The sequence below is a fragment of the Brachybacterium endophyticum genome, assembly GCF_003130585.1.
GTDB lineage: Bacteria > Actinomycetota > Actinomycetes > Actinomycetales > Dermabacteraceae > Brachybacterium > Brachybacterium endophyticum.
In genome coordinates, this window is sequence record NZ_QFKX01000001.1 from 1 (window position 1) to 224,082 (window position 224,082).

The 224,082-nt window shown below is 70.5% G+C and carries 201 protein-coding genes (1 of these 201 only partly in view); 91 read left to right on the top strand and 110 right to left on the bottom strand.

Features of this window, described 5'->3' with window-relative positions:
* Positions 1-214 (top strand): Fe-Mn family superoxide dismutase (locus DEO23_RS00005; RefSeq protein WP_240613134.1); only part of this gene is annotated, 214 nt, incomplete at its 5' end.
* 209 nt (positions 215-423) lie between these two features.
* On the opposite strand, the gene DEO23_RS00010 is transcribed toward DEO23_RS00005, so the two are convergent.
* The 3 genes from DEO23_RS00010 to pdxS are packed head-to-tail and all read right to left on the bottom strand — an operon-like array spanning position 424 to position 2,996.
* Positions 424-1,395, bottom strand: a complete 972-nt coding sequence (locus DEO23_RS00010; RefSeq protein WP_109273976.1) for a TolB family protein — start codon at positions 1,393-1,395, stop codon at positions 424-426.
* A 39-nt stretch (positions 1,396-1,434) separates the two neighbouring features.
* Entirely contained in the window at positions 1,435-2,109 is a 675-nt protein-coding gene (gene pdxT, locus DEO23_RS16195; RefSeq protein WP_276309425.1) for a pyridoxal 5'-phosphate synthase glutaminase subunit PdxT, read from the bottom strand.
* The gene (pdxS, locus tag DEO23_RS16200; protein ID WP_205678779.1) at positions 2,106-2,996 is read right to left on the bottom strand and encodes a pyridoxal 5'-phosphate synthase lyase subunit PdxS; all 891 of its coding nucleotides are present in this window, start codon (positions 2,994-2,996) and stop codon (positions 2,106-2,108) included. The genes pdxT and pdxS overlap by 4 nt, the downstream gene beginning before the upstream one ends.
* A 169-nt stretch (positions 2,997-3,165) precedes the next feature.
* On the opposite strand from pdxS, the gene DEO23_RS00020 reads away from it, so the two are divergent.
* The gene (locus DEO23_RS00020) at positions 3,166-4,482 is read left to right on the top strand and encodes an aminotransferase class I/II-fold pyridoxal phosphate-dependent enzyme (protein WP_109274754.1); all 1,317 of its coding nucleotides are present in this window, start codon (positions 3,166-3,168) and stop codon (positions 4,480-4,482) included.
* Positions 4,483-4,519: 37 nt separating this feature from the next.
* Here the strand turns inward: DEO23_RS00020 and DEO23_RS00025 are convergent, their stop codons facing one another.
* Positions 4,520-5,197: a GntR family transcriptional regulator gene (locus DEO23_RS00025; RefSeq protein WP_109273977.1), complete on the bottom strand. Its 678-nt coding sequence runs from the start codon at positions 5,195-5,197 to the stop codon at positions 4,520-4,522.
* A gap of 333 nt (positions 5,198-5,530) precedes the next feature.
* Between DEO23_RS00025 and DEO23_RS00030 the strand changes: the two genes are divergently transcribed.
* Positions 5,531-6,454: a VOC family protein gene (locus tag DEO23_RS00030; RefSeq protein WP_109273978.1), complete on the top strand. Its 924-nt coding sequence runs from the start codon at positions 5,531-5,533 to the stop codon at positions 6,452-6,454.
* Positions 6,455-6,520: 66 nt separating this feature from the next.
* Here DEO23_RS00030 and DEO23_RS00035 read toward each other — a convergent pair whose 3' ends face one another.
* From DEO23_RS00035 to DEO23_RS00045, 3 genes are all read right to left on the bottom strand, one after another.
* A complete protein-coding gene (locus DEO23_RS00035; protein WP_109273979.1) occupies positions 6,521-7,318 on the bottom strand; it encodes an SDR family oxidoreductase in 798 nt (265 codons plus the stop codon).
* Between the two features lie 62 nt (positions 7,319-7,380).
* The gene (locus DEO23_RS00040; protein ID WP_109273980.1) at positions 7,381-8,010 is read right to left on the bottom strand and encodes a plasmid pRiA4b ORF-3 family protein; all 630 of its coding nucleotides are present in this window, start codon (positions 8,008-8,010) and stop codon (positions 7,381-7,383) included.
* 10 nt (positions 8,011-8,020) lie between these two features.
* Complete coding sequence (locus DEO23_RS00045) at positions 8,021-8,752, bottom strand: Pr6Pr family membrane protein (RefSeq protein ID WP_109273981.1); 732 nt, start codon at positions 8,750-8,752, stop codon at positions 8,021-8,023.
* Between the two features lie 37 nt (positions 8,753-8,789).
* On the opposite strand from DEO23_RS00045, the gene DEO23_RS00050 reads away from it, so the two are divergent.
* The 3 genes from DEO23_RS00050 to DEO23_RS00060 all read left to right on the top strand — a co-directional run bounded on the left by DEO23_RS00050 (position 8,790) and on the right by DEO23_RS00060 (position 12,168).
* Positions 8,790-10,016 carry a nucleoside permease gene (locus DEO23_RS00050; RefSeq protein WP_109273982.1) on the top strand — a complete coding sequence of 409 codons (1,227 nt, stop codon included), beginning with the start codon at positions 8,790-8,792 and terminating at the stop codon, positions 10,014-10,016.
* An 83-nt stretch (positions 10,017-10,099) separates the two neighbouring features.
* Positions 10,100-11,140, top strand: coding sequence for a Gfo/Idh/MocA family protein (locus tag DEO23_RS00055; protein WP_109273983.1), 1,041 nt, complete (start codon positions 10,100-10,102; stop codon positions 11,138-11,140).
* Positions 11,134-12,168 (top strand): Gfo/Idh/MocA family protein, encoded by a 1,035-nt coding sequence (locus tag DEO23_RS00060; protein ID WP_109273984.1) that lies wholly within the window; start codon positions 11,134-11,136, stop codon positions 12,166-12,168. Before DEO23_RS00055 ends, DEO23_RS00060 begins: the two co-directional genes overlap by 7 nt.
* Here DEO23_RS00060 and DEO23_RS00065 read toward each other — a convergent pair.
* Both DEO23_RS00065 and DEO23_RS00070 read right to left on the bottom strand, forming a co-directional pair.
* Entirely contained in the window at positions 12,155-13,414 is a 1,260-nt protein-coding gene (locus DEO23_RS00065) for an MFS transporter (RefSeq protein ID WP_276309436.1), read from the bottom strand. The two genes, DEO23_RS00060 and DEO23_RS00065, sit on opposite strands and share 14 nt — an antisense overlap.
* Positions 13,415-13,520: 106 nt before the next feature.
* Entirely contained in the window at positions 13,521-13,997 is a 477-nt protein-coding gene (locus tag DEO23_RS00070; protein ID WP_109273985.1) for a DoxX family protein, read from the bottom strand.
* A 146-nt stretch (positions 13,998-14,143) separates the two neighbouring features.
* Between DEO23_RS00070 and DEO23_RS00075 the strand changes: the two genes are divergently transcribed.
* The 3 genes from DEO23_RS00075 to DEO23_RS00085 all read left to right on the top strand — a co-directional run bounded on the left by DEO23_RS00075 (position 14,144) and on the right by DEO23_RS00085 (position 17,225).
* Positions 14,144-14,794 (top strand): TetR/AcrR family transcriptional regulator, encoded by a 651-nt coding sequence (locus DEO23_RS00075; protein ID WP_109273986.1) that lies wholly within the window; start codon positions 14,144-14,146, stop codon positions 14,792-14,794.
* Between the two features lie 130 nt (positions 14,795-14,924).
* Positions 14,925-16,361: an MFS transporter gene (locus DEO23_RS00080; protein ID WP_165831671.1), complete on the top strand. Its 1,437-nt coding sequence runs from the start codon at positions 14,925-14,927 to the stop codon at positions 16,359-16,361.
* Positions 16,362-16,436: 75 nt separating this feature from the next.
* On the top strand, positions 16,437-17,225 hold the full coding sequence (locus tag DEO23_RS00085; protein WP_109273988.1) for an SDR family NAD(P)-dependent oxidoreductase: 789 nt from the start codon (positions 16,437-16,439) through the stop codon (positions 17,223-17,225).
* Positions 17,226-17,283: 58 nt separating this feature from the next.
* On the opposite strand, the gene DEO23_RS00090 is transcribed toward DEO23_RS00085, so the two are convergent.
* The gene (locus DEO23_RS00090) at positions 17,284-18,165 is read right to left on the bottom strand and encodes a LysR family transcriptional regulator (protein WP_165831672.1); all 882 of its coding nucleotides are present in this window, start codon (positions 18,163-18,165) and stop codon (positions 17,284-17,286) included.
* Positions 18,166-18,308: 143 nt separating this feature from the next.
* Between DEO23_RS00090 and DEO23_RS00095 the strand changes: the two genes are divergently transcribed.
* Complete coding sequence (locus tag DEO23_RS00095; protein WP_109273990.1) at positions 18,309-18,656, top strand: nuclear transport factor 2 family protein; 348 nt, start codon at positions 18,309-18,311, stop codon at positions 18,654-18,656.
* Between the two features lie 12 nt (positions 18,657-18,668).
* Here the strand turns inward: DEO23_RS00095 and DEO23_RS00100 are convergent, their stop codons facing one another.
* Entirely contained in the window at positions 18,669-19,652 is a 984-nt protein-coding gene (locus DEO23_RS00100; RefSeq protein WP_109273991.1) for a C-terminal binding protein, read from the bottom strand.
* Between the two features lie 155 nt (positions 19,653-19,807).
* On the opposite strand from DEO23_RS00100, the gene DEO23_RS00105 reads away from it, so the two are divergent.
* Positions 19,808-21,106: a prolyl oligopeptidase family serine peptidase gene (locus DEO23_RS00105; RefSeq protein ID WP_109273992.1), complete on the top strand. Its 1,299-nt coding sequence runs from the start codon at positions 19,808-19,810 to the stop codon at positions 21,104-21,106.
* Positions 21,107-21,155: 49 nt separating this feature from the next.
* On the opposite strand, the gene DEO23_RS00110 is transcribed toward DEO23_RS00105, so the two are convergent.
* Together DEO23_RS00110 and arfA are read right to left on the bottom strand one after the other, a co-directional pair.
* On the bottom strand, positions 21,156-22,400 hold the full coding sequence (locus DEO23_RS00110; protein ID WP_109273993.1) for a sialidase family protein: 1,245 nt from the start codon (positions 22,398-22,400) through the stop codon (positions 21,156-21,158).
* Between the two features lie 143 nt (positions 22,401-22,543).
* Entirely contained in the window at positions 22,544-24,070 is a 1,527-nt protein-coding gene (arfA, locus tag DEO23_RS00115) for an arabinosylfuranosidase ArfA (protein ID WP_109273994.1), read from the bottom strand.
* Between the two features lie 309 nt (positions 24,071-24,379).
* Here arfA and DEO23_RS00120 point away from each other — a divergent pair, with 309 nt between their 5' ends.
* The 5 genes from DEO23_RS00120 to DEO23_RS00140 are packed head-to-tail and all read left to right on the top strand — an operon-like array spanning position 24,380 to position 29,381.
* Complete coding sequence (locus DEO23_RS00120) at positions 24,380-25,726, top strand: ABC transporter substrate-binding protein (protein ID WP_109273995.1); 1,347 nt, start codon at positions 24,380-24,382, stop codon at positions 25,724-25,726.
* Positions 25,726-26,712, top strand: a complete 987-nt coding sequence (locus tag DEO23_RS00125) for a carbohydrate ABC transporter permease (RefSeq protein WP_109273996.1) — start codon at positions 25,726-25,728, stop codon at positions 26,710-26,712. Before DEO23_RS00120 ends, DEO23_RS00125 begins: the two co-directional genes overlap by 1 nt.
* Positions 26,713-26,723: 11 nt before the next feature.
* A complete protein-coding gene (locus DEO23_RS00130) occupies positions 26,724-27,647 on the top strand; it encodes a carbohydrate ABC transporter permease (RefSeq protein ID WP_109273997.1) in 924 nt (307 codons plus the stop codon).
* A gap of 4 nt (positions 27,648-27,651) precedes the next feature.
* Complete coding sequence (locus DEO23_RS00135; RefSeq protein ID WP_109273998.1) at positions 27,652-28,296, top strand: DUF624 domain-containing protein; 645 nt, start codon at positions 27,652-27,654, stop codon at positions 28,294-28,296.
* Positions 28,296-29,381: a LacI family DNA-binding transcriptional regulator gene (locus tag DEO23_RS00140; RefSeq protein WP_109273999.1), complete on the top strand. Its 1,086-nt coding sequence runs from the start codon at positions 28,296-28,298 to the stop codon at positions 29,379-29,381. Before DEO23_RS00135 ends, DEO23_RS00140 begins: the two co-directional genes overlap by 1 nt.
* 9 nt (positions 29,382-29,390) lie before the next feature.
* On the opposite strand, the gene DEO23_RS00145 is transcribed toward DEO23_RS00140, so the two are convergent.
* Positions 29,391-30,368, bottom strand: a complete 978-nt coding sequence (locus tag DEO23_RS00145; protein WP_109274000.1) for a helix-turn-helix transcriptional regulator — start codon at positions 30,366-30,368, stop codon at positions 29,391-29,393.
* 108 nt (positions 30,369-30,476) lie between these two features.
* On the opposite strand from DEO23_RS00145, the gene DEO23_RS00150 reads away from it, so the two are divergent.
* Both DEO23_RS00150 and DEO23_RS00155 read left to right on the top strand, forming a co-directional pair.
* Positions 30,477-31,052, top strand: a complete 576-nt coding sequence (locus DEO23_RS00150; protein WP_109274756.1) for a mycothiol transferase — start codon at positions 30,477-30,479, stop codon at positions 31,050-31,052.
* 24 nt (positions 31,053-31,076) lie between these two features.
* Entirely contained in the window at positions 31,077-31,661 is a 585-nt protein-coding gene (locus tag DEO23_RS00155) for a DinB family protein (protein WP_109274001.1), read from the top strand.
* 31 nt (positions 31,662-31,692) lie between these two features.
* Here the strand turns inward: DEO23_RS00155 and DEO23_RS00160 are convergent, their stop codons facing one another.
* From DEO23_RS00160 to DEO23_RS00175, 4 genes are all read right to left on the bottom strand, one after another.
* Positions 31,693-33,222, bottom strand: coding sequence for a M81 family metallopeptidase (locus DEO23_RS00160; protein ID WP_109274002.1), 1,530 nt, complete (start codon positions 33,220-33,222; stop codon positions 31,693-31,695).
* A gap of 14 nt (positions 33,223-33,236) precedes the next feature.
* Entirely contained in the window at positions 33,237-33,644 is a 408-nt protein-coding gene (locus DEO23_RS00165) for a VOC family protein (protein ID WP_240613135.1), read from the bottom strand.
* 123 nt (positions 33,645-33,767) lie between these two features.
* Positions 33,768-34,724 (bottom strand): D-erythronate dehydrogenase, encoded by a 957-nt coding sequence (gene denD, locus DEO23_RS00170; RefSeq protein ID WP_109274004.1) that lies wholly within the window; start codon positions 34,722-34,724, stop codon positions 33,768-33,770.
* A complete protein-coding gene (locus DEO23_RS00175; RefSeq protein WP_165831673.1) occupies positions 34,721-35,470 on the bottom strand; it encodes a FadR/GntR family transcriptional regulator in 750 nt (249 codons plus the stop codon). The genes denD and DEO23_RS00175 overlap by 4 nt, the downstream gene beginning before the upstream one ends.
* 284 nt (positions 35,471-35,754) lie before the next feature.
* On the opposite strand from DEO23_RS00175, the gene DEO23_RS00180 reads away from it, so the two are divergent.
* From DEO23_RS00180 to DEO23_RS00190, 3 genes are read left to right on the top strand one after another with little or no spacing between them, the layout of a single operon-like run.
* A complete protein-coding gene (locus tag DEO23_RS00180) occupies positions 35,755-37,206 on the top strand; it encodes a GntT/GntP/DsdX family permease (protein WP_109274006.1) in 1,452 nt (483 codons plus the stop codon).
* A gap of 26 nt (positions 37,207-37,232) precedes the next feature.
* Positions 37,233-38,681 (top strand): four-carbon acid sugar kinase family protein, encoded by a 1,449-nt coding sequence (locus DEO23_RS00185; RefSeq protein ID WP_109274007.1) that lies wholly within the window; start codon positions 37,233-37,235, stop codon positions 38,679-38,681.
* Positions 38,674-39,591, top strand: coding sequence for an NAD(P)-dependent oxidoreductase (locus tag DEO23_RS00190; protein WP_109274008.1), 918 nt, complete (start codon positions 38,674-38,676; stop codon positions 39,589-39,591). Before DEO23_RS00185 ends, DEO23_RS00190 begins: the two co-directional genes overlap by 8 nt.
* Before the next feature lie 58 nt (positions 39,592-39,649).
* Here DEO23_RS00190 and DEO23_RS00195 read toward each other — a convergent pair whose 3' ends face one another.
* The 4 genes from DEO23_RS00195 to DEO23_RS00210 form a co-directional block, all read right to left on the bottom strand.
* Complete coding sequence (locus DEO23_RS00195) at positions 39,650-40,510, bottom strand: glycerophosphodiester phosphodiesterase (RefSeq protein WP_109274009.1); 861 nt, start codon at positions 40,508-40,510, stop codon at positions 39,650-39,652.
* On the bottom strand, positions 40,510-41,910 hold the full coding sequence (locus DEO23_RS00200) for an ABC transporter substrate-binding protein (protein WP_109274010.1): 1,401 nt from the start codon (positions 41,908-41,910) through the stop codon (positions 40,510-40,512). Before DEO23_RS00200 ends, DEO23_RS00195 begins: the two co-directional genes overlap by 1 nt.
* A gap of 63 nt (positions 41,911-41,973) precedes the next feature.
* Positions 41,974-42,876, bottom strand: coding sequence for a carbohydrate ABC transporter permease (locus DEO23_RS00205; protein ID WP_109274011.1), 903 nt, complete (start codon positions 42,874-42,876; stop codon positions 41,974-41,976).
* A complete protein-coding gene (locus DEO23_RS00210) occupies positions 42,873-43,913 on the bottom strand; it encodes a carbohydrate ABC transporter permease (RefSeq protein ID WP_240613136.1) in 1,041 nt (346 codons plus the stop codon). The genes DEO23_RS00205 and DEO23_RS00210 overlap by 4 nt, the downstream gene beginning before the upstream one ends.
* Positions 43,914-44,398: 485 nt before the next feature.
* On the opposite strand from DEO23_RS00210, the gene DEO23_RS00215 reads away from it, so the two are divergent.
* On the top strand, positions 44,399-45,211 hold the full coding sequence (locus DEO23_RS00215; protein ID WP_109274013.1) for an ABC transporter ATP-binding protein: 813 nt from the start codon (positions 44,399-44,401) through the stop codon (positions 45,209-45,211).
* Between the two features lie 717 nt (positions 45,212-45,928).
* On the top strand, positions 45,929-46,531 hold the full coding sequence (locus DEO23_RS15920) for a hypothetical protein (protein ID WP_133249812.1): 603 nt from the start codon (positions 45,929-45,931) through the stop codon (positions 46,529-46,531).
* Between the two features lie 43 nt (positions 46,532-46,574).
* On the opposite strand, the gene DEO23_RS00225 is transcribed toward DEO23_RS15920, so the two are convergent.
* Positions 46,575-47,042: a helix-turn-helix domain-containing protein gene (locus DEO23_RS00225; RefSeq protein ID WP_109274015.1), complete on the bottom strand. Its 468-nt coding sequence runs from the start codon at positions 47,040-47,042 to the stop codon at positions 46,575-46,577.
* 516 nt (positions 47,043-47,558) lie between these two features.
* Here DEO23_RS00225 and DEO23_RS00230 point away from each other — a divergent pair.
* The 10 genes from DEO23_RS00230 (at position 47,559) to DEO23_RS00275 (ending at position 57,002) form a co-directional block, all read left to right on the top strand.
* Positions 47,559-48,260: a cysteine hydrolase family protein gene (locus DEO23_RS00230; RefSeq protein ID WP_109274016.1), complete on the top strand. Its 702-nt coding sequence runs from the start codon at positions 47,559-47,561 to the stop codon at positions 48,258-48,260.
* Positions 48,261-48,320: 60 nt separating this feature from the next.
* Complete coding sequence (locus DEO23_RS00235) at positions 48,321-48,845, top strand: type 1 glutamine amidotransferase domain-containing protein (RefSeq protein WP_109274017.1); 525 nt, start codon at positions 48,321-48,323, stop codon at positions 48,843-48,845.
* A gap of 39 nt (positions 48,846-48,884) precedes the next feature.
* Complete coding sequence (locus tag DEO23_RS00240; protein WP_109274018.1) at positions 48,885-49,490, top strand: gluconate 2-dehydrogenase subunit 3 family protein; 606 nt, start codon at positions 48,885-48,887, stop codon at positions 49,488-49,490.
* Positions 49,490-51,151: a GMC family oxidoreductase gene (locus tag DEO23_RS00245; RefSeq protein WP_109274019.1), complete on the top strand. Its 1,662-nt coding sequence runs from the start codon at positions 49,490-49,492 to the stop codon at positions 51,149-51,151. Before DEO23_RS00240 ends, DEO23_RS00245 begins: the two co-directional genes overlap by 1 nt.
* A 106-nt stretch (positions 51,152-51,257) precedes the next feature.
* Complete coding sequence (locus DEO23_RS00250; protein ID WP_109274020.1) at positions 51,258-52,925, top strand: GMC family oxidoreductase; 1,668 nt, start codon at positions 51,258-51,260, stop codon at positions 52,923-52,925.
* Positions 52,926-52,968: 43 nt separating this feature from the next.
* On the top strand, positions 52,969-53,670 hold the full coding sequence (locus DEO23_RS00255; RefSeq protein WP_109274021.1) for a gluconate 2-dehydrogenase subunit 3 family protein: 702 nt from the start codon (positions 52,969-52,971) through the stop codon (positions 53,668-53,670).
* Positions 53,670-54,842, top strand: a complete 1,173-nt coding sequence (locus DEO23_RS00260; RefSeq protein ID WP_109274022.1) for a mandelate racemase/muconate lactonizing enzyme family protein — start codon at positions 53,670-53,672, stop codon at positions 54,840-54,842. The genes DEO23_RS00255 and DEO23_RS00260 overlap by 1 nt, the downstream gene beginning before the upstream one ends.
* Positions 54,843-54,850: 8 nt before the next feature.
* Positions 54,851-55,729, top strand: coding sequence for an SMP-30/gluconolactonase/LRE family protein (locus DEO23_RS00265; RefSeq protein WP_109274023.1), 879 nt, complete (start codon positions 54,851-54,853; stop codon positions 55,727-55,729).
* Positions 55,671-56,207, top strand: a complete 537-nt coding sequence (locus DEO23_RS16470) for a beta/alpha barrel domain-containing protein (protein WP_109274024.1) — start codon at positions 55,671-55,673, stop codon at positions 56,205-56,207. Before DEO23_RS00265 ends, DEO23_RS16470 begins: the two co-directional genes overlap by 59 nt.
* Before the next feature lie 90 nt (positions 56,208-56,297).
* Positions 56,298-57,002 carry a FadR/GntR family transcriptional regulator gene (locus DEO23_RS00275; protein ID WP_109274025.1) on the top strand — a complete coding sequence of 235 codons (705 nt, stop codon included), beginning with the start codon at positions 56,298-56,300 and terminating at the stop codon, positions 57,000-57,002.
* Between the two features lie 681 nt (positions 57,003-57,683).
* Here DEO23_RS00275 and DEO23_RS00280 read toward each other — a convergent pair.
* The 3 genes from DEO23_RS00280 to DEO23_RS00290 all read right to left on the bottom strand — a co-directional run bounded on the left by DEO23_RS00280 (position 57,684) and on the right by DEO23_RS00290 (position 60,732).
* Complete coding sequence (locus tag DEO23_RS00280) at positions 57,684-58,418, bottom strand: class I SAM-dependent methyltransferase (protein ID WP_109274757.1); 735 nt, start codon at positions 58,416-58,418, stop codon at positions 57,684-57,686.
* Between the two features lie 369 nt (positions 58,419-58,787).
* A complete protein-coding gene (locus DEO23_RS00285; protein WP_109274026.1) occupies positions 58,788-59,720 on the bottom strand; it encodes an aldo/keto reductase in 933 nt (310 codons plus the stop codon).
* 175 nt (positions 59,721-59,895) lie between these two features.
* On the bottom strand, positions 59,896-60,732 hold the full coding sequence (locus DEO23_RS00290) for an aldo/keto reductase (RefSeq protein ID WP_109274027.1): 837 nt from the start codon (positions 60,730-60,732) through the stop codon (positions 59,896-59,898).
* Between the two features lie 75 nt (positions 60,733-60,807).
* On the opposite strand from DEO23_RS00290, the gene DEO23_RS00295 reads away from it, so the two are divergent.
* From DEO23_RS00295 to DEO23_RS00310, 4 genes are all read left to right on the top strand, one after another.
* A complete protein-coding gene (locus DEO23_RS00295) occupies positions 60,808-61,791 on the top strand; it encodes a LysR family transcriptional regulator (RefSeq protein WP_109274028.1) in 984 nt (327 codons plus the stop codon).
* Positions 61,792-61,865: 74 nt separating this feature from the next.
* Positions 61,866-63,185, top strand: coding sequence for an MFS transporter (locus tag DEO23_RS00300; protein ID WP_240613137.1), 1,320 nt, complete (start codon positions 61,866-61,868; stop codon positions 63,183-63,185).
* 143 nt (positions 63,186-63,328) lie between these two features.
* Positions 63,329-64,555 (top strand): formaldehyde dehydrogenase, glutathione-independent, encoded by a 1,227-nt coding sequence (fdhA, locus tag DEO23_RS00305; protein ID WP_109274029.1) that lies wholly within the window; start codon positions 63,329-63,331, stop codon positions 64,553-64,555.
* 46 nt (positions 64,556-64,601) lie between these two features.
* Positions 64,602-65,426 (top strand): endonuclease/exonuclease/phosphatase family protein, encoded by an 825-nt coding sequence (locus DEO23_RS00310; RefSeq protein WP_109274030.1) that lies wholly within the window; start codon positions 64,602-64,604, stop codon positions 65,424-65,426.
* Positions 65,427-65,475: 49 nt separating this feature from the next.
* On the opposite strand, the gene DEO23_RS00315 is transcribed toward DEO23_RS00310, so the two are convergent.
* Positions 65,476-66,696 carry an ROK family transcriptional regulator gene (locus DEO23_RS00315; RefSeq protein ID WP_240613138.1) on the bottom strand — a complete coding sequence of 407 codons (1,221 nt, stop codon included), beginning with the start codon at positions 66,694-66,696 and terminating at the stop codon, positions 65,476-65,478.
* Positions 66,697-67,003: 307 nt separating this feature from the next.
* Here DEO23_RS00315 and DEO23_RS00320 point away from each other — a divergent pair, with 307 nt between their 5' ends.
* The 7 genes from DEO23_RS00320 (at position 67,004) to DEO23_RS00350 (ending at position 74,724) form a co-directional block, all read left to right on the top strand.
* Entirely contained in the window at positions 67,004-67,999 is a 996-nt protein-coding gene (locus tag DEO23_RS00320; protein WP_109274032.1) for a carbohydrate ABC transporter permease, read from the top strand.
* On the top strand, positions 67,999-68,919 hold the full coding sequence (locus DEO23_RS00325) for a carbohydrate ABC transporter permease (RefSeq protein ID WP_109274033.1): 921 nt from the start codon (positions 67,999-68,001) through the stop codon (positions 68,917-68,919). The genes DEO23_RS00320 and DEO23_RS00325 overlap by 1 nt, the downstream gene beginning before the upstream one ends.
* Entirely contained in the window at positions 68,916-70,292 is a 1,377-nt protein-coding gene (locus DEO23_RS00330; protein ID WP_109274759.1) for a twin-arginine translocation signal domain-containing protein, read from the top strand. The genes DEO23_RS00325 and DEO23_RS00330 overlap by 4 nt, the downstream gene beginning before the upstream one ends.
* Before the next feature lie 136 nt (positions 70,293-70,428).
* A complete protein-coding gene (locus DEO23_RS00335) occupies positions 70,429-71,811 on the top strand; it encodes an extracellular solute-binding protein (protein WP_109274034.1) in 1,383 nt (460 codons plus the stop codon).
* Positions 71,812-71,941: 130 nt separating this feature from the next.
* A complete protein-coding gene (locus DEO23_RS00340) occupies positions 71,942-72,919 on the top strand; it encodes a Gfo/Idh/MocA family protein (protein WP_109274035.1) in 978 nt (325 codons plus the stop codon).
* Between the two features lie 80 nt (positions 72,920-72,999).
* A complete protein-coding gene (locus DEO23_RS00345) occupies positions 73,000-74,013 on the top strand; it encodes a Gfo/Idh/MocA family protein (RefSeq protein WP_109274036.1) in 1,014 nt (337 codons plus the stop codon).
* A 207-nt stretch (positions 74,014-74,220) separates the two neighbouring features.
* Positions 74,221-74,724, top strand: coding sequence for an NUDIX domain-containing protein (locus DEO23_RS00350; protein ID WP_165831675.1), 504 nt, complete (start codon positions 74,221-74,223; stop codon positions 74,722-74,724).
* Here the strand turns inward: DEO23_RS00350 and DEO23_RS00355 are convergent.
* Positions 74,721-74,867, bottom strand: coding sequence for a hypothetical protein (locus DEO23_RS00355; RefSeq protein WP_205678781.1), 147 nt, complete (start codon positions 74,865-74,867; stop codon positions 74,721-74,723). The genes DEO23_RS00350 and DEO23_RS00355 overlap by 4 nt on opposite strands.
* Before the next feature lie 68 nt (positions 74,868-74,935).
* On the bottom strand, positions 74,936-75,247 hold the full coding sequence (locus DEO23_RS00360) for a putative quinol monooxygenase (protein ID WP_109274038.1): 312 nt from the start codon (positions 75,245-75,247) through the stop codon (positions 74,936-74,938).
* A 216-nt stretch (positions 75,248-75,463) separates the two neighbouring features.
* On the opposite strand from DEO23_RS00360, the gene DEO23_RS00365 reads away from it, so the two are divergent.
* Both DEO23_RS00365 and dld read left to right on the top strand, forming a co-directional pair.
* On the top strand, positions 75,464-75,835 hold the full coding sequence (locus DEO23_RS00365; protein WP_109274039.1) for an MmcQ/YjbR family DNA-binding protein: 372 nt from the start codon (positions 75,464-75,466) through the stop codon (positions 75,833-75,835).
* A gap of 127 nt (positions 75,836-75,962) precedes the next feature.
* Positions 75,963-77,717, top strand: a complete 1,755-nt coding sequence (gene dld / locus DEO23_RS00370) for a D-lactate dehydrogenase (RefSeq protein WP_109274040.1) — start codon at positions 75,963-75,965, stop codon at positions 77,715-77,717.
* A 36-nt stretch (positions 77,718-77,753) separates the two neighbouring features.
* Here the strand turns inward: dld and DEO23_RS00375 are convergent, their stop codons facing one another.
* The 7 genes from DEO23_RS00375 to DEO23_RS00405 form a co-directional block, all read right to left on the bottom strand.
* A complete protein-coding gene (locus tag DEO23_RS00375; RefSeq protein WP_109274041.1) occupies positions 77,754-79,802 on the bottom strand; it encodes an FAD-dependent monooxygenase in 2,049 nt (682 codons plus the stop codon).
* 25 nt (positions 79,803-79,827) lie between these two features.
* Positions 79,828-80,634: an HpcH/HpaI aldolase family protein gene (locus DEO23_RS00380; RefSeq protein WP_109274042.1), complete on the bottom strand. Its 807-nt coding sequence runs from the start codon at positions 80,632-80,634 to the stop codon at positions 79,828-79,830.
* The gene (locus tag DEO23_RS00385) at positions 80,631-81,452 is read right to left on the bottom strand and encodes a 2-keto-4-pentenoate hydratase (RefSeq protein ID WP_240613139.1); all 822 of its coding nucleotides are present in this window, start codon (positions 81,450-81,452) and stop codon (positions 80,631-80,633) included. The genes DEO23_RS00380 and DEO23_RS00385 overlap by 4 nt, the downstream gene beginning before the upstream one ends.
* Positions 81,449-82,591 (bottom strand): 3,4-dihydroxyphenylacetate 2,3-dioxygenase, encoded by a 1,143-nt coding sequence (gene hpaD, locus DEO23_RS00390; protein WP_109274043.1) that lies wholly within the window; start codon positions 82,589-82,591, stop codon positions 81,449-81,451. Before hpaD ends, DEO23_RS00385 begins: the two co-directional genes overlap by 4 nt.
* A gap of 102 nt (positions 82,592-82,693) precedes the next feature.
* Positions 82,694-84,184, bottom strand: a complete 1,491-nt coding sequence (gene hpaE / locus DEO23_RS00395) for a 5-carboxymethyl-2-hydroxymuconate semialdehyde dehydrogenase (protein ID WP_109274044.1) — start codon at positions 84,182-84,184, stop codon at positions 82,694-82,696.
* Positions 84,181-84,921, bottom strand: coding sequence for a GntR family transcriptional regulator (locus DEO23_RS00400; protein WP_109274045.1), 741 nt, complete (start codon positions 84,919-84,921; stop codon positions 84,181-84,183). The genes hpaE and DEO23_RS00400 overlap by 4 nt, the downstream gene beginning before the upstream one ends.
* Positions 84,918-86,543, bottom strand: a complete 1,626-nt coding sequence (locus tag DEO23_RS00405; protein ID WP_109274046.1) for a fumarylacetoacetate hydrolase family protein — start codon at positions 86,541-86,543, stop codon at positions 84,918-84,920. Before DEO23_RS00405 ends, DEO23_RS00400 begins: the two co-directional genes overlap by 4 nt.
* Positions 86,544-86,739: 196 nt before the next feature.
* Here DEO23_RS00405 and DEO23_RS00410 point away from each other — a divergent pair, with 196 nt between their 5' ends.
* Positions 86,740-88,137: an MFS transporter gene (locus DEO23_RS00410; protein WP_109274047.1), complete on the top strand. Its 1,398-nt coding sequence runs from the start codon at positions 86,740-86,742 to the stop codon at positions 88,135-88,137.
* A gap of 53 nt (positions 88,138-88,190) precedes the next feature.
* On the opposite strand, the gene DEO23_RS00415 is transcribed toward DEO23_RS00410, so the two are convergent.
* The 3 genes from DEO23_RS00415 to DEO23_RS00425 form a co-directional block, all read right to left on the bottom strand.
* Complete coding sequence (locus DEO23_RS00415; protein WP_109274048.1) at positions 88,191-89,858, bottom strand: thiamine pyrophosphate-binding protein; 1,668 nt, start codon at positions 89,856-89,858, stop codon at positions 88,191-88,193.
* 134 nt (positions 89,859-89,992) lie between these two features.
* Positions 89,993-90,424: a GNAT family N-acetyltransferase gene (locus DEO23_RS00420; RefSeq protein ID WP_109274049.1), complete on the bottom strand. Its 432-nt coding sequence runs from the start codon at positions 90,422-90,424 to the stop codon at positions 89,993-89,995.
* The gene (locus tag DEO23_RS00425; protein WP_109274050.1) at positions 90,421-91,542 is read right to left on the bottom strand and encodes a pirin family protein; all 1,122 of its coding nucleotides are present in this window, start codon (positions 91,540-91,542) and stop codon (positions 90,421-90,423) included. The genes DEO23_RS00420 and DEO23_RS00425 overlap by 4 nt, the downstream gene beginning before the upstream one ends.
* Before the next feature lie 150 nt (positions 91,543-91,692).
* On the opposite strand from DEO23_RS00425, the gene DEO23_RS00430 reads away from it, so the two are divergent.
* From DEO23_RS00430 to DEO23_RS00445, 4 genes are all read left to right on the top strand, one after another.
* A complete protein-coding gene (locus tag DEO23_RS00430) occupies positions 91,693-92,463 on the top strand; it encodes a TetR/AcrR family transcriptional regulator (protein WP_109274051.1) in 771 nt (256 codons plus the stop codon).
* On the top strand, positions 92,460-93,467 hold the full coding sequence (locus tag DEO23_RS00435; RefSeq protein ID WP_109274052.1) for an ABC transporter ATP-binding protein: 1,008 nt from the start codon (positions 92,460-92,462) through the stop codon (positions 93,465-93,467). Before DEO23_RS00430 ends, DEO23_RS00435 begins: the two co-directional genes overlap by 4 nt.
* Complete coding sequence (locus DEO23_RS00440; protein ID WP_109274053.1) at positions 93,464-95,179, top strand: ABC transporter permease; 1,716 nt, start codon at positions 93,464-93,466, stop codon at positions 95,177-95,179. Before DEO23_RS00435 ends, DEO23_RS00440 begins: the two co-directional genes overlap by 4 nt.
* Positions 95,180-95,354: 175 nt before the next feature.
* Positions 95,355-96,176, top strand: a complete 822-nt coding sequence (locus tag DEO23_RS00445; RefSeq protein ID WP_240613140.1) for an HpcH/HpaI aldolase/citrate lyase family protein — start codon at positions 95,355-95,357, stop codon at positions 96,174-96,176.
* Between the two features lie 150 nt (positions 96,177-96,326).
* Here the strand turns inward: DEO23_RS00445 and DEO23_RS00450 are convergent, their stop codons facing one another.
* The 6 genes from DEO23_RS00450 to DEO23_RS00475 all read right to left on the bottom strand — a co-directional run bounded on the left by DEO23_RS00450 (position 96,327) and on the right by DEO23_RS00475 (position 102,852).
* Positions 96,327-97,436 carry a LacI family DNA-binding transcriptional regulator gene (locus DEO23_RS00450; RefSeq protein WP_109274055.1) on the bottom strand — a complete coding sequence of 370 codons (1,110 nt, stop codon included), beginning with the start codon at positions 97,434-97,436 and terminating at the stop codon, positions 96,327-96,329.
* A 35-nt stretch (positions 97,437-97,471) separates the two neighbouring features.
* Positions 97,472-98,692, bottom strand: a complete 1,221-nt coding sequence (locus DEO23_RS00455; protein WP_109274056.1) for a Gfo/Idh/MocA family protein — start codon at positions 98,690-98,692, stop codon at positions 97,472-97,474.
* Positions 98,692-99,549 carry a ThuA domain-containing protein gene (locus DEO23_RS00460; RefSeq protein ID WP_109274057.1) on the bottom strand — a complete coding sequence of 286 codons (858 nt, stop codon included), beginning with the start codon at positions 99,547-99,549 and terminating at the stop codon, positions 98,692-98,694. The genes DEO23_RS00455 and DEO23_RS00460 overlap by 1 nt, the downstream gene beginning before the upstream one ends.
* A gap of 127 nt (positions 99,550-99,676) precedes the next feature.
* A complete protein-coding gene (locus DEO23_RS00465) occupies positions 99,677-100,555 on the bottom strand; it encodes a carbohydrate ABC transporter permease (protein WP_109274058.1) in 879 nt (292 codons plus the stop codon).
* A gap of 5 nt (positions 100,556-100,560) precedes the next feature.
* Positions 100,561-101,538, bottom strand: a complete 978-nt coding sequence (locus DEO23_RS00470) for a carbohydrate ABC transporter permease (RefSeq protein WP_109274059.1) — start codon at positions 101,536-101,538, stop codon at positions 100,561-100,563.
* A 15-nt stretch (positions 101,539-101,553) separates the two neighbouring features.
* Positions 101,554-102,852, bottom strand: coding sequence for an ABC transporter substrate-binding protein (locus DEO23_RS00475; RefSeq protein WP_109274060.1), 1,299 nt, complete (start codon positions 102,850-102,852; stop codon positions 101,554-101,556).
* 412 nt (positions 102,853-103,264) lie between these two features.
* On the opposite strand from DEO23_RS00475, the gene DEO23_RS00480 reads away from it, so the two are divergent.
* Positions 103,265-104,974, top strand: coding sequence for a dihydroxyacetone kinase family protein (locus tag DEO23_RS00480; RefSeq protein WP_109274061.1), 1,710 nt, complete (start codon positions 103,265-103,267; stop codon positions 104,972-104,974).
* Positions 104,975-105,050: 76 nt separating this feature from the next.
* On the opposite strand, the gene DEO23_RS00485 is transcribed toward DEO23_RS00480, so the two are convergent.
* The 7 genes from DEO23_RS00485 to DEO23_RS00515 all read right to left on the bottom strand — a co-directional run bounded on the left by DEO23_RS00485 (position 105,051) and on the right by DEO23_RS00515 (position 113,281).
* Positions 105,051-105,740 carry a GntR family transcriptional regulator gene (locus DEO23_RS00485; protein WP_109274062.1) on the bottom strand — a complete coding sequence of 230 codons (690 nt, stop codon included), beginning with the start codon at positions 105,738-105,740 and terminating at the stop codon, positions 105,051-105,053.
* Between the two features lie 165 nt (positions 105,741-105,905).
* Positions 105,906-107,258 (bottom strand): MFS transporter, encoded by a 1,353-nt coding sequence (locus DEO23_RS00490; protein ID WP_109274063.1) that lies wholly within the window; start codon positions 107,256-107,258, stop codon positions 105,906-105,908.
* A 143-nt stretch (positions 107,259-107,401) separates the two neighbouring features.
* Entirely contained in the window at positions 107,402-108,376 is a 975-nt protein-coding gene (locus tag DEO23_RS00495; protein ID WP_109274064.1) for a 3-hydroxyacyl-CoA dehydrogenase family protein, read from the bottom strand.
* Between the two features lie 396 nt (positions 108,377-108,772).
* On the bottom strand, positions 108,773-109,624 hold the full coding sequence (locus DEO23_RS00500; protein ID WP_109274065.1) for a fumarylacetoacetate hydrolase family protein: 852 nt from the start codon (positions 109,622-109,624) through the stop codon (positions 108,773-108,775).
* A gap of 31 nt (positions 109,625-109,655) precedes the next feature.
* Complete coding sequence (rhmD, locus tag DEO23_RS00505; RefSeq protein WP_109274066.1) at positions 109,656-110,840, bottom strand: L-rhamnonate dehydratase; 1,185 nt, start codon at positions 110,838-110,840, stop codon at positions 109,656-109,658.
* Complete coding sequence (locus DEO23_RS00510; protein ID WP_109274067.1) at positions 110,837-111,883, bottom strand: zinc-dependent alcohol dehydrogenase; 1,047 nt, start codon at positions 111,881-111,883, stop codon at positions 110,837-110,839. Before DEO23_RS00510 ends, rhmD begins: the two co-directional genes overlap by 4 nt.
* Positions 111,884-111,925: 42 nt before the next feature.
* Complete coding sequence (locus DEO23_RS00515) at positions 111,926-113,281, bottom strand: MFS transporter (protein WP_205678783.1); 1,356 nt, start codon at positions 113,279-113,281, stop codon at positions 111,926-111,928.
* A 276-nt stretch (positions 113,282-113,557) separates the two neighbouring features.
* On the opposite strand from DEO23_RS00515, the gene DEO23_RS00520 reads away from it, so the two are divergent.
* From DEO23_RS00520 to DEO23_RS00535, 4 genes are all read left to right on the top strand, one after another.
* Complete coding sequence (locus tag DEO23_RS00520) at positions 113,558-114,562, top strand: LysR family transcriptional regulator (RefSeq protein ID WP_109274068.1); 1,005 nt, start codon at positions 113,558-113,560, stop codon at positions 114,560-114,562.
* A 494-nt stretch (positions 114,563-115,056) separates the two neighbouring features.
* Positions 115,057-116,541 (top strand): Nramp family divalent metal transporter, encoded by a 1,485-nt coding sequence (locus DEO23_RS00525; RefSeq protein ID WP_109274069.1) that lies wholly within the window; start codon positions 115,057-115,059, stop codon positions 116,539-116,541.
* Positions 116,538-117,023 (top strand): hypothetical protein, encoded by a 486-nt coding sequence (locus DEO23_RS00530; protein ID WP_133249813.1) that lies wholly within the window; start codon positions 116,538-116,540, stop codon positions 117,021-117,023. The genes DEO23_RS00525 and DEO23_RS00530 overlap by 4 nt, the downstream gene beginning before the upstream one ends.
* Positions 117,024-117,111: 88 nt before the next feature.
* Positions 117,112-118,194: a 2-keto-3-deoxygluconate permease gene (locus DEO23_RS00535; protein WP_109274071.1), complete on the top strand. Its 1,083-nt coding sequence runs from the start codon at positions 117,112-117,114 to the stop codon at positions 118,192-118,194.
* An 89-nt stretch (positions 118,195-118,283) separates the two neighbouring features.
* Here DEO23_RS00535 and DEO23_RS00540 read toward each other — a convergent pair whose 3' ends face one another.
* The 7 genes from DEO23_RS00540 to DEO23_RS16010 form a co-directional block, all read right to left on the bottom strand.
* Complete coding sequence (locus tag DEO23_RS00540; protein ID WP_109274072.1) at positions 118,284-119,540, bottom strand: alpha-hydroxy acid oxidase; 1,257 nt, start codon at positions 119,538-119,540, stop codon at positions 118,284-118,286.
* 81 nt (positions 119,541-119,621) lie between these two features.
* A complete protein-coding gene (locus tag DEO23_RS00545) occupies positions 119,622-120,653 on the bottom strand; it encodes a 2-hydroxyacid dehydrogenase (RefSeq protein ID WP_109274073.1) in 1,032 nt (343 codons plus the stop codon).
* A gap of 58 nt (positions 120,654-120,711) precedes the next feature.
* On the bottom strand, positions 120,712-122,034 hold the full coding sequence (locus tag DEO23_RS00550; RefSeq protein WP_109274074.1) for an MFS transporter: 1,323 nt from the start codon (positions 122,032-122,034) through the stop codon (positions 120,712-120,714).
* 56 nt (positions 122,035-122,090) lie between these two features.
* Positions 122,091-123,518: an MFS transporter gene (locus tag DEO23_RS00555; protein ID WP_109274075.1), complete on the bottom strand. Its 1,428-nt coding sequence runs from the start codon at positions 123,516-123,518 to the stop codon at positions 122,091-122,093.
* A gap of 64 nt (positions 123,519-123,582) precedes the next feature.
* Positions 123,583-124,356: an SDR family NAD(P)-dependent oxidoreductase gene (locus DEO23_RS00560; RefSeq protein ID WP_109274076.1), complete on the bottom strand. Its 774-nt coding sequence runs from the start codon at positions 124,354-124,356 to the stop codon at positions 123,583-123,585.
* Between the two features lie 106 nt (positions 124,357-124,462).
* Positions 124,463-125,383, bottom strand: a complete 921-nt coding sequence (locus tag DEO23_RS00565; RefSeq protein ID WP_109274077.1) for a sugar phosphate isomerase/epimerase family protein — start codon at positions 125,381-125,383, stop codon at positions 124,463-124,465.
* A gap of 223 nt (positions 125,384-125,606) precedes the next feature.
* Positions 125,607-125,750 (bottom strand): hypothetical protein, encoded by a 144-nt coding sequence (locus DEO23_RS16010; protein WP_165831676.1) that lies wholly within the window; start codon positions 125,748-125,750, stop codon positions 125,607-125,609.
* Between DEO23_RS16010 and DEO23_RS00570 the strand changes: the two genes are divergently transcribed.
* The 3 genes from DEO23_RS00570 (at position 125,749) to DEO23_RS00580 (ending at position 128,020) form a co-directional block, all read left to right on the top strand.
* Complete coding sequence (locus tag DEO23_RS00570) at positions 125,749-126,219, top strand: ribose-5-phosphate isomerase (protein WP_109274078.1); 471 nt, start codon at positions 125,749-125,751, stop codon at positions 126,217-126,219. The genes DEO23_RS16010 and DEO23_RS00570 overlap by 2 nt on opposite strands.
* A 423-nt stretch (positions 126,220-126,642) precedes the next feature.
* The gene (locus DEO23_RS00575; protein ID WP_109274079.1) at positions 126,643-127,404 is read left to right on the top strand and encodes a triose-phosphate isomerase; all 762 of its coding nucleotides are present in this window, start codon (positions 126,643-126,645) and stop codon (positions 127,402-127,404) included.
* 52 nt (positions 127,405-127,456) lie between these two features.
* Positions 127,457-128,020: a protein-L-isoaspartate O-methyltransferase family protein gene (locus DEO23_RS00580; protein WP_109274080.1), complete on the top strand. Its 564-nt coding sequence runs from the start codon at positions 127,457-127,459 to the stop codon at positions 128,018-128,020.
* An 83-nt stretch (positions 128,021-128,103) separates the two neighbouring features.
* On the opposite strand, the gene DEO23_RS00585 is transcribed toward DEO23_RS00580, so the two are convergent.
* Both DEO23_RS00585 and DEO23_RS00590 read right to left on the bottom strand, forming a co-directional pair.
* Positions 128,104-129,060 (bottom strand): SMP-30/gluconolactonase/LRE family protein, encoded by a 957-nt coding sequence (locus DEO23_RS00585; protein WP_109274081.1) that lies wholly within the window; start codon positions 129,058-129,060, stop codon positions 128,104-128,106.
* 73 nt (positions 129,061-129,133) lie between these two features.
* Complete coding sequence (locus DEO23_RS00590) at positions 129,134-130,501, bottom strand: MFS transporter (protein ID WP_109274082.1); 1,368 nt, start codon at positions 130,499-130,501, stop codon at positions 129,134-129,136.
* 168 nt (positions 130,502-130,669) lie between these two features.
* On the opposite strand from DEO23_RS00590, the gene DEO23_RS16205 reads away from it, so the two are divergent.
* A complete protein-coding gene (locus tag DEO23_RS16205) occupies positions 130,670-131,503 on the top strand; it encodes a DUF4232 domain-containing protein (RefSeq protein WP_109274083.1) in 834 nt (277 codons plus the stop codon).
* A 19-nt stretch (positions 131,504-131,522) separates the two neighbouring features.
* Here DEO23_RS16205 and DEO23_RS00600 read toward each other — a convergent pair whose 3' ends face one another.
* Entirely contained in the window at positions 131,523-133,013 is a 1,491-nt protein-coding gene (locus DEO23_RS00600) for a sulfatase-like hydrolase/transferase (protein ID WP_109274084.1), read from the bottom strand.
* A 187-nt stretch (positions 133,014-133,200) separates the two neighbouring features.
* Between DEO23_RS00600 and DEO23_RS00605 the strand changes: the two genes are divergently transcribed.
* Both DEO23_RS00605 and DEO23_RS00610 read left to right on the top strand, forming a co-directional pair.
* Entirely contained in the window at positions 133,201-133,728 is a 528-nt protein-coding gene (locus tag DEO23_RS00605; protein WP_109274085.1) for a Dps family protein, read from the top strand.
* A gap of 287 nt (positions 133,729-134,015) precedes the next feature.
* On the top strand, positions 134,016-135,230 hold the full coding sequence (locus tag DEO23_RS00610) for a heparan-alpha-glucosaminide N-acetyltransferase domain-containing protein (protein WP_165831677.1): 1,215 nt from the start codon (positions 134,016-134,018) through the stop codon (positions 135,228-135,230).
* On the opposite strand, the gene DEO23_RS00615 is transcribed toward DEO23_RS00610, so the two are convergent.
* Positions 135,166-135,432: a hypothetical protein gene (locus tag DEO23_RS00615; protein WP_109274087.1), complete on the bottom strand. Its 267-nt coding sequence runs from the start codon at positions 135,430-135,432 to the stop codon at positions 135,166-135,168. The two genes, DEO23_RS00610 and DEO23_RS00615, sit on opposite strands and share 65 nt — an antisense overlap.
* Before the next feature lie 250 nt (positions 135,433-135,682).
* Here DEO23_RS00615 and DEO23_RS00620 point away from each other — a divergent pair, with 250 nt between their 5' ends.
* Positions 135,683-136,054: a YciI family protein gene (locus tag DEO23_RS00620; RefSeq protein ID WP_109274088.1), complete on the top strand. Its 372-nt coding sequence runs from the start codon at positions 135,683-135,685 to the stop codon at positions 136,052-136,054.
* Between the two features lie 19 nt (positions 136,055-136,073).
* Positions 136,074-137,420, top strand: coding sequence for an RNA polymerase sigma factor (locus tag DEO23_RS16475; RefSeq protein WP_165831678.1), 1,347 nt, complete (start codon positions 136,074-136,076; stop codon positions 137,418-137,420).
* Between the two features lie 65 nt (positions 137,421-137,485).
* Here DEO23_RS16475 and recQ read toward each other — a convergent pair whose 3' ends face one another.
* Positions 137,486-139,393 (bottom strand): DNA helicase RecQ, encoded by a 1,908-nt coding sequence (gene recQ, locus DEO23_RS00630; RefSeq protein WP_109274090.1) that lies wholly within the window; start codon positions 139,391-139,393, stop codon positions 137,486-137,488.
* A gap of 385 nt (positions 139,394-139,778) precedes the next feature.
* On the opposite strand from recQ, the gene DEO23_RS16660 reads away from it, so the two are divergent.
* Positions 139,779-140,378, top strand: a complete 600-nt coding sequence (locus DEO23_RS16660; RefSeq protein WP_276309437.1) for an SDR family oxidoreductase — start codon at positions 139,779-139,781, stop codon at positions 140,376-140,378.
* 20 nt (positions 140,379-140,398) lie between these two features.
* Here DEO23_RS16660 and DEO23_RS00640 read toward each other — a convergent pair whose 3' ends face one another.
* The 4 genes from DEO23_RS00640 to DEO23_RS00655 all read right to left on the bottom strand — a co-directional run bounded on the left by DEO23_RS00640 (position 140,399) and on the right by DEO23_RS00655 (position 145,018).
* A complete protein-coding gene (locus tag DEO23_RS00640; protein WP_109274762.1) occupies positions 140,399-141,922 on the bottom strand; it encodes an MFS transporter in 1,524 nt (507 codons plus the stop codon).
* A gap of 127 nt (positions 141,923-142,049) precedes the next feature.
* Entirely contained in the window at positions 142,050-142,283 is a 234-nt protein-coding gene (locus DEO23_RS00645; protein ID WP_109274091.1) for an amidohydrolase family protein, read from the bottom strand.
* The gene (locus DEO23_RS00650) at positions 142,280-143,722 is read right to left on the bottom strand and encodes a sodium:solute symporter family protein (protein WP_109274092.1); all 1,443 of its coding nucleotides are present in this window, start codon (positions 143,720-143,722) and stop codon (positions 142,280-142,282) included. The genes DEO23_RS00645 and DEO23_RS00650 overlap by 4 nt, the downstream gene beginning before the upstream one ends.
* Positions 143,723-143,758: 36 nt before the next feature.
* Positions 143,759-145,018 carry a metal-dependent hydrolase family protein gene (locus DEO23_RS00655; protein WP_240613141.1) on the bottom strand — a complete coding sequence of 420 codons (1,260 nt, stop codon included), beginning with the start codon at positions 145,016-145,018 and terminating at the stop codon, positions 143,759-143,761.
* A 247-nt stretch (positions 145,019-145,265) separates the two neighbouring features.
* Here DEO23_RS00655 and DEO23_RS00660 point away from each other — a divergent pair, with 247 nt between their 5' ends.
* From DEO23_RS00660 to DEO23_RS00675, 4 genes are all read left to right on the top strand, one after another.
* Complete coding sequence (locus DEO23_RS00660) at positions 145,266-145,445, top strand: hypothetical protein (protein WP_109274093.1); 180 nt, start codon at positions 145,266-145,268, stop codon at positions 145,443-145,445.
* Between the two features lie 54 nt (positions 145,446-145,499).
* On the top strand, positions 145,500-145,700 hold the full coding sequence (locus DEO23_RS00665; protein ID WP_109274094.1) for a hypervirulence associated TUDOR domain-containing protein: 201 nt from the start codon (positions 145,500-145,502) through the stop codon (positions 145,698-145,700).
* 70 nt (positions 145,701-145,770) lie between these two features.
* Positions 145,771-146,253 carry a pyridoxamine 5'-phosphate oxidase family protein gene (locus tag DEO23_RS00670; RefSeq protein ID WP_109274095.1) on the top strand — a complete coding sequence of 161 codons (483 nt, stop codon included), beginning with the start codon at positions 145,771-145,773 and terminating at the stop codon, positions 146,251-146,253.
* Between the two features lie 45 nt (positions 146,254-146,298).
* The gene (locus DEO23_RS00675) at positions 146,299-147,735 is read left to right on the top strand and encodes a cryptochrome/photolyase family protein (protein WP_109274096.1); all 1,437 of its coding nucleotides are present in this window, start codon (positions 146,299-146,301) and stop codon (positions 147,733-147,735) included.
* On the opposite strand, the gene DEO23_RS00680 is transcribed toward DEO23_RS00675, so the two are convergent.
* On the bottom strand, positions 147,708-148,523 hold the full coding sequence (locus tag DEO23_RS00680; RefSeq protein WP_240613143.1) for a FadR/GntR family transcriptional regulator: 816 nt from the start codon (positions 148,521-148,523) through the stop codon (positions 147,708-147,710). The two genes, DEO23_RS00675 and DEO23_RS00680, sit on opposite strands and share 28 nt — an antisense overlap.
* 194 nt (positions 148,524-148,717) lie before the next feature.
* Between DEO23_RS00680 and DEO23_RS00685 the strand changes: the two genes are divergently transcribed.
* Positions 148,718-150,391: an L-lactate permease gene (locus DEO23_RS00685; RefSeq protein ID WP_109274097.1), complete on the top strand. Its 1,674-nt coding sequence runs from the start codon at positions 148,718-148,720 to the stop codon at positions 150,389-150,391.
* A 78-nt stretch (positions 150,392-150,469) separates the two neighbouring features.
* Here DEO23_RS00685 and DEO23_RS00690 read toward each other — a convergent pair whose 3' ends face one another.
* From DEO23_RS00690 to DEO23_RS00710, 5 genes are all read right to left on the bottom strand, one after another.
* Complete coding sequence (locus DEO23_RS00690; protein ID WP_109274098.1) at positions 150,470-151,306, bottom strand: hypothetical protein; 837 nt, start codon at positions 151,304-151,306, stop codon at positions 150,470-150,472.
* 176 nt (positions 151,307-151,482) lie between these two features.
* Positions 151,483-153,039: a helix-turn-helix domain-containing protein gene (locus DEO23_RS00695; protein WP_109274765.1), complete on the bottom strand. Its 1,557-nt coding sequence runs from the start codon at positions 153,037-153,039 to the stop codon at positions 151,483-151,485.
* A 121-nt stretch (positions 153,040-153,160) separates the two neighbouring features.
* Positions 153,161-154,723 carry a PTS ascorbate transporter subunit IIC gene (locus tag DEO23_RS00700; protein ID WP_109274099.1) on the bottom strand — a complete coding sequence of 521 codons (1,563 nt, stop codon included), beginning with the start codon at positions 154,721-154,723 and terminating at the stop codon, positions 153,161-153,163.
* 36 nt (positions 154,724-154,759) lie between these two features.
* Complete coding sequence (locus DEO23_RS00705; protein ID WP_109274100.1) at positions 154,760-155,650, bottom strand: PTS sugar transporter subunit IIAB; 891 nt, start codon at positions 155,648-155,650, stop codon at positions 154,760-154,762.
* Positions 155,651-155,775: 125 nt separating this feature from the next.
* Positions 155,776-159,147, bottom strand: a complete 3,372-nt coding sequence (locus DEO23_RS00710) for a glycoside hydrolase family 20 zincin-like fold domain-containing protein (RefSeq protein ID WP_109274101.1) — start codon at positions 159,145-159,147, stop codon at positions 155,776-155,778.
* Positions 159,148-159,634: 487 nt separating this feature from the next.
* Here DEO23_RS00710 and nagE point away from each other — a divergent pair, with 487 nt between their 5' ends.
* The 5 genes from nagE (at position 159,635) to DEO23_RS00735 (ending at position 165,497) form a co-directional block, all read left to right on the top strand.
* Positions 159,635-161,656, top strand: a complete 2,022-nt coding sequence (gene nagE, locus DEO23_RS00715; protein ID WP_240613144.1) for an N-acetylglucosamine-specific PTS transporter subunit IIBC — start codon at positions 159,635-159,637, stop codon at positions 161,654-161,656.
* A gap of 82 nt (positions 161,657-161,738) precedes the next feature.
* On the top strand, positions 161,739-162,533 hold the full coding sequence (locus DEO23_RS00720; protein WP_165831679.1) for a sulfite exporter TauE/SafE family protein: 795 nt from the start codon (positions 161,739-161,741) through the stop codon (positions 162,531-162,533).
* Positions 162,534-162,581: 48 nt separating this feature from the next.
* The gene (locus DEO23_RS00725) at positions 162,582-163,478 is read left to right on the top strand and encodes an aldo/keto reductase (protein WP_109274103.1); all 897 of its coding nucleotides are present in this window, start codon (positions 162,582-162,584) and stop codon (positions 163,476-163,478) included.
* Positions 163,479-163,609: 131 nt separating this feature from the next.
* On the top strand, positions 163,610-164,236 hold the full coding sequence (locus DEO23_RS00730) for a DUF6318 family protein (RefSeq protein ID WP_109274104.1): 627 nt from the start codon (positions 163,610-163,612) through the stop codon (positions 164,234-164,236).
* 643 nt (positions 164,237-164,879) lie between these two features.
* Positions 164,880-165,497: a PKD domain-containing protein gene (locus tag DEO23_RS00735; RefSeq protein WP_240613145.1), complete on the top strand. Its 618-nt coding sequence runs from the start codon at positions 164,880-164,882 to the stop codon at positions 165,495-165,497.
* A gap of 78 nt (positions 165,498-165,575) precedes the next feature.
* Here DEO23_RS00735 and DEO23_RS00740 read toward each other — a convergent pair whose 3' ends face one another.
* The 7 genes from DEO23_RS00740 to DEO23_RS00770 all read right to left on the bottom strand — a co-directional run bounded on the left by DEO23_RS00740 (position 165,576) and on the right by DEO23_RS00770 (position 173,620).
* The gene (locus DEO23_RS00740; RefSeq protein WP_109274105.1) at positions 165,576-166,907 is read right to left on the bottom strand and encodes a glycoside hydrolase family 125 protein; all 1,332 of its coding nucleotides are present in this window, start codon (positions 166,905-166,907) and stop codon (positions 165,576-165,578) included.
* 171 nt (positions 166,908-167,078) lie between these two features.
* Entirely contained in the window at positions 167,079-168,191 is a 1,113-nt protein-coding gene (locus DEO23_RS00745) for a Gfo/Idh/MocA family protein (RefSeq protein WP_109274106.1), read from the bottom strand.
* Positions 168,192-168,287: 96 nt separating this feature from the next.
* Complete coding sequence (locus tag DEO23_RS00750; protein WP_109274107.1) at positions 168,288-169,046, bottom strand: sugar phosphate isomerase/epimerase family protein; 759 nt, start codon at positions 169,044-169,046, stop codon at positions 168,288-168,290.
* A gap of 68 nt (positions 169,047-169,114) precedes the next feature.
* On the bottom strand, positions 169,115-169,954 hold the full coding sequence (locus DEO23_RS00755) for a carbohydrate ABC transporter permease (RefSeq protein ID WP_109274108.1): 840 nt from the start codon (positions 169,952-169,954) through the stop codon (positions 169,115-169,117).
* Positions 169,947-170,924, bottom strand: coding sequence for a carbohydrate ABC transporter permease (locus tag DEO23_RS00760; RefSeq protein ID WP_109274109.1), 978 nt, complete (start codon positions 170,922-170,924; stop codon positions 169,947-169,949). The genes DEO23_RS00755 and DEO23_RS00760 overlap by 8 nt, the downstream gene beginning before the upstream one ends.
* 84 nt (positions 170,925-171,008) lie before the next feature.
* Positions 171,009-172,316, bottom strand: coding sequence for an ABC transporter substrate-binding protein (locus tag DEO23_RS00765; RefSeq protein WP_240613146.1), 1,308 nt, complete (start codon positions 172,314-172,316; stop codon positions 171,009-171,011).
* 275 nt (positions 172,317-172,591) lie between these two features.
* On the bottom strand, positions 172,592-173,620 hold the full coding sequence (locus DEO23_RS00770; protein ID WP_165831680.1) for a LacI family DNA-binding transcriptional regulator: 1,029 nt from the start codon (positions 173,618-173,620) through the stop codon (positions 172,592-172,594).
* Between the two features lie 214 nt (positions 173,621-173,834).
* Between DEO23_RS00770 and DEO23_RS16015 the strand changes: the two genes are divergently transcribed.
* The gene (locus DEO23_RS16015; protein WP_165831681.1) at positions 173,835-174,509 is read left to right on the top strand and encodes a hypothetical protein; all 675 of its coding nucleotides are present in this window, start codon (positions 173,835-173,837) and stop codon (positions 174,507-174,509) included.
* A gap of 36 nt (positions 174,510-174,545) precedes the next feature.
* Here DEO23_RS16015 and DEO23_RS00780 read toward each other — a convergent pair whose 3' ends face one another.
* From DEO23_RS00780 to DEO23_RS00825, 9 genes are all read right to left on the bottom strand, one after another.
* Positions 174,546-175,538 (bottom strand): glycoside hydrolase family 130 protein, encoded by a 993-nt coding sequence (locus DEO23_RS00780; RefSeq protein WP_109274112.1) that lies wholly within the window; start codon positions 175,536-175,538, stop codon positions 174,546-174,548.
* A 127-nt stretch (positions 175,539-175,665) separates the two neighbouring features.
* Complete coding sequence (locus DEO23_RS00785) at positions 175,666-176,565, bottom strand: carbohydrate ABC transporter permease (RefSeq protein WP_109274113.1); 900 nt, start codon at positions 176,563-176,565, stop codon at positions 175,666-175,668.
* 1 nt (position 176,566) lies between these two features.
* A complete protein-coding gene (locus DEO23_RS00790; protein WP_109274769.1) occupies positions 176,567-177,514 on the bottom strand; it encodes a carbohydrate ABC transporter permease in 948 nt (315 codons plus the stop codon).
* A gap of 5 nt (positions 177,515-177,519) precedes the next feature.
* Positions 177,520-178,815, bottom strand: coding sequence for an extracellular solute-binding protein (locus DEO23_RS00795; RefSeq protein ID WP_109274114.1), 1,296 nt, complete (start codon positions 178,813-178,815; stop codon positions 177,520-177,522).
* An 8-nt stretch (positions 178,816-178,823) separates the two neighbouring features.
* Positions 178,824-179,921, bottom strand: coding sequence for a LacI family DNA-binding transcriptional regulator (locus DEO23_RS00800; RefSeq protein ID WP_109274115.1), 1,098 nt, complete (start codon positions 179,919-179,921; stop codon positions 178,824-178,826).
* Between the two features lie 250 nt (positions 179,922-180,171).
* Positions 180,172-181,875, bottom strand: coding sequence for a glycoside hydrolase family 13 protein (locus DEO23_RS00805; RefSeq protein ID WP_109274770.1), 1,704 nt, complete (start codon positions 181,873-181,875; stop codon positions 180,172-180,174).
* Positions 181,876-182,019: 144 nt separating this feature from the next.
* Positions 182,020-182,955: a carbohydrate ABC transporter permease gene (locus DEO23_RS00815; protein WP_109274116.1), complete on the bottom strand. Its 936-nt coding sequence runs from the start codon at positions 182,953-182,955 to the stop codon at positions 182,020-182,022.
* Entirely contained in the window at positions 182,952-183,887 is a 936-nt protein-coding gene (locus DEO23_RS00820) for a carbohydrate ABC transporter permease (protein WP_109274117.1), read from the bottom strand. The genes DEO23_RS00815 and DEO23_RS00820 overlap by 4 nt, the downstream gene beginning before the upstream one ends.
* A gap of 50 nt (positions 183,888-183,937) precedes the next feature.
* Positions 183,938-185,281: an ABC transporter substrate-binding protein gene (locus tag DEO23_RS00825; RefSeq protein ID WP_109274118.1), complete on the bottom strand. Its 1,344-nt coding sequence runs from the start codon at positions 185,279-185,281 to the stop codon at positions 183,938-183,940.
* Between the two features lie 162 nt (positions 185,282-185,443).
* Here DEO23_RS00825 and DEO23_RS00830 point away from each other — a divergent pair, with 162 nt between their 5' ends.
* A complete protein-coding gene (locus DEO23_RS00830; RefSeq protein ID WP_109274119.1) occupies positions 185,444-186,742 on the top strand; it encodes an ROK family protein in 1,299 nt (432 codons plus the stop codon).
* On the opposite strand, the gene DEO23_RS00835 is transcribed toward DEO23_RS00830, so the two are convergent.
* The gene (locus DEO23_RS00835; RefSeq protein WP_109274120.1) at positions 186,729-187,271 is read right to left on the bottom strand and encodes an HNH endonuclease; all 543 of its coding nucleotides are present in this window, start codon (positions 187,269-187,271) and stop codon (positions 186,729-186,731) included. The two genes, DEO23_RS00830 and DEO23_RS00835, sit on opposite strands and share 14 nt — an antisense overlap.
* Before the next feature lie 229 nt (positions 187,272-187,500).
* On the opposite strand from DEO23_RS00835, the gene DEO23_RS00840 reads away from it, so the two are divergent.
* Both DEO23_RS00840 and DEO23_RS00845 read left to right on the top strand, forming a co-directional pair.
* On the top strand, positions 187,501-188,547 hold the full coding sequence (locus DEO23_RS00840; RefSeq protein ID WP_109274121.1) for a hypothetical protein: 1,047 nt from the start codon (positions 187,501-187,503) through the stop codon (positions 188,545-188,547).
* Positions 188,548-188,636: 89 nt separating this feature from the next.
* Entirely contained in the window at positions 188,637-190,103 is a 1,467-nt protein-coding gene (locus tag DEO23_RS00845) for a mannitol dehydrogenase family protein (protein ID WP_109274122.1), read from the top strand.
* Between the two features lie 52 nt (positions 190,104-190,155).
* On the opposite strand, the gene DEO23_RS00850 is transcribed toward DEO23_RS00845, so the two are convergent.
* Positions 190,156-190,953, bottom strand: a complete 798-nt coding sequence (locus DEO23_RS00850) for an IclR family transcriptional regulator (RefSeq protein WP_109274123.1) — start codon at positions 190,951-190,953, stop codon at positions 190,156-190,158.
* A gap of 296 nt (positions 190,954-191,249) precedes the next feature.
* Here DEO23_RS00850 and DEO23_RS00855 point away from each other — a divergent pair, with 296 nt between their 5' ends.
* From DEO23_RS00855 to DEO23_RS00870, 4 genes are all read left to right on the top strand, one after another.
* Positions 191,250-192,254 carry an L-idonate 5-dehydrogenase gene (locus DEO23_RS00855; RefSeq protein ID WP_109274124.1) on the top strand — a complete coding sequence of 335 codons (1,005 nt, stop codon included), beginning with the start codon at positions 191,250-191,252 and terminating at the stop codon, positions 192,252-192,254.
* 79 nt (positions 192,255-192,333) lie between these two features.
* On the top strand, positions 192,334-193,572 hold the full coding sequence (gene manD, locus DEO23_RS00860; RefSeq protein WP_109274125.1) for a D-mannonate dehydratase ManD: 1,239 nt from the start codon (positions 192,334-192,336) through the stop codon (positions 193,570-193,572).
* Between the two features lie 44 nt (positions 193,573-193,616).
* Entirely contained in the window at positions 193,617-194,261 is a 645-nt protein-coding gene (locus DEO23_RS00865) for a bifunctional 4-hydroxy-2-oxoglutarate aldolase/2-dehydro-3-deoxy-phosphogluconate aldolase (protein WP_109274126.1), read from the top strand.
* Positions 194,258-195,259, top strand: a complete 1,002-nt coding sequence (locus DEO23_RS00870; protein WP_165831683.1) for a sugar kinase — start codon at positions 194,258-194,260, stop codon at positions 195,257-195,259. The genes DEO23_RS00865 and DEO23_RS00870 overlap by 4 nt, the downstream gene beginning before the upstream one ends.
* A 131-nt stretch (positions 195,260-195,390) precedes the next feature.
* On the opposite strand, the gene DEO23_RS00875 is transcribed toward DEO23_RS00870, so the two are convergent.
* From DEO23_RS00875 to DEO23_RS00890, 4 genes are all read right to left on the bottom strand, one after another.
* Complete coding sequence (locus tag DEO23_RS00875) at positions 195,391-196,362, bottom strand: PadR family transcriptional regulator (RefSeq protein WP_240613147.1); 972 nt, start codon at positions 196,360-196,362, stop codon at positions 195,391-195,393.
* A gap of 148 nt (positions 196,363-196,510) precedes the next feature.
* On the bottom strand, positions 196,511-197,812 hold the full coding sequence (locus DEO23_RS00880; RefSeq protein ID WP_109274127.1) for an MFS transporter: 1,302 nt from the start codon (positions 197,810-197,812) through the stop codon (positions 196,511-196,513).
* A 59-nt stretch (positions 197,813-197,871) separates the two neighbouring features.
* Positions 197,872-198,312 carry a MarR family winged helix-turn-helix transcriptional regulator gene (locus DEO23_RS00885; RefSeq protein WP_240613148.1) on the bottom strand — a complete coding sequence of 147 codons (441 nt, stop codon included), beginning with the start codon at positions 198,310-198,312 and terminating at the stop codon, positions 197,872-197,874.
* Positions 198,313-198,428: 116 nt separating this feature from the next.
* Entirely contained in the window at positions 198,429-199,946 is a 1,518-nt protein-coding gene (locus DEO23_RS00890) for a sulfatase family protein (RefSeq protein ID WP_109274129.1), read from the bottom strand.
* 254 nt (positions 199,947-200,200) lie between these two features.
* Here DEO23_RS00890 and DEO23_RS00895 point away from each other — a divergent pair, with 254 nt between their 5' ends.
* The 4 genes from DEO23_RS00895 to DEO23_RS00910 are packed head-to-tail and all read left to right on the top strand — an operon-like array spanning position 200,201 to position 204,841.
* Positions 200,201-201,490 carry an alpha-L-fucosidase gene (locus DEO23_RS00895; protein WP_109274773.1) on the top strand — a complete coding sequence of 430 codons (1,290 nt, stop codon included), beginning with the start codon at positions 200,201-200,203 and terminating at the stop codon, positions 201,488-201,490.
* A gap of 53 nt (positions 201,491-201,543) precedes the next feature.
* Entirely contained in the window at positions 201,544-202,932 is a 1,389-nt protein-coding gene (locus DEO23_RS00900; RefSeq protein ID WP_109274130.1) for an enolase C-terminal domain-like protein, read from the top strand.
* Positions 202,929-203,939 carry an aldo/keto reductase gene (locus DEO23_RS00905; RefSeq protein ID WP_109274131.1) on the top strand — a complete coding sequence of 337 codons (1,011 nt, stop codon included), beginning with the start codon at positions 202,929-202,931 and terminating at the stop codon, positions 203,937-203,939. The genes DEO23_RS00900 and DEO23_RS00905 overlap by 4 nt, the downstream gene beginning before the upstream one ends.
* Positions 203,936-204,841, top strand: a complete 906-nt coding sequence (locus DEO23_RS00910) for an amidohydrolase family protein (RefSeq protein ID WP_109274132.1) — start codon at positions 203,936-203,938, stop codon at positions 204,839-204,841. The genes DEO23_RS00905 and DEO23_RS00910 overlap by 4 nt, the downstream gene beginning before the upstream one ends.
* 56 nt (positions 204,842-204,897) lie before the next feature.
* On the opposite strand, the gene DEO23_RS00915 is transcribed toward DEO23_RS00910, so the two are convergent.
* From DEO23_RS00915 to DEO23_RS00970, 12 genes are all read right to left on the bottom strand, one after another.
* Complete coding sequence (locus DEO23_RS00915) at positions 204,898-205,842, bottom strand: methyltransferase domain-containing protein (protein ID WP_109274133.1); 945 nt, start codon at positions 205,840-205,842, stop codon at positions 204,898-204,900.
* A 203-nt stretch (positions 205,843-206,045) separates the two neighbouring features.
* Positions 206,046-206,741 (bottom strand): FadR/GntR family transcriptional regulator, encoded by a 696-nt coding sequence (locus DEO23_RS00920; RefSeq protein WP_109274134.1) that lies wholly within the window; start codon positions 206,739-206,741, stop codon positions 206,046-206,048.
* Positions 206,741-207,514, bottom strand: coding sequence for an SDR family NAD(P)-dependent oxidoreductase (locus tag DEO23_RS00925; protein ID WP_109274135.1), 774 nt, complete (start codon positions 207,512-207,514; stop codon positions 206,741-206,743). Before DEO23_RS00925 ends, DEO23_RS00920 begins: the two co-directional genes overlap by 1 nt.
* The gene (locus tag DEO23_RS00930; RefSeq protein WP_109274136.1) at positions 207,511-208,437 is read right to left on the bottom strand and encodes a fumarylacetoacetate hydrolase family protein; all 927 of its coding nucleotides are present in this window, start codon (positions 208,435-208,437) and stop codon (positions 207,511-207,513) included. The genes DEO23_RS00925 and DEO23_RS00930 overlap by 4 nt, the downstream gene beginning before the upstream one ends.
* Before the next feature lie 123 nt (positions 208,438-208,560).
* Positions 208,561-209,652 carry a Gfo/Idh/MocA family protein gene (locus tag DEO23_RS00935; RefSeq protein ID WP_109274137.1) on the bottom strand — a complete coding sequence of 364 codons (1,092 nt, stop codon included), beginning with the start codon at positions 209,650-209,652 and terminating at the stop codon, positions 208,561-208,563.
* A 151-nt stretch (positions 209,653-209,803) separates the two neighbouring features.
* On the bottom strand, positions 209,804-211,039 hold the full coding sequence (locus DEO23_RS00940; protein ID WP_109274138.1) for a Gfo/Idh/MocA family protein: 1,236 nt from the start codon (positions 211,037-211,039) through the stop codon (positions 209,804-209,806).
* Between the two features lie 207 nt (positions 211,040-211,246).
* Positions 211,247-212,326: a Gfo/Idh/MocA family protein gene (locus tag DEO23_RS00945; protein WP_109274139.1), complete on the bottom strand. Its 1,080-nt coding sequence runs from the start codon at positions 212,324-212,326 to the stop codon at positions 211,247-211,249.
* The gene (locus tag DEO23_RS00950) at positions 212,323-213,084 is read right to left on the bottom strand and encodes a ThuA domain-containing protein (RefSeq protein WP_109274140.1); all 762 of its coding nucleotides are present in this window, start codon (positions 213,082-213,084) and stop codon (positions 212,323-212,325) included. Before DEO23_RS00950 ends, DEO23_RS00945 begins: the two co-directional genes overlap by 4 nt.
* Complete coding sequence (locus DEO23_RS00955) at positions 213,081-214,307, bottom strand: Gfo/Idh/MocA family protein (RefSeq protein ID WP_109274141.1); 1,227 nt, start codon at positions 214,305-214,307, stop codon at positions 213,081-213,083. The genes DEO23_RS00950 and DEO23_RS00955 overlap by 4 nt, the downstream gene beginning before the upstream one ends.
* A gap of 454 nt (positions 214,308-214,761) precedes the next feature.
* Entirely contained in the window at positions 214,762-215,574 is an 813-nt protein-coding gene (locus DEO23_RS00960; protein ID WP_109274142.1) for a carbohydrate ABC transporter permease, read from the bottom strand.
* 2 nt (positions 215,575-215,576) lie between these two features.
* Complete coding sequence (locus tag DEO23_RS00965) at positions 215,577-216,443, bottom strand: carbohydrate ABC transporter permease (RefSeq protein WP_240613149.1); 867 nt, start codon at positions 216,441-216,443, stop codon at positions 215,577-215,579.
* Positions 216,444-216,565: 122 nt separating this feature from the next.
* Positions 216,566-217,903: an extracellular solute-binding protein gene (locus DEO23_RS00970; protein ID WP_109274144.1), complete on the bottom strand. Its 1,338-nt coding sequence runs from the start codon at positions 217,901-217,903 to the stop codon at positions 216,566-216,568.
* 337 nt (positions 217,904-218,240) lie between these two features.
* On the opposite strand from DEO23_RS00970, the gene DEO23_RS00975 reads away from it, so the two are divergent.
* On the top strand, positions 218,241-219,290 hold the full coding sequence (locus tag DEO23_RS00975; RefSeq protein ID WP_109274145.1) for a LacI family DNA-binding transcriptional regulator: 1,050 nt from the start codon (positions 218,241-218,243) through the stop codon (positions 219,288-219,290).
* Between the two features lie 46 nt (positions 219,291-219,336).
* Here DEO23_RS00975 and DEO23_RS00980 read toward each other — a convergent pair whose 3' ends face one another.
* Both DEO23_RS00980 and DEO23_RS00985 read right to left on the bottom strand, forming a co-directional pair.
* Entirely contained in the window at positions 219,337-220,146 is an 810-nt protein-coding gene (locus tag DEO23_RS00980) for an endonuclease/exonuclease/phosphatase family protein (RefSeq protein ID WP_109274146.1), read from the bottom strand.
* A 207-nt stretch (positions 220,147-220,353) separates the two neighbouring features.
* Entirely contained in the window at positions 220,354-221,262 is a 909-nt protein-coding gene (locus DEO23_RS00985) for an ATP-grasp domain-containing protein (RefSeq protein WP_109274147.1), read from the bottom strand.
* 212 nt (positions 221,263-221,474) lie between these two features.
* Between DEO23_RS00985 and DEO23_RS00990 the strand changes: the two genes are divergently transcribed.
* The 3 genes in view from DEO23_RS00990 to DEO23_RS01000 are tightly spaced (at most 5 nt apart) and all read left to right on the top strand, a layout consistent with a single transcriptional unit that may run on beyond the window.
* Positions 221,475-222,638 (top strand): Gfo/Idh/MocA family protein, encoded by a 1,164-nt coding sequence (locus tag DEO23_RS00990; RefSeq protein WP_109274148.1) that lies wholly within the window; start codon positions 221,475-221,477, stop codon positions 222,636-222,638.
* A 5-nt stretch (positions 222,639-222,643) separates the two neighbouring features.
* A complete protein-coding gene (locus DEO23_RS00995) occupies positions 222,644-223,915 on the top strand; it encodes a DUF993 family protein (protein WP_109274149.1) in 1,272 nt (423 codons plus the stop codon).
* Positions 223,912-224,082 carry the 5' end (the start) of a sugar phosphate isomerase/epimerase family protein gene (locus DEO23_RS01000; RefSeq protein WP_109274150.1) on the top strand. The gene runs 774 nt beyond the window's last position, so the window shows 171 of its 945 coding nt (coding positions 1-171); it begins with the start codon at positions 223,912-223,914; its stop codon lies beyond the right edge, outside the window. The genes DEO23_RS00995 and DEO23_RS01000 overlap by 4 nt, the downstream gene beginning before the upstream one ends.

Consider the following 224,082-nt stretch of genomic DNA (forward strand, 5'->3'; position numbering starts at 1 on the left):
GATCGAGCAGTTCTACGATCAGCAGAACGGCATCCCGGTCGCGACGGTCCCGCTGTTCCAGCTGGACATGTGGGAGCACGCCTTCTACCTGGACTACCAGAACGTGAAGGCGGATTACGTCAAGGCGATCTGGAACATCGTGAACTGGGCCGACGTCCAGGCACGGTTCGAGAACGCCCGCAAGACCACGGGCCTGGTCAACCCCGGCGCCTGAGACCGCTCATCGGGGTTGCTCCCTGCGAGCGGCCCCGCAGCCCGGGCGCTCGGCCCGATGACCCGGGCTGGGTGAACGGACCGACGGCCCCGGCATCACCGCCCTCCCGGGTGGGATGCCGGGGCCGTACGTCGTCCGGGGCGGCCCGCTCGTCCTGAGGCATCCGCCGTCCATGGCCACCCGCCCCGCTCACCGGGGGCGTCGTCGCCTCAGTGCTCGGTTCCCGCGTCCGTCAGGTCCTCCGCCCGGGGGTAGTCGACGTAGGCGAAGGCCGAGCCGTCCGGGGCCCAGCTGGGCACGTTGATCGTGCCCTGCCCGCCCTCGAGCTCCATGAGCGTCGTCGGTGCCTGCCAGTCGCCGACCTCGACCATGCGCAGCTGGACCCTCAGATCCGCCGGGTGCCCGCGCGTCCCGGGCGGGAAGCTCACATAGACCACGACGTCGCCGGTGGGCGCGATGTGGGGGAACCAGTTGACGCGCTCGTCGGACGTCAGCTGCTCGAGGTCGCTGCCGTCGGGCCGGATCCGGGCGAGTTGGGCGTGGCCGGGACGGGTCGAGAACTGCTCGGTGTTCAGCAGGATCCAGTCGCCGTCGGGCGTCCACTCGCAGCCGTCGGCCGGGCCCGGGTCGATGGTGAGACGCCGGTCGTCGGTGCCGTCGGCGGCGATCGTATGGATCCACGCGCTGCCCCACGGGTCCTGTCCACCGATCTCGAGGCGCACGTAGCCCAGTCGGCTCCCGTCCGGGCTGATCCCGTGCAGGAAGTGCATGATGCCGTCCTCGCTGGTGACGCGGCGGATCGGCGAACCATCGAACGGGACGTGCCAGATGTGATGGTCGGCGGCCGAGGCGAAGACACCGCTGCCGTCGGGCGCGAGCACGTGGTCGTTGTTCACGGGTGGGAGGCCCGGCGCCTCGAGGAGTGTCGGGGCAATCGCGGAGCCGTCCGGGGGGAGCCGCCACAGCCGCCCCTCGCCGTTCAGCAGCAAGGACCCGTCGGCCGTCCAGTTCGGGGCCTCGTAGAGGCGGCCCTCGGAGACGTGCACGGTGCGCACGGATCCGCTCGCACGCTCCCACACCCGCACCCGCGCGAGCTGCCCGGGAGCGAGCGTGCGCCAGGGCACGCGGTCGGACGATGTCGTGCGCGAGGGCGCATCCGAGGGGACAGAGGGCTGAGGCATCGACGGGCTCCTTCGCACGGGCGATCGCGTGCGGCCAGCCTAGTCGGCGCCCATCTCCGCCCCACCCGAGCAGACGGGTGCTCGACGTGCGCGCGCCGTGCTCAGGAAGCGTCGGTGGAAGCGGCTCTCCCCCGTGGACTCGGGATGGAAGGAGAGCCCCATCAGGGCCCCCTGCTCGGCGGCGACCAGGCGCCCGTCGGGCAACGTCGCGAGCGGCGTCGCGGCGGGCCCGAGGGCTTCGATCACGGGCGCGCGGATGAACGCGGCCCGCACCGGCGGGCCCTCGAGCGCGGGCACCTCGAGGTCGGTCTCGAAGGACTCCCGCTGGGTTCCGAAGGCGTTGCGGCGCACGGTCGCATCGATCCCGCCCAGGGTCTGCTGCCCGGTGATGCCGTCGGCCAGACGGTCGGCCAGCAGGATCAGGCCCGCGCAGGTGCCGAGGACGGAGAGGCCGGCGCGGAGGGCCGCGACCAGCGGTTCGTACATCCCGGTGCCGCGCAGCAGCTTGTCGATGACGCTCGACTCCCCGCCGGGCAGCACCAGTCCGTCCAGCCCCTCGAGCTCGTGCTCCCGGCGCACGGTGGTGACCTGCGCGCCGAGCGAGGTCAGCATCCGCTCGTGCTCACGGACGTCGCCCTGCAGGGCGAGCACCCCGATGCGCAGCCCCTGGCCGGGGGCGTACGCCGGGACGCCCGCGGAGCCCCCGGTGCTCACCAGCCGCGCTCGGCCAGACGGTGCGGGGCCGGGAGGTCGGCAACGTTGATGCCGACCATGGCCTTGCCGAGCCCGCGGGAGACCTCGGTGATGACCGAGGGATCGTCGTGGAAGGTGGTCGCGCGGACGATCGCGGCAGCCCGCTTGGCGGGGTCGCCGGAGGTGAAGATCCCCGAGCCGACGAAGACGCCGTCGGCCCCGAGCTGCATCATCATCGCGGCGTCCGCCGGGGTCGCGATCCCGCCGGCGGTGAACAGCACGACGGGCAGCATCCCGGTCGCCGCGACCTCCGCCACCAGCGGGTACGGGGCCTGGAGCTCCTTCGCGGCGACGTAGAGCTCGTCCTTCGAGAGTGCGGAGAGCCGGCGGATCTCGGCACGGATGGTGCGGATGTGGCGGGTGGCCTCGGAGACGTCGCCGGTGCCGGCCTCGCCCTTGGAGCGGATCATCGCCGCGCCCTCGGCGATCCGGCGCAGGGCCTCGCCGAGGTTCGTCGCACCGCACACGAAGGGCACGGTGAAGTCCCACTTGTCGATGTGGTGGGCGTGGTCGGCGGGGGAGAGCACCTCGGACTCGTCCACGTAGTCCACACCGAGATCCTGGAGGACCTGCGCCTCGACGAAATGGCCGATGCGGGACTTGGCCATCACCGGGATCGAGACGGCCGCCTGGATCTCCTCGATCAGCTGCGGGTCGCTCATGCGGGCCACCCCGCCCTCGGCGCGGATGTCCGCGGGGACGCGCTCGAGCGCCATGACGGCCACGGCACCGGCGTCCTCCGCGATCCGGGCCTGCTCGGCGTCGACGACGTCCATGATGACGCCGCCCTTCAGCATCTCGGCCAGACCGCGCTTGACCTGCACGGTCCCTGTCGTGGTGTCGCTCATGGGGTGGTCCTCCTGCTGCCGCGGCCGACGATCCGACGACGGCCGGGAGCCGCATCGGTATTGATCTAGGCCAAAAAGTAGCACGGCTCAGGCCATAGACTCGGGGACCGTGAGCGGGGATGAGACGACGACGCAGTCGGATGCAGGGCGACCGGAGGCCGCCGACGCCCTGATCCGGGGTGCCACCGCGGCCGACATCGCCGACAGCATCCGGGGTCTCGTCGAGCGCGGGCACCTGGTGCCCGGGGACCCGCTGCCGCCCGTGCGCAGCCTCGCCGCGCGCCAGGGCATCAATCGCAACACCGCCGTCGCCGCGTACCGGCGACTCGCCCGCGCCGGCATCGTGCAGGCCCAGGGGCGGGCGGGGACCCGCATCGCCCCGCGATCCCATCTGCCCCAGGAGGGGTACGCGCCGTCCGGGGCGCTGAAGGACCTGGGCAGCGGCAATCCCGCCCCGAGGTTCATCCCCGATCCCTCGCTCGCGCTGGGGGAGGCCGTCGGGCGCCCGGTCCTCTACGGCGAGCCCGTGGTGGACGCAAACCTCGAGCAGTGGGCGCGGGAATGGATGCGCCCGGACACCCCTGCGCCGCCGCGCATCAGCGTGACCAGCGGGGCCGTCGACGCCATCGAGAGACTGCTCGCGCAGGTGCTCGAGCGCGGCGACACCGTGGGGCTCGAGGACCCGTGCTTCCTGGCGAGCATCCAGACCGTGCGCCTGGCCGGCTACCGGCCCTCGCCGATCGCCGTCGACGAGGAGGGGATGACGGTGGCCGGGCTGCGCGAGGCCCTGGAGGGCGGCGCCCGTGCCATCGTGTGCACCCCGCGTGCCCAGAACCCCACCGGCGCCTCGCTCTCCGAGGAGCGCGCCACCCAGCTGCGAGCCGTCCTCGCGGATCATCCCTACGTCCTGGTCATCGAGGACGACTACTACTCGTTGCTCGCCCGCAGCCCGTTCCGCTCCATCGTCGGGTCGGCGCACAAGCGCTGGGCCCTGGTGCGCTCGGTCTCGAAGTTCCTGGGGCCCGACCTCTGTCTCGCACTCGTGGGCTCGGACGCCGAGACGGCGGAACGCCTGGCCCTGCGCCTGAGCCCCGGGACGACATGGGTCAGCCACCTCCTGCAGCGGATCGCCTACGGCCTGCTCAGCGACGGATCCTCGCGCGACCTCATCGCCCGCGCCGGCCTCCACTACGCCGAGCGCGACGCCGCGGCGGCACAGCAGCTGCGCGAACGGGGCGTGGCGGCCGAGCAGCGGGACGGGATGAGCCTGTGGGTGCCGTGCGGCGCGCCGGCCCGCACCGTCGCCGAGCACCTCATGCGACGCGGCTGGCTGGCGCGCACCGGGGAGGACTTCCGCATCCGGGCTGGCGGGGAGCCGTCGGAGCACCTGCGTCTGACGGTGCACGACCTGGAGGCGCGTGAGCTGGGGGAGCTGGCGCACGATCTGCGGGAGGCCATCGACGATGCGGTGCGCGAGGCGGACTGAGGGAGTCCCTACCCGGCCCCGGGCGAGCGTTCCGTGGTCATCGCGCATCGCCCGTGGTCATGGCGGCGACGTCCTCGCGCAGGATGTCCATCCGCAGGGTCCGATCGGTCTCGGAGTGTGCCCGGGCGATGGCACGGGCTGCCACGTCGTCACGGTCCGAGACGACCCGCAGCATCTGCGCGTGCTCGTCCAGTGCCTGCTCCCAGCGGCCGGATGAGCTCAGCGTCGAGCGGCGGGTGTCGACGGGGCGCTGGGTGAGCGTCTCCAGCAGCTCGGTGAGCACGGGATTGTGCGAGGCCGCCCAGAGCGCCTGATGGAACTCGAGGTCGCAGCGTGCGAGCAGGCGGCCGTCCTCCAGATCGGACCCCTCCAGGGCGCGATCCCGCTCGAGCAGGGCCTCGAGGCGCAGCACGTCCTGCACGGTGCGATGGAGGGCGGCGTCGCCCGCGATCTGCTCCTCCAGCAGCGTGCGCGCATCGCAGATCTGCACGACGGTCTGCGGGTCGGTGCCCTGCACGACGAGCGCCCGGCCCCAGCGGACCACGAGCCCCGCCTGTTCGAGGCGGGAGAGCGCATCGCGCACGGGCGTGCGAGAGACCTCGAACCTGCTGGCCAGCGCGACCTCACGCAGGGCGGCGCCCGGCTCCAGCGTGCCGTCGAGGATCTCGGAACGCAGCGTCTCCAGGACCTGCGGCCGGTCGTTCCTGGGGGTCATGCGGTCCTCCGTCGTCCGTGCTCGGCATCATCCGTGCTCGATCCTCAGCGGACCGATGAGCACGGTGACAGACAGTGTATGCGACGTGTGGCCTGGAAAGAGCGCTAGGACCCGACTGCGTGTTCACGGGTACACACGGCTCAAGCCAGAAACAACGGGATACAGAAGGTGCAAGCGCGTCGTGAGGGCTCGGGATTGTTCTGATGCCGGCGGCAGTCACGACCAGGACGGCCCTGTGACGTAACCGCACTTGCGCAGGGAGAGCGGTGCGCGCACGCTATAGGTGAATCTTCAACAAGATGTGGAGGCGACCGTGCGTGTGTGGAGAGGCCGATGATGACCGTCACGTCCGTGACCGATGAGCTGCACCTGAACCCCGCGACCGGGATGGACGCCGTCACGCTCCGGGTCGGGGACCTGGAGAACATGTCCTCGTACTACGCCCAAGCACTCGCTCTCGCGCCGGTCGAGGAGCGCACCCGGGGCACCGAGGTGCACCGGGTGCTGGGCCGCGGTGAGGTGCCGATGGTCCGTCTCATCGCCACACCCGGGTTGCCCGCCGTCGACCCGCGTGCCGCGGGCCTGTTCCACACGGCCTTCCTCTTCGAGGACAAGGCGTCCCTCGCGGCGACCGTCGCCCGTGCCGCGTCGGACCCGCGCAGCAGGTATGTCGGCTCGGCCGATCACCTGGTCTCGGAGGCCTTTTATTTCACCGACCCCGAGGGCAACGGGATCGAGCTCTACGTGGACCGGCCGCGCGCACAGTGGACATGGCGAGGCGGCGAGGTGCAGATGGACTCGCTCTTCCTCGAACCGAACGCCTACCTCGACGCCCATCTGGACCAGAGCGTGGTCAGTGCAGGGCCGTCGCGGTCAGGGAAGGTCGGTCACGTGCACCTGCAGGTCGGCGACGTGCAGACGGCCCGCCGTTTCTACGTCGACGCCCTCGGCTTCGAGACCACCGTCACAGCGCATCCGGGCGCCCTGTTCGCCGCGGCCGGCGGCTACCACCACCACGTCGCGATGAACGCGTGGAACAGCGCCGGGGCGGGACCGCGTGCGGCGACCCTCGGGCTCGGGGACGTCGCGATCACCGTGCCCGGGCGCGAGGACCTGGATGCTCTCGTGGCCCGGCTCCGCCGCGCGGGCATCGAGTACGCCGATCACTCGCACCGCGTGGTGGCCGAGGACCCGTGGGGCACGCAGGTCAGCCTCGCCGTGCCCGGCACCACCACCGAGGAGCTGCTCGCGCGCTGAGCGCCTCGGCGCCGGGCCCCGTCGGCGCCGGGCCCCGTCGGCCGGGTCGGGCCGGTCGGGCCCGTGTCACCAGGGCAGGACCCCGTAGCCGCCGTCGCCGTCGCCCTCGGTCGTCCACAGGTGCCCCCACAGCACACCGCTGGGGCCGTCCTCGTCGAGGGTCGCCAGGTGCACGCTGGGCTCCGCTCCCGCTTCGACGGGCCAGATCCCGCGGTGCTGCGTGAAGTCGGTGTCGGTGAACCCCGGGTTCGCGGCGTTGACCTTGATCGGGGTGTCCCGGAGCTCCTTGGCGTACTGCACGGTCATCATGTTCACCGCCGCCTTCGAGCTCGGGTACTGGATCGAGGCGGGGGTCCCGCTGACGGGGGAGCCGGGGTTCACGGTCGCGTCCATCGACCCGATCTCGCTGGAGACGTTCACGATGCGCGCCGCGGGAGCCCTGCGCAGCAGCGGCAGGAACGCGTTGGTCACGCGCACCACCCCGAACACGTTGATCTCCCAGACCGCGCGCATGTCCTGGATGGAGGTGTCGCTCGGTGCGGCGCGGAGCCCGCCGACGCTCGGGACGCCGGCATTGTTGATCAGCGCGTCCAGGTGGTCGTAGCGCGCCGAGACCCATTGCTCGGCCGCGTGCACGGAGTCCTCGTCGGTGACGTCGAGGCGAACCGCGTGGGCATCGACGCCCTCGCGCCGCAGCTCCTCCTCGGCGGTCCGTCCGCGCTCCTCGTCGCGCGCTCCGAGCAGCACCGTGTGGCCGAGACGCCCCAGCTGTCGGGCGGTCTCGAAGCCGATGCCCTTGTTGGCGCCCGTGATGAGGGTGGTGCGGGCAGGGCTGTCGGGGGACTGGTTCGCGTGCTCCGTCATGGCTGCGAGGCTACGCCGCCTCCACCGGTGCCGGCTGGGCGCCAGGAGCGGGATGTCGCGGGTCAGAACACGTCGAGGCCCTCGTCCGGCCCACGGGAGACGCGGAGCTCGGGGATCGGCGCGCTCTCGAGCTCCACCTGCACGGCCACCTCGTCGAAGTCCAGGAGCTTCCTCGCGAGATCGTCGGGATCGCCCTCGCCCACGAGATGCCGCAGACGGTTCGCGTCCCAGCCGTCCGGCTCCTCACCGGAGCGCAGCCGCCGCAGCGCCGAGACCAGCTCAGCGAACCCGGCGATGCCGCCGCAGTCCTCGGGCGGACAGGCACCCTCGCCGCCCAGCAGCTCCGCGTGCTCCGTCGTCCCCTCGGATGCGTCGGCGACGGCGACGCGGTGCTCCCAGTCGTCGCCCATGTCGTAGACGTACGTGATCACCGCGCCGTCGCCGAGAGCCTCCTCGAGGGTGACGCCGTGCTCGTCTGCCTTTTCGGACACGGGCTCGAGGGTCCAGCGCCGGGTCGACGCCCCGTAGCTCTCGCCGCGCCCGAAACCGTGCCGGTGGGTGTCCTCCCAGCCCATCGCGACCTGCAGCACGGTGTGGAGATCGGTCAGCAGCACGTCGGAGGGCACGCGGATCTCACGCCAGACGGGCGGCTCGCAGTCCGTGAGGGTCACGCGCAGGTCGAGGATCGTCATGGTGGCTGGGCTACGCCAGTCGGCCCGCCGGCGTCAAGCGTTCCCGGAGCCAGCACCCGCAGGCCAGAATCTCCATGATCACCAGGATCACGATGCCCGCGTGAAGCGCGTCGGCGTAGCCGACGACCGCCACGTCGATGAACGGGTAGGGGTACCAACCGGTCGCCGTGCCGTGGGCCAGCGTCCAGACCAGGTAGGCCAGAGGGAAGAGCAGGCTGCCCAGGACCGTGCGGCCGCGGACGTGACCACGCGGGCCGACGACGATCCACACGACCGCCGTCAGCAGCGGGACCACGATGTGCTGCACGGTGTCCACCAGGGCGGGCACGCCCGGTGGGGTCTCGGAGATCGGGCGCAGCAGGAACCAGTGCACCACTCCGGTGATGACGATGCCGGTGACGGCATTGAGCGTGAGCACGCGCAGCACCGGCCCGGGACGCCCGCCCAGCAGGAAGGACGTCGCCGCGATCAGGACGGCGAGGTTCGTGAGGATCGTGAAGAACGAGACGTACCGGACCAGCGTCGGGCCGAGACCCACGCCCGTGCTGCCGTCGAGCGAGTCCCCGAGCGACAGCACCAGCGAGCCGCACATCCCGAACGCCGCACACGCCGCCACGAGGCCCCAGCTCAGTCGCTGAACGGCACCGATCGCCGGGCGGTCGGCCGACGGGCCGTTGGCGGGGGAGGCGGGATCGGGCGCGGCGGAGCTGTCCTGGGCCGGGGGCGACGCGAACTCGGGCATGCTCGCATTGTGCCGCGGGCCACAGTAGATTCTCAGCATGCTGAGCGCGGCGATGCGGATCCGCCTGTCCCTGATGATGTTCCTCGAGTTCTTCGTCTGGGGCGGATGGTTCGTCACCGTCGGCACCTATCTGGCCGCGGACCTCGGCGCGAGCGGCAGCCAGATCGCGCTCGCCGTGCTCACCCAGTCGCTGGGTGCGATCCTCGCGCCCTTCCTGGTGGGCCTGATCGCCGACCGCTTCTTCTCCGCCCAGAAGATCCTGGGCATCCTGCACCTGTTCGGCGCGCTGATGCTGTTCCTCGCCGGCTGGCAGGACACCTTCGGCGGCTTCTTCGTCCTCGCCCTGCTGGCGATGATCGCCTTCATGCCCACGCTGGCGCTCGCCAACACGATCTGCTTCCGCCGCATGACCAGCCCCGAGCGGCAGTTCCCCGGCGTGCGCGTGTTCGGCACGATCGGCTGGATCATCGCGGGACTGCTGATCGGATGGCTGGGCTGGGAGACGACCGGCCGACTGGCCGACACCTTCGTGATGGCCGCGATCGGATCGGCCCTGCTGGGCGTCTACGCCTTCACGCTGCCCGCGACGCCGCCGGAGAAGCGCGCGGGCCCGGCGACCGTGCGCGACGTGCTGGGGCTGGACGCCCTCGCCCTGCTGAGAAGCCGCTCCTACCTGGTCTTCTTCCTCGCCTCGGTGCTGATCTGCATCCCGCTGGCCTTCTACTACACGTTCACCAACCTCTACCTCAACGAGATCGGCGTGAGCGGCGCCGCCGGGGTGCAGAGCCTCGGCCAGGTCTCCGAGGCCGTCTTCCTGCTGGCGATGCCGCTGATGCTGAAGAAGCTCGGCATCAAGTGGACCCTGCTGATCGGCATGCTCGCCTGGGCCCTGCGGTATGCGATGTTCGCCCTCGGGGATGCCGGCCCGCTGATGTGGCTGGTGGTGATCGGGCTGCTGCTGCACGGCGTCTGCTACGACTTCTTCTTCGTGGCCGGCCAGATCTACACCGATCGCTTCGCCCCCTCGCACGTGCGCAGCGCCGCCCAGGGCATGATCTCCCTGGCCACCTACGGGGTGGGTCTGCTGATCGGGTCCCTGATCTCCGGTCCCGTCGTGGACGCCTTCGTCGCGGCTGACGGGACGCACGACTGGCGGATGGTCTGGCTGATCCCTGCCGCACTGGCCGTCGCCGTCGCAGTGTTCTTCGTGGCGCTGTTCCGCGAGGACGCCAGCGCGGAGGACGCTGGGGTCCGTGCTCTCTGAGGTGCGGCGCCCCGCACTCCCTCGGCCCCGTCACCGATACCATCGATCCTGGCCATGACCGCTCCGACGACGGAGACTCCCGCATGACAGACCAGCCCCTCACGGATGCTGCGGACACCCCGGCCCGCGCCGCCCTCCCAGATCCTGCTCCGCCCCTGCGCGTCGGGGTGATCGGAACCGGCGGCATCTCGCGCGCTCACGCCCCCGGATGGCTCGGGACCGGAGCGGAGCTGCACGCCTTCAGCCTCGAGGGCGCCTCCGCCTTCGCCGAGGAGTTCGGGGCGATCCTCCACGACACCCTCGAGGAGCTGCTCGAGGCCGTGGACGCCGTGGACGTCTGCACACCCACTCCGTCCCATCCCGCGCTCGTGCACGCGGCGCTCGACGCCGGCAAGGACGTGGTCTGCGAGAAGCCGCTGGCCCTGACCGAGCAGGAGTGCCAGGGGATGATCGAGCGCGCCCGCGAGGTGGGTCGCCACCTGTTCCCCGCGCACGTGGTCCGCTTCTTCCCGCAGTACGCGGCGGCGAGACGAGCGCTGGACTCCGGTGACCTGGGGCAGCTGGGCGTGCTGCGCTTCGAGCGCACGGGGGCGATGCCCACCCAGCCCTGGTTCGCCGACGAGTCGCAGTCCGGCGGCATCGTCATGGACCAGATGATCCACGACATCGACCAGGCGGTCTGGCACGCGGGAGCCGTCAGCAGCGTGTACGCCCGTCAGCACGCGACCGAGGGCGCCGGGGAGATCCGCACCGCGCACGTGGTGCTCACCCATGTGGGCGGCGCGATCTCGCACTGCCGCGGCCTCTGGGGTCCGGCGGGCACGCAGTTCCGGTACACCTTCAGCCTCGCCGGCGATCGCGGCCGGCTCGACTACGACTCAGCGCGGAACACGGGGGTGAGCTGGGACGAGGTCGCCTCCGCGGCACAGGCCTCGGGCGATGGCTTCCTCCCGGACATCTCCGGGATGCCCAGCCCCTACGCCCTCGAGATCCGGGAGTTCACCGACGTGCTCCGCGGCCGGGCACCCGCCGCACGGGTGGCTGCCGAGGACGGCGCCTACGCCGTACGGGTCTCGCGTGCCGCCATGGAATCGCTCGCGACCGGCAGGAGGATCGCATGCTGACCGCAAACCAGCTGGGCGGGGACGCCCGGAACGACGGCGCCCGCGCGGCGCGGCCGCTGAGGATCGCCCTGATGTCCTGCGCCCACACCCACGCGGCCGGGTACGCGGGACTGCTCGATGCGCGCGAGGACGTCGACCTCGTGGTCGCAGACCCCGATGGCTTCGGCGACGTCCGTGCGCGCAGGGTCGTCGGCAGCTACCAGGAGGCCTGGGACTACTACGCCGAAGGCCCGGACGCGATCGTGGTGACCAGCGCGAACGCGCACCATCGGGATCTCGTGCTGGAGGCCGCGCGTCGGGGTGTCCACGTGCTGTGCGAGAAGCCGCTCGCGACCACGGTCGCCGACGCCGAGTCGATGGTCGCGGCGTGCCAGGAGGCGGGGGTGGTGCTGATGACCGCCTTCCCCGTGCACTTCTCGCCCCAGGTCGCGGTGCTGCGCGACGCCGTGCACGGCGGGACGCTGGGCACGGTCATGGGGCTCACCGGCACGAACAACGGCATGCTTCCCGGCGGGCGGGACTGGTTCACCGACGTCGACCTCTCCGGCGGGGGAGCCCTGGTCGACCACACCGTGCACATCGCCCAGATCCTCGACTCGCTCCTCGGTGAGCCCGAGACCGTGCACGCCGTGACCAACCGGATCCTGTACGCGGATCGGGCCGGCGAGGGGGCCGAGACCGGTGGCCTGGTCACCTTCACCTATCCCGACGGCACGATCACGACGATCGACTGCTCCTGGTCGCAGCCGGCCGACGCCCCCACCTGGGGCGGCCTGCGACTGCAGGCGCTCGGCACCGGAGGCCAGCTCGAGATCGACGCCTTCGCCGAGCGCGTCGAGGGCTTCGGGCAGTGGCATCCCTACGGCGCCGACCTCGATGCGCTGCTGCTGGACGCCTTCGTGGGCGCCGTGCGCGCCGGGAAGTCAGCGGAGCCGACGGGCGAGGTGGGGCTGCGGACGGTGCGCGTGGTCGCCGCCGCCCAGGAGTCCGTGCGCACGGGTCAGGCGGTCGCGCTCACGAGCGTCTGAGCCGGGCCCGCGACATCCCTACCGCGACCAGGGCCGCGACCAGCAGCGAGCCCGCGGCGAGGGCCGCGCCGCCCACGGTCACGGCGCCGGTGACGCCCACGACCGAGCCCAGCAGGGCGAGGGTCAGTCCGTTGCCGGTGCGCATGCCGCTGCCGATCATGCTGTAGACGCCGACCACGCGTTCGCGCTGGTGCGCGGGGGCGCGCAGCTGCACCACGGCCTGGCCTATCGAGGTCGCCGCCATGTTCGCGATCCCGCCGATCACCAGCGCGATCACGGCGATCCAGTAGTGGGAGGTGAGCGTGAGCAGCACCGTCGTCAGCCCGAACAGCAGCGTCGCGATCACCGCCGCGCGGGTGTCCGGGCGGATCACGCCAGTCGCCTCCAGGAGGAACCCTCCCAGCACCCCGCCGGCCCCGCCGGCGAACAGCAGCACCCCGTAGCCGATGCCGCCGCTGTCCGCGCCGAGGCCGTCGGCGATGGAGGGCATGGAGACCTGCAGCGAGGCACCCACGCACACGGCGACCAGCCCGGCGAGGACGATCATCGCGACCAGCACCTTGTCCCCGCTGACGGTGCGCAGCACCGAGAAGGTGTCGCGCAGACCCAGGCGCTCGCGCCGGACGATGCCGCTGCGCGTGTGGCCCGTGAACGGGGTGCGCAGCATCAGCAGGGTCATCGGCAGGTAGAACAGCACGTTCGCGAAGATCCCCCCGGTGGCACCGAGGGCGAGCATGAGCCCCGAGCCGATGACGGGGCCCGCGAGCACGCCCAGCGACTTGAACGTGGCATTCATGCGGACGGCCCCGGGCAGGTCCTCGGTCTCCACGAAGTCGTGCAGCAGCAGCTGCTCGGCCGGTCCCCACAGTGCGCCCGCGCAGCCGTGCAGGATCAGCAGCACGCAGGCCATCCACATCTCGAGGGAGTCGGTGAGGAAGAGGACGCCCCAGGCGAGCGACACGAACGCGAACAGGATCTGGGCGATCTGGATGATGCGTCGGCAGTCGAAGCGCTCGGCGAGGGAGCCGAACCACACCGACAGCAGCAGGAACGGCAGCCAGTGGCTGATGACCTCGAAGCCCACCAGGGCGGGGGAGTGGAACATGCGCCACAGCACCCAGTAGGTGATGACGTGCTCGATGTTGTCGGCCATCATCGACAGCCCCGCGGAGAACAGGTACGGGCGCGAATGGGCATCGCGCAGCGCGGCGAAGCGACGGGGACGGGTGGCGGTCGTGGGGACCAGCTCCTGAGGAGGGGAGAGGGGTCGGGAAGGGGGGCGGGACCGCGTCCGGGATCTCGCGGCCCCGACCACAGTAGTGGGCGAGCGCGGTCCGGGTCAGCAGGGGATCTCAGGAACTGGAGGGGTGCACGCGGCGAGCCGCGCCGCGTGACCGACGCCCGCCCAGGGTGCCTGCGACGGCGCCGAGGAAGATCCCCTGCAGCACGGTGCGCGGGACCAGCCGATCCCACCACGGCAGATCGCTGCCGTGCAGAGCGAGGTGCACGTTCGCCGGGAACATGGCGATCAGCAGCAGGCCCAGGCCACCGGCCGACCACGGTGCGAGCCGTCGGTGCAGGAGGCCCAGCGCCCCGAGAAGTTCGAGCACGCCGGTGACCGTCACGGTCTGCTCGGGGAAGGGGATCTGATCAGGAACCATCTCGACCATCTGCTCGCGCTTCCCGACGAAGTGCACGGTGCCGGTGAGCAGGAACATCGCGCAGACCCCCGCGCGCAGTGCGAGCACCGCCGGGTGGGGGTGGCCTCTGTGCTTCGCGATGCGCCATGCGGCGCCGGTGGTCACGGACAGGACGAACAGGGGTTCCATGTCGCTACCTCTTCGGAGCTGGGAGCAGCACGCGGCAGGGTCGACGCGGCAGGCGGACCCGACAGTTTTTGACACTGTCAAGTCCCGCGCGTCGAGCCTAGACGGGCGACTTGACAGTGTCAACAACAGAGCGGGACAGTGGTCGTATGGATCCATCAGACGACGTCCGCCCCGGGGGCACGTCCCCGGCGTCGCGAGCGGGACGGGAGGCCGGTGAGCCCGCGGTCGACCTGCGCACAGCTCTCCTCGACGCTGCCGCGGAGGAGCTCACGGCACACGGCCCCGAGGGCATGGGACTGCGCGCGATCGCTCGTCGGGCGGGGGTCTCGCACGCGGCTCCCGGCTACGTGTTCGGAGGCATGCAGGGCATGCGGACGGCGCTCGCCGCGCGGGGATTCACGCTCCTCGCCGAGCGGCTCGAGGGCGCGAGGGCTGCGGGGCGCGACGAAAAGGACGCAGGCCCGGAGCGGGACGTCGGCCCGGCCGCGGAGGCCTCCCCGCTCGGACGCCTCGGGGAGTCCTATGTCCACTTCGCCGCGCAGGAGCCGGGACTTTTCGCGCTCATGTTCCGAACGGCGCGCCTCGACGGCCAGGACGAGGCCCTGCGGGCCGCGCAGCAACGAGCCCTCGCGCCCTTGGCCGCGCATGCGGACACACCGCTGCGCAAGGTCATGATCTGGTCGCTGGCCCATGGCGCAGCCGTCCTCGAGAGCGAGGGGCAGCTCGCGCCGTCCCTTCCCGGGGAGGATCCCGCCGGACAGGTCGTGCGCTCGTTCGCGCAGGTCCTCGGGGAGTGAGGGAGCGGCACCGGCTGTCCAGAACCGGCGCCACCGCTTGACGTGCCGTCCCGTACCGCGGTCCCATGACTCCCGGTATTCGACTCCGGGACTCTCCGCCCCGGCACGACGACGTGGAAATGGGGCAGCGATGGACGCTTCGCGCTTGCGGGAACTCTCCGACCTGGCGACGGTGAGGCTGCAGAACAAGCCCGGGACCGGGTCCTCGACCCGGGGCGGATGGATGATGATCTCGACGATCCTCATCGAGGCCTGGGACCTCTACGCGATCTCCTTCCTGCTGATCTTCATCAAGAACGAGTACGACCCCACGCCCGTCCAGCTGGGTCTCGCCACCGCAGCGGTGCAGGGCGGTGCGCTGATCGGGGCGTTGCTCGGCGGGTTCGTCGCCGACCGCCTGGGACGCAAGAAGGTCTTCCTGCTGACGATGGCGCTGTTCATCGTCCTCGCGATCGCGCAGGGCTTCTCCCAGAACATCTGGGACCTCATCATCATCCGGTTCCTGATCGGCATACCGCTGGGCAGTGACATCTCCAACGGGTACGCCTACATCATGGAGTCGATGCCCAAGGGCAAGCGCGAGCAGATGGGCAGCCGCTGGCAGTTCATGTTCGGCCTGGGCGAGGTGGCCGCGATCGTCATCGTGACGATCATGTACGCCACCGGGATGCCCCACGACATCCTCTGGCGGGTGGGCCTCGCCCTCGGCGCGATCCCCGCGATCATCCTGCTGATCTCGCGGGTGAACCTTCCGGAGACCCCTCTCTCGCTCGTCCAGCGCGGCCGATTCCGCCAGGCCAAGGAGTCCTCGAGGAAGTTGTTCGGCGACGAGCTGGAGATGCTCCCCGACGAGGACGTGCAGATGGAGCGCGTGAAGGTCGGCGACTTCCTCAAGGTCATGTGGGCCGACCCGACCAAGAAGCGCGCCACCATCTTCGGCTGGATCTCCAACGCCATGCAGGGCGCGGAGTTCACCGCCTTCGGCTTCTACCTGCCCGTGATCCTCGTGGTCGCCGGCGTCGGCGTCTCCACCAGCGGGGACGGCACCGAGAACTACATCGGCACCAACCTGATCACCGCCCTCATCTACTGCGTCGCGACGGTCTCGGGCTTCACGGCGCCGATCGTGCTGCCCAAGCTCGGGCACAAGGGGTTGGCGATGGCCGGCTACGGGATGGCGTTCGTCGGCCTGATCGCCGGCGCCCTCGCGCTCGGGGCCGACATCAAGCCGCTGATCGTGATCGCCGCGCTCGTCCTCATGTGGGGCCACTACTGGGACGCCTCGAACGGGATGACGATCGTGTCGATGGTCGCCCCGCCGCGGTTCAAGGGCACCGCCTCGGGCTTCGGCTACGTGTTCGTCAAGGGCGCCTCGTTCTTCGGCGCCTTCGTCTTCCCGATCATGACCGAGGCCTGGGGCCCCGTCGGCGCGACGCTCGCCGTCTCCGTGCTCTCCCTGATCGGGTTCCTCTCGGCCAAGTTCATCCTCCCCGAGGTCTACGGCTACGTGGAGTCCGAGACGGTGCAGCTGCAGGAGAAGGCGCTGAAGGGCGGACCCGGCGCCTGAGGGGCCGACGCGACGCACCGATCGACGCCACTGACAACCCGACACCATCAGCCGACAGCACGAGGAGAGGACACCATGCCCGTTCCCGCCTACCCCGCGAGCGACTTCCCCGAGCGGCCGACGGCCATCGTCACCGGCGCCGCCTCCGAGCGCGGCATCGGCCGCGCGACCGCGCTGCGCCTGGCGCGCGACGGCTGGGCGGTCGCCGTGCTCGACCTCGACGGCGCGGCGAGCGAGGCCGTCGCCTCCGAGATCGCCGAGCAGACCGGCGCGCCCACGCTCGGGCTGGGCGTCGACATCGCCGACGAACAGGCGGTGATCGACGCGGTCGCCCGGGTCGACGCGGAGCTGCCCCAGCTGGTGGGGCTGGTCAACAACGCCGGGATCTCCTCACCCACACCTTTCACCGAGGTCGGCACCGAGGAGTGGAAGCGCGTGTTCGACGTCAACGTCCACGGCACCTACTTCGTGACCCGCGAGGCCGTGAGGGCGTTCCGCCGTCACAGCCTGGGGCGGATCGTGAACGTCTCGAGCGCCTCGGCCGAGCGCGGCGGAGGCGTCTACGGGCGCGCCGCCTACTCGGGCTCGAAGGCCGCTCTGCTGGGCATGGCACGCACCTGGGCCCGCGAGCTCGGCGAGTACGGCATCACCGCGAACTGCGTGGCCCCCGGATCGATCGACACCGACATCATGGGCGGACGCCTGAGCGACGAGCGCAAGACCTTCCTGCTCCAGGAGCTGCCCGTCGGCCGGGTCGGCACCGTCGAGGACGTCGCGGGTGGCATCGCCTACCTGCTGGGCCGCGACGGCGGCTACCTCACCGGCGTCACCCTCGACATCAATGGCGGTTCGCACATCGCGTGAGGCGGGGCGCCTCGGCGTCGGGCGGCCACCACCGTTCGACGCCGCTCGACGCGGGAGGTCAGGTCCCGAGCGCGTCCAGCAGCATCTCGAGCAGACCGGACGTCGCGGTCGACGGAGTCGGCCGATGGGCGAGGCTCAGACTCGACGAGGCGCTGCCCGACAGTGGTGACACCGTGATGCCCTCAGGTGGCGGCTCGACCATTCCTGCAGCGAGGATGCCTGTCCCGGCGCCCTTCCTGACCAGGTCGATGACCATCGCACCGGAGTTGGCCTCGAAGGTAGGGCGCAGTGGGATGCCCGCCGCTCGAGTCGTCCGGTCGAGAGCAGCACGTGCTCCGGTTCCCGGAGGGAGCGTGATGACGCGAGCGTCCTTGAGGTCTGCCGGCCGGACGGGCTCGCCGCGAAGACCTTCCTGGTCCGGGCTGTCCGGACGCAGGACCACGAGCGGTCCGTCGACGAGGAGCGTCCCGGTGAGGTCGGCCGGGAAGGGCCCGGCGTGGCCGACCAGGGCCAGGTCGAGACGGCCGGCTCGGAGGCCCTCGAGCAGTCCGTCCGAGGCGCCCTCGCCGTAGGAGAGGGCCACGCCGGGGTGGCGCGCGACGAAGCCGGCGATGCCCGTGGACAGCCAGGGCATCTCGCAGCCGACGACCGCGCCGATTCGCACGGTCCCTATGAGCTGCCCGGAGAGCTCGTGCGCCGTCTCGGAGATGCCGTCCAGAGCGCGCAGCGCGTCCCGCGAACGGGAGATGAGGCGCTCTCCCGCCGCGGTGGGGATCGCACCGTGGCGGCCGCGGTCGAACAGCCTGTGCCCGAGCTCCCTCTCGAGCTTGGCGATCTGGGTACTCAGGGCCGACTGGCTGACCCGGGCACGCCGGGCTGCCGCCGTGAACGACGCCTCACGCGCCACGAGCTCGACGTAGCGAAGCTGATGGATCTCCATGCCTCGAGCATAAGTGCGCGAGATGGAACTCATGCCGAGAATGTGTTGGACAGATGGAAGCGCGGGGGCTGAGGCTGGAAGCACAGGGGCGCGAGATGACGCCCGACGGCCACGGGGCGCCGCACCCGGACGAGGAGTGAGCCATGAGCACGCCACGCGAGATCGCCGAGATGTACTTCGAGTGCTGGAGGACCGCGGACTTCGAACCCCTGCGCGAGCACCTCCATCCCGAGGTCACCTTCGATGGGACCCTCGGCAGCACCCGCGGTCCCGAGGAGTTCATCGAAGGCGTCACCGGCCTCGCCCGAGCCACCGAGGACCTCGAGATCCGGGCTCGTCTCGCCGATGACTCCGACGTGATGACATGGTTCCGTCTCGTCGTCGGGGGAGGGGAGACCGAGGTCGTGAACTGGGCCCATGTGGAGCACGGACTGCTGCGGGCGGTGAGGGTGACGTTCGATCCTCGGCCCCTGCTGGGCGACGGCGGATGAGCGTCGCGCCGGTCAGCCGGTGAGGACCCCCGGGTTGACCACGTGCGGCGGGGTCTCACCCCGGCAGGCGGTGACCATCGCCTCGGTGATCCGGCGCTTGAGCTCGGTCTCCGACTCCTCGGAGTACCAGGACGCGTGCGGGGTGAGCACGAGGTTCTCCTCGTTCAGCAGCGGTGACCCGGCAGGGATCGGTTCGGTCTCGAACACGTCGAGGGCGGCCGAGCGCGGACGACCGGTGCCCAGCGCCGCCAGCAGCGCCTCGGTGTCGACGACACCACCGCGGCAGGTGTTCACGAGCATCGCCCCGCTGCGCATCCGGGCCAGCGCCGCGGCATCGATCAGGTGATGGGTGCCGGCGGTGAGCGGGACGTGCAGGGAGATGACGTCGCTGCCCTCGAGCAGGTCCTCGAAGGGGACGACCGGCGTGCCGTCGTCGGTGGAGCTGCCGACCTCGAGCATCGGATCGGAACCGATCACCGTGAACCCGAGGGCGCGCGCCTTCTGCGCGGTCGCCCGGCCGATGCGTCCGAGCCCGACGACGCCGAAGGTCTGCTCGCGGACCCGGTGCAAGGGCTTGATCGCGGCGAGACCGTACTGTCCGGCGCGCAGCCGGCGATCCAGCTGCGCGGTGCCCCGCACCAGGGTGAGCGCGAGCGCGATCGCATGGTCCGAGACGTCCTCGATGGAGTAGTCGGGCACGTTGCAGACCGGGACGCCGTGGGCGGTCGCCGCCTCCAGATCGACCGTGTCGACCCCGACCCCGTAGCGGCCGACGGCCCGCAGACCCGGCAGGGCCTCGAGCACGCGGTCGGTGATCGGCGCGTACTGGACGAGGATCGCGTCGGCCCCTTGCGCCGCCGCGATCACCTCGTCCTCCGTGGTGGCCTGCGCCTTCACCAGCTCTATCCCGGCGGCGCCGGCGACCTCCTGCTCCACGACGAAGGACTCCTGATCGCAGTCGACGATGGTGATGCGCTGGCGCTGATGGTTCTCCATGGGCTCCTCACTGATCCGTGCACCGGTGGGCCGGTGGCCGTGGGCGGAAGGGGGTGGACCTCCCTTGACGGAGACAGGGGCGCTCCCTACTCTTCGGAGGCGTGGCACGGGTCACCCTACGTGCCGCTCCAGGTGCACTGAACAAGGGAGTTCCCATGAGCACCACCCTGCCCCGACGGACCCTCCTCACGACAGGAGCCGCAGGCACCGCCCTCGGCACCCTCGCGATCCTCACCGACCCTCCCGCGCACGCGGAGCAGAACGATCGACCACGTTCTCGGGCCCGCTTCGACCTCGACGCCGAGGTGCTCGACGGAGGCGAACAGGTCGTCTCCCTGACGATCCGCTCGAGCCGCCTCGAGGCCGTCCGGCACACCTCTCTGAGCACCGACACGTTCTCGGTCCATGTGCGCGCGACCAGCCCTCTGGACGGCAGCCTCGCCTACGAGCAGGACCGGGCCGTCACCTCCGCACGTTGGGACGGGAGCAGGAGCATCGTGCTCGGACTCGAGCACGGGGAAGGCGTCGAGGGCGCCTCGACCCTCCTCTACACCCAGGACCGCAACGTCTTGCTCGACCTCGAGTACACGATCACCCAGGACCAGCCGCTCGCCACCACCGAGCGCGGGACCCGGGGCCCCGTGGTGCTCGACTCGTTCGTGCAGGGCGACCTCCGCGACCCGGAGGTCGACTCCTTCACGCACCACCAGGTCAGGGGTGGCCTGAAGTACCGGCTCTTCACCCCGTCCCCGGGCGCTGGACCGGGACGCAGGAACGGCGGAGGGAGGCCGCGCGGGCGCAGGCCGCTCGTGGTCTGGCTGCACGGGGTCGGGGAGGGCCGCCTGCACACCCCCGAGCACGACTACTACGACAACGAGACCACGCTGCGCGCGAACCGCGGCGCCCTCGGGTTCGCCACGGCCCGGGCCCAGGCGATCTTCGGCGGCGCGTACGTGGTCGCGCCCCAGTCGACCAGCAAGTGGATGGCCGACGGAGACGGCTTCGCGCCGATGATCCAGGCAGTCATCGACGAGGTGGTCTCGCGCGAACGGATCGATACGGACAGGATCCACGTCGTGGGCTGCTCGAACGGCGGATACATGACGCTCAAAATGGTGGCGGAGAATCCGCGGGAGTTCGCCTCCCAGGTGCCGATCTGCTCCGCCGTCAGCGAGCCGGGGGACACCTACTACCTGAGCGACAGGACGATCCGGGCGATGCGGTCCACGCCGACATGGCTGGTGGCCGCGGAGACCGACACGTCCCTGGACCCGTACCGGAATACCGTGCGCTTCCACGAGCTGATCGACGGCTCGATCATGTCGCTCTACCCGACGGTCGAGTGGGACGGCTACGAGTACCCCGGCCACTGGTCGTGGATCTACGTCGCGCGCAACGACCCCGCGAAGAGCGGCCGCCACATCTGGCAGTGGATGGCGGACCAGCGACGCTGAGCGCTCGAGGCACGCAGGTGCTGACGGCTCGTCGCTGCGCGCCGGGCCGTCAGCCCAGCGACCCGTACTGCGCCCGGCAGGTGCCGGTCTCATCGGGCGCCGTCGTGATCTCCAGCAGGTGCCCGGAGTCCGTGCGCACGAAGGTGGGCGAGTAGTTCGGGCACGGGGAGTCGTCGGGGTCCGCCACCGGGGCCGGGACGGGCTCGCTGACCCAGGAGATGTCACCGGTCAGCGTCGCGTTCTTCGTACGCAGCGCGACCTTGCCGTTCTGGGCGGAGATCGCGCCGTCGGTCGTGTAGTGCATCTGGGACCCCAGGATCACCGAGTCGTCCTCGTCGAGGGTCAGGGTCGGAGTGTGGCGCGGCTCGGTGCCGTCGGTGGCGACGATCGCGGTGTCGCGAGCGGTGACCGCTCCCCAGTCGCGAGGGTCGTCGGCCGTGCGGACGAAGCTGCGGCACAGGTCCCCCGCGGAGCCCCCGCAGACCTCGTAGCTCATGGCCCACCGGCCGTCGGCGAGGCGGCGGACGTTGGGCATCCCCGGGCGGGAGGTCGGGTCCTCGAGCTCGATCACCGGGACCGGATCTGTCCAGGTCAGGCCGTCGGCCGAGGTCTGCAGGACGATCTTCTGGGAGTGGTTCACCCCGTCGGTCTCGTCGCAGAAGAAGATCACGAGTGTGCCGTCGTCGGCGACCGCGAACTCGGGCTCCCAGAGGCCACCGCCGTTCGTGGCGGAATGGGTGATCGCGATGCGCTCCCACGTGCGCCCCAGGTCAGTGCTGGACCAGACGCGGATCGTCATCCGACGACCGTCCGCGCCACCCAGGTCCGCGCCGACCGAGGAGCTCCACAGCAGGGTGCCCTCCGGCAGGTCGCCGATCGCGCGTGGCAGCTCGTAGAGCGTCGCGCAGCACAGACCTTCCCCTCCGGTGGTCGCCTCGTCGGAGACGCTGCCGACCTGCGTGAACATCGCCCCGCCGTCGGTCGACTCGAGGATCGCGCCGGAGCCCTCGGAGTTGTCCGCGCCGCCGAACGTGACGACCGAGGCGAGCAGGCGGTCGTCCGCCTCGCCGTTGTGGGCCAGGCGGATCACGCGAGGGTAGAAGCCGAGTCCGTCCAGCAGGTTCTGGGGCGGGCGGTCCTCGGCGGTGGGGCTGACGCCCGTCGGGGCGGCGCCGGCGGGGGAGGTGCCGGAGGCGGCGGGGGAGCCCTCGGCGGAGGCGGGGCCCGCGATGCCGGCGGCCGCGGTGCCGGTCAGCGCGGCGGTCAGTGCGGTGGTCAGGGTGCGTCGCTTCATGGTGATCACGTCCTCGGGATCGGGGTGGGGTGCTCGGGGTGTGGGAGTGGTCGAGCTGGGGTGTCGCGCGGCCGGGGTGGGTGGCCCGGCGGGTGAGGAGGGGGAGAGGTGGTATGGCGTGCACAGGGATCCTGGTCTGCGGGTCAGCCCCTCCTCTCGAGGCGGATCATCGCCCAGCTGATCGGGGGCAGAGATGCCGAGAGGCGCGCATCCTCGAGGTGAACGTCCTCGAAGGCGCGGGGGACGACCCGGTCGGGGCGGCCGGCCGTGTTCACGACGTCGGGGTCCTTCTCGTTAAGGAGCGCGGCCTCGATGACGGTGAGAGGGGTCCCGTTACCGAACGCGAGGAGCGGCACCCCGAGGTCGACCACGTCGTCGGCCGAGCGGTTCACGGCGAAGACCGTGAGCGCGCCGCCGTCCGCGTCCCAGGTGGCCACGGCGTCCAGCACCGCGCTGTCGCCGTACTTCCGGGTGGGCGTGGTCGGGGAGTCGATGTCGAGCTGCAGCACCTGACCGCGGGCGTGCCGTGAGGTCAGCGCGAAGGGGTGGAAGATGCTCTGGCGCCACGCCCGGCCACCGGGCTCGGTGCGGATCGGCGCGAGCACGTTGACCAGCTGGGCCTGCGAGGCCGAGGCCACCCGATCGGTGTGCCGCAACAGGCTGATCAGCAACGAGCCGACGACCACGGCGTCCTGTGCGGAGTAGGTGGACTCGGCGAAGCGCGGGGCGACCGGCCAGTCGTCCCCGCTCGGCTCGGTGCCGCTGTCCCCGCGCGCGGCCACGACGTTCCACTCGTCGAAGCTGATCATGACGTGCTTGTCATCGCCCTTCAGCGCTCGCACGTGGTCGCTGGTGGCGACGACGGCGTCGATGTAGGCGTCCATGTCGTCCGCCGAGGCGAGGTACGAGGCGCGGTCCTCGCCCTCCTGGCGGTAGTACACGTGCGCCGAGAGCATGTCGATCGCGTCGTAGCCGGCCTCGAGGACCGCCTGCTCCCACGACCCGAAGGTGGGCATCGCCGAATGGGAGGAACCGCAGGCCACGAGTTCGAGGTCGGGATCGGCACGGCGCATCGCCCGTGCGGTCTCCGCCGCCAGCACGCCGTAGTCGCGGGCGGGCACGTGGCCCAGCTGCCAGGGCCCGTCCATCTCGTTGCCCAAGCACCACATGCGCACGTCGTACGGCTCCGGATGCCCGTTCAGGGCGCGATGATCCGCGAGGTCCGTGCCGACCTCGCCGTTGGCGTACTCGAGGACGTCCAGCGCCTCCTGCGTGCCGCGCGTCCCCAGGTTCACGGCGTACATCGGCTCGACATCGGCCGCATCGCACCAGGTCATGAACTCGTCGAGGCCGAAGGTGTTGGGTTCGGTCGAGTGCCAGGCGAGGTCGCGTCGCACCGGGCGGTCCTCGAGCGGGCCCACGCCGTCCTCCCAGCGGTAGCCGGAGACGAAGTTCCCGCCCGGGTAGCGCACGCTGCTCACGCCGAGCTCGCGCACCAGCTCGAGCACGTCGGTGCGCAGACCGTCGGCGTCGGCCGACGGGTGCCCCGGTTCGAAGACGCCGGTGTGGACGCAGCGGGCCATGTGCTCGACGAAGCTGCCGAAGGTGCGGCGGCGCACGGGGGCGACGACGAGGTGGGGGTGCAGGTGCGCGGCGGCGTGCAGGGTCATGTCCGACTCCTCCGGCCGCGGATCGCGCGACCCCTTCGACCCCGGGGCCGGTCCCCAGGTGGCCGAGGGCGCCTCCGCGCGCCGATGCTTGCCGACTCTAGTTCAACGATGTACCTTGTGCCACACCTCACAAGAAACCGGTGGTGGGGGCGGGCGTCGGCCGATGGGGGTCGGCGTGCGGGCAGTGGGGCGAGCACCTCGTGAGATCTCGGTCGGGACCGGTCGCTGTGGACCTGTCGACCCGGGGAGGTGACCGCCCGACGACGGTGGTCCCCGCGCTCCCGGACTCTCGAGGACGAGACAGATCGGATGAGGATGAGACGACGACGTTTTCTCCGCGGTGCCCTGGGCGCTGCCGGCGCCGCCGCAGCGGCGAGCGCTGCAGGAGGCTGCGGCAACCTGCACTCCTCCGACCCCGACGTGCTGACCTTCATGTTCCGTGGTTCCACGGAGGAGCGCGACGTGTTCGCCAAGGCCGTCGAGCTGTTCACGAAGAAGACCGGGCACCGGGTCGATCTGATCTCCACCAGCGCCGACCAGTACGCGACCAAGCTGCAGACGGCGATCCTGGGCAACTCCACGCCCGACGTCTTCTACCTGGAGCCGCCGCGCACGATGGCCTACGTGACCAACGGCGTGCTCGCCGACATCAGCGAGTACGTGGACGCGACCGACCTACCCGTCGACGACGTCTGGCCCGGCGGCATGAACCTCTACCGCTTCGACGGCGAGCAGATCGGCAAGGGCCCGCTGTACGCGATGCCCAAGGACGTCGGCCCCTTCTCCTTCGGGTACAACAAGACCCTCTTCGAGAAGCTCGGCGTCGAGCCGCCCGATCCCGACGTCCCTCTCAGCTGGGAGGAGTTCCTGGACCGCTGCAAGGACCTCACCCGAGAACGCGACGGGAAGCCCGTCTCCTGGGGCACCTCGGTGAACATCGGCGCCGAGCTGCACTCCTATGCATGGTCCAACGGGGCCGACTGGGTCGATCCCACCGCCCGCACCGTCACCGTGGACACCCCCGAGTTCGCCGAGGCGTTGCAGTACGTCGTGGATCTGCGCGAGAAGCACGAGGTCACGCCCTCGATCAACGAGACCGAAGGGCTGGACGGATACCAGCGCTGGCTGCGCGGCCAGATCGGCTTCTTCCCCGTCGCGCCCTGGGACCTGACGCTGTATCGCACCCTCGACTTCGAGTTCGACCTGTGCCCCTACCCGGCGGGGAAGAGCGGCGAGTCGGCGACGAACATCGGGTCGCTGGGCATCGGCGTCTCCTCGAAGAGCCGCCGGCCCGACCGTGCCGCGCAGCTGGCGATGTTCCTCTCCTGCGACCCCGACGCGCAGGACATCATCGTCGGCCAGGGTCAGACCATCCCCAACACTCGCACCCGGGCGAAGGAATGGGTCAAGGACACCTCGATCGAGCCGCAGAACAAGCAGGAATACGTCGACATCGTCGAGGACTACGGGCGCTTCGTCCCCAACGCCCGGACCTACACCCCCGAATGGCTCGACACCTTCTTCACCAACATCCAACCGGTGGTCGAGGGCCGCGCCGACGTCGGCGAGTACCTCAGCTCCACGCAGGCGACCATGCAGTCGTTCCTGGACGAGGGATACGACCAGCTCCGCATCGACCAGGAAGCGAACTCCTGATGAGCGCCGCCAGCACCTCACCTCCCACCACCGTGGAGCGGCCCGCGAACGTCGGGGCCCGCGCCGGCACGGGCGCGGATCGACGGGCGACCCGACGCCCCGGCCGTGGCCGCCTCACCCGCCCCGAACGGTTCTGGGGCCGGATCTTCATCGCCCCGCCGGTGCTCGGCTTCGCGCTGTTCGCCCTGGCCCCGCTGCTGTTCTCCTGCTACGCGGCGTTCACGAACTGGAACGGACTGTCCTCCCCGGTGTTCGCCGGGCTGACGAACTTCCGCACCATGGCCGCGGACCCGCAGTTCTGGCAATCGCTGTGGAACACCGTGGTGATGATGATCGGGATCCCGATCGGGCTGGCGATCTCCCTCGCCCTCGCCATCGCCCTGAACCGGCGGATGCCCGGCCGGGCGGCCTTCCGCGTCATCTACTACCTGCCCGGCGTCTCCTCGGTCGCCGCCATCTCGATCCTCTGGCAGTGGGCGCTGAACGGCGACTTCGGCCTGGTCAACGAGCTGCTGGGCATGGTGGGGATCGACGGGCCGAACTGGCTCGTGGAGAAGCAGTGGGTCAAGCCCGCGCTGATCCTGATGGGTGTGTGGAAGGGACTGGGCTTCTCGACCCTGCTCTACCTCGCGGCCCTGCAGTCGGTGCCGCGGAACCTGCTGGAGGCCGCGATGCTCGACGGCGCCGGGGCCTGGCGGCGCTTCCGCCACGTCACCGCGCCGATGCTCAGCCCCGTCACGTTCTTCCTCGTGGTCACCGGGATCATCGGCGGCGCGCAGATGTTCGCGGAGGTCAACATCATGACCCCCACCGGCGGCCCCGAGTTCGGCTCCGCCACGATCGTCTGGTACATCTGGCAGCAGGGCTTCCAGAACCTCCAGCTCGGGTACGCCACGGCGATGTCGCTCGTGCTGGGAGCGCTGATCTTCCTGGTCACGGCCATCCAGTTCTACCTGAACTCCCGCAACGTCTTCACGGTGGAATGAGGAGGCCCGTCATGGCTACCACCAGTGCCGTCCCCACCGCGCCGCTGCAGACCTCCGGCGTCGCGCCCGATGCCGTGCGCGGGCGCCGCAAGCGCAGCGACCGCCGCTTCCAGAGCCCCGCCGACGTCGTCGTCTTCATCGTGCTGTGCCTGGGCGCGTTCACGATGCTGCTGCCGCTGGTGTGGATGCTCTCGACCTCGCTGAAGACGCAGGAGAACGTCTTCGCCCTGCCCCCGCAGTGGATCCCGCGTCCCGCCGAGTGGTCGAACTACCTGCGGATCTGGGAGGCCGGCCCGCTGCTGCGCGGCATCGCGAACTCCGCGATCGTCTCCCTGACGGTGATCACCGTGGGCACGGTGACCTCGTGCTTCGCGGCCTACGCCTTCTCCAAGATGCGGATCCCCGGCAAGAACGCCCTGTTCCTCGCCCTGCTGGGCGGGATCATGATCCCGTTCCCGGCGCTCATGATCCCCACCTTCATGCTGTTCTCGAGCATCGGCTGGGTCGACACCCTGCTGCCGCTGATCGTGCCCGGCCTGTTCGGCAACCCGATGATGGTGTTCTTCCTGCGCCAGTACCTGATGAGCGTCCCGGACTCCCTCATAGAGGCGGCCGTGATCGACGGGGCGAACCATCCGCAGATCTTCTGGCGGATCGTGCTGCCGCTGATCCGCCCGGCGATCGCCGCACAGGTGATCCTGTGGTTCATGGGCACCTGGAACGACTACCTGGGGCCGATCATCTACCTGAACTCCGAGAACGTGCACACCCTCCAGCTGGTGATCGCGAACTTCAACGCGACCTACGCGGTGGAGACCGACTACCCGCTGATCATGGCCGCCTCGATCGTCGCCCTGATCCCCGTGCTCGCCGTCTTCCTGGTCTTCCAGCGCCAGATCATCGAGTCGATCGCGCTGACCGGCACCAAGGCCTGAGGACATGACGGAGATGCGCGGAGGTGTCCACGGCGTCATGGCGGCCCTCGCCTGGCTGCCGCGGCTCCTCGCCCTGCACCTGGCCTGGGTGGCGCTCACCCTGGCCGGCGGGGTGATCGGCGGGATCGCCCCGGCCACCGCAACCCTGGTGGCCCTCCTGCACGGGGACGAGGAGCTCGCGGGGGATGCCGGAGCGGGGCCGCGGGCTCGCGCGGTGCTGCGGCGCTACCGGGAGGAGTTCGTCCCGGCCAATCGCGCCGGCGGTCCTTTCGTGCTCATCGTTCTCGCCGCCGCGGCCGACCTGGCCCTCGGCGTCGCAGGCGCCCTTCCGGCGTGGTTCTTCCCGCTCGGGTTCGCGCTCGCCGGCCTCTTCGCGGCAATCGGCGCACTGGCGCTGTTCCATGCGATCTCCCTGCACGTGCTGCGTCCCGACGCGCCGGCTCCGGTGCTGTGGCGCGGGGCGCTGGGCGGGATCGTGCTGCTGCCGCTCGCCTCGGCCTCGTGGACGATCACCCTGGTCGCAGCGGTGCTCGTCTCGGGGATCATCCAGCCCGTCGGCCTCCTGCTCGGGGGTGGGATCCTGGTCGCCGTGACCACTCTCGTCCTCGTCCGCTCCTGGCAGTCGCGGCTCGACGCCGCGACGGCGTGATGCCGCTCGATCCGGTCGCCCCCGCCGCCGCGGTCGGGGGTGGGGGGCCGTCGGTCCGCCCGCGCAACGTCACCATGCGGGAGGTCGCCGAGCGCCTCGGCGTCTCGATCAAGACCGTCTCCAACGTGCTCAACGAGCGCCCGAACGTGGGGCCGGCGACCCGGGAGCGCGTGCAGCAGGCGATCCGCGAGCTCAACTACCGCCCACAGGTCGGTGCCCAGCAGATGCGCACCGGCACGACGGGCCTCATCACCCTCGCGATCCCCTCGCTCGCGGGCACGTACTTCTCCGAGCTCGCGCAGGCCTTCGCCGACGAGGCCCAGCGGCGGCGGCGCAGCATCATGCTGCACAGCACCGCCGCGGGACGCGAGGAGGAGGCCAGCGTGCTCTCCGGCTTCACCCGGGTGCTGGGCGACGGCGTCGTGTTCAACCCCCTGCAGATCGGGGAGGACGTGGTCGCGGGACTGGATCGCACGATCCAGCCCACCGTGTTCATCGGCGAGCACCTCGAGGAGACGGGCCTGCCCGCGGGCAGCGACTACGTGCGCACCGACAACGCGAGCGCGGCCGAGGACGCGACGCGTCACCTCCTGGACCTCGGGCGCACCCACGTCGTCTACCTGGGGGCGCTGGACGTCGTCGAGGCGCAGCAGGCGCACTCCACCAGTCGTCTGAGACTGTGCGGATTCCACCGGGCGATCGCCGAGGCGGGCCTGGGGGAGGGTGTCGTCCAGACCGTGCCCACCTGGACCCAGGAGGGCGGCCTCGGCGCCGTGCAGACCCTGATGCGCGAGCATCCCGAGACCGACGGGATCGTGTGCGGCAACGACGACCTGGCCCGCGGGGTGCTGCTGGGGCTGCGTGGCCTCGGGATCGACGTGCCCGGTCAGGTCTCCGTGATCGGGCACGACAACATCCTCGAGTCGCCCTTCACCACGCCGCCGCTGACCACGATCGATCCCGACAAGCAGGCGCTCGCGGCGACCGTGCTCGACCTGCTGATCGAGCGAATCGGCGGGTACGACGGCCCGCCGCGGGTCGTCGAGGCGCCCTATCGCCTGGTGGTGCGGGGGAGTGCGGGCTGAGGGGCTGGGTCACGCCCCGCGCGCCCACGCCCCGATCCGTGCGATCTCCTCGTTCAGCTCGGGTGGGTCGAGCACCTCGACGGGCAGCCCCAGCCAGGCCAGCTGCAGGGCGATCCAGGACAGGTCACGCGCTCCGGCCCGCAGGATGCAGGCGTCGTCCCCGTCGGGTGTGACGGTGCCGGCGAACGCCGGGATGCGCGGTCCGACCTCAGCGGCCGGCCGCAGGATGCGCACGCTCGCCCCCAGCGGGTACGGCCCGACGCTGATCGATTCGCGCACGTGGGCCTCGATGTCGGGCGTGGGCCGGGGCGTGAAGCGGAAGGTGCTCGCGCGCACCTCGTGCATGCGGTCCAGGCGGAAGGTGCGCCAGTCCTCGCGGTCGAGGTCCCAGGCGAACAGGTACCAGCGACCGTTGATCGAGAGCACCCGGTAGGGCTCGATGCGGCGGTGTCGGCGCTCGCCGTCGGCCCGTTCGTAGTCCAGGCGCACCTGCACGCCGTCGCGGACCGCGCGGGCGAGAGTGACCAGGGTCGAGGAGAGGATTCCGTGGCCGGCCGTGGCCGTCCCTCGGCTGCCGGCGCCGCGGGGCGAGGTGTCCACGACGTGCAGGGCCTCGGTGACGGCGGAGACCTCCGCGCGGACGCTGGGCGGGAGGATCCCGTCGAGTTTGGCGAGGGCACGGACCGCCTGCTCGCCGAGGCCGTCGATGCCCGAGCCCGCGGCGAGGCGCAGCGCGACCGCGACGGCCGTGGCCTCCTCGCCCTCGAGCAGCAGCGGTGGCAGGGCGCGGCCCGCCCCCAGCTGGTACCCGCCGCCGTGACCGTTCGAGGCGAGCACCGGGTAGCCCATCTCGCGCAGCCGGTCGACGTCCCGTCGCACCGACCGGGTGGTCACGTTCAGCTCGTCGGCCAGCTCCGGCCCGGTCCACACGGTGCGGGACTGCAGAAGGTTCAGCAGTCGCAGGGTCCTGCGGGTCACGTCGCTCATGGGGAGAGTCTGCCGCACTCAGAGGACAAAAACCGTCCGCTATGGCGAGGAGCGTGGGCCGTGCACCAGCCGACGAGCACCGTGCTCGAACCCGATGAGGAGCCTGTGATGCCTTTCCTGACCCCTGACACGACCGACGAGCCCGACACCCTGGCGACCTTCGCGGCCCAGCAGATACGCCAGCTCGCGACCGCTCTCCATGGCCTGAGCCCGCAGCAGCTCGCCGCGACGCCGAGCGCCTCGGCGATGAGCCTCGGGGCGCTCGCCCGGCACGCCCTCTTCGTCACCGAGAACGTGCTCGCCGGGGTCCGTGCAGCTCCGGAGAGGACCGCCGGCGCGGATCGCCCCGTCGAGGTCGCCGCGCTCGAGGGGGCGATCGACCCGGGTGCCCTGCGGTCGGAGGACTCCGCCGAATCCCTCATCGCCCTGCTCGAGGAGCAGGCGCAGGTCGCGGATCAGCTGTTGCGGAAAGTCGACCTCGACACCGAGGTCCCGATCCCGGACCAGCCCTGGTTCGTGGGCGCCGAGCACTGGAACAACCGCTGGAGCACCCTGCACCTGATCGAGGAGATCGCCCGCCACGCCGGGCACGCGGACATCATCCGCGAGAGCATCGACGGCAAGGGCACCTACGAGCTCAACGTCCTCGCCGAGGGCGGCACCTGGCCGCCCGAGGGCTGGTGAGAACCGCTCACGAAGGAGAGACCGATGACCGAGCAGCACGACCAGAGAACCGCCCGCGGTGCCCTGCTCGCCCAGATCCAGGGGCACTGGGAGGACATCGCCCGTCCCCGCCTGGAGGGCCTCACCGACGAGGAGTACTTCTACGACCCCACGCCCGCGTCGGCCGGGCCCGCCTGGAGCGTGCACCCGCGCAGCGAGGTCCGCTCCGGCACCCAGGCCGGCAGCGGTGACCTGGTGATCGACTTCGAGTTCCCCGAGCCCACCCCGCCCCCGCTGACCACGATCGCCTGGCGACTGGGCCACGTGATCGTGGGCGTGCTGGCCATGCGCAGCCACGGCCACTTCGACGGCCCCGAGGCCGACTACATGACCTGGGAGTACGCCGGCAGCGCCGACGAGGCGCTCGCGCAGCTCGACACCGAGTACGAGCGCTGGATCAGCGGGCTGCGCAGCTGGGACGAGAAGGACTTCGCGGCGCCCTGCGGACCGTCCGAGGGCCCCTACGCGGATCACCCGCGCACGGCGATCGTGGCCCACATCAACCGGGAGCTGATCCACCACCTGGCCGAGATCGCGCTGCTGCGCGACCTCTACGCGCACAGGGGCTGAGGGCGCCCCGGAGGTCGCCGGCGCGCCGTGCTCAGCGCAGCACATCCGCTGACGTGGGCGCGGGGATCTCGGCGTCGAAGGGGAGCATCGGCCGGGAGATCCTCCGGTGGCCGAGACGCACGAGGTCCTGGTCGACCCCGCCCGGGGTGAGCGCCATCATCCAGGCGGCCGCCGCTGCGTGCTGGTCCGGCTCGAGGTACCCCATCTTCACCACCACCACGTCCGGGCCGGTCATCGAGAGGCCCAGACGCGCGAACATGGCCGCGGTGGAGAACTGCGAGCGGCGCGAAGTGACGACGAGCCTCAGGCCGCTCGGCCGCGCATCGCGCGTCCCGTCGAGCACGCGAAGGACCGCGGCGTGGCCGGTGGCGGGGGAGTCGTCGAGCGCCTCCACCTCGATCTGCAGCGGCACCGGGCCGGGTGTGCGCTCATCGATCCTCCCGCCGACGTGCACGGCGCCGCTCCCGCCGACGCCGAGACCACGGGCATGATCGACGGTCTCGGGATCGACGATCGAGACCAGCAGGGCTTCGACCTCGCCCGCGCGGATCTCGGGGCGTGCGGCGAGGGTGGCGAGGCAGGCGGTGGTGTCGTCGGCGCCGCCCGCTCCGGGGTTGTCCCCGGAGTCCGAGATCCAGAACGGGCGCTCCTGCGAGGCGATCGCCGCGTCCAGGCACTCCTCGAAGGTGCCGGTCGGGGCGACGAAGGCGAACTCGTGCCGCGCCTCCCAGATGTCCGTCACGAGCTCGAGAGCCGCCGCTTCGACGGCGTCGGCTTCGGGACCGTACGCACACACGGCCGCCTGACAGCGGGGTTCGTCGGCCCAGGCGAAGCCGATCCAGTAGGAGACGTCGGTGACGCCGTCGCGACCGGCGAGCTCGGGGATCCGTGCGTACAGCGAGGCCGCGGGCTCGACGCGGGTGGACGTCATCTCACCGGGCAGCAGGATCGGCACGTGCACGAGAGCCTTGCGGGGCTTGGGCGCGACGGCGTCGACGGGAACGTCCGAGAAGGCGTCCAGCAGGTTCCGGACAGCACGCTCCCGGGTCTCCGCGACGTCGACGTGCGGGGCCGTGCGATAACAGGTCAGCTGGTCACAGCCCTCAAAGAGCACTGGTGACACGTTGCCGTGCAGATCCATCGAGGTGCCCACGAGCACGTCCGGGCCGATCACCTCGCGGATCGCGGTGATCAGGTCGCCCTCGGCGTCGTCGAGACCGATCACGCTCATCGCACCGTGGATGTCGAACCAGAGGCCGTCCAGCGGTTCCTCGCGGACCAGGGCACGGAGGCCCTCGAGGATCTCGCGGCGCCAGGCCGCGTAGTCCTCGTGGGCGAGGGGTCCGCCGGGCAGCGCCCCGGCATGCAGGACGCCCAGCCACCTCGCGGCCTCGCGCAGGGATGAGCCCGGGGTGAGGAAGGGATGGCGTTCGAGGACGGCGTCTCCGCGGCGCACGTCGAAGTCGGCCGCCGTGGAGACGTAGGGCGTGAAGGTCGAGGACTCGATGTGGATCCCGCAGACCGCGATCCGGGGGAGGGGGCGGGTGGCGGTGTGGGGCATCGATGCTCCTGGTCTCACTGATCGTCGGCCGCGACCCCGAGCTGCCAGCTCACCCCGAACCGGTCCTGCACCCATCCGAACGGCCCGAAGCCGTAGTCGTCCAGGGGCATCATCGCCGTGCCGCCCTCGAGGAGGGCAGCGAACACGCGCTCCTGCTCGGCCTGGTCGGCGCAGTCGACCCACAGCGAGACGCCGGGCGACATGTCCCAGGCGTGCTCGATCGGGGAGTCGCTGAGGCGCAGGCGCTGGCCGGCTCCGACCTCGATCTCGGCGAGCTGGACAGCTCCCTCGGGAGCGCCGGAGCCCTCCGGCCACGGCTCACGGCTGAGCTCGCGACCGTCCTCGAACAGGCTCGTGTACAGGGCGATGGCGTCGGCGGCGTGCTGGCCGCGCGAGGGCTGCAGGGTGAGGAACGGGATCATGCGACGCATCGGAGCCTCCGGAGATCGAGCGGCGGGCGCGGGGTGCGTGAGCCGCCGCGGTGGCACCCAGTCTCCCGCATGGAACCGACGTCGGCAGGGAGTCCGCGGTTCCCGACGGGCGCCTCAGGGCGCCGCGAGGTGGTCCTCCACGTACTCCTGCACCATCTGAGCGAAGCTCTCGTCGCGCACGAAGCCCCGCTCCAGCAGGTCGTCGACCTCGAAGGCACCCGGCCAGGAGCCGACGATCGCCGTGATCCGCGCATCCGGCTCGTCCCGGACCAGGGAGCGTGCGACGTCGCCGCCGACCCGGCCGAGGGTCTCGAGCATCTCGCCGACGCTCACCGTGAGCCCCGGGATGTTCATGACCCGCCAGCTGCCCAGGTCCTCGGGCGGGAGGTCGAGGGCGTGGAGCAGGTTCGTCACGGCCGTGCGCGGAGCCGAGAGCCACATGAGCGTGTCGTGGGGGACCGGGCAGACGGACTCGACGCCCTGCAGGGGCTCACGGATGATCCCGCTCGCGAAGGAGCTCGCCGCGGAGTTCGGCCTGCCCGGCCGCACGCTGATCGTGGGCAGCCGGCACACCCGACCGTCGACGAAGCCCTTGCGGGAGTACTCGTTGACCAGGAGTTCGACCACGGCCTTCAGGGCGCCGTAGGTGGAGTCCGGCTGTGTCGCCCAGCTCGACGGGACCACGCTCGGCACCTCGCCCCCGAAGACGGCGAGCGAGCTGGTGGCGACGAACCGCAGCGGGGCGTCGGCGCCGGCGGAGACGGTGCGGGCACGCTCGAGCAGGGCGCGGGTGCCGTCGACGTTCACGTGCATCGAGAGGTCGAAGTCGTCCTCGGACCCACCCGAGAGCACCGCGGCCAGGTGGATGATCGCCGTCGTCTCCGGGCCGACGGCCTCTTCGAGGACTCCCTGGTCCGCGAGGTCCCCCACCACGGAGCGCACGCGCGGGCTCGTGTGCGCCGAAGGGGCGAGGTCCAGCGAGACCAGCTCCTCCTCGCCGCCGCGCTCGAGGAGCGCCTCGGTGACGAGGCCTCCCAGGAATCCTGCGCCGCCGGTGATCACGATGCTCATGCGTCCTCCTCGGACCTCGTCGTCTCGTCGTCTCTGTCCGGACCCTCGAAAGGAGCCTCGAGCTGGATGCCGGGCGTCGCCCGGACCGTCTGATCCATGTGCCCGCTCATCGCCTGTGCGGTCGCGGCGGGGTCGCGGTCCTGCAGCGCAGCGATCAGCCGCTCGTGCCAGGCGATCGCCGCCTCACGCACCTCCCGCGTGCTCGAGGTGCGCCGCCGGACCTCGAGCAGCATCTTCTGCAGGGGCGCGAAAGCGCCGGTCAGGAACGGGTTCCCCGCAGCCTCGATGATGATCTCGTGGAAGCGGACGTCCGCCTCGGCGGTGCGATCGACGTCGCCGTCCAGCTCGGTGCGCAGGGTCGTCAGCGTCGACTCGAGCGCCGCGATCTGCTCGTCGGTGATCCGCGACGCCGCCAGCTCCGCGATGCCCACCTCGAGGACCCGCCGGGCCTCCATCAGCTCGGAGACCAGCTCGCCGGAGTCCTCCGAGAGGCGAGCGCGCACGGCGACGACCTCCGGGTCCAGCACCGACCACTGCTCCACGGCGGCGATGCGGTTGCGCCGACCCTGCTGGACGTCGAGCACCCCGCGACCGACCAGGCCGCTCACCGCCTCGCGGACCGTCAGCCGGGAGACCTCGAGGCGTTCGGCGAGCCGTGCCTCGCTGGGGAGCTCGCTGCCCACGGCGAACTCGCGCTCGCCGATGGCTTCCAGCAGCGCCTGCGCGGCGCGGGTCGATGCCTTCATCGTGCCCCTCCGATCGAGAACCCTCGTCGCTCGCCGCTGCGCCCCCGGTGACCAAGGACGGTCCTGGACCCGGACGGAACGGCCCCGTCGGACCGTCGGCGCCGACGGGCTCGTTGACAGGGCGAGCATGCGCCTCCTAACTTATCTGATATCTGATGAGTGCGGGCGGTGATCCTCGCAGCCGACGCCACACCCACACTCGATCGGACGCCCTGGGGCCGGCTCCCCGCGAGCTCCGCTCCCGCTCAGGGAGCACCCCGCCGAACGGAATCGATGAGGATTTCATGTCACCCACCGTCCTGGTCCTGCTCGGGCTCGCCTCCGTCGCCGCGATCCTCGTGCTCATCATCAAGGCCAAGGCCCACCCCTTCCTCGCCCTGCTGCTGGTCTCGATCGCCCTCGCGCTCGCGGCCGGGATCCCGATGGGCAAGGTGATCCCCCTGCTCCAGGAGGGGATGGGCGAGACCCTCGGGTCGGTCGCCCTGATCGTCACCCTCGGCGCGATGCTGGGGCGGATCATCGAGGTCTCCGGCGGGGCCGAGGTCCTCGCTCAAGCCCTGCTCAAGGCCTTCGGGCCGCGCCGGGCGCCGTGGGCTCTCGGCGCGGCGTCGTTCCTGTTCGGGATCCCCGTCTTCGTGGACGTGGCGACGATCGTGCTGGTGCCGATCGTGCTCGCCGTCGCCCGTCGCATCACCGGGCGCGTCAACATGCTCGCCTACGCCCTGCCCACGGTCATGGCCCTGCTGACGGTCCACGTGGTGCTCCCGCCGCACCCCGGCATCGTCGGCGGCGCCGAGCTCATGAAGTCCGACGTCGGCCTCGTGCTCCTGGTCGGGCTGTTGCCGGCGATCGTCATGGGCCTGTTCTCGCAGTTCATCAGCGCAGTCCTGGTCAAGCGCACCTTCTCGCCCGTGCCGGCGGCGGGCTCGGGCGCTGCGGGCGTCCCCGGCAGCGGGACGGACGAGGCGGCCGGGAGCGGCGAGGGGACCGGACCCGAGGCCGGCGGAGGCACCGCCACCACGACCGCGACGAGGACCAGCACGGCCGTGCGACCCCCGAGCGTGGGTCTGGTGCTGGCGATGATCCTGGTCCCGCTGGTGCTGATCATGGCGCAGACCGTGAGCTCCCTGGTCCTGCCCGACTCCAACCCGGTGCGGGGCGTGTTCGACCTGGTCGGGGCCTCACCGGCCGCGCTGCTGATCGGCGTGCTGCTGGCGATCGGGTTCCTCGGACTGCGCCGGGGATGGGGGCTGCGCCGCGTCGAGGACGTCGTCGCCTCCTCGCTGCCCGCCACGGCCGCGGTCATCCTGATCACGGGGGCCGGCGGCACCTTCGGGCACGTGCTCGAGGGCACCGGGGTCGCCGAGGCCGTGGCCGGTGTCCTCACCGGGACCGGCCTGCCGGTGTTGCTGCTCGCCTGGCTGATGGCCGCCCTGATCCGCGCGGCCCAGGGCTCGGCCACCGTCGCCACCCTCACCACCGCCCCGCTGATCGCCCCCATGGTCGCCTCCGCCGGCCTCTCGGCGCCGCAGATCGCCCTGGTCACCATCACCATCGGGATCGGCTCGATGGCCCTCTCGCACGTGAACGACTCCCTGTTCTGGGTGTGGAGCCGCTACTTCCAGGTCGAGACCGGGGCGGCGCTGCGCTCCTACACCGTCGCGACCACGGTGACCTCGGTGGTCGGCTTCGCGGTCGCCTGCCTGATGTGGCCCCTCGTCGCCCTCATCTCCTGAACCATCCGCCCCGGAAGGAACAGCCCATGTCCCCCTCGGCCCCCACGGCCCCCTCGCGTCGAGTGCTCGTCCTCGACGACGACCCCACCGGCTCGCAGTGCGTCGCCGGGGTGGACGTCGTCCTCACCCCCGAGGGCGCGACCATCGCCCAGGCACTGCGCGAGCCCGGTTCGACGTGCTTCGTCCTGACCAACACCCGCGCCCTCGACGAGGCCGACGCCGTGGCGGTGAACCGCCGGGTGCTGGAGGACGTGATCGCCGCGGGCGTCGACCCCCGCGGCCTGCACGTGGTCTCCCGCTCCGACTCCACCCTGCGCGGGCACGTGATCACCGAGCCGTCTGCCCTGGCCGACGTGCTCGCCGCGCACGACCGCGACGTCGACGGGATCCTGTTCTGCCCGGCGATGATCGAGGCCGGCAGGCTCACCGAGGGCGGGATCCACCGGGCCCGCATCGACGGCGAGCTCGTCGAGGTCGCCTCGACGCCCTTCGCGGCCGACGCCACCTTCGGGTACTCCCGCTCGGACCTCGCCGGCTTCCTCGAGGAGCGCTCCGGGGGAGCGGTGCGTGCGGGCGACGTGCTCCAGGTGGGGCTCGAGGACATCCGCGACGGCGGCGTGGACCGCGTCACCGAGATCCTCGCCGCGGCGCGGGAGCGGCAGTGGATCGCCGTGGACGCCGTGGAATACGAGGACATGGAGGTCGTCGTCGCAGCCCTCGCTCGCGTCGAGGAGCAGGGGCACGTGCTGCTGACGCGCTGCGCCCCTTCCTTCGTCCGCCCCCTCGCCGGCCAGCACGGCGCACAGGTCCTCGCCGCCGAGGACGTCCCGGGGGATCCCTCGAGATCCGACCACGGGCTGGTCGTCGTCGGCTCCCACGTGCCGCTGACCACGCGCCAGCTCGAGCGGCTGCGCGGGCGCGGCGGCATCGAGGAGCTCGAGCTCGAGGTGCCCAGGCTGCTGGACGCCGACTCGCGACGTCGTCACCTCGACGAGGTGGTGGCCGGTGCGCGCGAGGCCCTGGAGCGCTCCGAGGTCGTGGTCTCCACCAGCAGGGACCTCGTGCGCAACGACAGCCCCGACGAGTCCCTCGCGATCGCCCGGTCCGTCTCCGACGCGGTCGTCGAGGTCGTGCAGCAGCTGCGCTCCTCGCGCCCGTCGTGGGTCGTCGCCAAGGGAGGGATCACCTCCCACGAGGTCGCCGCGAGCGGCCTGCAGATCCGTCGCGCCGAGGTCGCGGGCCAGTTCTTCCCCGGTCAGATCTCGCTGTTCGATCCGATCGATGCTCCCGAGGAGGTGCTCGGGACGCCCTACGTCGTCTTCCCCGGGAACGTCGGCGGCGACGACGCCCTCGCCGAGGTCGTCGAGGTGCTGGCCAGGGCGCAGGCCGCCTCTGCCCCAGCCAGCATCCCGAACCCCGCCACCCCGGACACCACCGCCCCGGACACCACCGCACGAGGAGACCACGATGAGTGAGACGACGCCGCTGGATGCCACCCGGATCGGGTGGATCGGCCTCGGGGCGATGGGGAGCCCCATGGCCACTCTCGCCGCCGCGGCCGGGGCGTTCGTGACCGCCTACGACGTGAATCCCCGCGCCCTCGAGGAGCTCGACCCGCGCGTGCGGGGTGCCGAGAGCGCTCGCGAGGCCGTCGGCGGCTGCGACCTCGCCGTCGTGATGGTCGCGACGGGTGCCCAGCTGGACGAGGTCCTGTTCGGCGAGGCCGGGATCGGCGAGGCGTTGGACCCCGGGTCCCTGCTGCTGATCATGTCGACCGTGGGCCCCTCGGCCGTCGAATCGGCCGCTCGCGCCGTGGAGGGCCGCGGTGTGGCCGTGGTCGATGCTCCCGTCTCCGGGGGCACCGCGCGGGCGGGGACCGGGGAGCTGCTGATCATGGTGGGCGGCCCCGGGGCGGACGTCGACCGCACCCGCCCGCTGCTGGACGTGCTCGCGGCGAACGCGCCGCTGGTCGGCACCACCGTGGGCGACGGCCAGCGGTTCAAGGTGGTCAACCAGCTGCTGTGCGGGGTGCACATCGCGGCGGCGGGCGAGGCCCTCTCCCTCGCGGACGCCATGGGGCTGGACACCGCCCAGGTGCTCGAGGTGCTCGGCGGCGGGGCCGCGGCCTCGTTCATGCTCGCCGACCGCGGCACGCGTATGGTCGCCGGCGAGTTCGACGAGGTGCGCTCGGCGCTGGACATCTTCGTCAAGGACATGGGGCTGGTGGCCCAGGCCGCCCGCGAGGTCGATCAGCCCGTGCCGGTCGCGGCCGCGGCCGAGCAGCTGTACGTCCAGGGCCGCCGCGACGGACTGGGCCGCAAGGACGACTCGATCGTCTACTCGGTCGCGCGGGGCGGGAGGGCCGGCGGGACGACCGGAGGCTGAGCCGACGTCGGACGCCGGGCCGACGCCGGACGCGTCGCGCGGTGACCCCCGAGCGGGGTCACCGCGCGAGCGCCTCCTGCTCCAGCTCCATCGCCTCGAGCACCGCACGCGCCCACGCCGGGTCGTCCGTGGTGAGGGTGTCGACGCCGAGCTCGGCCGCGAACACGACCGCATCGGGATCGTTCAGCGTCCAGGCGTTCAGGGCCAGCCCCATCGCCTGCGCCCTGATCACGTCGTGCTCGCGCAGGTTCGTCAGGGTCAGCCCGAAGGTGCGGGCGCCGATGCCGATCGCGTAGTCCCAGTCGTCCTCCGTGGGGGTCTTCGTGATCAGGCCGATCGCCTGCTGGGGTGCGACCCGCCGCACGGTCTCCAGCGCCTCGCGCAGGAACGAGATGACGACGACGCGGTCCCTGCCGTGGGCCTCGACGACCCCGTGGGCGGCAGGCGCCGGCAGTGTTTCGTCCGACGGGGCATCCCGCACGGCGACCGTCGCGTCCTCCTGCGCGGCAGCGGCCCGGGAGAGCAGCAGACGCGCGACGGGCTCGGCAGCCGCGGGGGCCTTCACCTCGAGCAGCAGCGGGACCTGCGCCTCCGCCGCGAGGTCGAGGACCTCCTCGAGGGAGGGGATCGGTTCGCCATCGGCACCGTCCCGTTCGTGCTCGCGCCCTCCGCTCACGCGCACGTCGGCCAGCTCGGCGGTGGTGAGCTCGGCGATCGCCCCGGAGCGCCGCGGCGAGTCCTCGGCCACGGTGCGGTCGATGCGCGCGTCGTGGATGACCACCAGGCGACCGTCGGCGCTCAGGTGCACGTCGCACTCGAGCAGGTCGGCGCCGTCGGCGACGGCTCGGCGGAAGGAGGTCAGCGTGTTCTCGGGCAGCACGTTCTTCGCGCCGCGGTGCCCGACGACCAGGGAGCGCATCAGCCGATCACCTTCTCGATGTCCTCGCGGTTGTCGTCCAGGACCTTCTGGAGCTTCGGGGCGAGGGCGTCGAGGACGGGCTTGGCGTCCTTGTCGTCGCCGTAGACCTGGGCCATCGCCGCCGCGATCTCGGTGACCGCGCCCTGGAACCAGTTGGTGCGGTCGGCCGTGTGGGCGTTCTCCAGCTGGTCCAGCGCGACCTTGAAGTTCGGGTCCTGCTTCACGAGGTCCTTCACGATCGTGGTGTCCTTGGCGGCCTTCACGATCGGCACGTAGCCGGTGCCCTTGTGCCAGCGGGCGGAGTTCTCGGGCTCGGCGAGGAAGCGGAACAGCTCGGCGCAGGCGTCCTGTCGGTCCTTGGAGTCCCCGCGCACGATCGACAGTCCGCTGCCGCCGGTGGGGACCTTCGTGGGTGCGTTGACCTGGCCCAGCATGAAGGCCGCGCCGACCTCGAAGTCCGCCTCGTCGGTGAAGCCGCGCAGCGAGGCGGTGGAGCCGCGGGTGCCCGCCGAGATGCCGGTGGTGAAGTCGGTGCCGGAGGCCTTGGCCATGTACGCGAACTTGTCCTCGTGGATGAACTTCCGCTGCCACTCGAGCCACTCGACGCCGGCATCCTGGTTGATCGTGACCTCGAAGTCCTCGGAGTTCTTGCCGCCGAATGCCCAGATGTCGGCCTGGCCGAACCATTCGTCCTCCGCGCCGAAGGTCATCGCCGCGAGCGGCTTGCCGTCGACCTTGACCTTGGTGAGCTCGGGGGCGAACTCGGCGAGGTCGTCCCAGGTCTTCGGCCCCTCCTCGGGCAGTCCCAGCTTCGTGTACTGCGTCTTGTTGTAGTAGAAGAGCGGGTTGGAGCGGGCGAAGGGCACCACGTAGGTGCTGCCGGCGGCCTTCCCCTCGTTCACGTAGTTGGGCAGGTAGACGTCGAGGTTCCAGTCGTCGTCGAAGTAGCCGTCCAGCGGTGCGAGGGCGCTGGAGAAGTAGAACTGCAGCCACTGCATCTCGGGGAAGCAGACGATGTCCGGGACGGCCTTGGCCTGCAGGGCGGCCGTGAACTTCTGGTTCAGGTCGGCGTAGGAGCCCTGGGACTCGCTGATCGCGACGATGTCGTCCTGCGACTCGTTGAACCTCTTCAGCAGGTCCTGGACCTCGGTGTACAGGTTCCCCGTGAACGGTGCCCAGAACAGGATCGGCGTGCGGTCCTCGTACTTCGCAGGCACCTCGAGGTCCGCCTGGGAGAAGCCGGTGCGCACGGGATCGGAGGCGTCGTCGGAGCCTCCGCCGGGGGCCCCGCAGGCGGTGATGCCCAGGCCCGCGGCGCCCAGCCCGATCCCGGTGAGGAGCGTTCTGCGGGTGGGCGTCAGGCGAGCTCGGCGGGGCGGGGTGAGGAGAGAGCGGGACATGGGCGGACCTCCGGATCAGTGGGGTGAGGAGACGCGTCGGGAGAGGACAGGGAAGAGGGCTGACTACTTGAGGGCTCCGGCGGCCATGCCGCCGATGATGCGGCGCTGGGCCAGGAAGAACAGCAGGAGCATCGGGCCGGCGGCGATCACGGTGCCGGCCAGCAGCGCGCCCCAGTTCGTGTAGCCCTCCTGGCTGCGCAGGAACAGCAGTCCGATGGGCAGGGTGCGCATCGAGGCGGTCGAGGTGACGATGAGCGGCCAGACGTACTCGTTCCACTTCCCGACCAGCACGATCAGCGTCGCGGTGAGGATCATCGGCCAGCTCATGGGGACGACGATCAGGACCATGCGACGCAGGTGCCCGGCACCGTCGACCTCGGCGGCCTGCAGGATCTCGGGATCGATCGTGCGCATCTGCTGGTAGAGCAGGAACATCGCGAAGGCCGAGCCGATGCCCGGCAGGATCATGCCCTGGTAGGTGTTCAGCCAGCCCAGGTTCCCCACGGTGATGTAGTTGACGATCAGCGTCACGTGGCCCGGCAGCATCATCGAGCCGATCAGGAAGAGGAACAGGACTCGCTTGATCCGCACGTGCACGAAGGCGAAGGCGTAGGCGCACAGGATCGCGTTGACCATCTCCAGAGCGGTGCCGACGGAGGTGGTGATCAGGGAGTTGATCAGGAAGCGGTCGAAGGGCGCCGCCTCCCAGGCCGAGCGGAAGTTGTCCAGGTGGAGCGACGTCGGGACCCACTTCAGGGGCCACGAGTAGATGTCCGCGTTGGACTTCACGGCCCCGCTGAACAGCCAGTAGATCGGCACCAGGAACACGAGCAGCGAGGCGATGACCAGGGCTGTCAGCACGATGGTCTGCCACAGGGGGCGGTGGAGGTCGGCCGATCGTCGCTGCTGGCTGCGACCGGCGCGCAGTCGGGAGAGCGGGCCGGGGGAGCGCACGGTGGTGGTCATGACGCGTAGGTCACCTTCTTCTCGCCGAAGCGGACCTGCACGAACGTCAGCACGAGCAGCAGGACGAGCAGCACCGTCGCGGCGGAGGACGCCTTGCCGATGTCGAACTTCTGGAAGGCCTCCTCGTAGATCATCCAGCTGAGCGTGGAGGAGGAGATCCCGGGGCCGCCATTGGTGAGGATCGAGATGAGGTCGAAGGCCTGCGCGGCCGCGATCACCCCGGTCACCGAGAGGAAGAAGGTGATGGGGCTCAGCAGCGGCAGCACCATGTGGCGCAGCATCGTCAGCCCGTGGGCGCCGTCGAGCGAGGCCGCCTCGAGCACGTCGCCGGGAAGGTCGAGGATCGCGGTGTAGTAGATGACGGTGACGAAGCCGAGCCGCTGCCAGAGGTAGGCGACCGTGACTGCGGCGAGCGACCAGTCCGAGGTCGTCGTCCACTGTGGTGAATCCGCCCCCACCAGGTTGAACAGGAAGCGGGAGAGCCCGAAGCTGGGGTCGAACATGAACAGCCAGAGCATGCCGACGGCCGCCCCCGGGAGCATGTGCGGGGCGAAGGCGAAGGTGCGCACCATCCCGGTGAACGGCACCTTCGTGGCCAGCAGGGATCCCAGCAGCACCCCGCCCACGAGCGAGCCGACCACGGTGACCGTGGTGAACACGAGCGTGTTCAGCATGATCGTCCAGAAGTCCGGATCGTCGAACAGGTCGACGTAGTTCTGCAGCCCTGCCCACTCTGGCATCGGTGCGACGAGGTCCCAGTCCATGAAGCTCAGGACGATCGTGTAGATCGCGGGCCAGTAGGAGAAGACCAGGATCGCCGCGAGGTTCGGCAGCATCAGCAGGGTGAAGAGGATTCCTTCGCGGATCGCACGCCGGCGGCGAACGGGGTTCGTGGGCCGCCGGCGCCGTCGCCGACGGGGCGTGGGCTCTGCGGGAGCGGCATCGGGGACGACGGGAGCATCGTCCGGGGAAGCGGAGATGGGAGGGGAGAGCACCGTGGTGCGCGCTGGCGCAGCGGTGGAGGGGGAGGAGGACAAGCGGGGCTCCTCGGGAGGAGGGATCGAGGCAGGTCTCTGGTGCTCGCCGCGGGGGCGAGGCGATCCTCACCGTAGGAAGGGTCGAGCGGCCCGGCAATCTTCACGAACGGCATGTGGCCGAAGGGTGGATCCGTCGCGTAACTGCAGGCCAAGGGGCTATGTGGTGCGGAGTGTGCGACATCGGGGCTGCGTGGGCGTCCGATTCGGGGGCGGACGTCGGCCGGGGTTCACGCAGAGTTCCGGAGACGTTGCGGTGAACGCCGCGGGCCGGGACCGCCGGGAGGTCGAGTCGGGGCCGGAGCGTCATCTGACCGCCATGTGTTCGTGGTGCTCGTGGTGCATGGCGGGTGTGCCCGACCGATCAGCGGACCCCGTGGCGAGGACCGCCGGGATAGGCAGAGGCTGGACCTCCGAGCAGGCCGGGATCAGAACGGCGATCGCCACCCTGATCCCGGCCCGAGGATGACCAGCCGAGAAGAAGGACCATGCCCGACACCCGCCCCACCTCCGACCAGACTGCCGTCCTCTCCTTCGAGGACGTCACCTTCCAGCGCTCCGGGAAGCTGATCCTTCCCGGTGTCACCTTCGCGATCGGTCGCGGCGAGCACTGGGTGATGCTCGGGGTCAACGGCGCCGGGAAGTCCACCATCCTGAACCTCGCCGGGGGCAACGCCCACCCCACGAGCGGCACCGTCGAGGTGCTCGGCGACAGGGTGGGCCGCGTGGAACTGCGCGCTTTGCGCGAGCGCATCGGGCACGTGGACCCGCGCCACACGATCCGTTCGCCGCTCACGATCGAAGAGGTCGTGCTCACCGGCTTCACCGGGACGGCCGAACGGATGATGCGCTGGGTGCCCGAGCCCGCGCAGATCGCCCGCGCCCGTGAGCTCATGGACATGCTGGGACTGGCCGCGAAGAGCGAATCCGTCTGGCCCACGCTCTCCCAGGGCGAGCGCGGCCGGGCGCTGATCGCGCGGGCACTGGTGACCGACCCCGAACTCCTGCTGCTCGACGAGCCGACGACGGGGCTGGACGTCGCCGCCCGCGAACAGCTCATCGAGACCCTCGAGGTGCTGCCGACGAACCACCCCGACCTCACGTCACTGCTGATCACCCATCACCTCGAGGAGATCCCGACGACCGTCACCCACGCGCTGCTGCTGCGCGGCGGCGCCCCGAGCGCGCAGGGTCCGATCGACGAGGTGCTCACCACCGAAGCGGTCTCGCACGCCTTCGATCATCCGATCGCCGTGCGGCACGAGGACGGTCGCTGGAGCGCACGGTCGATCCGGCGCTGACAACGAAGGGGTCGCAGCCTGCGGTGGTGGCTCTTCGGCACGCCTCCATCGCTATCGGTCCGCCCCTGGCGGTTAGTCTGAGTGCCCACCGCCCTCCATCGACTACAGGTGGCGTGTGGACCATGAGCAGCACCCGCCCGTGCAACGGAAGCACGACACCAGCGCGCCCCAGAGAAGCGCTGTCGGTCGAAGTTCTGGCCTATTGAGGGGACTCGGCAGTAGTCGACGTGTTGCGTGGTCGGCATTGAGTGGTTGTGTCGCACTGGGATGGTCGGACCACGGTGCGCTACAGATGTGTCGCAAAACTGCCGCCGTGGACCCTATTGGGAACCGTGGCATCTCTTCACGCAGAATGTCGCGCTGGGGTATACCTCATTGGGTCACAGGTCCCTCACCGGGGGTCGGATTGCCCATCAAATATCCGGTTGCCCCGTGGAGAGCCGAAGGCTCGCTACATAGCAGGCAGGACGGCCATCTCCACGGAGTCGGCTGTCCCGCCTGCTGCCGTCTGAGGGGACCTCCGCCTGGGCAATCTAGGAGCTACCGGTTCAACATGAGGTGGCTTGAGTCGGTCGGGGCTTCAGCGCACTACCGGCGACCGTTGCAACCCCGACGTGTCGGACCCGGGCGGCGAACGCGGAAGCCTTCACCGCTCGTAATATGAGGAGGCGACTGTTTGCGCTGAGTCGCTATAGGCCGCCCCACCAAGGAGCTCCCATGTCGCCGACACTGTTAACGGTCGTCCGATACGGCGCCACGGCAGTCGCGGGGGCAGTCCTCGGAGTCGGGCTTGCATACCTCTTGGATCCACCCCCCGCTCCGGCCACTTTTCGGGAGTCACTGCTGGACTTCGCCACCAGTCCAGGACTCGGCGGGCTAGCCGCAGTAGTCGCCGCGTTCATCGCTTACACCGCCGCCCGGAAGTCACGCGAGGCGACCGAACGAGCTGGAAAGCTTGCACAGTGGTGGGAAAACGCGAGGTGGGCGACGGACATGCTGCTCACCGCATCGACCACCGACCGAGCAGAGTCCACGTCCGAGGCGCGGGAGGAGAGGCGGTACGGCTTCTTCTCACGCCCTTCCCAGACCAAGAGCCAGACAGAAGATCGAGCAGAAGCTCGATCGGGGTGGCCGGAGCTGTCTGACCCCGACGCCGAAGCCGCAATCATCGTGCTCAAGCACTTGGGAGACACCGCCCCGAGCCCTGAGCTCAACGGCTTCATCTTGCAAGTCATGGGGCAGGTCCTCGGAGTCGCCGAAGACGCCGGAGATGAGCCTGCCGCGGCTTCACCTGGCATCGAACCTGAGGCTGAGCGATAATGGGGCAGAGGAAAGGCGGTGGGCAACCATGAGGACTAGCCGATCAATCCGTAGCTCCACCCCTTCGGGACGCTACGTCTCCAAGACGCAGACCTCGCATCGGACTGGGCGCGCATCCTCGGGAACTTCGAGCAGCCGCACCGTGACACGAGCAGCGGGCGAAGCACAGATCGGGGGCGCGGACGCCGCCGGTCAGATGCCTGACCTGGCTGAGGTGCGCTACCAGAAGAACCGCCGCGCAGCAGCGCAGGTCTACGTAGAGGCCGCTGAGCGCCTCAACCGCAAGGTCCCTACGCGCATCCGCCGTATCGCTGAAGGGGCCTGAGGGCTTCGATCTACCGGTCTCGATGCCCGTGCGGCCGCCTTCGAGGAACTGGCGCTTCCAGTTCCCCACGGACTGCTCGGACACCTTCGCCCGTCTCGCGGCCTCGGCGATGGTGACCTCGCCGGCCAGGACGGACAGCACGATCCGGACCTTCTCCTCGGCCGCAATGGTGGGTGGCTTCGCCATAACAATCAGACTCCTTCAGGTCAGACCCGCAAGCAACGGGTCCTGCCATTAAGTCTGACGCGCGACAGCGAGGCCACCATGGCCCTACTCGTCCCGAATGCCGCCGCAGAGCTGGCCGGACCTGAACTCATCACGGCATGATCTGACCTGCAGAGACCCTCGCGAGCGACTTACACCAACCGAGGGGACGCCACCGCTCAGGACCACTCGCGCGAGCCCGGACGGCCTCAGCCGCAGCCATTTCGACGGTCGCGCCCCGACCAAGATGGGTCGGGCGGGTGGCTGCGCCTTCACTTCATCGCCGTGGCCCGCGGCCGTAGGCCAGGAAGTTTGCCCGGTGGCCCGCCACTCGGACTGACTGGGTGGCTCAACTGTTGACATCGCGGGTGTTGAGCGGGTTACATTGAGGTCAGACCACCTGGTCACCTGAGACCACTTCGGTCCAGTGCGCGGGGCAGGCACGGCTCGGGTTGCCGTCCTCGTCTCGGCGATCCACGTCAATGCAAAGGAGCAGCGATGTCCTCGCTCGACTACACCTACACCCACATCGACACGCTCATCGACCGCTCAGCCTGGGTAGCGCCGGTGATCGACCCGAAGAAGACGATGCTTCTGGTCCTGGACATGCAGAAGGCTTGTGCGCAGCCCGGTGGCGCTATGTACATCCCCAGCACCGGCGGGGCCCCTGAGGGCAAGGACGTCGTACAGCCGGTCGTCAACGTCCTGGAAGCTTGCCGTTCTAAGGGCATTCCCGTGGTGTGGTCGTTGTGGGGGCTGCGCCCTGACGGCAAGGACGCCGGTTTCGCCGACGTGAAGTGGGGCCTGCAGGGCGCGCTGGCGCAGTTCCCGGGCGCCTGGGGTAACGGGGGCGATGAGCTAGTCGACGAGCTCAAGCCGCTCCCGGACGAGCCGGTGTTCCGCAAGCACCGTTTCAGCTCGTTCTACGGGACAGCGCTGACCGAATACATGCGCAGGGCCGGCTGCGACACCCTTGTGGTCGCGGGCCTGTCCACCGGCAACTGTCAGATCGCTACTGCTATCGACGGGGCCAACCAGGATTTCAAGATCGTCGTACTGGCCGACACCACAGCAGCCATTCCGTCCGGCAAGGACGACCCGATGGGCTACGGCCAGCACTGGGAGGCGCTGCGCCAGATCCAGGCCAACCACGGCGACGTGCGCACCAGCATCGAGTTCCTGAAGATGATCAACGCTTGAGCGGGACACGAGACTTCGTATTCCCCGACGAACGACGAACGACGAACGAGAGGACGTGACATGTCGATTTCCGGTAAGAAGGTCGCCCTGCTGATCGAGGACGAGTACCAGATTCTCGAGGGCTGGTATCCCCACCTGCGTCTCCAGGAGGCCGGTGCCGATGTGAAGGTGATCGGTAGCGGCACCAAGGGCAGCTACGAGAGCAAGGAGCACTACCCGATGGAGGCGGACGCTGCTGCCTCCGAGGTCTCGGCCGCCGACTTCGACGCGGTGGTCATCCCCGGCGGATTCGCGCCGGACAATATGCGCCTGCACCCCGAAATGATCGACCTGGTGAAGGACGCCTACGAGTCCGGCAAGCTGGTCGCCGCGATCTGTCACGGCGGTTGGATACTCGCCTCCGCGGGCGCCACCAAGGGCCGCAAGATCACCGGCTACCTGCCGATCAAGACCGACGTCGAGAACGCCGGAGGCACCTGGGTCGACGCGCCGGTGGTCGAGGACGGCAACGTCATCACCTCCCGCACGCCGGTCGATCTGCCCGACTTCGGCCGGGCGATCGTCAGCTATCTCGAGCGCGCCTGACCCGAGGGGGTCGACGACGTCCCGCAAAGGAGGGGGAACATGACAGATCTGAGCGTGACCGCGCGCGACGCCAAGCCGCCCCTGGGCGGCTGGCTGCCCGGGGTCCGGCTGACCGAGACGCAGGCCGCGGTGCTGAACGCCGCGGCGGACGAGCTCATCCCGGGTGGCGACGGCTTCCCGCCGCCCAGCGAGGTCGACGTGATCTCGTTCATCGGCCGGTACGTGACGCCGTCGGGGCTGGAACCCAGGTGGTTCCCATTCCTCGGCGAGGACGACTTCCGGGCCCGGCTCGACGGGCTCGGGCAGGAGTTCGCCGACGCCACCTCGGCGCAGCGCGTGACGGTCCTGGAAGGGCTGGAGCGCGACGAGCAGGAGTTCTTCACGCGTCTGCGAGACGTCGTCTACCACGCGTACTACTCCCGGCCCGAGGTCATCCGGGCCGTCAACCGCCTGCCCGCGGGCCGGGACTACCGCAACAGCCCCCAGCCCTACGGCTACTCCGACGTCATGGACGACTGGGACGACGAGCTGCTGAGCCGGGTGCGCGGCACCTACATCCGGACCGAGGAGGTGCGACGGGTCGCGATCCCCGCCGGCCTCCCGATGTGTTCGGCACGGCAGGCCCGGGAAGCAGGAGAGAACTGATGGCGGCGTACACGGAGACCGACGTCCTGGTGATCGGGGCCGGCGCCGGCGGTGGAGCGGTGAGCAAGCGGCTCAGCGACGCCGGCATCAAGGTCGTCTGCCTAGAGCAGGGCGACTGGGTCCACCCGATGGACCACCCGCACATGTACGACGGCTGGGAGCTCGAGCGCAAGCGAAGCTGGTCGTTCGAGCCCAACGTCCGGAAGTTCCCCGAGGACTACCCGGTCACCGGCAACACGACCCCTTACACCTTCACCGGGGTGGGCGGCTCGACGCTGCACTATGCGGCGGCCTGGCCCCGGTTCAAGCCGGTCGACTTCCGCAAGGGCACCGAGCACGGCGTCGAGGGCACCATCGACTGGCCGATCTCCTACGAGGAGCTCGAGCCGTTCTACGCGATCAACGACGCCGAGATCGGCGTGGCCCGCCGGACCGGCGACCCCGGCAACCCGGCACGCCCCGAGGGGTGGGGCCCGGCCAGCCGCGGCGGCAAGGTCGGGCACAAGATGGGCTCGGGCTTCGACAAGCTCGGCTGGCACTGGTGGCCCGCCGACAACGCGATCCTCACCCGCACCAAGGACAACCGGCTCGCGTGCAACGACTGCGGCTTCTGCCTCGCGGGCTGCCCCCGGCACTCGATCGCCTCGACCGACGTGTCGTACTGGCCGGCGGCCCTGCGCAACGGCGTCGACCTTCGCGTGAACGCCCGGGTCGAGCAGATCAACGCGAAGAACGGCCGGGCCACCGGCGCCACCTACATCGACCGGGTGACCGGGCAGCGACACGAGGTGCGGGCCGGGATCGTGGTGGTCGCCGCGAACGCCATCGGCACCCCCCGGCTGCTGCTGATGTCCGCGCAGCAGGGCCACCCGGACGGGCTCGCCAACTCCAACGGCCTGGTCGGCACGCACTTGATATACCACAGCTGGTCCTTCATGGACTTCTGGTTCGACGAGCCGCTCGAGGGCTTCAAAGGCCCGGAGCCCGCCGTGCTCTACAGCCAGGAGTTCTACGACAGCGACCCGTCCCGGGGATTCATCAACGGCTTCTCGCTCCAGGTCGGTACCTCTCTGGGCGCCGCGACCAGCGCGCTCGGGACGAACACCGGCAACCTCGCGCCCTGGGGCGCCGGGCACCGCAGCTTCTTCGACGAGCACTTCGGCCGGCACGCGCTGATCTACGTGCAGGGCGAGGACCTGCCGGTGCGCACCAACCGGGTCACCCTCGATCCCGACGTGCGGGACTCCAGCGGGTTGCCCGCGCCGCACGTCTACTACGAGCTGCACGAGAACGACCGCAGGCTCGTCGAGTGGGGCCAGCAGCGCGCCCGCGAGGCCGCGGACGCCGCCGGTGACGTCATCGACACCACCACGAGCGGCATCGGCGGGATCGACGCGCCACCGCCCGGTTGGCACATCATGGGTACCTGCCGGATGGGCAACACTCCCGAGGACTCGGTCACGAACAAGTGGAACCAGACCTGGGACGTGCCCAACCTGTTCATCACCGATGCCAGCTCGCTCACCACAGGTGCCGCGGTCAACCCCACCAGCACGCTGCAAGCCGTCGCGGTCCGCGCCGCGGAGTACATCAAGAGCCGCCACCGGGACATCGCGTCGCAGACGATCACCCCGAGCAACGCGGACGCGCCCGCGCTGTAGCGCGCCGCTGTCTGCCCCACCCGTTCCCGCGCCCGAGGGCGATCTCCCCCGGGCCGGGGCACACCATCATGCGCCGGCACCGCTGCCGGCGTGGAGAGGAAGGCACATGTCTAACGCCAAGAAACCCGAGCCGGTCGATGCGATCGTCGTCGGGCTCGGAGCCACCGGTGCGACGGCCGCGAAGGTGCTCAGCGAGGCCGGCCTCAAGGTCGTCGGCTTCGACCGCGGCCCGTGGTTGTCCGCGAAGGACCACTACTCCGGCGACGAGCTCAAGTTCGTCAACCGCAACTACCTGTGGCCGGACCCGAACCTGTTTCCCCGCACCCTGCGCCACGACGAGACCTCGGAGGCCGAGCGATTCCCGTTCTCGCCCACCCCGCAGCTCGTCGGCGGCGGCACGAACCACTGGGCGGGCTGGGTGCCGCGGCCGCGCGAGTCGGACTTCCTGCAGCGCAGCCTGCACGGGGACCTCGACGGTGCGAGCCTGGCGGACTGGCCGATTCGGTACGAGCACCTCGAGCCCTACCTGACCAAGGTGGAATGGGAATTCGGGATCTCCGGCATCGCCGGGGCGGACAAGTACGAGCCCTTCCGGAGCAAGGGCTACCCGAGTATGCCGCTACGCCCGACGAAGTTCGGCAAGCGCTTCTACGACGCCTGCAACAAGATGGGCGTCAATGGCTTCCCGATCCCGCACGCGATGGTCACCAACGACCACAAGGGCCGGGACCCGTTCAACACCACCAGCTTCTGGAATCAGTACGGCGACCCGAGTACCGCTCGCTCGAACACGCTGACCACGTTCATCCCGGAGGCCGTGGCCACCGGGAACTTCGAGCTCCGCTCGGAGTCCTTCGTCCGTGAGATCACCGTCGGCAAGGACGGCCGGGCCACCGGTGTCGTCTACGTGGACCAGGACGGCGTCGAGAGGGCGCAGGAGGCGAAGGTGGTCGTGCTCGGTCTCGGCGCGATCGAGTCCGCCCGGCTGATGCTGATGTCGACGTCCCCGCAGTTCCCCGACGGCCTAGGCAACTCCAGCGGCATGGTCGGCAAGAACGCGACCTTCCACGAGTACGTCTTCGCGGTGGGCCTGTTCGACCAGGAGATCGACGACCCGCTGTACGGTTGGGCCGGCAACTACATCTCGGGAGGCACCTTCGAGTTCTACGAGACCGACGAGAATCGCGGCCACATCGGCGGCTGCCTCATCTCCGCCTCGCAGACCTGTCATCCGATCAACTGGGTCTTTCCCGGCCGGCCGACGTGGGGTCAGTCGCTCAAGGACGCCGACCGCAGCTACTTCAACTTCGCGATGAAGATCGGGGCGATCCTGCACGACATGCCGGTCGAGTCGAATCGTGTCGACCTCGACCCAACGGTCAAGGACGCCTGGGGCCTGCCGGTCGCCAGGATCACGCACAAGCCCCACGCCAACGACGTGGCCATGAGCAAGTGGCAGGTCGACAAGAACGCGGAGATCCTGCAGGTCGCCGGCGCGAGCAAGACGGTGCCGGTCTACCTGGACCGGATGACCGGCAACACCTGCCACCAGCACGGCACAGCCCGGATGGGAACCGACCCGTCCACGACCGTGCTGAACGAGTGGTGCCAGTCCCATGACGTGGACAACCTCTTCGTCGTCGACGGGTCCTGCTTCCCGAGCTCCACCGGGGTCAACCCCACGCTGACGATGATGGCCAACGCCTGGCGCGTGTCTGAATACATCAGCGACGTCTGGTCCAAAGGCCGCGACGAGCACATCACGCTCGACTGAAATCCACCACTCCCGCAGCTCCACCCACGGAAAGGAGGGCGTCATGACGCTAAAGGCCGACTGGGAGGTCGTCGGTTCCCCGATCGATCCCGATTCCGACGAGCGACTGTTCTTCACCGACCACGAGTGGGACACGATCGAGGCGGCCACCGCCCGCATCATCCCCACGGACCACGACCCGGGTGCCCGCGAGGCGCGGGTAGTCGTGTTCCTCGACCGCTACCTCTCGGGTATCGACTACATCTTCGCCGCCGCCGACGGCAGCGGGTTCCTCAAGCTGACCGGCAAGTTCGCCGACGCGTGGCGGGCCCGGATGTCGGACATGCAACGGACCTACCGCGAGGGCATCCGGACACTCGACACGCTCGCCGAAGAACACTTCGACCGGCGGTTCGTCGCGCTCACGGAGTCCGAGCAGGACACCGTGCTGGAAGCTCTGTCCGGTTCTGCCAAGCCCGGGCCGGTCACGCTGGGCACGAGCGAGGCGGTCCAGACCTTCCTGCAGGGCGTGTTCGACCAGGGGCTGCCCTTCTTCGAGGCGCTGTGCCTGCACACCCGGCAGGGCTTCTACTGCGACCCCGTCTACGGCGGCAACCGCAACCGAGTCGGCTGGGACGTCATCGGCTTTCCCGGCCCCATGACTCTGAAGGACACGATGGACGGCACCTACAGCACGACGGAGTTCTTCCATGTCGGTGACTACGACTGGAACGAGCTCGTCCCGCATCTCGGAAAGGTCGGCTGATGCGAATCACCAGTGTCGAGGCGAGGCCACTCGGGACACCGCTGGACGAACCACTTCGGTGGGGCGCCATGGTGGTCACCTCGAAGGGCGGCATCGTCGTACGGGTCACCACCGACGAGGGTCTGGTCGGGATCGGCGAAGCGGGATTCTCCTCGGAGTACTTCCCGACCGTCGGCCCGATCATCAACCAGCAACTGGCACCGATGCTCGTCGGCCAGGACCCACGCGACATCGGGGCCCTCTGGCAGCAGATGCTCGACGCAACCCACATGTGGGGCCGCCGCGGTATCGAGACCTACGCGCTCAGCGGCATCGACATCGCGCTGTGGGACTTGCTGGGCAAGATCTCCGACCAGCCGGTGCACCGCTTGTTGGGATCCTCCAAGCATACGGTGCGCGCCTATTTCGCACCCTCGGTCAAGCCGGTGGACCAGATCGTCGACGAGGCCCGACGTGCGGTGGCCGACGGCTACACCGCGATGAAGCTGCGGGTCCTCGGGGACATCGGCGAGGCCGTCGAGCTGGTCGGCTCCGTGCGCGACGCCGTCGGCGCCGGCATCGATCTCGGTGTGGACGCCAACATGTCCTACGACCGGCGCGGGGCGCTGCAGCTCGCCCGAGAACTCGAGGGATTGCAGGTGGCATGGCTCGAGGAACCGATCCTCGCGCGCAGCCTGACCCAGTACGCCGACGACCACTCGTGGCTGGCGGACCGGGTGTCTCTGAAGCTGTCGGGCGGTGAATCACTGTTGACCCGCTTCGAGTTCATCGACCTGCTCACCCGGCGGACCTTCGACATCCTGCAGCCCGACGCCACGAGCGTCGGCGGGATCTCCGAGGCCAAGCGGGTGGCCGACATGGCCAGCACCTGGAACCTCAGCTGCATCCCACACATCGCCTGCTCCTCCGGCACCGGGATCGCGCTGGCCGCCGGTCTGCACATGATCCTGGCCTGCGAGAACACCCCGTTGATCGAGGTCGACGCCTACGGCGGGCCGGGCTGGGACGGGATGCTGATCGACCCGTTGGTGGTGAAGGACGGGTACCTGTCCGCGCAGGACGCGCCCGGGCTGGGCGTCGAGCTCGCCCCGGACGCCGACGAGCGGTTCGCCCTCTCGCCGGACACCGCCCGGCCGTCGGCCTCCGGAGCGCCGGCTGCCGGCGCGCGGTGAGCCCTGGCGTGCCCGCACTCGAGGTCCGGGACCCCCGGCTGCACGAGGTGGTGGCCGACGATCCGTTGCGCCGGGTGGTCACGGGGTTCCGGTTCCTCGAGGGGCCGGTGTGGCATCCGGTCGAGCGGTCGCTCGTGTTCAGCGACATCCCTGCCGCTCGGATGTGGCGGCTGTCCGCAGGCGGCGCGCTGTCGGTCCTGCGGGATCCCAGCCACATGGCGAACGGGAACGCCTACGACCGGCAGGGCCGGCTGCTCACCTGCGAGCACGCCACGAGCAGGGTGGTCCGACAGGAGGCCGACGGCTCGCTGGTCACCCTGGCCGACCGCTTCCAGGGCAGAGAGCTGAACAGCCCCAACGACGTGGTCGTGGCTGGTGACGGGACGATCTACTTCACCGATCCCGCCTACGGCCGCGCCGCGCCCTACGGCGTGCCGCGGTCGCGGGAGCTGCCCTTCTGCGGGGTCTACCGGCTCGGCGCCCATGGCCTCGAGCTGCTGACCGATGACGTCGAAGGGCCCAACGGGCTGTGCCTGTCACACGACGAGCGACATCTCTTCGTGGCCGACACCGAGCGGATGCACATCCGCCGGTTCGCGCTGACCGAGAGCGGCGTCGCCGGCAGCGCGGTCTGGGCGCGGCTGTCGGGCCCCGGCACCGGTGAACCCGACGGCCTGAAGATCGACAGCGCCGGGAACCTGTTCAGCTGCGGGCCTGGTGGCATCCACGTCTTCGACCCCGCGGGCAGTGCGCTCGGGGTCATTCGCGTCCCCGAGGTGACGGCCAACTTCACCTGGGGCGACGACGACATGCGCACCCTCTACATCTGTGCCAGCACCACGCTCCATCGATTCCGGACCCGGGTTCCCGGAATCCGGGCGTTCTGAAAAGAGGACCCCATGCCCCTCTCCCCGGCGATGGAACGCAGCGCCGAGCGGATACGCAGCGCCCGGATCGTTCCGGTCCTCCGAACCTCCGACGCCGAGACCGGTCACGCCGTCGCCCTACGGCTGGCACGACCTCATCGCCGCAGTGAAGGCCAAGGCACCGAACGCGCTGGTGGGCCTGGGCACCGTCCGCACGGAGGCCGACGCCGAGCGCGCGCTGGCACGAGGCGCCGACTTCCTGGTCAGCCCGCATCCGGTCGCTGCAGCCCGAGCAACCGCCCACGCACAGGACGTGCTGTTCGTCGAGGGCGGGACCACGCCGGCCGAGATCGGGGAAGCCACCGACCGTGGTGTCGCCAAGGTATTCCCCGCCCACCTCGGCGGACCGCCCTACCTGAAGTCCCTGCTCTCGATCTTGCCCGGGGCCCGGATCATCCCACGGCGTGAGGGGGCCAAAGCCCCTCCGGACGCCGTCTAGGGCCGCGCTGGCGGACCAGGAGCCCAGACCACTACTCTTCAGACCACTGACCACCAGCGCGATTGCAGAGAGAGGGGCCGAACGGTCGGCATGAGCCACGGCAAGATCGAACCCGTCCGCCGCCTGAAGGTCGCCGACTCCGTTGCCGAGCAACTCGAATTGATGATCGGCCGGGGAGATTTCGCGCCGGGCGACAAATTGCCGCCCGAGCGTGTACTCGCGGAGCAATTCGGAATCGGCCGCAGTTCGATGCGGGAGGCGATCCGGATCGTCGAGGCCAACGGGATGCTCCGAACTGACCACGGGATCGGCGTCTTCGTCGTCAGCAGAGCACGTCGGACGCCCGACCTGTCACAACTGTTGATACTTGGCGAGCACACAGTGCCGGAACTCTTCGAGGCACGCATCACCCTCGAACGCGATGCGGCGGGCTTCGCCGCTCAACGCGTCGTTCCGGACGACGCGACTGTGCTGCATGACATAATCACGGCGATGGCGGATCCCGACCTGAGCGACGAAGGCTTCGTTGCCCTCGACACTGACCTGCATAGAACGATCACAAAGATCACCAGAAACCCGATCCTGTTAACACTCCATTCGTCGATCGAACCCCTGTTCGTAGACTACTCTCTCCAGGTCATCGGACTGCCGGGACGTCGAGAGACAGCGGACATCGGCCACCGCGCGATCGTCGACGCGGTGACCGGAAAGCGAGCCCGCGAGGCACGCACAGCGGCCGTGAAACACATTCGCGATGTCGAGCGGGATATTATCGCGAATCTCACGGACGTGTAATCACCACGTCACTCGGCTACGTCGAATCTCCGGTCAACAGCTACGTAGCTTCGAGTGCATTATTGTCCGCGGTGAGGTTCTGTAAAAGTATCCGCCCGAAGGGATGTCGCCGTTGGATATTCGTGACTCCCGAATCATAAACAGCGAATCGTTGACGGCCAACTCCGGAAGCCTGGGAGACTGGTCCACTCGAACGCTGCGAGCGCGTCGCAGGTCGCGTTCTCGACGTTACACGAGACGGGGCCGGCCTCCTTCCCATCCCGGAAGCCGGGTATCGCGACGACGACGCCGCTCCAGGGCACAAATGGATGACCGCCACCGTTTACGGCGCGATCTCTCGCGGCGTTGGATCTCTCTGCTAACACTGCCCACGTGTGCGCTGACCCATCGCGACAATGACCCCGCCGCGGCCGGACCGGCAAATGTGTGAAGGCTCAGCCCACCTCAACACGACACATCTGTCGCGTTGAGGCACACCCTGCGGGACAGTTACGCGAACGCAGTCTTCCCTGTTCCACAGGGTCCAAAACGGCAGTTCCGCGACAGATCTGCCTCGTGGGGGTATACCCCAGAGCGACAGCATGCAGTAAGCCATCGGCACGACCGCCCCGCGCTAAGTAGCGCCGATGGCTGCTCATCGATTGTTTAGGGATGTACTGAGCTCGATGTGGGGTCAGTCGGTCACGACCGCTGGGCAATCACGACCCACTCCCGACCCGGCCGGTCCGGGGCGTCGCGGACCTCGCGGATGGTGAAACCGGCCGCAGCGAGGGTCGTCTCCAGCTCGGGCATTGACCGGAATATCAGCGTCGACTCGTTCGGCACGATCGAGCCGTCGGGCAGGGTGTTGTCGGAGCGGATGGTGACGTAGGGCTCTTGCACGTGGACCACCTCGAAGATGTCTCGCACCGTTCCGATGCCTTCGACGTGGTACGTCGAAGAGCCCCACTCCGACCACTCCTCCCACGCGCGACGCTCGGGGATGCGGGTCTCGAAGACCAGGTACCCGAGGGGGCCGAGCGCGTCGTAGATGGCGCGCAGCGTGCCGAGCCACTCCTCATCGGTCAAGAAGACTTGGGCGACGTTGCCGGTCATCACGGCGAGGTCGGCTGAGGGGGCGGCGGGCAGCACCTCGGCTGTCCCGAGGAGCCATCGGACCTTCTTTGCGCCCGGCTTGGCCCGGGCCACGTCGAGCATGGCGCCGGCGGGGTCCACCCCGGTGACGACGTGTCCGCGGTCCGCGAGCATGATCGCGAGCGTCCCGGTGCCGCACCCGATGTCGATTACCGAGCCAGCGGCCAGCTCCTCGACGATCGCCGCGTAGTGGTCGAGGTCTTCTCGGGAGCCCTCTGCCTCGTCGTAAATCGCGGCTGATATGGAGTTGTCGAAGTTGCTGGTCTGCTGCGCATGGGTCATGGCCGCAATGCTCACCACCACCGCCGCACCGGTCAATTGATTAGTCGCATGTCAGCAGCCGGTTCCCTCGCCGTGCACACACCGACGGCGTCGGTGATGGGGATCTTCGATCCAGGTGGGGACACCCCCGCTTGCGCGGGAGTGATCGCGATACGGAGCTCTTCTCGGACCTGCCCGCGTCTGCTGTCCAGGAAGTCCTTCGGCAGGAGCGCGAAAAACAATGCCATCGCGGGTCGCCGGCGACACCGGCCTGGCCCCTCGATCCGATGAGGTGAGGGGCTCACGAGACGGCGGCCCCTCGCTACTGCTCTCACAGGTCGAGGGCCGCCGTCTCCACGTGGTCACGAGCGCGGGAGAGCGCTCAAGCGATCACGGCACGCGGTGCCCCGCGGCTCGGAACAGCTCGTACCACTCGGCGCGGTTCAGCGGCAGCTCGGAGCCGGCAGCCGAGTCGGTGACGCGCTGGGGCGTCGTGGTGCCGAGGACGACCTGCATGTTCGCCGGGTGGCGGGTGATCCAGCCGGTCGCGACGGCCTCCGGCGCGACCTCGTACTTGGCGGCGAGGCGGTTCACGACCTCGTTCAGCTCGGGGTACTTGTCGCTGCCCAGGAACACGCCGTCGAAGAAGCCGCCCTGGAACGGGGACCAGGCCTGCACGGTGATGTCGTTCAGGCGGCAGTAGTCCAGGAGTCCGCCGCCGTCGAGCACGGTGGACTGCTCCTCGCCGCTCATGTTCGCGGCGATGCCCTGGGCGACCAGCGGGCTGTGCGTGATCGACAACTGCAGCTGGTTCGCCACCAGCGGCTGGGTGACGCTGCGCTTGAGCAGGTCGATCTGGCGGGGCGTGTGGTTGGAGACGCCGAAGGCGTGCACCTTGCCGGCGGCGTGGAGGTCGTCGAAGGCGCGGGCGACCTCGTCGGGCTCGACGAGTGCATCGGGACGGTGCAGCAGCAGGATGTCGATGTAATCGGTCTGCAGGGCCCGCAGGGAGCCCTCGACGGATTCCACGATGTGCTCGTAGGAGTAGTCGAAGTAGGGCCCGTCGGGCACGATCCCGGCCTTGGTCTGGATCGTGATCTCGGAGCGCTCGTTCGCGTTCAGGTGCATGGCCTCGGCGAAGCGGCGCTCGCACAGGTGGTCCCCGCCGTAGACGTCGGCGTGGTCGAAGAAGTCGATGCCCGCGTCACGCGCGGTGTTCACGAGGGTGCGGATCTCCTCGTCGGACTTCTCGTTGATCCTCATCAGGCCCAGCACCACGTTGGGCGCCGTGATCTCGCTGCCGGGGAGGGGGAAATGCTTCATCGCAGGGACTCCTGTGTCGTCATGAGATCGGCCGCGAACGCGGTCGCGGCGGCGAGCGGTGCTCGCCGCCGGTGGGCGGGCCGGGGCGCCGGCGAACCAGCGCCCCGGCCCGGGTGCTCGGCCGGATCCGAGCGGGGTCAGAACCGCCCTGTCTCCGATCCGGCCGAGCGGAGGATCAGTTGAACTCGAGCGGGTGGGTGCCCACGCGGCCCGAGTCGTCGCCCTTGTCCAGGGCGTCGATCGCGGAGACCTCGTCGGCCGTCAGCTCGAAGCCGAGGACGTCGAAGTTCTGCTCCATGCGCTCGCGGTGCGAGGACTTCGGGAACACGATGAAGCCGCGCTGCAGGTGCCAGCGGATGACGACCTGAGCGGGGGAGACGCCGTGCGCCGAGGCGGCGTCGGCCACCGCGGACTCCTCGAACAGCGGGTACTTGCCCTGGCCCAGCGGGCCCCAGGACTCGATGTGCATGCCGTTCTTCTCGGCCCACGCGAGGACGTCGCGCTGCTGGAGAGCGGGGTGCAGCTCGATCTGGTCGACGGCCGGCACGACGCCGGTCTCCTTGACCAGGCGGTCCAGGTGCTCGGGCAGGTGGTTGGAGACGCCCACGGAGCGGGCGAGGCCCTGGTCGCGGATCTCCAGCAGCTTCCGCCAGGCGTTGACGTAGGTGTCCTTCTCGGGGGTGGGCCAGTGCGTGAGGTAGAGGTCCACGTACTCCAGGCCCAGCTTCTCCAGGCTCTCGCGGATCGCCGCATGGGGCTCCTCGCCGGCCTGGCGGTCGTTCCAGAGCTTGGTGGTCACGAACAGCTCGTCGCGCGGGACGCCGCTCTTGGCGATCGCGGCGCCCACGCCCTCCTCGTTGCCGTAGATGGCGGCGGTGTCGATGTGGCGGTAGCCGACCTCGAGGGCGGTGGCGACGGCCTGCTTGGCCTCGTCGGCCGGGACCTTGAAGACGCCGAAGCCGAGCTGGGGGATGGAGTGTCCGGAGTTCAGGGTGATGGTGGGAACAGTCATGGCGGAGAGCCTAGGAACAGTTGATATATAAGTCCAACAGCTCGCAGCGATGCCATTCATGACAGGAGCAGTTCAATGGATCTTCGGCAGATGGAATACGTGGTCGCGCTCGCCGACGAGCGGCACTTCACGCGCGCCGCCGAGCTGGCCGGGATCTCGCAGTCCGGGCTCAGCAGCGCCATCCGCAGCCTCGAACGTGAGCTCGGCAGCACCCTGTTCGACCGCACCACCCGTCGGGTCGAGCCCACCGCGGCCGGCTTCGCCCTGCTGCCGCACGCGCGCACCATGCTCGAGGAGGCGGCCCGCGCCCGCGAGGCCGTGCTGCGCGTGGGTCCCGGGATCGGTGGATCGCTGCGCGTGGGCGCCGAGCAGTGCCTCGGGCTCGTGGACGTCTCCGCCCTGCTCTCGACCTTCCACCAGCGCCACCCCGGGGTCGCGACCGAGTTCGCCCAGTGCGGCTCCCACGAGCTGGTCAGCGCCGTCCGCGAGGGCGAGCTCGACGTCGCCTTCGTGGCCACCGACCGGCATCTCGGGGCACTGCGCCACACCTTCCTGGGCGGGGAGCCGCTGGTGCTGATCGCCCCGCCGGAGCACGAGCTCGCCCGCCGCTCCACACTGCGCTGGGAGATGCTCGACGGCGCGGACTTCGTGGACTTCAGCGAGACCTGGGGCGTGCGCACGATGAACGACGACCTGCTGGGCACCCACGGCGTCCACCGCCGCGTGCGCTGCAGCGTCAACGACGTCCACACCCTGCTGGACCTGGTCACGCGCGGCCTGGGCATCGCGATCGTCCCCGAGCACGTGGCGGCGAAGCCGCAGGCGGCCTCGCTCGTCACCCGGGCCCTGCCGGGAGCGGCCTCGCCCAGCTGGTCCGTGAGCGCCATCAGCCCGCTCGCCCCCGCGGCCGACGTCCCCTCGGCGCTGCTCCTCGAGCTGCTGGGGGAGATCGTGCCGTGCTCCGACGTGCCGTGCTGCGAGACGGAGGCGGACCAGGCGGCGAGCGTCGCACGGAGCGGCGCGAGCGTGGACGCGCTCCTCGCCCCTGCGGCCACCTGAGACGAGACCCCCGGGGCGCGAGAGCCCCTGAGACGCCAGGTCCAGGATCCGGGGACCGGGTCTAGGGTGGCCGCGTGAGTACGGCCGATGGTGCCCGAAACCCGTCAGACTCCTCCTCGACCCCACCCGACGACTCGGGCGAGCCGCGCGCCGCCCGCAGCCGTGCCTTCGTCACGCTCTCGATCGCCGCGCTGACGATGATCGGGCCGTTCACCATCGACTCGGTCTTCCCCGCCTTCACCCGGATCGGCGCGGAGTTCGGCCAGTCCGAAGGGGCCCTCCAGCAGCTCGTCTCGGCCTACCTCGCGGCCTTCGCGATCATGTCGATCTTCCACGGTCCGCTCTCGGACGCCCTGGGTCGGCGGCGGGTGATGCTCGTCGGCCTCACGATCTACGTGATCGCCATGTTCGCGTGCGTCGTGACCCCCTCCTTCGGCGTCCTCGTGCTGCTGCGCGTCCTGCAGGGCGCGAGCGCCGGCGCGGCCACCATCATCTCCCGCGTGATGGTGCGCGACCTCTTCAGCGGAGCCCAGGCACAGCGGCTGATGGCGCAGGTCATGGCGATCTTCTCGATCGCCCCGGCGCTCGCCCCCGTGCTCGGCGGATGGCTTCTGCTGCTCGGGGACTGGCGCTGGGTGTTCGCCGGCGTCGGGCTCTACGGGGTGCTCGCGCTCGTGGTGACCCTCCTGCTGCCCGAGACCCTCCCGCCCGAGCGGCGCACCCCGCTGCGGGTGCGTGCGCTGCTGGGATCGCTCGCCCACGTGGGCGCCTCCCCGCTGATGATCCGCCTGGCGGTCGCCACCGCCTTCGGGTTCGCCGCGCAGTCCCTGTTCATCGCCTCGGCGCAGATCATCGTGGTGCGTCTGCTGGGGCTCGGGGAGCAGGACTTCTGGGTGCTGTTCGTCCCGCTGATCATCGGCATGTTCACCGGTGCCCAGACCGTCGGCCGGCTCGCCGATCGGATGCCCCGTGCCCGCATGATCACCATCGGCTACGTCGCGACCGTCGGCGCGACCGCCGTGAACCTGCTGCTGGTCGCCCTCGCCCCCGCGCCCGACGGCACCATCGGGCCCTCGCTGATCCCTGCCCTCGTGGGCCCGCTGCTGATCGGCTTCACCGTCTCCCTGGTCTTCGCGCCCCTGCAGCTGGAGATCATGGACCTGTTCCCCCGGGCGCGCGGCTCGGCCGCCTCGCTGGGCACCTTCTTCTCCCTCGTGCTGAACGCCCTGCTCGCCGGGGTGGTGGCGCCCCTGGTGACCGGGAGCCTGACCACGCTCGGTGCGAGCGCGCTGGCTTTCGCGGCCGCCGGCACGCTGCTGTGGTCCTGGCACCTCGCGGCCACGCGGGGGCGCGGAGCGGCAGCCGTCGAGGACGGCGAGGTGGTGGGGGAGTGAGCGGGCGCCGCGGGCATCCGCGGCAGACGCCCGCCGCCGACCCGGGCACCCCTTGACCCCGCCCTCTCGCGGGCCGACGATATCGGCAGGACGCGGGACAACGAGGTCGTACGCGTCGACGCGGAAGGCGAGGAGGCCATCCCATGGCGAACAATCGAGCAGTCGCGTACAAGGGAGCGGGGAAGGTCGAGGTCATCGACATCGACTACCCCACCTACGAGCTCAAGGACGGGCCCGGGGTGAACCCGGCGAACGTCGGCCGGAAGCTCCCGCACGGGGCGATCCTCAAGGTCGTCACCACCAACATCTGCGGCTCGGACCAGCACATGGTCCGCGGCCGCACCACGGCCCCCGAAGGGCTCGTGCTGGGCCACGAGATCACCGGCGAAGTGGTCGACGTGGGGCCGGGCGTCGAGTTCATCAAGACCGGTGACCTGGTCTCGGTGCCGTTCAACATCGCTTGCGGGCGGTGCGTGAACTGCAAGACCGGTCGCACCGAGATCTGTCTGAACGTGAACCCCGACCGCCCCGGCAGCGCCTACGGGTACGTGGACATGGGCGGCTGGGTCGGCGGGCAGGCCGAATACGTCCTGGTGCCCTACGCCGACTGGAACCTGCTGAAGTTCCCCGACAAGGACCAGGCGCTGGAGAAGATCCTCGACCTCACGATGCTCTCGGACATCCTCCCCACCGGGTACCACGGCGCCGTCAGCGCCGGGGTGGGCCCCGGCAGCTCCGTCTACATCGCGGGAGCGGGGCCCGTGGGGCTCGCGGCCGCCGTCGGCGCGCAGCTGCTGGGAGCGGCGGTGGTGATCGTGGCCGACATGCAGAAGGAGCGCCTGGAGGGCGCCCGCGCCTTCGGCTGCGAGACCATCGACGTCTCCGAACAGGACCCGCGCGAGGCGATCGCGAAGATCCTGGGCCGCGAGGAGGTCGACTGCGGTGTCGACGCCGTGGGCTTCGAGGCCAAGGGTCACGGTCACGACGCGCAGGAGGCGCCCGCGACCGTGTTGAACTCGCTGATGGACGTCACCAAGGCGGGCGGTGCGCTCGGCATCCCCGGGCTCTACGTCACCGGCGATCCGGGCGGCGTGGACGAGGCCGCGAAGGAGGGGTCGCTCTCCCTGCGCCTCGGCCTGGGCTGGGCGAAGTCGCTCTCCTTCACCACCGGCCAGTGCCCCGTCATGCGGTACCACCGGCGACTGATGGAGGCGATCCTCCACGACAAGGTGCACATCGCCGACGCCGTCCACGCCACCGTCATCTCCCTGGACGACGCCCCCGACGGCTACGCCCAGTTCGACGCGGGCGCCGCCAAGAAGTTCGTCATCGACCCGCACGGGACGACAGGGCTCGCCACGGCGAGCTGAACCCAGCGTGGCCCCGGGTCTGAGGGCGTCATGGAACACTCGTGCCATGAGAGTCGCGACGCTCAACACCTGGGGCCCGCGGGGCGACTGGGACTCCCGACGGGCGTCCATGAGGCGCGAGCTCGCCAGGATCGATGCGGACGTCCTGACGCTGCAGGAGACCGTGCTGACGGACGACCTCGACCAGGTCGAGCAGATCTTGCCCGCCGGGTACCACGTCGCGCAGCAGACCGATCGCGAGAGCGGCGGGCGCGGGGTCCCCCCGGGGCAGGGGATCAGCACCGCTTCCCGCTGGCCCTTCGGCGAGGTGATCGAGCTCGACCTGCACGTGACCGATCGGACCGGCGACTTCGCCTGTGCCGCGCTGGTCACGGAGATCCTGGCGCCGCAGCCGCTCGGCCGCCTCTGGGTGGCGAACCATTTCCCGGACTACCAGCTCGATCATGAGCGCGAGCGCGTCCTCCAGGGAGCCGTCGTCGCAGAGGCGCTCGAGCGGTTGGTCGAGGAGAAGCCGGGTCACGTCATCGTCGCCGGGGACATGGATGCCGACCCGTGGTCCGACAGTCTCCGTTTCTGGACAGGTCGGCATGTGGTGGGGGAGCTGTCCGTCTGTTACCGGTCTGCTGTGGAAGCCGTGCACGGGCTCCGTCCGGCCGAGACCTATCTGCCCCAGAACCCGTTCCAGGCGGATCCCGACTGGCCGTTCCGTGCCATCGACCATGTGCTCGTGCGTTGCGGCGCGGCTGGCCCGACACTTCTCGCGCGCTCGTGTCGTCGTGCCTTCGACACCGGCCCCTCCACGGTCAGCGATCACTACGGCCTGGTCGTCGACTACGAGGCCGCACCTGCCACGGCCCCTCTCGATCACTGAGACGGTCCCGCACGGGTAGAACTGTTCTCGCGGTACTCCCGGCGTCAGCTCACCGCACGGTGGGGGAGAGCTCCCGGCCCAGGTACAGGGTCGCCGCGCCGATCGCGCCGACGTCGTCGCCGAAGGCCGAGGAGCTGATGGTGACGCCGCGCCGCCCGCCGTTGCCCTGCATGGCCCGCTCGAGCACGTGAGGCATCGACAGGGGTTCGAGGGCGCGCCAGTAGGGGCCGCCGATGATCACCCGATGCGGATCGTGGATGCCGATCAGGGTGCGCAGGGCCTCCCCGAGAGCGGTGCCGTGCTCGCGCGCGATCTGTGAGCCCAGGGGGTCGCCCGCGGTCGCCGCTGCCAGAAGGGCATCCAGGCGCTCGCCGTCGTCCGCGACCTCGGAAGGGTCCGTCGTGCCCGGGCCGGTGCCGGTCCCGGCCGCATCGAAACGGCTCAGCATCGCCCGGACGTCGGTGAAGACGGACAGGCAGGCACGGCGGCCGCAGCCGCACAGGGGCCCGTCCAACCCGGTGGGCAGGTGCCCGATCTCGCCTGCCTGCGTGGTCGATCCGCGCTGGACGCGGCCACGGCTCGCGACCGCCGAGCCGATGCCGGCGCTGACGTAGATGTAGAGCACGGTCTGCTCGCTGAGGCGATCGCCCGCCCAGATCTCCGCAGCGAGGGCGGCATTGGTGTCCTTGTCGAGCACCGCCGGACGACCCGTGGCGTGCGAGAGCATCTCCGCCAGCGAGCTGTTCCACCAGCCCGGCATCCACGGCGGATCCACCAGCACGCCGCGCCGCGAGTCCAGGCCGCCAGGGGCCGCCACCCCGATCCCGAGCAGCACGTCGCTCGCCCTCTGCCCGCTGGGGGAGTGCCAGCCCTCGCCGTGCAGGGAGGCGAGCAGTTCCTCGAGCCCCTCGGCGATGCGGTGAACGCCGGCATCGGGGTCGGTGCCGGGCGGGCCGATCGCCCTCTCGGCGACGACGTTCGCACCCAGGTCGACCATGACCAGGGAGATCCCTGCCGGGTCGAGGTGCACGCCCGCTGCCAGGAGGGACGAGGGTGAGACCCGCAGGACGGTCCGCGGCTTGCCGCGGCCCTCCCCTCGGGTGCCGTCCGTCTCGACCAGTCCCCGCTCCATGAGGCGCCGGGTGATCAGGCTGACCGCCTGGCGCGAGAGACCGCTGCGACGGACGACCTCGGACTGCGAGCTGCCCTCGGGCGCGTTGCGGATCGCATCGAGCACCACGAGCTCGTTCTTGGCGCCGATATCCGGCATGGACGATCCGCGCACGGGCTCTCCCTCCACCGCGGGGCGAGCCCCGTTGCCTTTAGTCCAACAGTGTGAGTAATGTACGTCACCGACGGATGCGGAAGCACCCGCATCGCCTCGGCGCCCATGCCGATCCTCGTTCCGGACCACGCATGCTTCAGGACCGGGGCGGGCACCCGCAGGCCTCTCGACATCGCCGTCGGGCCCGCGACCGCAGTTCCGCTCTCCCACCCCATCGTTTCCGCTCCGACTTCCACGTGAGCAGTGACCGGCGCGCCGATGACGGCCCGCCGAGATCGAGGAAGGAACCACGATGAGTGTCACCGACACCGTCGGCCCGACGGCCGGCCCCCCGCGCACCATCAACGCCGGGGGCCAGTCCGCGCCACCACCGCCCCCGCGCCGCTCGCGCGGGCTGAACGTCGGTCAGCGTCGCAAGCTGCGCACCGGCCTGCTGTTCATCTCCCCGTGGATCATCGGGGTACTGATCTTCATCATCTACCCGGTCGTGTACTCGATCGCCCTGAGCTTCACCCGCTACTCGGGTATGGAGGCCCCCACCTGGGTGGGCATCCAGAACTACGTCACGGCGTTCACGGATCCGATGGTCGGCAAGGCTGCCTCCAACACGATCTTCTACGCGATCATCGCCGTGCCGCTGGGGCTTCTCATCGCCCTGGCCCTCGCGATCGCCATGAACCAGAACGTTCGAGAGGTCGCCTGGTACCGGACGATCTTCTACGCCCCCTCATTGATCCCTGCCTTCGCGATGTCGTTCATCTTCATCGTGTTCCTGAACCCGCAGTTCGGCGTGTTCAACCAGGTGCTGAATCTGTTCGGTGGCGCGAACGTGAACCTGCTGGGCGATCCGACGGGCGTCAAGATCGCGATCATCCTGATGGCGCAGCTGGGTGCGGGCAACGCCGCACTGATCTTCCTCGCCGGTCTGCGGAACATCCCGAAGACCATCTACGAAGCAGCTCGTGTCGACGGCGCCAGCCCGTTGCGCCAGTTCTTCGCGATCACGTTCCCGCTGCTCTCCCCGGTGCTCCTGTTCAACCTGATCACGGGGATCTCGGGTTCGCTCCAGGTCTTCACGGAGGCCTTCATCGTCACGAACGGCACCGGAGACCCCGACGCCGGTGCGCTGTTCTACATGATGTACCTCTACAAGAACGCCTTCGGCTTCGCCGAGCTCGGCTACGCCTCGGCGCTCGCGGTGATCCTGTTCCTGGTGGGCCTCGCACTGGCCCTGCTCGTCTACTGGCTCTCGCGCCGGTTCGTGAACTACGACGTGGAGGCCGGCTGATGAGCAGCATGATCCAGACTCCTGCGGAGAACATCGCCCCGCAGCGCAAGAAGGCCAACGCCGAGCAGTACAACCGCCGTGCCGACGGCACCAAGCGCTCGTGGCACTCCACGCTGATCGCACGCATCGTGATGATCATCCTCAGCATCCTGTTCCTGATGCCGCTCTACTGGATGATCGTCTCCGCGCTGAAGTCCAACGAGGAGCTCGCCAAGTTCCCGCCCACGCTGTTCCCGAACAACATCGAGTTCGGCAACTTCGTCAAGGCCATCACGGCCATGCCGTTCCTGCAGTTCTTCGCGAACTCCGCGATCATCACGATCTCCGTCGTGATCCTGTCGGTGATCTCGAACTTCATCATCGCGTACGGATTCGCCTGCATCGACTGGCCCGGCAGGGACAAGATCTTCTACGTCGTGATCGCGACGCTGTTCCTTCCGTTCCCGGTCACCCTCATCCCGATGTTCGACATGTGGGCGCGACTCGGTCTCGTGAACACCCTGTTCCCGCTGATCCTGCCCGCGATGTTCGGCAGCGCCTTCTTCGTCTTCCTGCTGCGGCAGTTCCTCAAGCAGATTCCGCAGCCGATGCTCGACGCGGCTCGCGTGGACGGCGCGAGCGAGTGGACGATCCTGTGGCGCATCGCGTTCCCGACCGCGATGCCGGCGCTCACCACGGTGGCGATCTTCTCGGCCGTGGGCTCCTGGAACGACTTCATGGGACCGCTGATCTACCTGCAGGACCAGAAGGTGCAGACGCTCTCGATCGGTCTGCAGACCTTCCGCTCCGTGAATGCGCAGGACGTCACCTTCAACCAGCTGATGGCTGCCTCGTTCCTGGTGATCCTGCCGCTGCTGCTGCTCTTCTTCATCTTCCAGCGGTACTTCATCCGCGGCATCACGATCGGAGGCTTCAAGTGATCTCTCGACGATCATTCCTGGCCGGCGCCGGCGCGGCCGGTGCGGCCGTCGGTCTCGGAGCCTGTGCGTCGTCCCCGGCCGCCGGGCCCAACGTGGTCAGCTACTGGGGGCTGGGTGCGGCCGACGTCGACAAGGACAACCAGGTCATCGACGCCTTCAAGAAGACCGACGCGGGCAAGAACGCGGAGATCTACGTCGACCAGGTGCCCTCGAGCGGCGTCGCCGACATGAGTCAGATCATCACCGCTGTCCGCGGTGGGACGGCTCCGGACGTCTGGTGGATGGACCGCTTCAACGGCGTCCAGAATGCCTCGATCGGACTGCTCGAACCCATCGATCCACTGATCGAGAAGTACGAGGACGTCTCTCCGGAGGAGTTCAAGTCCCAGTGGATCCAGTTCGCCATCGACGAGCTCACCTACGACGGGACCCTGTACGGACTGCCTTCCACCACCGATGCCCGAGGGCTGCTGTACAACGAGGACGTCCTCAAGGACGCGGGAGTGGACCTCGGCTTGTTCGACTGGACGAAGCACGTCATCACCTGGGACGAACTGGGTGAGGCGTGCGAGAAGATCGTCAAGATCGACAAGAAGGGCAACTACGAGCGCTTCGGCTTCGCGCCGTGGCTCTCGGAGGGCTGGCCCTACACCTGGGGCTTCGGGCTCGATGCGCAGGCATACGACAACAAGACGTCCACGGTCACGCTCGATTCCCCGGAGTGGGAGTCCGTCTACAAGCTCTATGCGGACTGGGCGGAGATGTATCCGTACGCCTCGGTGGATGCCTTCTTCGCGACCTACCAGCCCCCGAACGCCCCGCCTTCCCAGACGGCGATGTTCAGCGGCCGACTGGGCGTGGACACCACCGGCCCCTGGCAGATCAGCGCGAACGAGAAATACGCGCCCAAGCTGCCGCTGAAGTACACGTATCTGCCGGTCGCGAAGGAGGGGGACCCCACCTACACGTGGTCCGGTGGGCAGTGCCTCGTGATCCCCAAGGGCGCGAACATCACCAAGACCCTCTGGGAGTTCATGAAGTTCTACGCCGGCTACGGGGGTCAGAGCATCGTGGTGCCGCAGTTCGGCAATCTGCCGACGAACATCAAGGCGATCCAGGAGAAGAAGTACAACCCCAAGGCGGAGATCTTCCGCAAGATGCTGCCGAACTCCACCTCGCGGCCCCCGCTGCCCGTCGGTTCGGCCATGTGGGACACCCTGACCCGTACTAAGAGCTCGGTCGCGCTGGGGTCCTCGACGGCGAAGCAGGCCGTGGAGTCCAACCAGCAGCTCATCGCTCCGAAGATGGAGCTCTTCCCCGGCTACAAGATGCCGGACACCTACGGGAAGCCCAGTCCGATCGACAGCAAGTAACCGGAGCGGGGCATCCGCCGGAGTCGCCTTCGACGAGTGCCCCGTCCGATCCGTTCCGGCCGGCGAGCGGGGACGATCGGCCGGAACAGCGGCGACAGCCCCTGCTCCGACGAGAGTGCATCAGAGAGGAGGCCTCATGCTCCAGAGACGTCAGCTCCTGCAGGGCGCCGCCTTCGCCGCAGTCGGAGGTCTCGGTGCGGCGGGTTGTGCCGGCGCCGGCCCTTCCGGCCCGCACGCCGTCCGCTACTGGGGAATGGGCGCCGCCGACACGGACAAGGACGAAGCCGCTCGCGATGCCTTCCTCCAAACGGCGGCGGGCCGCGACGCGCAGGTGTCCATCGACCAGGTGCCCTCGAGCGGTTCGGCCGACATGAGCCAGATCATCACGGCCGTGCGCGGCGGGACGGCTCCGGATGTGTGGTGGATGGACCGCTTCAACGCTGTGCAGAACGCCTCGATCGGCCTGTTGGAGCCCGTCGATCCGTTGATCGAGGAGTTCGAAGGTGTCTCGCGCGAGGAGTTCACCCAGCAGTGGCTCCAGTTCTCCCTCGATGAGCTCACCTACGACGGACAGCTCTACGGGCTGCCGACCTCGACGGACGCCCGCGGACTGCTCTACAACGAGAACGTCCTCAAGGACGCCGGCGTCGACCTCGACCTGTTCGACCCCGGGCAGCACGTCATCACCTGGGACGAACTGCGCGAGGTCGCCCGCACGGTCGTCCACCAGGACTCCCGTGGAAACTACGACCGCCTGGGTTTCGCACCCTGGGCTGACCAGGGGATGCCGTACACATGGGCCTTCGGCCTCGGCGCGGAGGTCTACGACAACGACGCGACCCGTGTCGTCCTGGACTCCCCGCAATGGCAGTCCGTCTACAACCTCTACGCCGACTGGGCCGAGGAGTTCTCGTACTCGAAGGTGGATGCCTTCTTCGCGACCTATCAGCCCCCTAACGCGCCGCCCACGCAGAATGCGGTGTTCAGCGAGAAGCTCGCGATCACCACGGGCGGACCCTGGCAGATCTCGGGGAACAAGAAGTACGCACCGAAGCTGCCGTTGAAGTGGACGTGGCTTCCGGTCGCGAAGGACGGCGACCCGACCTACACCTGGTCGGGTGGGTTCTCCCTGGTCCTGCCCAAGGGATCGAACCTCAGCCGCACCACCTGGGAATTCATGAAGCACTTCACCGGTTTCGCGGGCCAGTCCATCGTCGTGCCCAAGCTCGGGAGTCTTCCGACGAACCTCGAGGCGATCACGGCGCAGAAGTACGACCCGGATGCGGAGCTCTTCCGGCAGATGCTCCCGAACTCGACGTCGCGACCCCCGCTCCCGGTGGGGTCTGCGGTCTCCGATGCGATGGACCGTGCGAAGACCTCCGTGGCACTCGGCACCAAGAGCCCACGAGAGGTGGCCGAGGAGACCCAGGCGATGGTCGTCCCGAAGATGGACCTGTTCCCCGGCTACCGGATACCCGAGAGCTACGGGAAGCCCCAGAAGATCCCGGACAGCCGGTGAGAGTGACCTCGCGGCCCACGACCGGTCCCCGACCGTGCACCTCCGGCGATGTCCGCGCACAAGAACTCCGGCCCGATCGGCCGGACACGGGAAAGAAAGAACCCACGAGACGAGAGAAGGAATCCTCTCCATGACCTCCCCCTCCACCGCGGCGACCCCCCTGCGCATCGCCGTGCTCTCCGCCTGGCACGTCCATGCCGAGGAGTACGGGCGCGCCGCGATCGACCATCCCGGAACGGAGCTCGTCGCCGTCTGGGACGACGACGCCGCCCGCGGCCAGGAGCTCGCCGAGCGCCTGGGCGTGCCCTTCGAATCTGATCTCGACGCCCTGCTGGCGCGCGAGGACCTCGACGGCGTCACCAACACCACCGCCACCACGGTCCACGACGAGATCCTCGGCAAGGTGATCGCGGCCGGCAAGCACGTGTTCACCGAGAAGCTGCTCTCGCCCACGGTCGAGGGCTGCGACGCCCTGATCGACGCCGCGGGGGAGGCGCAGGTCGCCCTCACGGTCTCCCTGCCGCGCCTGTCCCACGGGTACACGGTCGCTCTGAAGAAGGTGCTTCAGGACGGCACCCTCGGCCGGATCACCTACTCCCGCGTGCGTCTCGCGCACGACGGCTCGACCCGGGACTGGCTGCCCGCGCGCTTCTACGACCCGGCCGAGGCGATCGGCGGCGCGTTCTCCGACCTCGCCGCCCACCCGGTCTACCTCACCCAGCTGATCCTGGGGGAGGAGGCCTCGAGCGTCCGCGCCAGCTACACCGACATCACCGGGCGCGGCGTCGAGGACAACGCCTCGGTCACGATCACCAACGCCGAGGGCGCCATCGGCGTCATCGAGACCGGATTCGTGACCCCGGCGAGCCCGTTCACCATCGAGGTGCACGGCACCGAGGGCTCCCTGCTGTACGGCTTCGGCGGCGAGACCATGCTGCTCACCACCGGCGACGGCACCACCGAGATCGACGTCCCCGACGACATCGACGCGCCGTTCTGGCAGTGGGTGGAGGCGATCCGCACCGGGAATCCCACCCTCGAGAACCTCGCCCGGGCCCGTGCCCTGACGGCCCTCGTGGTCGCCGCGAACGCCGACGCCCGGAACTGACGCACGACCACACCCCGGCGCGGCCACCCCCACCAGGCCACTTCCCACAGGACCCCCAGACTCACGAAGGAGCACACCCCATGACCGTCTCGCTTCCCGTCCGCATCGGCCTCATCGGCGGCGGCGGCATCGCCAACGCCCACCTCGCGGGCTACGCGACGATCCCCGACCGTGCCCGCGTCACCGCGATCGCCGACGCGAACCCCGAGACCCTCGCCCAGCGCACCGAGGAGCTCGGCGCCACGGGCTACTCGGACTTCACCGAACTGGTGCAGGATCCCGACGTCGACGCCGTCGACATCTGCCTGCCCCACCACCTGCACAAGCCCGCGATCGTCGCCGCGGCCAACGCCGGCAAGCACATCCTGTGCGAGAAGCCGCTGTGCCTCACCGGCGACGAGGCGGCCGAGGTCCGCGCGGCCGTCGAGGCCGCCGGCGTCACCCTCATGTGCGCGCACAACCAGCTGTTCATGCCGGCCGTGGCCAAGGCCAAGGAGATCATCGATTCCGGTGCCCTGGGCGACGTCTACGAGATGCGCACGACCGACTCGTTCTTCAACGACTTCAGCCCGGAGTCGATGGGTTGGCGCGGGCACACCGCCACCAGCGGCGGCGGTGAGTACATCGACACCGGTTACCACCCCACCTACCTGCTCATGCACCTCTCCGGCGGTGGCCGCCCGAAGGAGGTCTTCGCGATGATGTCCAGCCACCGCCTGACCTTCATGGAGGGCGAGGACTCCGCGCAGGTGCTGGTGCGCTTCGACAACGGCAGCGTCGGCCAGCTCGTCACCTCCTGGGCCTACCAGGCGGCTCCCGGAACCGACCGGTTCTCCGTGGTCGGCGAGAAGGGATCGCTCAGCTCCGACGGCTCCACCCTGCGGGTGAAGCTGCGCGCGGAGGACGAGGAGCAGGTCTACGCGGCCGAGCCCGTCGACACCTTCGCAGCGGAGATCGCCGACTTCGTGACCTGCCTCGAGACCGGCAAGCGGCCGCTGAACACCGAGGACGAGGGCATCGCCGTGCTCGGCATCATCCTCGCGGCCTACGAGAGCGCTAAGACCGGCGCCGCCGCGAAGGTCATCAGCGCCTGAGGATGTCCTTGCCGGGCGGGAGAGCGATGATCGCCCGACTCGCGAATGCCGGCCCTGCCGCAGCGACGTGTCGTCGCGGCAGGGCCGGCATTCGTGCGAGGGGGCACGGAGAACGACAGCCCTCAGACCCCCTCGATCGACGATCACCGACGCGCGCAGGTCGTGGCCACCGCGGCGAATGCGCGCCCACGTGCAAGGATCGGAGCCATGCGCACGCGATCGGCACCGGAGGACGGCGGAGGTGTGCGATGGGACGTGGAGGCGATCCGCTCGAGGCTGATCTCCACGCGTGATCTGCCCACGAGCGCCCGGATGCTGGTGCTCTCACCCGATGCGGCCGCGCTGATCGCCATCCGACGCACCAAACCCGGCCACTCGCCCTATTACGTGCTCCCGGGCGGAGGGCTCGAGGACGAGGACCACGATCCCTTGAGCGGCGCACTGCGCGAGCTCGAGGAGGAGACCGGGCTGCGCCGCCACGACATCGAGATGCTCAGCGCCCAGGTGATCGTCGAGGACGATCAGTGGATCCACCTCGCTCGTGCCCGGCACCGTCTCGACCTGCACCTCGGCGGCCCGGAGAGCGAGCTCGACGCCGACGCTCACGGGACCTACGAGCCGATCTGGCTCGAGGCCGCGGATCCCGAGACCGCGGGGCTGTTCCCGCTCTGGTTGCGGGACATCCCGCCACGGGGCTCGGGGCGTCGCTAGTCACCCTCCCGCAGGATCCATCGCAGCGCATCCGGCAGTACCACACCCCCGTGGTTCGGGCTGTGACCGCCGGCGCCGACCTCGATCCGCAGGTTGTAGCCACCCTCTGCGAGAGCCGCAGCGGTGCGCAGATTCTCGGCCACCCAGTTGTGCCTCGGACGGTCGTGGTCGATGTCGCGCCGTGCCCCGGGGCGCGCCCGAGAACCTCGCGTCAGATCGCGCCCTGCTTCTCCGCACCCGAGGGCAGCGGCGTCATCGTCGTGACCTGGGTGGGCTTCTCGATCAACTCGGCGATGTCGCTGTTCAGCTGGCCCACGGCCTCGCCGCTGCCATGGGTGGCGAGGTCGTCGGCCGTCGTCCACTTCTCGATCATCGTGATCGTGCCGTCCTCGGCATCGTGGATGGCGTAGAGCTCGCAGCCCTTCTCCTCGTGGACGGCAGCGATGCCGCGCTGCATGGCGTCCACCAGCTCCTGCTTCTTGCCGGACTTCGGGAAGAACACGGCAGTGACGATGACGGTCATCGGGACAGCTCCTTCGCATCGGTCCGGCGGCCACCCGCCGGTGCCTCGAACGTATCAATCCAGCTCAGCGGCATCGAGCGCACCCCAGGATGTGGACCGTGCGATGCTGGGAGAACCACCGGGAGGACCGCTCGCGCCAGATCGCACCGAGCAGAGCCGCCCGCTCGTGCGAGCCGCCGAGCACCCGGTCCGCACGCCCCGCCGGAGGAGACCACGATGAGCACTCTGGACGACGTCCGTCGCCTCGCAATCGCCCTGCCCCAGGTCGAGGAGTCGACCTCCTACGGCTCCCCGGCCTTCCGCGTGGCCGGGATGGTGTTCGCGACCGTCCGCGGCCCGCGCCGCGCCGAGATCGTGGACGGGCTCGTCGGCCCCGACGCGGAGATCCTCGTGGCCTGGTGCCATGACGTCGGGGAGCGCGAGGCGCTCATCGCCGCCCGGCCCGACCGCTTCTTCACCACCGACCACTACCGCGACCACCCGAGCTTGCTGGTCCGTCTGGAGACTCTCGAGGGCGAGGACCTGCGCGAACTGCTCGAGGACCCCTGGGACGCCCGCGCCCCGCGGTCCCTGCACCCGGGGAAATGAGGCGGTCCCCGTCTCTCGCGGTCCGAGAACGGCCCTCGTCGTCCCCGGCGGCCCGTCGTCGGATGGTTACGCTGGTCAATGGCCCCGCGGCCGATCATCATCCCCGACAGCGATGGAGCATCCGGACATGAGCACACGGCGGAATCAGGGATCCTCGAGCGCCGGATCCGCGCAGGCCCTCGACGCCTTCGCCGACATCATGGGCTCCTCCCATGTCCTCACCTCCGCGCGGGCCACCGCCCCGTACGCCCAGGGCGACCGCTTCGGCTCGGGCAGCGTGCTGGCGGTGCTGCGGCCCGGCTTGCTCGCGGACATGTGGCGGGCCCTGCAGGTGTGCGTCGACCACGACCTGATCGTCATCACGCAGGGTGCGAACACGGGCCTGACCGGGGGCTCCGGCCCCGGCGACCAGGACTACGACCGCGAGATCGTCATCATCTCCACGCTGCGGATCGACCAGATCCACCTCATCAACGACGCCCGCGAGGCCGTCTGCCTGGCCGGTGCCACGCTCTTCGAGCTCGAGGAGCAGCTCGCCGAGCACGGCCGTGAACCGCACTCGGTGATCGGATCGAGCTCGATCGGCGCGTCGGTCGTCGGCGGTATCGCGAACAACTCGGGCGGCAGCCAGATCCGCAAGGGCCCGGCGTACACCGAGCAGGCGATCTTCGCCCGCGTCGACGAGGAGGGCAGGGTCCAGTTGGTCAACCACCTGGGCATCGACCTCGGCTCCGACCCCGCGCACATGCTCGACCGCCTCCAGCGCGGCGACTGGGACCCGGCCGACGTGACGCCCCCGCCCCCGGACTCCACCGGCACCGACTACGCCGATCACGTCCGCGAGATCGTCGACAGCCCCGCCCGCTACAACGCGAACCCCAAGTTCCTCCACGAGGCCTCCGGCAGCGCGGGCAAGCTCATGGTCTTCGCCGTGCGCACCCGCACGTTCCCGCTCGAGAAGGACAAGGCGACCTTCTACATCGGCACCGACAGCCCTGCGGATCTGGAGGGCCTGCGCCGCGCGTTCCTCACCTCGGACCGGCAGCTGCCGATCTCCGGGGAGTACATGAGCTCCCACGCCTTCGACCTCGCCGCCGAATACGGCAAGGACACCTACGTCTCGCTCAAGCACGCGGGCAGCCGCACGCTGGTGCGCATGTTCGCGCTCAAGAGCTGGGCGAACGGCATCTTCGCCAAGCTCCGCCTGTTCGGACCGACGTTCGCCGACACCATCTCCCAGAAGATCTTCGGCCTGATCCCCGAGAAGCTGCCCGCACGCCTGACCGACTACCGCGACCGCTTCGATCATCACCTGCTGCTGGTGGTCAGCGGCTCCGAGCGTGCGGCGACGAAGGAGCTGCTGACCTCGTTCTTCGCCGAGGACTCGCACGAGGGCGAGTTCTTCGAGTGTGATCCCGACGAGGCGAAGAGCGCCACCCTGATCCGCTTCGGGGTCGCCAGCGCCGCCGGCCGCTACTTCGCGATGCACCGCAAGGAGGCCTCGGCCATGGTCACCTTCGACGTCGCCCTGCGCCGGGACGACGAGGACTGGCTCGAGGTGCTCCCGCCGGAGATCGCCGACCAGCTGCTGGAGAGCGTCTACTTCGGGCACTTCTTCTGCCACGTGCTGCACCAGGACCACGTGGCCAAGAAGGGCGTCGACCCGATCGCCCTGAAGAGGACGATGACGCGGCTGCTCGAGGAGCGCGGCGCCGCCGTTCCCGCCGAGCACAACTACGGCCGCATCTATCCCGCGCCCCGCAGCATGGTCGAGCACTTCCAGCAGCTCGACCCGCACAACGTGATGAACGCGGGAGTCGGCGAGACCTCGCCCCGCCGCGACTGGGCGGGGGAGACGCGGCAGGGCGCGGAGGTGCGCTGACGAGCGGGCCGATCTCGCGCGATCGGCCCGCCCGGTTCAGTCATGGGCGTCGTTCACCGCGAGCGAGGCGGCCCGCGGGGACGGCGACCCGATGACGTCGGCCCTGCGCGAGGGGAGCGTCGTGACCCGGGCCTCCCCGGCCGGCAGCAGGAACGCGGAGAAGTAGTCCGCCAGCAGCTGCGGCTGGTCCAGCGGGAGGACGGTTCCGACGTACATGTCCGGCCGCACCACGACGACCGCGCCCCGGGAACGGTCGATCCCGCGCAGGTCGAAGATGTCCTCGCGCGGATCGGCCGCGTGGACCAGCTCCTCGTCGCGCACCCCGAAGGGGCCGAAGCGAGGTCGGAACAGGGCCGGCACGTCGCCCGGTTCGATGAGGTCGTGGTCCTGCTGCCAGATCACCTTCACATCCAGCACGCTGCCCGCATCCGTCCCCTCGACGTGCGAGCTGACGTACGGGGAAGCGGGGTCCTCGGCGACCCAGCGCGCCCACTCCTCGATCGCGCCGCCCTGGCCGGGCGCCTCGGGGCCGGCGAAGGCGTACACGCGCCAGCGGCCGTCGGCCCGCGCATGATGTCCGAGCTCCATCGGCACGGCGTCGCACACCCGGATCACGGGGGCCGACCAGAACCGCTTGCCGATCGGGTAGCCCGCGGCGAGGTCCTGGTGCTCTCCCTCGGAGGTGATCATCGAGGGCTGGTAGTGCACGCCGAAGCCGGAGGCCTGGATCTCGGAGCGGTCGTAGTGGGCCTTGACCTCGGCCGGGTCGACCCCGCCGAGCTCCGGACGGGCGGGATCCAGGGTGCGGGCGCCCATCAGCGTCGACCATTCGCGGTCGAACTCGATGAGCCGGCGGGCGACCACCTGCCGCTCGAGGGAGTAGGTGTCCAGCAGCGAGGGATCGGCCCGCCCTGTCAGCACCGCCCCGAGCTTCCAGCCCAGGTTGAAGGTGTCCTGCATCGAGACGTTCATGCCCTGGCCGGCCTTGGCCGAATGGGTGTGGCAGGCGTCCCCGGCGATGAACACGTGGGGGTGCTCGGTGCCGCGATCGGCGGGGGCGACGTCGTCGAAGGTGTCGGCCACCCGCTGTCCCACCTCGTAGACGCTCCACCAGGCCACGTCCACCACGTCCAGGCGGTAGGGCTGGAAGATCCGCTGTGCGCGGGCGATGATCTCCTCGAGAGGGGTCTCGCGCACGGCATGGGACTCGTCGGCCGGGATGTCGCCGAGGTCCACGTAGATCCGGCACAGGGAGTTGCCCTCGCGGGGGATGAACAGGATGTTCCCGCCCTCCCCGGACTGGATCACGCACTTGGTGCGGATGTCGGGGAAGTCGGTGTCCACGAGGACGTCCATGACGCCCCAGGCGTGGTTGCGGGAGTCGCCCTCGAGGTGGCCGCCGATCGCCTTGCGCACACGCGAGCGCGCGCCGTCGCAGCCCACGGCGTAGCGGGCCCGGACGGTCCGCTCGACGGGCGCGCTCTCGTCGGCCGCGTCGGCCGCATCGGTCCCGGAGGTGCGGCGCAGGCGCGCCACCACGGGACGCTCGGCGCCCTTCTCGATCGTGAGGTCCGCGAGCTCCCAGCCGTAGTCGGGGGTGATGCGGCCCGGCCCCTTCGCGGCGGCCTCGGCGAAGTAGTCCAACACCCGCGCCTGGTTGCAGATGACGTGCGGGAACTCGGTGAGCGTGCTGCCGGGAACCCCGGCGCTGTCCAGGGACTTCTCGGCGCGGCGGATGTGGTCGCGGTTCTCCGGGTCCGGCCGCCAGTACCACTGCTCGGTGATGCGGTAGGCCTCCTGCAGCAGCTGGCCTGCGAAGCCGAAGGCCTGGAAGGTCTCGATGCTGCGGGGCTGGAGGCCGTCGGCCTGGCCGATCTCCAGGCGGCCCTCGCGCCTCTCGATGATGCGGGTGCGCGTCTCGGGGTACTGCGAGAGCTGCGCGGCCAGCAGCATGCCCGCCGGGCCGGTTCCGACGACGAGGACGTCGAGCTCCTCGGGGATCTCCTCCGGGCGGTCGATGCCCTCGCCGCGGGCGTCCTCGAGGCGAGGATCATGGCTGACGTAGCCGTGATGATGGAACTGCATGGCTCTCTCCTTCGAAGGCCGAGGTTCAGATGCCGTGCCCGCGGGCGCGGTGGTGGTCGACGGCGGCCGCGGCGCCGCGGGCGAGCAGGGTGACGTCGGCGGAGACCACGACGAACGAGGCACCGCGGGCGAGCACGCGGTCCGCGTCGGCCTCGACGAAGGCGTTGACCCCCACGGGCACGCCGAGGGCGGCGACGGTGTCGATGGTCGAGTCGACCGCGTCGACGACCTCCTGATCACCCGGCGCACCGGGGTGGCCGAGGGAGCCGGCGAGGTCCGCGGGCCCGATGAACACGGCGTCGACCCCGTCGACCGCGGCGATCTCGGCGGCGTTCGCCACGCCCTCGGCGGTCTCGATCTGGACGATCACGGAGACCAGGTCGTCCGCCTCGCCGACGTAGTCGGGGACCTGCGCCCAGCGGCTCGAGCGGGCGAGGGCGGAGCCGATGCCGCGCACTCCCGGTCGGGCGCCCGCGTTGCCGGGGTAGCGGGCCGCGGCGACGGCCGCGCGGGCCTCGACCGCCGTGGATACCATCGGCACCAGCAGGTTCTGGGCGCCGAGCTCGAGGACCTGCTTGATGCGCACCGGATCGTTCCAGGGCACGCGCACCACGGTGGTGACGTCGAAGGCCTCGAGCGTCTGCAGCAGGTGCAGGATGTCGCGCAGCTCGACGGGGCCGTGCTCGCCGTCGATCACGATCAGGTCGGGGCCGGACTGGGCGAGGATCTCGGCGTCGATCGTCGAGCCGGAGGCGGACCACAGGCCCACCAGGGGCTCGGTCGCCGCCTCCAGCACCTCGCGGACGGTGGGCTTGAGGGTGGGTGTGGTCATGAGAAGGACACCTCCACGGTTCCGAGGTCCTGGTAGTCGACGCTGATGTGGTCGCCGGGCCGCACCCAGACGGGGCGGGTGAACGAGCCGGCCAGCACGGTCTCGCCGGCCTCGAGGGCGTCGCCGTGGCTGCCGATGCGATCGGCGAGCCAGGCGACCGAGAGCGCGGGGTCCCCGAGCACCCCGCCGGAGACGCCGGTCTCGACGACGTCGCCGTTCTGGGAGAGCATCGCCCCGATCCAGCGCAGGTCGCGCTCGCGCGGATCGATGCGCTGAGTGCCCAGCACCATCGCGCCCAGAGCGGCGTTGTCGCTGATGGTGTCGACGATGGTGCGGCCCTCGAGCTCGATGTGGGAGTCCAGGATCTCGAGCGCCGGGACGACCGCCTCGGTCGCCGCGAGCACCTGCTCGGCGGTGACGCCGGGCCCGGCGAGCCTCTCGCGCATGACGAAGGCGAGCTCGACCTCGACGCGCACGTTCGACCAGCGGCCGTGCTCCACCCTCTCGCCCGAGTCGATCACCTGGTCGGCGAAGATGACGCCGTAGTCCGGTTCGTCGATGCCCGTGGCCTCCTGCATGGCCTTCGAGGTCAGCCCGATCTTGTGGCCGACGACCCGGCCGCCCGCCTGCTCGCGGCGCTGCCGCCAGACGCGCTGGATCGCGTAGGAGTCCTCGACGCCCATCCCGGGATGGCGCGGGGAGATCCGCGGGATCGTGCCGCCGCTGCGGGTGGCCTCGGCGAGCTCGTCGGCGATCGCGGTGACCTGCTCGTCGCTCAGGGTGCGGCCGGTGGGCTCCTCGCTGCGTGCGCCGCTCACAGCTGCGCCCCCAGCTTGAAGCCCTTGGCGGCCTCGCCGCGGTAGCGGCCGTCCTCGTCGTCCTCGCGGGTGTAGGAGAAGCCGTCGGCCCCGATGGTCACGGCCATCTCGGAGGGCTCCTCGCGGTCGGCTACCTGCCGGGGGTTGCCGTCGAGGTCGAGGACGGTCGAGGCCTCCGTGTACCAGGACGGCACGACGGGGTTGCCCCACCAGTCGCGGCGCTGGTTGTCGTGGACGTCCCAGTGCACGGTGGGGTTGTCGGGGTCACCCGTGTAGTAGTCCTGCGTGTAGATCTCGATGCGGTGGCCGTCGGGATCCAGCACGTACAGGTAGAAGGCGTTGGAGACGCCGTGGCGGCCGGGGCCGCGCTCGATGCGGTCCGAGAGCCGCAGCGCGCCCATCTTGTCGCACAGGTAGATGATGTTGTGCTTCTCGTGGGTCGCGAAGGCCACGTGGTGCATGCGGGGCCCGCTGCCGCCGGTCATCGCGGTGTCGTGCACGGTGGGCTTGCGGCGCATCCAGGCCGCGTACTCGACGCCGTCGGCGTCGGAGATGTCCTCGGTGATGCGGAAGCCGAGGCTCTCCATGTACCGGCAGGCGCGGGGCACGTCGGGCGTGACCTGGTTGAAGTGGTCCAGCCGCACCAGCGCACCGGCGCCGTAGAGCTCGTAGCGCCAGGCCAGACGCTCGACGTGCTCGACCTCGTGGAAGAACTCGCAGGGGAAGCCGAGCGGGTCCTCGACCCGGACAGAGTCGCCGACGCCGCGCACGAAGCCGTCGCGGCGGCGTTCGGTGCGGCAGCCCAGCTCCTGGAAGAAGGCCTCGGCGCGGTCGACGTCCTCGGGGGTGCGCACGCGGTAGGAGAACGCTGCGACGGCCGGGGCCGGGCCCTGGCGCAGGATCAGGTTGTGGTGGATGAACTCCTCGAAGGTGCGCAGGTAGATCGCGTTCTCGTCCTCCTCGGTGACCACCAGGCCGAGCAGGTCGACGTAGAAATCGCGCGAGGCCTTCAGATCGGTGACGATCAGCTCCATGGACGCGCAGCGCAGGATGTCCGGCGCGGGCACGGAGGGGCAGGGGATGGGTGCGGCGCCGGTGCGCTCGGCGCCGGTGGCGGGGGTGGGATCCGTGGTGGTCATGACTCCTCCTCGAGTCGGCGGACGGGGCCGCGCGGTGGCGGCCGACGAGGGCGGGGGACCGGCCCGTGACGCGCGTGGGGGCGCGCCCGGGCCGGCCGGTGCTCAGTGGGCGCCGAAGCGCGCGGTGTGCACGTCGCCGAGGGTGATGTGGACGGCCTGCTGGTCGGAGTAGAAGTCCAGGGAGCGGTAGCCGCCCTCGTGACCCAGGCCCGAGGCCTTCACGCCCCCGAAGGGACTGCGCAGGTCGCGCACGTTATGGCTGTTCAGCCACACCATCCCGGCGTCGATGGCCTGCGACAGCCGGTGGGCGCGGGTGAGGTCGTTGGTCCAGACGTAGGCGGCCAGTCCGTAGCGCGTGTCGTTGGCCAGCTCGAGGGCCTGCTCCTCGGTGTCGAAGGGCGTGATCCCGACGACGGGTCCGAAGATCTCCTCCTGGAAGATGCGGGCCTCGGGCGCGACGTCGGCGAAGACGGTCGGCGCCACGTAGTTCCCGGTCGGCAGCCCCTCGGGCCTCCCGCCGCCGGCCAGCAGACGACCCTCCTGCTTGCCGATCTCGACGTAGCTCATGACCTTCTCGAAGTGCTCGGGGTGCACCAGGGCGCCGACCTCGGTCGACGGGTCCGACGGGTCGCCGACCACGACGTTGCGCGCACGCTCGGCGTAGCGCTCGAGGAACTCCTCGTACACCGACCGCTCGACGAGGATCCGGCTGCCGGCGGTGCAGCGCTCGCCGTTCAGCGAGAAGACGCCGAACAGGGTCGAGTCGATGGCGGCGTCGAGGTCGGCGTCGGCGAAGACGACGGCGGGGGACTTCCCGCCCAGCTCCATCGACATCGCCTTGAGGTTCTCGGCGCAGTTGCGGAAGATCAGCTTGCCGGTCGCGGACTCGCCGGTGAAGGAGATCAGCTGGGTGTCCGGGTGCTTGACGAGCGCGTCGCCGGCGGTCTCGCCGAAGCCGTTGACCAGGTTGAACACGCCCTGGGGGAGGTCGGCCTCCTCGAAGATGCCGGCCCACAGGGATGCCGAGAGCGGCGTGAACTCGGCGGGCTTGAGCACCAGGGTGCAGCCGGAGGCCAGCGCCGGGCCGAGCTTCCAGGACTCCAGCATGAACGGCGTGTTCCACGGGGTGATCAGGCCCGCGACGCCCTTGGGCTTGCGGTTCACGTAGTTCACCTGCTGGCCGGGCACCTTGTAGGTGTCGTCGCGCTGGGCCACGATCAGGTCGGCGAAGAAGCGGAAGTTCTCCGCGGCGCGCTGCGCCTGCCCGCGGGCCTGGGTGATGGGCAGCCCGGTGTCGTAGGACTCCATCGCAGCGAGGTCGTCCTCGCGGGACTCGACGAGGTCGGCGATGCGGTTGAGGATCCGTGCGCGCGGCCGGGCCTTCATGCCCGGCCACGGTCCCTCGTGGAAGGCACGGTTCGCGGCGGCGACGGCACGGTCGATGTCCTCGCTGCTGCCGGAGGCGGCCTGCGTATAGGGCTCGTTGGTCACCGGGTCGAGCACGTCGAAGGTCTCGCCGGAGGCGGATCCGACGCGCTGGCCGTCGATGTAGTGCGGGATGACGGCGGGGATTCCCTCGGGTGTGCGGCTCATGATGCTCCTTGCGTCGTCGGTCGGTGCGAGCGGGATGAGGTGGCAGGTGATGCGCCGGGGGCGGACGCGAGGACCTCGGGATCCCCGGGGTCGTCCGTGCGGTGCAGGTAGGCCTTGGGGGTGGCCAGGCGGTGCTCGCGCACGGCGAGCTCGATCGTGCGGGGGTCGGCGCCCTCGCCGATCAGCTGCAGGATCCGGTCGTGCTCCTGGATCGAGGCAGCTGCTCGCTCGGGCACGTAGGTGAAGGTGGAGCGACGCAGGCGGTCCAGGCGGGTCCAGCCGCGGTCCACCAGGTCGTTGAGGTGGCTGTTGGGGCAGCGTCCGGACAGGGCGCGGTGGAAGCGCTCGTTGAGGTTCGTGAACTCGACCGGGTCGAAGTCCTCGAGCAGGGCGCGCATGCGGTCGTTGACCTCGCGGGCGGAGGCCAGGTCGGCGATCGAGACGAAGGGGGCGGCGAGCGAGACCGCGGCGCCCTCGATGATCGACAGGGTCTCCATGGTCTCGAGGTAGGCCTGCTCGTCGATGACGGCGACCCTCGCCCCCACGTTCCTCTCGAAGGTGACCATGCCTTCGGCCTCGAGCCGGCGGATCGCCTCGCGCACCGGCACCACCGAGCAACCCAGCTCCTGGCCGATCCTGCCCAGCACCAGGCGCTCGCCCGGGGCGTACTCCCCGGTCAGGATGCGGTCGTGGACCGTGCTGTAGGCCTGCTGGGACTTGCTGAGGACGGTGCTCATCGGGCGTCCCCGCGGGTGTCGTCACGGGAGTTGCCGCGCCCGTCCCCGGCGCGCTGCGCCTCGTAGCGACGGGTCCATTCGGCGTTCATGGGGAACAGGCCGTCCACGGGGTGGCCCTCCTCGACCATGCGGGCGATGAACTCCTCCTGGTCCTCCTGGGTCTCGGCCTCGGTGAGGACCTCCTCGAGGATCTCCGGGGGGATCACGAGCACGCCGTCGTCGTCGCCGACGATCACGTCGCCGGGCTGGACGGTGGTGCCGCCGCAGGCGATGGTCTCGTCGACGCCCCAGGGGACGTGCAGGCGGCCGAGCACCGCCGGGTGGCCGCCTGCGTGGTAGGTGGGGATGCCGATCCCGGTCACCTCGTCGAGGTCGCGCACGCCGCCGTCGGTGACGATGCCGGCGGCGCCGAGGTGGCGGGCCCGCAGGGCGAGGATGTCCCCGAGAGTGCCCGACCCGGTCTCCCGGCGGGCGTCCATCACCAGCACGTCGCCGGGACCGAGGCTGTCGAAGGCCTGCTTCTGGGCGTTGTAGCCGCCGCCGTGGGAGCGGAAGAGGTCCTCACGGTTGGGCACGAAGCGCAGCGTGCGGGCGGTGCCGATCAGCCGGGTGCCCGGGAGGGTGGGCTGCAGCCCGTCGATCGAGACGTTCTGCAGGCCCTTCTTGCGCAGCACGCTCGACAGGGTCGTTAGGGCCACGTTCTCGATCCGCGTGCGCAGCTCCTCGGACAGGGACGGTGGGGTCGGACTCCCGGTGTCCGACGGGGCCGACGGGGCCGACGGTGCCGTGGCGGACGTGGCGGACGTGGCCGTCGTGGCCGACGGCTCCGATCCCGGCTCGGGCGGGCGGAACTCCTCGATCGGGCGCCCGGAGGCGTCGGCCCACTGCTCGGGGATGGCCTTCGGCTGCGCGCTCACGCCCTGGACGCTCGCGGTGCCCTGCACGGCCACGGTGGCCAGGCGCCCCGACGTGTGCGCGCCGGCGCTCACCTCGACCTCGACGCGCTGGCCGGGGGCGAAGGTGCTCGCGCCGGCGGGAGTGCCGGTGAGGATGACGTCGCCGGGGCTCAGGGTGATCAGCTGCGAGAGGTCCGCGACGATCTCGGGCAGGGAGAACAGCAGAGTCGAGGTCGAGTCCGACTGCACGAGCTCGCCGTCGTGCCAGACACGGATCGAGATGTCGCCCGGGTCGATCTCGGCGGCGGGGATCAGACGCGGGCCGATGGGGGTGAAGCCGTCCCCGCCCTTGGAGCGGACGTTGGCGCCCTTGTCGGCCCAGCGGAAGTCGAAGACGCCCAGATCGTTGGCGGCGGTGACGGCCGCGACCCGGCTCCAGGCCTGTTCGGGGGAGACCCGACGGCAGGCCTCGCCGATCACCAGAGCGATCTCGCCCTCGAAGCCGAGGATCTCGGCGCCGGCGGGCAGCTCGACCGTGGTGGGGGAGGCGTCGTCCGCCGGCGTCGCCAGGGAGGTCGCGGGCTTGAGGAAGTAGCCGGGCGCCTCGGGGGTGCGGCCCTTCTGCCGGGCACGCGCCGCGTACCCGATGTGCATCGCGAAGACCGTGCCGGGGCGGGTGCCCAGCAGGTCCCAGGCGAGAGTGGAAGGCGTCGTCGCGGAATCCATGTCGGGGATCGTATACGATCAACGGAGCTTCTGGGAAGGCGTTCCGGGGGCGCTGTCCGGGTCGTGGATCGGCTCCTGCGACCTTGAAGCGCGAGAAACCGACGTATACGATCCCTCGGACTGTATACGATCCAGCGAGACGTCGTCCCGCAGAGCAGCGGGACGTCCCCGGTCGTCATGAGACACAGGAGTCCCCATGAGTTCCACCCCGCAGCAGGCTTCCGCGGTGGCCGATCCCCGCGAACGCCGCAAGGTCGTCGCCGCCGTCGTGGTCGGCACCACCGTCGAGTGGTACGACTTCTTCATCTACGCCTTCGCGGCGAACCTGGTGTTCGCCCACCTCTTCTTCGAGCCGGCCGGACCGGCGATGATGCAGATCCTCTCGCTGCTCACGATCGGGATCTCCTTCCTCTTCCGGCCGCTCGGCGCGATCCTCGCCGGGCACTTCGGCGACCGCCTGGGACGCCGGCCGATGCTCGTGATCACCCTGCTGATGATGGGCGGCGCCACCGCCCTCGTGGGCGTGCTGCCCGGGTTCGACACGGCCGGCTGGTTCGCTCCCGTCGCCCTGCTCGTGCTGCGCATCGTCCAGGGCATCTCGGCGGGCGGCGAATGGGGCGGCGCCGTCCTGATGTCCGTCGAGCACGCCCCGCGCGGGCGCCGCGGCCGCTACGGGATGTTCCCGCAGCTCGGGGTGCCGATCGGCATGCTGCTGGCCTCCGGGATGCTCGCACTGATGACGGTGCTGGCCCCGGGTGAGGCGTTCCTGCAGTGGGGCTGGCGCGTGCCGTTCCTGGTCTCCGTGGTCCTGATCCTCGTGGGGTACCTGGTGCGCCGCAGCGTCGACGAGTCCCCGGTGTTCCGGGAGATCCAGCAGGTGCAGGCCCAGGAGTCCTCCCCGATCCCCACGCTGCTGCGTCGCTTCGGGGGCATCGTGCTGCTCGCGGCCCTCGTGTTCGCCGGCAACAACGCCGTCGGGTACATGGTCACCGGTGGATTCGTGCAGGGCATGGCCTCGCGCACTCCCGAGGAGGGCGGCCTCGGCTTCGACCCGACCGCGGTGCAGCTGGCCGTGCTCGCCGCAGCCCTGGTCTGGGCGCTCTCGACGATCGCCTCCGGCTTCCTCTCCGACGCGATCGGCCGCAAGCGCACCTACCTGATCGGCTGGCTGCTCCAGGGCCTCGCGGTGATCCCGCTGTTCGCCCTGGTCTCGATCGGCACCGGCGGCGTCCTGCTGGGCACCTGCTTCCTCTCGCTCGGCCTGGGCCTGACCTACGGCCCGCAGTCCGCCTGGTACGCCGAGTCCTTCCCGGCCTCGGTGCGCTTCTCCGGCGTCTCGATCTCCTATGCCCTGGGGGCGGTGCTGGGTGGCGCGTTCGCCCCGACCATCGCCCAGGCGCTCCTCCAGGCCACCGGCACCACCTGGGCCATCGTGGCCTACCTGCTGGTGATGACGGCGATCGGCCTGGCCGGGACGCTGTTCCTGCGAGAGCGCACCGACATCCCGCTGAGCCGGGAGTTCGAGGTCTCGGGCTCGTGGGAGACCTGGACCTCGGACGCGGAGCTCGGTGTCCTCGCGGACAAGACCGCCTGACGGGAGGAGCGGGGTCGCAGCGGACCGAGGAAGGCGGCCGCGCGGCGGATCCCTCAGGCGGTGACGCCCGCGGTCGCGCGCGGCGGGTTGGCCGCGATCACCTCACGCTGGTGCGGGGAGATCACGTCGACCGAGATCCGGCAGTCCAGCACCAGGAAGCGTCGCTGCGCAGGGTCCTCGTCCGTCCACCGGCGCAGCACGTCCAGGTCATCGAGGGTGCGGACGACGTGGCCCTCGGCGCCGACGGCCGCGGCGAGAGCGGCGACGTCGACCTCGGGGATCCGCATCGCCGTCTGATCAAGGCCCTGCAGGCCGTAGAGATTGACCTCGGCCCCGTAGGCGGCGTCGTTCCAGACCACCGCCATCCCGTGACCGCCGGCCACGCGCACCGCCGACTCGAGGTCGGCGAGCGCCATCAGCCCGCCGCCGTCACCCGTGGTCAGCACGACCGTGCTCCTGGGGCCGGCGGCCGCGGCGCCGACCACACAGGGCCAGCCCAATCCGATGGTCTGGTAGGCGGTGCCCACCATCACCATGCGCTCGGGCGCGGCGATCGGCCAGTACATGTTCGCCCAGCCGATGAAGTGGCCGCCGTCGGAGACGACCACACGGTCCGCGGGCAGCAGCGGCGCCAGATGCGCCGCGAGGGAGCGGGGGTCCAGCCGACCATCAGGTGCGAGCGCCTCCCCCTGCTCACGCACGAGCAGGGCGGGCACGTCCACGCTCTCCCGCCAGCGGGTGCTCGCAGCACCCCTCCGGCGCAGCGCGTCGACGAGACCGAGCGTGGCCAGGCGGGCATCACCCTGCAGGTACCGGTCGACGCGGGTGTGCGTCGGGCTGCCCGCCACGTCGATCTGGACCAGCCGGGCGCCCTCGCCCAACAGGGCGCCGAAGCGCATCGTGAAGGGGGAGAGGGAGGCGCCGATCGCGAGCACCAGATCCGCGTCGGCCACCGTCCCCATCGCCGCCTCGGCACCGAAGCCGCCGGTGACACCGAGGTCGAAACGGGGATCGGGAGCGAGAGAGCGGGCGAGCGCCGTCGAGGCCGTGAGCGCACCGAGCCGCTCGGCGAGCTCGCCGACCGCCTCCCCGGCGCCGGCGAGCCAGGCGCCCCGGCCCAGGAGCAGCAGGGGCCGCTCGCTGCGGGCGAGCAGCTCCGCCACGCCCTCGACTCCCTGCGGGTCCGGCGGCACGGGTTCGAGGAGCGCGGGCCTCGAGGGGGCGGGGAGGTCGCCGACCTCCTGGCTCGCGAGGTCGTAGGGGATCGCGAGCACCACGGGGCAGCGCTCGCGCAGAGCCAGGTCGAGGGCCGCCTCGGTGGTGGCCCCGGCGTCGTCGGCCCCGACCTGCAGCGTGCGCACTCCCAGGGCGGCGGCGCTCGCCGTCTGGTCCACGTCCCAGCTGCGAGGGCCGGTGGTCGGGGCGTCACCGGCCACGAGCACGAGCGGGATGCGGGCCTGCTGCGCCTCCGCCAGGGCGGTCAGGGTGTTGGTGAACCCCGCGCCGTAGGTCGTGGTCGCCGCGGCGAGGCGGCCGCTCACGCGGTAGTGCGCGTCGGCCGCGGCGACGGCGCCGGCCTCGTGCCGCACGGCGACGTACCGGGCGTGCGGCTCGCTCGCCAGGGCGTCGAGCAGATGGGCGTTGCCGTTGCCCATCACGCCGAAGACGTGCTCGACGCGGCGGGCGAGGACGGCGGCCACGTGGGCCGAGACCGTGGGCATGACAGGGCTCCTCGTGACGGGATCTCGACGGGCCGCCCCGCCGGCGGAGACGCGACGGTGCGGCCCACGTCGATCCTGCCGGATCCGCTCGTCCCGCCCGGGCCGAACGCGGCGGCGTCCGGGGGAGGAGACGCTCAGTCCGTTTCGATCGCCCGCAGGTGCTCGGGTGTCACCTCGTCGACGTGATCCTCGACCTCGTCGTGGTTGCCGACCCAGCGCGCGACGTACGGGCAGACGGGCACGATGCGCCGCCCCTCCGCGATGCTCTCGTCCAGGGCGGTGCGGGTCAGGGTCGAGGCCAGCCCCCGCCCTTCGTACTCGTCGAAGACGACGGTGTGGAAGAAGATCCGCTGCGTGCTGCCGCCCTGCTCGAGGTCGCGATACTTCGAGAAGCCGGCGTGGTGCTCGCCGACGAACACGTCGAAGCGCTGCTTGTCCGGGTCATCCCGCACGGTGGTGCGATCCGCGCTCGCCCCGTCGGTCACGCCCTGCTCGGCGCCGGCGGGAGCCTCGCTGCGCGAGTGGCTGCCGGGGGTGTTGTCGGGGTCGCTGCTGGGCTCGGTCATGACCTGGATCCTCTCGGCTGACGACGGGGTCGGAGACGCGCATGGGGGAGTGCCGGCGCGGGCAGCGGCGCCGGGGTGTCGGAGGGGAACGGACCGAAGCGGTCGGATCGGGGCGGGACCGTGGCGGGGAAGGCCGGAGGGCCCGACGGGGCGTCGTCCGCGGCGATCTCGTGCTGCCACTGCTCGCGGAAGGCCGCGATCTCCTCGTGGGAGCGGCCCACGAAGTTCCACCACATGACGATCTCCTCCTCGAAGGGCGGGCCGCCGATGAGGATCAGACGTGCAGGCTCCGCGCCGGCCTCCAGCACGAGGTGGGAGGCGCCGACGGGGAGATGCACGAGGTCGTCGGGCTGCAGGTCGACGGGTTCGTCCTCCCGTGGGGCGCCGTCCCCGGTCGTCTCGGTGCGGGTCGCCACGTGGACCGTTCCCGCATCGACGAGGACGCCGTGCTCGAAGGTGGGGTCCACCGGGAGGAGGAGTCGGCCAGCGGTCGGGAGCAGCACCTCGGCCGCGAGGGCGGTGGTGCGGGTGTCGATCGGTGAGGGGGCCGTTCCGGTGGCGACGGCGTCCGCGGCGTCACCCGCGGCGGTGGCCTCCGCGAGCTCGCCGAGATAGGTGCGCACCGCGCCGCCGGGCACCTCGACGAGGGGAGCGACATGGTGCTGGGAGCCGGGATCGCCGTGACGCTCGGACTCGGGCAGGGCGTACCAGAGCTGGACGCCGTGCAGCGTCCTCGTGTCGGCCGTGGAGAACTCCGAGTGGGAGACCCCGCGCCCGGCGATCATCAGGTTGACCTCGCCCGGCCGCACCGTGTTCGCGAAGTCCGTGGAGTCCCGATGCTCGATCCGGCCCTCGAACAGCAGCGTCACCGTCGCCAGGCCCGTGTGCGGGTGGCGCGGGACGGCCATGCCGCCGCTCGCGGCGACGTCGTCGGGCCCGAAGTGGTCGACGAAGCACCAGGGGCCGATCAGCGAGCGCTCGCGGTGGGGGAGGGTGCGGCGCACGGTCATCGCGCGCGGCCCGCCGAGCGGGACCTCGCGCGGGGTGATGACGGTGGGGCCGACGTGCTCGGCGGCCGCGCAGCGCACTTCCTGCGGGTTCTTCTCGGTCGTCGACATGCGCGCCTCCCGTCCGACGTCGGCGTGCTCAGCCTATGCCCGACGGGCGCGGTGGGAGCACGCCTGCAGCGGACTCTTGTGCTGGCGTGAACGGGCGTTTACAGTGATGCCCAGAGGTGTGAACACGTGTTCACGGCGAGAGGAGCGGGAATGGTCCCGTCGACGGAGTCGAGCACGACCCCTGGGCCAGGCCCGGGGCCCGAGGGCATCGACGAGGACCCTCTGCTGGTCACGGCGATCGAGCGGTTCGCGTACGAGGGCTCGGCCGCGACCCTGCGGGGGATCGCGAAGGAGGCCGGTGTCAGCGCCGCCCTGTTGGTCAAGCGCTTCGGCTCGAAGGAGGGGCTGCGGCGTGCGTGCGATGCGGTGGTGCTCGAGCGGATCGTGCGGACCAAGCGGATCTCGATCGCGGCGGCCTCCCAGCGGCGCCTGGTCTGGGGCCTGCCGGCCGATGCCGACCAGGCCGTCCTGCTCGGGTACGTCCTGCAGGCGGTGCTCGCGGGCGGCGAGGCAGGACGCACCTTCCTCGAGCACATGATGGCCGATGCCGAGGGGTACACCGGCGAGGCGGTCGAGGCGGGTATCGCGCGGCCCAGCCGGGACGAGGCGGCCCGGGCGAAGTTCCTGGTGATGAGCGGGGTCGGGGCGCTTCTGATCTCGATGCTGATGACCAAGGGGGCCGGCGGGGCGGCCGCCCAGGACCTCGACACGCTGCTCGCCCACGCCCAGGACGAGGTGGCCCTGCCGATGCTCGAGATGTACACCGACGGCTTCTTCACCGATCCGAGCATCCTGCGCGACTACGCGGCGAACCTGCGCGACGCCGACGCCACGAACCCCGATGGCGCCACGAACCCCGATGGCGCCGCGAACCCCGATGGCACCACGAGCTCCGACCAACCGCCCCGGGAGGCGTCATGAGCGTGATCGACATCCGCGAGCTGACCAAGTCCTTCGGCCACACCCGCGCGCTGGACGGGCTGGACCTGCAGGTCGGCGAGGGCGAGGTGCGTGGCTTCCTGGGGCCCAACGGCGCCGGCAAGTCCACCACCATCCGGGTGCTGCTGGGGCTGCTGCGCGCCGACGGCGGCAGCGCCCGCCTGTTCGGCGGCGACCCGTGGTCGGACCCGGTCGCGCTGCACCGTCGCCTGGCCTACGTGCCGGGGGACGTCGCCCTGTGGCCGAACCTCACCGGCGGGGAATGCATCGACTACCTGTCCCGCCTGCGCGGCCGCACCGACCCTGCACGCCGCGCGGCCCTGCTGGAGCGCTTCGAGCTCGATCCGCGCAAGAAGGCCCGGACCTACTCCAAGGGCAACCGCCAGAAGGTGGCCCTGGTCGCCGCGCTCGCCAGCGATGCCGAGCTGTACGTGCTGGACGAACCCACCTCGGGGCTGGACCCGCTGATGGAGGCCGTCTTCACCCAGGAGGTCCGCGCGCTGCGGGACCAGGGTCGCTCGGTGCTGCTGAGCAGCCACATCCTCAGCGAGGTCGAGAAGCTCTGCGACACCGTCACCATCATCCGCGCCGGGCGCGCCGTCGAATCGGGGACCCTCACGCAGCTGCGCCACCTCACCCGCACCCGCGTGAGCGCCGTCGTGCGCGGTGACGTCCGCCCGATCCTGGCGATCCCCGGCACCCACGAGCGCACGTCCGAACGCCCCGTCGGTGCCGACGGCGGCGACGGTGCCGTCGGCGGCGCCGGTGCCGGTGCCGCCGGCCCGGATCGTGCGGCGGGTCCCGTCGGTACCGGCACCACGCGCCTCACCCTGGAGGTCGAGCCCTCGGCGCTCGACGAGGTGCTGCGGGCGCTCGCCCGCGAGGGCGTTGAGACGATGACGGCGTCGCCGCCCTCCCTCGAGGACCTCTTCCTGGGCCACTACGGCGACCAGCACGCCCCGCAGGCCTCCCGGGAGCGGGCATGAACGCCTCCGGCGCGGAACCGCTCACCGCCCGGCCCGCCGCCGGCACCCCGCGTCATCCCAGCCATCGGGCCGACGTGCACCGCGGACCCGTCGGATCGGAGCTGGCGGGAACGCTGATGATCGCCCGCCACATCCTGCGCCGGGACCGGGTGCGGTTGTGCGTGTGGGCGATCGCGCTGACCGCTTTCGTGCTGTATTTCAGCGTCGCCCTGCGCACCGTCTTCGACCCCGAGGCGCTCGCCGCCCGCGCCGCCGTCATGCGCACCCCCTCCGGGATCGTCATGGGCGGGCCCGGGTACGGCCTGGACCACTACACGCCGATGGTCGCCGTCGCCAACGAGGGCATCACCTGGATCGTCGCGGCACTGGGCATCATGAGCCTCCTGCACGTGGTGCGCCACACCCGCGCCGAGGAGGATGCCGGACGGGCCGAGCTGATGGGCGCCGGAGCCGTCGGCCGACACGCACCGGCGCTCGCGACGCTCCTGGTGCTGACCGCACAGCTGCTGGTGATCACGGTGCTGGGGGCGCTCGCCACCCTCGCCGGCGGCGACGACGCCTCGTTCCTCGACGGGCTCGGGATGATGGGCGGCAGCACCCTGGCCGCGCTCGTGATCGGGGCGGTGGCCCTGCTCGCGAGCGAGGTCGCCGCGACCTCCCGCACCGCCACCGGCCTGGCCCTCGCCGGCCTCGCCCTCCTGTTCGCCGTGCGCGCCGCCGGGGACCTCATCCACCGCGAGGGCTCACTGCTGTCGTGGTTCTCGCCCTTCGCCTGGCCCCAGCAGATGCGTCCCTTCGTGGACCTGCGATGGTGGCCGGCGCTGCTGTCGGTCGCGGCAGTGCTCGTGCTGCTGGCCGTCGCCGCCGGCCTCTCGCGTCGGCGCGACCTGGGCCGAGGACTGGTCGCCGACCGTGCGGGCCGGTCGCAAGCGACGTCGTGGCTGCGCAGCCCGCTCGCTCTGGCGTGGCGCCAGCAGCGCGGGATGCTGCTGTGGAGCTGCCTCGGGCTCGGCCTGCTCTGGCTCGCCACCGGCACGATGATGTCCACCCTCGCCGACATGGGGCGCGACCTGGTCTCCCAGACGCCCGCGCTCGCCGGGATGCTCGGCAGCGACAGCTCGGCCTTCACCGGGCAGTTCCTGGACCTGATCCTGCTGTTCGCCGCGCTGTGCGCCGCCGCCTACGGCATCGTCGCCTCCGGCCAGCACTGCCGCGCCGAGGAGACCAGCGGACGCCTCGAGGCCGTGCTCGCCGCCCCCGTGAGCCGGCGGCGCTGGCTGACCGCGCAGCTGCTGGTCGCGCTGACCGGGACCGCTGTGCTGCTCGTCGTCTCGGTCGCCGCGCTCGCCGCCGGGGCGCTGGCCGTGGGCGTCGACGACCCCGACGTCGGCCGGTACGGGGCCGCACTGCTCGCGCACCTGCCGGCGACCCTGGTGTTCGCGGCGCTGTCGGCCGCGCTCTTCGCGTGGGTCCCGCGCGGAGGAGGACTGGCCTGGATGCTGATCGCCGTCGTGTTCGGGATCGCGATGTTCGGGGAGATGCTCGACCTGCCGGACTGGGTGCAGGGCATCTCCCCGTTCCACTGGGTGCCCGACTCCTTCACCGAGGACACCGACCCGGCCGGTCCCCTGATGCTGCTCGCGGTGGATGCGGTGCTCAGCGCGCTGGCCCTGGTGGGCATCGGCCGACGCGCCATCGACGGCGGACTGTGACGGGCCGGGTGGCATCCAGTCCGGCCGTGATCTGAGAGGCGCCGGCGTGGGCGGAGTCCGCGCACGCGTCGCTCCTGTCGTAGCCTCGGGGCGGACCCGACGGCGCCGTACGGGACCAGCACTCCGCGGCGTCGTATCAGGGCCGTCTCAGGCACGAACCGTTGGAGGACCACCCGTGACACACGTTCCCGCAGAGATCTCGCGCTCCTGGCTGCTGGTCTCCGGACGACACAGCGAGCAGTTCGACCGGGCCGTGCGCACCCGCGCGGACCAGGTGGTGCTCGACATCGAGGACGCGGTCGACCCCCAGCACAAGGCCGAGGCCCGCGGTGACGTGGTGCGCTGGCTCGAGGACGGCTCCGCCTGGGTGCGGATCAACGATCGCTCGAGCCCGTTCTGGGAGGAGGACGTCGACGCCCTGGCCGAGGTCTCCGGCCTCGAGGGCGTGGTGCTGGCGAAGGCGGAGGCCCCCGAGCAGGTCACCGAGACCGCCGAACGCCTGGGCGGCAGCACTCCCGTGATCGCGCTGGTCGAGTCCGCCCTCGGCATCGAGGAGGCCGTCTCCATCGCCCGCGCCCGCGGCGCCTTCCGCCTCGCCTTCGGCAGCGGCGACTACCGGCGCGACACCGGGACCAGCTCCGACGACCTCGCCATGGCCTACCCCCGCTCCCGCCTCGTGGTCGCCAGCCGGATCGGCGACCTGCCGGGCCCGATCGACGGGCCCACCGTCGGCTCGAGCCACCCGATCCTGCGCGAGCAGTCGACCACCGCGGTCTCCCTGGGCATGACCGGGAAGCTCTGCCTGGACATCGACCAGCTCAGCGTCATCAACGAGACCATCAGCCCCACGCCCTCCGACGTCGAATGGGCACGGGACTTCCTCGCCGACTTCGCCGACCGCGGCGGCGTCATCCGCGACGGCAGCGACCTGCCGCGCCTGGGCCGGGCCCGGAAGATCGAGCACCTCGCGAGCGCCTTCGGCATCGACCCGGCGTGAGGGGGTGGGTGGGGGTCCTGCGGTAGGAGCCCGCGCCAGGGGTCGGAGAGGTCGGATGGGCCTGCGCGGGACTAATAGCGCATCATCTGCCATATATGGCACATGATGCGCTATGAGTCCCTTCGCGGCCCACGGGACCCGTCGCGGCCCTCAGGTCTCGCCGATCTCGCCTGTCCCGTCGGCGCCGCTGTCCTCGGCAGCCCCGCCGGCCTCGATCGCCGTGCCGTCGCTGCCGTGTCCACCGGCCCCGCCGCCCCCGACGCCGGATCCGCGCGACGCGCCACCTTGCACCCACTCCGGCTCCACCAGGGTCACCCGCGGTGTGGCGCCCTCCTCGCGCAGCAGACGCACGAGCTCGCGCACCGCGCGCTCGCTGATCTCCACCCGTCGCGGATCGACCCGCGGGACCGTGGCGAGCAGGGGGCTGATGGCGGCGAGGTCCTCGTCGGTCAGGGCGATGACCTGCAGGCCCGGTTCCTCGAGCGCGCCCGTCGCGGCGATCGCGAAGAGCACCTCGGTCACACCCGAGAGGCCGAAGACGGCCGTGCGGCCCCCGGACGCGGCCAGATCCCGGGCCCGACGGGGCACCTCGGGCAGGTCGCCCGCGTCGAGCACGACGTTCAACCCTGTCGACCGCGACTGCTCCTCGACGCCCAGGAGGAAGCGGGAGACGTCGTTGCGATGACGGCGATGACCGGGCTCGCCGAACAGCAGCAGGTTCTCGCAGCCCAGCTCGAGCCCGCGGTCCACGACCATCCGCCCCAGGCGCTCGAAATCGAGGTCCACGACCGAGCCGTTGGGGAAGTCCACGGGCTTGCCGATCAGCACGAACGGCAGTCCCGACTCGACGACCGCGGCCACGCGCTCGTCGTGACGCCCGATCTCCATCAGGATCAGCGCCTCGCACACGCCGGTGCGCACCACACGGTGGATCCCGCGGGCGCCCTCCTGGGCGGTGACCAGCAGGATGTCGTAGCCGAAGCGCTGGGCCTCGCGGGCGACGGCGCCGACGAACCGCATCAGCACGGCATCGCTGCCGTACGCCTCGGGGACCATCAGCCCGATCACGCCGCTGCGACGCGAGCGCAGCGCCCGGGCTCCCGAGTTCGGGTGGTAGCCGAGCTTCTCGATCGCGTCCTCGACGCGTCGGCGGGTGGCGGGGGAGATGGGGCGGGAGCCGGTGAGGACGTAGCTCACCGTGCTCTGCGAGACCCCGGCCAGCCGTGCGACGTCCTGACTGGTCGGCGCGCTCCTTCTCACCGTTTCCTCACCGCTTCGCCCCCTCCGACGACGTCTCAGACCGCCGGTCCACCGGCTCCCACAGTGTTCCACGAGCGTGCTGCATCACCGGTCCACGAGCGCGCGGCATCCCACTGCTCGAGGGCGCTGCTGCGACCGTCGGCCCGGTCGAGCTCGCGCGCCGCTTCGAGGGCGGCGTCGAGGATCTCGGACAGGTGCACGGTCCGCTCCTCGGCCGCGGAGCGGACTGCCGCCTCGACGATCGCCTGGGTCCAGATGTTCTCGTGGACCTCGGAGTCCGGCTCGCCGCGGCCGCGCACGGCCTGGCAGAACACCTCGAGGGAGGAGTCGAGCTCCCACAGGGCGTCCTCCGACGGGGCGCGACCCGGCACCGGATCCTGCCCGCCGCCGCCATCGGTGCCGGCGCCGGGGACGGTCACCGGGACCCCCTCGCCGTCCCAGTGCACGGTCCCGGTCGGGCAGCTCAGGGCCCATTCGCCGTTCCAGCTGGTCTCGGCGCCCGGCGAGCACCACGAGCCCTCGAAGGTGTGCACCGCGCCGGAGTCGTAGCGGACCACCACCGTCGCGGCGGCATCCCCGTCGTACCAGCTCCAGGCGGGGTTGTACGAGGTCGCGGTGACCGATACGGGGGTGCCCTCGACCAGGACCCGGGCGGCGTCGAAGGCGTGGATGGCCATGTCCACGATCAGCGGTTGGACCATCTGCTCGCGGAACCCCCCGAAGTGCGGGGCACGGGAGAAGCGTGTCGCCACGATCCCCGCGCCGCCGAGCTCGCGGGCCAGGCGGCCGGCCTCCCGCAGGTGCGGGTTGTGGCGCCGGGACTGGGAGACCATGAACAGCTGCCCGGTGGTCTCGGAGTGGCCGGCCAGCGAGAGGGCCTGGGTGAGCGTCGCCGCGCACGGCTTCTCCCCGAGCACGGGAAGACCCGCGTGCAGGGCGTCGGCCGTGACGGGGTGGTGGGCCTCCGGGATGGTGACGTCGATGATCGCCGCGGCGCCGGCGGCGCGGGCGACCTGCAGCATGTCCGTCCCGGTTCGGACGTCGGCCTGCGACTCCTCGGGCACGAGGTCCGCGAGCGCGCTCGCCGCCGCGCCGTCGACCACGTCGACCACGCCCACCAGGCGCGCCGATCGTGAGCGCAGCACGGTGGCGATCCAGGCGCGCCCCATGCCGCCGGCGCCGACGACGACCACCGGCAGGCGCGTCTGATCCGCGCTGTGCGCGCTGCCCGCTGTCACCACGGCCTGATCCGCCATCACTCGCCCTTCCCCGCGGCCTCGGCGTCGCCCACGCCCTGCCCGCTCTCACCGGTGAGGAACCAGTCGGTGGGGTAGCGGTCCAGGAACGGCACCTCGCGCTCGGCCGCGGCCGGCCGCGCCCAGTCCACGCCGTTGGCGATCACGCGGCGCACGTCGGGGTGCTGGTAGACGGGGTAGTCCTGGTCACCGGGGGAGAAGTAGAAGATCTTGCCCTTGCCGCGGCGGAAGCAGCAGCCCGAGCGGAACACCTCCCCGCCGCTGAAGGAGGAGACGAACACGAGCTCGTCGGGCACGGGGATGTCGAAGTGCTCGCCGTACATCTCCTGCTCGTCGATCACGATCGGGTGGGGGATGCCCGCGGCGATCGGGTGCGAGGGGTTCACGGTCCACACCAGCTCCCGGTCGCGCTCGTTGCGCCAGCGCAGGGTGCAGGTGGTGCCCATGAGGCGGGTGAAGGGCTTGGACCAGTGGCCCGAGTGCAGGACCACGAGGCCCATCCCGGCCAGCACGTGGCGCTGGACCCGCTCGGCGACCTCGTCGCTGACCTCGTCGTGCGCCATGTGTCCCCACCAGGTGAGCACGTCGGTCTGCGCGAGCACCTCCTCGCTGAGCCCGTGCTCGGGGTCGTCGAGCAGGGCGATCCGGGTGGCGACGCCCTCACCCAGGTTCTCCGTGACGGCGTCGCGGATCGCGGAGTGCATCCCCTCGGGATAGTTCTCGCGCACCCGCGCATCGCGCTTCTCGTGGCGGTTCTCGCCCCACACGGTGACGCGCAGCGGGCGGGAGGCCGACGTCGACGCCGCCGCTCCGGTGGTGGAGGCGGCGGGCGAGGCGTTCTGGGAGGTCGTGGTCATCGGGGTCGGGGTCCTTTCCCGGGTCGTCGGACAGATGCGGTGGGTCGGCGGGTGGTACGTCGGGCGGAAGTGGGTCCGCAGGTGGTGGGCCGGCAGGTCGTGGGTCGGTGGGGAGCCGACGGGAGGGTCATTTCACGGCGCCTCCGGTGGCGCCCGCGGCGATGTACTTCTGGGCGGCGATCATCAGCACCACGGCCGGGACGGAGGAGAGCACGGCCGTGGCCATCACGGAGCTCCAGTCGGTGTCGTTGGTGCCGATGTACGTGTAGAGGCCGAGCGTGACCGGGCGGATGCTCTCCCCGGTGGTCAGCGTCAGGGCCATCAGGAAGTCGCTCCAGGCGAAGAGGAACGAGAAGATCCCCGCGGTGATCAGCGAGTTCCTGCTCACCGGCAGCACGATGGAGACGAAGGCGCGCAGATGGCCGCAGCCGTCCACCCGGGCGGCCTCGACGATCGAGGCGGGGAAGGTCTCGAGGTAGGCCCGCATGATGAGGATCGAGAAGGGGATGCCCTGGGTCGCGTCGGCCAGGATCAGCCCGGGCACGGTGTTGATCAGCCCCAGCGGCGTGTACGCGGTGTAGAGCGCGTTGGCGATCACGATGCCGGGGATCATCTGGCTGATCAGCACCAGGAACACCAGCACCGCCGTTCCGCGGATGCGGAACTGGGCGAGGGCGTAGGCGCACGGGGCGGCGATCACCAGCGAGAGGATCGCCGCGCCGACGGCGACGACGAGCGAGGTCAGCAGGTTCTTGCCCTGGTCGGCGAACGCCCGCGCGTAGCCGCTCGTGTCCGGGTGCAGCGGCAGCCACCCCGTGTTCAGGCTGTTGCCCTGCGGTGCCAGGGAGGCGTTGACCATCCAGTAGACGGGGAACAGCATGATCGCGACGAGCACGATGCCGATCCCCGTGTGGACGATCCCGCGCGGGGTGCGACGACGCCGGGGCGTGACGGGCGCGTCCGGCGCGGTGCGGACGCTGGCGCCGGTGGAGGCGGTGGTGGTCATGGCGATCATCCGTTCTTCGCGGCGCGGGCATTGGCGCGCAGGTAGACGACGGAGAAGAGCAGGGCGATGAGGATCAGGACGTTGCTGAGCGCGGCGCCCTGGCCGAAGTCGAACTCGAGGAAGCTCAGCTCGTAGCTGCGGGTGGCGAGGGTCTGGGTGGCGTTCGCGGGGCCGCCGCCGGTGAGGCCGATGATCAGGTCCAGCACCTTGATCGTGTAGATGACCCCGAGCAGCAGCACCACGCTGACCACGGGCCGCAGCAGCGGCAGGGTGATGTGGCGGAAGGACTTCCAGCCGGTGGCGCCGTCGAGCTGACCGGCCTCGTAGAGCTCCTCGGGGATCGCCTGCAGCCCGCTGTACAGCAGCGCGACGTTGAAGGGGATGCCCAGCCAGATGTTCACCATGATCACCGCGACCAGGGCGGTGTCGGAGCTGGTCAGCCAGCCGATGGGCTCGGAGATCAGCCCGGTGCCCTCGAGCACGCGGTTCAGCACGCCGTTGTCCTGCTCGAGGATCCACCGCCACACCGCGGCCGAGACGATCATCGGCAGCAGCCATGGCAGCAGCAGGAGCGAGCGCAGCACCCCCGACAGCGGGAAGTGCCGACGGAAGTACAGCGAGAGGCCCAGGCCGATGATGAACTGACCGATGATCGAGCCGACCGTGAACAGTCCGGTGTTGGCCAGGGCCTTGAGGAAGATGGGGTTCGAGAGCGCGCTCGCGTAGTTGTCGAGGCCGACGAACGGGGCCCGACCGTTGAAGAAGGTCGAGAAGTCGTAGGCCTGGAAGCTCATGACGACGTTCTTGACGATCGGGTAGCCGTAGAACAGCAGCAGGTAGAGCACGGCCGGGGCGATGAAGGCGTAGCGCACCAGCGCGCCGTCGCCGCTTCGCCCTCGGCGACGTGGGCGGGACACGGCGGCGGGGGAACGGCCGTCGGCCGGTCGGGTCGCCGCGAGGGCGGGGGAGTCGAGACTGGTCATCACGGGTTCCTGTTCTCAGCTCACGGTCCGGGCGGCCTCGTCGAAGGCCTTCCTCGGATCGGTGTCGTCGACGAGCACCTGCTGATTGGCGGTGTAGATCGCCTTGGCGGTGCGCGGCCACTCCGGCCCGAGCTCCCCGGTGCGCGATCGTGCGGTCGAGACCTGCTCGACGAAGGTCGCCAGGTCGGGGTTCTGCTTCGCGAACGTCCTGGCGGTGCGCGCATCACCCGGGATGGTGCTGCGGGCCGTGCCCATCTGCAGCTGGTTCGCGGGGGAGACGAAGGCCTCCAGGAGCTTCGCGGCGCTGCGCTGCTTCTCCTCGTCGCCCGTCACCGGGATCGTCCAGACCTCCCCGCCGAGCGGCGCCACGGACTCCTCACCCGCGCGGGGGACGGGCAGGGTGACCACGTCCCACTCGAGGTCGGGGGTGTCCGCCTCGAGTCCGGCGATGTTCCAGGGGCCGTTGACCGCCATCGCGGCGTTGCCCGCCTTGAACTGGTCGATCACATCGCCCTGACCCCAGTTGACGACGGAGCGGGAGGCGGAGCCGTCGCGGACCAGCTGCGACCAGAACTCGGCGGCCCCGGCGACACCCTCGCCGGCGAGGTCGTCCTCGTCACCGCCGTTGGACCACATGAAGGGCATGAACTGGAACGTGCCCTCGTAGCTGGCGATCGCTGAGAAGGCGATCCCGTAGGTGCCGTCGCCGGTCAGGGCCCGGGCGGCCTCACGGGTCTCCTCCCAGGTGGTGGGCGGGTCGATGCCGGCCTTCTCGAACATCTTCACGTCGTAGAACAGCGCGATCGTGTTGACGGTGGGGGCGATGCCGTAGAGCGTCCCGTCCAGCCGGCCGAGCTCGGCGATGGCGGGGGTGAACCCCTTCGTCGAGAACCCGTACTGCTCGAGCGGGGCGAGCGCGCCGGAGGCCGCGAGCTGCGGGAGGTCGGGGTTGTCGAGCATGAGGATGTCCGGCAACGTCTTCGAGGACCCCATCTGCAGGACCTTGGCGATCAGCTGCTCGCCCGGCACCTTCTCGCGGGTATAGGTGAGCCCCAGTCGCTTCGCGCACTCGGTGAAGGTCTTCTCGATGACGACGTCGTCCGCGGGGGTGTTGTAGTAGTCCACGATCCGCACCGAGGTGGGATCCGAGGAGGTCGAGGACCCGCAGCCGACCAGGCCCAGCGCGGCGGTGGAAGCGGCTGCGAGCCCGAACGAACGTCGGGAGAGTCGCGGGGCGGGGGAGTCGGTGCGTCGCGCGCTGTCGGTCCGCAGACCTGAGAGGCCTCCTACGGGAGGGGTCCGCTTCGGATGCATCGGGACTCGCTTTCTTCACGGTCGGCTTCTTCGCTCGGCTGCTCCGCACTGCATCGATACGAATCGATAAAGGACGGTCGACGATGACGGCTGGGGCGTGATGGGGGGTGTGCTGCGGCGGGCGCTGCGGTGCGCGTCGCGGCGAGCTGCGGACCATCATGGCCGTTGTGCTGGATGAACGCAAGGGGGCGTCGAGCCCTGGCTGCCGAATGGAGCGACGCGGGGGAGCGCGAGGAGCAGGCTGAGAGCAACGGCGGGCCGCGTCGCGAGGCGTCGATTCGTATGGCCCGGAGATCGGACGGTCGCACCTGGCCCGCCGGACCACTTTCCTATAGGATTTTCCTGCACGGGGCCCGTCCGCCCCTCGACCACGACTGCCGAGCCCGTCCGGGCTCCTCCTGGAGGATTCACGATGACGTATCTCTTCGACGACCCGAGCGCGTTCGCGGCGGATGCCGTGGCCGGACTGGTGGCCTCGCAGGAGGGCCTGACACAGGTCCACGGCGGGGTCGTCCGCACGAGTGCGACGCCGAAGGGGCAGCCGGCCCTGGTCATCGGCGGCGGCTCGGGTCACTACCCGGCGTTCGCCGGCTGGGTGGGCCGGGGGATGGGCCACGGGGCGCCGTGCGGGAACGTCTTCGCCTCCCCGTCGGCCAGCCAGGTCTACTCGGTGGCCCGCAACGCCGAGAACGGCGGCGGCGTGATCCTGGGCTTCGGGAACTACGCCGGCGACGTGCTCCACTTCGGCCTCGCCGCGCAGAAGCTGCGCGCCGAGGGGATCGACGTGCGGATCGTGAAGGTCAGCGACGACATCGCCTCGAACACCCCCGAGAACCACACCGACCGCCGCGGCATCGCCGGCGACCTGCCGGTCTTCAAGATCGCCGGCGCCGCGATCGAGGCGGGCGCCGATCTGGACGAGGCCGAGCGGATCGCGAACCGCGCCAACGAGGCGACGCGGTCCTTCGGCCTCGCCTTCGACGGTTGCGTCCTCCCCGGGGCCGACGCCCCGCTGTTCCACGTCGAGGACGGCACGATGGGCGTCGGCCTGGGGATCCACGGCGAGCCCGGAGTGCGCGACGAGCCCCTGGGCACGGCCGCCGAGGTCGCGACGCTGCTGGTCGACGGGGTCCTCGCCGAGGAGCCCGAGACCGGTGCGAACGGGTACCGCAAGCGCGCCGCCGTCGTCGTCAACGGTCTGGGAACGGTCAAGTACGAGGAGCTGTTCGTCGTCTACGGCCATGTGGCGCGTCAGCTCGAGGCCCGCGGCATCACGCCGGTGCGCCCCGAGGTCGGCGAGCACGTGACCAGCCTCGACATGGCCGGACTGTCCCTGACGCTCGTCTACCTCGACGAGGAGCTGGAGACCCACTGGCTCGCGCCGGTTGACGCGCCCGCCCTCCATCGCGGTGCGCTGCCCGCGCGCACCGAGCAGGCCCGTGGGGAGCTCTGGGCTCCGGGCGCCGATCCGATCCCGGAGGCCACCGAGGAGTCCCGGGCGTCGGCCCGCGGGATCGTCGGCGTGCTCGATCTGTTCGCGCAGGTCTGCGCCCGTGAGGAGGAGGAGCTGGGCCGGATCGACGCCATCGCCGGCGACGGCGACCACGGCCAGGGCATGGTCTACGGCACGCGGGGTGCCTCCCGCGCCGCGCAGGAGGCCGTGGCCGACGGTGCGGGTGCCCGCACCGCGCTGGTGCGTGCGGGAGAGACCTGGTCGGAATCGGCCGGTGGCACCTCCGGCGCCCTGTGGGGTGCTGCGCTGATCGCCGCCGGGGGTGTGGTGAGCGACCACGAGGAGGTCGATGACCGCAGCATCCTCGAGGCGCTGATCGCGGGGATCGACACCATCGCCGAGCTCGGCGGGGCGCGGGAGGGCGACAAGACGATGATGGACGCCGCCCTGCCCTTCCGCCGCGTGCTCGACGAACGCCGCGACGAGCCGGCCGCTGCCGTGATCACCGCGGCCGCGGACGCCGCACGCGAGGCAGCCGAGGCGACCGCGCAGATCACCGCCACCCTCGGACGCGCCCGTGTGCTCGGGGACAAGTCCAAGGGCACCCCCGATCCGGGCGCGCTGTCCTTCTCGATCCTGATGGCCGAGCTCGGGGCGCACCTGGGCTGACGCGGGGTCGCGACCGGTCGGCAGTCGGCGCGGGGCGTCGGCCGGAGCCGAGGCGTCGGCCGGGACCGGCCGCGCTCTACTGCTCGGCGCCCCCGGCCAGGCGCGTCGAGCGCACCCGCACACCCTCCAGGTGCCGGCGCAGGGCATCGAGCGCGCCGTCGTGGTTGTGCTCGCTGACGCGCGCGAGGATCTCGGCGTGCTCGCCGATGGCCTCGGCCGAATCGATCTGCTCCGGGCCCTCCGACCAGGTCTGACGCATGCGGTGACCGTGGGTGTTCAGCACCTCGCGCATCGAGGCCAGGTAGTGGTTCCCCGCGTGCTGGAAGAACGCCTCGTGGAAGGTGGCGTCGGCGTCGAAGTACTCGTGGATCAGCGCGTAGTCGGGCTCGTCGGCCGCGGCGATCCGGTCCGCGATCGCGGAGTGCTCGGCGTGCGCCCGGCGGAGGTCCTCGACCAGCGCGTCCCAGTGCGCGAAGGCGCGGGTGAACGCGGCGCCCTCGAGGAGGCCGCGGGCGTCGATCAGCTCGTCGATCTGCTCGGGTGTGAGCGGCGGTGCGACCACGAATCCCTTGAGCGCCTGGTACTCGATCAGTCCCGAGCGCTCGAGAGCGACCAGCGCCTCGCGCACTGGGGTGGGGGAGACCTCGAGCTCCCGCGCGAGTCCGTCGATGCTGAGACGTGAGCCGGGGCGCCAGTTGCCCTGCACGAGGCGGTTCTGGATGCCCTCCTGCACGTCGGCCCGCAGCACCTGGCGCTTGCTGGTCATGGGGTCTCCTGCCCGGTCGGATGCGGTGGCCGTCCTCCGGATCCTAGAGGATCCGAAGGACGACGTCGCGGACCTCGGGGGCCCCGGGGCCCTCGAGGGATGTCGCGTGGGCATGGTCGGCCGGTGCTCCCGAGGCCTCGGCTCGACACTCGCAGGCGCGTCGGCTCAGCGCTCCCCGGCGCCGACCCCTGCGGACTCCGGATCGGGCCGCTGCGACTGCGGCGACACCTGCACGGGGTTCTTCCCCGCCCACGCGCGCATGCCGAGCACCGAGCCGATCGCTCCGAGGACCAGGACCGCGCCCAGGAAGTACATGCCGTTGGTCGCCCGACCGGTCGCCTCGGAGACGGCTCCCACCACGTAGGGGCCGACGAACCCGCCGATGTTGCCGAAGGAGTTCACGAACGCGATGCCCACGGCGGCGGTCGCCCCCACCAGGTAGCGCGTGGGCAGGGCCCAGAACACGCCGGCCACGGAGTACAGGAAGAAGGCGGCCATCGACATCGCCGCGAGCTGGAGCAGTCCGGCGGGAGCGGTCGCCGAGAGCAGGATGCCCACGGCGCTGCCCACGTAGATCACGATCAGCGGGATCCAGTTCTCCCGCATCAGGGAGGCCAGGCGCGAGGTCACGAAGATGCCGATCACGCCGAACACGTAGGGCACGGCGGAGAGCCAGCCGGTGGCGACGTCGGAACCGCTGAAGGCGCTGACCACGGTGGGGACCCAGAAGCTCAGTCCGTAGATGCCGACGGTCGAGGGGAAGAACAGCAGGGCGAACACCCACACGTACTTCGAGCCGAGGGCCTTGAAGGGGTTGGAGTGGGACTGCTGGCCGAACTCGACGCGATCGTGCTCGAGCTCGTCCTCGACCCACTGGGCCTCCGCCTCGCTCATCCACGGCGCCTGGCGCGGGGTGTCACGCAGCCACTTCAGAGTGGGGACGGCGGCGAGCATCGCGGCCAGCCCCGAGATGATGAACAGCCAGTGCCAGCCCCGCAATCCGAGCCAGTCCAGGCCCATGATCGAGCCGGCGATGGGGCTCATCACCAGGAAGGCGATCGGCGCGGCCAGCACGAACGTGCCCGTGGCGCGCGTGCGGTGGCGCTGGGGGAACCAGAAGGTCAGGTAGTACAGCACGCCCGGGTAGAAGCCGGCCTCGGCGACGCCGAGGAGGAACCGCAGCAGGTAGAACACGCTGGTGGAGTTCGTCAGCGCGGTCAGCGCGGTGATCAGGCCCCAGGTGAACAGGATGCGCGCGAACCAGACCCGCGGGCCGACCTTGGGCAGCAGATAGTTCGAGGGGACCTCGAACAGGAAGTAGGCCAGGAAGAACAGGCCCGCACCGAGCCCGAAGGCGGCGTCGCTGAGCCCGATGTCGGTGGACATCTGCAGCTTCGCGTAGCCGATCACCGAGCGGTCGATGTAGGCGATGGTGTACAGCACCATCACGAAGGGGACGATGTGCCAGGTGATCTTCTTGATCAGGGCGTTCTCGTCGACGGGGGTGGTCGAGTCCACGATGACTCCTCGCTGGGGGCAGGCTCGGCGTGCCGGGCCCGGAACGGGTGGAAGACGGCAGGGGGCGGCGTCGGCCCGACGGGTGACGGGCCGACGCTGTGCCGGCGAGCGGCCGGCGGCGGGGGAGGGGTGCGGAGGGCGGGTCAGCCCTGGCTGCGCTTGGTGCCGCGCGGGGCCGGGCCCAGCTCACGCAGAACCTCGCGCATCCGCGCATACGCCTTGTTGCGGTACGCCACGAGCTCCGCGGCGGTCTCCTCGTCGTAGTCCTCGACGAGACCGTGACCGTTCTTCAGGCCCTTGTGGTCCGCGGCGACGGCCTCCTTCAGGAGCTCGGGCGTGGCCAGGCGCTCGCCGTAGGCCTCCTCGAAGGTGCGGAAGCCGTTCGCGTAGACGTCCAGACCCGCCTGGTCCGCGATCGCGAAGGGGCCGAAGAAGCCCAGGCGGAAGCCGAAGGTGGTGCGCACGATGGTGTCGACGTCGTCGACCGTGGCCACGCCCTCCTCGACGACGCTGGTCGCCTCCTTCAGGAGCGCGTACTGCAGGCGATTGAGCACCATGCCGGGGGTGTCGGCGACCTGGGCGCCCTCGCAGTCGGCGCGCTCGAGCAGGTCCTTGATGGCGTCGATGGTCTCCTGCGTGGTGGCCTCTCCGGCCACCAGCTCGACGCCCGGGATGAAGGGCATCGGGTTGGAGAAGTGGACGGTCAGGAAGCGCTCGGGGCCGACGACGGCGGGGGCGAGCACGCGCACCGGGATGGTCGAGGTGTTGGTGCCGATGATCGCGTCGGGTCGGGCGGCGGCGGAGATCCGTGCGAGGACGTCCTTCTTGACGTCCGGGTCCTCGAAGACGACCTCCTCGATGAAGTCCGCATCGGCGACGGCCTCCTCGATGGTCTTGCCGGCGCTCAGGTGCAGGGCGACGGCGTCGGCGGTGCCGGCGGGCACGAGACCCTGCTCCTCCGAGGCGCGGGCCTCGCCGAGGATGCGGGCGAGGGCGGCGTCGGCCGCCTCGACGCTGACGTCGGCGAGCTGGACGGGGAGTCCGGCCGTCGCGAGGACCTGCGCGATGCCTCCTCCCATGTAGCCGGCTCCGACGACGGTGACGGTGCTGATGGTCATGCGTGGACTCCTTCGTCTGGGGTGCGCGGGCTCTGTGGCGTTGCTGCACCTGGGGAGCCGAAGGGAGCTTCTGCGTGCTCGGTTCGGCGACGCCGTTAGCCTACAGATCCTATTGGATTATTGCCAGAGGCGAGGCGGACCAGCTCCGCGTCGCCGAGCAGCGTTCCCGATCCGTGCGGGATGAGGCATCGGCGCGAGCGCCGTCGAGGCAGAGAAGAGGATGGCGCCCACCCCTCAAGGGGTGGGCGCCATCCGTCGCGAAGGTGGTGCGGTGATGCGGCTAGGTGACCGTTGGTGAGGGGCGATCCTGTAGGAAGTGAGGAGTGAGTTCGGGACGCGGGTCTGTCTCCCCGGCGTGCCCAGCGCTCTCGTGAGCCCCGCCGGGGCCGACCCGGATCAGGCGTGACGCACGAAAGCTTGGCGCTGGTCGCCCAATCCCTCGATGCCCAGCTCGACCACATCGCCGTCCCGCAGATACGGGAAGCGGCCCGAGAGAGCGACACCCTGCGGGGTGCCCGTATTGATGAGGTCGCCCGGCGAGAGCACCATGTACTGCGAGAGATGCTGCACGAGCTGCGCGGCGGAGAAGACCATGTCGGCGGTCGTGGAATCCTGCCGCGACTCCCCGTTCACGCGTGACCACAGTCGGAGCGCTTGTGGATCGACTGCGCTCGCGGGCACGAGTGCGGGCCCCAGGGGATTGAAGTTCTCGGCACTCTTCCCCTTGGACCACTGCCCGCCGGACTGTTCGATCTGGAAGTCCCGCTCGGAGACGTCATGGCTGGTCACGTAGCCGGCAATGACGTCGAGAGCCGCTTCCGGGCTCGACAGGTACGACGCCCTCCTGCCAATCACGACCCCGAGCTCGACCTCCCAGTCGACGGCGGTGGCCCCGGGCGGGATCGGCACGTCGTCGTAGGGGCCCACCACGGTGTTCGGATGCTTGAAGAACACGATCGGCGTGCTCGGGGGCGCGGAACCCGATTCCGCGGCGTGCGCGGCGTAGTTCTGCCCGATGCAGATGACAGCCTCGGGGCGGGCGATGGGAGCGCCGACGCGTTCCGTCGCGGCGTCCTCCCATACGGGCAGCGTCCCCGAACGCAGAGCGGCTTCTGCCCTGGTCATCCCGTCCTCGGCGAGGAACGGGCCGTCGATGTCCGCCGTCACCTCGTCCAGGCCGTATGTGACTCCCTCGTGGACGAGGGCAGGGCGTTCCTGGCCGGCGGGGCCCAGTCGTCTCAGTTCCATGTCGTCTCCTTGTGCGGTCGGCCGGCGCGGGTCAGTGGGTGAAGGGCCGTGAACGAGGGATCTCCGGATTGAACTCGACCCCGAAGCCTGGCGTGTCCGGCACCCGGATGCGGCCGTTCTCGGGGACCGGCTCGCCCAGCAGCATCGGCGAGAACATCGGGACGATGCGTTCCGCGGTCGGATGCATCATCAGGAACTCGCTGAACGGGCTGTTCGTCCGTGTGATGACGAAGTGGTACGAGTAGACGGACGAGCCGTGCGGCACCACCATCGCTCCGTGCGAGTCGGCGAGCGCCGAGATCTTGAGCAGCTCGGTGATCCCGCCGCACCAGCCGACGTCCGGCTGGATGATGTCGGCGCATCCCATCTCCAGGAGCTGGCGGAACCCCCACCTGGTGGCCTCGTGCTCTCCGGTCGTGATCAACATCCCCGGGGGTGCGTTCCGGCGCAGCTGCTGGTAGCCCCAGTAGTCGTCCGGGATCAGCGCTTCCTCCAGCCAGCGCAGACCGTGCTCCGAGGCACGGTGGGCCAGGCGCGTCGCGTAGTCGACGTCGAGGGACATCCAGCAGTCGAACATCAACCAGAAGTCCTCGCCCACCTGCTCACGCATCCGGGCGAGATCGGCGATGTTCTGCGTCATGCCCTCCTCGCCGTCGGCGGGGCCGTGATGCAACGGCATCTTGCCGCCGATGAATCCCATCTGCTGCGCGAGGTCGGGCCGTGCGCCGGTCGCGTACATGGTCAGCTCGTCGCGCACAGCCCCACCCAGCAGGGAGTACACCGGCTCCTCGCGCAGCCGTCCGAGCAGGTCGTAGAGGGCGAGATCGACGGCGCTGATCGTGTTCAGCACGATCCCTCGGCGGCCGTAGAACAGGGTCGAGCGGTACATCTGGTCCCACATCCGCTCGATGTCGGTCACTCGGGCGCCTTCGAGGAATCGTGCCAGGTGCTTCTCGACGATCCACGCCCCGAGCTCGCCACCGGTCGACACGGCGAACCCCACCGTCCCGTCGTCGGCCTCGAGCTCGACCATGAGCGTGCCCAGGACGTTGAGCCCGAACGACTGCCGCGACTGGGCGTATTCGGGATAGACGGACATCGGCGTGGAGATGTGGTCGTCGATCCAGTGATCGGCGCCCTGATCGTGGTAGTCGGCGCCGCCGCCGCTCACGGTGTAGGCGCGTACGTGGGCGATGGTCCTGTGTCGCGTGGTCATGCGGAGGGGGCTTCCTGATCGAAGTGGACGAGGATCTTGCCGGCGGGCCCTGAGCCCTCGGCGAGCGCGGAGAACGATGCCTGGGCCTGCTCGGGCTGCACGGATCGGCTCACGAGCGTCGAGGCCAGGTCGGCGTTGCCGCCGATCCAGGTGGCGGCGTCGGTGAAGTCCTGTGCCGAGTAGGTGAAGGAGCCACGGACCGACCGCTCCTCGGTGCTGATGGCGAAGGCGGGCAGGTCGAGTCGGGGAGATCCCATGCCGACGAGCACCACGCGCCCGCCCAGAGTGGTCGCTCGGAGAGCGTCGTCCATCGTCGGGCTGATGCCGACGGCATCGATCGCAAGATCCGCCGGGCCGTCGAGCGCCTGCGCGGCGAGGCCGTCGACATCACCGCTCGAGGGATCGATGACGTGGGCCCCGAGCTCGGAGACGAGCGTTCGGCGTGCCTCGTCCATCTCGGACAGCACGATCCTGCGGACGCCGGACATCCGCAGGGCGAGCACGAGGCTCTGCCCGATCGGACCGCCTCCGATCACCAGGACCTTCTCCTCGGGATCCGGAGCGCCGAGGCGCACGGCGTGGAGCGCGACGGCGAGCGGCTCGATGAGCGCCCCGAGATGCAGGGGCATCGAGGGGTCCAGCAGCACCACGTTGCGGGCAGGGACGACGACGTAGTCCGCGAACGAGGACTGGACGTCGGCCGCCACGCCGATCACCTGCTTGCCGGGGGCGTGCTGCTCGCGCCCGCTGTACTCACGGGTCTGCTCCGGAGGCACCACGACCGGGTTGAAGGTGGCGGGCGCGTTCAGCGGGAACGCCTCCGGGTCGACATCGGCGCCGAGCGCGGCGATGGTGCCGGAGGACTCGTGTCCCATGATCTGCCCCGGGTGGCGTCGCCCGTTGTCCCCGGTGAATCCGTGGAAGTCCGATCCGCAGATCCCGGTCGCGCAGATCCGCAGCAGGATCTCGCCCGGTCCCGGCTCGGGACGGTCGATCTCGACGAGCTCGAGGTGGTGGTAGTCGGTCAGGACGAGGGCTCTCAACTCTTCTCCTTCGGGGTATGGGAGCGGTGGGTCAGGGGCGGGTCAGGACTGTGACGGAGCGGTGGATGCCCTGCCGGCATCGAACATCCGGGTGCCGAAGAGCAGGATCGCGCCGAGGATGGGCATGGAGGCGAGCATCAGCAGCCCCGCGGTCTCGGCACCGAAGGTCTCGACCGTCCAGACCCGGAGGTTCGGGGCCACGAAGCCGCCGAGGTTCCCGACGCCGTTGATCAGGCCGATCGACGAGGCGAGAGCCGCACCTGAGAGGTACGAGGTGGGGATGTTCCAGAAGATCGGCTGGGCGGAGCAGAATCCGATCGCCGCGAGGCAGAGCCCGACCATGACCAGGACGGCACTGTTCACCAGGCCGGTCAGCAGCAGGCCCGCGCCGGAGACGGCGAGCAGGACGATCGCGATGCCCCGGTAGTTGCCGGAACGATCGGCCAGCCTGCCGGTCACCAGGTTCGCGCCGAGCCCCAGCACCCACGGGATCGCGAACAGCAGTCCGACGACCAGCCCCACGTCGCGGCCCGAGATGTCGGCGATCTGCTGGGGCAGGAAGAAGGTGAGCCCGTAGACCGAGACCTGGATGGTGAAGTAGATCAGGCAGAAGTAGAGGATGCGGCCATTGAGCAGGGCCCTCCACCAGCTGAGCTTGTGGGAGTCCTCCTTCTGTGCGCTCTCGGCGTCGAGAGTCGACTGCAGCTCGGATCGTTCGCGCTGCGTCAGCCAACGGGCGTCGGAGGGGCGGTCCGCGAGGTAGAAGAAGGCGATGATGCCCACCAGCACTGCGAGGAGCCCCTCGACCAGGAACAGCCACTGGAAGCCCCACATGCCGAGAGCCCCGTCGAGGTCCATGAGTGCACCGGAGAGCGGTCCGCCGAGGATGTTGGCCACCGGCAGGCCCATGTAGAACAGAGCTGTCGCCTGTGCGCGTCGACGGCGGGGGAACCAGTAGGTCAGATAGAGGATCACGCCAGGGAAGAAGCCGGCCTCGGCCACGCCGAGCAGGAAGCGCAGGACGTAGAACATCGTGGGGCCCGTGGTGAACATGAACAACGCGGCCACCACGCCCCAGCTGACCATGATGCGCGCCATCCACCAGCGCGCACCGACCCGGTGCATGATCAGGTTCGAGGGCACCTCGAAGACCGCGTAGCCGACGAAGAACAGGCCGGCACCGAGCGCGTAGGCGCCGGTCGACAGTCCGGCGTGGACCTCGAGCGACTCCTCGGCGAACCCGATGTTCGTGCGGTCGACGAACGCGATCACGTACATCAGCAGCAGGAACGGCAGAAGACGGAGCAAGGCCTTGCGGGTCGCGGACTTCGTCGCGTCGCTGTACTGCTCTTCGCCGTGGACGACGGACGTCCCTCGGGTGGTGGGTGAGGTGGACACATCGTCTCCTTCGACAAAGGGGTCCGTGGCGCGGAGGGCGGGTGCTGCGCGAGTGCTTCTCGATCTCTCGAGGCGGCTTTCGACGCTACGCGAGGACCGTCCTCATCGGTCGCCTGGGTCGATCCGTCTTCCGGCTGATTCCTATTCGATTTCGATATTCTTCGGTCCTCGAGGGCGGCGTGGCCGGTGAGCGGCTCGGGCGCCGATGCGTCCTGACGCATCGCTCCCTGCTCCAGGCCCGTGCGTCGCCGAGGATCAGGACGACAGGAGACGCGGATGCCCCGGGTGGAGCAGACCGATTGGCTGGAGACCTTCGTGGCGGTCATCGATCACGGGAGCTTCTCCGAGGCGGGTCGTGCTCTGCACCGCGCCCAATCGCGCGTCAGCACTCATGTGGCCGCGTTGGAGCGAGCACTCGGCGGCACGCTGGTGGATCGCAGCCACCGTCCCATCGGTCCGACGGAGCTGGGCACGGCATTCCTCCCGCACGCCCGCGCCGTGCTCGCCGCGCTCGAACGCGGAGCCGAGGCGGTCGACGCCTGGTCGGGGAGCCCCCGAGGGCGCGTGGTGATCGGCTGCCACCCCAGCGTCAGCGCGGGCTTCCTGCCGCAGGTGCTCGCGGATCTGCACCTCGCGCACCCGCACCTGCGCGTGGAGCTCACCGAGCACACCACCCCTGATCTGGCCTCGGGCATCGCGGCGGGACGGTTCAACATTGCGATCCATTCGTGGGTGGGTGATCCGCCGCCCGACGAGCTGCGCACGGAGCATCTGTGGACCGAGCGCTTCGTCGCGATCGTTCCCCCTGGTCATGTCGTGATGGACCAGGTGGTGGAGGATCCTGACGACCACGCGCAGCAGGGGAGCGGAGAGCCGCGCGCGGTGATGCTCCCGCCGGATGCGCTGGACGGCCCTCCCTTGGTGGCCGTCGCCCGGCCGGGCGCCCACATCGACCCCGACACCGGGAGCGCGTTGCGCGCATGGGGCCTCGAGATCCCCGTCGCCTGGCAGTCCGAACAGCCGCAGACGGTCGTGAACCTGGTGCGTGCGGGTCTTGGCATCGGGGTCCTCAACTCGCTCGCGGCGAGTGTCAGCGACACGCACGGTGTGCACGTCGTGCCCGTGGGAACGATGGGCGCAGGCCGGAAGGTCGTCGCGACACGGGACCGACGCACGGAATCCTCCCCGAGCATCGACGCCGTGTTCAGCGCGATCCTCGAGGGCGCTCCGCCGGACGGCGTGCGGCCGGCGCCCTCCTCGCAGGGTCGGTCGGCACCGTGAGGGCGTGCCGTGCAGGCGGCGTCGCAGTGCAGCGGCTGGCGTGACGACAAAGCGGTGATCCTATTTGATGCAGGCGTGGAGTTCGCTGGAGTCGACCACCTCCACTCGTGTTCCCCGGTGGTGATCAGTTCGCGGCCGAGGTGTCGAGCTGCGGAGATGTCACTGGTGAGACAGATCGGCCAACGGAGAGTTCGCTCGCCGACCGACTGCGCCGAAAAGACGCCGTCCGCCCCGGGCCGCCCCCACTCACCGCACCACCATTGCTTATGATCCTGTAGGAAATGGTTGACAGCGCTCGTGCCTGCCTCTAGGTTCGGCACACATATCGGTCGGATACCCCGGCCACGCGGAACAACCTCGCCTGCCGACGACGACAGCGAGCGGTCCCACCTCCCTCGGACCGCGGCGATGCGGCGTCGACGCCGGCGTGATCGATCGACCGGACCGGCGCCCCGCGGCCCGACGTCGACTGGCCCGAAGGAGGACCAGCTGGCATGACTGCACCACAGCACCAGGACCTCGGACTGGGGGAGCTGCGCTTCCCCGAGGCCGATCCGCGACTGAAGAAGTGGACCTTCGGCAATCTGATCGCCTTCACGGGCCCGGGCATGATCCTGGCGTCGGTGACGATCGGCAACGGGGAGATCTTCTCCTCCTCCCGCGGTGGCGCCGTGTTCGGCATGGCCATCATCTGGACGTTCGTCCTGTGCGCGATCATGAAGGCGGCGATCGTCTACTCGGGCGGGCGCTACATCGTGCTCACCGGTGAGCACCCCTTCCAGCGCTGGGCGCAGATCATCCCCGGCCCGCGAAACTGGCTCGCCCTGCTGCTGGGCGTGCTCGCCGTCGTCTGCTTCCCGTCCTGGGCCGTCGCGTACTTCCAGGGTCTCGGCCAGTGGTCCAACTGGACCTTCCACACCTCGATCGACCCCGCCATCTGGGGCCTGATCTGGGGTGTCATCGGTTTCGCGACCGTGTTCCTGCGCAGCTTCAAGATCGTCGAGAACTTCCAGACCGTCGTCGTCGGCCTGATGGTCGTGTTCTCGTTCGTCGCCGTGTTCGTCTCCAACCCCCCGTGGATCGAGGCGATCAAGGGCCTGGTGCCGAACGTCCCCAGTGACTACCCCGGCTGGATCAAGCAGGACTTCCCCGACGTCGCCGGACGCTCGATCCCGCTGGAGATCATCGCCTACCTGGGGGCGCTCGGCGGCGGCACCTACGACTACATCGGCTACGTGGGATCCCTGCGCGAGAAGCGGTGGGGGATGCTGGGCGTTCCCGACCACGCGGTGCTCGAGGAGAAGCTGAACCAGCTCGACAGCGATCACGCGCGCATCCCGCTCGCGGAGGACACGGAGAACGTCGCCGAGGGTCGTGCCTGGCTGCGCGCCGTGAAGCTCGACGTGCTCGCCTCCTTCGTATCCGTCGGGATCCTCGCGATCACCTTCCTCGTGCTCGGCGACGTGGTGCTGGGCACGGGAGCCTCCCAGACGGTCCCGGGCGACGACGACATCCTCGGCGATCAGGCCGGGTTCTTCTCGATGATCTCGCCGGTGCTGGTGTACCTGTACCAGATCGCGATCTGGGCGGCCTTCTTCGGGTCGCTGCAGGCGCTCATGTCCACGATCTACCCGTACACGGTGCGGGAGAGCTTCGCGCCGAGCTTCAAGGCCCTGCGCGAGCCGAGGAACTGGCAGAAGGTGCGGGTCGCCGTGGCGACCTACACCTTCCTCGGTGCGGTGGTGCTGCTGTTCAGCGGCCTCAGCTACACCACCGTGATCTCCTTCGCCGGGATCCTGGGCGGGGTGCTGTCCCTGGGGGTCTGGGGCTTCGCCCAGCTGTGGACCGAGCACAAGGTGCTCCCGAAGCCGTACCGGATGCACCGCTGGGCGCAGGTGGTCGTCGCGATCAGCTCCCTGGCCCTGTTCGTCTTCGGCGTGGTGGCGATCATCCAGTTCTTCCAGGACTTCCTCGGATGAGCGCCTCCACGGCGACCAGCGCCCCCTCGATGACAGGACGTCGGCCCATGCGCACCCCCGTCTACCTGCTCGCGATCGGGTCCTGCCTCGTCCTCTCCTGGCTCTTCGCCACCCGCGAGAACTGGATCGGACTCGCGCTCGTCCTGGTCGGCGCGGTCGCCTACGCGGTGCGCCTGGTGACGGCGAACCGGGCCGATCGCAGGGAGGCCGTGGCCGAGGCGCGCGAGCAGCGGCCCGGCACGTCGGCCGAGCAGCAGGCGCTGCGCACCGAGCTGGGGCAGATGCGCGAGGCGTACGAACGGAACCGCCGGGTGATGCTCCTGATCTCCGTGGTCATCGCGGGCCTGGCCACGATCGCCTGGGCCTGGAACCCGCCGCTCGCGCTCGCGCTGCTGCTGTTCGCGATCCCCTGCCTCGCGCTCGCCTGGCGCAGCACGCGCGCCGTGCGCAGGATCGACCAGGGACTCGCGGGAGCCCGCTGACACCGCGCCACCGGCCAGGACCACACCGGCGGCCGGGACCACACCGACGGCCGTGACGACCCACCGACGGGAAGGAAGAGCACACGGGATGACCGCCTCGACGACGAGCGGGACGAGGCTCCGTTCACCGATCTACGGAACCCTCGACAGGATCCCCGGCGGGCTGATGGTGGTGCCGCTGCTGCTGGGCGCCGTGGTGTGCACGATCGCCCCCGGCCTGCTGCAGATCGGCAGCTTCACCACCGCCCTGTTCGCGACACCGATGCCGCTGATGGCCCTGGTCATCTTCGCGACCGGCATGCAGATCACCCCGCGCTCGATCGGCCCGGTGGCCGGGACGACCGGCGCCATCCTGCTCGCCAAGAGCCTGGTGCCCGGCCTGATCGTGGTCGCGCTCGGGTCGGTGGTGGGGATCCAGGGGATCCTCGGGATCTCGATCCTCGCGATGCTGGCCACCTTCGACAACTCCAACGGCGGCGTCTGGATCGCCTTCACCGGGAAGTACGGCACCCGCACCGATCGCGGCGCCTACGTCGCCTCCGCCGTCAACGACGGACCCTTCTTCACCATGCTCTTCATCGGCGCCGCGGGCCTCGGCTCGATCCCGCTGGAAGCGTTCGCCGCCGCGATCATCCCGCTCCTGCTGGGCATCGTGGTGGGCAACATCGACCACCGCTGGACCGAGGTCATGCGCTCGGTGCCCAGCATCGTCATCCCCTTCTTCGCCTTCGGTCTGGGCAGCAGCATCGACCTCGGCGCCGTGCTCACCGGCGGCGTCACCGGCATCCTGCTGGGCCTGGTGGTCACCCCGTTCACCGGTGGGCTGACCTACCTCGCCTACCGGTTCCTGCTGCGTCGGGGGAAGCGCTCGGGCATCGGGTTCGTCGCGGGCACGACGGCGGGCAACTCCCTGGCGACACCGGCGATCGTCGCCGCTGCCGATCCGCGCTTCGAGCCGTTCGTCGGCGTCGCGACCGTGCAGATCGCCACCGCGGTGCTGATCTCCTCGATCACGGCCCCGCTCATCGCCGCCTGGGTGCTGCGCCGGAACGGGACGTTGAACGACCCGGAGGCGGGGGATGGGGACGTCGAAGGGGCGACCGCGGCCGAGCGCGAACAGGTCGCGGAGGCGGACGAGGCCGAGGTCGACAGCGACGCCGGAGCGCGCTGACAGGAAGCCTTCGGCCTCGCAGATGCAGCGACGCCCCGCCCCGGTAGGATCGTGGATCCGAGCCCGGGACGGGGCGTGAGGGGTTGAGGTCAGGCCTCGGGCTCGCGGTGCAGGCCCTCCCCGTGCCAGATCTCCGGGTAGTCGACGAAGCCGCGATCCAGGGCGTCGACGCTGGTCGCGCCTAGCTGCCCCATGGCCAGAGCGAGCTCCTCGTCGAGGATCTCCAGCACACGGGTGACGCCGCGCTCGCCGGCGGCGGCGTTGGCGTAGCCCCAGGCGCGACCGATCGAGACCAGGTCCGCGCCGACGGCGAGGGCCTTGGCGATGTCGTCGCCCGTGCGCACTCCCGAGTCGAAGACGACGGTCATGTCCTCGCCCACGGTGTCCACGATCGTGGGCAGCACGCTGATCGTGGAGGGGGAGGAGTCGAGCTGGCGCCCGCCGTGGTTGGAGACGTAGATGCCCTGGGCGCCGACCTTCTTCGCCCGCAGGGCGTCCTCCGGCGTGAGGATTCCCTTGATGTACAGCGGGCCGTCCCACTGGCGGCGCACGTCCTCGATGTTCTCCCACGTCAGGGTGAGGTTCGCGAGGTACTTCGCGACGAACTCCTGGTGCGAGACGGCGTTGTCGCCCTGGATCTCACCAACCAGGTTGCGGAAGCCGATGGCCGGCGGCCGCATCACCGCGAGCGTCCAGTCCAGGTGCCGCACCGCCTGGAGGGCGTTGCTCGCGGTTACCTTCGGCGGGATCGACATGCCGTTGCGGTGGTCGCGGTAGCGCTTGCCGTTCAGGGGCACGTCCACGGTCACCACGAGCGCCTCCGCGCCGACGGCCTTCGCGCGCTGGATCAGGTTGGTGACGATCCGATCGCTCTTGTACATGTACAGCTGGTACCAGAGCGGGCCGGTGGCGACGTCGGCGATCTCCTCGATCGACCAGTTCGAGGCGGTGGAGATCGTGAAGGGGATGCCGGCCTTCCCGGCCGCGCGCACTGCAGGCAGCTCCCCGGTGCCGCCGATCATCCGCTGCAGTCCCAGCGGGCCCATCACGTAGGGCCGGTCCAGCGGCATGCCGTCGACCTCGGTGGAGATGTCGACGTGGGAGATGTCGGTCAGCCAGCGCGGGCGGAAGCGCACCCGGCGCAGGTCGGCCGCGTTGTCGTCCTTGGTGATCTCGTGATTCGAGGCGCCGTCGATGATGTCGAAGGCCATCGTCGGCAGCCGCCGCTTGGCGAGTCGGCGGAAGTCCTCGACCGACGGCGCGGACTCCACGGGGTCCACGCGCAGGCCGCCGGCGGCGATCATCTTCGCGAACTCGACGGCTCCGGTCAGCGGGTTCTCGGCCATGGGATCTCCTTGTCTCGACGGTCTGGTTGTCTCGACTGTCTCGGGTGTCTGGATGGTCTCGGTGTGCGTCGGCGGTTGGTGTCAGGCCCGCTGGGGGCTGCTGACGACGTGGGCCGGTTCCCGGCCCTCGGCCACGGCGATGACCTCGCCGAGAGCCTCGGCGCCGGTGGCGGCGGTGAAGTCCTGCGTCCAGCACAGGGAGTGCGGGGTGAGCAGCACGTTGTCGAGCTTGAGCAGGGGGCTGCTCGTCGGCAGCGGCTCGGTCTCGAAGACGTCGAGGGCGGCGCCGGCGATGGTGCCCGAGCGGAGAGCGTCGACGAGGGCGGGCTCGTCGACGACCGCGCCGCGGGCGACGTTGACGAGGTGCCCGTCGGGCCCCAGCTGCTCGAGTTCGGTGCGGCCGATGAGGTGGCGGGTCTCGGCGTTGGAGGAGACGGTGAGGATCGCGAAGTCGCTGCGCCGCAGCAGGTCCGCGAGCGGGACCTGCTCGATGCCGGTCTCCGCGCAGAACTCCGGTCGCGGGGTGCGGTTGGAGGCGATCACCGTGAGGCCCAGCCCGCGCAGCAGGCGCACGGTCTCCCGGCCGATTCCGCCCAGGCCGACGACCCCGATGGTGGCGCTCGCGAGCCCGCGGCCCCGCAGGCCCGAGCGCTGGTCCCAGCGCCCGGTGTGCACCAGCTGCGACTTGGGCACCAGGTTGTGCGCGAGGGAGAACAGCAGGGTCAGGGCAGCATGCGCCATCGGCACCCGCAGGCCGTCGGGCGCGTTGGTGACCACGATGCCGTGGGATTCGCAGGCGGCGAGGTCCACCTGGTCGAAGCCCGCGCCGAAGCGGGCGACGTGGCGCAGGGTGGGCTGCTCCCCGAGCTGTTCGCGGCCGAACGGGGTCTCGCCCATCAGCAGCACGGCATCGAAGCCGTGCAGGCCCTCGGCGGTCAGCTCCTGCGTCGCCAGGTCGATCGGGGACCACTCGATCCCGTGATCGGCCAGGTCGCCCAGGCCGATGTCCCCGTGGGTGGTGCGGCCGTCGCCGTCGATGCCCTCGGCGGCGACGGCGAGTCTCCAGGGTCTTCTCGGTGCGCTCGGTGCGCTCGGTGCGCTCGGCGTGCTCATCGGGTGCTCCTCGGATCGGTGGTGGAGGGGGTGCGGGTGCGGCGTCCCCGTACGTGTCTCATGCAGCGGCCCTCTCGGCTGCTTCGCGCTGGGGGATCGGCCTGCGGATCAGCAGACCGAAGAACACGGCGCCCAGTGCGGCGATGAGTCCCGCCAGGATGAACGAGGGCGAGTAGCTGCCGGTGGCATCGAAGACCATGCCGGTGACCACGGGTGCCAGCGCACCCCCGAAGTAGCCGCCGAAGTTCATGATGCCGCCGAAGCGGGCGGCGTAGGCGTCCGGGACGATGTCGGAGGTGGCCGCCCAGGCCTGCGACTGGACCACGGCGATCAGGCCGAGGGCGAGGCTGAGGACCACCAGCGCGAGGGCGAACGTGGACACCAGCGGCACCAGGCACAGCAGCGCGCCGGCCCCGAGCGAGGCGATGATCAGCGCGATCCGCTTGGAGGCGAGGGGGCTGCGTCCGCGCCGGGCGAGGACCAGGGTGATGCGTCCTCCGAAGATCGCGCCGAGAGCGGCGACGACGTAGGGGACCGAGGCGACGACGCCGGTCTGGCCGATCGAGACGCCCAGGGAGTTCTGGAGGTACAGCGGCAGGAAGGTGATGAAGATGTTCCAGATCCAGATCGAGGTGAAGAAGCCGAGCATCATGCCCCAGGTCTGACGGAAGGTGAACAGCTTCAGCCAGGGGATGCGCGGGGCGTCCGCGTCCTCGATGTCGTCCCGTCCCGCCAGGATGTGGCGGTACTCCTCGTCCGAGAGGTGCTTGGCGTGCTCCGGTGAGCGGTAGAACGCCCAGAAGGCGACCGCGAGGACGATGCCGGCCACACCCAGGACCAGGAACATGGCGCGCCAGCCGAAGGCGAGCATGAGCACCGTGAGGATCGGGGGAGCGATCGCCGACCCCCACTTGGATCCGGAGTCCCAGATCCCGGCGGCCTGCCCGCGCTCGGAGCGCGGGAACCAGTGCGTGGTGATCTTCGAGCTGTTGGGCGAGTTCGGGGACTCGCCGATCCCCAGCAGCACCCGGAACAGCAGGAAGTGGCCCAGGGTGTGGCCGAGCGCCATCAGCGCGGAGGCGATCGACCAGACGCCGACGGCCAGGAAGTACATCCGCCGCGGGCCGACCTTGTCGATCAGGTATCCCACGGGCAGCTGGCAGATCGCGTAGGTCCACGAGAAGACGCTGCCCATCAGGCCGATGTCGGTCTGGGTGAGGCCGAGCTCCTCGATCATGTGGGGAGCGGCGATCGAGACCGACGCGCGGTCCATGTAGTTCAGGATCCCGGCCAGCAGCAGCCAGAACAGCACGAAGTAGCGGAGGTTGCGGACGGTGCGGCGATCACGCTGCCGGCGGGTGTCCTCGACGTCGAGGCTCATGTGCACCTACTCGGTGTCGGGCGGGACGCGGGGCGTCCCGCAGGAGGAGGCGCCCCTCAGGGGGTGGGGGCGTCCGAGCCTGCGCGGGCGGCGCGGTCGCGCCGCTCGAACAGGGCGGTCCCGGCGACCAGCAGGGCGCCGAGGAACGGGGCGGCGGCGAGCATGACCAGCCCGGCCGCCTGGCTGTCGAAGGCGGTGACCATCCACGAGCGCAGGTTCGGAGCGATGAATCCGCCCAGGTTCCCCAGGCCGTTGATGAGGCCGACGCCCGCGGCCATCGCCGCACCGGAGAGGTACCCGGTGGGGATGTTCCAGAAGATCGGCTGGGCCGAGACGAACCCGATCGCCGCGAGGCACAGGGCGGCCATCGCGAGCACCGGCTCGCTGAGGAAGGCGCTGGCCGCCAGCCCGATGCCCGAGAGCACGAGCATGAGCGTCGCGGTGCTGCGGTAGGCCGCACGACGGTCGGCCCAGCGACCGACGAAGAGGTTCACGACCAGGGCGCACAGCCAGGGGATCGCGACCAGCAGGCCCACCAGGAAGCCGACCTCGCGGCCGGTGATGGAGGCGACCTGCGCGGGCAGGAAGAACGTCAGCCCGTACACCGCGACCTGGATCGTCAGGTAGATCAGCGCGAAGTAGAGAACGCGCGGGGTCAGCAGCGACTGCCACCAGGAGAGCTTCGCGACCTGCTGCTTGCCGGCGGCCTCCGCGGCCAGCACGTCCTCGAGGGAGGTGCGCTCCGTCTCCGTCAGCCAGCGGGCGCGGGAGGGGCGGTCGGTCAGCACGAACACCGCGGCCACGCCGACGAGGACGGCGAGCAGCCCCTCGATCAGGAACATCCACTGGAAACCGTGCAGACCCAGCGCGCCGTCGAGCTCGAGCAGCGCACCGGACAGCGGCGAGCCGACGATGTTGGCGATCGGCAGGCCCAGGTAGAACAGGGCCGTCGCCTGGCCGCGGGTGCGCCGCGGGAACCAGTAGGTCAAGTACAGGATCACGCCGGGGAAGAATCCGGCCTCGGCCACGCCCAGCAGGAAGCGCAGCACGTAGAACATGACCGGGCCGGTGGTGACCATGAACAGCGCCGCGACGATGCCCCAGGTGACCATGATCCGTGCCATCCACCAGCGTGCGCCGACCCGGTGCATGATCAGGTTCGAGGGGACCTCGAAGACCGCGTAGCCGATGAAGAACAGCCCCGCGCCGAAGGCGTAGGCCGCCGTGCCGAGCCCCGCGTGGACCTCGAGCGAGTCCTCCGCGAAGCCGATGTTCGAGCGGTCGATGAACGCGATCACGAACATCAGCATCAGGAACGGCAGCAGGCGCCAGCGCGCCTTGCGGGTCGCGGACTCGACGGCGGGGGAGAAGGCCAGCTGCTCCGCCCGCGTGACGGGATCGGCCGCGGAGACATGGCCGGCCGACGGACGCTGGTCCGCGTCGGCGGGTCCGGACTCGCGGTGCCGGGATGACGTCGTCGTCATGGGGTCGACCTCCTGGGAGGGAAGACGGAGGGCGGGCCGGAGCCGGCCCGCCCGGAGGAAGGGATCAGACCATGTGCTTTCCGCCGTCGATGAAGACGGAATCGCCGTTGACGAAGCTCGAGTCCTCGCTGACCAGGAACTTGATCAGCCCGGCGACCTCCTGCGGCTGACCCACGCGCTGCAGGGGGATGTCGGCCGACATGCCCGCCTTGCGGTCGTCGGTGAGCTTGCCGCCCATGATGTCGGTGTCGATGGGGCCGGGCACGATCGCGTTGCAGGTGATGGCGTGCTTACCGAGCTCGCGCGCACCACCGCGGGTGAGACCGAGGACGGCGGCCTTCGCGGCGGCGTAGCCGGTCTTCGAGAACGTGCCGCCGCCGTCGAAGGCGGTGATCGAGGAGGTGTTGACGATGCGTCCGCCGGTGCCGGCCTCGATCATGCGGGTGGCCGCGGCCTGCATCATGAACAGCGTGCCCTTGGCGTTGACGGCCATGACGCGGTCGAAGGTCTCGTCGTCGAGCTCGAAGATCGTGTGCGGGCTGGCGATACCGGCGAGGTTGACCTCGGCCAGGACCGGGGGCAGCTCGCGGTCGATGACCTCGAAGGCCGACTCGACCGAGTCCTTGTCGGCGATGTCCACGCCGATGCCGACGACGGTGCGGCCGGTCTCGGCGGCGAGCTCATCGGCGAACTGGCGGACGGACTCGGCATCGATGTCGAGCGCGGCGATGTCCCAGCCGGCCGTGGCCAGGGTGCGGGCGACGTGACGGCCGATGCCGCGCGGGGCCCCGGCCCCGGTGATGACGGCGGTGCGCTTCTCGGGGAACGTGGTGGTCATGACTGCTCCTTCGCAGAGTGGTGGCATGGCGGGGTGATCCGGAGGGACGCGGGCCTCCGCGACCTCCGGCGACCCCTCGGTGACGCCTCGGTGACGCCGGTGGGGATCAGGCGAGCGCGGAGGCGAGCACCTGACGGAGGTACTGGATGTTCTCGGCGATCACGCCCAGGGAGTCCGAGCCGTAGTGCTCGCAGCAGAACGGGCCGGTGTAGCCGTGGTCGAGCGCGCGGCGGATCACCTGGCGGTAGTTGATGTAGCCGTACTTCAGCGGCATCGGGGCCGAGGAGTAAGCGCCCGTGGCCGGGTCGAAGTCCCGCGTGTAGTTCTTGATGTGCCAGAAGTTCGAGTGCGGCAGCACCGTCTCGTACATCTCGGAGGGGTGGGGCATCGGCCGGTGCAGGCGCACCAGGTTGCCGAGGTCGGGGTTCAGGCCGACGGCCTCGTGGTCGATGTCGCGCAGGAAGGAGACGGCGTCCTCGGGGGTGCCGACGTAGGTGTCCTCGTACATCTCGAGGCTGAGCTGCACGCCATTGGCCTTCGCATGGTCGCCGAGCTCACGCACGCGCTCGATGGCGAGGTCGCGCAGGGCGGGGTCGTCGTGGTGCCCGTCCTCGAGCCAGAACCAGATGGCCTCGGCCTGGGAGGGGGTGAGGCCCTGCATGAAGCCGATGTTGACCACGCTCGCCCCGAAGGTGGGCGCGATGTCGAGCAGGCGGTGTGCCTCGGCGAGGAACTGCTCGCCCTTCTCGCGGTCGACGACCGAGCTGCGGGTCATCGAGATCGAGGGGATCGAGAGGCCCTCGCCCTCGAGGACGCCGCGGAACTCCTCGACGCGCTCGTCGCTCAGCCGGGCGAGCGGGACCCAGGCGTCGGTGGGGTCGATCTGGGTGATGCCGAGATCGCGGGCCTCGCGCATCTGGGAGGCCCAGACGCTCGAGGGGGCGTCCTTGATGTGGCCGCCGTCGGGCGCGGTGGCGCCGAACGAGAGCATGTTGGCGGCGATCGGCCACGTCTCGGCAGTGAACATCTTCGGTCTCCTTCACGACGACTGTTCCTATAGGATTCACTCCGCGCATGGGCGGTGTCAAGGCGCGACTCGGCCGTGAATCGGCGGGAGGGAGACGATTCTTTCCTGGCCCCGGCTCGCATCCGCCTATAGGATCGTTAGTGCGGGCGGGCCGCGAGAGCGTCGCCGCTGGGCGGGCCGCGAGAGTGTCGCCGCGCAGCGTCGCAGGAGGCTGCCGACAGCTTCAGCGCATCGCAGCGGTGACCGAGCCGGCGGCCGGGTCGGCGACAAAGTCGGCGGCTGAGCCGACGACAGGGTCGGCGACCCGCCCCGAACTAGGCTGGAACCAGCGGCGAATGCCGCGGGGATCGACGAAGGAGAGCGTCATGACCTGGAACATCGTGGTCGGCGGGGACAACGCCGGGTTCGGGTACAAGGAGGAGCTGAAGAAGCTCCTGGAGGCTGATGACCGTGTGGGCACGGTGACCGATGTGGGCGTGACGGGTCGTGAGGATGGCACGTACTACCCCAATGTCGCGATCGAGGCGGCCGAGCTGGTCGCTGCCGGCGATGCGGATCGTGCGCTGTTGATCTGCGGGACGGGTCTGGGCGTGGCGATCTCGGCGAACAAGGTCAAGGGCATCCGTGCGGTGACCGCGCATGATCTGTACTCGGTTCAGCGCAGCGTGCTGTCGAACAATGCGCAGGTGCTGTGCATGGGTGAGCGCGTGGTGGGTCTGGAGCTGGCCAAGGAGCTGGTGAAGGTGTGGCTGGATCTGGAGTTCGATCCGGAGTCGTCCTCGGCGGCGAAGGTGGATGCGATCTGTGCGTATGACGGGTCGCTCGAGGAGGGGTGATCGCTGGTGGGGCGGGGCCCGCGGGGCGGGGTGTTTCCGCTCGGCGTGGCCCCTCGGTCCCGCGGTCGGCGTTTGGCGTCCGGCCCGGGTTCGGGGTCGGGGTCTGATGCCTGGCATGCGCCGGAGTCGTTGTCGGCCTGATCGTGAACGGTCGGGTGGGCTTCGGCGGGACTAATAGCGCATCATCTGCCATATATGGCACACGATGCGCTATTAGTCCCTTCCAGGCCCTGATCGCTCCCGGCAGTCGGCCCGGCCACCGCGCCTAGGCCTTGGCCGCCCCCGCACGACGCCCCTCACTCCGAACCCGGCACCCCTCATTCCGAGCCCGGCACCCGTCGCCCCGCGCCCCCCCCGCACCCACCGCTCATCCCGCCCTCGCCCCGGCACCCCACGCCCGAACGATCAGCAAGGAACCACCCCATGCAGCCCCTCTGGATCGGCACCAGCTGGAAGATGACCAAGACGCTCGAGGAGGCGCGGGCCTGGACGACCGCGCTCACGGAGCATCTGGGCGGCCGGGCACCGGAGGGTGTGCAGCCCTTCGTGATCCCTCCGTTCACGGCGACGACGACGGTCGCGCAGATCCTGGGACAGGACTCGCCGGTGCTGCTCGGCGTGCAGAACGCCCACTGGGAGGACGAGGGTGCCTGGACCGGCGAGGTCTCGGTGCCGCAGGCGAAGGACGCGGGCGCGCAGATCGTCGAGATCGGGCACTCCGAGCGGCGCGAGCACTTCGGTGAGACCGTCGAGACCACTCGGCTCAAGGTGGCCGCTGCGCTGCGCCATGGTCTGACGCCGCTGCTGTGCATCGGGGAGAGCGCCGAGACCAAGGACGCGGGGGAGTCCTCCGCCTTCATCCTCGAGCAGGCGCGCGGCGCCCTCGAGGGCCTGGATGCCGGTCGGCTCGCGAGGGTCGTCATCGCCTACGAGCCGATCTGGGCGATCGGGGAGAAGGGGCGGCCCGCCACGGTCCCGGAGCTCGTCGAGCCTTTCGCAGCGCTCGGCGCGGAGTACACCGGTCGCGTGCAGGGTCTGCTCTACGGCGGCTCGGTGAACCTGGAGAACGCCGCGGACCTGCTCGGGATCGATCACGTGACCGGCTTGTTCGTCGGTCGCACGGCGTGGGACGTCGCGGGGTACCGGCGACTGCTCGAGATCGGCTCGGCGCACGCGGCGGGGTGACCCCGCCACCCGCCCCCTCGTGCGATCACGCATGACGTGATGGGGTGGGCGCATGCGCAACGACGCTCTGCACCGCGCTTTCGACGAGGTCCCGCGCTCCGACTTCCTGCCGGAGGAGGTGCGGTCGCACGCCGGCGTCGACGCCCCGTTGCCGCTGGTCGATGGGCAGACGAACTCGCAGCCCAGCACGGTCGCGACCATGCTGGGACTCCTGGGCCCGCAGCCCGGCCACAGGGTCCTGGACGTCGGCAGCGGGTCCGGCTGGACCACGGCGCTGCTGACGCACCTGGTGGCTCCTGACGGCTTCGTGCTCGGCGTGGAGATCGTCGCCGAGCTCGTGAGCAGCGGGCGGGCGGCGCTCGCCCCGTACGCGGACGGCCGCGCCGAGATCCGCCGTGCCCGGCGTGACGTGCTGGGGGCGCCGGAGGACGGTCCCTACGACCGGATCCTGGTCTCTGCTGAGGCCGACCGCGTTCCCGAGCAGCTCGTGGAGCAGCTGGCGGAGGGCGGCGTGCTCGTCGTTCCGGTCGCCGGGACGATGCACAGGATCCGGCGCACCCCCGACGGCCTCCAGAACACGGTCCACGGGCAGTACCGATTCGTGCCGCTGCTGTGACGGGCGGCGTGATCTCGGTGGAGTGAGGCGGGTGGGTTCGACGGCGGGTGCCGCCGAGGTCTCCAGTCGGCCACGGGCGGCCATCACCCACCCATGAGCCGCCCCGTGTGCGCGTCCGTCGTGGTGGTGCGGATGCGGTAGATGCTCGTCGAGGCGCAGATGTAGAGCGTGCGTCCGTCCCGGCCGCCGAAGCAGAGGTTGGCGACCTTCTCGGGCACGGGGATGTCGCCGATCTTCTTGCCGTCAGGGGAGAAGACCTGGATGCCGCTCAGAGAGGAGGACCAGAGGTTCCCGTCGGTGTCGACGCGGAAGCCGTCGGGCAGGCCGGGGGAGACCTCGACGAGCGCCCGGCCGTTCTTCGCGTGGCGTCCGCCCAGGACGTCGTAGGCGTGGATCGAGTGTCCGCCGGGGCGCTCGGGGTCCGGGTGGTCGCGATCAGGAGGATCGATCGAGGAATCGGCGACGTAGAGGACGTTCTCGTCGGGCGAGAACGCGAGGCCGTTGGGCGCCTCGACGTCGATGACGACCGGCGTGAGCGACCCGTCCGACGGATCGAAGCGGAAGACGTACCGGTCCCCGTACTCCTCCTCACCGGCGTGCCCCTCGATCGGGCGTTTGATCCCGTACGAGGGATCGGTGAACCAGATGGTGCCGTCGGACTTCACCACGACGTCGTTCGGGGAGTTCAGACGGGCCCGGCCGTAGCGGTCCACCAGGACCTCTGGGGCGTAGACGGCGGCGTCATCGCCGCTCCGCGGACGACCGGCGTCGCGATCGACGAGGATCGCGCGGCGCCCGTGGGAGCACTCCACGATCGCGCCGCCGGGGTCGAGGGTGCGGCCGTTGGTGAACTCCGCGTCCCCGGTGAGCTGGGTGGTCGTGCCGTCGGCCTCGTCGTGCTCGAGGATCTGGTTGCCCGGGATGTCGCTGAAGCGCAGGACGCCTCGCGCCGGGATCCAGGCCGGTCCTTCGGTCCACGAGTACCCCGTGGCCACGCGCTCGAGTTCTGCGCCGGGCTCCAGCAGCTGCGGATGAGTCATCGTCGGTGTCCTTCCGGTGTGGTTCTTCGTCGTGATCAGGGGACGTCGGCTGCTGCCGGTTCCGCCGGGGGCCTCACGCGCCTGCCGCCGCGCTGTCCTTCTTCTGCGCGACCAGGACCGTCTCGGTGATACGCGCGAGGGGGATGAAGCCGACCAGGCAGATCGCGGCGAGGATCAGGTAGTGCCAGGTGAAGCCGAGATGGGTGATGACGATGCCGGAGACGGCGGAGGCGAAGATCCCCGAGACGCCCAGGGCGACGCCGATCATGATGCCCAGCGCCGTCCCGGCCGCTCGCGGAGCGGAGTCGACGAGCAGGGCGTAGACGACCGGGAACGGTGCGTTGCGGAAGAGGCCCCAGATCAGCAGGATGATCCAGGCGGTGACGAGGTCGTGGATGGCGATCATGGCCAGCAGGCTCCCCACCCATCCGATGATCAGGAAGGCGATGGAGAACTTCCGTCCCAGCCGGTCCGAGAGGGTGCCCCACAGGACCTGCCCGATCCATCCCGTCAGCCCCGAGGCGCCGGAGACCAGGACCGCGTCGGAGACGCCCATCCCGAGGTCGCGGAACTGCGTGGTCAGGAAGGTGACGACACCGGCCTCGCCCCACAGGAACAGGAAGCACAGGACGATCGCCCAGCGCACGTTGGTGTGCCGCAGGGCCTCCTTCACCGGCCCCAGGAGGCCGCCGGTGCTGCGCGTGGTCAGCTCGGGCAGCGGGGTGGTCTGCCCCATCTCCTCGATCCTGCTGTACAGCGTGGCCTGGTGCTTCCTGCGTCCGAGGATGGTCTGGCCGATGACGATCGGGATCCCGAGCAGGGGGATGACCAGGAATGCCATGCTCCAGTGCGCCGATCCCAGCACGATGGCGATGAGGGCGCCGGCGAGGAACTGGCCGATCGGGAAGCCCGTGTGGTGCACGCCCACGGCGAAGCCGCGGTGCTCCTTCGGCCACCACTCGGAGACGATCGCGACGTTCACCGGCTCCGAGCCTCCGCGGCTGATGCCCATCGGGATGCGCAGGAACAAAAACGCCAGGAAGCTGCCGGCCAGACCGAAGGTGAGGGCGCCGCCGATGATGGCCAGGAGCATCGCGACGTTCCAGGTCCAGGTGCGGCGGTACCCGGTGCCGATCCGGTCCGAGAGGTACCCGAACAGGATCCCGCCGGCGACGAGGCCCGCGAAGTAGACCGAGTTGATCAGACCGGCCTGATCGGGGGTGAGGTCGAACTGGTCGGAGACCTGCGGGAGCACGGCGGGCAGGATCTGATGGTCGACCGACGTCATCAGGATGGCGATCGTGGTCAGGAGCAGCATCCACCAGGAGAAGGCGGGGGCGCGGGGCACGATCCGGTGGGTGCCCGGGTTTGTCCCGCTCTCCGCGGCATCCGGGGGAGACGCCGGGGCAGAGGAGGGGCGCGGTGCGTCGGAATCGGTCACGAGAGCTCCTTCGCGCTCGGATGACTCGGTCGCGCGGCAGCGTGGCCGATATGGCGGCACCGAGTGTGATCCAGATCCTATAGGATGTCAAGGATCGTCCGCGCCGGCGTCGCCAGCAGGCGTACCGTCGGTGGTCCCAGCAGGTCGGAACCGAATCGAGGGATCGTCATGAACGGCCGCACGCTCGCCCGCACCATCTGCGCCCTGTCCGCGACCACCGTGCTCGCCCTCGGCGTCGCGGCGTGCGACGGCGGCCAGGGGGACGATTCCGGCGGTGGATCGTCGGCCGATCAGCAGAAGACCAGCGACGGCGGCGGAGGAGACGGCGCCGAGGGCACCTCGGCCGACGAAGACTCCGACAAGGATTCGGGCACGGCCTCCGACGGCGGCAGCGACGAGGCCGGCGGCACGAAGGACTCGGAGGACCCGTCCTCGTCCGACGATGCGTCGAAGAACGATGACACGTCGAAGGGCGATGACTCCGGGACGAGCGAGGCGCCCTCGAACCACAAGGGCAAGGACTCCGGGACGACCACCGGCAAGGCCACCGGCGGCGGCCCGAACGACAAGGTCTCCGAGTGCTCGTCGGGGAACCTCGACGTGGGCGTCGAACAGGGCGATTCCGCGGCGGGCAGCACGCTCTACACGATCACCTTCACCAACACCGGCGACGATCCCTGCCGCATCGGCGGGTACCCGGGCGTCTCGGCCGTCGGCGAGGGCAACGGCAGCCAGGTGGGTCAGCCCGCCGCGCACTCGGGACAGAAGGGGTCGGGCGCCGTGCTGATCCCCAACGGCCATGCCCAGTCGACCCTGAGGGCGGTCAACATCGGCGACGACGGCGGGCCGCTCGGCAAGGAGTGCAAGGCGACCACGGCCGACGGATTCCGGATCTACCCGCCGAACTCCACGAAGGCGAAGTACGTCGAGCAGGACAGCTTCGACGCCTGCGCCGGGGACGTCGAGTGGCTGACGACCGACGGTGTCCACGGCATGAAGTGAGCCGGGCGCTGATCCCGCGTCAGCCCTCGTCCTCGCTCGCGCCCTCGGCCCAGCGCCAGTTGTGCGCGACGGTGCGCGGCCGGTACGCCCCGTCGGGCAGGTCGTCGGCCACGCGCATCATCCACAGGGCGAGCGCCCGGTACAGCCGGGCCGCGACGTCGGCCGAGTCCGGATCCTCGATCAGGTTGTCCACCTGCGCGGGATCCTCCTGCAGGTCGTAGAGGAACGCCTCGCCGAGGTCGTCCATGATCAGGGCGTGGCGGCCGTCGCCGACCATGCGCATCTCCCCGCTCTGGGTGACCGAGTTCAGTTCGTCGAAGGACCGGCCCTCGTAGGGGAAGTGCAGGGGTGGGTGATCCCCCTCGCGGTAGGAGACGCCGCCGTAGCCGTGCTCGACGTAGATCGTCGAGAACTCCCGCGGCGGCGCGACCTCGCCCTCCAGCAGGGGCAGCAGGGAGCGACCCTGCACGCCGGGCGGGATCGCCGCACGCACCCTCTCGGCGATCGTCGGCAGCAGGTCCACGATCGAGACCAGCTCGGACCGGCGCTGCGCGGCGATGCCCGGTCCTGTCATCCCGAGCGGGATCCGGGTGAGCGCCTCCGGCAGGCCGACGCCCTTGCGCTGCAGCCCGTACTCGCCCACCAGGTCCCCGTGATCGCTCAGGACCACCACGATCGTGTCCTCCAACGTGGGCCCCAGGTGGTCGAGCAGTCGCCCGATCTGGTCGTCGAGGAGCCGGAGCATGCCCAGGTAGTTCGCGCGCAGTCGTCGCCACTCGTGGTCGAAGCCGGGGCGCTTGTCCTCGATGAGGTCGTGCAACCAGCGGAACCGCCAGCCCAGCCGCCCCAGCACCTCGGGCCCGGCGTCCCGGTCGGGCACCTGGTCGGGGTCGAACAGGCTGAAGTAGGGCTCGGGCACCTGGTACGGGTTGTGCGGCTCGGGGAAGGAGACCCAGAGCAGGAACGGATCCGCCGCGGCGGCGTCCGTCCCGCCCTGGTCGAGGGCTTCGAGGGCGCCGTCGACGATGCGCGCGGGCAGCTGCGCGTCGACCGGGAACGGGGTCGGGGTGTGCGCTACCGAATGGTCGAGCTCCCGGAGCCAGGCGTCGAAGGCCTCGTGCTCCGCGGACTCGGCCGGCCCGCCCTCGTGCCAGAACGGGCCGTGGAAGCTGTCGAAGTCGTCGGGCTCGGGGTGCATGTGCGGCTTGCCGGCGAAGTGCAGGCGGTATCCGCGCTCCCGCAGCACGTCGAGCAGGTCCGAGGAGTAGAGGGCGTCCTGGGGTGTGGAGTTCTGGCGCACCCGATGGGCGGAGGGGAACCGACCGGTCAGCAGGCTCGTGCGCGCCGGCACGCAGGTGGGGGAGCTGGTGTGGGCGTGATCGAAGCGGGTCCCGCCGTCCAGCAGGGCGTCCACGCGCGGCATGGTGTCCGGTCCGCCCTCGGCTGCGGTGAGACCCACGCGCTGCTGGTCGGTCATCACGATCAGGATGTTCGGGCGGTCGGTCGGCATGGGGCTCGGATCCTTCCGGCCGCGGCCCCGGTGCCGCGGCGACGTCGTGAAACTATCGCAGGCGCCCTCGCCCAGAACTGTTCGCCCATCGAAGAATTGGCCGCGGGAAGGGGTCGCAGCTCTTGCCCGAGTGGTCGTGCGGGCATAACGTCGAAGACGTCCGACGCCTCGAGATCAGGAGAAGATCATGCCGGAGTCAGTCGACGTCCCCACCCCCGCAGGTGCCGAGCGCACCCGCACCGAGAACGCCGAGGGCGGGTTCCTCGCCTCCGACGCGCTGGCCAAGAACCTCCAGGAAGTGCTGGTCCAGCTCATCGCCCTCCACCTGGTGGGCAAGCAGGCGCACTGGAACATCGTGGGCCCGAACTTCCGGGACCTGCACCTGAACCTCGACGAGGTCGTGGACATCGCCCGTGAGGCCTCCGACGACGTGGCCGAGCGCATGCGCGCCCTGCACGCCACGCCCGACGGCCGCCCCGCCGTGGTCGCCGAGCAGAGCGCCCTGCCGGAGTTCGAGCAGGGCGAGATCCTGACGCACGACGCGATCGATCTGGTCACCAAGGCGATCGAGGCGACCGTGGGCACCATGCGTCACGTGCACGACGAGGTCGACGAGGCCGATCCGACCTCGGCCGACATCCTGCACGGGATCATCGAGAAGCTCGAGCAGCAGGCCTGGTTCGTCAGCGCCGAGACGCGCACCCCGTCGAACTGACAGCACACGCTCACAAGGGCGCCGCAGGTCATCCGGCCTGCGGCGCCCTTGTGTGTGCAGGGAGCAGGGTCGACGTCGTACGAGTGTCTCGCCCCTGTGCCGCCGGGGGATGACGCCGAGATCAGTGTCTGGTCGGAGGGCGTCGGAACCGCCGTGGGACGCGCGGCGGCAGTGACCGCCGGGACTCTGGAGGCATGCTCAGAACGACATCCCTCATTCCCGCCCTCACCAACGATCCTCCTGCCTCGTCGCCCACGGCCGTGCTGCAACGGCCACGCGCATCCGGCATGGCCCGCATCGAGTCCCTCGACCTGGCGCGCCTGCTCGCGATCCTCGGCATGATGGCCAGCCACCTGCTGGTCCCGGTCACGATGAGCCGTGGCGGGCCGGCCTGGCAGATGCTCTCGGCGCGGATCGCGAGCGTGCTGGCCGAGGGCACCTCGGCGACCCTGTTCGCGGTGATCGGCGGCTGCAGCATGGTGCTCGCCTCCCGGCAGCGTCTGGCCCAGGGCGACAGGGTGGGCGCCGTGCGCAGCGCAGTGACGCGTGGTGCGCTCGTGGTGGTCATCGGCCTGGCGCTGGGCTTCGTGCCGACTTGGGTGACCGTCGTGCTCGTGCCGTTCGGGGTGGGGATGATGCTCACGGCGCCGCTGTTGCTGTGCTCGAGTCGCATCCTTCTCGCTGTCGCCGCGCTGCTCACGGCGGTCGGTGGCTGGCTCAACGCGACCGTGCGCTCCCGGCTCGACGTGGTCCAGGAGATCGGCAACGTGACACCTCTGGACGTCGCACAGCCGTTCACGCTGCTGCGAGGTCTTGCGCTGACCGGGATGTATCCGCTGATCACGTGGCTGCCGTTCCTGCTGCTCGGCGTGGTGCTGATGCGCTCGCTGCTCGGCGCGATCACCGAGGGCAGGACACGGCGCTGGGCGACGATCGCTTCGTGCATCGGTGCCGGGGTGGCGGCCCTGGCCTACGGCGCCTCCGCCGTCACCAGGTCGTGGGCGCTCGGGCAGGGCGTCGATCGGATGCTCCTGGACCTGCACGGCTTCGGGGCGCCCGTGCGCCGGGATCCCTGGGTGCAGCTGCTGGCCAGTCCGCACACCGGTTCCATCGCCGACATGGTCGCCACTGCAGGTGTCGCCGTCGCGGTGATCGGCCTGCTCACGCTGATGGTCCCGCCGACGCGGCAGCTCACGCGGACCCTGCCGCGTGCTCTGCGCAGCGCGGGCGCGGCCCCGCTGAGCATCTACACCCTCCACGTGCTCCTGACCGGCGTCGCCATGATGCTCGCCCTCGTGCTCGCCGGTCCTGATGCGTTCGAGGCCGCCCCCTGGTACGTCGCGGGCATCGGGATCCTGGCGATCCACCTCGTGATCGTCCTGGGCGTCGGAGCGCTGCTCTCGGCTCGGGGGAGCAGGGGGCCGCTCGAGGCGCTCGTCAGCGGGATCGCGCGGCGTGCCGGGGGTCCTCGGACCCGGCCCACCACTCCTCGCCGCAGCTGAGGCAGGAGCGGTCCGGCCCGATGCCGCAGCATCCCGAGAACTCGACCCAGGGCGGAGCATCATCGTCGGCTCCGGCCAGGACCATCCCGATCACGCGGTGGATCACCTCGGCGGAGCCGCAGAACGGGCACACGCCGCGCTCGCCCCAGGTGCTGGGGCCGTCGAGGTCGCTGCCATCGGCGCGCGGCGGAACGATCATCATGGCCTCATCCTGCCGCCGGGGTGGGACGAACGAAGCAGCACCTCACGGCGTGCCCCGGCGCGGACTGCTCATCGGCGCCTGATCGAAGGAACCCGTCCGCGATACTGATGGCACGGACGCATCGCTGCGCCTCGGCCCCGGCGAGAGCCCGTTCGACATGCCCACGGATCGGGGCTGTCGATTTCCTCGACCCCGTTCGACAACAGGGTGAGGACGGCGAGAGACGCCGCCTCTGACGAAGGAGGATCTGATGGCCCGCTACACCGTTTTCCTGTACCACCCGGCGGATCAGCGCGAGACCGACCCCGAGAAGCTCGAGGCACTGATGGCCGAGCACGATGCGCATGGCAAGGAGCTCGTGGAGGAGGGGGTGATGATCTTCGGGTCACCGCTGGAGGACCACGACGCGACCACCTCGATCCGCGCCGACACCGTCGTCGACGGGCCGTTCGTCGAGGTCAACGAGGTGATCGTGGGCTTCTACGTGATCGACGTGCCTGATCTCGACGCCGCGCTCGCCGTCGCCCGGCGCAACCCGATCATCCACCAGGGCGGCGGCGTCGAGGTGCGGCCGATGGCGAGCGATGACGACCCGGGGACCCAGGGCTGTGCCGGGTCCTGACCGGAGCCGACGGGAGTACGTGCATCCGTCGGAGCACGAGCGGGCGGCCTCGACACGCAGCAGCGTCGAGGCCGCCCACCGTGCGCACTGGGGATCGGTGCTCGCCTCCACGCTCGCCCTCACCCGGGACCTCGACCTCGCCGAGGACTCTGCCCAGGAGGCCTTCTCGCACGCGCTGACCTCATGGGCCGACGAGGGCGTTCCAGCGAACCCCGGGGGGTGGCTCGCGACCGTGGCGCGTCGGCGCGCCCTGGACACGATGCGCCGCAGCGAGACCCTCCAGCGCAAGCTCCCGCTGCTGATCTGGTCCGAGGACACCGCCCCGGGCGCAGGCGGCGGCACCGGCGCCCGGACCGGGGCGGGGGTCGAGGGCGAGGCCGACGCCAGGATCCAGGACGAGGAGCACCCCGTCGTGCTCGACGAGCAGCTGCGGCTGATCTTCCTGGCGGCGCACCCCGCTCTCGCCCCCGAGTCGCGGATCGCGCTGACGCTGCGCCTGGTGCGCGGCGTGCCCACGGCCGACATCGCCGCGGCGTTCCTGGTCAGCGAGAGCACGATGGCCGCGCGTCTCACGCGCGCGAAGAAACGCATCCGGGTGAGCCGGATCCCGTGCCGGGTGCCGGGCCCCGGGGAGATCGACGCCCGGGTCGTCGACGTCCTGGACGTGCTCTCCGTGCTGCTCGCCACCGGTGGCGACCCCAACGGCGAACCCGGGGAGGGGGCTCCCGCCTCGGACGCGGCGGTACGCATCCTCGAGACCCTGCATCGCCTGCTCCCCGGGCACACGGAGATCCATGGTCTGCTCGCCCAGGCCCTCGCCCAGCGGGCACGGGAGTCGACCCGGTTCGACGCGGCACGCAGGCCGGTGGCCCTGGCCGAGCAGGACCGCTCTCGCTGGGACCGCGACCTGCTGGACCGGGCCGACGCGCTCGTGCTGGACGGGCTCGCCCGCGGCGGGCGCGGTCCCTACCTGCTGCAGGGAGCGATCGCCGCGGCGGTCGCCGTCCCCGACGAGTCGCAGGAGGTGGACTGGGCGGAGGTCCTCGAGCTGTACGACGTGCTCCTGGTGCACTGGCCCACCGCGATCGTGCGGTTGGGCAGGGCCGTGGCGCTCGCCGAGCTCGAGGGCCCGCTCGCGGCTCTCGCCGCCCTCGAGCCGCTCGCCGAGACCCTCGATGCCCACCGGCACTTCCATGTCATCCGCGGTGAGCTGCTGCAGCGCGCGGGCCGCGACGACGAGGCCGCGGCCCCATTCCGCACCGCCCTGCAGCGCAGGGGCGGACCCGGTGACACGGCCGTGCTCGAAGGGAGGATGCAGCAGCTGGGAAGCGCCCCGTGGTCGCCGACGGGAGGACCCGCCGGCTGAGAGCCCGCTCCGTCCCCAGGCCTCCGGCCTCAGGCCTCAGGGGGCAGGCCTCGGGACATCGTGCCTCACGCCTCGGCGAGCACCTCGAGGACGTCCTCCCCGTACTCCGCGAGCTTCTTCGCGCCCACCCCGCTGACACCGCCCAGCTGCTCGACGCTCGTCGGCCGCTGCTCGATGATCCCGACCAGGGTCGCGTCGGAGAACACCATGTACGGGGCGATCTGCTTCTCCTTGGCGATCGAGCTGCGCCACCCCCGCAGCTTCTCGAAGACCTCCTGCTGCGCCGGCTCGAGCGAGGCCGCGGCGCGCGAGGGCCCGCCCGAACGCCCGCGCGAGGAGCGCGGCGCCTTCGCGGGAGCGCGGTCCACGGCGAGCTCCACGGTCACCTCGCTGCGCAGCACGGGGCCCGCGTCCTCCCCGGGCACGAGCACGCCGTACTCGCCGACGGCCTCGACGATCCGGCGGGCGATCAGCTGACGCAGGACGGTGCGCCACTCGCGCTCCGAGAGGTCCTCGCCGATGCCCCAGACGCTCAGCTCGTGGTGGCGTGACTGGGAGGAGCGCTCGTTGTCCTTCCCCCGCAGCACGTCGATCACCTGCCCGGAGCCGAACTGCTGGTCGCGTTCGCGGTCCAGGCGGATCAGCGCCGAGAGCAGCTTCTGCGCGGGCACGGTCGCATCCCAGGTGGTCGGCGGGGTCAGGCAGATGTCGCAGTTCCCGCACGCCTCGGACTCCTGCCCGAAGTAGCGCAGCAGCTGCACGCGCCGGCAGCTGACCGTCTCGCACAGCGCCAGCATCGCGTCCAGGTGGGAGCGGGCGTTGCGCTTGAACTGCTCGCCGCCCTCGCTCTGGTCGATGAAGCGGCGCTGGTTGACCACGTCGCCGAGCCCGTAGGCCATCCAGGCGGTGGAGGGCTGGCCGTCGCGACCCGCACGGCCGGTCTCCTGGTAGTAGCCCTCGATCGACTTGGGGAGGTCCAGGTGGGCGACGAAGCGGACGTCGGGCTTGTCGATGCCCATGCCGAAGGCGATCGTGGCGACGATGACCAGTCCGTCCTCGCGCAGGAAGCGCTCCTGGTGCTCATGGCGCACGGCCGAGTCGAGACCCGCGTGGTAGGGCAGGGCTGCCACGCCGTGATCGACGAGCCAGCTCGCGGTCTGCTCGACGCCCCGCCGCGAGAGGCAGTAGACGATCCCCGCCTCGCCGGGGTGCTCGGTGCGGATCAGCCGCAGCAGCTGGTCGCGGGCGGCCGCCTTGGGGTCGATGCGGTACTGGATGTTCGGCCGGTCGAAGCTCGAGACGAAGTGCCGGGCGTGGTCCAGGCGCAGGTTCTCGGTGATCTCGCTGTGCGTCTCGCGGGTCGCGGTCGCCGTCAGCGCGATCCGGGGGACCGATGGGAAGGTCTCGGCGAGCACCGAGAGCCCCAGGTAGTCGGGGCGGAAGTCATGACCCCACTGGGCCACGCAGTGGGCCTCGTCGATCGCGAACAGGGCGATCCGCGCGCGCTGCAGCAGCTGGGCGGTGCGATGCAGGACCAGGCGCTCGGGGGCCATGTAGAGCAGGTCGAGCTCGCCCGCGAGGAGCTGCTGCTCGACCGCCTGCGCCTCGTGCGGTTCGAGACTGGAGTTCAGGAACGCCGCCCGGATCCCGTTGGCCTCGAGCGCGGCGACCTGGTCCGCCATCAGCGCGATCAGCGGGGAGATGACGATCCCGGTGCCCTCCCGGAGCATCGCGGGGATCTGGTAGCACAGGGACTTGCCGCCGCCCGTGGGCATGAGCACCACGGCGTCGCCGCCGTCGACCACGTGGTCGATGATCTGCGCCTGCTCCCCGCGGAAGGAGTCGTAGCCGAAGACGCGTGAGAGCACCTCGAGGGCGCGGGAGCTGCCGGCCGGTGTGGGCTCCAGGGCCGACGGAGCTGCGGCGACGGGTGGAGCGGCTCCGGGAGCGTCCTCGACGGGGAGTTCATGCATGGGTTCCAGCCTATGCGGCGCCCGCGCCCGGGTCCGCGCGCTGTGCACGACCCAATGGGCACCGACGCCGGTGGAGGATCCGGTGCGGTCAGGGCCGCTCGCGCGTCTGCTTCGCGTGGGCACCGGCACCGGTCGTGTGGTCCCGGGGTGGGGCACGGATGCCGGGGATCGGCGCTGGGCCGGGGCCGATGCTCTCATGCAGCGCGGTCCGGGTGCCGAGCTCGGGTTCCAGGGTGTCCGCTGCCTCCGACACCGGAGTCGTGGCGTGTCTAGGGTGTCCGCATTTCATCGCACCCTCGCCAGGAGGGCGCAGGAATTCGAGGGGGCCCGTCCATGAGCAGTCTCGAGGGACGCACGATCCTGATGACCGGAGCCAGCGGGGGGCATCGGGGGAGCGACCGTCGCCCGCCTTCGCACCGAGGGTGCCGACGTCATCGCCGCCGGCCGCGACCAGGAGAAGCTCGACGCCCTCGCCCGGGAGACCGGTGCGCGCACGCTCGCCTTCGACGTCGCCGAGGAGGGGCAGGTCGAGAAGGCGTTGGATGGGCTCGACCAGGTCATGCACACCAATGCGTACAGCGCTCTGCTGATGACCAAGCACGCTGCGCGACGCATGATCGCCCAGGGACGTGGGGGAGCGATCGTTTACGTCTCCAGCCAGGCGAGACCGGTGGGTCTACGTGGGCACATCGCCTACGGCTCCTCCAAGGCGGCGATGGACAACAATCACGAGGGTCTCTGCTCTGGAGCTCGGCGAGCGCGGGATCCGCGTGAACGCGATCAACCCGACCGTGGTGATGACGGAGATGTCGGCCTGGTACTGGGGCGGCCGGAGATCGAGGGACCTTACGTCGACCAGATGCCCCTGCACCGACGGGCGATCGAGGCCGACATCGCGGGACCGCTCGTGTTCCTGCTCGGGGACGACGCCGCGATGATCACCGGTGTCTGCCTGCCCCTCGACGGCGGGTACACCAACCGCTGATCGGGCCTGCCGGGACCGGCTCAGCGAGCAGGTGCGGCCTCCACGTGCGTGGTTCCCGACGTCGTCGTGCCGCCGAGGTCCTCGCCGTCCACGTCCTTGCCAGTGGGGTCCCACGGGTTCAGCAGCAGCGAGATCGCGCCCAGCAGCGGAGCGCAGGCGACGATCCAGAACACGCCCGTGCCGAGCGAGGACGCCAGGATCGGGAAGCCCAGCAGGGAGAGCACCGAGAAGGCGCGCAGCGTGCCCTGGTTGAAGCCCACGCCGATGCCGCGCAGGCGCGTCGGGTAGGAGAGCGTCGCGAAGTTCATGAGGTTCGCGCCGGGCCCGCCGGCCTGGGCGAAGATGAAGGCGGCGAGCATGGCGACGGCCACGAGCACGAGCGCGCTGCTGGGGACGCCGATCGCGGCGAGGGTGAACAGGGCTGCGGCCTGGATCGTGAAGCCCACCAGGGTGACCTTGCGGGAGCCGAAGCGGCTGACCACGCCCATGCCCAGCAGGCCTCCGGCGAGGCCGAAGCCCAGGTTGATGACGAGCGAGGACACGATCGTCACCAGCGGGCCCTGGTGGAACAGGGTGGTGATGATCAGCGGGGTCCCGTAGGCGACGGCGTTGTACCCGAAGGTGGAGAACACGGAGACGCACAGGGCCGAGATCGTGCGCAGCCGGTAGCGCGGGGCGAACAGCTCGAGCACCGTGGACAGGCGCGTGCGGGCCGAGGACCGTGACTCCTGGTCCTCCGGGGACGGCACGAGCTCGGCGTCGATCGAGTAGTGGCTGCGCAGCACGTCGACGGCGCCGCGCAGGTCGCCCTGGTCGGCGAGCCACTGCGGGGACTCTGCCATGTAGCGGCGGCGCACCAGCAGCACGATCACCGCGGGGACCGCCCCGAAGCCGACGACGATCCGCCACAGATGGTCCTGCTGGTCCATCGGCAGCAGCAGGAAGCAGATCAGGACGATCACGTACCCGGTGCCGGTCGCGAAGTACCAGGCCGGCGACCACGAGTTCACGCGCTCGGAGCGGTTGCCCTTGCCGCGCAGGCGGGAGAACTCCGCGAGGAAGGCCATTGCGACCGGGATGTCCAGGCCGACGCCGATGCCCATCACGAAGCGGAAGCCGATCAGCGACCACGCCTCCGGGGCGAGCGCGCTGCCCAGCGCCGCGACGACGAAGAAGACCATGTCGGCCATGAACAGCCGGTAGCGGCCGAAGCGGTCCACGAGGTACCCGCCGGAGAGTGCGCCGACCACCGCGCCGATCATGATCGAGGCGTTGACCAGCCCGGTCATGAAGCCGGTCAGACCGAACTGCTCCGTGATCGCGGGCATGCCGAAGGCGATCGAGGAGAAGTCGTAGGCGTCCATGAAGATCCCGCCGAGCGCCAGCAGGATCACCGCGGTCGCCTTCGGGCTGCGCGAGCCGAGGTCGGAGAGGATCCGATGGACGTCGGCCGCGGTGGACACGCGCAGGCTCGTGGCCGGCGCGCCGGTGGTGTCGCGGCCGTTTCCGGGCAGGGGAGAGTCAGGGTCCGTCGTCGGGGGCATGGTTCCGATTGTCCGCGGATCGCGGCGCAGCGCGTCGGAGTGTGTCGGCATGTGTCCTGACGCGGCACGGACCGTGCGCGGGATGACCCTGCGTGGCCCTCAGGTCAGAGGAGGCGGGTGGCCCCCGTCACCGCTCGTTCCGGAACAGGCGCCGGGCGTTGCCGGAGTTGATGGCGCTCAGCTGCTGGTCGGTGAGACCGCTGGCTTCATCGAGGGCCTTGGTGAACATCCCCGCGGCGGGGGCCGGCGCATAGGGGAAGTCGCTGCCGAAGAGCACGCGCTCGGGGTCGTGGAGACGACGCGCCCTCGCAAGGACGCACGCGGTGGCAGGAACAGTGGACGGTGCTCGGGTGCAGTTCAGTGAGACGAACTGGCGCCGGCAGCCCTCGCTGCCCTACCAGAAGCGGAGGACCGCTCGTTCCTGCCCCCGGACGTCACCATCGACACCACGACCAGCGCAAGGACCGACAACGGCAGCGCGATGATCACCGAGTTCAGATCGGCCGAGCGTCCGGTGACCTCCCAGAAGATCGTCGCGACGGCGCCGACCGCCATGGCGCTGAGGGCGCCCGCGGCCGTTGCCCTCCTCCAGAACAGGCCGGCGAGCAGCACCGGGGTGATCGTCGCCCCGTACATCGTGTACGCGTACATCTGCAACGCGAGCACGCTCGGGAAGAAGCTCACCATCACGAACCCGAGCGCCGCGATGACCAGCACAGCGACGCGCCCGATCCACAGGTCCTGGCGTTCCGACCGTGCCTGCGGTCGACGCAGCTGTCCGACGAGGTCGTGGAGGACGTTGGCCGAGCAGGTGAGCAGGTAGGACGACCCTGTCGTCACGATCAGGGCGAACGCGCCCGCGAGCAGCGCGCCACCGACGACTCCCGGTGTGAGACCGGCGTCGGCCAGGGAGAGCACGGCCATGTCTGGCTCGATGTCGGGCTGCAGGATTGCGCTCGCCACTGCGAGCACGGCGATCGGCACGATCATGACGATCGCGCCGAGGATGAAGATCACCGCGCCTTGGAGAGCGGCCCGGGGGCTCTTCGCCGCCGCCAGGCGCTGGTACATGTTCTGGTCGCCCAGCAGCAGGACGAAGGCGGGGAGCGCGAAGCCGAGCATCTGCAGCGCACTGAGCCCGCCCAGCACTCCGGCATCCGTGCCGACGCTGGTCACCTGTGAGGCGGACGCTCCGAGGTCGACGCCGACCACGAAGAACACGGCGACCCAGAGTGCCAGCACGATCATCAGGGCCGAGAGGAAGTCGGTCCAGGCCACGGACTTCAGTCCGCCCGTGAGCGCGAGGAAGGTGATCAGCGCAGCGGCCACGACGGCCCCGGACTGTTCGCTCAGCGGGGTGATGAGGCTGATGATGTACCCGGCGCCGGTGAACTGGTAGGCGGTGATCCCGATGAAGGCGATCAGGATCATCACGGTTCCGGCGATGCGCACGGCCTTGCCGTACCGCTGGTCGAACAGCTCGGGGATCGTGTGGCCGGCGAGTTCCCGCACCCTGCGTGCGAGGAACACCAGGATCAGTGATCCGGTGATGGTCCCGGAGAAGAAGAGGAGCCCCGGCAGCAGCCCGTAGGTGTAGGCGAAGTTCGCGGCGCCGATGATGGACCCCGAGCCGACGAAGGTCGCGAGCATGGTACCGCCGAGCACGGGTGCGGGGAGGGAGCGGCCCGCGAGGACGAAGTCCTCCCCGGAGGCGGTCTCTCGGGGTCGCCCGAACCAGGCTCCGACGGCGATCATCACGATGATGTAGCAGATCAGGACCGCGATGTGGGTGATGTTCATGGGGGCTGCTCCGGTGGGGTTTCCGGTGAGGTGCGGTCAGTTCGCGTTGCGGCGCGAGACGATCCGTCCGCCCTGGACGACCATGACGGGATCGGGCTCCGACAGAGCCGTGATGTCCTGCAGCGGGTCACGATCCAGCACCACGAAGTCCGCCTGGGCGCCCTCTCCGATCACACCCAGCTCGCCCTCCCGGCGCAGCAGCTTCGCCGCGGTGAGGGTCGCCGCCTTCAGGATCGCCAACGGCTCCTGGTGGCGGGCCCGGATCTCGAACTCCTTGGACTGATGGGCCTGCATGGACCCTAGGAGGTCAGTGCCGAAGCACAGCTGGAGATCCTCCTCGTCGGCGATGCGCAGTGCGTTCTCACCAGCCTCGAGGACGTCGTCGACCTTTCGCTGACTGGCCTCGGGCAGCCCTGCCTGCGCGCCGAGCTCCTTGAGCGCCCAGTAGGTCACGAGGTTCATGGTGACGAACGCGTCCGCGTCGCGGATCTTCCGTGCCGTCTCCCGGTCGATGAGGTTCGCGTGCTCGATCGAGCGGACGCCGGCCTCGAGGGCGCGGGAGATCGCGCCGGGCGTGTAGGCGTGGGCGGCGACGTAACGATTCGCGTCCCGCGCCTCCTCGACGGCCGCGCGCATCTCGGCGATCGAGTACTGGATCGAGTCCACGCGGTCGGTGGGGGAGGCGACGCCTCCACCCGCCATGATCTTCACGTGGTCGGCGCCGGTGCGGAGCTGGTCGCGCGCCGCCTGACGCACGGCGTCGGCGCCGTCGGCGACCATGCCGAGGCCTGAGCAGCAGGACGGTGACGGGGCCACGTGCTGGCCGGGCCGCCGACTGTCGCCGTGGCCGCCGGTCTGCGAGAGCGCCTTGCCGCCGAAGAACAGGCGCGGTCCGCGCAACAGCCCTTCGGCCTGGGCTCGTGCGAGCCCGTGGTCGGCGCCGCCGGTGTCACGGACCGTGGTGAAGCCGCGATCCAGCATGTCGCCCATCAGGCGTGCGGCCTGCATTGCGGCGTAGGACGACGCCTCGGTCTCCACCTCGGCGAGGTTCGCGCTCATGGCATAGACGTGGACGTGGCAGTCGATGAGCCCGGGGATGACGTAGTAGTCGGCGAGGTCGACGGTCTCGGTGGAATCGTCAGCGCCGGTGCGCACTCGGGTCGTGCCGGCATCTGCACCGGCGCTGTCATGGAGCGCGGAGAATCGGCCCTCGCTGGTGTGGAGGTCGGCGGTTCGCCAGTCACCGGTGGCGACGTCCAAATGGTGTGCGTTGGTGAAGACGGCTGGTGCGTGCACGAGGTTCCTCATCGTCGGGGAGTGCGCGAGATGCCGGCGGCGGTCGATGGCGCCGGGAGTCATCGAACCTACCGTGACCTGGACTCGGAGGGCGACGGGGGTCCATCGGCCGGGATCGCGGCCCCTTCGCCGCATTTGCACGCACGCCCCATCAACGCATAGCCTGTCTAACAGTTACCCAACCGAACAGTGCGTGCCACCACGGCACCACGATCGGCCGACAGGGCATCGGACAGGGGAGGAACCCATGGATCGTGAGGCGCTCGAGCTCGTCATCGTCAGCACGCTTGAACGGCACGACGAGCAGGTGGAGGCGTTCGACGTCGCCGCCGTCGCTGACGAGGTGTCCTCCCGCAGCGCGACGGACAACCTCCAGGACATCGATCCGGACGAGTACTGGCGCATCATCGAACGCCACCGGCGCTGACCGCGCAGACCACAGGCCCTGCAGCACCTAGCACCGCTCGAGAAGGAGGCGACCATGCGGAAGGGATACCGCGTGGCGTGGAGGACGAGCCAGGGCATGACCGCCGGCACGATCGTCTCGCGCCACACCGCCGACCTCACCTTCCAGGGTCACGTCTACCGGGCCAGCCACGACGACCCGGTCTGCATCGTCGAGTCGACCTCGACGGGCAAGCAGGCCGCGCACCACGAGAGCACACTGGAACGACAGGACTGATCGGAACACCCGCGGCGAAGCCTCCAGGCCGTGCCGCCCCTCCGATCCGAACCGACACGAAGGAGACACCATGACCACCGAGGACCTCAGCCAGGACACCGTCGTCGACACGCTGCGCGAAAGCCGCTTCGTCATGCTGACCACCGCCCGGGCCGACGGCACCCTGCTGTCCCACCCGATGACCGCCCAGGAGGTCACCGACGACGCCGACGTCTGGTTCTTCGTCGGCCTGCAGGGCGACCAGGCCGACGCGCTCCACGGCAACCCCCACGTCAACATCGCCGTCGCCAAGGCGGGCACCTGGCTCTCGGTCGCCGGTCGCGTCGAGTTCGTCGACGACCGCGCGAAGATCGACGAGCTCTGGGACGACGAGGCCGGCGCCTACTTCGAGCACGGCAAGGAGGACCCGAATGTCGGTCTGATCCGCGTCACCAGCGACTCCGCACAGTTCTGGGGACTTCCGGGTGGCAGGGCGAGCGCGCTGGCGAAGATCACCAAGGCGCGACTGACCGGCCAGAAGCCCGGTGGCTCCAGCGCGACCACGGAACTCTGAGCACGGAGCGGGCGCGGCGGGGCGTCGGGAGACACCGGTGAGCGCATGACCAGCATCTGGTGGATCCGCGACGACCTGCGTCTTCACGACAACGCCGCCCTGACGGCAGCGGCCGACGCCGGCCCGGTGATCGCACTCCACATCGACGAGTCGGTGCCCGGCGCCCGGCGTCCGGGCGGGGCCACGCGCTGGTGGCTCCACCAGTCGCTGAGCGCCCTCGCGTCCCGCCTGCGGGAGCACGGGATCCCGCTGGTCCTGGCTGACGGTGACCCCCGCCAGGTGCTCCCGGCGCTGGTGGCGGAGAGCGCGGCCGGCGCCGTGCACTGGCAGCGGCGGTACCACGCCCCGCATCGCGCGGTCGATGCCGAGGTGAAGACCGCGCTGCGGGAGAACGGCATCGACGCCGAGAGCCATCCCGGCCACCTGCTGCACGAGCCGTGGACCATCCGCACCGGGCAGGGCTCGGACTACCGCGTCTTCACCCCCTTCGCCCGCGCCTGCGAGGAGGCGCCCACCCCGCAGCGACCGCGCGGGGTGCCCGACGGGCTCGAAGGTCCCGCTGCCGGTGTCCGCGCCGCAGGCCACGAGGTCCGCACCTGGCTGCGCGCCGAGGACTTCGCGCACCGCCTCGCCGAGCGCGGGTGGGAGCCGAGCCACCCGGATTGGGCGGGAGGGCTGCGCGATACCTGGACGCCGGGGGAGGACGGCGCCCGCAGCAGGCTCGACGAGCTCTCGGACGTCCTCTCCCGCTACGACAGCGAACAGGACCGGCCCGACCGCGAGGGCACCTCGCGTCTCTCACCCCACCTGCGATTCGGCGAGATCTCGGTGCGCGAGGTCTGGCACCGCAGTCTCGGGCGCGGTCCTCATGCGGACGTGCGACGCACGGGCGGACAGGGCAGGGGTGTGCAAGGTAAGGGGGCGCAGGCGTTCCGACGCCAGCTGCTGTGGCGGGACTTCGCCTGGCACCGCCTGTTCCACGTCCCGACCCTGGCCACGAACAACATCCGCTCGCGCTTCGACACCCTCGACTGGCGTGAGGACTCCCAGGAACTGCGGGCGTGGCAGCACGGACGCACCGGTATCCCTCTCGTCGATGCGGGCATGCGTGAGCTGTGGGAGACCGGGTTCATGCACAACCGGGTCCGGCTCGTCGTCGGATCGTTCCTGACCAAGAACCTGCGTCAGCACTGGCGACGCGGTGAGGAATGGTTCTGGGACACCCTGGTGGACGCCGACGAGGCCTCGAATCCGTTCAACTGGCAGTGGGTCGCCGGCAGCGGGGACGACGCCGCGCCCTACTTCCGCATCTTCAACCCCGAGCGCCAGCGCGAACGCTTCGATCCCGACTGCTCGTACGTGCGGCGCTGGGTTCCCGAGCTCTCCGGATTCGAGGAGGAGCGCCTCGAGCCGATCGTGGACCTCGCCGCCTCCCGGCGCGACGCGCTCGCCGCCTACGAGGCGACCGCGGACCCCGACTGAGGGGCGTCGTCCGAGGGGGAGTCGCCACCCCACAGGCTCGCGTGCGCGCCGCGGATGTGCGCCTCGATGCGCTCGGAGGCGCGCTGCGCGGAGCCCTCGGCGATCGCCTCGAAGATCTCGCGATGCTCCCCGCGCAGTCGCTCGATCAGCGCGGCGGAGTCCTCCAGGGTGCCGAAGGCCTGCAGGATCGGCGCCTTCATGGACTCACGGATCGCGATGGTCATGTCGGTGACGAGCCGGTTGTGGCCCGACTCGGCGAGGGCGACGTGGAAGGCCGTGTCCAGGTCGTTGAAGGTGGCCTGGTCGATCGTCGGGTCATCCATCCGGTCCAGGAGCTCGCGCAGCGAGGTCAGGTCCCGCTCGGCGGCGTTCTGCGCGGCCAGGGTCGCGCTCGATCGCTCGAGCATGATGCGCGCCTCGACGACGTCGGCCAACGGGAAGTTCGACAGCGCCACGTGCAGGCGCAGCAGTCGGGTCAGCGCATCGCTGGTCATCGCGACGACCTGCGTCCCTGCAGTCGGCCGAGAGCCCACGGAGGACCGCACCGCCCCCTGGGCCTCGAGCGACCGGATCGCCTCGCGCACCGCGGCGCGACTGACCTGGAGGCGTTCGGAGAGCTCACGCTCGGCGGGCAGCGTGTCGCCCACTGTGAGCGCCCCGGTGGCGATCTGCTCCTCGATCCGCTCCACCACGAGCTCGTAGGCGCGGCTGCGGTGCACCGGGCGCCAGGCATCGGCCGACGGGCGCTCGGGGAGCTCGGTGCCATCCGGTACGGACATCGAGGTCATGGCGGAGCTCCCTTCGCGTCTTTGACAAGTGCTCTGCGCCACCCTAGCGTGCCGTTCTGTGGTCAGACCACTGGACCGGTCCGGCCCACCGTCACCGTCGACGATGAGCTCGTCTCGCGCAGACCTCGCGCGGAACCGCCACGGTTCGGCCTCGCGGTCGACGGAGTCCCCCGACATCTCGCGAGTGAGGTCCCATGTACCAGCCGGTGCTCGACTCCCTGGGCGGCTCCCTGCTGCTCACGTCCCTGGTGGCGATGCTGCCCCTGGTCGTCCTGTTCGTCCTGATCGGCGCGGTGCGCCTGACCGCCTGGAAGGCGGGCCTGATCGCGCTCGCCCTCGCACTGATCGTGGCCGTCGCGGTCTACCGGATGCCCGTCGGTCAGGCGCTCCTGGCCGGCACCGAGGGTGCCGCGTTCGGGTTCTTCCCGATCCTGTGGGTCGTCATCAACGCGATCTGGGTCTACAACATGACCGTCGTGACCGGGCACTTCGACGTGCTCCGACGCTCCTTCGCGAAGGTCAGCAGCGACCGGCGCATCCAGGCCGTCATCATCGCCTTCTGCTTCGGCGCCCTGCTCGAGGCCCTCGCGGGCTTCGGCACCCCCGTCGCGATCACGAGTGTCATGCTGCTGGCGATCGGCATCAAGCCCCTCAAGGCGGCCGTGGTCGCGCTGGTCGCGAACACCGCCCCGGTCGCCTTCGGCGCCCTCGCCGTTCCGATCACCACGCTCGCCAAGGTCAGCGGCCAGGACGAGCACCTGCTCTCCTCCATGGTCGGCCGCCAGACCCCGCTGCTCGCCGTCATCGTGCCGGTGATCCTGGTGCTGATCCTGGACGGGAAGAAGGGGGTCCTGCAGACCCTCCCCGCCACCCTCACCTGCGGCATCGTGTTCTCGCTCGCCCAGTTCGTCACCTCGAACTTCATCTCGGCCCAGCTCACGGACATCGTCGCGGCGCTCGTCGCCGCCCTCGCCGTGGTCCTCCTGCTGCGCGTGTGGCAGCCGCGCCACGCGTACGTGCCGAGGCCCGACGCCGACGACGAGGCCGGGACGTCGCAGGTCTCCGAGAGCGGCGTGCGGACCCCCGAGGAGATGGCCGAGGCCGACCGCACCGCCCACGACACCACCGGCGACGTGGTCCGCGCCTACGCGCCCTACGGGATCATCGTGGCGCTGTTCGTGATCACCCAGCTGCCCGGCATCAAGGACCTGATCGCGCATGAGGCGCTGAACCCCTCGTTCCAGTGGCCCGGCCTCCACCTCCTGGACGCCGCCGGCGAGCCCTCCACCATCCCGACGTTCAAGCTGGACGTACCCGCTTCGGCCGGGACCTGGCTGGTGATCGCGGGTCTGATCTCGATCCCGGTCATCGGCATCTCGCCCCGCCGCGCGTGGAAGGCCTACACCGGCACCTACGTGCAGCTCGCCGCGGCGATCGTCACCGTGATGGCGGTGCTCTCCCTCGCGTACGTCATGAATGCCTCCGGGCAGACCTCGACCCTGGGCACCTGGCTGGCGGCCTCCGGCGGCCTGTTCGCCCTGCTCTCGCCGATCCTGGGCTGGATCGGCGTGGCCGTCACCGGCTCCGACACGTCGGCGAACTCGCTGTTCGGGGCCCTGCAGACCTCCGCCGGTCAGCAGGCCGGCATCGAACCGCTGCTGACGGCGTCGGCGAACTCCTCCGGCGGCGTGCTCGGCAAGATGATCTCCCCGCAGAACCTCGCGATCGCTGCGGCGGCCGTCGGGCTGGCGGGCAAGGAGGGCGAGATCCTGCGGCGCGTGCTGCCCTGGTCGATCATCTTCCTGGTGCTCATGTGCCTGATCGTGTTCCTGCAGTCCACGCCGGTGCTGGGGTGGATGATCCCCTGAGGCCGTGCCGGAGCGCCTCGGGGACCAAGATCCCCGAGGCGCCGCACACCGGCCCGAAGGCGGTCAGGCGGGATCGGGTCAGTCCTTGCCCGCGAACACCGCATCCATGACGGGGACGGTCTCGGGCTTTCCCTTGTGGACGGAGCGCTGCACGGTCCAGCCCTCGTCGCTGCGGTCGAAGGTCTCCTCGATGAGGTCGTCGGTCAGCAGCTCGGAGCCGTCGGTGCACCGGTACCAGCTGTACTTGCCGTGCCAGTGCTCCTCCTGGTCGTGGGAGACCGTTGCGCAGGTGACCCCGTCGACGCTGCCGTCGTCCAGAGCGACGAACAGCGGCAGCAGGTCGCCGTCCCCCGGATCCACGTCGCCCTGCTCCGCCGCGGTCGGGGAGTCGAAGCGCACGGCCTTGTGGTCGAGAGGATCCGTGATGCACAGGACCTCGGTGCCTTCGGTGAGATCGCAGGCCTCGACGCCGGCGGCCGTCGGCCCGCACATGAACATGTCCGGGTCCGAGGCGTACGGGGAACGGGTCTTCCCGCCCATCTCGCACAGGTCCTCGTCCAGGTTCTCGATGCTCCAGGTCTCATCGGGCCACAGGTTGGAGAGCGCCGTGTCCCCCTGGTCCGGCGGACCGGGATCGGGATCCACGCCCTTCTCGCCGGCACTGCTCTTCGACTCGTCCGAGGGGCCGGAGCCGTCCGAGGGGCCGGACCCGTCCGAGCCCTTGGTGTCCTTGCCGTCCTCGGCGTCGTCACTGCTCTCGTCCGGCTGGCTGTCGACGACCTGCTCGGCGGCCTTCTCGCCCTCGGCCGCCGACTCGGCCGCCGACGGTGGATCCCCCTCGGAGCCCGCTCCGCACGCGGCCAGGCCGAGCACGAACACGGATGAAGCGGCGAAAAATCGCAGGTTGCGGTGCATGGAGTTCCCCCTCCGTCATGCAGTGCCGGCGCCGATGCCGACGCTGTCCGCGGCCGCGCAGTGCACCGCTGGTGCGGCGCGCTCCCCACGGCGGCCTGCTGCCATCACACACGGGTCGGCTGCTCGACGCAACCGATCCGGACGATGCGGCAGTCAGTGGGGCGAGGGGGAGCCACTCAGATGTCGCGGAACGTCTCGATCCGCGCACCTAGGGCGTTCAGGCGCTGGGCCAGGTCCTCGTAGCCGCGGTTGATGACGTAGACGTTGCGCAGCACCGAGGTGCCCTTCGCCGCGAGCATCGCCAGCAGGATCACCACGGCAGGGCGCAGCGCCGGCGGGCAGACCAGCTCGGCGCCGCTCCAGTGCGTCGGCCCGTCGATGAGCACGCGGTGGGGGTCCATCAGCTGCACGCGCGCGCCCAGCTTGTTGAGGTCGGTCAGGTAGATCGCCCGGTTCTCGTACACCCAGTCGTGCAGCTGGGTGCGTCCCTCGGCCGTCGCCGCGATGACCGCGAAGAACGGCAGGTTGTCGATGTTCAGCCCCGGGAAGGGCATGGGGTGGATCTTGTCGATCGGAGCCCGCAGCTGCGAGACGTGCGTGGTGATGTCCACCAGGCGGGTCTTGTCGTTGGCCGCGAGGTACTCCTCGGAGAGGTCGTAGGTGAACCCCATGTCCTCCAGGACCGCGAGCTCGATCTCCATGAACTCGATCGGCACGCGCCGCACGGTGATCGAGGACTTGGTGACGATGGCGGCGGCGATCAGGCTCATCGCCTCGATCGGGTCCTCGCTGGGGGCGTAGTCGACGTCGGCGCGGATGTCCGCGACGCCGTGCACGCGCAGGGTCGTGGTGCCGATACCCTCGATCCGCACGCCCAGCTTCTCGAGGAAGAAGCACAGGTCCTGGACCATGTAGTTCGGGCTGGCGTTGCGGATGATCGTCTCGCCCTCGTACTGGGCGGCGGCCATCAGGGCGTTCTCGGTGACGGTGTCACCGCGCTCGGTGAGCACGATCGGCTTGCGCGGTCCGGAGCCGGGCGTCGCGGTGGCCTGGTAGTGGCCCTCGGTCGCGACCACCTCGAGACCGAAGGGACGCAGCGCGGTCATGTGGGGCTCGACGGTGCGGGTGCCCAGGTCGCAGCCGCCCGCGTAGGGCAGCTGGAAGTCCGCCGAGCGGTGCATGAGCGGGCCCAGGAACATGATGATGCTGCGCGTGCGGCGGGCCGCGCCGGCGTCGATGGAGGCGAGATCGAGCTGCTCGGGCACGACGATCTCGAGGTCGTTGTTCTCGTTCAGCCAGCGGGTGCGCACACCGATGGAGGTGAGCACCTCGAGCAGGCGGTTGACCTCCTCGATGCGGGCGACCCGGCGCAGCACGGTGGTGCCGCGGTTCAGCAGCGAGGCGCACAGCAGGGCGACGCCGGCGTTCTTCGAGGTCTTCACGTCGATCGCGCCGCTCAGGGTGGTGCCGCCCTGGACCCGCAGGTGTGAGGGGCCGGCCGTGCCGATGCCGACGATCCCCGAATCCAGTGCGGAGCCGATCTTGGCGAGGGTGTCCAGCGTCAGGTTCTGCTGGCCCTTCTCGATCCGGTTCACTGCGCTCTGGCTGGTGGAGAGCTCCGTGGCGAGCTGGGACTGGGTGAGTCCGGAGTGCAGGCGGGCGTCGCGGATGAGCGTTCCGATCTGCTCGCGGTAGGCCTGGTCGCCTCCAGCGCGGCGCTCGTCCTCGATCATCTGTTCCGTGGTCGACATGTCTCGGAGCGTATCTCATCTATGAGATATGGCCAGGTTACGTGACCCAGGTGACGGTGTGTCGGAGGCGTCGCCCCCGTGATGCCCCGATGTCGAGCAGGCCTCAGGCCTCCGGCGGCGGGGGAGGGGTCGGCGCACCGGCGGGCGGTGCGATCCGCGGGTACCGGCCCGCGGTGCCCGTTGCCGCGGCGACGGGCTCGCTCGCGTCCCCGCCCTCGACGCCCGTCACGCTCGCACGCGCCGGGGCCGGGTCCCAGCCGCCGTCCACGACGCGCTTCTGCACGAGGATCGCGGCGCCCAGGATCACCAGGCCGATCACCGCCAGCAGCACCGATCCCAGCAGCACGCCGGGACGGGCGCCGTAGCCGATCAGGATGCCGAACCAGCCGAAATCGGTGTCGCCGAAGGTGGTGTTCGCCGAGCCGAAGGTGCCGAGCACCTTGAGCAGCAGGGCGGGCAGGAAGGTCACCAGCAGGCCGTTGACGAAGGCGCCCGCGATCGCGCCGCGGCGCCCGCCGGTCGCGTTGCCGTAGACGCCGGCGGCGCCGCCGGTGAAGAAGTGGGGGACGAGGCCCGGCAGGATCAGCGCGAGCCCGAACAGCGGCCCGAACACGGTGCCCAGCAGCAGCAGGCCCACCAGGCCGCCCACGAAGCTGGAGAGGAAGCCGATGAGCACGGCGTTCTGGGCGTAGGGGAAGACGATCGGGGCGTCCAGCGCCGGCACCGCGCCGGGGACGACCTTCGCGGCGATGCCCTGGAAGGCGGGAACGAGCTCGCCGAGGATCGTGCGCACGCCGAACAGGATCACCGCGACGGCGATGCCGAACTGCAGGCCCTGGGTCACCGACTGCATGAGGTAGTTGCCCACGTTCGTCGCACCGCCGTCGAAGGCGGTGAAGGCGGTCTCCTGCCCGGCACGGACCAGGTAGATCACCGCGACGACCACGTACATCAGCACCATCGACAGGGCGGTCGCGACCATCGAGTCGCGCAGGAAGCGCAGGGACTCGGGCACCGCGATGTCCTCGGTCGAGCGGCTCTTCCCCTTGGGGTCCACGAGCCGGCCGACGGCACCTGCGGCGATGTACCCGGCACTGCCGAAGTGGCCGATCGCGATCGACTCGTCACCGGAGATGCGTCGCGTCCAGGGCTGGGCGAGCGCGGGCATGGAGACCATCAGCACGCCCAGCAGGGCGGCGCCCAGGGTCACCACCACCGGCGCGGGCATGCCCGCCGAGGCCATCACGATCGTGATCAGGGTGGCCATGAACAGCAGGTGGTGGCCTGTGAGGAACACGTAGCGCAGCGGTGTGAAGCGCGCCAGCAGGATCGCGACCACGAAGCCCAGGATCATCAGCCACGACACCTGGGCGCCGAACTTCTCCTGGGCGATCCCGGCGATCGCCTCGTTCGTGGGCACCACGCCCTGCGCGCCGAGCGCGCCCTGGATCATGGTGCCGAGCGGGGTGAGGGAGACGGTCACGAGGGTGGCACCGGCACCGATCAGCAGGAAGCCGAGGATCGCCTTGATGGCGCCGCCGGCGATCTGCCCGACACTCTTGCGCAGGGCGATCAGGCCGATGGCGGTGATGATGCCGATGAGGAACGCGGGCACGCTCAGGATCTCGTTGACGAGGAACTGGGCGATCGCGAGCAGGACGTTCATGACGGTCTCCGTGCGTGGGTGGTGGGGAAGGGCAGGTCAGACCGCGTAGAGCCGACGCAGCGCGGCGTCGATCTCGGTCTGCGAGGTGAAGTTCTCGATCACCTCGACGGGCACGCCCACGTCGCCGAGGGTCTGCGCGATCGCGCCCGAGGTGAGCAGGACGTCGGCTTCCTTCGCGCGGCCCTTCGCGGAGATCGTGTCGGTCGCCTCGACCGAGAGGTAGGGCGACCACCCCCAGCGATCCAGGACCTGCTCGGCGGTGTTCTTCAGGAACAGGCTCGTGCCCAGCCCGTTCCCGCACACGGTGAGGATCAGGTTCTTCGACGGGACCGCGTCGCCGGTGTCGGCGGGTTCGGCAGCGGCCGCAGCGGCCGAGGCAGCGGCTGCCCCTCCGGCCGACGCAGTGGGAGGCCCGGAGGTCGTCGGCGCGGTTTCCGGTCCGCTCGACGCCCCGTCCCCGGGATGCGTCCCGCCGAGCGCCGCGAGCACCTCGTCGGCCGAGGCGGCGGTGTCCAGGGCGGAGCGGCGGTCCGGATCCGCGAGGGCGCCGGCGAGGGCGGCGAGGGCCTGCTGGTGGGCGGAGTCGTCGGCGGCGGCGAGGCCCATCACGATGCTCACCGGGTCGTTGGACTCGTGGCCGAAGGCGACGGGACGGGCGAGGCGCACGAAGGACATGCCGGTGCGCTGCACCGAGGCGTCAGGCCGGGCGTGGGCCAGCGCGAACCCCGGGGTGATCACGATGTACGGGCCGTGCTCGTCGACGGTGCCGATCATCGCGTCGGTGTAGCTCGCGCCCGCGATGCCGGTCTCCGCGAGCAGGGCGCCCGCCGCGCGGATCGCCGCGCGCCAGTCCTCGGCGTCGACCTCGAGGGCGATTGCATCGGCGGGAAGCAGGTCGGAGACGGCCGACGGAGACGGCGAGGACATGAGGACCTCCGGGGAGCGGGGCAGACGAGTCCGGGCGAAGGCGGCGGATCGAGGTCGCGGTGGGACCCGGGAGCGAGGGTACGCGTGCGCGCTCCCGCCGGTCGAGGTCGACCCGCCCGCTCGCCTCACCGCGTCCGGGCCACCAGCTCCCCGATCGCGAGCGTGCCCGCGTCACCGCGCAGTCCGGCCGCGACCCGGTAGTCCGCCCGCACGGTCTCGTCGGTCATGTCCACCGGCGCGTTGAGAACGCCGGCGTGGACGCGACTCCAGATGCCCTGGTGCTGGACGGCCGCGGCCATCCAGGTGCCGCTCACGGTCATCGCCAGGCGATCGCCCGCATCGAGCACGACCGGCACCGAGCCGCCGGCCCCGTCGGACATGAGCTCGCCGTCGGCGACGACCTCGAAGCCGATCCGCTGCTCGGCCGCGTCGTACCGCAGCAGCGCGTAGGTCTTCTCGTCGCGCGCGACACCGACCAGGAGCGAGTTCTCCTCCGCCGCCTCGTCCAGCAGCTCGTCGACCTCGACCTCGATGCTCATCTCCCCGGCATCCAGCATCTGGTCCCAGGTGAGCAGGGTGAAGAAGGCGCTGTCGCCGCTGACGGCGAGACGACCCCCGCCGACCTGCGGCTCGGGTGCGGGCTTCGATCCGTCGGGCGTCAGCACCGTGATGCGGCTGCTGGTGTCCTTCGCGAAGGAGTCGCTGAGCTGCGTGCTCTTCAGGGCGCTCGGCAGCAGGTCGTCGGACGGCGTGCTGATCGTGCCGATCACGAAGTCCCGTCCCCAGTCACCGATCTTCCCCCACTGGGTGCCCGTCTGCAGGTCGCCGTAGGAGGTCGCCGTGACGTAGGCGGGCCGGCCGGGGGAGTCCCAGGTGATCGGGGCGCGGCCGACGGTCGACTCGGCGAGCTCCGCGGTCTCCCACGTCGAGCCCGACAGGGCGGCGACCCGCAGGGTGCAGCGACCGGTGCGCACCAGCAGGCGCACGCCGCCGTCCTTCGCGAACCCCAGGGTCGGATCCCCGATCGCGTCGGTGGTCGCCGTCGTCGGCTCGGCCGCTCCGTCGGTGACGTCCGCGTGCATCAGCGATCCGTCCCGGGTGCGCCAGGCGGCATGCACCCGGCCGTCGGGGCCGACGCCGCCCGCGGGCTCACCGGCAGCCCCGGTGCCGAGCTGCTCCCAGGCCAGAGCGTCCCCGTCGGGCGTGCCGAGCTGCATCCCGCCGTCGGCGTCGATCGCGAGCACCCGCAGCTGGTCCTCGTGGGCGAGCAGGAGCGGGTCGCTCGCGAACACCGGGCCGTCGACCGTGGTGGCTTCCCACGACGTCCCGGCGCCGCGCACCAGCACCATGCCGGCCGCCGGGTCGTCGGTCGAGCCCGCGGGGCGCGCGAGGACGACGGTGCGCTCGCCGTCGGAGGCGGCCGAGGGGGTTCCCGCGACGTTCTCCGCGATCGTCTCGGCGCGCTCGTCGCCGATCGTGATCGCGTGCAGGTCACTGCCCTCGCGCGTGAGAGCGACCCGTCCGCTGAGGGCGATGGCGTCGGCCTTCAGGGCAGGGCGGGAGAGGTCGAGGCGGCCGTCGGCCGGTGCCTTCTCGAGGCCCAGCAGCAGGTCGCCCGCGGTCGTGCGGGAGGCGAGCACGAGCGCGTCCTCGTCGTCGGTCGCCAGCAGCGGGGAGCCGTCGGCGTCCTCGGCGAGGACCGTGACGTCGTAGCGTGTGAGCCCCGGGACGATCTGGCGAGCCAGTCGCAGGTTCCCGGAGGCGTCGACGGCGGCGGTGACGAGGCGCCCCTCGGCGTCGTGCGCGATCGCCGGATCGGCCTGGATCGTGTTCTCCGTCAGGGCGGTCAGCCCGGGCGCCTCGCCGACGCTCTCGCGCACGCCGGCGAAGCCGCTCCAGCTCTCTGCCGGCTTCGGGGAGCCCCAGAGCACCTGGGAGAGGGCCTGCATCGGGGGCACGATGTTGCTGAGCACCTCGAGGTCGGACTCCATCGGGGTGTTGATCCAGGCCAGCCACACCGCGATCCGTGCCCCGCGCACGGCGCTCGGGTCCACCGCGTCGTCGAGGGCGATGTGGTTCGGGTCGAACGTCTCGTAGATGTCGCGCGGGTCGAGGTTCCGCTTCGACTGGTCGTAGTACATGAAGTCGACGTGGCTGTTGATCAGGGTGTTCCCACGCTCCGCGATCTGCGGGCCGGAGAGCAGGCCGGGCAGGTCGGGATGCTGGATCCAGTACTCGACGGTCACGTCGGCATCCAGGGTGACGACGCTCGAGGCGCGGATCATGTCGTTCCATACCAGCATCTTCTTGCCGTGCTTCTTCACCCGCGCGTTCGCCTGGTTCTGGAAGTCGGCGAACAGGTCCGCGAAGGTCGCGTCCGCCCCGAAGCGCTCCTTGGCGTACTCGTCGAGCTGCGGATGGTCCGCGCCCGTGCCGGGCCAGCCCGGGAACTCGTCGGAGCCCAGGTGCCACTCGGGGGCGGAGAACTCCTCGAGGTGCTCCTCCATCCGGTCCAGCGCCCAGTCCACGGCTCTCGCATTGGTGAGGTCCAGGGCCACCGGGTTCTTCGCGCCGTCGGCGTTGACCAGCTGGAACTCGGGATGGGCGGGCAGGATCTGTGCCATGTGCCCGGGCATGTTCAGCTGCGGCACGAGCTCGATGAAGTAGCGCGCGGCGAGCTCGTCGATCTGCTTCCTCTCGTCGGCGTCCAGCCCCATGCCGTCGATGTAGAGGTTGGTCTGGTTGAGCTTGAGGTAGCTCATCTGCCGGAAGAGGTTCGTCCACCACGAGCGGGAGAAGTGGCGCGGGGTGTTGTCCACGAGCACGCCGCGCACCTCCTTGTCCGGCCAGTCCTCGGCGCTCCCGCGGGGGATCGAGGCGTGTTCGCCGTCCGCGGCCAGCAGCTGCAGCAGGGTGCGGGTGCCGTTGAAGACGCCGTGGGCCTCCGCCGCCTCGATGCTCACGCCCTCGGCGACGGTCAGGCCGTAGGCCTCGGGGCCGTGCTCGGACTCCGTGCCCCGGGACAGCAGGATCGCGCCGCTGACGGCGTCCGTGCCGGTGCCGATGGTGGCCTCGGTCCCGGTCAGCGCCTCCAGATCCTCGGCGAGGGTCTCGGCGATCGCCCGCAGCTCCTCGTCCCCGGCGGGTACCAGCAGGCTGCCCTTCCACGAGAAGCGTCCGGCCTCCGCGCTCCAGGATCGCAGCGCAGGGATCGTGGTCGGGGTCTCGGCCGACGGGCCCGTCGGTGCGGCCGGGCCGGTGCCCCGGGGGCCACTCGTCTCGCCATGGGCGGAGGTGCCGCGGGACTGTGCAGCACCGGCTCCGAGAGCGGTGATCGCGGCGAGGCCCGCGAGCACGTGGCGACGGGCGGGGCCCGACGCGCCCGACGAGATGACGACCGACGAGGCAGGGCCCGTGGCGCCCTCGGCTGCGGGCGTTCGCGCGGCGGGGGACTCCTCGGCGTGGGAGCTCGGGGCAGGGTCGTTCGCGATGTGCATCTGTCCTCCTTGACGTGGTGATGCCGTCGTGACCTGGGGAGAGGGATGGGGGGTGGGAAGAGGTGGCGCACGCGGCGGATCGACGTCGATCGACCGCGGTGTGGGGGACGAGCGGGGGAGGGACGGCAGCCGACGATCGGCTGCTCGGCGCAGCGGGCGCACCGGCGCGCACACCGCCCGGTCGCACGAGGGCACAGCGCTCCCGTGCGAGTAATCGATTTCTGCTCACCGTATGGGCGGAGGGGTCGGGGGTCAACGTGCGCAGGTGGTCCGGCGTGTGGCGCACGCGGGCGCGGGGCGTTCCGCGAGCGACGGCCATCCGGGCTCCACGGCGGAGCTGATGCCGGGCGCGGGTGAGACTCGACACCCGATGCTGCTTCAGGCGACAAAGAAGGCCACGTCAGCGAGAGATCGGGCTGCACGCGGCGGATGCGGACCCGCTCGATCCTGCACAATCGGACCCGATTCTGACCGTTCTGCCGCCGATATGCCCATTTTCGAGCTGTGCGGCACCCGCTTCCCACCGAAGGCAACGATGCAGTTCCTCCAACGACTCGGCAGGTCCCTCATGCTGCCCGTGGCGGTCCTCCCCGTCGCCGCGATCCTCTACGGCGTCGGCTACTGGATCCTCACCGTGACCGGCGACGACAGCAACGTCGCCGGCGTCTTCCTCACCACTGCCGGCAACGCATTGCTGGAGAACCTGGCCCTGCTGTTCGCCATCGGTGTCTCGATCGGCATGGCGACCAAGTCCGACGGCACGTCGGCGCTCGCCGGACTCGTGTCCTGGCTGACGGTCACCACGATCCTGAGCCCCGAGAAGGTCGCGCTGTTCAAGGGGATCGACGTGTCCCGGGTGAACCCCGCCTTCGAGCAGTCCGAGAACGTGTTCGTCGGGATCCTGTGCGGCCTCATCGGCGCCTGGGCCTACGACCGTTTCAAGGACACCAAGCTGCCCGATGCGCTGTCGTTCTTCTCCGGCAAGAGGTCCGTCGCGATCGTCACCGCCGGCGTCTCGCTCGTGCTCGGCCTGGTGCTCTTCTTCGTGTGGCCGCTGGTGTACACCGGACTCGTCGCGTTCGGCGAGTTCATCCTGACCCTGGGGCCCGTCGGCGTGGGCATCTACGGATTCCTCAACCGCCTGCTGATCCCGTTCGGGCTGCACCACGCGCTGAACTCGGTGTTCTGGTTCGACGTCGCCGGCATCAACGACCTCAACAACTTCATGGGCGGTCAGGGCACCTATGGCGAGACCGGGCAGTACATGGCCGGGTTCTTCCCGATCATGATGTTCGGCCTGCCCGGAGCCGCCCTCGCGATGTTCGTGACCGCCAAGACCAACCGGCGCAAGATCGCCGCGGGCGTGCTGTTCTCGAGCGCGATCGCCTCGTTCCTGGTGGGCGTCACCGAGCCGCTCGAGTTCTCCTTCATGTTCCTCGCGCCCGGCCTCTACGTCGTCCATGCCCTGTTCACCGGCATCTCGATGGCCGTCACCTCCGTGCTGCCGGTGCGCATGGGCTTCGGGTTCTCCGCCGGCCTGCTCGACCTCGGCCTGGGCTGGGTGAATCCGATGGCCCAGAACCCCTGGGCGCTGCCCGTGATGGGCGTCTTCTGGTTCCTCGTCTACTTTCTGTCCTTCCGCTTCATCATCCGGCGCTTCGACCTCAAGACCATCGGACGCGAGGACGGCGACCCCGAGGACGCGGACGACGAGTCGGCCGACTCCGCCTCCGGCGATGCGAAGTACCTCGCCACGGCCACCGCCTTCCTCGCGGCCCTCGGCGGGAGCGCGAACATCCTGGACCTCGAGAACTGCGCGACCCGCCTGCGGATGCAGGTCGCCGACACCTCCGTCATCGACGAAGCCGCTTTGAAGAAGGCCGGCGCCGCGGGCACGATGAAGCCAGGGCGCGGCTCTGTCCAGGTCATCTACGGCCTGAACGTCCAGTTCGTGAAGGATGCGATGGACGATCTGATCAGCGGACGGCAGAAGCCCGTGGCGGACCCGGACGCGCAGATCGCTGCAGCCGGCGGGGCCGGTGACACGGCCGACGGGTCCTCGGCCCAGGCCGGCGGAGGCGCCTCGACCGCGACCCGGACCACCCACCTGGTGCGCCTGCGTCAGCCCGTCGAGGGCACCGGGGTGCCGCTCGCCGACGTCCCTGATCAAACGTTCGCGCAGGAGATCATGGGCCCGGGTATCGCGGTGGAGCCGATCGACGGTGCGATCCTCGCCCCCGCCTCCGGCACCGTCCAGCACGTCTTCGACACCGGTCACGCGGTCGCCCTCAGCCTCGACGACGGCACGGAGGTGCTGATCCACGTCGGCCTGGACACCGTCGCGATGCAGGGACAGGGCTTCACCGCGCTTGCCTCCGCCGGGGACCGTGTCGTCGCCGGCACGCCCTTGCTGCAGGTCGACCTGGAGGCGATCCGCGCTGCGGGACACCCGACGATCACGCCGATCGTGGTGCTCAACGACAAGGACGCCGTGGTCGAGCTCGTGTGAGCGGGGGTAACGTCCTCCTGGGCCGTAGCGGCCTGCGTCCGCACGGAGCCGGCGCAGCGAGGCATCGCGGGAGGAGAGCACGATGGGACTGCTGGCACAGCTGCCGCAGCTCGGCACCGCCGGGTGGGTGCTCGTCATCCTCGGGGCGCTCGTCGTCGGCTTCTCGAAGTCCGCGCTGCCGGGTGCCGGGACCATCGCCGTGGGCCTGTTCGCCTTCGCGCTGCCGCCCAAGGAGTCCACGGCCGCGCTGCTGCTCCTGCTGATCCTGGGCGATGCGACCGCGCTGTGGATGTACCGCCGTGAACCGGACTGGCGCACCCTGATCCGGCTGATCCCCAGCGTGCTCGTCGGCTTGGTGATCGGTGCGCTGTTCCTCGCCTTCGCCGATGCGAACGCCGTGCGCGGCGGCATCGGCGTAATCCTCCTGCTGCTGGTGGGCCTTACCCTGTGGCGCCGACGGGCGGCGACGCTGCGCGCACGGCGCGCCGGGGACGCCGCCGCCGAGGAGCAGCCGGCCGTGGGCCGACTCGGACGGATCGGCTACGGCTCCCTCGGCGGGTTCACGACCATGGTCGCCAACGCCGGCGGGCCACCGATGTCGATGTACTTCTACGCCATGCGGATGCCGGTGCTGACCTTCCTGGGCACCTCGGCGTGGTTCTTCGCGATCGTCAACATCCTCAAGCTCCCGTTCTCCGCCAGCCTGGGCTTGTTCAGCGTCCAGTACGCGCTGATGGACCTGTGCCTGGCGCCGCTGGTCATCGGTGGAGCGATCATCGGCCGACGGATCGCCGCGCGCGTCCCGCAGTCCGTGTTCGAGAAGGCGATCCTGGTGCTCACCGTGCTCAGTGCGCTCGCGCTCATCGTGGGCGTGTGAGGGCAGCGCGGTAACGTCGGGGATCATCCCGCGCTCGAAGGAGTCCTCATGACTGCACACACCCTCGGCGGCACGCTGACCATCGGCGGCCGCGGCGTCCCTCGCATCGGGTACGGCATGGGCAGCCTGCACCGATCGGCGGAAGCGGCGGACGGTCACCAGGACGCCATCGGCGTGCTCGAGGCGGCCTACGACCTGGGCGTGCGGATGTTCGACACCGCCCACTTCTACGGTGACGGATTGGCGAACCAGCTGATTCGCGAGGCGCTCGGGACCCACCGCGACGAGCTGCTGATCGCGAGCAAGGTCGGCGCCCGCTCGACGCCCGAGGGGCCCTTCCCGATGGCCGCGGCGCAGAAGCCCTCCGAACTGCGGGACTCCGTCGAGATCAACTTGCGCACGCTCGAGACCGACCGCCTGGACCTCGTGTACATGCGGCGCATGGACGCCCAGCCCGGTCTGATCGCCGACGGCGACCAGCAGGTCCCGCTCGAGGACCAGCTCTCCGAGCTGCTGGCCCTGCGCGAGGAGGGGAAGATCCTGGGCATCGGCCTCAGCCACGTCTCCCTCGAGCAGCTGCGCACGGCCTACGGTCACGGCGCCGAGGTGCAGGCGGTGCAGAACATCTACGGGCTCATCGACCGTCACGACCAGGCGCTCCTGGACCTGTGCGCGGAGCAGGGCACGGCCTGGATCCCGTACTTCCCGCTGGGTGGAGGCTTCCACAATGCGCCGCGCGTGGCCGACGACGGGACGGTGCAGCGGATCGCCGCCGCCAACGGGCTGACGGCCTCGCAGGTCGGCCAGGCCTGGCTGCTGCACTGCGCGCCGAACACGGCGCTGATCTCCGGGACCTCGCAGATCGCGCACCTGAAGGAGAACGTCGCTGCAGGGGATGTCCAGCTCAGCGACGAGGAGTGGAGCGAGCTCGACACGCTCGGGTGAGCGGGTGTGCGAGGGCCGAGGCGGCTGACCTCAGGGCGGGAGCCACCTATCCACAATTCCCGCGGATCGCTAGCGAGCGTCGCGTGGGCTGGTTACGGTGCTGGCACCCCTTTCTCTCCCCGGAAGCCGCCATGACGACGACGCGACGCCTCCTCCCATCCCTTGCTGCCCTCACTCTGACCGCCGGTCTGCTCGCGGGCTGCGGTGGCAAGGAAGACCCCGAGACCACGAACGCCGGCGGCAGCGAGTCGACGACGTCTGCAGAGGCGTCGGACGGCGGCGGTGCCTCGAAGAGCCCGGAGCGCCCGGACGTGCCCAAGCCGGACCCCAAGGACTACCCGGGGATGAATGAGCACACCGAGAAGGGGGCGGAGCAGGCGTTTAAGTACTACTGGGACTTGGTCATGTGGGGGCACCAGACCGGTGACGCGGCGGACCTCAAGGGCCGGCAGACCGAAAATTGTGAACTCTGCACATCGCTTGTGGGCGATATCGAAAAGATCCGGCGGGACCAAACGCCGTGGTCCAAGACGACCTTTACTGACAAGCAGATTGAAACGGCTACTCCAGAGGGTCAAGAGTACGCATTCGTGTATTCGTTCGTAGTGGGCGAGCACGAGAAACCGGTTAAGCGCAACAGCGAGAAGGTCCGTCGGTCCGACCCCACTGTTTATGCGGCTGCTGGCGGAGTTGTCTGGGGAAACGAGGGGTGGAAAGTCGATGATGCCGGGGCGCATAACGAGCCGGTCGACCAGTGATCGACGATTCCTCGGTCGAGCGCTGACAATTCTTGTCGCTGCATTTTTGCTTGGGTCGCCCTCTACGACAAGTGCTTGGGGGGAAGGATCATCGGATGATTCGTCCGGGCAGCCTCAGGCGTCCAAGACGGAAGTTACAGGAAGTGCTGATGTGCGGGACGGTGGCTCCGGGGGTTTCGCTGGATACGCGAAGCGTAAAGCAGAGCAGCGAGGGGGCGCTCCTGATCGTCGCGCAGATCCGAAGGGACGGTCCGTGAAGGACTCAACGAAGGGATCGAAGAGCGACGAACACCGAGGTGGGGGTGCGGGTGCGGACTCGACGAGTAAGACCTCGTCCCATGCGGGTGGACCAAGCAAGGGGTCTGCCTCCAACGCGGTCTCTGATTTCGTCACAACGTGGAAGGACACGGACGATCCTGGGTACAAGTGCAGCAACGATCCCGGAAGGTTGAAGTGCGTTACCGACCCGGGCGCGTGCTCTGATGCGAAGCTCCCGACGATCCGTGGCAGTGCCGTCGACATCTTCTACCTCGACTCTTCAGGCGGTGCAGCGCAGTCCGGACAGGGCGGTGAGGGCCAAACTCAAGTCGGAACGACGGCACGCAAGGGCACGAACGAGACCACCAGTGCGGGGGCGCGTTGCGTGGGCCCAGAGCAGCCGGCGGCGCCTGCACCGCAGCAGCGGGCAGCGGCGCCCGCAGCACCCGAGGCAGAGGAGCCCGAGCCCGTCGAAGTAATCGTCACGCAGGAGGACTTCGCGAAGCTCCCGGTGAAGGCGTCGGAGGCACATGCGGGCCCGGAAGGCGACTGGCTGCCCGCGAACATGGATCTGGTGCTGTTCGCGGAGTCCGGTGAGCAGGAGCTGCAGACGGATCTGCTGGATACACCGGTCACGATCCGGGCCACGCCGACCGAGTACCGGTGGGAGCTGGGGGACGGGAACGTGATCGTCACGGACGATCCTGGTCAGCCGTATCCGAGCAAGGACGTGACGGCGACCTATGACTACGAGGGTTGGTACGACGTCACTCTCACCACGACGTTCGAGGGCCAATTCTCCGTCGACGGCGACGAGTGGCAGGACATCGACGGCACGGTCGAAGTGGAGTCGGCCCCTCAGGAGGTCTACTCGAAGTCCCTCGAGTCGCGCCTGGTGAACCCGAACAAGCCGCACGACGAGAGCGAAGACCCGTTCATCCCGGAGCGCTCCGCAGACACCGAGGGTCGCCACGACCCCGGTGCGACCACCACCGCGATATGAGCCCCCGCTCGGACGCCGATCTCGATGATGCGGTGACGGAAGACGGAGTCATCCCGAGCCCGCGTCGGTCGGCCGACCTCACGACTCCTTCTGGGCCGAACTCCCGGCACCCTCGCCGAGCGATCGTGTCGGCGCCGGGCCGTCCGCCAGGTGCAGCGCGAGCTCGCAGAACATCGCATCCGCCCAGGAGAACCAGGGCCGCGTGTACTGCTGCGGGTCGTCCACGTGGAACGACTCGTGCATGCGATCAGTGCCCGCATCGGTCGCGAGCAGCAGCTCGATGATCTCGCGACCACGCTCCGATGTGCCCGTCAGGCCCTCGACGGCGAAGGCGATCGGCCAGACGTACTGCTCGGGCGTGTGCGGGCTGCCGATACCGGTGGCGGCCGACCCCGAATACCGATAGGGGTTCGCCATGCCCAGGCAGAAACGACGTGTGGCCTCCGTCAGCTGGGGTTCCAGCACGTCGGGAGCGTCCAACGGCAGCGACAGCAGCGAGGGCATGTTCGCGTCGTCCATCAGCAGCCGGCCACCCAGTCCGTCGACCTCGTAGGCGTAGATCTTCGCGCCCTCGTGGTCGACCACCCCGTAGCGGGCGACGCCGTCGAGGATCCTGGCGCGCAGCGCATCGGCGTCCTCGGCCAGCTGCGTGTCGTCGTAGACCGTGCGGGCGGCGTCGGCGATTGCGAGCAGGGCCTGAGCAGCCTGAAGGTTCGCCGGCACGTTGTACCCGAAGGTGCATGCGTCGTCGGAGGGGCGGAAGCCGCTCCAGGTCATCCCGGTGACGGCGACCGGCGTCCCCAGACCGTCGCGCGCCAGGGTCTCGGTGGGGATCCCGATGTCGCGCACGAAGCGGTAGCCGGAGTTCTTCTCGTGGTCGGTCTCGAGCTCCCACTGGTCGACGACCGTGCGCAGCACCTCGTGGCCGAGGTCGTCGAACAGGTCGTCCCGGCCGGTGATCCGCAGCAGCCGGTGGGCGAAGATGATCGGGAACGCGAGCGAGTCGACCTCGTACTTCTGCTCCCAGATCAGCGGATCGGTGCACAGGTCGTCGGAATCGTGGTGGGCGCCGCTCGCCGAGAGGTTCGCCGAGTTGGCGTACGGGTCGTGCGCGATCATCCGCAGCTGTCGGCGCACCACCGCGGCCAGCAGATCCGCCAACGGCTCGCAGTCCGCGGCCAGGCGGAGGTAGGGGAACATCTGCGTGGTCGAGTCCCGCAGCCACATCGCGGGGATGTCCCCGGTGATGACGAACGCGGTGCCGTCGTCGGCCAGGGTGATCGTGTCCGCCAGCGTGCGCAGCAGAGCCTGCTCGACGACGCTCGCGGCGCGCTCGCCGAGCTCGGCACGCACACGATCGGCGGCGGAGCGCAGGGCGTCGACGATCCGGGGTTTCACGCTGAAGCTCACCTGCGCAAGAGTATGCGGAAAGCGCTGAGGCGGGCGAAGGGTTTCATGGTGCCTGTGGAGGCACGCGGCCAGCACGTGGGCAGGTGTCGCCACAGGGCGGCGGCGCCGGCCGTTCTGGAACCCCCGTCCCGACGACCTGGCGCTCGCCGCCCGCCTCCCGACTGCACCGCCTCAGACCGTCGTGGCGAACGGGTCGAAGTCCGCGGGCATCGGCTCGACGGGCGTGAACGTCGAGTCCACGGCCACCGTCTCCCCGTTCGCGATCGCCGTCTCGATCGCCACCATCACGTCGAGCACGTGCGCGGCGATCGCACCCTGCGCCCGATGCGGCACGCCGGCGCGGATCGAGCGGGCCATCTCCAGCACGCCCAGGCCGCGGCCGGTGGTGGCGCCCGCGGCGGGGATCTCCTCCGCGGTGTCCGCACGGTAGGCGGTGCGCTGCGAGGGGCCGTCGAAGACGTTCGGGTCCGGGAAGGCGAGGGTCGCCTCGGTGCCGTACACCTCGACGCAGCCGGCCCGCTTGTGCGGGGAGTCGAAGCTCAGCAGGCTGGTCGCGTTCTGTCCGGACTCGAAGCGCAGCAGCGCGGCGACCTGGGTGGGGACGGTGACGTCGAAGACTTCGCCGGCCTTGGGGCCGGATCCGATCGTGCGCTGCTCCCGTGCACGCGAGCCCGCGGCCGAGACGCTGCGAACCGGTCCGAGCGCGAGCACCAGCGTCGTCACGTAGTACGGGGCGATGTCGTACAGCGGCCCGGCACCCTCCTGGAACAGGAACGCGGGATTGGGGTGCCAGTCCTCGGGGCCGGGGGACTGGAAGAGGGTGAGGGCGGAGGCGGTCTCGCCGATACCGCCCTCGCGCAGGGTGCGCAGCGCCGTCTGGATGCCCGCGCCCAGCACGGTGTCGGGCGCGCCGCCCACGCGCACGCCCTCACGCTCCGCGAGGGCGAGCAGGGTGGCGGCGTCGGCCGGGTCGGTGGTGATCGGCTTCTCGGTCCACACGTGCTTGCCGGCCTCGACGATCTGCCGGGAGACCTCGAAGTGCGCGGTGGGGATCGTCAGGTTGACGACGATCTCGACGCCCGGGTGGGCGAGAACGTCCTCCGGGGTGCCCCAGGTGGGGATGCCGAACTCCTCGGCCCGGGCGCTCGCGGCCTCGGGGAACAGATCACCGATCGCGAGCACGGCGATGTCGGGGAACGAGGTCAGGTTGCGCAGGTACTCGGCCGAGATGGTGCCCGCGCCGATGAGGCCGACGCCGACGGGACCGGAGGTCGCAGTGGTCATGGGGTGAGAATCCTTCGCGAATGGGGGAGTGCGATGAGTGGAAGGGGAGGGTCGACGACGCGGGCGCTCAGGTGACGTCGGCTCCGTCGCCGGCGCTCAGATGCCGGCAGGCTCCGGTCGCTGCTGCAGCTGCCGCAGATGGGCCCGGGAGGCGGCGATGCCCTCGAAGATGTCGCCGGCGTACGCGTCGAACTCGATGACCCCGTAGGCGGCAGCGCGCGCCGCCGACAGCGTCTGCTCGAGAGGCATCCGGCCCTCCCCGAGAGGCAGCTGGCCTGCGGGATCCTCCGCCAGGTCGCCGTCCTTGAGGTGCACCAGGCGCACCCTGTCCCCGAGTGCGCCGAGGAGAGCGGTGATGTCCGCCCCGCCGACGACGGCCCAGTAGGTGTCGACCTCGAGCACCACCCGCTCGTCGAGCTCGCCGGCGAACAGCTCGAGCGCGGAGCGCCCTTCCAGCTGCGAGGCGAGCTCGAAGTGGTGGTTGTGGTAGCCCACGGTGATCCCGGCGTCGGCGGCCTGCTCGGCCCGCTCGTTCATGCGCCGGGCGAGCGAACGGACCTTGTCGGCCCGCTTCCAGTCCTCGGGGTTCCAGAACGGGTCGATCAGATGCGTGACCCCGAGGTCGCCGGCCGCGCGCAGCATCGGTGCGAAGTCCACGTCACCCAGGAACGACTGGTGGGCGCTGGGGTAGGTGATCCCCGTCCGCTGCGCGGCCTGCGCCAGCTCGTGTTGGTGCTCGACCAGGTGGAACGGCTCGGCGATGGTCAGGCCGAGGTCGGCCAGGCGTTGCATGGTGCCGGGGAAGTCGCGGGCGAGCGCCTCGCGCACGCTGTAGAGCTGGACGGAGATCTGCATGGGGCGCTCCCGTGTGAGCTGGTCGGACGGCGGGGGAGAGGCGGCCGGGGTGACCGGCGGTGCCCCGCTCACTTGACGGCTCCGGCCGTCAGGCCGGCCACGAAGTTCTTCTGCAGCAGCAGGAAGCCGACCACCACCGGGACGCTCACCACCAGGGAGGCGGCGAGGATCTGGTTCCAGTACACGTTGGTCTGGGTGGCGTACTGGCGCAGGCCCACGGCGAGGGTCCGTGACGTCTCGGTGGTCATCACGGAGGCGAACAGCACCTCGCCCCAGGCCGTCATGAAGGCATAGATCGCCACGGCGACGATGCCGGGCCGTGCCGCGGGCAGGATGATCCGCAGCAGGATCCCCAGGTTCGAGGCGCCGTCGACCTTCCCGGCGTCGTCGAGCTCGCGCGGGATCCCGTCGAAGTAGCCGGCCAGCATCCAGATCGAGAACGGCAGCGAGAAGGTCAGGTAGGTGATGATCAGGCCCAGCCGCGTGCCCACCAGGGGCACGCCGAAGCTCGTGTCGATGTTGACGAAGATGATGTACAGCGGCAGCAGGAACAGCACGCCGGGGAACATCTGGGTGGACAGCACCGTGGTCATGAACGGGCCCCGCCCGCGGAAGCGCCAGCGCGAGACCGCGTAGGCCGCGAGGATCGCGACCATGACGCTGAACCCGGTGGCGACCACCGTGACGATCAGCGAGTTCATGAAGTAGCGGGCCAGCGGCACCGTCGACCACATCTCGATGAACGGCTGGATCGTCAGCTTGCTGGGGATCCAGCTGAAGGAGGACTGCACGTCCCCGAGGGGCTTCAAGGACGTGGTCGCCATGACGTACAGCGGCACCACCACGAAGACGGTCAGCACGACCAGCACGACGACGCGGAAGATCTTCTCCCCGTTGGTCTCACGCATTGCGCTTCTCCTTCCTCTGGGTGATGAACAGGTAGACGAGGGTGACGATGAGCAGGAAGGCCAGCAGCAGCACGCTCATGGCGCTGCCCGTCCCGAAGTCCCAGCTCAGGAACGAGGCGTTGTAGATGTGGAAGCTGATCAGGTCCCCGGCGGCCGGTTGCGCGGTGCCGAACAGGACGTACGGGGTGTTGAAGTCGTTGAACACCCACAGGAACATCACCAGCAGCAGGGTGCGGTTGACCGCCCCCAGCATCGGCAGGGTGACGTTTCGCCACTGACGCAGGGGCGAGGCGCCGTCCAGGGCGGAGGCCTCGTACAGCTCCTCGGGGATCGACTGCAGGCCCGCCATGAACATCAGGAACGCGAAGGGCCACATGCGCCAGATCGCGACCACCACCACGGAGGTGAAGGCCTTGCCGCCGATCAGCCAGAACGGCGCCGAGTCCATCACGTGCAGCTGGTCCACGAGCACGTGGTTCACCACACCGGTGTCCCGCTGCAGCATGAAGTTCCAGGTGATCACCGCGGCGTACAGGGGAAGGGCGTAGGGGATCAGGAACAGCGTGCGGAAGATGGCGCGCCCGCGGAAGGAGCGCTGCAGAGCGACCGCGGCGGCCATGCCCAGGCCCCAGCTGATCCCCACCACGAGAAGGGTGAAGGCCAGGGTGACCAGGAACGAATTCAACAGCCCCTGACCCACCGGGGTGTTGATGTCGACCGCGATCGAGTAGTTCTCGAGGCCGACGAACGGGGCCTCCGTCCAGCGACGGATGAAGAACTTCGTGAGCTCCACGAAGCTCATCCAGAAGCCGGTGACCATCGGGACGATGTGGATCAGCAGCTCGAGCACGAGCGCGGGCAGCAGGATCAGGTACGGGAACCAGGTGCGGCGACGACGCGGGGCCGGAGGAGCCGCCTGCGGCTCCTCGTTCTCCGTGGTCTGGCTCGGTGGCGCAGTGGTGCTGGTCAATGGGACTCTTCTCGCTCAGCAGGGATGGTGCGGGCAGCGCCGACGGGGCCGGGGATCAGCGGCTGCCGATCCCCGGCCCGCGGGTCACGCGCGGATCGAGTCCTGCGCGGTCTGCAGAGCCTTCTTGACGTCGCCCCGCGAGATCTTCCCGCCGGTGGCGATCTTGGCGAACATGTCGTTCATGGCCTGCCCGACGGAGGTCTCGAACTGGTCCTCCCACGGCACCAGCGGCAGCGGCTCGGCACGCTCGGAGTAGACCTCCATGAACATGTCGGCCTGCTCGGTGTCGTCGGTGAAGGTGGGCTTGCCGTCCTTGAGCACGGGCAGCGCCGCGAACGGCTTGCCGAGCTCCTTCTGGGCGTCCTCCGAGGTCATGTACTTGACGAACTGCAGGGCGCCGTCGCGGTTCTTCGTGGCGTCCATGATCGCCATGTTGATGCCGGCCAGGTGCGAGGCGCACTCGCTCTTGGCGTCCTTCGGGGCCGGGAAGGGGATCGCGGCGAAGTCCTCGGGCTTCATGCCGTTGGCCTCGATCGTCGCGTTGGCATTGTTCTGGTTGATGATCATCGCGGCCTTGCCGTTGGCGAAGGCGGTGACGGACTTCGTGCCGTTGTCGAACTGGGCGTTCGAGGGATTGACGACCTTGTCCGTCTGCATGAGGTCGAGGTAGCGCAGCACGCCGTCGACGACGCCGTCCGAGGTGAAGGAGGGCTTGGCGTCCTTCGTGTTCAGGGCGGCGCCGTTCTGCACGGCGTTGATGAAGGCGAAGTGGTTGTTCTCGGTGTAGGAGCCGGCCGCCAGGGACATGCCCCAGACGCCCTTCTTCTCGTCCGTGAGCTCCTTCGCCGCGGCGACCATGTCTTCCCAGGTCTTCGGCGGCTCGAGACCGGCCTTCTCGAACATCTTCGTGTTGTAGTACAGGCCGTAGGCGAGCCCGTACAGCGGCACCGAGGAGGGGTTCGAGCCGGCCTCGCCGCCGGTGGCCAGCGCCGCATCGACGTAGCGATCCTTGCCGCCCAGGGCCTTCATCTCCTCGTCGCCGAGCTCGAGCAGCCCGCCGGTGGCCTGCAGGCTCACGCCCCAGGTGTTGCCGATGTTGACGACGTCGGGACCCTGGCCGGAGGTGATGGCCGTCTGGATGCGGGTCTGCAGGTCGTTCCAGCCGATGACCTCGAGGGAGACCTTGATGCCGGTGTCCTTGGTGAACTTCTCGAGCACCGGGGTCAGGATCTTCTTGTCGTCCTCGAGGCTCTGACCCTGGTTGGACGCCCAGTAGGTGAGCGAGTCGGGCTGATCGTTGGAACCGCTGGCGCCGGATCCGCAGGCGGCCAGGCCCATCGTGGCGGCCAGGGCGACGGGGCCGGCGGTCAGAAGAGTGCGTCGTTGCATCATCGTGGTCTCCTCGAGGCACCGTCGATGGTGCCGATGTGAAGGAATGAGGAACGCAGCGGCGCCAACGTCGGCGGCGCACGTTCGAGAGGGATCGACGCGGCACTTAATCGTTTCGTGCTTAATCGATTCGTGAAGTGTGGCACCACGGTGGGGCGCTGTCAACGAAGCCGGATCACGGAGCGGTCACGATCGCCGGGCACAGTGGACCGACAGCCGACAGCCGACAGCCGACAGCCGACAGCCGATGACCGGAAGCCGTCGGGTGGGGACGGCGGTCAGCGTCGCGCGGTGGACTCGCGCTGGACGAGGGTGGAGGTCTCGGTGTGGGAGACGGTGCCGCTGGCGACGCTGGCCTCGATCATGCGGGCGAGGAGCTCGCCGGCGCGCTGCCCCTTCTCGAAGGGTCTGCGGGCGAGCGCGGTGAGCGAGGGGGAGGTGACCTCGGCGATCAGGGAGTCGTCCCAGCTGACCACGCCCATCTCCGTCGGGATCGCGACGCCCTCGGCGCGCAGCTCCCGCAGGGCACCGACGGCGATCAGGTCGCTCGAGGCGAGTACGGCCCAGCGGCCGGGGTCAGCCGGCAGCAGCGACCGCATCGCGTGTCGGCCTCCGTCGATCGTGTAGAGCGCCTCGGCCGACGCGTGGCGCATCCCGGCTCGTGCCGTCAGCTCGGCCATCAGCTCCCGCCGTCGGTGCTCGTGGCCGTACTCGATCGGCCCGGTCAGCTGCAGGATCCCGTCGTAGCCGCAGTCACCGAGGTGCTCGATCAGCAGATCTGCATCCCCCTGCTCCGCACTCGCGACCTTCACGTACCGCTCGGGGCCCTGGTACTCGCCCAGGATCGAGAACGGCAGCCGCAGCGAGTCGAGGGCCTGCGGTCGCGGGTCGTCGCGGGTGAGGTCGAGCAGGACCACCCCGTCCACGCGCCGCTGCTCGGCCCAGGTGCGGAAGACGCGCAGCTCCTCCTCTATCCCGCCCTCGACGAAGCGCAGCAGAAGCTCGAAGCCGCGGGCGCTGGTCGCGGACTCGATCCCGGCGGTCACGGCGGCGTAGAACGGCTCGCGCGAGACCTCCTCGGGATCGCGCACGAGCACCAGGCCCACGTTGCCGGTCCGGCCCCTCCGCAGGGCGCGGGCCCCGAAGTTCGGCACCCAGCCCACGGTCCGCGCATGGTCGAGGACGCGCTCGCGCATCGCGGGGGAGACCCCGGGCTTGTCGTTCAGGGCGTAGCTCACCGTTGCCGAGGAGACCCCCAGGTCGCGCGCGATCGTGGCGACCGTGGGACGGGCCGGGGTCTTCACCATGGGAGCGCTCCTTCGGGGAAGCGGTGGTGCCGCGCGCCACGGCGGGCGAGCGGCGAGCGGGCTCGGAGCTGCGCGGGTGCAGCGGCGAGCACGGACCGAGGGGGAGATCCACATGATAGGGCCGAGCCCCGGGTGGACCTGGTCTGCGGTCTCCGCGGGCGCCCTCGGAGCGCAGGTGCTGGCCGTCGGGCCCGGTGTGCGGCACGCTGATGGCATGACGCCACGAGCACGCGGATCATCGGACCGCTCGGGGCCCTCGGACGGGGCCGACGAGCGCTCGCGTGCCCGCCTGCTCGAGGAGTACTCGGCCTGGCGGGCCGGGCAGGAACCGCAGGCCGACGTCGAGGACGAGGCCGACATCCTGCGCGTGATGCTCGAGCTGAAATCCGACGAGCTCGCCAGTCCGGACCCGAGGGAGTGGACCGAAGCGGTCACGGGAACACTGCTCACGAAGGTGATCCCCCGCCGGGTGCTCCAGCGCCGCCAGGACGCGATGGGCATGATTCCCGCGCTCGCGACGTTCTTCGAGTTCCTGCAGGACAGCGGGCAGTGGTCCGAGGCCTCGATGCCGCCGGAGGAGACCGGCCGGGTGCTCACCTCGCTCGAGTTCGCCGTGCTCGAAGCCCTCGACGACCCCTCGCGCCGTTCCTTCTCCACGAACGTGCTGGGCTACGGCGTCGAGCACGGCCTCGACCCGACCGATGAGGAAGCGCTCGCGGGCTACTTCGAGTGGTACACGGCGCTCCCGCACGCCGAGCGCATCCTCCTCAGCGACACCGGTCGCCTCGAGGAGCCGGAGGTCCCCTACGACCCCGAGACCATGCGGGGGATGCCCAACGGGCCGGCGTTCGGCGGGCAGGGGATCGACGGGCCGTCCGACGAGGACTGACGGACGGGGCGTAGTGGGGGCGCCTGCTCCTCCGCCTCAGGCATCGGCGCGCAGCCCGGTGCCGTAGGGCTGCTCCGGGTCGGCGATCGCGACCGCGAGGGTGGTGTCGGACTGGCCGTAGTAGGCGAACCACCTGCCGCGGAACTTCACGAGTCCCTCGACGAAGGTGACGTTGGAGACCAGGCCGTGGGTGTCCTCGAAGGTCTGCGGGCGCAGCCAGGGATCCTGCAGGCGGGCGAGGACCTTCGTCGGCTGCGCCGGGTCGATGACGATCTGCCCGCACCGGTAGTCGACCCCGTGTGTGCCGTCCTCCTTCGTGATGCGGCGGGCACCGTTGGTGAGCATCAGCAGTAACCCCGTGTCGGTGACCACGGGAGAGGTGCCGATCTCGACGAGCGCCTCGTCGAAGGAACCCGGTGTCGGGGAGTACATCGGCTCGGTGTCCGGGGTGCCCGGCGTCCAGTGGACGAGGTCGTCACTGGTCGCCCAGTAGATCGCCCCCTCCCCGAAGTACATCCACCACTTCCCGTCGAGGCGGCGGGGGACGATCACGCCGGCCTTGGACCAGTTGAAGCCACGCGGGTCCATCGTCCTGAACGTGTCGAAGTCCGCGAAGAGCGGTCCGTGCTTGGTCCAGGTGCGCAGGTCGGTGGAGGTCGCCAGGCACAGCTGCGCGGAGCGTCGGTCCCAGCCGGTGTAGGTGAGGTAGTACGTGCCCTCGATGAAGGCGATCCGCGGGTCCTCGCAGCCGAAGCGCTCGTAGTCGTGCTCGGGGGAGAGGATCGGGGCGTCCTCGCGCTCGAAGTGCACGCCGTCGTCGCTGACGGCGAGGCCGATGTGGGAGACGATGTCCTCCGCATGGGCGCGGTAGAGCAGGACGACCTGGTCGTCGACCACCAGCGCGGCCGGGTTGTAGAGGTTCGCCGACTCCCAGGAGTCGCCCTTCGGACGCAGGATCGGGTTGTGCTCGTACGGGGTGAACGGGCCGAGGGGGAAGCGGGCGTCGCCGAACAGCGAGACGGTGGTCATGAGAGTCCTCTGGGAGTCGGTAGGGGTGGATCGGGGATCGGGGATCGGGGATCGGGGATCGGGGATCGGGGATCGGGGATCAGGGATCAGGGATCAGGGGGGCGCGGGCGGGGCGTCGCGCGGTGCGTCAGCCCTTGATGCCGGCGCCGATGTCCGAGGCCGTGAAGTAGCGCTGGAACAGGCAGAACAGGATCACCACGGGGAAGGCCAGCGTGCAGGCCCCGGCGAGGATCGCCCCGTTGGGGTTCGCGACCGTCCCCGCGACGTTGCTGATGTAGTTCGCGAGCGCGACGGCCAGCGGCTGCATCGAGGAGTCCTTGGTGATCAGGAAGGGCCACAGGAACTCGTTCCAGGGGCCGATGAAGGTGATCAGCACGACCGTCGCGATCGCCGGTCGCACCATCGGGATGGCGATCGAACGGAGCACGCGCAGCTCGCTCGCCCCGTCGATGCGGGCCGCCTCGAAGATCGACTCGGGCAGGCTGCGGAAGAACTGGCGGAAGATGAACACCGCCGTGGTGTTGATCAGCGAGGGCAGGATCATGCCCGCGTAGGTGTCGCCGAGCCCGTAGTTCCCGGCGATCTGCACGTACAGCGGGATCATCAGCAGCTGGAACGGGACCATCTGCACGCCCAGCATGATCACGAACAGGGCGCCGCGGCCCCGCCAGTTCAGGCGCGCCAGGGCGTAACCGGCCGCGAGACCGAACACGAGGGTCCCGGCGAGCACGCCCGCGGTGAACACGAGGGAGTTCGCCAGCGCGCGCAGCAGGCCCAGGCGCTCGTTGATCGTCGCGAAGTTCGAGAGCGTCCACCTGCCCGTCGGAGCGAGCGAGGACAGCGTCGTGGTCGGGTCCTTCTGGAACGCGCCGACGGCCATGAAGTAGAACGGGAAGATGAACAGCAGGGCGACGATCGCCAGGACCACGTAGAGCAGGATCCGGGCGCGGCGGCGTCGGGCGGGGTGTCGCTGTCCCGTGCCGGTGCCGTCCTCGTCGACGAGCACGGAGTCGGAGTCGCGCGGCATCTCAGTCCTCCTTCGTCAGACGGGTGGATGCGAGGGACAGCAGGCCGACGAGGATCACCAGGATCACGCCGATGGCCGAGGCCAGGTCGGGATTCCCCTGCTGGATGCCCTTCTGGTAGATCAGCAGGACCGGGGAGGCCGACGCGCCGTCGGGCCCGCCGCCGCTGGTCAGCAGGTAGGGCTCGGTGAACAGGTTGGACCCGGTGATGATCGCGAGGACCAGCACCAGCAGGGTCGCGGAGCGGACCCCGGGGACGGTGATGTGTCGGAAGCGCTGCACGGCGCCGGCGCCGTCGACCTGCGCCGACTCGTACAGCTCCCGGGGCACGTTCTGCAGTGCCGCGAGATACAGCAGGACGTAGAACCCGAGCTGCTTCCAGGTCACGAACAGCGCGATAGAGGGCATGGCCAGATGCGAGTTCACGAGCCAGGAGGGATCAGGGGCGAGGGGGCCGAGCAAGGAGTTCACCAGGCCGTCGTCGGAGAACATCAGCATCCACACGCCGATCAGGGAGACGCTCGCGGTCACGTAGGGGACGTAGAAGGCCACCCGGAAGGCGGCGGTCCACCGCGTCAGCGAGTTCAGCGCCGAGGCCAGGACCATCGAGAGGATCACCGTGAGCGGCACGTTGATCACGAGGAACACGGCGATGTTCCCGAAGGAGTCGAGCACCCGGGGGTCGCTCAGCACCGCGCGGTAGTTCGCCAGGCCCACGAAGGGATGATCGGCGTGCACGCCGGGCGCGGTGAACACGTAGTCGAAGAAGGAGATGTAGACGGCGTAGCCCAGCGGATAGGCCATCACCAGGGCGAGGAAGACGATGTAGGGCAAGGACATGCCGAGCCCCAGCGGCTGCTTGCCCAGCAGGCGCCGCCACCACGGGTCGCGGGTGGCGGGCCGGGGCAAGCCGGGGGTGCTCGTCGGCGCGACGGAGGTGGAGGTCGTCATCGTCATCACTCCTTGACCAGGGCGTCGATCTGGCGGGAGACCTCGGCGAAGGCATCGGTCACGGAGTCCTTCCCGAAGATCACCGCCCCCGAGTAGGCGTCCCGGAAGCGCTGCCAGATCTCGATGCCGCCGGAGACGTACGGGACGTCGGCGACGCGATCGGCCTGGTCGGCGAAGCTCGTGTAGTCGGGGTTCTTCTCGAAGTAGTCCGGATAGGTGCTCGTGAGGTCCTCGCGCAGCGGCATCTGCCCGGTCGTCTCCAGCAGCTTGCCGTCCCACTCCTCACCGGTCGCGAAGGCCAGGAAGTCCCAGGCCGTGAGCCGGTTCCGGCTGGTGGAGCACAGGGAGACGTTCTTGGAGTCCGCGTACGTGATGGTCTTCGCGGCCGGGATCCCGTCCACCGTGGGGACGGGCATGAAGCCGTAATCGATGGCGTCCTCGTAGGTCGCGATCGCGTAGGGGCCCGCGAGCTGCATGGCGGTGGCGCCCGTGGTCATGGCGTCGTCCGTGGACTGCTCGCGCGGGGCCAGCTCCTCCTCGTACATCGTCCGCCACATCCGGGCCACGGCCAGGCCGTCGGGCGAGTCGAAGGTGGTCCGGCCGTCCTCGATCAGCCGGGTCCCGTGGGTCTGGGCGAGGTAGAGCGGGTAGAAGTCGGACCATGGCTGGTAGAAGTCGCTCGTGGGCGTGGGCCAGATCGCCGAGCCCGAGGCGCCGGAGGAGACGATCTGCCGTGAGGCGTCCAGGAATGCGTCGAAGGTGTCGAGCCCGGGATGGTCGGCATCCAGACCGGCCTTCTCGAAGATCTTCCGGTTGTACATAAGCATGACGGGGTTCGACTTCCAGGGCAGCTGGTAGTACCCGCCCCGGCCCTCGTCCTCGGCGTAGTTCCGGGCGCGCGAGCCACCGCGCGACTCGATGTGCTCGCGTGCGCCCTCGAAGGTGGTCAGGTCCACGAGGCCGCCGGCGCGCACCCAGTCCGGCAGCGCCGCCGGTGAGATGTTGAAGATCAGATCCGGTGTGGTGCCGGCGACGATCGCCGCTGTGATGGCCTCCTCCGAGCTCGACCCGGCGGGGATCTCCTGGACGGTGACCTCCTGGTCCCCGTGCTGGGCGTTCCAGGCCTTGGCGACGGCCTTGCCCCATGCGAGCTCCTGCTCGTTGGTGGAGATCCAGATGCTGATAGGGCCGCGGGATGTCGAGGCAGCCCGCGCGTCCACTGCGCTGCGACCGCAGGCGGAGAGGGCGAGGGGAAGCGTGAGCGCGGCTGCTCCGAGCGTGCGCCGGGTGAGGGTCTTCATCGATCTCCTCAGGTCGTGGGCGGGGGTGCGACGCTTCCGCGCCGGACCACGTGGTTGCCCTCGACGGCCACGGCCGACGGGGCCTCGCCCTGCAGGGCGAGCAGGAGGGTGCGGGCCGCCACCTCCCCGCGCAGGAGAGCGCCGGTGGACACCGAGGTCAGCCCCGGGGAGAGGTGGGCGGAGAGCTCCGAGTCGTCGAACCCGGTGACCGAGAGGTCCTCGGGCACGCGCAGGCCGATGCTGCGGGCGTAGGAGAGACCGGCGATGGCCATCACGTCATTGGCGTAGACGATCGCGCTAGGGCGCTTCGCGGAGGCGTCCTGTGGCTCCGGCCCGTGCGGCTCGCCGTCCTCGCGACCCTCGTCGTCCCACGGCGTCGGTCCCCCCAGCAGCCGTGAGGTCGCGTCACGACCCGAGGCCGCGCTGAAGTCGCCTTCGATCATCAGATCGGCCGGGAGGCCATGGCGGCGCACGGCGCGGGAGAAGGCCTCACGGCGCGCCGCGGCGTGCACGTAGTTCAGGGGCCCGGAGACGTGGGCGATCCGCTCGTGCCCCTCGGCGACCAGCAGGTCCACGAGCTCCTCGATGGCCGCGGCGTCATCGGTCCAGACCTCGGGGAGGGCGACGGGGGAGCCCGTGTCCGGGCGCTGCCCGGTGAGCATGACGGCGGTCAGCCCCAGGTCCTCGACGAGCGCGGGGCGGGTGTCCTCCTGCTCGACGTCCAGCAGGATCACGCCGTCCACACGGCCCGCGGCGTAGCGCGCGTAGACCGCGGCCTCGGCGTCCTGGTCGGCGACGACGTTGAGCATCAGGCCCATGCCCGCCTCGGCCAGCGCGCTCTCGCAGCCGGCGATGAAGCGCGGGAAGAAGGTGTCCGTCGCGATCACGTCGGGCCTGCGCGCGATCACCAGGCCGACGCTCCCCGTGCGGGAGGTCGCGAGCGCCCGGGCGCTCTGGCTCGGGGTCCACCGCAGCTCCTCGGCCGCCGCGAAGACGCGGCGCCGCGTCTCCTCGGCGACCGGCCGGTTGCCCGAGTAGGCGAGGGAGACCGTCCCCTTGGAGACGCCCGCGACGCGGGCGACGTCGCCGATCGTGGCACGGGGCATCCGGCACCTCCTCATCGCGGTGACCGCTGCGCCGGTCGTGAGGAAGCACGAAGCGCAAACCGGTTTGACTGGTGAAGATCGAACCGGTTTGCGCTCGCGTTGTCAAGGCCCCGCCACCGGCCGCTGCGGCGGCAAGCTTCGTGGTGGTGCCGTGATGAGGTGCGTCGGGTCGAGGTCGGGATCCGATTCCGACCTCGACCCGACGCACCTCATAGCGCGCCGACAGGGTCCTCGGGACCCGTCGACATGGTCACCGCCGCAGCCAGACCGTGGCAGCGCCCGGCAGCGTGCGAGTGGCTCCGGCCGCCTCGACCCCGGCCCCGCCGAGCTCCGTGCTCGCCACGAGCACCTCGCCGGCGGGCAGCTCGACCGGCTCGCTGCCGAAGTTGGTGACGTTCAGCCAGCCGCCCGGGCGCTCGAACGCGAGCACGTCCTCGCCGGACAGCTCCTCGTCCCACACCAGCGACTCCGCGCCCTGCAGCTCACGGCGCAGGTGCAGCGCACGGCGGTACATCTCCAGAGTCGAGGTCGGGTCGTCCTCCTCGGCCTCGACCGAGAAGCCTGCGAACCATGCGGGCTGGGGGAGGTGGGCACCGTCGGTCCCGAAGCCGAAGGAGGAGCCCTCGCGCGTCCACGGCAGCGGCACACGGCAGCCGTCGCGGCCCAGCCCGTCCGAGCTGCGGGTCTCGGGGGTGGTGCGCAGGAACGCGGGGTCCTGGCGCTGCTCGTCGGGGATCTCGGCGACCTCGTGCAGGCCCAGCTCCTCGCCCTGGTACAGGTAGGCGCTGCCGGGCAGGGCGAGCTCGAACAGGGTGGCGGCGCGCGCCCGGCGCAGCCCCAGCTCCTTGTCGATCCCGTCCTCGCGACCACCGTCGAGGATCCAGTCGGCGCCCTGCTTGCCGGGCCGTCCCGCGCGCGGCGGCAGGCCGTAGCGGGTCGCGTGACGCACCACGTCGTGGTTGGAGAACACCCAGGTCGAGGAGGAGCCGGTGGTGCCGGACTGCGCGAGGTTGTCCGAGACGATGCTCCGGAAGTCGGCGGCGGCGAAATCGGCCTCGAGCAGATCGAAGCTGAACGCCTGGCCGAGCCCGGTCGCGCTCGCGTACGGCGCGCGACGCTCCGGCGATCCCACCCACGCCTCGGCGACCGCGATCCGCGGCGGCGTGTACTCGTCGAACACCCGGCGCCACTCGGCGTAGATCTCGTGGACCTCGTCGCGGTCCCACAGCGGGTGGGTGCCGTCCTGCGGCAGCTCCGCGAGCTCGGCGGCGCTCGGCAGCTGCTCGCCCAGGTCCTTGGCCAGGCCGTGCGCGACGTCGATGCGGAACCCGTCGACCCCGCGATCGGACCAGAACCGCAGGGTGTGCAGGAAGTCCTCGTGGACGTCGGCGTCCTTCCAGTTCAGGTCGGGCTGCTCGGTGGCGAACAGGTGGAGGTACCACTGCCCGTCCTCGACCTGTGTCCAGGCGGGGCCGCCGAAGATCGACTCCCAGTCCGCCGGCGGCAGCTCGCCGTTCTCGCCGCGCCCCTCGCGGAAGATGTAGCGCTCGCGGGCGCGGGACCCGCGCCCGGCGGCCAGCGCCTCCTGGAACCAGCGGTGGCGGTCCGAGGTGTGGTTGGGGACGATGTCGACGATCAGGCGGATCCCGGCCGTGTGCAGCGCGGTCGCCATCTCGTCGAACTCCTCGAGGGTGCCGATGCGGGGATCGACGTCGCGGTAGTCGTCCACGTCGTAGCCGCCGTCGGCCAGCGCCGAGGGGTAGAACGGGCTCAGCCAGACGGCGTCGATGCCCAGCTCCTGCAGGTACGGGATGCGCGAGATGATCCCGCGCAGGTCGCCGATGCCGTCGCCCGTGCCGTCGGCGAAGGAGCGCGGGTAGATCTGGTAGACGGCGGCCTGACGCCACCAGGCCGGATCCGCGGCGAGGGCCGGGGCGGCCTGCTCATCGTTCATGGCGGCGGGGGAGGCGGAGCCGGTGGCGGCGGTGGTCGAGGGGGAGGTCACGGAAGATGCTCCTGAGGGTGCGTGAGAGGCGGAGGTCGGTGCCGGGTCGCAGTGCGGCGACCGCGAGGTGCGAGGACGGAAGGCGGAGTGGGGCTACTTGACCGCCCCCTGCGTCAGCCCGGAGATCACCCAGCGCTGCGTGAAGAGGTAGACGATGATCGCGGGCGCCATCGCCATCAGGTAGCTCGCGAAGGCGACGTTGTAGCTGTTGGAGAACTGGGTCTGGAACATCTGCTGGAGCACCGGCAGGGTCTGCAGCTCGGGGTTCGAGGTGATCAGGCTCGGCATCATGTAGTCGTTCCACGAGCCCAGGAAGGCGAAGATCCCCACGGTCGCGGCCATCGGCGCGAGCAGCGGGAAGATCAGGCGCCAGAAGGTCTGCCAGGTGCTCGCCCCGTCGATGCGCATGGACTCCTCGAGCTCGACGGGGATCGAGCGCATGAACGCGGAGAACAACATCGTGTTGAACGCCAGCGAGAACACGATGTGCAGGATCGCGACGCCGAGCGGGTTGTCCAGGTGCAGGATCCCCGTCAGCTGCACCTGCGGCAGGGCGACCACGGGGAAGGGGATGAACATCGCGGCCAGCAGGTAGAAGAACGACCAGCGGAACAGCCGACGCTCCCAGTTGCGCACGATGGCGTAGGCCGCGAGCGCCGAGATCACAATCTCGCCCGCCACGGACACGGCGGTGATGAACGCGCTCATCGCCAGCGCCCGCGGGAAGTTCGTGAGCTCCCAGGCCTCCGTGAAGCTCTCCAGGGTCAGCGGCGCCGGCAGGCTGAAAGCCTGGCCGTCGACCGCCTGACCGGAGGTCTTCAGCGCCATGTTGATGCTGATCAGCAGGGGCACCAGCACGCTCAGCGAGCACACCAGCAGCACGATGGTCACGGGCCAGTTCGTGCGCACGGCGGCGCGGCCTGTCCGGCGGCGGGGGCTCCTCGGCCCGCGTCCTGTGGTGCCCGGGGAGGTCGAGCTGCTCGGCGTGCCCGCAGCGGCCGGGGTGGTGGGGGTGGCGGTGGTGCTCATGCTCCGAAGCTCGCTCTCCCGCGCGTGATGCGAAGCTGGATCACGGCGATGATGATGCTGATGAGGAAGAAGACCGCGGCGTTGGCCATCTGGTAGCCGTAGTCGCCGCCGGAGAAGCCCTTGAAGATCGACATCGCGACGCTCCTGGTCGCGGTGCCGGGCCCGCCGTCGGTGAGGCCGACGATGATGTCGTAGGCGTTGAGGTAGTTCTTGAAGCCCAGGATCGTGTTGATGACGATGTAGCCCGAGACCAGCGGCAGGGTGATCCGCCGCAGCTGCTGGAAGCCGCTCGCGCCGTCCAGCGACGCAGCCTCGTAGACGTCCCCGGGGATCGTCACCAAGCCCGCCAGGTAGATCAGCATGGTCGAGGGGATCGTCGACCAGGCGGTGACGATGACGATCGCGATCCAGGCGAGGTTCTCGTCGGCCAGGATCGAGGAGGACAGCGACGCGATCCCCAGGCTCTGCGCGATCGCCGGCAGGGTGTTGGAGAACAGGAACTTGAAGACGAAGGCGATGATGATCCCGGAGATCACCATCGGCAGCACGAAGACGGTGCGCAGCGCCGCCGCGAAGCGGATCCTCGCGGTCAGGCCCAGGGCCAGCAGGAACGCGATGGCGTTCACGACGATCACGGTGACCAGCGAGAAACCGATCGTGAAGACGTAGGCCGAGAGGATGCCCTGGTCCTTCACCATCGACACGTAGTTGCGCAGGCCCACCAGGTCCCAGTCGCCGAACCCGATCGAGTTCGTGAAGGAGTAGGCGAAGCCCAGGATCGCGGGCACGGTCACGGCGAGCGTGAAGATCGCCAGCGCCGGGAACAGGAAGAGGTAGTAGACGGGGTCCGTGCGCCGACGGGAGCCGCCGGCTCTGCGGTCGGTGCGCGGGCGACCGGTGCGGGCGGTGCCGGGCGAGGTGATGGTCGACATCGAGGGGTCCTTCGTCTCGTGCAGGTGGTGGCGTGGTGTGGTCGCCGGCGTCACTGCCGGTAGGCCAGTCGCGCCCAGTCGGAGTCCAGTCGCGCGAGCACGGGCTCGGGGTCGGCCCCGAACACGATGGACTGCACGTAGTTGTCGTAGGGGATCGTCAGGGGGATGAGCTGCGAGACCCCCATGTAGAACGCCCCGTCGTCGTAGTACTTCTGCATCGGGGCGATCCGCTCGTCGGTCACGGGCGGCGCGTCCTTGGTGGTCCCGAAGGCCAGGAAGTCCTTGTTGTAGGCGTTCTGGAGCGTCGGCTCCATGAGGTGGTTCAGCAGCTCGCGGGCGCCGTCGATCTGGTCGGAGGCCTCGGGGATCCACAGCGAGAGATCGATGTTGACCCGGATCTTCAGGTCCTTCGGGTCATCGGTCATGGGCAGCGGGAACGTGCCCAGCTCGACGTCGGACTCGATCTTGTCGATCTCCGCGATCGCCCAGGGGCCCTGGAAGTACATCGCGGCCTTCCCGGCGGCGATCGCCGTGTTGCCGTCGCCGTAGCCGCGGCTGGAGGCGTCGTCGTTGTGGAAGTCCAGCAGCGAGACCATGCGCCGCACCGGCTCCAGCAGCGTCTTCTGGAAGGAGACCTCCGAGTCGGGGCCGACGTCCGCCCCGATGGAGTTCATCGAGTCGAAGAAGCTGCGCACGTCGACCATCCCGCCGACGGTGTAGTCGAACAGGCCCTGGGTGATCGTCCACGGCTCGCGGAACGTGCCGTAGATCGGGGTGATGCCGGCGTCCTTGAACGTCTCGCAGACGTTCAGGAACTCCTCCCAGGTGGTGGGGACCTCGAGGTCGTACTCGGCGAACAGGCCCTTGTTGTAGATGACGGACGCGGCGGTGACCGAGTAGGGGATGACGCTCGTGCGTCCCTCGTAGGTGGGGTACCAGTCGGCGAGGTCCTGGACGTCGGAGCGGATCGTGGAGGCCACGGGCATGTCCGAGAGGTCCGAGAGGGCCCCGCGCTCCATGAAGCGGGCCATCTCGAGGTTGTAGTTCTGGCAGGCGATGTCCGGCGGGCTGTGACGCACGAAGCTCGCGGAGAGGTTCGTGGCGATGTCGTGGACGTACCGGTAGTCGTTCTGCTCGCCGTTGAAGTCGGTGACGAGCTCGCGGAAGTGGGGGACCGCCTCGGGCTTGGACTGGTAGAGCGTCACCGAGGGGCGGCTCGCCCCGCAGCCGGCGAGGCCTGCGGCCGCGGCGAGGGCACCGCCCGCGGCGAGTACCGAGCGTCGCGTGATCCGGTCCCGCGCGGAGTGGCGGGGGTGCGGCGACGGGGCCGCGGTGCTCGCAGGGGCCGCGGCACTCGCGCGGGAGCGCCCGGAGGAGGCAAGCGGTGACACCATCGATCTCCTTCGATCGGGGAGGGCCGGACGCGGTCGGCCGTCTGCAGCAGGGGCCCGTGCGTCGGGTCGTGGAACGCGTCGTCGAGGTCCGCATGATTAGATTCAGGGCCTAGATTTAACGTCTGAAGGAATTATGGGCCGCGCCTCCGGTACCGTCAAGACATGCCCGAGTCCACGGCGCGTTCCCCCCGCCTCCTGCGCCGCATCAATGCCGGCGTGGTGCTGCGGTTCGCCCTGACCACAGGGGATTTCACCGCCGCAGCGGCGATGGAGGCGAGCGGTCTGACCCGGGCCACCGTGCTGGACGTCTGTGCCGAGCTGATCGACCTCGGCTGGCTCGAGGAGGTCGAGGACAGCCGCGTCGCGGGACTCAGTCGTCGCGGGCGGCCCGCACGCCGCTACCGCCTGCGCGAGGACGCCGGGGTGGTGGTGGGCGTCGACGCCGGGGAGCACCGTTTCGACGCCGTCGCCGCGGACCTGCGCGGTGAGGTGCTGGCCTCCGGGCACCGCCACGTGGACCCGTCCGCGGTGGATCGGGACGCCCGCGTGGACCTTGTGCGCACGCTGGTCGAGGAGGTCCTCTCCGCGGCGAGCGCAGCCGGCACCTCGGAGGTGTGCGTCCCGCTGCTCACCGTGGTCGGTGTGCCCGCCCCGGTGGACGCCGAAGGGGCCTCACCCGATGACCAGGGCGCCTTCTGGGGCGTCATGAACGCCGACTTCCAGGACCACCTGCCGGGCCAGGTGCTGATCGAGAACGACGCCAACCTGGCCGTGCTCGCCGAGCACGCCCACAGTCCGAGCCCCCACATGGCCGCCCTGCTGACCGGGGAGAGGTTCGGCGCCGGGCTGATCGTCGACGACCGCCTGCTGCACGGGCGCCGCGGCGGCGCCGGCGAGATGCGCTTCCTCGACCTGATCGCGGCCGACGACCCCGACGCAGGATCCGTGGACGGACTCGGGGCGCTCGCCCGCCGCTGGGCGCTCGGAGAGCTGGAGCGCACGGAAAGGCCCTCCGCCCTGCGGGAGACGGACCCCTCCCAGCTGGATGCCCAGCACGTGTTCGCCGCCGCCGCGCAGGGCGATGCGCTCGCCGGGGAGATCCTCGAGAGGCTCGGCCGGCGCCTGGCGCACGTGGCCGTGGTGATGGAGAGCCTGCTGGACCTCGACAAGATCGTGATCGCCGGCGGCGTCGCGCCGGCCATCGGCCCGGTGCTCGGCCATGCCCGCGGCGTGCTCGAGGCCGACTTCTTCCCGCCCTTCCCCGAGCTGGTCGCGAGCACGCTGGGACGCAGCGTCATCGTGCGCGGCGCCGTCGAGCACGCTCTCGCCCGCATCCGCGAGGAGCCGCTGGACTTGCTCCCCGCCGGGGCCGGGCGCGAGCAGCGGGGACGTGAGGAGGAGCGCGAGGAGGCGGGACCGAAGGAGACGCGCGGTACGACCCCCGGGCTCACACGCGGCTGAGCGCCGCCTCGCTCATCACCGGGATCTCCTCGACGTGCCCGCCCACGCGGTACGCGGTGGCGGGGTCGTAAGGGGCGTAGCGCAGCGGCATCCCGGCCTCCTCCGGGGTCTGGTCGGCCTTGCGTCCGTTGCACTCGCGGCAGGCGGAGACGAGGTTCAGCCAGCTGGACTCCCCGCCCCGGGAGGCGGGGACGATGTGGTCCACGGTCGCCAGCAGCGCCGCGCACTGCGGCCTCTTGGAGACGCTGCGCCCGCAGTACGCGCAGGACCAGTGGTCGCGTTCGTGCACGGCGCGGAAGGAGAACCCGACGGAGCGGCAGGCGTCCCCCTCCACCCAGGCCCCGCTGAGCTCGCGTGTCAGCTCGAGGGCGGTGGGGACGATCCTCTCCCCGGCCAGCGTCAGCTCGACGGGATCCGCGACACCGCGGCGGATCATCCCGAAGGCGTGGCGGACGGAGGTCGTGTGCAGCAGCTCGCCGATACCCGTCGCCGGGTCGTATCCCTTGTTGAAGACCTTCACCACGGACATCGCTGGCGCCTCCTCCCGCCTGACGGCGGTGCGCCACGAGAGTGGATTCCCCCGGGGCACACCTGGATCCTTGCGCGTGAAAGCGTCGAAAACAACCGATTTCCCTCGTCTTCGCCCACGTGTCGCCGACTCGGCGACGCGCGTTCCACACCGGTCCTCCCCATCGCACGTCGTCCCCAATCCGTCAGGTCCGCTCGACGGTGCAGGTCACGAGGGGAAGAGTCGTGACATGAGCAACCACGCACATGCACAGACCCTCGCCGAGGACCCCGAACCCGAGGAGTGGCTCGACCCCGACGTCTGGCTCGCGCGCCGAGGGTCGTCCCGGGACGCGGGGTGGGATGTGGACGATCGGGATCGCGACCAGGAGTGGTGGGACGGGTGGGACGGGGCCGACGAGGGCGACTGGCTCGACGAGCTCTCGGGGGGACACGGCGACGGGGGTGCGGGCCACGCGCCCTGGTACCTCGGCGACGCCCTCGCCGTCGCCGACGGGACCGCGGAGCTCGAGGTGCAGGACTGGGAGGCGGAGATCCTGGCCATTCCGTTCGTCCGGCGCTGCCGGGCACTGCTGGAGTACGTGGGGGAGGGACGGCGCCTCACCGACCGCGGCACGCTGCCGGTGGCGAGGATCCGGGAGCTCCGGGGGATCCTCGGCGTCTCGCGCCCGGGCACCACGCTCCGAGAGGTCCCCGAGATCAGGGAGTGCTGGAACGCCCTGATCCAGATGGGTGTGCTCACCATCGCCGACGACTGGGTGCGGCGGAGCGAGGACCCGCACGGGCACTGGACCCTGGATCGCTCGAGCGAGGATCTCTCGGCCGGTGCCGTCGCCGCGCTGGGCTGGCTGCTGGCCCTGAAGACCTGCGTCTGCCCCGAGCATGGCGGCTTCGAAGGGGAATGGTGCCTGCTCGAGACGCTGCTGGCGACCACCGCTCCGGGCGGTCTGATGCTCCCGCGGCTGCCCGAGGACGGCGAGCTCGGGGAGCTCGAGGTCGCCGAGCTCTTCGCCGCTATCGGCGCGAGCCCGCAGATCACGCGCCTGCCCGTCGACGAGGAGGCGGGGTGCGTCGACCTCGCCGCGCTCTCGGAGCTCGCGACCGTGCAGCGGGACCTCGACCTGCTGGTCGACGCTGGTGTCCTCGAACGTCGGGGTGCTTCGATCATCGGCTCCCCGGCGCTGGGCGCAGCGGTCGCCCTGCACCTGATCCTGCGCGATCGGGCCCTGCCGCAGTGCGCGTCCCCCGGATGCCGGCGACGGGTGCGGGAGCGTTGACGGTCCCGGGGTGCAGCGGACCCCGCGCCGACGCCCACGGCGCGGACGTCGCCACCCGCCCTGTGGGGGAGGTCTGATACCTATGAGGCATGCATCCCCTGAACCGGTCGACCCGCCCTGCTTCCTCGCTGATCGGGGCCTCGGCCCCTGCCACACCGGGGATGATCCACCTGGGGATCGGCAACTTCCATCGCGCCCACGCCGCCGTCTACACGGCGCTGGCGATGGAGGAGAGCGGCGGCGTCTGGGGCATCAGCGCCTACGCGCACCGCAGCCGCGGCGTCATCGACGCGATGGGCGCGCAGGACGGCCTCTACTCCGTGCTGCAGCTCTCGCCCAGCGGGGAGCAGGCCCAGGTCGTCGACGTCCACCGGCGCTTCGGCGTCCTCACCGAGGACCCCGCCGCCGTGGTCGCTGAGATCGCCGATTCGTCACGGAGGGTGCTCACCGTGACGGTCTCCGAGGGCGGGTACGGATGGTCCCCGAACGCTAGTGGCCTCGACCTCGAGAACGCGGGGATCCGAGCCGACCTCGCCGCGGGCTCCGCGCCGCGCACCGTGATCGGGGCGATCGCCCGCGGGGTCGAGCGTCGCGCCGCGAGCGGAGAGCCGATGACGATCCAGTCCTGCGACAACCTCCAGGGCAACGGTGACGTCGCGCGTGCCGTCCTCACCCAGTTCCTCGAGGAGTCCGGGGCGGACGAGGACGTGCTGCGCTTCGCGCGCACCCGCGTCGGCTTCCCCAACTCCATGGTCGACCGGATCGTGCCCGCGACCACCGATCGCACCCGTGAGAGCGTCGAGCGCCTGCTGGGCGTTCGCGACGGCGTCCCGGTGCCCACCGAGGAGTTCACCATGTGGGTCATGCAGGACGACCACCCCGGTGGGCGACCCGACTGGGAGGCCGCAGGAGCCGTGATCAGCGACCAGGTCGATCGCTACGAGCTCGTCAAGCTGCGCCTGGTCAACGCCTCGCAGTCCCTGCTGGCCTACCTCGGCGTCCTGCAGGGCATCCCCACCATTCCCGGCGCCTGGCAGCACCCCGCCGTGCAGGACGCCGTGCTCGCCCAGATCCGCCACGACGCCCTGCCCACCATCCCGCTGCCCGACGGGCTGGACCCCGAGGCCTACATCGACTCGCTCGTGCGGCGCTGGGAGAACGTGCCCCTCGCGGACTCGACCTCGCGCATCGCCTCCCTGGGGTCCATCCGCCTGCCGCAGCGGATCCCCGCCGCCGCCCTCCACCAGCTGCACGCGGGCCGGATGCCGCACGTGTTCGCGCTGCTGATCGCGAGCTGGATCGCCACCAACGTCCGCCCCGAGGGCATTACCGTCACGCCCGAGATCGAGGCGGTCGACGAGCCGGCCCGCGAGCGGATGCTGCAGGCCGTCGGAGCCGTGACCACGCCCCGGGAGATCGCTCGCGCGATCCTCGAGGCAGGGTTCCTGGGACTCGAACTGCCCGGCCAGGAGGACTTCACGGACCGGGTCGGAGAGCTGCTGGAGGTGCTGTGCCGCGGCGGCGTCGAGGCGGCGATCCGCGACGCCATCGGGTGAGCGGGAAGGGGCGGGCGTGCCGGAGTCGGAGGGCGAGGCAGCCCCGAGCCGCTCAGTCGCGAGCGGCCACCCGGAATCCGCTCGGGCCGAGCCTCTCCAGCTCCGAGCGCAGCAGCTCGCCGAGCTGCTCCCGGCGCTCCTCGTCCATCCGCTCCGCCGGGCCCGTGACGCTCACGGCCGCCGCGCGACCGTCGAAACGCAGCAGCCCGACACCCACGCAGGCGATCCCCTGTTCGTTCTCCTCGACCTCGGCGGACCATCCACGCTCCCGAGCCCGCCCGACGACCTCCTGCAGATGGGGGAGCGGCACGGAGGGGCCCGCGTCGGCGGTCGTCGCATCGGCATAGGGGGCGAGGGCGAAGCCGCTGACGTCCAGGGCGGCCAGCATCGCCCGACCCAGCGCGGTCCGTGCCGCCGGTGCCCGGTGGCCCACCCGCGACCAGACCCGCAGCGTCCGTTCGGGTTCGACCTTGTCGAGGTAGAGGACGCTGGTGCCGTCCATCGTTCCCAGGTGCACGAGCTCGCGTGAGGCGTGGCTGATGCCGGCGAGGGCGGGGGAGAAGAGCGCGGGAAGACGGTCCTCCCGCGCGTACTGCTCGGCGAGCATCATCGGGGCGCTGCCCAGGCGATACCGCTGGTCGGAGGGGTCCTGGAGCGCGAAACCCCGATGGACGAGAGCCTGCAGGATCCGGTGCGAGGACGCCTTGTGGAAGCCACTCGCCTCCGCGATCTCCCGGAGCATCAGTCCGTCGGGCCCGGCCTCGGCGAGCACCTGCAGTAGCACGAGCGCTTTGTCGACGCTGCCGACGGGCGACGACGAGGTGCCCTCGGGACTGGGGGAAGTCGACATGGGTCCCTCCGAACGGTCGCGGGCTGCGGAAGCGGTGACGGGGTGCGGGGTGCGAGTGAGGGGACGCCGGGGGTGCGGGGCCGCTCGGCGGACGCGTCCTTGCTGGCGCCGGGACCCGGATCTATAGTGATCACGCATTACGGAACTACCGTTTCAGCATACAAAATGGTGACGGTGTCCGCCAGCGACGGCGATGACCGCCGCCGGTCACGGCACGCCGATCACCGGTACGAACAGAGCATCCTCCGCCCTCGAGGTGGAGGCGCCGCGCCCAGCCCGCGCGGGGAGGAGTGACGATGAAGTCCCTGGTCATTCACGGCGCGGAGGACATCCGCCTCGAGGAGCAGCCGGTCCCGGAGGTCGTGGCCGGCCAGGTCCGGCTGCGCGTGCAGTACGTCGGGATCTGCGGATCCGACCTGCACTACTACTACCTCGGCCGCAACGGCGAGAACCATGTGCGCGAGCCCTTCGTCCCTGGCCACGAGCTCTCCGCCACGGTCGACCTCGACCCCTCGGGAGAGCTCGCCCCCGGCACCCCGGTGACCGTGCATCCCGCGCGCTACGGCCCCGAGGTCGCCGGCCTCCAGGACCGCCCCCACCTGTGGCCCGGCGGTGACTACCTGGGCAGTGCGGGAGTCTTCCCGCACCGTCAGGGCGCGGCGACCGAGCTGCTCGTCGTCGACCGTGACATGGTCCGCGTCCTCCCCGAGGGTCTCCCGCTGCGGCGGGCCGCGCTCGCCGAGCCCCTGGCCGTCTCCATCCACGCCGTGGTCATCGCCGGGGACGTGAGCGGGAAGCCCGCGCTCGTGCTCGGTGCCGGCCCTATCGGCCTGCTCGCGGTCGCCGCGCTGCGCCGCGCGGGCGCCTCCGAGATCGTCGTCGGGGACGTCCGCCCCGAACCTCTCGCACGCGCCGAGGCGCTCGGTGCGACGCGCACCGTCCTGGTCACCGAGGAGCAGATCGAGCCCGGCAGCTTCCCCGTCGTCCTCGAGTGCTCCGCCGCACCGGTCTCCCTCGGATCGGCGGTGCGCGCCGTCGCACCGGGCGGGATCGTCGTGCAGGTGGGGATCCTCCCCGATCAGGAGATCTCCGTGAACCTCGCCCCGCTGCTGGCCAAGGAGGCCGAGCTGCGTGGCACCTTCCGCTTCTCCACCGAGATCGACGACGCGATCGCCCTGCTCGCGGAGGACCCCTCGCTCGAGGACGTCGTCACTCAGGTGGTCCCCGCGGCCGATGCGACGGACGCCTTCGCGACGGCCCGCGACGCCGCCCGCTCCGCGAAGGTGCTGCTCGCCCTCTGAACCCAGGCAACAAGGCCGCCAGGCAGGCAGGTCGAAGCAGCCAGGGCCGAGGCCGCCCGGCCCTCCCGAAAGGATCCGCATGAGCATCCACAGCATCGACGTCGACGTCAGCAGTCCCGGCCGGAACTTCGTCACCGCGATCGTCACCACCTCCGACGGGGTCGTCGGGCTGGGCGACGCCACCCTCAACGGTCGGGAGCTCGCGGTCGCCTCCTACCTGCGTGATCACGTCGCCCCGACGCTGATCGGCCGTGACGAGTCGCAGATCGAGTCGACCTGGCAGTACCTCTACCGCAGCCCCTACTGGCGTCGCGGACCGGTGACGATGGCTGCTCTCGCCGCGATCGACATGGCCCTGTGGGACATCGCTGCCAAGCGCGCGGGCGTGCCGCTGTACCGGCTGCTGGGCGGAGCGAGTCGGACGGGCCTGCTCGCCTACGTCCACGCCTCCGGCAGCGACCTCGCCCACCTCGACGAGGCGATCCGCGGTTACGTGGAGCAGGGCTTCCAAGCGGTGCGGATCCAGACCGGCGTGCCGGGTCTGGGGCAGATCTACGGGGTGCACGACTCCGACCCTGGCGGTGCGTACGAGTACGAGCCCGCGGGCCGTCTGACCTCCGACGCCCCGCGTCGGCCCGCCGAGGAGACCTGGGACACCGCCGCCTACCTGCGACACCTGCCCACGGTCTTCGAGCACGTGCGCAGCGAGTTCGGCCCCGAGCTGCACCTCCTGCACGACGGTCACCACCGGATGCGCCCCATCGAGGCGGCGCGACTCGCGAGCGACCTCGAGCCCTACCGGCCGTTCTGGCTCGAGGACTGCACGCCCGCCGAGGACCAGAGCGCGCTGCGACTGGTGCGCGAGCACTCCACCACGCCGCTCGCGATCGGCGAGGTGCTGAACTCGGTGTACGACTACCAGACGCTGATCACCGAGCGGCTCATCGACTACGTCCGCTCCTCGGCCACCCACGCCGGCGGCATCACCGGTCTGCGCCAGCTGATGACGTTCGCCGGGATCTACGGCACCCGCTCCGGCTTCCACGGGCCCACGGACGTCTCCCCGGTGGGGATGGCCGCCCATCTGCACCTGGGCCTCGCGATCCACAACTTCGGCATCCAGGAGTACATGCCGCACTCCGCGAGGACCTTGGAGGTCTTCCGCACCTCCTACACCGTCGAGGGCGGACTGCTGCACCCCGGCGAGACCCCGGGCCTGGGCGTGGAGCTGGACCGCGAGATGGCCGCCGCCCACCCCTACGAGCCCGCCTACCTGCCCCTGAACCGCCTGCGTGACGGCACCGTCCACGACTGGTGACCGCGGCCGATCCGTCCCCGACCCCGCATCCTGAGGAGCACCCCGTGACCGACCGTCTGCCCCTTCCCGAGCGCTCTCTCGCCTCCCGCCTGATCGTCGTCATGCGCGGCCGTGAGGCCTCGCAGTACCCCCGCGTCATCGACGCCCTCGCCGACGCCGGTGTGCGCAGCGTCGAGCTGACCCTGACCACTCCCGGCACCCTCGAGGCGCTGCCGGGCCTCGTCGAGCGCTTCTCCGGCCGGATCGACCTCGGCGTCGGCACGATCATCAGCCCCGAGCAGGCACGGCGTGCGAGCGAGGGCGGCGCCGCGTACCTGGTCACCCCGGTGACCGACCCCGCGGTGATCGAGGCGTCGATCAGCGGCGGCACGCCGATCGTGCCCGGCGGGCTCACCCCCACCGAGCTGTTCACCTCCTGGCGCGCCGGCGCGAGCGCCGTCAAGGTCTTCCCGGCCGGCACCGTGGGCCCTGGTTACGTCAAGGACCTGCACGGGCCCTTCCCCGACCTGCGGGTGATCCCCTCCGGCGGTGTCGATCTCGCGGCCGCGCGGGCATGGCTCGAGGCCGGGGCCGATGCGGTCTCCGTGGGCGGACCGCTGCTCGGTGACGCCTTCCGCGGCGGGGACCTGGATGCCCTCGCCCGGCGTGCGCGCGAGTTCGTCGCCGTGTGCGAGGAGGTCGGCAGGTGACGGGGACGCCGCGCGTCGTCACCTTCGGGGAGACGATGGCGCTGCTGCACAGCGAGGGCGTCGGCTCCCTCGCCCACGCCCACGCGATGACCATCGGCATGGGCGGGGCCGAGAGCAACCTCGCGATCGGTCTGCGGCGCCTGGGCGTCCCGGTGGCGTGGGTGAGCCGTGTCGGGGCCGACGAGCTCGGCACCCGGGTGCTGCGCGAGATGCGCGCCGAGCAGGTCGAGGTGCTCGCCCACGTCGACCCCGAACGGCCGACGGGTCTGATGCTCAAGTCGCACCCCAGCGGCGGTGCGACCACCGTGCGCTACTACCGCAGCGGCTCGGCCGCCTCCGCGCTCACCGCCGAGGAGCTGCCCGAGCAGCTGCTCGCAGGCGCCGAGATCCTCCACCTGACCGGCATCACCCCGCTGCTCTCGGAGACGGCACGGGCCAGCGTCGAGCTGCTCGTCCAGCGGGCACGCGCCGCCGGCACTCTCATCAGCTTCGACGTGAACTACCGTTCCGCGCTCGCACCGCGCGAGGTCGCGGCCCCGCTGCTCGCCGGACTCGCCGCCTCGGCCGACATCGTCTTCGGCGGGACCGAGGAGCTCGCCCTCATCGCCTCGGCGCTCGAGGGTGAGGGCGCGGCGGCGGAGAACGCGACGGAGGATTCCACGGAGAAGGAGGCCCTGCTGCCGACGGTGCATGCGCACGGGATCGCCGAGGTCGTCGAGAAGCGCGGCGCCGAGGGGGCCCGCGCGATCGCCGCGGGATCCGTCGTCGAGCGACCCGGGCTGCAGGTCGACGTGGTCGACACCGTCGGTGCGGGCGACGCCTTCGTGGCCGGGTACCTCAGCGCCCGTCTCGAGGGCCTCGACCTCGCTGCACGCCTGGACCGTGGCAACGAGTGCGGGGCGCTGACCTGCATGAGCACGGGGGACTGGGAGGGCGCCGCCTACCGTGAGGACCTCGGCCGCCTCGCCGACGGGGGAGCGGATCCCGTCAGTCGGTGAGTGGGGCTGGGGTCCGGCGCACGCGCGGCATCACGACGGAACGCCCGCACCCCTGTGGCGGGGTGCGGGCGTTCCTCCGGCCGGAGGGAGCGTCATGATCGCTCCGGCGGCGCGCTCGGGCAGCGGACGGCTCAGGCCGAGGCCGCTCCCGACTGCTCGCCCTTCTCGCCGTCGTCCTCCGACGTCGGCGGGACGTCTCCCGCGAGGATGCGGTAGATCGACCGCTTGGCCTCACTGAGGACGTCGGCGACCTGGCTCATCTGCTGGGATCCGCCGGAGCGCGTGGCCTCCCGGACGGCGCCGCCGAGGTCGCGCAGGGAGCCGCGCAGCTCCTGCGCGCCCTGCGCCCAGGAGTCGTCCTCGCCCGCGAAGGGGTCGGACCAGGAGCTCTGGTTCTCCTCGACGTGGCTGCGGCCGGCGTCGGTGAGGGTGGCGAGCTTGCGGCCGCCCTCCTTCGACATCTCGACCAGGCCCTCGTCCTCGAGCTGCGAGAGCGTCGGGTAGATCGCTCCCGGGCTCACGGACCAGGACCCACCGGTGCGCTCGTCGATGGTCTGCATGAGCTGGTAGCCGTGCATCGGCTCCTCGTTCAACAGCAGCAGGACGGCGGTGCGGACGTCACCGCGCGGCCGACGTCCCCGACCCCGCCCGCGGCCGCGGGGGCCGAAGCCGTGACCGGGCCCGCCGGGACCGCCGAAGCCGCGGCCCGGCCCGCCGAAACCTCCGCGCCCGGGACCGCCGAAACCGGGCCCCTCGAACCCGGGGCCATCGAAACCGTGGCCCTCGTGCCCGGCGCCCTCGTGCCCGGGGCCCGCGTGATTCTCTCCCTCGAATCCGGGGCCACCGTGCTCCGGCCGTCCGCCGTCAGCGTCGGTCTGGCCGGGTCGGCCGGGGTGCCCGGGGTGCCCGGGGTGTGCGCCCGGGCCGTGGCCCGCGCGGGGCCCGCCGCGGTGTCCGCGGGGGCCGAAGCCCATCCCGTCCGGGGACATGCCCCCTCCTTCCTCGCGGCGGCGCCGCTGGCCACCGCGTCGCATGAGTGCCCGGCGCAGCGCGCGCGGGTCGAAGTCCTGATGTCGGTCGTGGTGATCGTGCTGGTGTCGCATGAGCCCACTCCTTTCTCTCGTCCATGTCGTGACAGCGTCACGATATATCGCTAACGTCACGAAGGGCAAGGGTCAGCTGCGCGACATCGGACAGAAGAACGGGGTGCCGCGCGCACTGCGCGGCACCCCGTTCACGACTCGGAGGGGGTCAGACCTCGTCGCCGGTGGTGATCGCCTCGGCCTCCTGCTCGCCGGTCAGGTGGTGGTGCTGCCCGACCGAGGCCAGGTGGCGCCGCCCGATGGCGAGCATGAGCATGCTGACCACGACGGTGATCGCGCCCAGCACGTATGGCGCGGCCGGGCCGACCGACTCGGAGATCGGGCCGGCGACCGCCGGGGCGATCGCTCCGCCCAGGAAGCGGACGCCCGAGTAGGCGGAGCTGGCGACGCCGCGGGGGAGGTCGGTGGCCTCCATGACGGTCTCCGTCAGCGCGGTGTTCATGATGCCCAGCAGCAGACCGCCGATGATGATCAGGACGATCATGCCGGTCATCGAGGAGTGCGCGAGGGCGAGGCCCAGCATGAGCACCGCCAGCAGCCCCTCGATCGTCAGCAGGGTCGGGATCAGGCCCAGCTTGCGGGTGAGGATCGGCGCGACGAACACCGAGGTGATCGCCAGGCACACGCCCCAGCCGAAGAAGACCCCGCCGATCTGCATCGCGCCGAACTCCATGCCGCGGGCCGCGGCGGCGGCCTCGAGCGGGAAGGGCGAGTAGGCGAGCATCACGAAGAAGGTGAAGTTGTAGAAGATCGCGACCAGCGCGAGGGTGCGCAGGGCGGGGTTCCCCAGTGCCCGCAGGGAGGCCAGCGGCGAGACGTGCGTCGGCTTGGCCTCCCTCTTCAGCAGGGCGGCGATCGCGATGAAGCCGATCGCCATCAGCACGGCGGTGCCGAAGAACGGGGCGCGCCAGGAGACGCTGCCCAGCAGCCCGCCCAGCAGCGGGCCCAGCGCCATGCCGATGCCCAGCGCCGTCTCGTAGAGGATGATGGCGCCGCCGGAGGGGCCGGCGGTCGCGCCGACGATCGCCGCCAGGGCGGTCGAGATGAACAGGGCGTTGCCCAGTCCCCAGCCGGCGCGCAGGCCGATGATCTCGCTGACCGAGCCGGAGGCCCCGGCCAGCGCCGCGAAGATCACCACGAGCGCCAGGCCGATCAGCAGCGTGGTGCGCACGCCCGCCTTCGAGCTGAACCAGCTGGTGAAGAACATGGCGATCGCCGTGATGAACAGGTAGCTGGTGAACAGCAGCATCGCCTGCGTGGGCGAGGCGTCCAGCTGGGAGCTGATCGCCGGGAGGATCGGGTCCACCAGACCGATGCCCATGAAGGACACGGTCGCGGCGAAGGCGATCGCCCAGACCGCCTTGGGCTGGTGGAAGGCGTCGCGCAGGGTGGGTGCGGTGTCGTGGCCCGCGGCTGTGGGATTCGACCCGTGTGTGGTGGGGGCTGTCATGCGGTGGGGACCTTCTCGATGTGGTGACGGGACGGGGTGGGAGCGCGGGGTGCGGGACGTCAGGGAGCGGGTGGTTCGGAGTCGTGGGTCTCCACGATCCGGGCGAGGATCCGGGCGGCCTCGGTGAGGCTCCTGCGCTCGTCCTCGTCGAGGGAGTCCAGGATCGGGTCGAGGCTCGCGTCCATGCGGGCGCGCCATTCCGCGAGCTTCGCGCGCCCGGCGGCAGTGATGTCCACGAGCACGGAGCGGGAGTCCTCGGGGTCGGGGGAGCGGGAGATCAGTCCCTCCTCCTCGAGCCGCTTGACGACGGTGGTCGCCGTCGGCCGGGTGACGCGCTCACGATCGGCGATCTCGCTGATCCGCAGCGGACCGCTCTGCTCGATGGTGCTGACCACGCGCCAGGAGACCGAGGAGACGCCGACGTCCGCGCGGCGCGCGGCCAGCCGCACGAAACGGCTGCAGGCGAGCGTCAGCTCCTGGGAGAAATCGTGGGTCGACACGTCCACGACGATAGTTAGGAATGCGAACTACTGCAACGTGTGCTGCCGCACGGATGCCTGGGGGCGGGGCTTCCGAGCCCCATCCGTGCCCGGTGATCCGGCCCCGATGAGCCTGGTCAGTCGCCCGTCGGCCGACGCTCCTGATCGTTCACGCCGTGGGTCGCCGCGTGGTGGTTCCAGTCGGGATGCCAGCTGCCCGGGCCCGTGTACGGGCGGTCTCCCACCGAGGCCTGCAGCTGCGCGAGCTGCTCGGCGAGGTCCGCGCGCACGCCGGCGTACGCCGGGTCCTCCGCGAGGTTCCGCAGCTCGCGTGGATCCTCGCGCAGGTCGTAGAGCTCGTACTCGCGCGGGAAGATCCGGTCGGAGGCGCCCGGCGCCTCGAGCCCCGCGCCGTAATAGTCGATGTACTTCCAGCGCTCGGTGCGGATCCCGTAGTGCGCAGGGGCGTGGTGCTCCGGGTCGTCGTGCTCCCAGTAGCGGTAGTAGACGGCCCGCGGCCAGTCGGCGATCTCCTCGCCGCGCAGCAGGGGGAGGAAGCTTCGTCCTTGCTGACCCGGCAGCGCCGCATCGGGGTCCAGTCCCGCGGCGTCCAGCAGCGTCGCGGCCACATCGACGTTCGCCAGCATCGAGGTCACCCGTGAGCCGGCCGGGATCCGGGCCGGCCAGCGGATCATCATCGGCATCTGCAACGACTCGTCGTACATCAGGCGTTTGTCGAACAATCCGTGGTCGCCCAGGAAGAACCCCTGGTCGGAGGCGTAGACGACCAGGGTGTTCTCGGTCAGGCCTTGCGCCTCGAGGTGGTCGAGGACCCGGCCCATAGAGTCGTCGACCGCCTGGATCGTCTGCAGGTAGTCGCGCATGTAGCGCTGGTACGTCCAGCGGGCGCGCTCCTCGCGATGCTCCTCCCCGAGCAGCGCGGAGGGGACGTCCTCCTTGATGTCCGTGCGGGTGAGGTCGTCGGCGATCGACATCTTCACGCCCTGCACGGCACGCGAGCGGCCCGAGAGGTCCTCGAGCAGGGTCTCGGGCTCGGGGATGCTGCCTGCGGGATAGAGGTCGGCGTGACGGGGGTGCGGGATCCACGGCCGATGAGGCGCCTTGTGGTGGAGCATCAGGCAGAACGGGTCCTCCGGTCGCTGCTCGCGCGAGGATTCCAGCCACTCCAGCGCCATGTCGGTCACCAGGTCGCTCGCGTACCCCTCGCGGGTCTCCTCGCCCTCGGGACCGATCATCCGCGGCTCCCAGTAGTCGCCCTGACCGGGGAAGATCCTCCACTCGTCGAAGCCCCGCGGCAGGGCGCCCGCCGATTCGCCCAGATGCCACTTGCCGAACAGGGCCGTGGCGTACCCGGCGCCCTGCAGCGCCTCGGAGAGCGTGGGGACGCGGTGGTCGAACTCGGTGTAGATCGTGGAGGCGCCGTTGACGTGGCTGTAGGTGCCGGTCAGCAGCGACGCCCGCGAAGGCGTGCAGATCGAGTTCGTGCAGTACATCGCGTCCAGGCGTGCACCCTCGTCGGCCAGGCGGTCCAGCTGCGGCGTCGTGTTCACCCGACTGCCGTAGGCGGAGATCGCGTGCGCGGCGTGGTCGTCGGAGAGGACGAACACGATGTTCGGGCGCGTGGGGGAGGGCATGGAACTCCTTCGATCCGGGACGCAGGCGCGGCACTGGGCGGCGAGCGCGGTCCGATGAATTCTGGCACGCGGCACGGAAGAGGTGGAGAGTCCCCAGGGCAGATCGAACGTCGGATGCACCTGGCCGCATGATGGCGTCGAGAGATAGGATGTTTGTGGTCAGGTGGTCGAGATGCAAGTATTCGCCGTCCGCATCGGTGCTGCGCGCCCCTCGGCCCACGATCTGCGACGACGCGACCGGACAGGGAGACGAGATGCACGAGGACCCCCGATGGGCTGACCTGCCCACCCGCCTTCCCGACTGGTACCGGGACGCGCCCCTGGGCATCTTCATCCACTGGGGTGCCTACGCCGTCCCCGCCTGGGCCGATCCCATCGGCGAGCTCGGCACCTTCGACAACGAGCACGAGTGGTTCGCCCACAACCCCTACGCCGAGTGGTACTTCAACACGATCCGCCTGGACGGCTCGCCCGCCCAGCAGCACCACCAGGACGTGCACGGCGGCGCTCCCTACGACGACTTCCTCGACGCCTGGGACGCCGCCGCCTTCGACGCGACCGCCTGGGCTGACCTCTTCCGTCGGGCCGGCGCCGACTACGTCGTCCCCACCACCAAGCACCACGACGGCATCACCCTGTGGGAGGCGCCGGGGACGGGGGACCGCAACACCGTGGCCCGCGGCCCCCGCCGCGACCTCGTGGGCGAGCTCGCCGCGGCGACGACCGCCGCCGGGCTGCGCTTCGGCGTCTACTACTCCGGAGGCCTGGACTGGCACGTGCGCCCCACCGACCCCGTCGGGATGGAGGGTGGCGACGAGATCATGCCGCGACCCCTCGACGAGGAGTACGGGCAGTACTGCACGGCGCACGTCCGCGACCTCATCGACCGCTACCACCCCGACGTGCTCTGGAACGACATCGGCTGGCCCGACGAGAACCACCACTTCGGTCCAGGGGGCCTCGGCGAGCTGCTCGAGCACTTCTACGCCGAGCGACCCGAAGGGCTGATCAACGACCGGTTCTCCGGAGCCCACCACGATCTCGTCACCACCGAGTACCAGGCCGGCTCGATCCCCGACGGTGAGACCTGGGAGAACTGTCGCGGCATCGGCCTCTCCTTCGGCTACAACCAGGTCGAGGGCCCCGAGCAGTACATGTCGGTCGCCCAGGCGATCCGCCACGTCGTCGACGCCGTCTCGCACGGCGGGCGCGTGCTGCTGAACGTCGGCCCCCGGGCCGACGGGACCCTGCCGGGGCCCCAGGTCGCCGTGCTCGAGGGCCTCGGGGAGTTCATGGCCGAGCACAAGGCGCACCTCGCGGGCTCGACGGGCCTGGGGGAGCTCGACGTGCCCGGGGCCACCTGGGCGCGCGGCGTCACCCAGGACGGCACGGTGCACGTGTTCCTCAGCGGCCCCGCCGGTGACCTGGACGTTCCCGCCGAGGCGCTGCCCGCCGTCGGGGCGTGGCCCGCGAGTGGTGTCCACGTCCGTCTCGCCGGTGAGGACGCCCCGCCGGTCGCCGTCAGCGCCCCGCTGCGCACCTGATCCACGCCACCCCGCCCGACCATCACCACCCACTCACGCGAGGATTTCCACCGGTGAGCACCTTCATCTCCTTCGACGTCCGCGACGTCCGCTTCCCCACCAGCCGCGACCTGGACGGCTCGGATGCGATGAATCCCGACCCCGACTACTCGGCCGCCTACCTCACGATCCGCACCGACGACCCTGCGGATGCCGAGGGCGGCACCAGCCTGGTGTTCACCATCGGGCGCGGCAACGACGTCCAGGGTGCCGCGATCCGCGCCCTCGAGCACCACGTGATCGGCCGCGACGTCGAGGAGGTCCTCGCCGACCTGGGCGGTCTGCACCGCCGGCTCAACGGCGACTCCCAGCTGCGCTGGCTCGGTCCCGAGACGGGCGTGATGGCGATGGCCGTCGGCGCCGTCGTCAATGCGATGTGGGACCTGCGGGCACGCCGCGAGGGGCGCCCGCTGTGGCTCACGCTGGCCTCCCTGGAGGTCGAGGAGATCCTCGACCTGGTGGACTTCCGCTACCTCAGCGACGCCCTCACCCGGGAGGAGGCCCGCGAGATCCTCGAGCGCGGCGCGGCCGGCCGCGACGAGAGGATCGAGGAGATCCGTGCGCACGGCGTCCCCGCCTACACCACCACCCCCGGCTGGCTCGGCTACAGCGACGACAAGCTCACCTACCTGTTGCACGAGGCTCGCGACCAGGGCTTCGAGATGGTCAAGCTCAAGGTCGGCGGCGACGTCGAGGACGACGTGCGACGTCTCGCGCTCGCCCGCGAGGTGATGGGCGAGGGCTACCCGATCGCGATCGACGCGAACCAGCGCTGGGACGTCGACTCGGCGGTCACCTGGCTCGAGCGCCTCGCCCCCAGCGATCCCTACTGGATCGAGGAGCCCACCTTCCCGGGCGACGTCCTCGCCCACGCCGCCATCCGGCGCAGGATCGCCCCGATGCGCGTCGCCACCGGCGAACAGGGCAGCGGCCGCGTGCTGTTCAAGCAGCTGCTGCAGGCCGAGGCGATCGACGTGCTCCAGCTCGATGCCACCCGCGTGGCCGGGATCAACGAGAACCTGGCGATCCTGCTGCTCGCCGCGAAGTTCGGCGTGCCCGTGTGCCCCCACGCCGGGGGCGTGGGCCTGTGCGAGATGGTCCAGCACCTGGCCTTCCTCGACGCGGTCGCGATCGGTGGGACGAACGCGGACCGACGGATCGAGTTCGTCGACCACCTCCACGAGCGCTTCGAGGTGCCCGTGCGCATCGAGCGCGGGGCGTACATGCCGCCTGAGCAGCCCGGCAGCGGCGCCCGCATGCTGCCCGCCACGCTCGCCGCGCATGCGTATCCCGACGGGCCCGTCTGGCAGCAGGCGGCACCGCCCCTCGGAGCCGGATCGTCCGACGCATCCGAGGCGACCGACGGTGCCGGGACGGCCGCAGCCCCGGTGGAGTCCGCATGAGCAGGGTCGATGCCCGTCTGCCGGTGCCTCTTCCCGCTCTCGGCTTCGGCGCCGCCCAGCTCGGCAACCTCTACCGCGTCACCACCGACGACGAGGCCGACGGCGCCGTGGCCGCCGCGTGGGACGCGGGCATCCGCTACTTCGACACCGCGCCGCACTACGGCATCGGCACCAGCGAGAGGCGCCTGGGGGAGAGGCTGCAGGCCTACCCCCGGGAGGACTACCTGGTCTCCACGAAGGTGGGCAGGCTGCTCGAGGCGGGCCCGGGCACCGGCGACGACACCGCGAGCGGCTTCTGGGTGCCCGACCACCACGTGCGCCGCTGGGACATGAGCGAGGCCGGGGTGCGCGCCTCGCTCCAGGCATCACTGCTGCGGCTGGGTCTCGACCACGTGGACATCCTCTACTTGCACGACCCCGAGGAGGGCCCCACCGAGCAGGCCTTCACCGAGGCCCTCCCGGCGCTCACCCGGATGCGGGAGGAAGGCCTGGTCGCTGCGATCGGCGTCGGCTCGAAGGACGCGGACGTCTGCGAGCAGGCCGTGCGCACCGGCCTCATCGACCTGGTCATGCTCTCGGGTCGCTACACGCTGCTCGAGCAGGACGCGGCGAGCGGCCTGCTGGAGGCCTGCCTCACCCATGACGTGCAGGTCGTCGACGTCAGCGTGTTCAACTCCGGCCTGCTCTCGCGGCCCGTCGTCCCCGAGGACGCGCCCTACGAGTACGAGCCCGCGCCGGCCCCGCTCATCGCTCGCGCCCGGGAGCTCGCCGCGCTCGCCGAACGCCACGGCGCCACCCTCCCCGACCTCGCCGTCCAGTACCCGCTGCGCCATCCCGCGATCGCCTCGGTCGTGCTCGGTATGCGCACCGCCGAGCACGTCCGCTCCAACGTCGCCCGCCTCCAGCAGCCGATCCCCGACGAGGCCTGGGCCGACGTCGCGGCGCTCGAGCGAGAAGGGTCGACGCCCGGGCGGGAGGGCGACGAGGGGACGGGCACGGACCGATGACGGCCCCACCCCAGATCACCGACACCCACCTCCACCTGTGGGACCTCGAGAAGAGCCCCTACGCCTGGCTCGACTCCGCCCCGCCCGCGCTGCGCCGCAGCGGGCGATGGGCGGAGGTGCGCGACGGCCTCGCCCGCCTCGGCGCCACCCGCGTGATCCTCGTCCAGGCCGACGACACGGCCGAGGACACGGCGCATCTGCAGGCGACCGCCCGCGCGATCGAGGGTGAGGCCGCGCCCGACGGCGAGGCCGAGGCCGATGGGTCAGGGGTGCGGGCCGACGTCGTCGGCTGGCTGCCGCTGATGGACCCCGGCGCCGTCGCAGCCGCTCTCGCCGATCCCGCGTGCGCCGATCACCTGGTGGGGGTGCGTCACCTGGTCCACGACGCGCGCGATCCCGGGTTCCTCGAGCGACCCGAGGTCTCCGGTTCGCTCGACCTGCTCGCGGACGCCGGGCTGCCGCTCGACGTGCCCGACGCCTTCCCCCGCCACATGGAGCAGGTGGCGCGCCTGGCCGCCCGTCACCCCGACCTCACCCTCGTCCTCGATCATCTGGGCAAGCCTCCGCTGGGCGACGCCGCGGCGATGGCGTCCTGGCGTTCGTCGCTCGAGGCGATCGCCGCCGCCCCGCGCGCCGTCGCGAAGCTCTCGGGCCTCTCGACCAGCGGCAACGGCGACATCGCGTCGGCCGTGGAGACCGCCCTCCACCTGTTCGGCCCCGAGCGGCTGATGGTCGGCTCCGATTGGCCGATCGCGCCCGAACCCTTCACGCTCACCGCCGGCTTCGAGCCCCTGCTCGAGCATCTCGAGACGGTCCTGGGCGGGGACCAGCACGCCCGGGCCGCCGTGCTGCACGGGACCGCGGCCCGGATCTACCGCCGCCTCGAGGAGCCCTCGCTGTAGGGCGACGTCCGCGGCGGGGCACCGCCTCCGGATGCGGTGGGCCGCCGATCCTCAGATCACCGGGGACGGTACGCGCTGATCAGGACCGACAGGGTGACGTGATCGGGCAGCTGCGCATTCTCGTGCAGGCGTGCGACGTCGACGTGCCGAGCACTCGGGGTCATCCCGACCAGGTCGACGGCACGCTGCGGCGTCAGTTCCACGAAGGTCTCGAGCTGCTCCGTGCTGTCGAGCTCGAAGTGAGGATCCAGCGCCGCATGCAGTCGGTCCTCCTTCGCGGCCTCGATCGCGATCATCCCCGGCACGGCCTCCCTCAGCTCGGCGAGATGCTCCGCCGTCGGGCGCACCACCAGCAGTCGGCCCTGTGCTCGGAGGACGCGCTGGAACTCCTCCGGGCTGCGCGGGGCGAACACGGACAGTAGGACGTCGACCGAGGAATCCGCGAGGGGCAGCGGCCGGTACACGTCCCAGCTGGCCGCGGCAGCACGCGGGTGTGCTCGCGCCGCGTGCCGCAGCGCCCGCACCGAGGTGTCGACCCCGAGGCCGTGCGCGTGGGGCAGCTCCTCGAGCACCCGAGCGAGGTAGTAGCCGGTCCCGCAGCCGACGTCCAGGACCGTGCAGCGCGATGCCTCCTCCGCCCCGGCTGCTTCGATCGCTCGCGCCGAAAGTCCGGCCAGTGCTCCGGCGATCGGGGCATAGGTGCCGGAGTCCAGGAACGCCGCCCTGGCACGGGCCATCTCGGCGTCGTCACCGCTGGTGGCGCGGGATCCCGAGAGCAGACTGACGTAGCCCTGGCGACCGATGTCGAAGGTGTGGCCCTGGGAGCAGCGCACCGCGCGGCCGACGATCCCGAGCTCCTCGCCGCATTGCGGGCAGCGCAGCAGTTCGAGGACGGCGGTGAGTGCCGGGTGAGCGGGACCGGCTGCGACCGGGGTGCCGGTGGGAGCGGGACCGACTGCGCGGGATTCGGCCGATGCGGGGTCGGAAGCGGGGGCGGGCATGTCGTCATCCTAGGTTTGGCGTGCGTCGATGGCGCCAGGTGAGGTCTCGACGCCCCTGAGAGCGTGAGACCTCACCTGGAGCCATCGGCCGCATCGGCCGCATCGGCCGCATGGTCCGGTGGTGCTGAGGCCGGGACCTGCACCCAGTTCTCCGCGCGGCTGCGCCTGGGCCCTCAGGCCCCGGGGCTCTTGGGCCCCAGCACTCAGTCCTCCTCTGGCGGCGGCCCCTGGGCGATCAGCCACGACTCGACGCCGGCGACGTGCGCGCTCGCGTAGACGCGGGCGAGGTCCGCGCGGCCGGCGCGCAGGGCCTCCAGGATCCGGGTGTGCTCGGCGAGGGTGCGCTGGGCCGCGGAGGCGTCCGTCAGTCCTCGCCACACCCGCGCCCGCGAGGTCGAGCTGGCGAGACTGTCCAGGAGCGTCGCCAGGTAGGCGTTGGGGCAGCGATGGTTGATCAGGCGGTGGAAGGCGATGTCGGACTCGACGAGCGTCTCGATGCCGGAACCGGCGGTGAGCTGCCCGAGCATCGCCTCGAGCTCGTCGAGGTCCTGCTCCGTGAGGTGCGGGCAGGCCTGCTCGACGGCGACCGGCTCGAGCAGACGCCGCAGCTCCAGGATCTCCAGGTGGGAGGAGTCCTGGTGCATGTCCAGCACGAAGGAGAGCGACTCGAGCAGCTGCGCGGGCTCGAGAGCGGTGACGTAGGTGCCGTTGCCCTGGCGGACGTCGAGCACACGGATCACCGAGAGCGCCTTGACCGCTTCGCGCAGGGAGTTGCGGGAGACGCCGATGGTCTCGGCGAGCTCCTTCTCCGTGGGCAGCCGGTCGCCCGGTCTCAACGTCCCGTCGACGACCATCTGCTTGATCGCCGAGATCGCCTTGTCGCTGACCGCGGAGGCCATCAGTCCACCGGCCTCGTGCGCAGACCGCTCATGCCGCCGTCCACGGCCAGCGAGGTGCCGGTCGTCGAGGCGTTCAACGGGGAGGCCAGGAACACGACCGATTCGGCGACCTCCTGCGGGTTCACCATCCGCCCGGTGGGCTGGCGCGCATCCAGGGCGGCCCGCTCGGCGACCGGATCGGGGAAGCGCTGCACCATCGCGTCGACGAACTCGGTGGCCACGGTCCCAGGGTTCACGCAGTTCACGCGGATGCCTTCGCGCACGTGGTCGGTGGCCATCGCGAAGGTCATCGCCTGCACGGCGCCCTTGGTCGCCGAGTACAGCACGCGCTCCTGCAGGCCGGCGGTCGCCGCGATCGAGGACATGTTCACCACCGACGCGCACGCGGAGCGGCGCAGATGGGGGAGAGCGGCGCTCACCACGCGGGCCATCGCGGTGACGTTGACGCTGAGCACCTTCGCCCATTCCTCGTCGTCGTTCGCGGTGACGTCGCCGACGGCGCTGACGCCCGCATTGTTCACGACCACGTCGAGACCGCCGAGGGTCTCCGCGGCGGCGTTCACGGCCTCGGCCGTGGCCTCCCGGTCGGCGAGGTCCACCTGATGCACGGCCGCCCCCTGGGGAGCGCCCGTGGCCGAGAGGTCGAGGACGGCGACGTGGGCGCCGAGCTCGAGGAACCGGTTCGAGGTGGCCCGGCCGATACCCGAGCAGCCGCCCGTCACCAGGACCTTCAGCCCGTCGTAGGGGTTCGCCGGATTCGTCGTGGTGCTCATGCCTCACTCCTCGTGCGTGCCGGCGCGTCGGCCGCGGGGGCGTCGCGGAAGGTCTGTCGCTGGCTGCCGAGCCCCTCGATGGCGAGCTCGACGACGTCGCCGTCGCGCAGGTAGGGCTGGCCCTCGATCCCCATCGCGACCCCGGCGGGGGTGCCCGTGTTCACCAGATCGCCGGGGTAGAGCGTCATGAAAAGGCTGAGGTAGGCGAGGACCTCGCCCACTCCGAAGATCTGGTCCGCCGTGGTGCCGTCCTGGCGCGTCTCACCGTTCACGCTCAGCGTGAGGGAGAGGTCCTGGACGTCGGCGATCTCGTCGGCCGTGACCAGGTAGGGGCCCATCGGGTTGAAGGTCTCGCAGTTCTTGCCCTTGTCCCAGGTGCCGCCGCGCTCGATCTGGAACTCGCGCTCGGAGACGTCGTTGCTGATCACGTATCCGGCGACGGCGTCGAGGGCCTCCTCGGGGCTCTCGGCGTAGCGCAGCGTGCGCCCCAGGACCACACCGAGCTCGACCTCCCAGTCGGTCTTCTCGGAGCCGCGGGGGATCAGCACGTCGTCGTCGGGGCCGACGACCGTGTCCGGAGCCTTCATGAAGAGGATCGGCTCGGTGGGGAGCTCGGCATGCGTCTCCGCCGCGTGGTCGCGGTAGTTCAGGCCGATGCACAGGATCTTGCCCGGGGCGAGCGGGGCCCCGAAGCGGACGTCCGACGGCCGGTCATCGGATGATGGGAGAGGCGTGGAGGCGTCCACGGCGGGCAGTGTCCCGTCGGCGACGGCGCGGGCGACCTTCTCGATCCCGCCGTCCGCGAGGAACGAAGGGGAAAGCGCGGGTGCCTCTCCGGTCAGTGCAGAGAGGTCGTAAGCGGCGCCGTCCGCTTCGACGGCGAGGCGCTCGGCGCCGACGGCGCCGTGGGCGAAGAACTTCACAGGTCATCCCCTCGGTGGGCGAGCGATACCCTGGCAGGGTAACGCAGACATCCGATGTCTGGCCGAGGCCTCCGAGGGGTGATCCCCGCCCGGATCCGAGGGTCGCGCCCGGGAGGGCCGGGATCAGACCGTCGGCGCCGCGGTCAGCACCCGCGCCTGCTCCTGCGCCCGCAGGGCGAGCTCGACGGCCTTGAACACGTGCTCCTGGGTCATCGAGTTCTCGGTGCGGTGCAGGACGTCGAGGATCAGATCGCCGAAGAAGGGGTAGCCGACCTCGCCGGTGGCGTTCAGCCGGTGCTCGCCCTCGCCGTCGACGAGCAGCACCTGTCCGGGCCCGTTGTCGGTGGTCACGTCCACGTACTTGCGCAGCTCGATGTACCCCTCGGTGCCCAGCACGAAGGTGCGGCCGTCGCCCCAGGTGCGCAGACCGTCGGGCGTGAACCAGTCGACCCGCACGTAGCCGGAGGCGCCGGAGGACAGGGCGATGTGGGCGTCGCCGAAGTCGTCGAGCTCGGGATGCTCGGCGTGGCCGAAGTTGCCGATGGAGCTCGAGAGGATCTCGGCGTCGTCGCTGCCGGTGAAGGTCAGCATCTGCTCGAAGTTGTGCGAGCCGATGTCGGTGAGGATGCCGCCGTAGCGGGCGCGCTCGTAGAACCAGTCGGGGCGGGAGTCGGGATCGCCCAGCCGGTGCGGGCCCATCCCCAGCACCTGGATGACCTGACCGATCGCGCCGCGCTCGATGAGCTGGCCGGCGAGCACGGCCGCCTCGACGTGGATCCGCTCGGAGTAGTAGCAGGCGTACGTGCGGCCGGTGCGCTCGACGGCCTCGCGCGCCTGCGCGAGCTGGTCGAGGGTGGTCAGCGGCGTCTTGTCGGTGAAGTAGTCCTTGCCGGCCTCCATCACGCGGATGCCGAGCGGTGCACGATCGGCGGGCACCGCGGCCGCGGCCACCAGCAGCACGTCGGGATCGGAGAGCACCTGCTCCTCACTCTCGGCGATCCGCACCCCCTCGAAGTGCTCGGCGAAGGCGCGCGCCCGCTCGGGCTGCGGGTCATAGACCCACTTCAGGGTGCCGCCCGCGCCGGTCAGGCCCTCGCACATCCCGGTGATGTGCCCGTGGTCGAGGTGCATCGCGGCGAAGGTGAACTCGCCGGGCTCGACGACGGGGCGGGGCATCGGGGCGGGCGCGTAGTTCGCGCCTTCGGAGACGGCCATGGGAAGTCCTTTCGCGGATGCGGATGCGGATGCGGATGCTGATCGGTGCGGATCGGGTGCGGGTTCGGATCGGGGTGCGGAGCGGACGGGGCGGCGTGCGAGCCGAGCACCGATGCCACCGCGGCGGCGAGCGGAGGGACGCAGTGGCAGATCAGTCCCGCGGCGCGACGGCAGGATCGGCCGCAGCTGCCCCGGGCGCCGTGGCCTCGTCGGAGGCCTCGGCCTGAGCGGTCGCGCCCGTCGGCATGTACCCCTCCTGCGTCCCGACCGACGCGGTCTTCTCGAAGAAGTGCGGCGCCCGTTCGACCAGCGTGCCGGAGCGGTAGTACGGGTCCTCGGCGGTGATCGGGAGGTCCACGACGCGGCGCTCGATGGCGGCCTCGTAGATCGCCGTCACCAGCTCCACGGCGCCGCGACCGTCGTGGCCGGTGACCTGCGGGTCGCGGCCCTCGCGCACGGCGGCCACGACGTCGGCCAGCTGCCCGGCGTGGCGCGTGCGCGTCAGCTGCGGGAGCGTCGCGGCGAACTCCTCGAGCTCGGCGACCACGTCGGCGTCGCCATCGGGCTCGGGGAAGCCGTTGGGGCGGGCGACCTCGGCCGCGACCTCCCACGGCTGGGACACGCTCGCGCGGGCGCCCTGCAGGATGACCTCCTGCTTCTGGCCGTGGTGGACCACGGAGCTGGTGAGCTCGGCGAGGCTGTGCTCGTACTGCAGGATCGCGGCCGAGAGGTCCTCGACCTCGGCGTTGTCGTGCTGGGCGTTGGTCATCATGGCGGTCACCGCACGCGGGCGGCCCAGCAGCCACAGGGTGAGGTCGATGTGGTGGATCGCGTGGTTGAGGGTGGGGCCGCCGCCCTCGGAGGCCCAGGTGCCGCGCCACCACAGGTCGTAGTAGGAGTGGCCGCGCCACCACAGCGAGGCGATGCGGGTGTGCGAGAGCGGGCCGAGCTTCCCGGAGTCGAGCACGGCCTTCAGGCGCACCATCTCCTCGCGCCACCGGTTCTGCGCGATCACCGAGAGCGTCTTCCCGCTGCGCTCCTGTGCGGCGAGCATCGCGTCGCACTCCTCGAGCGAGGTCGCCATGGGCTTCTCGACCACCACGTTCACGCCCGCGTCGAGCACCTGCACCGCCAGCGGCGCATGGGCCGACGGGGGAGTGGCGATCGAGACCAGATCGAGCTCCTCGGCCTCGAGCATCGCGGCGACGTCGTCGTAGACGCGCGCCTCCGCCAGACCGAAGGCCTCCCGCTTGGCCTCCGGCCCGCTCCTGCTCAGGTCCGCGAGGGCGACGATGCGCAGGTCCGGGACCTCGTCGGCCAGCTCGGAGTAGGCGCTGAGGTGGGCATCGGAGATGGCGCCGGTTCCGATGATGCCGACGGTGAACATGTCGAGGTGCTGCCTTCCGTGGTGGGAGGCCGCGAGGCGCGGCGCTGCGTGATCCGAGAGGGCCGGGGCACCGCCGACGACTGCGTGCTCGACTGCTGTGCAAGCGACGGCGGGCGTGCTCCGGACCCCTCGAGATGATCCTCGATCCCGAGTCTTGCGTCGACCCCGCCCGAGGGCAGGGAGATGCCGCGGGTTGCCTCCGGTGCCTCAGACCGTCACGCGCACCTCGGTCAGCGGCACCGCCGCAGGTCGCTCGCAGGTGCTCGCCACCTCGACGCGAGAACCGGTCCGCGAGGACTCGAGCATCGCGTTCATGACCTCGAGGGCGTGCCGGCCGAGCGCCCCGCTCGCGCGCAGCGCCTCGCCGCGCTCGGCCATGTCCTGCAGGCCGATCCCGCGCGAGGACTCCACGTACCCGGCGCTCACCGGGACGCTCTCCCAGCCCTCACCGCCCAGGCGATGCACCTCCACGTCACCGTCGAAGCGGTTGGGGTCGGGCACCGCGAGGGTGCCGGCGGTGCCGTGGATCTCGATCGGATGGATCGAGGTCGCGACCGCGTCGAAGCTCATCACCAGCGTGGAGAGCACCCCCGAGGAGTGCACGAGGATCCCGCTGACGTGCGTGTCGGTCGAGACGGGGATGACCTCGCCCTCGCGCGGACCGGAACCGATGGTGCGCTCGGCGCGGGTGCGCGAGGCCGCCCCGATCACCGCGTCGACCGGGCCCAGCAGGGTCACCAGCGCGTGGATGTAGTAGGGCCCCATGTCCAGCAGCGGCCCGCCGCCGGGCACGTAGTAGAAGTCGGGGTTGGGGTGCCAGCGCTCGTGACCGGGCGTCAGCATGGTGGCGGTGGCGGCGATGGGGGAGCCGATCAGGCCCTCGTCGATCGCCGCCCGGGCGGTCTGCGTCCCCGTGCCCAGCACCGTGTCCGGCGCGGAGCCGACGAGTACCCCGGCAGCGTGGGCCGCCTCGAGCACCGCGGCGCCGTCGGCCGTCTCCACGGCGAAGGGCTTCTCGGCGTAGACGTTCTTCCCGGCGGCGATCGCCTGCCGGTCCACCTCGGCGTGCGCCGCGGGGATGGTGAGGTTCAGGACGGTGTCGACCTCCGGGTCGGCGATCAGGTCGTCGACCCCCAGGGCGCGCACCCCCTCGTGCTCGGCGGCGACGGCCTCGGCGCGAGCGGCGTCGAGGTCGGCGACGGCGACCAGCTCGACATCGGGCAGGGAGGGGAAGGTGGCCAGGTACTGGGCGGAGATGTTCCCGCAGCCGATCATGCCGATCCTCATCGGGCCACCCCCGTCCGGTGGGCGCGGTCGGCGGTCGGCGCGGCATACGGCTCCTCGGAACCGCGCGCGGCCCACAGCAGGCCCCGTTCGACGACCGTGCGGACGCTGGGGTCCTCGAGCACGTCGACGTGGTGCCCGGGGGTCGCCACGAAGATCCGTCCCTTGCCCCACTGCCGGGTCCAGATCGCCGGCGAGGTGATCGGCCGGTGCCACGGATCCCACTCGCGCACCTTCTGGGTGGTGGTGGCGAGCACGTCGATGTAGTCGTCGGAGAGCACCCAGTACTGCTCGGTGACCAGGTCGAAGTCCTCGATGCCGCGGGTGACGGGGTGCTCGGCGGCGGCCGGGAGCATGTTCACCGTGTAGGGGACGTAGTTGTCGGCCTGCTCGCCCCGGCGCTCGTCGGGATGCTTGCCGGGGTGGCAGCCGAACTGGCCGCCGATCAGGGTCAGGTAGTCCGATTCGCTGCGGTAGCTGTCGGCGATGCCGCCGTGCCAGCCGGCCAGGCCCGTGCCCGCCTCGACCGCGGCCCGCAGCCCCTCGAACTGGGGACGCTCGATCGTGGACATCGTCATGCACTGCACGATGAGGTCGACACCGGCCATGTACTCGGCGTCCGCGTAGATCGCGGGGCTCTCCTCGATGCGCACCTCGAAGCCGTGCTCGCGCAGGTGGGGGATGAACAGGTCGGTCGCCTCGACGGGCTGGTGCCCGTCCCAGCCTCCGCGGACGACGAGGGCGGATCGGGTGGTGGTCATCGGGCGGTCTCCTCGGTGGTGGACGCGGTGGACGGGGTGGGGCCGACGGCGGTCCAGCGGGAGTCGTCGGCGTGGCTGGCCTCGACGGCGGCCAGCACGCGCTGCACGCGCAGGGCCTCGTCGAAGGAGGGCGAGGGGTCGGTGCCCTCGCCGATCGCACGCACCAGGTCGGCGATCTCGTGCGTGAAGGTGTGCTCGTAGCCCAGGCCGTGGCCGGTGGGCCACCAGGCGGCGGCGTAGGGGTGCTCGGGCTCGGTGGTGAGCACCCGGGTGAAGCCCTGGCGCCCTGCGGGGGCGGTGGCGTCGTAGGTCTCCAGCTCGTTCATGCGCTCGAAGTCGAAGGCGATCGCGCCGTCGGACCCGTGGAGCTCGATGCGCATCGCGTTCTTGCGCCCCTGCGCCATGCGGGTGGCCTCGAAGGACCCGAGCACGCCGTCCGCGAGGCGCACGGAGAACAGGGCGGTGTCGTCCACGGTGACCTCTCGGCGCTCCCCGGCGGCGTCGCCCTTCCCTCCCAGGCCCTGCATCGCGCCGGCGGCGGGGCGGGTGGGGACCACGGTGGCGAGGGTCCCGGAGACGGACTCGATGTCCGTCCCGGTGATCCACTGGACGAGGTCGACGACGTGCGCGCCGATGTCGCCGAGGGCGCCGGAGCCGGCCGTCTCCTTCTCCAGCCGCCAGGTCATGGGGGCGTCGGCGTCGGCCAGCCAGTCCTGGAGGTACTGGGCGCGGACCTGCCGGAGGTCGCCCACGAAGCCCTCCTCGACGAGCCGGCGGGCGAAGGCCAGGGCGGGCGTGCGCCGGTAGGAGAACCCGCACAGCGAGCGGACGCCGCGGGCGGAGGCCGCGCGGGCCGCGTCCGCCATCTCCTCGGCCTCCGCGACGGAGTTCGCGAGCGGCTTCTCGCACAGCACGTGCTTGCCGGCGGCCAGTGCGGCGAGGGCGATCTCGCGGTGGGTGTCGCCGGGGGTGCAGATGTCCACGAGGTCGATCTCGGGGTCCTCGACGACGTCCTGCCAGCGGGTCGTGACGGACGCGAAGCCGTAGCGCTCCGCCGATGCGGTGAGGGTCTCGCGGCTGCGACCGGCGAGGGTGCGCAGCTCGGGGGTGAGGGGCAGGTCGAAGAACCGGTGCGCGGTGCGCCAGGCGTGGGAGTGGGCAGCGCCCATGAAGCCGTGGCCGATCAGGCCGACGCGCAGCGGGCGGGGGGACGGGCTGGTCATGTCAGGGGTCACGACTCCTCGATGAGCGGACGATGGCGGCGGTGCGGAACAGGGGAGGGCGGGGCGTCGACCACGGGCGACCGCCTCGGACCCGTCCGGGCCGCTGCCGGTGGGCATCCTGACGGGCCAGCCGGATCAGCACGCAGAAGGACGGGGAGAGCCGCCACGGCGACTCTCCCCGTCCCGCGGGTTCGGGTGGGGTCAGAGAATGCCGCCGAGGAGGCCGCCGACGACGCCGAGGACCGAATCGAGAAGGCCGGTGACGAGTTCCATGGTGTGTCCTTTCGCGGGGACGGAGGGATTCCGTCGCGGGCCCTCACCCTCCCCCTGACCTGGCCCGACGTTACCGCCGGGTCACCGGTCGTTACCGCTCCGTGACCGGCCCGTCCGGAGTGCGGGCGGGCGTTGACCTCGTCGTTCACGAACCGGATCGCGCGCGCACCTCGGCCCCGGGTCACTTGCCGGCGCCTGCGGTCATGCCACCCACCAGGTAGCGCCTGCCCAGGGCGTACAGCACGATGATCGGGATCGAGGAGAGCACGACGGCTGCCATCACCACGGGCACGTTGGTCGCGTACTCGCCCTGGAAGGACCACAGGGCCAGCGGCAGCGTGCGCTTGTCCGGGCTCTGGGTCAGGATCAGCGGGAACAGGAAGCCGTTCCACGACATCAGCGCCTGGTAGACGCCGACGGTCACCAGCGCCGGCCGGGTCATCGGGAACGCGAGCCGCCACATCTTCTGCCACTCCGAGCAGCCGTCGATGTCCATCGCCTCGAACAGCTCCCGGGGCACGTCGCGCAGGGAGTTGGAGATGATCAGGATGCTCAGCGGCAGGCCGAAGGCGATGCCGGGCAGCATCAGCGCCGCGAGCGAGTCGTACATGTGCAGGCGGATGATCAGCAGGTAGATCGGGACGATCGTGGCCTGCACCGGGATCGCGAGGCCCAGCAGGAACAGGCTGCGCACGGGTCCGAAGAAGCGTCGGCCGCCGCGGACGATCGAGAACGAGGCCATGAAGCCCATCAGCACCAGCGGGATCACGGTGCCCAGGGCGACCACCACGCTGTTGACGAGGTACATGCCGAAGTCGGCCTCGAGCACAGCCGTGACGTTCTCCAGGGCGAGCGGCGCCGAGGGCAGCACGGGGTTCGAGCCGAAATAGGTCGCGATCGACTTCACGCTGGTGATGGCCACGAAGTAGATGGGCAGCAGCACGGCCACCAGCCAGAGCCAGCCGAAGGCACCGCCGATCCAGTTCCTGCGCATGATCAGGCTCCTTCCATCTGGCTGGCCGAGGCGTCGGTGCCGCCCAGGCGCTGCACGCCGAGCGCGAGCCCGAGGCCCAGGACGACGAGGATCACCGCGAGAGCGCTCGCGACGCCCATCTCGTTGCCGCGGAATCCGGTGAGGTACATGTCCAGCGGCAGGATCCGGGTCGAGCTGCCCGGTCCGCCCTGGGTGAGGACGAAGATGATGTCGAAGTACGTCAGGGCGCCCACGACCATGAGGGTCGAGCTGGTGATGAGCGTGTACTTCAGCTGCGGAAGGGTGATCGAGAAGAACTGCCGCACCCGGCCCGCCCCGTCGATCTCCGCCGCCTCGAACATCGAGCGGGGTATCTGGCGCACCGCACCCTGGTAGATGAGGGTGTGGAAGGGGATGAACTGCCAGGCGATGATCACCAGCAGCACGATCCAGACCAGGACCGAGTCGCCCAGCCAGTTCTGCTTGAGGAAGGGCAGGTTCAGGCCGCTGGCGAGCCCGAAGTTCGGGTCGAGCAGCGACTTGAAGGTGATCGCGATCGCCGCGGAGGACAGCAGCAGCGGCAGGAAGTAGAGGATCGCGAGCACGTTGCGGTACCGCTGCTGGCCGGCGAGGAAGGTGCCCAGCAGGATGCTGAGCGGCGTCTGCAGCAGCCAGGTCGCCACGATCATCAGCACCACGAGGGCGAGGCCGTGCCAGGTGGTCGAGCGGGAGAGCGCCTCGGTCCAGCTGGTCAGGCCCGTGAAGTGGATGGCCCCGATCCCGTTCCACGAGGTGAAGGAGAGCACGAGCACGCCCACCAGTGGCAGCAGCGCGAAGACGCCGAAGAACAGCAGGGCGGGCAGGGCGAAGAGCACGTGGGAGACGTGCACCGGCTCGCGGTGGGGCTCCGTGCCACGCCGCGCGCGGGGAGCCGATTGCCTCCGCGCGCGGGTCTGCGATGCGTCCGCACCCACCCTCACGTCCTGCCTCACGGCCGACGGGCTCGTCATGCTCAGGCCCCCTTGCCGCTGTTCATGTTCTCGGCGAACTGCTCGGGCTCGAGCTTGCCCAGGAACAGCTGCTCCGTGTTGACCAGGAGGTTCTCGGCGTCGGTGGGCTGCAGCGCCTGGTCCCACGACTGGGTGAAGACGGGTGCGTCCTGGATGGACGTGTAGACCCACTGCAGGTAGTCGGCATCGTCGCTCTTGGCGAGCGCATCCTCCTGGCCCTGGATGACGGGGGCGGAGCCGGACTTCACGAAGGCCGCGGCGACGTCGTCGGTCATCATCCCGTCCAGGAAGTAGGACTTCGCGACCGTCTTCTCGTCCTTCGAGGCGGCCGAGGACAGCGAGACGTAGTTGCAGGGGTTGCCGACCAGGTTCTCGAGCTTCCCCTTGCCGCCCTCGATGGTGGGGAAGGGGCCGTAGCCCAGGTGGCCGCCGGAGACGAAGTCCCCGCCGCTGGTCTTCATGCCGCCGTAGGTCCAGCCGCCGTGCAGCATCAGCGCCGCCTTGTCGGACCACAGCAGGGCCTGGTCGGTGTTGGAGTCGGCGGACATCGACTCGAAGCCGTCGGCGAAGGCCTTGGCCTTCAGCAGCTCCTTGACCTTGTTCCCCATCTCCACGACCGCGTCGTCCAGCCAGGCGTCCTTCTTCCCGGCGGCGATGTTCGCGAACACCTCGGGGCCGCCGATGCGATCCAGCAGGTACTCGAGCCACATCATCGAGGTCCAGCGGGATTGGCCGGCCAGCGAGATCGGAGCGGCCCCGCCCGAGTTCGCCTTCTCGACCACGTCCATCAGGTCGTCCCAGGTCTTCGGCGCCTCGGCGCCGATCTTGTCGAGGACCTTCTCGTTGGAGAACATGATGATCGGCTGCGTCGCACCGATCGGCAGGGCGTAGATCTTGTCGTCGACGGTCGCGGCGTCCCACACGGAGTCGACGAAGCCCTTCTTGAAGTCGGAGTTCTCCTCGAGCCACGAGGTGAGGTCGTCGACCTGCTTCTCCTCGGCGTAGGTGCGCAGACCGCCGCCGCCCCAGCCGTAGATGACCGTCGGCGCTTCGCCGGCGCCGATCGCGGTGCGGATCTTCTGCTTGTAGGCGTCGTTCTGGAAGAACGTGATGTCCAGGGTGCCCTTGTCGAGCTCGTTGAAGGCGTCGACGGAGTCCTTGTAGATGCCCTCGTTGGGCTGGCCCGAGAGCTGCCAGATGCTCGCCGAGTTCCCGCCGCCCGAGCCGCCGGAGCCTCCGGAACCGCCCGGCCCCGAGGTGCCGCAGGCGGCGAGGGTCATCGCGGCCGCGCCGGCCGACGCTCCGAACAGGGACCGACGTGAGAGTGAAAAGTTTCGCATGACCTGCTCCTGGCTGTCGTCATTGACGGGGTCGGATGCTGGCGTCGGCCGAGTGCCGGCGCGGAAGAGTAGGAGAAAATTACCAACGGGCGTGGGCGGGGTCAAGAGGGTGAGGCGCGCCGCGGCCGCGGTTGAGATAAGACTGTGACCTGCAAAATCAGTTCGCTGGTCTCTGGGACGCGGGCCGATGGGGTGCAAGTGAGCGGTGATGGTCGAGGTGGGAGCACGGGCGACCCTCGCGTCGCGTGGTGACGGGATCGGCAGCGGGTGCGCCAACCGAAAGTTTCGAAAGTGGTTATGCTGAGCCGATGAGGTCCCCGGCGAGGAAGGTGTGGTGATGACGCAGGAGGAAGGAACCGGGCGACGGGTCACGCTGGCCGATGTCGCGGCGCGCGCAGGCGTCTCGCTCGCCACCGCCTCGAAGGTGATGAACGGTCGCTCCGACGTCGGCTCCGGTGCGCGCTCCGTGGTCGCGGAGGCCGCGGAGACGCTCGGCTACCAGCGCCGCACCCGTCGCGGGGACGGTCGGCGCGCTGTCGCCGTCTACCTGCGCTCCCTGGACAGCCCGTACATGATCGGTGTGCTCGAGGGGATCGAGCAGGCGGCACGACGTGCGGGCGTCGAGCTGCTGGTCAGCAGCTCCGGCGACGGGGAGCTCGACCGGTCGTGGTTCACGCGGGCCGCGGCGGCCGGGGCGGAGGGGATCGTCGCCGTCACGGCGAACATCGACGAGCGCCACCAGCGCTGGAGCCGCAGCCTCTCCCTGCCGCTCATCCTTATCGACCCCATCCTGCGGGGCCTCGACGCGGAGGGGGCGCTGACCGTCGCCGCGACCAACTGGGAGGGCGGCGAGGCTGCTGTGCGGCACCTGCTAGACCTCGGGCACCGCCGGATCGGCATCCTCGCCGGCCCCGGCGACTCGGTCCCCGCGCGGCAACGCCTGCAGGGGTACTACAGCGCCCTGCGGCAGGCGGGCATCGAGGTGGAGGACGAGCTGGTGGACGCCTCGGGCTTCGGCTACGAGGCGGGGGAGGCCGGCGCCGGCAGGTTGTTGGACCTCGCCTCCCCTCCCACGGCCATCTTCGGCACCTCCGACAGCCTGGCGGCAGGAGCCCTGCGAGCGGCTCGGGCGCGCGGACTGTCTGTCCCGGACCAGCTCAGCGTCATCGGCTTCGACGACACGATGATCACCCGCTGGACCTTCCCGCAGCTCACGGCCGTGCGCCAACCGCTGTTCTCGATGGGGCAGGTCGCCGTGGAGCGGGTGCTCGCGCTCGCCGCCGACCCCGGCGTGTTCTCACACCCTTTCAAGCTCGAGACGCAGCTGGTCGAGCGGGAGTCCACGGCGGCGCCCGACGGCACACGGGAGGACGGCGCCGCGGGGTGAAGCCCGGCCCTGGCCAGCGCACGCCCCCGACAGTGGGATGTTCGGCCTACGGCATCACCACATGCGCCTGCACCGGCAGGTGATCACTCGGGAACACGCCGCCCGGCCGCAGGTCGCAGATCCGCGCGTCCAGCACGCGCACACCCTGGCTGAGCAGGATCCAGTCGATCCGGAAGTCCGACTCCTCGACCTCGCCGAAGCAGGGGAAGGTCGACAGGTGCGGGCTCAGTCGCTGCTCGGCCGCATGCCACGAGTCCTGCAGCCCGCCCCGTTCCACGAGAGTCTCGTAGGCGGGGGAGTCACCGGCCACGGAGTTGAAGTCGCCGGTGGTGATCGTCGGCAGACCCCACAGGTCGAACTGGCGCAGCCGGTCGGCGATCAGCTGCGCGCCCTTGGTCTGCGCCTGGGTGATCACGTGGTCGAGGTGGGTGTTCAGGTGCACGAGCTGTCGGCCCGTCACGCTGTCGCGCAGGCGCACCCAGGTGGCTCCTCGGGGGTTGTTGTTCCCCCAGCTCAGCGACGCGATCGTGCGCGGGGTGTCCGAGAGCCAGAACTGATCCCAGGCGATCAGGTCGAAACGCTCGGCATCGAAGAAGATCGGGTTGATCAGCCCCTGGCTGCCGCCCTTCACCCCCATGGTGCCGACGGCGCGGTAGGAGGGGCCGAGGCCGGACTCGATGGGACCGAAGGTGTGGGTCTGCATCTCCTGCAGCCCCAGCAGATGCGGGCGCTCGGAGGCCATCAGGGCCTCGATCGCGGGCGCGCGGCCCGCCCAGTGCTCCGGCTCGCCGGGCGAGGTCGAGTCGGTCTGGAAGAGCGCGTTGAAGCTCATCACGTGGAGGGCGTCATCAGCCATGTCGGGGTCCTTCCGGTGGTCCTGCCGAGGTTTGTCTCCGCGGGTGGGTGGGGTCGTCGGTGCCGCGGGGGCGTCGTCGGTCGTGCGGGACTGCTGGGTCGTTGCCGTGGGGTAGCCGTTCGTCCGATGGCTCCTGGTGAGGTCTCAAGGCCCCAGGAGGCTCGAGACCTCACCAGGAGCCATCGAACGTGCGCCGTCCATCGCCGATCAGCCCTGCTGCGGCAGCCGGGCGATGATCGCCTCGGCGAAGCGGTCGACCACCTCGGGCACCAGGTGCAGGTTGAACGTCGGCTCGAACAGCTCGGCCTCGAGCAGCACGAGTCCGTGCTCGGCGGAGTCCACCGTATCGATCCTCGCGTACAGCGGCATCTGCTGCCCGGTGGCGCGGGTGACGGCGGCTAGCGCACGCTCGGCGAACGCTCTCTCGGCCTCGCTCGTCTCCACCACCACCGGGTTCTCCTGGTAGACGCCGCCGATGAGCCCGCCGCCGCGGGCGAGCAGGGCGCCCTTGGCGATCGCGTGGGTGAAGTGCCCGTCGAGGAGGTAGAGGGCCTTCTCCGCGCCGGCCGAGAGCTCGGGGATCTCCGGCTGCAGCATCACGACGCCGCCCTCGGCGAGGATCTCGCGTCCCAGGGAGAGCGCGGCAGGGGAGTCGGCCGAGAACAGGCCCGTCATCCGCGCCCCGGCGCCGACGGCCGGCTTGAGGACGACGTGGTCCTCGCCGTCCCCTCGGGCGAGATCGTCCAGCGCCCGGGTCAGAGATTCCTCGTCCTCGTGGTAGCTGGTGGGAACCCCCGCGACGCCCTCGGCCTCGAGGGCGGCGAGGTAGCGCTTGTCCATGTTCCAGCGCACCAGCGCCGGGTCGTTCAGCACCCGTGAGGCCGTGCCCGCGCGCTCGAGCCAGGCGTCGAAGGCGCGCGGCTCCAGGGTGTAGTCCCACGGGCTGCGCAGCACCAGGAGGTCCCAGGCGGACCAGTCGAGGTCCTCGTGCCAGTCCAGCCGGGCGGAGCGGTGTCCGCGCGCTTCGAGCGCGGCCACCAGGGGCTTGGAGTCGTTGTCGTAGTCGAGCTCGCTGTAGAAGGAGTCGCTGGTGCCGATGATGCCGATGGAAGCCACGGTCCCAGCGTAGGTGGGCCGCTGCTCGAGCGGCGGCGGTATCGCTCTTCGGACCAGGAGCTTCGCAGCCCCCGCGGGATGGTCTACGATGCGGGAAAGCGATTACCGGCAGTCGGTGGCTTCGATGTCGATCTGCTCCCTGCTTCCTGCTTGACGCTTCCTGCTTCCGCGATCCCCGACCCGGCACCGGCGCCGGACCCCAGGAGACCTCCATGACCGAGCGACGCATCGGCATCATCGTCAACGGCGCGAGCGGCCGCATGGGCTACCGCCAGCACCTCGTGCGCTCCCTGCTGGCGATCCGCGACCAAGGCGGCGTCGAGCTCGCCGACGGCACCCGGCTGGTCCCCGACCTGCTGCTGGTGGGCCGCAACGAGGAGAAGCTGCGCACCATCGCCGAGCGTCACGGCCTCACGGAATGGACCACGGACCTCGATGCGGCCCTCGCCGCGCCGGGCTACGAGATCTACTTCGACGCCCTGGTGACGAACCTGCGGGTCGCGAACATCCGGAAGGCGATCGCCGCCGGCAAGGCGATCTACACCGAGAAGCCCACGGCCGAGACCCTCGAGGACGCCCTCGCACTGGCCCGCGAGGCGAGGGATGCCGGGACCGTCAGCGGCGTCGTCCGCGACAAGCTGTACCTGCCGGGTCTGCTCAAGCTGCGGCGACTGGTCGACTCCGGCTTCTTCGGCCGCGTGCTCTCGGTGCGCGGCGAGTTCGGCTACTGGGTGTTCGAGGGCGACGGGCAGAGCGCGCAGCGTCCCTCCTGGAACTACCGCTCCGAGGACGGCGGCGGCATCGTCGCCGACATGTTCCCGCACTGGAACTACGTGATCGAGAACCTCTTCGGCCGCATCCAGGACGTCTACGCCCAGACCGCCACCCACATCCCCGAACGCTGGGACGAGCAGCACCGCAGGTACACGGCCACGGCCGACGACGCCGCCTACGGCGTGCTCCGGCTCGAGGGCGGGGCGATCGTGCAGATGAACTCCAGCTGGGACACCCGTGTCCACCGCGACGAGCTCGTCGAGTTCCACGTCGACGGGACCCGGGGGAGCGCCGTCGTCGGCCTGTGGGGTGCGCGCATCCAGCCCCGCGAGGCGACCCCCAGGCCTGTCTGGAACCCCGACGTCCCCGACCCCCACGACTACCGCGCCGACTGGCAGGAGGTCCCCGACAACGCCGGCCCCGACGGCTTCGACAACGCCTTCAAGGCGCAGTGGGAGGACTTCCTGGCGCACTGGGCCGAAGGGCGCACCTACCCCTACGACCTGCTCGCCGGCGCCCGCGGTGTACGACTGGCCGAAGCGGCGCTGACCAGCGCCGCCGAGGGGCGCCGCATCACCCTCGAGCCGCTCACGGAGGCCTGAGACCGATGCCCGAGACCACCTCCCGGCTCGCCCTGCTCGACCAGGACGGCCGGCTCACGGCGGCCGAGCTCCCCGCCGCCGCAGCGTTCACCCGCCCCACCTCCCCGCTGCGCTCGCGCGTGGTCTACGCGGCCTCCCACGTGGTCCCCCGCGCACACGCCGACAACACGCCCGGCGCCGCGGCCGAGATCGACTGGGATGCCACCCTCGAGGTCCGCCGCACGATCTGGTCCTGGGGTCTCGGTGTCGCCGACGCCATGGACACCGCCCAGCGCGGCATGGGCCTGGACGCCGCGGCCACCCGCGAGCTGATCGCCCGCAGCGCCGACGCCGCCCGCGAGGCCCTCGCCGATCCGGCCATCGCCGCCGTCTTTCCTCAGGATGCTGAGGTGAGCGATCTGGTGGTCGCGGGCGTCTCGACCGATCAGCGCCCCGAGCCGGACCTCTCTCTGGACGAGATCATCACCGCCTATCGCGAGCAGCTCGCAGCGACCGAGGCGACCGGCGCCGGCGCCGTGCTCATGGCCAGTCGACATCTCGCCCGCACCGCCCAATCGGCAGAGGACTACGAGCGGGTCTACCGCGAGGTCCTCGAGGCGGCGAGCGCCCCGGTGGTGCTGCACTGGCTGGGCACCGCCTTCGACCCGCGGCTCGAGGGCTACTTCGGCTCCGGCGACACCGCCGCCGCGTCCGACACGCTGCTGCGCATCATCGAGCAGGACCCCTCACGGATCCGCGGGGTCAAGATGAGCCTGCTGGATGCCGACGCCGAGATCGCCGTGCGCGAGAGACTGCCCGAGGGAGTCCTCCTGCTCACCGGCGACGACTTCCACTTCGCCCGCCTGATCCTCGGTGACGACGATGCCGAGAGTCCCACCGGCGTGACCGGCGCCGACCGCTCCTTCTCGCACGCACTGCTCGGAGCCTTCGCGGCGACCGCCCCCGCCGCCTCCGCCGCGATCCAGGCGCTCGACGCGGGCGAGAGGGAGCGGGCCCGCGCGATCCTCGAGGACGCGGAGCGGCTCGCCCGCCAGGTCTTCGCCGCCCCGACCTACCACTACAAGGCCGGCATCGCGTTCCTGTCCTGGCTGAACGGCCACCAGCACGCCTTCCAGATGGTCGGCGGGCTGCACAGCGCCCGCAGCCTTCCCCACCTCTCGCGCATCATCGAGCTCGCTGCGGCCACCGGCAACCTCGAGGACCCGCCGCTCGCTGCCGAGCGCTGGCACGCGATGCTGCGCCTGAACGGCATCGACCCGAGGGAGGCTCTCGCATGAGCGCGGCCAGCACACCGAGCACACCGAGCACACCGAGCACACCGAGCGCACCGAGCGCGCCCACCGCGCCCAGCACACCCATCACCTCGTCGTCGGCCGGACCGGCCACCGTCCCCCGCCTGTCGCTGAACCGGTGGAGCGTGCGCACCACCCCGGTCGACGAGGTC

What these genes read in the sequence shown, in the direction of transcription:
- DEO23_RS00010 (WP_109273976.1), bottom strand. Translation starts at nt 1,395, where the DNA reads ATGCCTCAGCCCTCTGTCCCCTCGGATGCGCCCTCGCGCACGACATCG.
- pdxS (WP_205678779.1), bottom strand. Translation starts at nt 2,996, where the DNA reads ATGAGCGACACCACGACAGGGACCGTGCAGGTCAAGCGCGGTCTGGCC.
- DEO23_RS00025 (WP_109273977.1), bottom strand. Translation starts at nt 5,197, where the DNA reads ATGACCCCCAGGAACGACCGGCCGCAGGTCCTGGAGACGCTGCGTTCC.
- DEO23_RS00030 (WP_109273978.1), top strand. Translation starts at nt 5,531, where the DNA reads ATGATGACCGTCACGTCCGTGACCGATGAGCTGCACCTGAACCCCGCG.
- DEO23_RS00035 (WP_109273979.1), bottom strand. Translation starts at nt 7,318, where the DNA reads ATGACGGAGCACGCGAACCAGTCCCCCGACAGCCCTGCCCGCACCACC.
- DEO23_RS00040 (WP_109273980.1), bottom strand. Translation starts at nt 8,010, where the DNA reads ATGACGATCCTCGACCTGCGCGTGACCCTCACGGACTGCGAGCCGCCC.
- DEO23_RS00045 (WP_109273981.1), bottom strand. Translation starts at nt 8,752, where the DNA reads ATGCCCGAGTTCGCGTCGCCCCCGGCCCAGGACAGCTCCGCCGCGCCC.
- DEO23_RS00050 (WP_109273982.1), top strand. Translation starts at nt 8,790, where the DNA reads ATGCTGAGCGCGGCGATGCGGATCCGCCTGTCCCTGATGATGTTCCTC.
- DEO23_RS00055 (WP_109273983.1), top strand. Translation starts at nt 10,100, where the DNA reads ATGACAGACCAGCCCCTCACGGATGCTGCGGACACCCCGGCCCGCGCC.
- DEO23_RS00060 (WP_109273984.1), top strand. Translation starts at nt 11,134, where the DNA reads ATGCTGACCGCAAACCAGCTGGGCGGGGACGCCCGGAACGACGGCGCC.
- DEO23_RS00070 (WP_109273985.1), bottom strand. Translation starts at nt 13,997, where the DNA reads ATGGAACCCCTGTTCGTCCTGTCCGTGACCACCGGCGCCGCATGGCGC.
- DEO23_RS00075 (WP_109273986.1), top strand. Translation starts at nt 14,144, where the DNA reads ATGGATCCATCAGACGACGTCCGCCCCGGGGGCACGTCCCCGGCGTCG.
- DEO23_RS00080 (WP_165831671.1), top strand. Translation starts at nt 14,925, where the DNA reads ATGGACGCTTCGCGCTTGCGGGAACTCTCCGACCTGGCGACGGTGAGG.
- DEO23_RS00085 (WP_109273988.1), top strand. Translation starts at nt 16,437, where the DNA reads ATGCCCGTTCCCGCCTACCCCGCGAGCGACTTCCCCGAGCGGCCGACG.
- DEO23_RS00090 (WP_165831672.1), bottom strand. Translation starts at nt 18,165, where the DNA reads ATGGAGATCCATCAGCTTCGCTACGTCGAGCTCGTGGCGCGTGAGGCG.
- DEO23_RS00095 (WP_109273990.1), top strand. Translation starts at nt 18,309, where the DNA reads ATGAGCACGCCACGCGAGATCGCCGAGATGTACTTCGAGTGCTGGAGG.
- DEO23_RS00100 (WP_109273991.1), bottom strand. Translation starts at nt 19,652, where the DNA reads ATGGAGAACCATCAGCGCCAGCGCATCACCATCGTCGACTGCGATCAG.
- DEO23_RS00105 (WP_109273992.1), top strand. Translation starts at nt 19,808, where the DNA reads ATGAGCACCACCCTGCCCCGACGGACCCTCCTCACGACAGGAGCCGCA.
- DEO23_RS00110 (WP_109273993.1), bottom strand. Translation starts at nt 22,400, where the DNA reads ATGAAGCGACGCACCCTGACCACCGCACTGACCGCCGCGCTGACCGGC.
- arfA (WP_109273994.1), bottom strand. Translation starts at nt 24,070, where the DNA reads ATGACCCTGCACGCCGCCGCGCACCTGCACCCCCACCTCGTCGTCGCC.
- DEO23_RS00120 (WP_109273995.1), top strand. Translation starts at nt 24,380, where the DNA reads ATGAGGATGAGACGACGACGTTTTCTCCGCGGTGCCCTGGGCGCTGCC.
- DEO23_RS00125 (WP_109273996.1), top strand. Translation starts at nt 25,726, where the DNA reads ATGAGCGCCGCCAGCACCTCACCTCCCACCACCGTGGAGCGGCCCGCG.
- DEO23_RS00130 (WP_109273997.1), top strand. Translation starts at nt 26,724, where the DNA reads ATGGCTACCACCAGTGCCGTCCCCACCGCGCCGCTGCAGACCTCCGGC.
- DEO23_RS00135 (WP_109273998.1), top strand. Translation starts at nt 27,652, where the DNA reads ATGACGGAGATGCGCGGAGGTGTCCACGGCGTCATGGCGGCCCTCGCC.
- DEO23_RS00140 (WP_109273999.1), top strand. Translation starts at nt 28,296, where the DNA reads ATGCCGCTCGATCCGGTCGCCCCCGCCGCCGCGGTCGGGGGTGGGGGG.
- DEO23_RS00145 (WP_109274000.1), bottom strand. Translation starts at nt 30,368, where the DNA reads ATGAGCGACGTGACCCGCAGGACCCTGCGACTGCTGAACCTTCTGCAG.
- DEO23_RS00150 (WP_109274756.1), top strand. Translation starts at nt 30,477, where the DNA reads ATGCCTTTCCTGACCCCTGACACGACCGACGAGCCCGACACCCTGGCG.
- DEO23_RS00155 (WP_109274001.1), top strand. Translation starts at nt 31,077, where the DNA reads ATGACCGAGCAGCACGACCAGAGAACCGCCCGCGGTGCCCTGCTCGCC.
- DEO23_RS00160 (WP_109274002.1), bottom strand. Translation starts at nt 33,222, where the DNA reads ATGCCCCACACCGCCACCCGCCCCCTCCCCCGGATCGCGGTCTGCGGG.
- DEO23_RS00165 (WP_240613135.1), bottom strand. Translation starts at nt 33,644, where the DNA reads ATGATCCCGTTCCTCACCCTGCAGCCCTCGCGCGGCCAGCACGCCGCC.
- denD (WP_109274004.1), bottom strand. Translation starts at nt 34,724, where the DNA reads ATGAGCATCGTGATCACCGGCGGCGCAGGATTCCTGGGAGGCCTCGTC.
- DEO23_RS00175 (WP_165831673.1), bottom strand. Translation starts at nt 35,470, where the DNA reads ATGAAGGCATCGACCCGCGCCGCGCAGGCGCTGCTGGAAGCCATCGGC.
- DEO23_RS00180 (WP_109274006.1), top strand. Translation starts at nt 35,755, where the DNA reads ATGTCACCCACCGTCCTGGTCCTGCTCGGGCTCGCCTCCGTCGCCGCG.
- DEO23_RS00185 (WP_109274007.1), top strand. Translation starts at nt 37,233, where the DNA reads ATGTCCCCCTCGGCCCCCACGGCCCCCTCGCGTCGAGTGCTCGTCCTC.
- DEO23_RS00190 (WP_109274008.1), top strand. Translation starts at nt 38,674, where the DNA reads ATGAGTGAGACGACGCCGCTGGATGCCACCCGGATCGGGTGGATCGGC.
- DEO23_RS00195 (WP_109274009.1), bottom strand. Translation starts at nt 40,510, where the DNA reads ATGCGCTCCCTGGTCGTCGGGCACCGCGGCGCGAAGAACGTGCTGCCC.
- DEO23_RS00200 (WP_109274010.1), bottom strand. Translation starts at nt 41,910, where the DNA reads ATGTCCCGCTCTCTCCTCACCCCGCCCCGCCGAGCTCGCCTGACGCCC.
- DEO23_RS00205 (WP_109274011.1), bottom strand. Translation starts at nt 42,876, where the DNA reads ATGACCACCACCGTGCGCTCCCCCGGCCCGCTCTCCCGACTGCGCGCC.
- DEO23_RS00215 (WP_109274013.1), top strand. Translation starts at nt 44,399, where the DNA reads ATGCCCGACACCCGCCCCACCTCCGACCAGACTGCCGTCCTCTCCTTC.
- DEO23_RS15920 (WP_133249812.1), top strand. Translation starts at nt 45,929, where the DNA reads ATGTCGCCGACACTGTTAACGGTCGTCCGATACGGCGCCACGGCAGTC.
- DEO23_RS00225 (WP_109274015.1), bottom strand. Translation starts at nt 47,042, where the DNA reads ATGGCGAAGCCACCCACCATTGCGGCCGAGGAGAAGGTCCGGATCGTG.
- DEO23_RS00230 (WP_109274016.1), top strand. Translation starts at nt 47,559, where the DNA reads ATGTCCTCGCTCGACTACACCTACACCCACATCGACACGCTCATCGAC.
- DEO23_RS00235 (WP_109274017.1), top strand. Translation starts at nt 48,321, where the DNA reads ATGTCGATTTCCGGTAAGAAGGTCGCCCTGCTGATCGAGGACGAGTAC.
- DEO23_RS00240 (WP_109274018.1), top strand. Translation starts at nt 48,885, where the DNA reads ATGACAGATCTGAGCGTGACCGCGCGCGACGCCAAGCCGCCCCTGGGC.
- DEO23_RS00245 (WP_109274019.1), top strand. Translation starts at nt 49,490, where the DNA reads ATGGCGGCGTACACGGAGACCGACGTCCTGGTGATCGGGGCCGGCGCC.
- DEO23_RS00250 (WP_109274020.1), top strand. Translation starts at nt 51,258, where the DNA reads ATGTCTAACGCCAAGAAACCCGAGCCGGTCGATGCGATCGTCGTCGGG.
- DEO23_RS00255 (WP_109274021.1), top strand. Translation starts at nt 52,969, where the DNA reads ATGACGCTAAAGGCCGACTGGGAGGTCGTCGGTTCCCCGATCGATCCC.
- DEO23_RS00260 (WP_109274022.1), top strand. Translation starts at nt 53,670, where the DNA reads ATGCGAATCACCAGTGTCGAGGCGAGGCCACTCGGGACACCGCTGGAC.
- DEO23_RS00275 (WP_109274025.1), top strand. Translation starts at nt 56,298, where the DNA reads ATGAGCCACGGCAAGATCGAACCCGTCCGCCGCCTGAAGGTCGCCGAC.
- DEO23_RS00280 (WP_109274757.1), bottom strand. Translation starts at nt 58,418, where the DNA reads ATGACCCATGCGCAGCAGACCAGCAACTTCGACAACTCCATATCAGCC.
- DEO23_RS00285 (WP_109274026.1), bottom strand. Translation starts at nt 59,720, where the DNA reads ATGAAGCATTTCCCCCTCCCCGGCAGCGAGATCACGGCGCCCAACGTG.
- DEO23_RS00290 (WP_109274027.1), bottom strand. Translation starts at nt 60,732, where the DNA reads ATGACTGTTCCCACCATCACCCTGAACTCCGGACACTCCATCCCCCAG.
- DEO23_RS00295 (WP_109274028.1), top strand. Translation starts at nt 60,808, where the DNA reads ATGGATCTTCGGCAGATGGAATACGTGGTCGCGCTCGCCGACGAGCGG.
- fdhA (WP_109274029.1), top strand. Translation starts at nt 63,329, where the DNA reads ATGGCGAACAATCGAGCAGTCGCGTACAAGGGAGCGGGGAAGGTCGAG.
- DEO23_RS00310 (WP_109274030.1), top strand. Translation starts at nt 64,602, where the DNA reads ATGAGAGTCGCGACGCTCAACACCTGGGGCCCGCGGGGCGACTGGGAC.
- DEO23_RS00315 (WP_240613138.1), bottom strand. Translation starts at nt 66,696, where the DNA reads ATGCCGGATATCGGCGCCAAGAACGAGCTCGTGGTGCTCGATGCGATC.
- DEO23_RS00320 (WP_109274032.1), top strand. Translation starts at nt 67,004, where the DNA reads ATGAGTGTCACCGACACCGTCGGCCCGACGGCCGGCCCCCCGCGCACC.
- DEO23_RS00325 (WP_109274033.1), top strand. Translation starts at nt 67,999, where the DNA reads ATGAGCAGCATGATCCAGACTCCTGCGGAGAACATCGCCCCGCAGCGC.
- DEO23_RS00335 (WP_109274034.1), top strand. Translation starts at nt 70,429, where the DNA reads ATGCTCCAGAGACGTCAGCTCCTGCAGGGCGCCGCCTTCGCCGCAGTC.
- DEO23_RS00340 (WP_109274035.1), top strand. Translation starts at nt 71,942, where the DNA reads ATGACCTCCCCCTCCACCGCGGCGACCCCCCTGCGCATCGCCGTGCTC.
- DEO23_RS00345 (WP_109274036.1), top strand. Translation starts at nt 73,000, where the DNA reads ATGACCGTCTCGCTTCCCGTCCGCATCGGCCTCATCGGCGGCGGCGGC.
- DEO23_RS00350 (WP_165831675.1), top strand. Translation starts at nt 74,221, where the DNA reads ATGCGCACGCGATCGGCACCGGAGGACGGCGGAGGTGTGCGATGGGAC.
- DEO23_RS00360 (WP_109274038.1), bottom strand. Translation starts at nt 75,247, where the DNA reads ATGACCGTCATCGTCACTGCCGTGTTCTTCCCGAAGTCCGGCAAGAAG.
- DEO23_RS00365 (WP_109274039.1), top strand. Translation starts at nt 75,464, where the DNA reads ATGAGCACTCTGGACGACGTCCGTCGCCTCGCAATCGCCCTGCCCCAG.
- dld (WP_109274040.1), top strand. Translation starts at nt 75,963, where the DNA reads ATGAGCACACGGCGGAATCAGGGATCCTCGAGCGCCGGATCCGCGCAG.
- DEO23_RS00375 (WP_109274041.1), bottom strand. Translation starts at nt 79,802, where the DNA reads ATGCAGTTCCATCATCACGGCTACGTCAGCCATGATCCTCGCCTCGAG.
- DEO23_RS00380 (WP_109274042.1), bottom strand. Translation starts at nt 80,634, where the DNA reads ATGACCACACCCACCCTCAAGCCCACCGTCCGCGAGGTGCTGGAGGCG.
- hpaD (WP_109274043.1), bottom strand. Translation starts at nt 82,591, where the DNA reads ATGACCACCACGGATCCCACCCCCGCCACCGGCGCCGAGCGCACCGGC.
- hpaE (WP_109274044.1), bottom strand. Translation starts at nt 84,184, where the DNA reads ATGAGCCGCACACCCGAGGGAATCCCCGCCGTCATCCCGCACTACATC.
- DEO23_RS00400 (WP_109274045.1), bottom strand. Translation starts at nt 84,921, where the DNA reads ATGAGCACCGTCCTCAGCAAGTCCCAGCAGGCCTACAGCACGGTCCAC.
- DEO23_RS00405 (WP_109274046.1), bottom strand. Translation starts at nt 86,543, where the DNA reads ATGGATTCCGCGACGACGCCTTCCACTCTCGCCTGGGACCTGCTGGGC.
- DEO23_RS00410 (WP_109274047.1), top strand. Translation starts at nt 86,740, where the DNA reads ATGAGTTCCACCCCGCAGCAGGCTTCCGCGGTGGCCGATCCCCGCGAA.
- DEO23_RS00415 (WP_109274048.1), bottom strand. Translation starts at nt 89,858, where the DNA reads ATGCCCACGGTCTCGGCCCACGTGGCCGCCGTCCTCGCCCGCCGCGTC.
- DEO23_RS00420 (WP_109274049.1), bottom strand. Translation starts at nt 90,424, where the DNA reads ATGACCGAGCCCAGCAGCGACCCCGACAACACCCCCGGCAGCCACTCG.
- DEO23_RS00425 (WP_109274050.1), bottom strand. Translation starts at nt 91,542, where the DNA reads ATGTCGACGACCGAGAAGAACCCGCAGGAAGTGCGCTGCGCGGCCGCC.
- DEO23_RS00430 (WP_109274051.1), top strand. Translation starts at nt 91,693, where the DNA reads ATGGTCCCGTCGACGGAGTCGAGCACGACCCCTGGGCCAGGCCCGGGG.
- DEO23_RS00435 (WP_109274052.1), top strand. Translation starts at nt 92,460, where the DNA reads ATGAGCGTGATCGACATCCGCGAGCTGACCAAGTCCTTCGGCCACACC.
- DEO23_RS00440 (WP_109274053.1), top strand. Translation starts at nt 93,464, where the DNA reads ATGAACGCCTCCGGCGCGGAACCGCTCACCGCCCGGCCCGCCGCCGGC.
- DEO23_RS00455 (WP_109274056.1), bottom strand. Translation starts at nt 98,692, where the DNA reads ATGGCGGATCAGGCCGTGGTGACAGCGGGCAGCGCGCACAGCGCGGAT.
- DEO23_RS00460 (WP_109274057.1), bottom strand. Translation starts at nt 99,549, where the DNA reads ATGACCACGACCTCCCAGAACGCCTCGCCCGCCGCCTCCACCACCGGA.
- DEO23_RS00465 (WP_109274058.1), bottom strand. Translation starts at nt 100,555, where the DNA reads ATGACCACCACCGCCTCCACCGGCGCCAGCGTCCGCACCGCGCCGGAC.
- DEO23_RS00470 (WP_109274059.1), bottom strand. Translation starts at nt 101,538, where the DNA reads ATGACCAGTCTCGACTCCCCCGCCCTCGCGGCGACCCGACCGGCCGAC.
- DEO23_RS00475 (WP_109274060.1), bottom strand. Translation starts at nt 102,852, where the DNA reads ATGCATCCGAAGCGGACCCCTCCCGTAGGAGGCCTCTCAGGTCTGCGG.
- DEO23_RS00480 (WP_109274061.1), top strand. Translation starts at nt 103,265, where the DNA reads ATGACGTATCTCTTCGACGACCCGAGCGCGTTCGCGGCGGATGCCGTG.
- DEO23_RS00485 (WP_109274062.1), bottom strand. Translation starts at nt 105,740, where the DNA reads ATGACCAGCAAGCGCCAGGTGCTGCGGGCCGACGTGCAGGAGGGCATC.
- DEO23_RS00495 (WP_109274064.1), bottom strand. Translation starts at nt 108,376, where the DNA reads ATGACCATCAGCACCGTCACCGTCGTCGGAGCCGGCTACATGGGAGGA.
- DEO23_RS00500 (WP_109274065.1), bottom strand. Translation starts at nt 109,624, where the DNA reads ATGGAACTGAGACGACTGGGCCCCGCCGGCCAGGAACGCCCTGCCCTC.
- rhmD (WP_109274066.1), bottom strand. Translation starts at nt 110,840, where the DNA reads ATGACCACGCGACACAGGACCATCGCCCACGTACGCGCCTACACCGTG.
- DEO23_RS00520 (WP_109274068.1), top strand. Translation starts at nt 113,558, where the DNA reads ATGCCCCGGGTGGAGCAGACCGATTGGCTGGAGACCTTCGTGGCGGTC.
- DEO23_RS00525 (WP_109274069.1), top strand. Translation starts at nt 115,057, where the DNA reads ATGACTGCACCACAGCACCAGGACCTCGGACTGGGGGAGCTGCGCTTC.
- DEO23_RS00530 (WP_133249813.1), top strand. Translation starts at nt 116,538, where the DNA reads ATGAGCGCCTCCACGGCGACCAGCGCCCCCTCGATGACAGGACGTCGG.
- DEO23_RS00535 (WP_109274071.1), top strand. Translation starts at nt 117,112, where the DNA reads ATGACCGCCTCGACGACGAGCGGGACGAGGCTCCGTTCACCGATCTAC.
- DEO23_RS00540 (WP_109274072.1), bottom strand. Translation starts at nt 119,540, where the DNA reads ATGGCCGAGAACCCGCTGACCGGAGCCGTCGAGTTCGCGAAGATGATC.
- DEO23_RS00545 (WP_109274073.1), bottom strand. Translation starts at nt 120,653, where the DNA reads ATGAGCACGCCGAGCGCACCGAGCGCACCGAGCGCACCGAGAAGACCC.
- DEO23_RS00550 (WP_109274074.1), bottom strand. Translation starts at nt 122,034, where the DNA reads ATGAGCCTCGACGTCGAGGACACCCGCCGGCAGCGTGATCGCCGCACC.
- DEO23_RS00555 (WP_109274075.1), bottom strand. Translation starts at nt 123,518, where the DNA reads ATGACGACGACGTCATCCCGGCACCGCGAGTCCGGACCCGCCGACGCG.
- DEO23_RS00560 (WP_109274076.1), bottom strand. Translation starts at nt 124,356, where the DNA reads ATGACCACCACGTTCCCCGAGAAGCGCACCGCCGTCATCACCGGGGCC.
- DEO23_RS00565 (WP_109274077.1), bottom strand. Translation starts at nt 125,383, where the DNA reads ATGTTCACTGCCGAGACGTGGCCGATCGCCGCCAACATGCTCTCGTTC.
- DEO23_RS00570 (WP_109274078.1), top strand. Translation starts at nt 125,749, where the DNA reads ATGACCTGGAACATCGTGGTCGGCGGGGACAACGCCGGGTTCGGGTAC.
- DEO23_RS16010 (WP_165831676.1), bottom strand. Translation starts at nt 125,750, where the DNA reads ATGACGCTCTCCTTCGTCGATCCCCGCGGCATTCGCCGCTGGTTCCAG.
- DEO23_RS00575 (WP_109274079.1), top strand. Translation starts at nt 126,643, where the DNA reads ATGCAGCCCCTCTGGATCGGCACCAGCTGGAAGATGACCAAGACGCTC.
- DEO23_RS00580 (WP_109274080.1), top strand. Translation starts at nt 127,457, where the DNA reads ATGCGCAACGACGCTCTGCACCGCGCTTTCGACGAGGTCCCGCGCTCC.
- DEO23_RS00585 (WP_109274081.1), bottom strand. Translation starts at nt 129,060, where the DNA reads ATGACTCATCCGCAGCTGCTGGAGCCCGGCGCAGAACTCGAGCGCGTG.
- DEO23_RS16205 (WP_109274083.1), top strand. Translation starts at nt 130,670, where the DNA reads ATGAACGGCCGCACGCTCGCCCGCACCATCTGCGCCCTGTCCGCGACC.
- DEO23_RS00600 (WP_109274084.1), bottom strand. Translation starts at nt 133,013, where the DNA reads ATGCCGACCGACCGCCCGAACATCCTGATCGTGATGACCGACCAGCAG.
- DEO23_RS00605 (WP_109274085.1), top strand. Translation starts at nt 133,201, where the DNA reads ATGCCGGAGTCAGTCGACGTCCCCACCCCCGCAGGTGCCGAGCGCACC.
- DEO23_RS00610 (WP_165831677.1), top strand. Translation starts at nt 134,016, where the DNA reads ATGGCCCGCATCGAGTCCCTCGACCTGGCGCGCCTGCTCGCGATCCTC.
- DEO23_RS00615 (WP_109274087.1), bottom strand. Translation starts at nt 135,432, where the DNA reads ATGATGATCGTTCCGCCGCGCGCCGATGGCAGCGACCTCGACGGCCCC.
- DEO23_RS00620 (WP_109274088.1), top strand. Translation starts at nt 135,683, where the DNA reads ATGGCCCGCTACACCGTTTTCCTGTACCACCCGGCGGATCAGCGCGAG.
- recQ (WP_109274090.1), bottom strand. Translation starts at nt 139,393, where the DNA reads ATGCATGAACTCCCCGTCGAGGACGCTCCCGGAGCCGCTCCACCCGTC.
- DEO23_RS00640 (WP_109274762.1), bottom strand. Translation starts at nt 141,922, where the DNA reads ATGCCCCCGACGACGGACCCTGACTCTCCCCTGCCCGGAAACGGCCGC.
- DEO23_RS00650 (WP_109274092.1), bottom strand. Translation starts at nt 143,722, where the DNA reads ATGAACATCACCCACATCGCGGTCCTGATCTGCTACATCATCGTGATG.
- DEO23_RS00660 (WP_109274093.1), top strand. Translation starts at nt 145,266, where the DNA reads ATGGATCGTGAGGCGCTCGAGCTCGTCATCGTCAGCACGCTTGAACGG.
- DEO23_RS00665 (WP_109274094.1), top strand. Translation starts at nt 145,500, where the DNA reads ATGCGGAAGGGATACCGCGTGGCGTGGAGGACGAGCCAGGGCATGACC.
- DEO23_RS00670 (WP_109274095.1), top strand. Translation starts at nt 145,771, where the DNA reads ATGACCACCGAGGACCTCAGCCAGGACACCGTCGTCGACACGCTGCGC.
- DEO23_RS00675 (WP_109274096.1), top strand. Translation starts at nt 146,299, where the DNA reads ATGACCAGCATCTGGTGGATCCGCGACGACCTGCGTCTTCACGACAAC.
- DEO23_RS00680 (WP_240613143.1), bottom strand. Translation starts at nt 148,523, where the DNA reads ATGACCTCGATGTCCGTACCGGATGGCACCGAGCTCCCCGAGCGCCCG.
- DEO23_RS00685 (WP_109274097.1), top strand. Translation starts at nt 148,718, where the DNA reads ATGTACCAGCCGGTGCTCGACTCCCTGGGCGGCTCCCTGCTGCTCACG.
- DEO23_RS00690 (WP_109274098.1), bottom strand. Translation starts at nt 151,306, where the DNA reads ATGCACCGCAACCTGCGATTTTTCGCCGCTTCATCCGTGTTCGTGCTC.
- DEO23_RS00695 (WP_109274765.1), bottom strand. Translation starts at nt 153,039, where the DNA reads ATGATCGAGGACGAGCGCCGCGCTGGAGGCGACCAGGCCTACCGCGAG.
- DEO23_RS00700 (WP_109274099.1), bottom strand. Translation starts at nt 154,723, where the DNA reads ATGAACGTCCTGCTCGCGATCGCCCAGTTCCTCGTCAACGAGATCCTG.
- DEO23_RS00705 (WP_109274100.1), bottom strand. Translation starts at nt 155,650, where the DNA reads ATGTCCTCGCCGTCTCCGTCGGCCGTCTCCGACCTGCTTCCCGCCGAT.
- DEO23_RS00710 (WP_109274101.1), bottom strand. Translation starts at nt 159,147, where the DNA reads ATGCACATCGCGAACGACCCTGCCCCGAGCTCCCACGCCGAGGAGTCC.
- nagE (WP_240613144.1), top strand. Translation starts at nt 159,635, where the DNA reads ATGCCCATTTTCGAGCTGTGCGGCACCCGCTTCCCACCGAAGGCAACG.
- DEO23_RS00720 (WP_165831679.1), top strand. Translation starts at nt 161,739, where the DNA reads ATGGGACTGCTGGCACAGCTGCCGCAGCTCGGCACCGCCGGGTGGGTG.
- DEO23_RS00725 (WP_109274103.1), top strand. Translation starts at nt 162,582, where the DNA reads ATGACTGCACACACCCTCGGCGGCACGCTGACCATCGGCGGCCGCGGC.
- DEO23_RS00730 (WP_109274104.1), top strand. Translation starts at nt 163,610, where the DNA reads ATGACGACGACGCGACGCCTCCTCCCATCCCTTGCTGCCCTCACTCTG.
- DEO23_RS00745 (WP_109274106.1), bottom strand. Translation starts at nt 168,191, where the DNA reads ATGACCACTGCGACCTCCGGTCCCGTCGGCGTCGGCCTCATCGGCGCG.
- DEO23_RS00750 (WP_109274107.1), bottom strand. Translation starts at nt 169,046, where the DNA reads ATGCAGATCTCCGTCCAGCTCTACAGCGTGCGCGAGGCGCTCGCCCGC.
- DEO23_RS00755 (WP_109274108.1), bottom strand. Translation starts at nt 169,954, where the DNA reads ATGCGTGAGACCAACGGGGAGAAGATCTTCCGCGTCGTCGTGCTGGTC.
- DEO23_RS00765 (WP_240613146.1), bottom strand. Translation starts at nt 172,316, where the DNA reads ATGATGCAACGACGCACTCTTCTGACCGCCGGCCCCGTCGCCCTGGCC.
- DEO23_RS00770 (WP_165831680.1), bottom strand. Translation starts at nt 173,620, where the DNA reads ATGGTGAAGACCCCGGCCCGTCCCACGGTCGCCACGATCGCGCGCGAC.
- DEO23_RS16015 (WP_165831681.1), top strand. Translation starts at nt 173,835, where the DNA reads ATGACGCCACGAGCACGCGGATCATCGGACCGCTCGGGGCCCTCGGAC.
- DEO23_RS00780 (WP_109274112.1), bottom strand. Translation starts at nt 175,538, where the DNA reads ATGACCACCGTCTCGCTGTTCGGCGACGCCCGCTTCCCCCTCGGCCCG.
- DEO23_RS00785 (WP_109274113.1), bottom strand. Translation starts at nt 176,565, where the DNA reads ATGCCGCGCGACTCCGACTCCGTGCTCGTCGACGAGGACGGCACCGGC.
- DEO23_RS00790 (WP_109274769.1), bottom strand. Translation starts at nt 177,514, where the DNA reads ATGACGACCTCCACCTCCGTCGCGCCGACGAGCACCCCCGGCTTGCCC.
- DEO23_RS00795 (WP_109274114.1), bottom strand. Translation starts at nt 178,815, where the DNA reads ATGAAGACCCTCACCCGGCGCACGCTCGGAGCAGCCGCGCTCACGCTT.
- DEO23_RS00800 (WP_109274115.1), bottom strand. Translation starts at nt 179,921, where the DNA reads ATGCCCCGTGCCACGATCGGCGACGTCGCCCGCGTCGCGGGCGTCTCC.
- DEO23_RS00805 (WP_109274770.1), bottom strand. Translation starts at nt 181,875, where the DNA reads ATGAACGATGAGCAGGCCGCCCCGGCCCTCGCCGCGGATCCGGCCTGG.
- DEO23_RS00815 (WP_109274116.1), bottom strand. Translation starts at nt 182,955, where the DNA reads ATGAGCACCACCGCCACCCCCACCACCCCGGCCGCTGCGGGCACGCCG.
- DEO23_RS00820 (WP_109274117.1), bottom strand. Translation starts at nt 183,887, where the DNA reads ATGTCGACCATCACCTCGCCCGGCACCGCCCGCACCGGTCGCCCGCGC.
- DEO23_RS00825 (WP_109274118.1), bottom strand. Translation starts at nt 185,281, where the DNA reads ATGGTGTCACCGCTTGCCTCCTCCGGGCGCTCCCGCGCGAGTGCCGCG.
- DEO23_RS00830 (WP_109274119.1), top strand. Translation starts at nt 185,444, where the DNA reads ATGCCCGAGTCCACGGCGCGTTCCCCCCGCCTCCTGCGCCGCATCAAT.
- DEO23_RS00835 (WP_109274120.1), bottom strand. Translation starts at nt 187,271, where the DNA reads ATGTCCGTGGTGAAGGTCTTCAACAAGGGATACGACCCGGCGACGGGT.
- DEO23_RS00840 (WP_109274121.1), top strand. Translation starts at nt 187,501, where the DNA reads ATGAGCAACCACGCACATGCACAGACCCTCGCCGAGGACCCCGAACCC.
- DEO23_RS00845 (WP_109274122.1), top strand. Translation starts at nt 188,637, where the DNA reads ATGCATCCCCTGAACCGGTCGACCCGCCCTGCTTCCTCGCTGATCGGG.
- DEO23_RS00850 (WP_109274123.1), bottom strand. Translation starts at nt 190,953, where the DNA reads ATGTCGACTTCCCCCAGTCCCGAGGGCACCTCGTCGTCGCCCGTCGGC.
- DEO23_RS00855 (WP_109274124.1), top strand. Translation starts at nt 191,250, where the DNA reads ATGAAGTCCCTGGTCATTCACGGCGCGGAGGACATCCGCCTCGAGGAG.
- manD (WP_109274125.1), top strand. Translation starts at nt 192,334, where the DNA reads ATGAGCATCCACAGCATCGACGTCGACGTCAGCAGTCCCGGCCGGAAC.
- DEO23_RS00875 (WP_240613147.1), bottom strand. Translation starts at nt 196,362, where the DNA reads ATGCGACACCAGCACGATCACCACGACCGACATCAGGACTTCGACCCG.
- DEO23_RS00880 (WP_109274127.1), bottom strand. Translation starts at nt 197,812, where the DNA reads ATGACAGCCCCCACCACACACGGGTCGAATCCCACAGCCGCGGGCCAC.
- DEO23_RS00890 (WP_109274129.1), bottom strand. Translation starts at nt 199,946, where the DNA reads ATGCCCTCCCCCACGCGCCCGAACATCGTGTTCGTCCTCTCCGACGAC.
- DEO23_RS00895 (WP_109274773.1), top strand. Translation starts at nt 200,201, where the DNA reads ATGCACGAGGACCCCCGATGGGCTGACCTGCCCACCCGCCTTCCCGAC.
- DEO23_RS00905 (WP_109274131.1), top strand. Translation starts at nt 202,929, where the DNA reads ATGAGCAGGGTCGATGCCCGTCTGCCGGTGCCTCTTCCCGCTCTCGGC.
- DEO23_RS00910 (WP_109274132.1), top strand. Translation starts at nt 203,936, where the DNA reads ATGACGGCCCCACCCCAGATCACCGACACCCACCTCCACCTGTGGGAC.
- DEO23_RS00915 (WP_109274133.1), bottom strand. Translation starts at nt 205,842, where the DNA reads ATGCCCGCCCCCGCTTCCGACCCCGCATCGGCCGAATCCCGCGCAGTC.
- DEO23_RS00920 (WP_109274134.1), bottom strand. Translation starts at nt 206,741, where the DNA reads ATGGCCTCCGCGGTCAGCGACAAGGCGATCTCGGCGATCAAGCAGATG.
- DEO23_RS00925 (WP_109274135.1), bottom strand. Translation starts at nt 207,514, where the DNA reads ATGAGCACCACGACGAATCCGGCGAACCCCTACGACGGGCTGAAGGTC.
- DEO23_RS00935 (WP_109274137.1), bottom strand. Translation starts at nt 209,652, where the DNA reads ATGGCCGTCTCCGAAGGCGCGAACTACGCGCCCGCCCCGATGCCCCGC.
- DEO23_RS00940 (WP_109274138.1), bottom strand. Translation starts at nt 211,039, where the DNA reads ATGTTCACCGTCGGCATCATCGGAACCGGCGCCATCTCCGATGCCCAC.
- DEO23_RS00945 (WP_109274139.1), bottom strand. Translation starts at nt 212,326, where the DNA reads ATGAGGATCGGCATGATCGGCTGCGGGAACATCTCCGCCCAGTACCTG.
- DEO23_RS00950 (WP_109274140.1), bottom strand. Translation starts at nt 213,084, where the DNA reads ATGACCACCACCCGATCCGCCCTCGTCGTCCGCGGAGGCTGGGACGGG.
- DEO23_RS00955 (WP_109274141.1), bottom strand. Translation starts at nt 214,307, where the DNA reads ATGACCAGCCCGTCCCCCCGCCCGCTGCGCGTCGGCCTGATCGGCCAC.
- DEO23_RS00960 (WP_109274142.1), bottom strand. Translation starts at nt 215,574, where the DNA reads ATGCGCAGGAACTGGATCGGCGGTGCCTTCGGCTGGCTCTGGCTGGTG.
- DEO23_RS00970 (WP_109274144.1), bottom strand. Translation starts at nt 217,903, where the DNA reads ATGCGAAACTTTTCACTCTCACGTCGGTCCCTGTTCGGAGCGTCGGCC.
- DEO23_RS00975 (WP_109274145.1), top strand. Translation starts at nt 218,241, where the DNA reads ATGACGCAGGAGGAAGGAACCGGGCGACGGGTCACGCTGGCCGATGTC.
- DEO23_RS00980 (WP_109274146.1), bottom strand. Translation starts at nt 220,146, where the DNA reads ATGGCTGATGACGCCCTCCACGTGATGAGCTTCAACGCGCTCTTCCAG.
- DEO23_RS00990 (WP_109274148.1), top strand. Translation starts at nt 221,475, where the DNA reads ATGACCGAGCGACGCATCGGCATCATCGTCAACGGCGCGAGCGGCCGC.
- DEO23_RS00995 (WP_109274149.1), top strand. Translation starts at nt 222,644, where the DNA reads ATGCCCGAGACCACCTCCCGGCTCGCCCTGCTCGACCAGGACGGCCGG.